This is a genomic window from Photobacterium swingsii (assembly GCF_024346715.1).
In the GTDB taxonomy this organism is placed as follows: Bacteria; Pseudomonadota; Gammaproteobacteria; order Enterobacterales; family Vibrionaceae; genus Photobacterium; species Photobacterium swingsii.
This window is the reverse complement of the sequence record NZ_AP024852.1, coordinates 230,686-461,371: the sequence shown is the minus strand read 5'-3', so window position 1 is coordinate 461,371 and position 230,686 is coordinate 230,686. Positions and strand designations below refer to the sequence as shown.

Sequence of the window (230,686 nt, the reverse complement as noted above, 5' to 3'; positions counted from 1 at the left end):
ATCATTATGGTAGAAGTATCCACCCTCGGCGCACTCGCTGCGCTTATTGTCGCCATCACCCTTATTTTACGTAAGGTCCCACCTGCATACGGTATGATCATTGGTGCACTGGTTGGTGGTATCGTCGGTGGTGTATCTCTCACCGATACCGTTGGCTTAATGATTGGCGGCGCACAAGGCATTGTTACTGCGGTACTGCGTATTTTGGCGGCTGGTGTTTTAGCTGGCGTGTTGATTGAATCAGGCGCAGCAACCTCAATTGCTGAAACGATTGTTAAGAAAGTCGGTGAAACCCGTGCGCTACTGGCTTTGGCTGTTGCGACAATGATCCTTACTGCGGTCGGTGTTTTCGTCGATGTCGCCGTTATTACTGTTGCGCCTATCGCATTGGCGATTGCTCGCCGTGCAGATCTCTCAAAAATGGCAATTTTGCTGGCGATGATCGGCGGTGGTAAAGCCGGTAACGTAATGTCTCCTAACCCAAATGCCATTGCCGCTTCTGATGCGTTCAACGTCCCCCTCACTTCAGTGATGGCGGCGGGTGTCATTCCTGGCCTATGCGGTATGGTCTTCGCTTACTTCATTGCAAAAAAATTAGTGAATAAAGGCAGCAAGGTTCAAGAGCACGAAGTCGTGGCGGTGGATCATAGCCGTTTACCTAAATTCAGTGCAGCCATTGTGGCACCGCTCGTTGCCATTGCACTGCTGGCACTACGTCCAATCGCGGGCATTAATGTCGACCCATTGATCGCGCTACCTCTTGGCGGCCTAATTGGCGCTGTGGTGATGGGACGCTTTCGTGATACCAACCACTTCGCTGTTTCTGGCCTAAATCGCATGGCGCCTGTTGCTGTGATGCTATTAGGTACAGGTACACTGGCTGGTATTATCGCTAACTCTGGCTTAAAAGCGGGTTTAATTGATGTGCTAACCGCTTCTGGTCTACCGTCTTACCTACTTGCACCAATTTCAGGTGCCATGATGTCACTGGCAACAGCATCAACGACGGCAGGTACTGCCGTGGCTGCCAGCGTCTTTAGTCACACTATTTTAGAGTTAGGCGTGCCAGCATTAGCAGGCGCAGCCATGATTCATGCTGGCGCAACTGTTATGGACCACATGCCACACGGTAGCTTCTTCCATGCGACAGGCGGTGCTGTTCACATGGATATTAAAGAACGTTTAAAACTGATTCCGTATGAATCAGCCGTGGGTTTGATGATAGCTATTGTTTCAACCCTTATCTTCGGTGTATTTGGCTTCTTCGTTTAAAGGCTTATAGATTATGAAAATTGTTATCGCACCCGACTCATACAAAGAAAGCCTATCGGCAATGGAAGTGGCAATCGCAGTTGAAGCGGGCTTTCGTCAAGTATTACCTGACGCTGAATACCATAAACTGCCAATGGCTGACGGCGGTGAAGGCACAGTGCAATCACTGGTCGATGCCACCCAAGGCTCGATTGTTGAGTGCCGTGTTACAGGGCCTTTAGGCGAACAAGTTGATGCTTTTTATGGCCTGATGGGCGATGGCAAAACAGCAATCATAGAGATGGCAGCGGCATCGGGGCTACACTTGGTGCCGACTGAACAACGCAATCCACTACAAACAACCACTTACGGCACTGGTGAATTGATCACTGCTGCGTTAGATAAAGGGGTTGAGCATATCATCGTCGGTATTGGCGGCAGCGCAACCAATGATGGTGGTATCGGTATGGCGCAAGCCCTTGGCATCCAACTGCTTGATGCTTCTGGCAAAGAAATTGGTTACGGTGGTGGTGCACTCGCCCGCCTTGCAACCATCAAGATGGATAACGTCGATCCTCGGTTAGCGAAGATCAACCTCGAAGTGGCTTGTGACGTTGATAACCCACTGTGTGGCCCTAAAGGTGCGTCACATATTTTTGGCCCACAAAAAGGGGCAACGCCTGCCATGGTTGAGCAACTCGATGCCAACCTTGCACACTATGCCGACGTCATTAAAACGCAACTAGGTAATGACGTGAAAGAGACTGCAGGGGCAGGTGCAGCGGGGGGATTAGGCGCAGCATTAATCGGTCTGTTATCAGCAAACCTGCGCCCGGGCATTGAAATAGTGATGGACGCAGTTGATCTAAAAGCACAATTAGCAGATGCCGATTTAGTGATCACTGGCGAAGGCCGTATTGATAGCCAAACCATTCATGGTAAAACCCCAATTGGTGTTGCACGTAGTGCAAAAGCCTTTGGCATTCCAGTTATTGGGATTGCTGGGTGTTTATCTAATGATTGCCATGTCGTGCATGATCACGGTATCGATGCGGTATTTAGTGTGGTTCCACGCTCAGTATCCCTTGAAGAAGCCCTACGTGATGCATCTGTCAACGTTGAGCTGACATCAGCCAATGTGGCACGCGTTTTAAAACTAGGACTACTCAATAAGTAATCCAAAGTGCCTGTTCCACCAGCACTGACACCCGATAACAACACCAACACTGACGTGTAAAAGAGAGACAGAGAAGACAAAGATCTTCCAATGTAAAAAAGCCCTCATCATGAGGGCTTTGCTTTATCTATCACCGAGAAAGGTGGTAAGTGCCTAGTCCTAGGCACTTAATGATCAGCTACACGGCCGTTTGAACAATGACATCGTCTGCTTTCTTGGTGTAAGCATCCATACGATGGAAGTTCAAGTAACGGTAAGTATCTGCTGCGGTTGCATCAATTTGCTTCGCGTACTCTAAATACTCTTCTTTGGTCGGGATACGACCGAGAATAGCACCGACAGCGGCCAGCTCTGCTGATGACAAGTACACATTCGCTCCTGTTCCTAAACGGTTCGGGAAATTACGTGTAGAGGTCGACATCACTGTGGCTTTATCTGCAACACGGGCTTGGTTACCCATACATAATGAACACCCTGGGGTTTCAATACGTACACCAGCACGGCCGAAGATGCCGTAGTAACCTTCTTCAGTAAGCTGATCCTTATCCATCTTAGTTGGCGGCGCGACCCACAAACGCGTATCTAATTGGCCACCAAACTTCTCAAGTAACTTACCTGCTGCGCGGAAGTGGCCAATGTTCGTCATACAAGAACCAATGAAGACTTCATCAATCTGCGTACCTTGAACATCCGACAGTAAACGCGCGTCATCAGGATCGTTTGGTGCACAAAGGATCGGTTGCGTGATCTCGGCTAAATCAATTTCAATGACATGCGCATATTCCGCATCTTTGTCCGCTTCCATTAACTCTGGATTTGTTACCCAGGCTTCCATCGCGGAGATACGACGCTCGATCGTACGACGATCGCCATAACCTTCTGCGATCATCCACTTGAGCATCACGATATTGGAGTTCAAGTATTCAGTAATCGATTCAGGCGATAGCTTAACCGTACAACCCGCAGCACTACGCTCTGCCGATGCGTCCGACAGCTCAAACGCTTGCTCAACCGTTAAGTGCTCAACACCTTCAATTTCTAACACTCGGCCAGAGAATTCATTGATCTTACCTGCTTTCTCAACTGTCAGCAGGCCTTGTTGGATCGCGTAGTAAGGAATAGCATGTACCAGATCACGCAGCGTGATCCCTTCTTGCATCTCACCTTTAAAACGCACCAAGATAGATTCCGGCATATCCAACGGCATAACACCTGTTGCTGCAGCAAATGCCACCAAGCCAGAGCCTGCAGGGAATGAAATACCAAGAGGGAAACGTGTATGCGAATCACCACCCGTACCAACAGTATCAGGCAGTAGCATGCGATTTAACCATGAGTGAATGACACCATCCCCCGGACGAAGCGAGACACCACCACGATTCATAATAAAATCAGGTAGCGTATGGTGTGTATTGACGTCGATTGGTTTTGGGTACGCCGAGGTGTGACAGAAAGACTGCATCGTCAGCTCAGCAGAGAAGCCTAGGCAGGCTAAATCTTTCAGCTCATCACGGGTCATTGGGCCTGTGGTGTCTTGCGAGCCAACCGTGGTCATCTTAGGTTCACAATAAGTACCAGGGCGAATACCTTCTACGCCACACGCTTTACCCACCATTTTCTGCGCTAGGCTATAGCCTTTACCAGAATCCGCGACGGCTACTGGGCGGCGGAAAATATCGGAAGATGGCAAACCAAGTGATTGGCGTGCACGATCAGTAAGGCCACGACCAATGATCAGTGGAATACGCCCGCCAGCACGCACCTCATCAATCAAAACATCCGTTTTCAGCGCAAAAGTTGATACAACCTCTTCGCTACCATGTCGACGGACTTCTCCTTTAAATGGGTAAACATCAATCACATCACCCATATTGAGTGCTGTGACATCAACTTCAATAGGTAATGCTCCCGCATCTTCCATGGTATTGAAGAAAATTGGCGCTATCTTACCACCCAGTACATAACCACCGGCACGCTTGTTCGGTACATTCGGAATGTCGTCGCCCATAAACCACAGTACAGAGTTAGTGGCTGATTTACGTGACGACCCCGTCCCCACAACATCACCAACATAAACCAATTGATGACCTTTTTGTTGAAGCGCTTCAATTTGCTTGATCGGGCCAATAGCACCATGTTGATCAGGCTCTATCCCTTCGCGTTCATTTTTCAGCATCGCAAGGGCATGAAGTGGAATATCGGGACGAGACCAAGCATCAGGAGCAGGTGAAAGATCATCGGTGTTCGTTTCACCCGTCACTTTAAAGACGGTTAGCGTGATTTTTTCTGCCAATTCTGGTTTCGATAAGAACCATTCGGCATCTGCCCACGACTGAAGAACTTGCTGTGCAAATGCATTACCTGCTTTGGCTTTTTCTTCTACATCATAGAAAGCATCAAACATTAATAGCGTGTGAGAAAGCGCCTTAACGGCAATTGGAGCCAGTTGGTCATTTTCGAGCAGTGCGATCAGCGGGTCTATGTTATAGCCGCCTTGCATCGTCCCTAATAACTCAGCCGCTTTTTCAGCAGAAACAATGGGAGAAGAAACTTCGCCTTTAGTCAGAGCCGCCAAAAAGCCAGCTTTCACATAAGCGGCTTCATCGACACCAGGGGGAATACGATTTTCGAGTAAATCTAACAGAAAGGCTTCTTCGCTTGCTGGTGGATTTTTGAGTAATTCAACCAGAGCGGCAACTTGCTCAGCATCGAGAGGCTTAGGAACAACTCCTTCTGCAGCACGTTCTTCGACGTGTTTACGGTAGGCTTCAAGCACGACATATTCCTCTTATTTCGGTTTAACCTTTGCGGCTAAACATCCTTGGAAGTGATTGGTCTCCCTGCCTGAACCTTGTATTTTCACGAACACTATCAGATTCAAATGCACCCAGAAGAGACCAAAACCGTTTGGTCAGCATACCACTTTTAACGTAAATTTAAAATCAACCAATCTTTTACAACATTCACACTTCTGTATATTAATACCGACACATAATTTTAGAACGATCCACCAAATTGTACGTAAAATGAAGAGTAGTTACGCTCAGTTTTGCCATATGCAAAGATTAATGGCCCTGCTGGTGTGCTTATCCCAGTAAAAATGCTGCCTGCAAAATAGGTCGGAATCTCCGAAAGTGATGATTTCGTACTGTTGTACACCCCTCCCCACTCAGCCGAACCGCCGATATAAACAGGTGACTGGAACAAACCAAAGTCATTATCCATGATGCGATAACGATAGATGGCTGCGGTAAATATTTTGTTCTTGGCCGCAATAATGCCTTTCGGCGCACCAGATAGATTCAAAAAGCCCCCTAATTCTTTAGGGTCTAGTGGATAAGGTGAATCAGAGTCAATTCTTCCATACTCACCTTTCCCCATGAAGGTATGGCGATCTATGGTGTAGGCCCCTTTCCAGACAAAGTCGATACTGGTCGATACATCTTTCGATGAACCATTGCCATCAAACTCCAAATCATCATTCGACACCGCTAACTCAAGCTTGAGTAAATTACCCTGCGTCGGCATCGCAATATCATCTAAGGTGTCATAATTAAATCGAGTATACCCTTGTAAACTGCGACGCTTCTGGCGACCGGATTGAGGGAAGTTAACAAATTCTGTTGTCCCCAAAATATAGCGATAACCTAAGTTCAATTCTTGCCATAGCTGTGGCTGCCAGCCAACTGATGCATCCAAGGTAAACCTGTCATAGTTTACAGGGTCAATAAATCGCTCATCTGGTAATTCTGGCGATGCAAAAGCGGGCGGCACGTTGCGGCGCTCCACACTATACTCAGCCCCCAGCAGACCAAACCACTCTTGCTCGTCAGCAAAAGGCAGGTACAGCTCAGTACTGGCTCGCTTATCGGAACCAAACTCAAGTTCTGTTCGCCACTCAGCGCCAGACTCACTTAAGCCTGTAACATTAAAGCCAATCCCTAATGAATATTTGGTAACGTTATTGAAGTCATCTTCGAGGGCAAACCGCAAATCGATATAATTAGGGCCCCAGCTTTTTTCTCGCACATCCACTTGCACAACATTTTGATCCCCTTCTTGGAGCAGATGGTAATCAATGCGCTCAAATCGATCCAAGGCATAGAGACTGCTAATACCCGCTTCAAGTTGTTCAGTATTCAGCTCTTGGCCTTCTTGCAAATTAAGACGGTTTAATAGCACTTGATCTGAATAATGGCTTTCATTTACCAGTTCAATTTTATGGACATACACATCATCAACACGCTCTAACTCACCGCGTAGTTGTTGTTTTTTATCAATATAGTTTTGAAAAGCAATACTGTTGCCCAGCTTAGCAAGTTGTGGTGCCAACGCCTTAGTCGCTTCATAACCTCGTTCACTGGCTTCCGACATTTTCGCCATATCTGTGGTTGAGATACCTTTAACATCAGGCTTAAGCAATATGTCGCTATCGGTAAGCAGACTCAATTGGTGTTCGGTATTTTTTCGGATCATAAAGTCTGTCAGCTGATCCATCACTGCAAAATAACTTTTTAACTCGTCACGCCCTTTAAACTCATTACTGATATCAACAGCAATAACAATATCAGCCCCCATCGCTTTAACGACAGACACAGGTAAGTTATTGGTGATCCCACCGTCGACCAATAGCTGATCATTTAACTCCAAGGGAGGCAAAATGGCAGGAATAGACATACTTGCCTGCATCGCTCGTACTAGATCGCCACTTTTTAGTTCTACTGAGGTTAGATTCTCAATATCGGTTGCCATCGCTCGAAAAGGAATCGGCAATAAATCAAAGCTGTCTTTGGCGGCAATATTCCCCGTTGTTTCACGTAGGATCTTTGCCATGTTTTGTCCTTGAACGAACCCTTTCGGTACTTTAAATTGCCAGAGACCAAAACCAATATCTGTGCCTATTTGAAAGCGATCCTCTTTTTGCTTATCGCGTACGCGTCGATCACTACGCTCAACTCGGTCTTTGTAACCATTTTGCCAATCGACCGTCTCTAAGAAAGATTCAATTTCATCTGCACTCATGCCCGTTGCGTACAGTCCGCCAACATAGGCTCCCATACTGGTACCTGCAATATAATCAACGGGGATGTGCATCTCTTCAAGCGCCCGTAACACACCAATATGTGCCGCACCTTTGGCTCCGCCACCACCCAGTACCAGACCTATTTTGGGACGTTCCTGCGCCAAAACATTTGAGGAGTAAATAAAACTGCAAAATAGTGCAAATAAAGCTAAAGAATTACGCTTTAGCGGCAGATAACAACTGGGCTGTAGAGCCTGAATAGCTGCGGGGAAAAGTCTCGTTATCATCTTCGTGTTCTACTCTTCTACTCATTCCTATAAAAGAAACAGCTAAGCCTTATGAAATTCAATCACTTAACCATAAAACAAAAGCTAATATTTGCGATGGTACTCGCCGTACTGGCTTCTACTGCTTTAGTTGGGTTCATTAGTCAAAATCAAGCGCGTAACGTTGTTGAAAGCAGATTGCTTAACTCTGAATTACCAGCAACCTTAATGCAGATTCGTAACGCTATTGATAAAGAAGTTTCACTGCTTCAATCTGCGGCAGAGCAAGTTGCTACCAACCGCTTTATTCTTGAGTTCTACAACTCAGATCAAAGTGATGCTCAAGAACAAAATTTAATTCAAGTATTGAATGATACCAAAAATCAATATCAACTATTTGATGCATCTGTTGCAGATCGCTCTACAGGCGATTACTGGAACCAAAACGGTTTTCTTCGCCGTTTGAATCAACAACAAGACAGCTGGTTCTACGGCTTTACCGCTGGTAACCAAGCCCGCATGCTTAACGTGTTTCGTGAAGATAACGGCGACGTAAAACTTTTCGTTAACTACCAACAGCTCAATGGTAAAGGCATGGCAGGCCTGTCCAAATCACTGGATGATATGGTTCGCCTCATCAACCAATTCCAATTAGAACAAACAGGGTTTGTCTACCTTGTTGATGCGAGTGGCCAAGTGCGCTTGCACAAAGATACCTCTAAAATGGGTAAAACCAGTTTAGACCAGCTTTACGGTGCCAATGTTTCTCGTAAAATCCTCAATAAACACGATATTAATATCACGGAAGCAGATATCAATGGTACAGCAACCTTAGTTGCGACTAGCTACATCCCATCGATGGACTGGTATGTCGTAGCTGAATTACCGAAACATGAAGCTTTCTCTGAACTCGATAAAGCAACGACCCAAATCATGCTTTGGACATTCGGTATCGCCGCCTTGTTCATTTTTGTTGCTATCGTTTTAGCAAGCTCTGTGACTCGCCCTATCGCCAACCTTGCTGCAGTATTTAAAGATCTTGGCGAAGGTGAAGGTGATTTACGTCACCGTATCGACGTTGAAGGCAAAGATGAAATCGCGCAACTGTCAGAAGGCTTTAATAGCTTCATCAGCAAAATCCACAGCTCCGTTCGTGAAGTAGCTGAAACTGGTAACTCTTTACGTAGTGCCGCTGAAGCTGTGGCTTCACAAGCTCAGCTAACACTGGATAATAGCCACAGCCAACGTGACCGCACCATTCAAGTTGTAACTGCGATTAACGAAATGGGCGCAACGGTAAACGAGATTGCAGGTAATGCCGCCCAAGCTGCGGATGCTGCCCACAACGCAGAAAGCGAAACACAAAACGGCCAAGATGTTGTTGGGCAAGCACGTAACAGCATAAACCAACTCTCTAATGATGTCGCGCAAGTGAGTGATGTGATTGGCTCGCTGGCGAATAACACCCAAGCTATTGGCAGTATCCTTGATACTATCCGTGGTATTTCAGAACAGACGAACTTATTAGCATTAAATGCCGCGATTGAAGCGGCACGTGCAGGTGAGCAAGGCCGTGGCTTTGCGGTTGTGGCCGATGAGGTTCGTAGCTTAGCAAGTCGCACTTCAGATTCTACCGACGAAATTCAGTCAATGATTAACCGTCTACAAGAAGAAGCAAGCAATGCTGTAAACGCTATGCAGCAAAGCCGCCAGCTAACCTCTGATGGTGTCTCAGCAGCCGATGAAGCATCAGGCGCTCTAGTATCGATCGCAGATCGCATCACCCTGATTTCAGATATGAACACCCAGGTGGCAACCGCAACAGAAGAGCAATCGACTGTGGTGAATGACATCAACTGCAACATTGAAGAGATCAACGAAACAACCCAACGTACCGCAGAAACCGCCGCAGAGCTCGCGGACTCTAGCCAAGAGCTACGCGCATTATCTCAGCGCTTAGACACCATGGTTGGTACGTTCAAGCTGTAAACAATAACAAGAATAACAATACCTAAAGGGAAGGCTTCGGCTTTCCCTTTTTAGCCTCTGGCAAACCAAAAAAGCAATAAATTGCAAGTAACCAGTCAAAGCAGGAAGCACCTTGTTCAACAAGGGTAAACGTCGGTACATGAGGTATGGCGATTGCTCACGATTCGATTAACAAACCAATGAATATTAAACAGTTAACCATCAAGCAAAAGTTAGCCTTTAGCTTTATTTTTGCCATCTTAATATCGACCTCCTTGGTTGGTTTTGTCAGCCAGCGTCAAGCTCATCATGTGGTTGAACAGCGTTTACTTAAGTCTGAGCTTCCTGCAACCTTGATGCAGTTTAATCGCAGCATCGATAAAGAGATCTCGATCTTATTAGCCGCAGCAGAACAACTGGGGAATAGCCGTCTACTCACAGAAAAAGTCCAGTCATCACCTATCGCTAGCCAAGCGCTAAGCGCGACTCAAGACAAAATAATTCTTGATGAGCTCAAAGCCGTTAAGCAGCAATACCAACTGATTGATGCCTCAATCGCGAACCGTCAAACCGGTACTTACTGGATGGACAGCTTTACGGCCTCTCGCCAACACCGTGAAAATGGTTGGTTCACCAAGCTGGTAGCAAGTGGTCAGGAAAAATCCTTGAGTGTGTACCGTGAAGACAGTGGTGAAGTGAAGTTATTCCTTAACTACCAAAATCCGCACGGTAGTACCCTAGCAGGTTTAGCTAAATCCATGAATGGGATGGTAAAGTTCATCAACCAATTCACTCTGGAGCAAACTGGTTTTATCTACCTTGTTGATAATCAAGGTAAGGTGCGCCTACATAAAAACACTCAGAAGTTAGGTAAAGCGACCCTTCAATCTGAATATGCGGCACCAGCAAGCCAACAGCTACTGAACCAGAGTGATTTTAATTTTGCGACTGTTGAGCGCGATGGCCAGAAGCTCATCGTTGCGACAAGCTATATTCCCTCTATGGATTGGTACGTGGTTGCTGAAGTTCCACAGCACGAAATATTCTCAGAGCTCAATAAAGCCACTCAACAAATCATGGTGTGGACCTTAGTCATTGCCGCTCTATTTGCCCTTGCTGCGCTCTGGCTAGCAAATTCAATTACTCGACCAATTGCCAACCTCGCAGCCGTTTTTAAAGACTTAGGCGAAGGGGAAGGCGATTTACGCCACCGTATCAATATCGAAGGCAAAGACGAGATCGCACAGCTATCTCAAGGCTTTAATAGCTTTATCAGCAAGATCCACAGCTCGGTACAAGATGTTGCCGAAACAGGGAATGCCTTACGCAGTGCCGCAGAAGCTGTTGCCTCTCAAGCTCAGCTGACACTTGATAATAGCCATAGCCAACGTGACCGTACGATTCAAGTGGTGACGGCAATTAATCAGATGGGGGCGACGGTCAATGAAATCGCCGGCAATGCCGCCCAAGCCGCTGACGCAGCACAAAATGCCGAAGGGGAAACTCAAAATGGCCAAAATGTTGTGGGAAAAGCCCGTAATACCATCAATCAGCTATCTAACGATGTGGCACAAGTCAGCGACGTGATTGGCTCACTCGCTAACAACACCCAAGCCATTGGCAGCATTCTTGATACGATCCGTGGTATTTCAGAGCAAACTAATTTGCTGGCACTTAATGCCGCAATTGAAGCCGCGCGCGCAGGTGAACAAGGTCGTGGTTTTGCTGTGGTTGCCGATGAAGTGCGTAACTTAGCCAGTCGCACCTCAGATTCAACCAATGAAATTCAAAACATGATTAATCGTCTGCAAGAGGAAGCGGGTAATGCGGTCGGGGCGATGCAACAAAGCCGTCAGCTAACTTCTGACGGTGTGTCTGCGGCCGATGAAGCATCAGCGGCATTGGTGTCCATTGCTGACCGTATCACCTTAATTTCAGACATGAACACCCAAGTGGCAACCGCAACCGAAGAACAATCGACTGTGGTTAACGACATAAACTGCAACATTGAAGAAATTAATGAAACGACCCAACGTACGGCTGATACTGCCGCGCAATTGGCCGACTCAAGCCAAGAGCTGCGTGCCCTATCCCAGCGCCTAGACAGCATGGTAGGCACCTTTAAGCTATAACATTTGCTTGAACACTTCAGCATTACAGCCAACGACAAATTGGAGAGCTTCGGCTCTCCTTTTTTATGGCTAGAAATTGATAAATTCGACCTTCACTACGTAATAAAGGCTGTCAATGACTGAAAATCGTAAAATAACATTATGCTACGTGGTTAGTATTTTGTGACTCTCGCTAGATTTTAATGTGTCACAGAGGGGTACTTTTACACCTCAATTTGATCAATAACTAAAAAACAAAACAATGAAACTCACTACAATTGCCGTCTCTTCCCTATTAGCTTGTGCTTTCGCATCAGGCTCAGCCTTTGCCGATCCTAAACTTCCTGGAACAGAAACAGGCTTCAGCTCTGTGGAAATCATGCAGCAGGGTGAACCAGCACAACTACACTGGGTATCCGTTGATGATATCGCTAAGAGCCTCGAAGGTAAGCCACCAATGGCAGTCGGTTTTGATATTGATGATACGGTTCTTTTTAGCTCTCCGGGCTTTTACCGTGGTCAGCAACAGTTCTCGCCAAATGGTTACAGCTACCTAAAATCTCAGAAATTTTGGGATAAAATGAACTGTGAATGGGAAAAGTTCAGCCTACCTAAAGAAGTGGGCCAAAAACTAATCACCATGCACCAAAAACGCGGTGATAGCATTTTCTTCATCACAGGCCGTACAGGTTCTAAGTGTGAAATTTCAACGCAATACCTCAAAGATACCTTCGGCATTGAGAAAATGAACAAGGTAATTTTTGCCGGCTCAAGCAAAACTGAATACACCAAGACCAAGTACATTAAAGCCAACAACATCAAGATGTACTACGGCGATTCAGACGGTGACGTGATTTCAGCGCGTAATGCGGGAGCGGAAGGGATCCGTATCATGCGTAACTCGGCTTCTAGCTACAAGCCTGTACCGCAAAACGGTATCTATGGTGAGAAGATCGTTAAAGACTCACAATACTAATTCCAACCTATCTCCATAAGATGGAAGAATAGGTACAAAAAAAGCGCCCCTCATCAAAGGGGCGCTTTTTTCTTATTCAATAAACAGTGAGGTAATTACTTACGCTTTACTGCTTTTGCATTTGGAAGGTCAGTGATTGAGCCTTCAAATACTTCAGCCGCTAGGCCGATAGATTCGTGTAGCGTTGGGTGCGCGTGGATTGTTAGTGCGATATCTTCTGCATCACAACCCATCTCGATCGCTAGACCGATTTCACCTAGTAGCTCACCACCGTTCGTACCAACGATAGCACCACCGATAACACGGTGCGTGTCTTTGTCGAAGATCATCTTCGTCATACCGTCAGCACAATCAGATGCGATTGCACGACCAGAAGCCGCCCAAGGGAAGGTCGCAACTTCGTAGTTGATGCCTTCAGCTTTCGCTTCTTTCTCAGTCTTACCAACCCACGCAACTTCTGGCTCAGTGTAGGCAATTGAAGGAATGACTTTAGGATCGAAGTAGTGCTTCTTACCAGAAATAACTTCAGCTGCTACGTGGCCTTCATGCACACCTTTGTGAGCAAGCATTGGTTGACCAACGATATCACCGATAGCGTGAATGTGCGGTACGTTAGTACGCATTTGCTTATCAACGTTGATGAAGCCACGCTCGTCAACTTCAAGGCCCGCTTTTTCAGCGTCTAGAAGTTTACCGTTTGGTACACGACCGATAGCAACAAGAACAGCATCGTAACGTACAGGCTCTGAAGGTGCTTTTTTGCCTTCCATTGAAACGTAGATACCATCTTCTTTCGCTTCAACAGCCGTCACTTTCGTCTCTAGCATCAGGTTGAATTTCTTCTTGATGCGCTTAGTGAAGACTTTGATGATGTCTTTATCTGCTGCTGGGATCACTTGATCAAACATTTCAACAACGTCGATCTGAGAACCTAGCGAGTGGTAAACCGTACCCATTTCTAGGCCGATGATACCGCCACCCATAACAAGTAGCTTCTCAGGTACTTCTTTCAGTTCAAGTGCGTCAGTTGAATCCCAGATACGTGGATCTTCATGCGGAATGAACGGAAGCTCGATAGGACGAGAACCTGCAGCGATGATTGCATTGTCGAAGTTAACAGTCGTTTGACCTTCTTCACCTTCAACAACAATAGTATTAGGACCAGTAAATTTACCGTAACCGTTAACGATGTTAACTTTACGCATCTTAGCCATACCGCCAAGACCGCCAGTTAGTTGGGTAATTACTTTGTCTTTCCAAAGACGGATTTTGTTGATATCGGTCTGAGGCTCACCGAAAACAACACCGTGTTCAGCCATAGCTTTAGCTTCTTCGATAACTTTCGCTACGTGAAGTAGAGCTTTAGATGGGATACAACCCACGTTTAGACATACACCACCTAGGGTGTTGAATTTTTCGATTAGAACTGTATCCAGACCTAAGTCTGCGCAACGGAACGCTGCAGAATAACCAGCAGGGCCTGAACCCAATACCACTACCTGAGCTTTAATTTCTTTACTCATCATGACCTCGTTGTAAGTCTTATATCCCTAACAGGCGATGTTCTTTTATGTTCTACTTTTTCTTTCAGTTAGCCAACAAGTTTACAGAGGTGTTAACAAACTGAAAAGTAAATTGCCATAGCCTGTGAGCTGCACAACAATTCCATGCCTGTTATTACAGGCATGGACGTTGCGATTGAAACCTTAAAGCACTAAACGGCGAATATCTGATAGACAACCGTTTAGGTAAGTGATGAAACGTGCACCTTCAGCACCATCGATCACGCGGTGATCGTAAGATAGTGATAGAGGAAGCATTAGGCGAGGTTCGAAGTCCTTGCCGTTCCATACTGGTTTCATTTCAGACTTAGATACACCTAGGATACCTACTTCTGGTGCATTCACGATTGGCGTGAACGCAGTACCACCTAAGCCACCAAGGCTAGAGATAGTGAAACAGCCACCTTGCATATCAGATGCAGTTAGCTTACCAGCACGTGCTTTCTTAGAAATAGCCATTAGCTCTTCAGAAAGCTCGTAAATACCTTTTTTGTTCACGTCTTTAAATACAGGAACAACTAGGCCGTTTGGTGTATCAACAGCGATACCCACGTTTACGTACTTCTTAAGAACTAGGTTTTCACCGTCTTCAGAAAGCGAAGAGTTGAATGCTGGGAATGCTTCTAGTGCTTTCGCTACAGCTTTCATGATGAACACAAGTGGAGTGATCTTCATGCCTGTATCTTTCTTCGCTTCGATTGCATTCTGTTCTTTACGGAATGCTTCTAGCGCTGTGATATCTGCATTATCCCACTGTGTAACGTGCGGGATCATTACCCAGTTACGGTGCAGGTTAGCGCCAGAGATCTTCTTGATACGAGACAGTTTCTGAAGCTCAGTTTCACCGAACTTGCTGAAATCAACTTTTGGCCATGGTAGTAGACCAAGTGCAGAACCGTCGCCATTGCCTGCTGCTGCCGCACCAGACTCAAGACGCTTAAGTGCATCTTTAACGAAGTTTTGAACATCTTCTTTTTGGATGCGGTTCTTACGGCCAGTACCTTTAACTTTCGCAAGGTTTACACCGAACTCACGTGCAAGACGACGAACAACTGGAGATGCGTGTGCGTACTCGTTGTTTGCTTCGAACTCGCCTGTTGCTGCTGGTGCCGCTGCTTTAGCAGGTGCCGCCGCAGGAGCTGGAGCTGGAGCGGCTGCCGGAGCAGGTGCCGCTGCAACAGGTGCAGGTGCTGCGCCCGCTACTTCGAATACCATGATTAGTGAGCCAGTTGACACTTTGTCGCCAGCTGCAATCTTGATTTCTTTAATCGTACCAGCGAATGGTGCAGGCACTTCCATAGAAGCCTTGTCACCTTCAACAGTGATTAGAGATTGCTCTTCTTCCACTGTATCACCAACAGCAACCATGATTTCAGTAACTTCTACTTCATCACCGCCGATGTCTGGTACGTTAACTTCTTTTGCTGCAGAAGCTGCTGGAGCTGCCGCTACTGGCGCTTCAACTGCTGCTGGAGCAACTGGTGCACCAGAACCCGCAACTTCAAAGATCATTACTAGAGAACCAGTAGATACTTTGTCGCCCGCTGCAATTTTAATTTCTTTTAGAACACCAGCGAAAGGTGCTGGTACTTCCATTGATGCTTTATCGCCTTCAACCGTAAGAAGAGATTGCTCTTCTTCGATGCTGTCGCCGATAGCTACCATGATTTCAGTAACTTCTACTTCGTCGCCACCGATATCCGGTACGTGAACTTCTTTAAGTTCAGCCGCTGCTGCCGCTGCTGGAGCTGCTACTGGAGCTGCTTCAGCCGCTGGAGCAGGTGCAGCTTGCGCTGCACCCTCGGCTTCGAAAATCATGATTAGAGAACCAGTAGAAACCGAGTCGCCTTCAGCGATTTTGATTTCTTTAACGATACCCGCCTGAGAAGCTGGTACTTCCATAGAAGCCTTGTCGCCTTCTACAGTGATCAGAGATTGCTCTTCTTCAACCTTGTCGCCAACGCTAACAAGAATCTCAGTTACTTCAACCTCGTCCGCACCAATGTCAGGTACATTAATTTCGATTGCCATGTTTTATTGCCTCTTACGCGTATAGCGGGTTGATCTTGTCAGCGTCGATGTTGAATTTAGCAATTGCTTCTGCAACTACAGATTTCTCAACATCACCACGGTTAGCCAGTTCAGTCAGTGCAGCAACTACCACGTAGCCTGCGTTAACTTCGAAGTGACGACGTAGGTTCTCACGGCTGTCAGAACGACCGAAACCATCAGTACCAAGAACTTTGAAAGATTCAGACGGCATGAATGCACGTACTTGCTCTGCGTAGTTCTTCATGTAATCCGTCGCAGCGATTGCTGGCTCAGTACCCATCGCAGTTGTGATGTAAGGTACTTTTTGCTCTGCTTCTGGGTGTAGCATGTTGTAACGCTCAGCATCTTGACCGTCACGAGTAAGTTCATTGAATGAAGTTACTGAGTAAACGTCAGATGCAACACCGTAGTCATCGCTTAGGATTTGAGCTGCTTTACGTACTTCATTCATGATAGTACCAGAGCTCATTAGCTGAACTTTCTTATCGCCTGCGTAAGATTCTAGCTTGTAGATACCCTTACGGATGCCTTCTTCAGCGCCTTCAGGCATTGCTGGCATTGCGTAGTTTTCGTTCATTACTGTTAGGTAGTAGTAAACGTTCTCTTGGTTCTCACCGTACATGCGACGGATACCGTCTTGCATGATTACCGCTAGCTCGTAAGCGAACGTTGGGTCGTAAGAGATACAGTTAGGTACTGTGTTCGCCATGATGTGTGAGTGGCCATCTTCGTGCTGAAGACCTTCACCATTTAGCGTTGTACGACCAGCAGTAGCACCTAATAGGAAGCCACGTGCTTGTTGGTCACCTGCTAGCCATGCCATGTCACCAATACGTTGGAAACCGAACATTGAGTAGTAGATGTAGAATGGGATCATTGGTAGATCATTGGTGCTGTAAGATGTTGCAGCAGCAACCCAAGATGCCATTGAACCTAGTTCGTTGATACCTTCTTGCAGAACCTGACCAGAAGTCGCTTCTTTGTAGTAAGACACTACGCCGCGGTCTTCAGGTGTGTATTCTTGACCGTGTGGGTTGTAGATACCAACCTGACGGAATAGACCTTCCATACCGAAGGTACGTGCTTCATCACAGATGATAGGAACGATGTTCTTACCAATGTTCTTATCTTTAAGCAGGATGTTAAGCGTACGTACGTAAGCCATAGTGGTAGAGATATCACGCTTTTGCTCGCCCAGTAGCGGAGCAAATGCATCTAGCTCAGGCACTTTGAACTCTTGCGTAAAGTTAGGAAGACGCTGAGGCGTGTAACCGTGCAGTGCGTTACGACGTGCGTGCAGGTAGTTGTACTCTGCAGAACCTTCTTCTAGTTTCAGGTAAGGTAGCTCGCTTACTTTCTCGTCAGGAAGAATATCTTCTAGGCCTAGACGATCACGTAGGTGAAGAACATGTGTCATGTCCATTTTCTTCACGCCGTGCGCAATGTTTTTACCTTCAGCTGCATCACCCATGCCGTAACCTTTAACGGTTTTAGCTAGGATTACAGTTGGTTTACCGTCTGTTTCTTTTGCGTTGTTGAACGCAGCGAACAGTTTAGAAGACTCGTGACCACCACGCTTAAGCGCGAAGATTTCGTCATCAGTCATGTCTGCAACTAGTGCAGCTGTTTCTGGGTACTTACCAAAGAAGTGCTCACGTACGTAGGCGCCATCTTTAGATTTAAATGTCTGGTAATCACCATCGATAGTTTCGTTCATTAGCTGAAGCAGTTTACCGGTAGTGTCTTTCGCTAGTAGCGCATCCCAGTTATTACCCCAAACCACTTTAACCACATTCCAGCCAGCACCTTTAAATAGGCCTTCTAGCTCTTGAATGATCTTGCCGTTACCCATTACAGGACCGTCAAGACGTTGTAGGTTACAGTTGATTAGGAAACATAGGTTGTCTAGTTTCTCACGCGCAGCGAAAGAAATAGCACCACGTGATTCTGGCTCATCCATCTCACCATCGCCCAAGAACGCGTAAACACGTTGAGCTGAAGTATCTTTCAAACCACGACCGTTAAGGTACTTAAGGAAACGTGCTTGGTAGATAGCAGAGATAGGGCCTAGACCCATAGAAACAGTTGGGAACTGCCAGAATTCAGGCATTAGTTTAGGGTGCGGGTATGAAGGGATACCTTTACCATCAACTTCTTGACGGAAGTTATCTAGCTGCTCTTCAGTTAGGCGGCCTTCAACAAATGCGCGAGAATAGATACCTGGAGAGATGTGGCCCTGGTAGTAAACTAAATCGCCACCATCTACTTCGTTTGGCGCACGGAAGAAGTGGTTGAAACATACTTCGTAGAATGCAGAAGCAGACTGGTAAGAAGCCATGTGGCCACCTAGGTCTAAATCTTTCTTAGAAGCACGTAGTACGATCATGATTGCGTTCCAACGGATAATGGAACGAATACGACGCTCAAGTGTTGTGTCACCTGGGTAAGCAGGTTCTTGTGCTGCAGGAATCGTATTGATGTAGTTGGTAGTAATGCCCGTAGCCATATCTACGCCATCTAAACGTGCTTTATCTAGTACTTGCTCTAGCAGGTACTGGGCACGCTCTACACCTTCTTCACGAACGACTGATTCAAGAGCTTCTAGCCACTCTTGAGTTTCAAGTGCGTCAACGTCATTCTTCATGACTTCAGACATGCGATCTATCCTTTCGTTGATAATCTACAAAACTTAATACCAATCATCATAACTATCGGCTCTATGGAGTTCAGATAGTTATGACGACTGGTATATTGTCGCGACAGGTCAATACCCTTCGTTATAGTTATGAAGGTATTAATCCAGCCCGTCCTTGCGTTGTTGAATACGACGAAGAGAGCGTTCACGTCTGCTATCTTCACGCGATAAATCCAACAAGGTTTCCTCGATGTAAGCCAAATGTGCGTGCGATGCTTCACGAGCCTTAATGGGCTCACCAGAAACAATCGCCTGCACAATATCGGCTCGATGTTTGCTCACCTTCATGACCACCTCTTGGCGGCGATTCAGGAGTTCAAAGTTTTGTAATACGTTTTGCTCAAGCATAGGGGCAAGGCTGCGGATGATATGAAGCAATACCACATTGTGTGCCGATTCAGTAACGGCAATCAGGTATTGCATAACCGCGGCAGCTTCTGCATGTAAATCGCCTTGCTGCTGAGCTTCTTGAATTCGTGCATGACAGTCACGAATACGAGTAAAATCTTCTTCGTTACCACGCAATGCAGCGTAGTAAGCAGCTAGCCCTTCCAGCGCATGGCGCGCTTCCAATAAATCTAGCTGAGTTTCTGGGTGCGCCGCCAACAAATCGAGTAAGGGTTCCGAAAAACTCTGCCATAGTTTTTCGGTTACAAACGTTCCTCCGCCTTGACGACGAGTGAGGAGATTTTTAGCTTCTAGGCGCTGGATTGCTTCGCGAACAGACGGGCGTGACACATCAAATTGTTTGGCTAACTCACGCTCAGGTGGCAATTGCTGCCCTGGGGATAATATTCCCTCAAGGATCAATCGCTCAATCTCCTGCTCGATAGCGTCAGATAGCTTAGGTTGACGGATACGTTTATAAGTCATTTTTTCGTTATCGTTCTTATGCTTAACCGCGTTTCAGGCCAGTCCGCTGCGTGGATAATTGGTATTACCAATTTACGAATTATTTGAAAGTTTACAGAATTTTTTTTAGATGTCCACTGGCAACTTGACTGAAATCATAGAACAAAGGGGGATTTAACAAAAATTTCAACTTATGAAAACTTATTAAGACAAATTAATTCACAGCTCGAAACAAATAAGACTGTGAATAATCTACGCCCCATTCAAATGGTCAGACCAATTGTGTTTTATTTTCTAATCAAGCGATTAGCTTTTATCGTCTGCTAACGTTGTTTTAAACGCATACCAATCAAACGCCAATCCAGGATCTGTTTTTCGTCCTGGCGCAATAAATTCATGGCCAGTGATCCGTGAGGTATCAATATGTGGGTAGTAGTCCATCAGCACCCGGGATAACTCAGTGAGTGATGCATACTGAGCTTGGGTATAAGGGAGGGTATCCGTGCCTTCCAGTTCGATGCCAATCGAAAAATCATTGCATCTTTCACGCTCAGCAAACTGGGAGACACCCGCATGCCAAGCACGACAATCTAGTGGTACAAACTGAATGATATCGCCATTTCGTCTAATTAAACAGTGAGCAGACACTCGAAATTCTGAAATTAACTCAAAATAGGGATGTTCGTCAGGATTCAGCTTACCCGTGAATAGCTGCTCTATATAAGGTCCGCCAAATTGACCGGGTGGCAAGCTGATATTGTGCACCACCAGCAAAGAAACCACTTCGCCTTGTGGACGTAAATCATAGAAAGGAGATGGTACATGCTTTACACCACTCAACCAGTGGTCAGTTTGAATCGTTAACGTCTTCATTGCAGAGATTCTCGTTCACTTAATAACAAGGCTATTTTAGTCACAACAGCATCAAATCACACCTTGCGCTGAAATTGCTGCAACTGAGAACCAGTCGCGGTATGATCCATCATCGTAAAAGAGCAGTAGATCTTTCTACCCCCTCACTCGCTCAGCCGACAGACTCAACCCATAGTGACGGATACAGCATGACTAAAATGGAACAAAATCACGATAGCCAAGCGCGTTTAGCCTACTTAAAGCAGCAACTCCCACAAGAAATTACTCGCGCAGTCACAGAAACGTTGCGTGAAGATTTGGGGGGCGAAATTGGTGAACCTATCAATCCCGAGCATGATATTACTGCAAGCTTGATCCCAGCTGATAGCCAAGGCGTGGCAACCATTATTACCCGTGAGCATGGTGTGTTTTGCGGCCAACTATGGGCGGAAGAGGTGTTTAAACAGTTAGGCAGCCAAGTTAAAATTGAGTGGCATGTTCAAGATGGTGATACCGTCGAACCGAATCAAACGCTGTGTACCCTATCTGGTCCATCACGCATTTTGTTAACGGGTGAACGCAATGCGATGAACTTCATCCAAACCTTGTCTGGCTGTGCCACAACGGTAGCCACCTACGCTAAGCAACTCGAAGGTACCCACACTCGCCTACTCGATACTCGAAAAACCATCCCCGGCCTGCGCAGTGCACTAAAATATGCGGTGACCTGTGGTGGCGGTTACAACCACCGCATAGGGGTATTCGACGCGTACTTAATCAAAGAAAACCACATTATTGCCTGCGGTGGTATTCAACAAGCCATCAGCACAGCCAAACAGCTCAATCCAGGCAAGCCTGTTGAAGTTGAAACCGAAAGCTTAGCCGAACTACAACAAGCCATTGATGCAGGTGCTGACATTATCATGCTCGATAATTTCACCACCGAGATGATGCGTGAAGCCGTTAAAATTAACGCTGGTCGCGCAGCCTTAGAAAACTCAGGTAACGTAACCCTAGCGACCATTCGTGAATTTGCCGAAACGGGGGTGGACTACATTTCAGTTGGCGCACTCACTAAGCACTTAAAAGCCATGGATTTGTCGATGCGCTTTCAATAAGCCCTTATGCGATTTAGCGAGATAATCGAAATACCGATTTATCGCTCTTACACATATTCCTAAGCAACAAAATATCTAAAGGAGAGCCTCTGCTCTCCTTTTCTCTATTTATCAATAAGTTCTACTCTCATCAGGTATAACCAATCGCTCCAACACACCTCGAAGCGCGTTCTGCAACAAATGTAATCTTCCAACTATTTATTCAAACTGCGCCGCGCAAAGTATTCCTTTCGATTCCGCCACTTGGAGTCAACTTTTAATCTGGCTAAACAAATTACGAGGCCTTCGGGCATACAAGGAAAGAAACATGAAAAAGACGCAAAAAGGTTTTACGCTGATTGAATTGATGATTGTGGTGGCAATTATCGGGATTATCTCAGCGTTTGCTATTCCGGCTTACTCAGATTACACCCAACGTACCCGTGTCGCTGGAGCTGTTACTGGCATTACCAGCTTCAAAATGGCAGTGGCATTATGTGCGCAAGACTTGGGAACACTAACAGGTTGTAATGGAGGCGGTAACGAAATACCAGCAGATGTTGCAACTGGTAATAATGGTGCAACTATTTCATATGTGGATGCAGTAACAACGGCTAACGGTATTATCACGGTTTCATCAACTGGTGTACAAGATGATGGTTCAACTAACCTTGATGTAATAATGACACCAACTATAGCAAATGGTGTTGTCCAATGGGAACTAACTGGTAATGGCTGTACAGTTGCAGGCCGTAGTATTGACTGTTCAGGTAGCTAATGCAAACTACCCTCACTTCAGTACTGCATCAAGCGGGTGTACTTAACCTGATGCAGCAGCAAGAAGTCAGTAGTTTCGCCCACGCCGAGGGGCTCTCGATCCCCTCGGCGTTGGCCGATCTTAATATACTGACCAGTGACGATTTAGCCCGCCAGCTCGAATCTATTCTTAGTATCGCCTTGACCGATATTCATCAATACAATTACCAAGGCTGTTGCGAGAGCTTACGTCAGCGCGAGAGCATTTTGCGCCATCGTGTGATTCCGCTTAAGCTCACCGAGACAACTTTGTTTTTGGGCACCAGCGATCCAACCAACGTTGCCGCTCAAGATGAATTCCGCTTTGCCACCGGCAAACAAGTCGAGCCGCTACTACTCAGTAATAAGCAACTAGAAAGTGCGATCCGTCGGCTTTACGGCAGTGATGTCGGTGAAACCTCCCACCAGCGTGGGATCAGCGAAGATGACTTGGATCAGTTGGTCGATCTGAGCGAAGGCGAGATTGAACAAGAGAATGATCTAAGCCAAGACACCGCACCTGTTACCCGTTATATCAACCAAGTACTACTCGATGCGGTACGAAAAAAAGCCTCTGATATTCACTTTGAACCGTACGAAAAGTTCTTTCGAATTCGTTTTCGTTGTGATGGTTTGCTACACCAATATTCCAGTCCACCAGCACATTTATCTCGGCGGTTATCCACTCGCTTAAAGGTGATGTCGAAGCTCAATATTGCCGAGCGTCGCCAACCACAAGATGGACGAATAAAACTCAAACTTAGCCCAACCGTTACCGTTGATTTACGGGTATCTACCCTCCCGACTCTGTGGGGCGAAAAGGTAGTATTACGGATATTAGACAGCACCAGCGCCAGCTTAAACATTGATATTCTAGGTTATAACCAACAACAAAAAGCAGCTTATCTTGCTGCATTGCAACAACCGCAAGGGATGATTTTAATGACAGGGCCAACGGGTAGCGGCAAAACCGTCTCGCTTTATACTGGCCTTAAGATCCTCAATACCGATGAGCGTAATATTTCCACCGCTGAAGATCCGGTCGAAATAAACTTACCCGGTATTAATCAGGTTCATATCAACAACCAAGCTGGGCTAGGCTTTGCCGATGCACTGCGATCATTTTTACGCCAAGATCCCGATGTGGTCATGGTCGGTGAAATTCGCGATATAGAAACCGCCGCCATTGCGGTCAAAGCCGCTCAAACCGGGCACTTGGTACTATCAACCCTACACACGAATTCCGCCGCCGAAACCCTGACCCGTTTGACCAATATGGGGGTAGAAGATTTTAACTTAGCCTCATCGCTTAGCTTGATCATCGCTCAACGACTGGCGCGGCGTTTATGTAACGCTTGTAAACAGCCCCACCCTTTATCAAATATGCATAGGGAGCGACTTGCCATCCCTACCGATGCAGAGCTTTATCAAGCCAATGAACAAGGCTGTGATGATTGCAACAAAGGCTATCTGGGTCGAGTCGGTATTTATGAAGTCATGACCTTTAGCCGTGAACTGGCGGAAGCCTTAATGGCCAAAGCAACGACGTTGCAACTAGAGGAAATTGCCTGTCAGCAAGGAATGCAAACCCTCAATCAAGCAGGAATAGAAAAGCTGTGCCAAGGCACCACCAGCTTAACTGAATTGCAGCGCGTCCTGCATTTTTAGCCTGAATATAATAAATAAAATGAAGTGGGACACCGCATGAAGCAAACCAACAAGCTACGTTATTATCACTGGCGAGGAACCAATAGCGCAGGGAGAAAAGTCTCTGGCGTGATTGTCGGCTTTCAAGAACAAGAAGCCCGAGAAAAACTACTAGAACAACGCATCCAAGTCAAAAAGATAAAACGACGTAATCCATCGACGTTTGCCCGGATGAAAAACAAGATGGAAGCCACCGATGTCACGGCCGTAACGCGCCAACTGGCAACCATGATTCAATCTGGTGTCCCTGTGGTACAGTCATTCAAGCTCATCGCTGAAAGCCATCAGAAAAGCGAAGTCCGTGCGACCTTAAGTCAAATCAATAAACAAGTTGAAGCAGGGGCATCCTTGTCTAAAGCACTGCGCACAAGCTCGCCCCTGTTCGACAATTTTTATTGTGATTTAGTCGCAACGGGGGAAGAGACTGGTCATTTAGGGCAAATATTTGAACGTCTTGCCACATACAGGGAAAAGCATGAGGCAATGCGCAAGAAAGTCATCAAAGCAATGATTTATCCCGGTATGGTGACGCTTACCGCCATTATCGTCACTGTGATGATGCTGGTGTTTGTGATCCCACAATTTGCCGATATTTTCCAAAGCTTTGGCGCGCAATTACCTTGGTTTACACGTCAAGTCATTAAGGCTTCAAATCTACTCACCTCCAATGGATTACTTATTTCACTATCTTTAATTGCTGCGATTGCAGGTTTCGCTGTCAGTTATAAAAAATCACCTCGCCTTCAACTGGCTGTTAGTCGATGGAGTTTACGCTTTCCTATTCTAGGCACCGTATTTATGAAAGCCACCATCGCACGATTTGCTCGCACACTTGCCACCACCTTTACAGCAGGTATCCCTTTACTGTCAGGGCTACAATCGGCAGGTAAAACCGCAGGCAATCTCCATATTCAACGAGCGGTCGAACAAGCCCATACCGCCGCTGCAGCTGGCATGCCACTGTATCTCTCTTTGCGTCAATGCAATGAATTTCCTGAGCTCATGCTACAGATGGTGATGATAGGTGAAGAGTCAGGTTCACTCGATGACATGCTCAATAAAATTGCCAATTTGTACGAAGGCGATGTTGATAATACAGTCGATAATCTGGGTAAAATCATCGAACCTTTGATCATTATTATCCTCGGTGGTCTCATCGGTGGACTATTGGTGGCTATGTATATGCCAATCTTCACCCTGATGAGTGTAATCGGTTAACGCAGAGGCTAGTATTTACCGCATATATTGCGAGTATCATGGTGCTAACACCTTGAATACTCGCGCTCCTCCCTCGGTTCACGTTACAATAACACCACAGATTGACTAGAGACTTCACCATGGAACTGCTGACCTATTACCCTTGGCTTTACCCTGTTTTCGCCGCCCTATTCGGTTTATTAATTGGCAGCTTCTTAAATGTAGTGATCTACCGCTTACCTATCATGATGGAGCGTGAGTGGAAACGTGATTGCATAGACTGTTTTCCCGAATTTCAGCAAGGTAAAACAACAGAAGAACAACCGACTTTCAACCTCAGCATCCCCCGATCTCGCTGCCCAAAGTGTAATGCACTCATTACCGCCAAAGACAATATTCCGGTATTGAGCTGGCTATGGTTAAAAGGGCGCTGCCGTCACTGTCAGCACCCTATTAGCGCGCGCTATCCTTTGGTTGAACTGCTTACGGCTGCGATGGTAGCCACAGTCGCACTACTGCTCCCTCTCTCTGAGTGGTCAGTGGCCGTGATCTTTTTTACCTTCACCTTGATCGCCTTAACCTTTATCGATATCGATAAGATGCTACTGCCCGATCAACTCACTCTGCCATTGATGTGGGCAGGTTTATTGCTCGCCGTATTAGGGGTCAGCCCCGTATCAATCGAAGATGCGCTTATCGGTGCTATGTTCGGTTACCTATCACTATGGAGCCTGTATTGGTGCTTTAAGTTACTGACAGGTAAAGAGGGAATGGGATACGGAGATTTCAAGCTGTTAGCTGCACTTGGCGCATGGCTAGGCTGGCAATCATTACCGTTTGTGATCCTACTATCTTCGTTAATTGGTGCAATCTGTGGCATTATTCTAATGAGAATTCAAAAATCAGATACCCAAGCGCCTTTCTCCTTTGGCCCTTACCTTGCGCTGGCTGGCTGGGTAAGCATGTTATGGGGAACGCAAATTATTGATTGGTATCTGACAAGCTACTTAGGACTGTAATTATGACAATGGTGGTTGGCCTAACAGGCGGCATTGGTAGTGGAAAAACCACAGTAGCAAACCTATTTGCTGACTATGGTATTGATATTATTGATGCTGACATTATAGCTCGCGAGGTTGTAGAACCCGACAGCAAAGGGCTAAAAGCCATTGAACTAAAACTTGGTGCTGACATCTTACTGACAGACGGTCAATTAAACCGTAGTAAATTAAGAGAGTTAATCTTTTCGCAACCACAATTAAAAAGCTGGCTAGATGACTTACTACATCCATTAATTCGTCAGCGTATGCTGGCACAAATTGAGGATAGTCAGTCAGCCTATTGCTTATTGGTCATTCCATTGATGGTTGAGAATAATTTACAGTCTTTAGCGAACCGCCTATTAGTCGTGGATGTTGAAGAATCAGTACAGATTGAACGCACGTTACAGCGCGACAATGTTAGCGAGCAACAAGTAAGAAATATCCTCGCTGCGCAAGCCTCAAGGACAGAGCGCAATGCAGCAGCCGATGACATTATTAGTAATAATGGTGATAGCAGTGCTTTACCTGAAAAAGTAGCGCAACTGCACCACCACTATCTCGAATTGAGCCAACATACCCAATAACACTTTCGTGGGCTGGGTAACTCAGCAGATGACAGACCTTATGCAGACAAATAACTTTGAACATCCGCTCAACGAAAAAGTGCGAATTTATCTGCGTCTGGAATACCTTATTCGCCAGATGCAGTCTTCTTGCCAAAAAACGGATCATTGGCAACATCAAATTTTCTTTCGTGCCCTATTTGATTTATTAGAAATCCTAGAGCAAATTCAACTAAAAGCGGAATTGGCCAAAGATTTGACCCAGCAAGCTAGTCAGCTTAAGCGCTGGCTCGACGTCCCTGGTGTTGATCAGCAAGCTTTATTAGATTTATTAGATAAATTAGAGTTGATGCAGCGCCAGTTAATGACTGCATCACGCCTTGGTCAAGAGCTGCGAAACGACCGCTTCCTATGTGGGATCAAGCAACGCTTTTCAATCCCTGGCGGCAGCTGCTGTTTTGATCTGCCAGCACTGCACCATTGGCTACATTTACCCTTGGTGCATAAACAGAGCGATATGACCAATTGGTTAGAGGCGATCTCGGAGATCACCAATGCCTTACAACTTTGGCTACGCTTAACTCGTGAGCAAGGACAATTTCAGGCTCAAGTAGCACGAGGCGGATTTTTCCAACACGATGCCGATGACGCGTGCCTGTTACGAATCCAAATTTGCCCGAGCTATGGGGTATACCCTATGATATCAGGGCACCGTAATCGTTTTTCGATCCGCTTCATTCCCTTTGAGGATGGCGCACCGATTGCCGATACTATTGAATTTAAACTAGCTATTTGCTGAGGTCAGCCGTGTCACAACCAAGCGCACCGACAATTGTAAAATGTCCAACTTGCAAAACAGATGTCGAGTGGAACGAAAAAAGCACCTATCGTCCCTTTTGCTCAAAGCGCTGCCAATTAATTGATTTAGGTGAATGGGCAGAAGAAGAAAAAGCCATTCCTGGCGCACCCGATTTATCTGACTCTGATGGTTGGTCAGAAGATATGAACTACTAGGCTTGTACTAGGTCATTAATAACGTAAATAAAGAGAAGGCGCATGATGCGCCTTTCTTTTAGCTAAAATTTACATTCTGCATAACGCGCTGCTGTAACTTATCGAGTACCGCCCCATTAGCCTCAGGAAAGTCAGAAGGCGCTAAGGCTTCAATACTCACCCACTTTCCTGGCTGACCTTCTTTACCATAAGCCTCACCAGTAAAAGCTGTAATCAAATAAAAATCAAACTTCAGTGATTTCTCAGGGTAATCGTGTGCTAACGACAGAAAGTGTTCTAGCTCAGTCACTTCAATCCCGACTTCCTCATGAAGCTCGCGGATCACCGCCTGCTCGGCCGTTTCATTTAACTCAACTTTTCCCCCCGCAAACTCCCAAAAGCCACCTTTATGTGCTTTAGCCGCGCGTTGAGTAATAAACACTTTATCTTGTTGCGCATTAAGAATGATCCCAGCTGAGATCCATAATTGCTTCTTATCCATTCTGACTTCTCTGACTATCACGGCTGCTCATCATGATGATCGCACCGTTTTTTATTTATAAAAAAGGCCGCATCAGCGACCTTTTTTGTAATTAACACAGTTTATCAATTAATTGATTTTACCGTGACACTGTTTGTATTTTTTTCCTGAGCCACAAGGACAAGGTTCATTACGGCCAACTTTACGTTCTTCGCGTTGGAAGGTACCCGCATTTTCCTCGTCACCCGCTTCGTCATCAGCAATCTGGTTTTCCGCATTTTGATGCTGGAACTGTTGACGACGAGCAAGCTCTTCAGCTTGTTTGCGGCGCTCTTCTTCGATACGGTCAACATCTTCTTGCTGTTGTACGCGTACACGGCTCAGAATCGCAATCACGTCTGATTTAAGGCTCTCAAGCATCTCTTCGAATAACTCAAAAGATTCACGCTTGTATTCTTGTTTCGGGTTCTTCTGCGCGTAACCACGTAAGTGGATACCTTGACGCAAGTGGTCCATCGCCGCTAAGTGCTCTTTCCACAGCATATCAAGATTTTGCAGCATCACTGTTTTTTCAAAGTTACGCAGCACTGGTGCACCAACAACATCTTCTTTCTGTTGGTAGATAGCAACAGCTTGCTCAATGATACGCTCACGCAACGCTTCTTCGTACAGCTTTTCTTCAGTATCTAACCATTCCTGAATTGGAAGATCGAGATCGAAATCCGCTTTCAGACGCTCTTCAAGCCCCTGAATGTCCCACATTTCCTCAAGTGACTGCGCAGGTACGTATTGTTCAAATACCGCGGTCAGTACATCGTGGTGGTTTTGTGAAATCATATCGCTGATGTCTTCAGCGTTCATCAGTTCATCACGCAGTTCATAAACCACTTTACGTTGGTCATTGGCTACATCATCAAACTCAAGCAATTGTTTACGGATATCGAAGTTACGGCCTTCAACTTTACGCTGTGCGTTTTCAATTGCCTTAGTAACCCAAGGGTGCTCGATCGCTTCGCCTTCTTCCATACCCAGTTTTTTCATCATGCCTGAAACACGGTCTGAAGCAAAAATACGCATCAAACCATCTTCCATCGATAAGTAGAAGCGCGATGAACCCGCATCACCTTGACGACCAGAACGACCACGAAGCTGGTTATCGATACGACGAGATTCATGACGCTCAGTACCAATAATGTGTAAACCACCCGCAGCAAGCACTGCATCATGGCGCTCTTTCCACTTCGCTTTAACATCTGCGATTTGTGCGTCTGTTGGGTTTTCTACCTGTGCCAGTTCGCTCTGCCAGTTACCACCAAGAACGATATCTGTACCACGGCCCGCCATGTTGGTTGCGATTGTAACCGCACCAGACAGACCAGCGTTTGCAACAATATCCGCTTCTTTTTCGTGGAACTTAGCATTCAGCACTTCGTGCTTGATACCTTGTTTTTTCAGAGCATTAGATAGCAGTTCTGATTTTTCAATCGATACAGTACCCACCAACACTGGCTGGCCTTTCTCTACACGCTCTTTGATGTCTTCAGCAATCGCACCGAACTTCTCTAACTCAGTCATGTAAACCAAGTCACCCATATCCTCACGGATCATAGGTTTGTTGGTTGGCATTACGACTGTTTCAAGGTTATAAATCGACTGGAATTCGAATGCTTCAGTATCAGCCGTACCTGTCATGCCTGACAGTTTTTCGTATAAACGGAAGAAATTCTGGAACGTAATAGACGCGAGAGTTTGGTTCTCGTTCTGAATTTTCGCCCCTTCTTTTGCTTCTACAGCTTGGTGCAAACCTTCAGACCAACGACGACCTGGCATAGTACGGCCAGTGTGCTCATCAACAATAATCACTTCGTCATCTTTAACGATGTAATCAACATCGCGCTCAAACAATACGTGAGCACGCAGTGCCGCATTTACGTGATGTAGTAAGCTAATATTCGCTGGTGAGTAAAGTGTATCGCCTTCTTCCATCAAGCCATTTTGCTGCAGTAGCTCTTCAACAAATTCTTGGCCAGTTTCAGTTAAGTGCGCTTGTTTCGCTTTTTCATCAACCGTGTAGTGACCGTCACCGCGGTACTCTTCACTGTCTTCTTTATCTTGTTTTACTAACTGCGGGATCAGTGTATTGATCTTAGTGTAAAGCTCTGAGCTATCTTCGGCAGGGCCAGAGATAATCAATGGGGTACGCGCTTCATCGATTAAGATGGAATCCACTTCATCGACTACGGCAAAGAAACGTTCACGTTGAACACGATCTTCTGGGCGGAATGCCATGTTGTCACGTAGATAATCGAAACCGAATTCATTGTTTGTACCGTAAAGTACATCGGCTTGGTACGCTTCTTTCTTCGCTTGAGGTGGCATGTTTGGCACGTTAACGCCAACAGTCATACCTAGGAATTCAAATAGAGCACGGTTTGTTTCGGCATCACGCGCAGCTAGGTAGTCATTCACCGTTACAATGTGAACGCCCTTACCCGTTAGTGCGTTAAGGTAAGCGGGTAGCGTTGCTGTTAGTGTTTTACCTTCACCCGTACGCATTTCTGCGATTTGGCAGTTGTTTAGTACCATGCCACCAATCAGCTGAACATCAAAGTGACGCATACCGAATACACGTTTTGATGCTTCGCGAACGGTTGCGAATGCTTCTGGCAGTAATTGGTCTAGGTTTTCACCTTGTTCGATACGCTCACGGAACTCGACCGTCTTGGCCTTAAGCTCTTCATCTAACAGGCTTTCAAATTGAGGTTCTAATTTATTGATTTGATCGACGATTTTGCGCAAACGACGCAGAGTGCGGTCGTTACGGCTACCGATAATTTTTGTCAGTAGTTTTGATAACATGGTGATGCCGTTTCTCTAAGTTATGTAGATTCAGCGCAATAGGCTTCTGAATCAATGAATCAGGTTGTCACAGGAGTATCCTACCCCTACTCAACAGAGCCGTGCACAGTGTGCAGAAAATAAGGCCAAGTTAATGCTTACTATTGGATATTGTGGCACTTTATTTCAGTTTCAAGGGGCACAGTTAAACAAAGTCATTCTATAGGTTAAACACCAAAGTAGATATCCCTATAAAACGAAAACCTCAACTGAGTAAAGCCTTAAACAAGGCATCCCCGCCAACCCACTTGGATGGTATAATAAGCCATAATAGTTAAGTCGCCTACGGTTAAAGCTGGAGTCTAGTTTTTCATATGCGAAAATTAGGTGTCAGCCCACAATAGTGGCATTTATTTTATTGTTAATCACGGATGCGAAAGCGAGCGTTATGCGAGACCATCGTCCACAAACTCCGGCTCACTTGTTGGATGACTCCACCCTTGGCAATATCCAGCAGCGTGCGGTTGCACTGGCTAAATTAAATGAAGCCGTTAAACAACACTTAAATTGTGCTGAACATTGTCGTGTGAGTAATTATCGTCAGCAGACACTGATCATTGAGGTTTCATCGGCTAACTGGTCGATGCGCTTGAATTTCGAAAGAAATACACTGATGACTAAGCTACGTGAAAAATTACTGCCACAGTTAAAACAAATTGAGATAAAGGTTAACCCCAATCTTGCTGTTGATCTGGAGCGAAAACAGCACAAAGTGCCGGATATTATCCGTAAACCCATTACAGAAAAAGCAGCGGGTTATTTACTCTATACGGCACAGAGTGCGCCAGACAAGGTAAAAGCACGTTTAGAACGTATTGCGGCCTTAGCCAAGCGGCGTCAGTCATAATAGCCGCTGTGTTTTCATAATATGCAGAACAACAGATACAAAAACGCCAGACAATGTCTGGCGTTCTTTAATTCAGTCGATGAAACTTTTAACGTATTACGCTAATACCATACCTGGCTGAGCCAAAGTCACTGGTGAGTCTTTCTCATCTTGGTAGGTTGTCCATTCGTAAGCTTCTTGATCAGCTAACACTGCACGCAATAATTTATTGTTAAGTGCATGGCCTGACTTATATGCCGCCATTTCACCCACAATATTATGACCACACATATAAAGGTCACCAATGGCATCCAATACTTTGTGTGTCACTAATTCGTTATCAAAACGCAGACCATCTTCATTCAGAATACGGTACTGGTCGAGTACGATTGCGTTATCGAAACTACCACCTAAACATAAGTTTTGTGATTGTAGGTATTCGATATCGTGCATGAAACCAAAAGTACGTGCACGACTAATGTCTTTTACAAATGATTGGCTAGAAAAATCTAACAATAAACGCTGCTGCTCTGAATCAATCGCAGGATGATTAAATTCAATAGCGAAATCTAAACGGAAACCGTTATATGGACGTAATTCCGCCCACTTGTCGCCATCTTCAACGCGAACAGTTTTTTTGATGCGTAAAAAGCGTTTTGGCGCATTTAACGTATCGATACCTGCAGACTGTAGCAAGTAAATAAATGGGCTTGCACTGCCATCCATAATTGGAATTTCAGGTGCATCAACTTCGATAATCACATTATCGATACCCATACCTGCCAGCGCAGCGTTTAAGTGCTCAACCGTTGAGATACGTACGCCTTCATCATTAACAAGGGCAGTACATAGCATAGTATCGCGCACTGAATCTGCATTCGCAGGGAAATCCACAGGTGGATTAAGGTCAGTACGACGATAGATCACACCCGTATTCGCCGCGGCAGGGCGTAGAATAAGCGTGACTTTACGACCAGAGTGGAGACCCACACCAGTAGTTTGGACAATGCTTTTCAATGTACGTTGTCTGATCATCTAATTTTCTCTCAACATCTGAAAGCCAAAAACACCCATTACCCTGTCACATAATAGGCAATGGGGGCTTATCTTACCACTCATCTGGTCATATCCCAAACAATTTACGCTGCTTAATCAGCCTGCTGACGTAAAAATGCTGGAATATCAAGGTAGTCATGTTCACTCTGTGGTGACGCTTTTGGTGCAGCAGCCGCAGAAGATGACGATGATGCTGGTGACTCAACTGAGTTGCTTTGCGTTAGAGGTGCCGCTTTTGGCTGCTCTTCAATCGCAGAAACCGCAGGTTTCTCTTGTACAGAGGCAACCGCAGGCGCTGGTTTAGATGTTGTCACCAAAGTGATATCTGGCTTACTTTCTTTACCAATGCCGGTAGCAACCACAGTCACACGTAGCTCATCTGTCATTTCAGGATCAAGCGACGTACCGATAACAACCGTTGCGTTGTCTGATGCAAATGCTTTCACTGTGTTACCCACAGTTTCAAACTCATCAAGACGCATGTCCATACCCGCGGTGATGTTAACAAGTACACCACGTGCGCCAGCCAGATCGATATCTTCAAGTAGCGGGCTAGAAATAGCCATTTCAGCGGCTTCTTCAGCACGATCATCACCGACAGCCATACCACTACCCATCATTGCATGACCCATTTCCGACATCACTGTACGTACGTCAGCGAAATCGACATTGATCATACCAGGGCGTGTAATTAGCTCGGCAATGCCTTGAACTGCGTTTTTAAGCACATCGTTTGCTTTCGCAAATGCGTCTAGCAGTGTGATACCGCGACCAAGCACTTTCAGCAGTTTTTCGTTTGGAATTGTGATTAGAGAATCAACGTGCTTAGAAAGCTCTTCGATACCCTGTTCAGCAAATGCCATACGCTTCTTACCTTCGAAGCTAAATGGTTTAGTCACCACAGCTACTGTAAGAATGCCCAGTTCTTTCGCCACTTCAGCAATGATTGGAGCAGCACCTGTACCAGTACCGCCACCCATACCCGCAGCAATGAAGATCATGTCTGAACCTTGCAGTTCATTCTTGATAGCTTCACGGTCTTCTAGCGCCGAATCACGACCTACTTGTGGGTTTGCACCCGCACCTAGACCTTTAGTGATATCGCCACCGATTTGAATCACAGTGCTTACACTCGATTTACGCAGTGCTTGTGCATCGGTATTAACGGTGATGAACTCAACACCTTCAATTGATTCACGAACCATGTGATCGACAGCATTACCGCCGCCGCCGCCAACGCCAATGACCTTGATTACCGCTTCGTCAGAGATTTCCATCATCGGTTCAAACATTTGTTCTCTCCGTTATTCCTGTTCGCATCAGGTTTTAAAATTCTTTTTTAAACCAACCGCTAACTTTAGAAAACAGCCCCGAAACTGAACGTTTTGGTTCTACTTCGCTATCGTCAAACGACTGATTATCCTTACCGTAGTGCAGCAAACCCACTGCTGTCGCATAATGCGGTGCTTGCACATAATCTGTTAATCCACTCAGCTCAAGTGGTTGGCCAATTCGGACTTGGTTTTGGAACACACGTTCCGCACACTCATTAAGCCCTTCAATTTGTGCCGCGCCACCCGTTAAAACAATGCCTGCTGCTAAGTGGTGTTTTACGCCCGCATTACGCAATTGTTCTTGGATCTCTACTAGCCTCTGATTAACCAAACCTAATAATTCGCTGTAGCGAGGTTCGATCACTTCCGCTAGGGTCTGGCTCTGCAAGCTACGCGATGGTCGGCCACCGACACTAGGTACATCGACCTTGGCGTCTTTGCTAACTAACTCGCTCAGTGCACAACCATATTTAACTTTAATTTCTTCAGCATCACCCGGAGGTGTACCGAAGGCGTAAGCAATATCGCTGGTAACCACATTGCCCGCATAAGGGATCACTTCGGCATGGCGTAAAGCACCGCCAGTCCAGAAGGCGATATCCATAGTGCCGCCGCCGATGTCGACTACGCAGACACCCAGTTCACGCTCATCTGCGGTTAATACCGCATGACTTGCCGCTAAACCGGAGAAGATCAACTGATCCACTTTCAAACCACAACGCTCTACCGCTTTAACTATGTTACGCGCCATATCGTTGTGACATGTAATCAAATGAACACTCGCTTCCATCCGAACGCCAGATAAACCAACAGGATTTTTAATTCCCTCTTGATAATCAATAGCAAATTCCTGAGGAATTACATGTAAAGTTCGATGTTCATCGCTAATTTTTACTGATTTCGCCGTATGAATAACACTATCGACGTCATCTTGCGTTACCTCTTTGTCAGAAATAGGCACCATGCCTTTTTCTGTCTGGCAACGAATATGTTTGCCTGATAACGACAGGTAGACTGAATCAATTTCACAATCTGCCATTAATGCCGCTTTATCGACAGCGCGCTGGACAGACTTAACAACGGACTCAAGATCATTGACTCCGCCTTTGTCCATACCGCGAGACGGGCTGCTACCAACGCCAATAACGTTGACATTACTGTCTGGCAGCACTTCCCCTACCAAAGCACACACTTTGGAAGTACCGATATCAAGGCCAACTATGAGTTTTTTATCTGTTGCCTTCGTCATTCGCGCACGCTCTTATTCTTTAGGAATCGTTTTCCAGCCTACAGCCGCCCCAATATCGTAACGTAAATCTACGTACTCTATTGCTTTACCCTGCATTTCTAATTCAGGGTACAAGCTAATGAAGCGTTCTAGACGCTCCATACGTGTTTTTCGACCTAGCTCTAACCGAATGCCATTAGTTAACTCAACACGCCAAGCTCGACGTTCATTTAAGATAAGCGTATCAATTTCAAAGCCCGCAAGCTGTAACCTTGGTTGCATTTCATCCAATGCAGCCAAGAGTTGTTGGCTACTGCCATCAGGCCCTGCTAGGTGTACTAACGCTAAATCAGCCACTTGCTTGGCATCTGCATAAAACACCTCACCGTCCATATTCACCAGGTTATCCTGATTCCAAATGGCGGCTGGTTGGTGTTCTAGCAAATAGACTTTTACCGTTTCAGGCCATTGCTTTCGCACTGACGCATGGGCAACCCAAGGTAAAGACTCCAACGCGCCTTGCAGGCTTTCAATATCTTGGGTCATAAATGTACCCAAGTGATCGAGTTGCAATATGGCTTGCCGAACATCATTAGTGGTTAAGTGTTTTAACTCACCTTGGATGACAAGCTGCGATAGCGGAAGACGATTTGCATCTGTCATCCAGCTCAATGCCGCACTCAGCAACCATGCAATAAAGACAATAACGGTAATAAAAAAAGCGACGCCCCCTAAATGCTTAGTGGGTAGCGGCGAAGCTAAAAATACGCTTTTTTTGACTACGTCCGTCATTTCGCCAAAAACCTTACCTATCTAATGTATAGAGCAATGCTCGACACGATAATTCAACTCGAATAAATGATTTTTGAGCAAAGTTGACCGATTATACCGACCAAGCCCTAACTCTCCAACATTTGTTGGCTAATTTAATGCTGACTCTGAGTTCATATCTATTTCAATGATGAAAACCCTGCAATAAAAAAGCCCATATACTCAGCGACATGCGCAGAAAAACTAAGCTTCACGCATGATTGCAATATTTAGCTTCATTTCTGCCAGTTGACGCGCTACTTTACCGACATCACCCGCACCTTGCGTCAACACCAAGTCATCTTCACCAATAATATTGGCCAAGGCGGCAGGTAATGCTTCAATATTTGGCACAAAGATTGGGTCTATTTTACCACGGCCACGGATTGTTCTGCACAATGCCCGACCATCCGCCCCTGCAATAGGTGTTTCTCCTGCCGAGTAAACGTCCAGCATTACCAAGACATCAACCTGCTCAAGCACATTAGCGAAATCTTCGTAAAGGTCACGCGTTCGGCTATAGCGGTGTGGCTGGAAGATCATGACTAAACGTTTATCTTCCCAGCCAGCTCGCGCCGCTTGGATAGTCACATCCACCTCACTTGGGTGATGACCGTAATCATCAACCAACATCACCTTGCCATTGCCACTCTCGAACTCACCGAGGTGATCAAAACGGCGACCAGTACCTTGGAATTCCGCAAGTGCGCGAATAATCGCACTATCATCAACACCTTCCTCTGTCGCAACCGCCACTGCAGCCGTCGCATTCAAGGCATTGTGCTTACCCGGTACATTCAAGGTGATATCCAGACTTGGCTTACCTTGGCGTGCAATAGTGAAATGCCCTTGTTGGCCTGTTTGGCGATAATTCAGCAGACGCACATCAGCATCGTCAGCAAAACCATAAGTGATCACTTGGCGACCAATACGTGGCAATAACTCTCGAACGACAGGATCATCAATACACACCACAGCCAAGCCATAAAACGGCAGATTATGGAGGAAGTCGATAAAGGTTTGTTTCAATACCTCAAAATCACCGCCATAGGTTTCCATATGATCAGCTTCAATATTAGTGACAACACTCACCATCGGCTGAAGATGTAGGAAAGAGGCGTCGCTCTCATCCGCTTCAGCAATCAAGTAACGGCTACACCCTAAACGCGCATTGGTGCCAGCACTCTTCACTAAACCACCGTTAACAAACGTTGGATCTAAACCTGCTTCTGAATAAATTTGGGTCACTAATGCGGTTGTTGTGGTTTTACCATGGGTACCTGCGATCGCAATACCATGGCGGTAACGCATTAGCTCAGCCAGCATCTCTGCACGGCGCACAACTGGAATGCGTGATTCACGCGCAGCTACCAGCTCTGGATTTTCAGGCGAAATAGCCGTTGAAACAACCACAACACTCGCGCCCTGAACATTTTCTTGGCTATGACCAAAGAAGATTTCAGCACCTTTGCTTGCTAAACTGTTCGTTACTGCATTTGGCGCAATGTCTGAGCCACTAATGCGGTAACCTTCATTGACCAAAACTTCAGCAATCCCACTCATGCCCGCTCCGCCGATGCCGACAAAGTGAATACGTTCAACACGGCGCATCTCTGGCACCATGGTTCTAATTTTGGCTAATTGCTGGTTATCCAATTTATTGTTCATCACTTTTCTCGTTCTAATTTTTGGCTAGCGATTTAATGACGTCTGCCACTCGAACGTCGGCGTCGAGGATCGCTGCTTCTCGTGCCGCTTGCGCCATAGATAGCAAAGCGGGACGATCAAGTTTTTGAAGTTGTTGTGCTAGTTTTACTGCGGTCAGCTCTGGCTGCTCTATCATAAGTGCTGCGCCAGCTTGCACTAAATGATCGGCATTAAGCGCTTGCTGACGATCTTTATGCATAAAAGGAACAAAGATTGCTGCGACGCCAGCGGCTGATAGCTCAGAGACGGTTAACGCACCTGAACGACACACAACAATGTCAGCCCAATCGTAAGCTGCTGCGACATCATCAATAAATTCGGTGACTTTCACCTCTGTAGCTGCATCAATTTGTGCTTGATACGCTTGCTGGGTTTCAACTTGTGCACCTTTGCCAGCTTGATGCCACACCGTAATTGCATCACCTAGCAACCCCGCAACTTCAGGCATGGTCTGATTCAAAATACGCGCACCTTGGCTGCCCCCCATCACAAGGACACGCATTGGACCACTGCGATGAGCTAAACGTTCACTCGGCATCGCAAGTTGAGTCACATCTTGGCGCACAGGGTTACCCACGATCTCCTGCTTGGCAAACGCGCCCGGAAAGGCTTGCAGTACACGACGCGCGATTTTAGATAACCATTGGTTAGTTAACCCAGCGACCGCATTTTGTTCATGCAATACAACGGGGATACCGCTCAACCATGCCGCTACGCCACCAGGACCACTGACATAGCCCCCCATGCCAAGGACAACATCAGGTTGCCACGCTTTAATATGCACACGCGCTTGTTTGATTGCGCCTAAAATTTTAAATGGTGCTGCCAAAAGGCGCATAATACCTTGACCACGCAGGCCTTTAACTTTGATAAAGTCAATCTCAATACCATGCTTTGGCACTAATTCCGCTTCCATTCGGTCTGCGGTACCTAACCAGCGGATTTCCCACCCTTGTTGCTGTAATTGCTTCGCTACCGCAAGCCCAGGGAAAACATGTCCCCCCGTGCCGCCAGCCATAACGAGTAAGCGTTTATTTTTTGTCATCAATCTTTTTCAACACTAGTTTCTTCTGGTTCTTGTTCGACTGGATGATATTTAGCATGAAGCCGCTGCTCATGATCAATGCGAATCAAGATTGCGACTGCTGTCGCCATAATAAATAAACTGGAACCACCGTAACTGATCAGTGGTAAGGTCAAACCTTTGGTTGGCACGATTCCGGCCGCTGCTCCGACATTAACTAGCGTTTGGAAGGCAAACCAAATGCCGATACCAAATGCAAGAAAACCACCAAATAGCTGTTCACTTTGCAATGATTTTCTGCCAATCAGCAATGCTTTAAACACCAAGGCAAAAATCAACATGAGTACGGCAACAACACCAATTAAACCGAGCTCTTCTGCGAGTACCGCAAAAACAAAGTCGGTGTGTGCCTCAGGTAAATACTCGAGTTTTTGAATCGAATTACCAAGTCCTTGACCTAACCAATCACCGCGACCAAATGCCATCAGTGACTGAGTCAGCTGGTAACCGCTACCAAAAGGGTCATCCCAAGGATCAAGAAATGACGTTACCCGGCGCATTCGATAAGGCTCGAACACAATCAATATTACAATGCCAAATATCGCCACCGCTATCATAGCGAGGAATTGCCATAATTGGGCGCCTGCAATAAATAACATGCCTACTGTGGTCACAAACATCACAACAAATGACCCTAAATCGGGCTGTTGTAGCAATAAAAAAGCAAGCACTAACAGGACTGCGAGGGGTTTTGCAAAACCTAAAAAGCTCGCACGCACTTGGGTGTACTGACGGACAAGATAGCCTGACAGGAAAATAAAGAGTGACAGCTTGGCGACTTCCGCTGGCTGCAAGTTAAAAATCCCTAGCGGGATCCAACGCGCAGCACCATTTACCGAGCGACCAATACCGAGTACCACAACCAGTAAAAACATCGATACCAGTAACATGGGCACACTTAATTGTTGCCAGCGTGACAATGGTACTTGCACCATGACACCGATAATAAGAAGAGAACAGCCGAGGAAAAAAGCATGGCGAAGTGCAAAGTAAAACGGGATCCCCGTTAAACGCGTTGCAATTGGCACGGAGGCCGATGTCACGATCACCAAACCGATCACCATCAAAGCAAGTGCAATCCACACTAGCTGGCGATCGTATAACGATGGGCTTGATGGTTTAGTAAACCAATCCCCCACCGATGTCATTCCTTCCCTGGTCTGTCTTAGCATTCATTCGCTCCTGCGACTTGATGCTGCAACTCTTGCGCCAACGCAACAAACGTGTCGCCGCGCGTCATAAAATTAGGAAACTGATCAAAACTGGCGCAGGCGGGTGACAGCATGATCATATCCCCGGCATGAGCTGTCTTTGCCGCTTGGGTCATCGCTTGTGCCATGGTCTCGACACAAATAGGACTCTCTACCAAAGGGGCAAATAACGCACCATCACGGCCATAGCAGTACAGCTGCACATTTAATTCGGCCAATACTGGCTGCAATTCAGAAAAGTCCGCGCCTTTACCGTCTCCCCCCACCAACAAGTGGAGTTTGCCGCCAAGGTTTAACCCTTTAAGAGCTGCTAGGGTACTTGCCACATTGGTTGCTTTAGAGTCATTCACCCATTTCACATCGTGCTGTTGCACCACTAGTTGGCAACGATGCACTAACCCTGTGTAACGACGTAAAGCACGGCAAGCCGACTCATGATCAATGCCAGCAGCATCTGCCAGAGCTAGTGCTGCAAGGCTATTCGCCACATTATGGCGACCAACCAATGCGATGTCGTTAGCAGGCATGAGGGGATGTTGATCGACAGCAAGGTACTCTTGGCCATCTAGCACAATCAAGCCATAATCTTGATCATCAAAACCAAAGCTGGTTTCAGCCACATCAGCCGAAAGATTCGGGCGCGTCGCTAAATCATCGCGGTTATAAACCACTAATTCAGCATGATCGAAAATACGCATTTTTGCTGCGCTGTAGTCCGCGAGCCCATCATAGCGATCCATATGATCTTCAGACAGGTTTAAGTAAGTCGCCGCCTTCAGCTTCAATGATGAAGTCGTTTCTAGCTGAAAACTTGATAACTCAAGTACGTACAGCTCGTGATCATTGGCGAGCATGTCTAATGCTGCAAAACCAATATTTCCACCAACTCCAACATTGATATTGGCTTCTTTCGCCATTTCACCCACTAGGCTGGTCACCGTACTTTTACCGTTCGAGCCAGTAATAGCGACAACGGGTTTTGTCACAGCGCGAGCAAATAGCTCAATATCGCCCACAATCTCAATACCCGCTTTAGCAGCCTGCTGAAGCTCTGGGGTTGCCAGTGCAATGCCAGGGCTAGCAACGATCATATCGGCCGCCAGTAACCAGGTCATGTTCCATTCGCCGCGGCACAGTTCAACACTGCTCGGAAGCGATTCCTGGCCAGGTGGCGTAGCGCGCGTATCAATGACTTTAATCTCTAAATCCAGATCATAAGCCACCGACTGTCGCACGAGGTGGTGAACAACAGACAAGCCTGTCATACCTAAACCAATCACTACAACACGTTTTACTCCACCTAAGCCATTCATTTAGCGTACCTTCAATGTCGCCAGTGCAATTAACACTAGCATCATAGTGATGATCCAAAAACGCACGATCACACGTGGTTCAGGCCAGCCTTTCAATTCGTAATGGTGATGAATAGGTGCCATACGGAAAATGCGTTGGCCGCGTAGTTTATACGACCCAACTTGGAGGATCACCGATACGGTTTCCATCACAAACACACCGCCCATGATCACCAGCAGTAGCTCTTGGCGTACCAATACTGCGATAGTGCCAAGTGCACCACCTAATGCTAATGAACCCACATCGCCCATAAAGACTTGGGCTGGGTAAGTATTAAACCAAAGGAAACCAAGACCCGCACCAACAATGGCGGTACAGACAATCACCAATTCACTGGCATTGCTTAAATAAGGAATATGCAAGTAATTGGCAAAATTCACGTTACCTGTTGCCCACGCGATAAAGGCCATGCCCGATGCCACCATGACCGTCGGCATAATCGCCAGACCATCAAGGCCATCGGTCAAGTTAACCGCGTTACTGGTACCCACAATCACAAAATAAGTGAAAATGATGTAGAACAAACCTAACTGTGGCATCACATCTTTAAAGAAAGGCACCACCAGCTGAGTAGCTGCTGTGTCTTTGCCATGCATGTACAGCGCAAATGCAACACCTAGCGCGATCACTGACTGCCAGAAGTACTTCCAGCGCGCAATCAAGCCGTCGGTATTTTTGTGAACAACCTTACGGTAATCATCGACAAAACCAACCGCACCATAGCCCAGCATGACAACCAATACAGCCCAAACATACGGGTTTGATAAATCAGCCCACAGCAAAACAGTGATAGTGATTGCCGCTAAAATCATGATACCGCCCATTGTTGGCGTACCACGTTTACTAAAGTGAGATTCAGGGCCTTCGTTACGTACAACCTGACCAATTTGCAGCATTTGCAAACGGGCGATCAGACGAGGTCCCATCCATAGTGAAAGAACTAAAGCAGTAAGAACACTAACAATAGCGCGAAACGTCAAATATTCGAAAAGACGAAAAAATGGGAACGTAGACTGAAGTACGTCAGCTAACCAGTAAATCATTATTTATTTTCCTGCAGTGCGACAATCACATCTTCCATGCGGGAGCTACGTGCTCCTTTTGCCAACACTGTTACCTCTTGGTGTTGTTTAAATTCTTGGTCTAACTGCGCCGTTAACGTCGCAATCAGCGCCTGTTTATTATCAAAGTGCAAACCTTGGTTCAGTTCACTCACAATCGCGCTCGCACGACCAAAGGTGAACACGGCATCAAGGGATTTTTCTTTAGCGTACTCGCCAACTTCACGGTGGAGTTGATCGCTCTCCTCGCCAAGCTCAGCCATATCCCCCAACACAAACCAGCGCTGATCCTTGAACGATGCAAGTAAATCAATCGCCGCTTTCACAGAGGCCACACTGGCATTATAGGTATCATCAATAAGACGAAGTCCTGCATGAGGCTGTGTAATATCCACACGCCCTTTAACATTCACCACTTGGCTTAAGCCTTGAGTAATGTCGTCCAAGGATGCGCCTAAGGTATAACTTAATGCCGCTGCCGCTAAAGCGTTCGATACATTATGCACCCCAGCCAGCGTCAAAATGACGGAAGCCGTCCCCTCGGGGGTACGCATTGTAAAGCAAGCACGACCGTCTGAGTTAACAATAATGTCATTTGCAAAGAAATCAGCCTCAGAGTTTGACGTAGAAAAGGTTAAAAGCCGCTGTTCAGTCAAATTCTCACGCCAATTCGGCAAATCATGTGAATCAAGGTTAACAATCGCGACGCCGCCAGTTGGCAGCCCTTCAAAAATTTCACCTTTCGCTTTTGCCACACCCGCCAATGAGCCGAAGCCTTCTAAGTGTGCGGCAGCTAAATTATTCACAAGCGCAGTTTGTGGTTTCACCAGATTCGTCGTATAGGCAATTTCATTTTGATGGTTCGCGCCCAGCTCGATCACCGCAAAGTCATGCGCTGCCGTTAACCGTAATAATGTAAGTGGAACACCGATATCATTATTAAAATTGCCCGCTGTTGCGAGTACATTGCCTTTTAAGCCAAGGATCTCCGCAACCATCTCTTTCACTGTGGTCTTGCCGCAGCTACCAGTTAGCGCAACGGTTTTAAGGCCTTGCGTTTGTGTCAGTGTTTTCATCACCCATGCGCCAAGTTGACCCAGCGCTAATCGGGTATCAGCTACCACAAGTTGTGGAACATCGAGAGGTAAGTGACGACTAACCAGTAATGCTTTCGCGCCACTATCAATCGCACTCTGGCAAAAATCATGCGCATCAAATCGTTCGCCTTTTAGCGCAATGAATAGTGCATCTTGCTCAATCTGACGAGTATCGGTTGATACAGAGGCAATTTGAATATCATCGCCCATTAATGTGGCACCTAGCTCATTGGCTAGATGAGACAATTGCACGTTAATCATGCATGCGTCTCCAATAAAGTTTGAACCGTTTCTCGGTCGGAATAGTGAATCGTGCGATCCGCTAAAATTTGATAATCTTCGTGACCTTTACCAGCCACTAAAACAATATCTTGTGGGTTAGCGTGGGTGATCGCATATTGGCAAGCACCGAATCGATCGTGAATAAGGTGCGCTTGATCTGCATTAACCAACCCTGCTGTCATGTCATTCATGATGGACTCAGGATTTTCACTGCGTGGGTTATCATCAGTTAAGATAATTTGATCAGCATGCTGCTCTGCAATCGCTGCCATCATTGGACGTTTGCCCGTATCACGATCGCCACCACAACCAAAAATACACCACAGCTTGCCATCGCAATGCACTTGTAATGCCTGCAATGCCTTTTCTAGTGCATCAGGGGTATGAGCATAATCCACTACCATCAAAGGTTTGTCAGCCTTTTGAAAAACTTCCATTCGGCCAATCACAGCTTTTAACTGTGGCGCAGTCGCAATGAGTCGATCAAGATCATGCCCAGTCGCCAATAATGTCGCTAACGCCAGCATAATATTCATTACATTAAACGAGCCAACTAATGGCGCCGTAAATGAACCCGCTCCCCATGACGAGTCAAAACTTAGCGTAACCCCTTGAGTGCTGTACGCCACATCCGTCAGCCATAGAGAAGGCCCTTGGTGCTTAGCGGCGATAGACGCTTGCGTTGTCACCGCCACGGCATTGGGCAAGGCTGTTAACCATTGACGGCCAACGTCATCATCCATATTGATGACAGCGACACCCGCATGATGCTCAGTAAACAGGGTTTGTTTAGCCGCAGCATAATTGGCCATATCGCCATGATAATCGAGGTGATCTCGGCTTAAATTGGTAAAAATACTGGCTGCAAAATGCAGGGCTTTGACACGCCCTTGCACCAAGCCATGCGACGAGACTTCCATCGCTGCAAAAGACGCACCTTGTTGATGTAAATCAGCCAGTACGTGTTGAATTTCAATCGCGCTACCTGTGGTATTCGCCGCGGGAACCAAGTTACTCAGTAACCCGTTACCTGTAGTGCCCATAACCCCCGAGCGATAGCCCACCAACTCGGCCCACTGTGCCAAGATCTGACTGATGGTCGTTTTGCCATTGGTGCCGGTGACAGCAACCAATTTTAGCTGCTCATCAGGCCGTTGATAGAACACCTTCGCAATGGCGGACAAGTGCAAATTCAACTGCGAAAAATAGATAACAGGTACAGCTTGCTGTATCCGAACCTCACCGTGCTCTGCCTCGCCGTCAGCTTCGGCTAAAACAGCAATAGCACCTTGAGCAATGGCTTTATCAATAAAACGACGACCATCAACTTGGTGACCTTTAACGGCGGCAAATAAACTGCCATTCACCACTGCTCGGCTATCTAAAGTAAATGAGGACGGCGTTAGTGTGCTGATATCATCATTCAGTGCTGTTGGTAGCCATGATGCCAACAAGCATCCGATAGTATTGTTTTGGTTAGGTATCGGCATTCGAGGCGCCCCTGTTATGTACAACTTTTAATTTATCGCCAGAACCTGCGTCTGGCGGCACATTCAAAATTTGCAGCGCATTACCCATGACATCTGCAAAAATCGGCGCCGCAATTGCACCACCATAATATTGATCGCCTTGTGGCTCATTCACGACTACAACCATAGCAATTCGAGGATTACTGATCGGAGCAAGACCTGCTGTCATCGCTATGTATTCATCGCTGTAGCCGCCAGCAGCAGCCACTTTTGCCGTACCTGTTTTGGCCCCAACACGGTAGCCCGGTACTGCGGCACGTTTAGCACTGCCTTCTGGCCCAGTCACCATCTCAAGCATATCGAGCAACTTACGCGTATTCTCAACTGACACCACTTGACGGCCAGGCATAACCTCTTCAGTTTTTAAAATCGAGAGGGGACGGCTGACCCCAAGTGCGCCTAAAGTGGCGTAAGCACGTACTAACTGAATCGGTGTCACCGAAATACCGTAACCAAATGACAAGGTAGCACGTTCAAAATCAGACCAACGACGGCGATCAGGGAAGAAACCCTGTGATTCGCCAATCAAATTAATGCCAGACGGATCGCCCATCCCAACACTGCTATACATCCCCAGCAAGGCTTCAACAGGCATCGCCAATGACAGCTTACTGACACCGATGTTACTGGATTTTTGGAGAATACGAGCCAAGTTGGCTTTACCTACTTTCGAGACATCACGCACTCGGCTACCGCCAACTTGCATAATGCCATTCCCCGTATCTATGATGGTATTTTCATCGGCCACACCATTTTCTAGCGCCGTTAACACCACAAAAGGTTTAATGGTCGAGCCTGGCTCCATCGCATCGGTGATTACCCGATTACGCATTCGAAAGCTTTGTAACCCCTCGCGATTATTGGGGTTGTAGGAGGGAGCATTGACCATCGCCAGCACTTCACCGGTGCGAACATCAACCATCACAACACTGGCAGAGGTCGCACGGTAGTCCACCACCGCTTGCTTCACGGCGCGATACGCCATGGCTTGCAAACGCTGATCGATACTTAATTCCAGCGGTTTACCCGGCTCACGTTGCTTCAGCGAGATATTTTCAACCACGCGACCATAGCGGTCTTTACGTACCGTTTTACGGCCCGGCTCGCCCGTTAACCAACCATCGTAGGTGCGTTCCACCCCTTCTAAGCCGTGGCTATCAATTCCCGTCATGCCGATCAAGTGGGCACTAACTTCACCAGCAGGGTAAAAGCGGCGAGATTCATCTTTAAGACCTACACCGGGTAATTTAAGTTTCCCGACATAAGCCGCCATCGCCGGACTCACTTGGCGAGCAAGATAAATAAACCGTCGTTTTTGGTTTTTTTCAATGCGCTTAACAAGCTTCTGACGGTCAAGACCCAGTACATCAGCGAGCGCATGCCAGCGAGCCTGCTCGATCATGCCGCCATGCTTATAGATTTGAACGGGATCTGCCCATACGGCCTGTACAGGTACACTCACGGCAAGCTGCTCGCCGTTACGATCCGAAATAATACCGCGCGCTGACGGCAAGGCTTTCACGCGTAATGAGCGTAAGTCCCCTTCTTGGATCAGCTTGCCCGGTTCTAAAACTTGGATGTAAGCCGCACGGCCAATGAGGAGGCCAAGCGCTAAAATAACGAAGCCACAGATAATATTAAAACGCCACGGAATAAAAACCGGTGGCGCTTTAACGCGGCGTTGATTGGATGTTTTGGTTCGTTTGAAGATTTTTATCATCGCTGGACAACTATTTCATTCGCCGCAGTAGGACGCTTCATTTCAAGCTGCGTTTCTGCTAAGCGTTCCACACGACTGTGCTCGGCCAGAGAATTCTCTTCCAATATTTGATTTCGCCACTCAATATCGAGCTGGTCACGCTCGATAAGGAGTTGCTCTTGCTGAACAATCAGCTGACGCGACTGGTGGGTGATATACACCACGGCCAATGCCGATCCTAAGATCAGCACCAGTAACAATAGCGGTAACCGCCCAATCGAAAAGAGATCCTTAACGATCAGGCGTGTTAAATTTACTGAGGGTTCAGCGGTTGGCTTCATAACTTCTCGGCTAAACGCAACACAGAGCTACGCGCACGAGTATTGTGGCCTAGTTCATTATTCGATGGCTTGATCGCTTTACTCGCCAGTTTCAAATCAGCGCTGCCTAGCGCTTTAATTTGCTCTTCCGTTAATGGTAAACCCGCAGGGACTTCAGGCCCTTTGCTGTGCTTACGCATAAAGCGCTTAACCATACGATCTTCAAGCGAATGGAAACTGATGATAGATAAACGGCCTTGCGGTGCTAACACTTTCAATGCACCGTTCAATGCTGTATCAATTTCTTCTAGCTCACTGTTGATATAAATGCGGATTGCTTGGAAGCTACGCGTTGCTGGGTGCTTATGCTTATCACGAAATGGGGATACAGCCGCAATCAAGCTCGCTAACTGTGTAGTACGCGTTAGCGGCTCTTTTTCTGGATTTTCACGGTGCTCAACAATGCCGCGTGCAATACGCTTAGCAAAACGCTCTTCGCCAAACTCTTTTAGTACCCAAGCAATATCATCAGCCTCCGCTTCTGCTAACCATTCAGCAGCAGAAAGACCAGTTGTCGGGTCCATACGCATATCAAGCGGGCCGTCACGCATAAAGCTAAAACCACGCTCAGCATCATCGAGTTGTGGCGACGATACACCAAGGTCAAGGAGTACGCCGTCAACTTTGCCTAACAATTCACGCGTTTCCATGTAATTAGCCATGCCAGAAAATGGACCATGGATAATTGAAAAACGCGGATCATCAATCGTCTGAGCTTCAGCAATTGCTTGAGGATCACGGTCAATACCGTAAAGACGACCATTCTCGCCCAGCTTAGATAGGATCAGGCGACTGTGGCCACCACGACCAAACGTGCCATCGATATAAATACCATCGGGTTTAATATCGAGACCGTCTACTGATTCATGAAGTAAGACGGAAATGTGCTCAAATTGTTCTGACATAAATTATATAGTTTCAACTAAAGTGAAAGCTCACTAAGGCGTACTGACAGCGCAGTAGGATCCTCAGCCTGAAATTGTGTATCTGTGATGATCTGTTGTTGCCAATATGGCTCATGCCAGATCTCAAATTTATTATACTGTCCGACCAAAATCACTTTGCTTTCTAACGCTGCGTATTGACGTAACGAAGGGGCAATCAACAAGCGACCTTGGCTATCCATTTCACATTCGCTTGCATGCCCTAATAATAAACGCTGTAAGCGGCGCTCGGCAGGCTGAAAGCTGGATAAGCGGGAAAGCTTTTGCTCAATGCGTTCCCATTCCTGAAGGGGATATAGTAGCAGACAGGGGTATTGATGATCGATGGTGCACACAAATAAGCCATCACACGATGCGTGTAATAGCTCTCGGTAACGTTTGGGGATAGCCAAACGTCCTTTACCGTCCATTGAAACGGTGGTGACACCTCGAAGCATAAAATGTGCTCAGTAATATCCCTATTATCAATCAAACACTTATATAAAGTGTTTATTGTTAATAGCTGTATTGCACCTCACATTCCCACTTTTTACCACAATAAACCACTTTGAAGTGTACGTACGAGTCAAAAAAGAAGTCAAGAAAGCAGGGAATAATTAGCAGAAAAATCACACTTCTTTTCATCCAGCACCAAATCACAAGGTGCTAAAACGAAAAAAGGTGGTGCCGAAGTTCATATGAACACAGCACCACCTTTATTCTTTGTAGGGTGAGTTGGCCGATGAGCCGGGTTCTGTCCCGCTTACGCGGTGGTAACCATTCATCTAGGCCTGCAATCACTCACAGGCTCAAGCAACCTACCCGTCCCCAACGCGAGCCGCGCCAATAGGGACCTATTTGGTCTTGCTCCGGGTGGAGTTTACCGTGCCACGGACTATTACTAGCCGCGCGGTGCGCTCTTACCGCACCCTTTCACCCTTACCTGTTCTCGCAAGCGAGTCATCGGCGGTTTACTCTCTGCTGCACTGGTCGTGGGCTCACGCCCCCCAGACGTTATCTGGCACCCTGCTCTGTGGAGCCCGGACTTTCCTCCCCTCCGTCAGTCTCCCAAGGGACATCAACGAAGCAGCGGTTACCTTGGCCAACTCAGGCGGCGAATTGTATAAGAGTCCCACCGCCGTTACCAGTGAAATCAACCAATGAGCTTTAGCTTGGTCAAAAAAGACACTATGTTTCGCACTAGAGATGGCACTGCATCACACTGACTACTTCTGGCTTACTCTAGGTTTTCTAAACCCCACTTATAGAGCGCATTCTTTTTAGAGCTATGAATTTCAGCAGCCAAAGCCGCAGCTTTTTTCAGCGGTAACTCTTTAGCAAGCAAAGTCACTGTTCGCAACGCTTCTGGTGATAGCTCTGTTTTATCAGCACGATGACCAGCAACTAACACCACCATTTCACCCCGTAAACGGTTACTGTCTTCGTTTAGCCATGGGATCAATTCGCCCAACGGTGCCCCATGAATCGTTTCGTAGGTTTTAGTAAGCTCACGCGCCAGTACAACCTGACGCTCAGGGCCAAGTACTGCCAACATATCGGCTAAAGAGTCTAAAATACGGTGAGGTGATTCATAAAAGATTAACGTGCGTTCGTCATTTTCAAGCGACGTAAACGTATCACGTCGGCCTTTGCTTTTTGGCGGTAAAAAGCCTTCAAAGCTAAAACGGTCTGAAGGCAACCCCGCGCCACTTAGTGCTGTGATCACAGCACAAGGCCCAGGTAAAGGAACAACTTTAACACCCGCCTGACGACAACGGTTGACTAAGTGGTATCCTGGATCACTGATCAGTGGTGTACCAGCATCCGACACGAGTGCGATGCTTGTACCTGCCTGAAGTTTCTCGATCAAAAAGTCCGCTTTTTGCTGTTCATTATGATCGTGAAGCGCAAAGGTGCGGGTTGAGATAGAAAAATGGGACAGCAAACGGGATGTATGGCGGGTATCTTCGGCCGCAATTAGGTCGACATTTGCCAATACATCCAATGCGCGCTGTGTAATGTCTGCTAAATTACCGATTGGTGTCGGGACGATGTACAAAGTTGCGACATCTACCGCGCATGAATTGGTCTCACTCATTTGTCTAAGATCTCATCTGCAATTAATATAGAGAGTAATTTGTCACAGTTGAAAGAATTCAATGCTTAATTTTACCCAGAAGCGTAAAAGTGTATCACGACTACTCGCGCCTGTAGCCCTTGCTGTGATTTTGGCAGGCTGTAGCTCATCGCCACAACAGCAAGCAAATGTCGCTGATATTACCGCTGTCGCGCAACAAAGCTCAGCATCCTACCTTATCAAAGCCGAGTCGTCCCAAGGTGCGGAAAGCATCAACTGGCACATTTTGGCATTAAAAGCCCTCATCAAAGAAGGCAGCTGGCCACAAGCTGATAAACAGGCGATGCGCTTATCACGTATGTCACTCACGCCTGTACAGCTAGCCGAATGGCAGTTAGCACGCGCGACCCTACGCTACCAGCAGGGTCAGCCACAACAAGCACTAGAAACCCTAAACTTTCAGCCTTGGTGGCAATTATCACCAAGTCAATACAGCCGCTACCACCAATTTAGAGCTGAATTGTTTGCACAAACCAAACAACCGTTTAAAGCAGCGCAAGCTCGTACTGCGCTTGATCAGTATTTAGATAACAGCCAAAAAGCCGATAACTGGCAAGCTGTATGGGGTGATTTATCGCACTACAGCAATAACCAACTACAAAACCTAACTTTAGCCGATAACGAAACCGTTTTACGCGGCTGGGTGCAGCTAACAATCCTGAAAAACACCTACTTACAGCGCCCGACGCAGTTAAAAGGTGCGATTGAAGAGTGGCTCGAAAAAAATCCGTACCACCCAGCAAATCAGTATTTGCCTGCAGATTTACAAGCCATTATGGACTTGGAAATTGCGCAACTGGATAAAGTCGCACTCTTGCTACCGATGAGCGGTCGTTTTGAAGCCCAAGGTAAAGCCGTCCGTGATGGTTTTATCAATGCCATGCTGGATGACAGTAGTCGTGATATCAATACCGAACTCAACGTATTTGATACCGAAGGGGAATCGATGCCAGCGATTTTAGACAAACTCGCGCAAGACGGTGTCCAGTTCGTGATCGGTCCGCTACGTAAGAATAAAGTGACGGAGTTCCAACAGCTTAATAGCACTCAGATTACCCAGCTTGCACTCAATGAGCCAGCACAACTCGACCTTCGCCAAGCCAATGCGTGTTACTTCTCGCTTTCGCCGGAACAAGAAGCCGAGCAAGCCGCGCAACACTTGTTTGCGAAAGGGCATCAGTTCCCATTAGTACTGGCCCCAAACAGTAAGTTTGGTCAGCGTGTTAGCGCCGCCTTTACCGAACAATGGCAACAACTCACGGGGAAATCACCGGATGTTGAGTCTTTTGGCTCTCGTAAACAAATTCAACAACAAATTGCGACTATCTTTGGCTTAACCGAAAGCCAAACTCGCATTAATCAAATGCAAAAAGTGGTGGGAAGTTCGCTAGAATCTCAGCAACGCAGCCGTCGTGACACTGATGCGGTGTATTTGATCGCTAACAAAGCGGAGTTGACCTTACTCAAGCCCTTTATTGATGTGGCGATCAACCCTGATCAAAAACCACCAAAACTGTATGCAAGCTCACGCGGTAACCCAGATAAAACCAGTGATACTAGTGAACTACGTGGTATTGAATTCAGTGACATCCCACTACTGATCGAACCAAACCAGAACTTTATGGAACGTTTTGATACACTGTGGCCAAATAAAAACAACAGTGCGATTCGCTTACATGCCTTTGGTATGGATGCTTACAAGATGATCACCGAATTACCACAAATGCGCGTCGTTGAAAGTTACAGCACGCCAGGTAAAACAGGTATCTTAAGCATTGATGAGCAATGTGTTGTTCAACGCCAGATCAGTTGGGCTGAATTCACCAATACAGGTATTGAATCTGTTCAATAAGCGCCAAGTTGGCCAGCAATTTGAAGCCCTTGCCGAATGCTATCTCAGCAAACAAGGGCTCATGCCAGTAACACGTAACTTTCACTGCCGTCGTGGTGAGATCGATCTGATCATGCGTGATAACAATTGCTGGGTATTTATTGAAGTTAAATACCGAAAACAAGTTCGCTATGGCTCTGCCATCGAAGCCGTCACTTGGCAGAAACAACAAAAGATTAAACGGGCCGCATTATTCTGGCTCAACAAACAAGGTTTATCAGCCGAGCATACTGCATTTCGGTTTGATATCGTCGCAATCCAAGGTTCTGACCATCATATTGAATGGTTGACGAATACCTTAGTGGAAGGTTAATTCATGCTAGAAAGCATTAGAGAAAGTTTTACCGAAAGCATCCAAACACAAATAGCAGCGGCAGAAGCCCTGCCTGATGCGATCTCACAAGCTGCACAAGTCATGGTACAAAGCTTATTAAACGGCAATAAAATTTTATGCTGTGGTAATGGCGGCTCAGCGGCCAATGCACAACACTTTGCCTCTTGCATGATCAACCGCTTCGAGACGGAACGCCCTAGCCTTCCTGCATTAGCGTTAACTGCCGATACCACTACATTGACCGCCGTTGCAAACGACTACCACCATGATGAGGTATTTTCGAAGCAAGTTCGCGCTCTCGGCCAAAAAGGCGATATTCTTTTTGTCTTGTCGACCAGTGGTAACAGCAAAAATATCATCAAAGCAATGGAAGCAGCCCTTACCCGCGACATGACCATCATCGCCCTCACAGGCAAAGACGGCGGCGAAATGGCGGGTCTACTTGGCATCCAAGATGTTGAAATACGCATCCCATCGATGCGTACTTGCCGTATTCAGGAAGGCCACCTACTGACCGTTCATTGCCTATGTGATCTGATTGATCAGGTTCTATTTCCCCACCACGAGGGCTAAGTAATGACGGCATGGCGTCTCTGTTTAATAGCGGTAAGCCTATGGTTTATCCAAGGTTGTGCTGGTATTACCGATGATGATCCTCGGGGTGCTAAGCAACAGTGGTTTGATAAAGAAATTGAAATGGAAGTGGCTGGTACAGTCAATAAGCCACCATTTCGTCAACAGGCACGGATCAATGCAGTCTCTTACGAAGGTAATGTATTGCTAATCGGTCAAGCAACAAGTCAAGACATCGCAAACAAGCTTGAATACCGAGTAAAACAGCTTAATAACGTTAATGCTGTTTATAACCAAGTCAGAGTACGTGCCCTACCCGATTTAGGTGAGGTCAGTAAAGACAGCTGGCTAACAACCAAAGTGAAATCCATGATGGTTGGAAGTAAACAACTCAAGGATGCTTCGATCAAGGTGATCACTGAGAATCAAGAAGTCTTTCTACTTGGCTATGTCACTCAGGAGCAAGCCGATATAGCCACGGATATTGCGCGTAATGTCGATGGCGTAAAACAAGTGATCAAAGTATTTGAGTACCCAGATCAGTAAGACTGTCATGCTCATGATAGACGCATATAAAAAAACGCAGCCAATGGCTGCGTTTTTTATTATGCATTGATGAAATGTGTTATTTCACAACACGCAAACTTGGACGTCCACGAGGGCGTGGCGGTTCATCGTCTGGTGTTTCATCGCTCGTTTCAGCCACAGTGACCAATGGCGAAACCTTTTCTTCTGGTGCTTCAACGATCGCTTCAAATTCAGCATCGTTGTCTTGTTCCATCGCTTGCTCATCAATTTCATAAGCAGCTTCTGGTTCAAACATAGTACCAGCACCGTTTTCACGCGCATAAATCGCAACAGCAGCGTAAAGCGGTACAATCACCGTATGAGGACGGCCACTAAAGCGTGCACTGAAGCTAACAGCCTCATTACCCAACTCTAAGTTTCCAACCGCACGCGGAGCGATATTCAACACAATCTGACCGTCAGTCACAAACTCCATTGGCACCTTTACACCAGGTAAGGTTGCATCAACCACCAAGTGAGGCGTCAAATCGTTATCGACTAACCAATCATAAAACGCACGCACCAAATAAGGACGACGTGGCGTCATGTTTTCCATATCCATTACTGGCCAGCCAAACGCATTTCGCGCTCTGCTTCAGTCAGTGATGCAAGGAACGAATCACGTTCAAATACGCGAGTCATGTAAGCTTTTACTTCTTTTGAACCTGCGCCGCTTAGCTCAATACCCATTTCAGGTAAACGCCATAATAGTGGTGCTAGGTAACAATCAACTAGGCTGAACTCATCGCTCATGAAGTAAGAGAACTCAGCAAACACAGGTGCAAGAGCAAGTAGCTCTTCACGTAGTTGTTTACGAGCTTTATCAGCTTCATCTGCAGTGCCTTTTGTTACTTTCTCAGCTAGTGTGTACCAGTTACGCTCAATGCGGTACATCATTAGACGGCTATTACCACGAGCAACAGGGTAAACAGGCATTAGAGGTGGGTGAGGGAAACGCTCATCCAAGTACTCCATAATGATGCCCGCTTGGTACAATGCCAACTCACGATCAACCAAGGTTGGTACAGAGTTGTACGGGTTCAAATCTAGCAAATCTTCTGGCAGGTTAGTTGGATCAACCAGCTCGATCTCAACACTCACACCCTTTTCTGCTAGTACGATACGCACCTGATGGCTGTAGATATCCGAAGCATCAGAATACAGAGTCATCACAGAGCGTTTATTGGCAGCTACAGCCATCAACCCCTCCAGTATAATCAAGACACAAAAAACAATGGAGGCGAAGTGCCCCCATTGCGAGATTCTTAACCCATTAGATTACCTGATCAGTGGACATCACGCCAATACTCTTTCTTCAATAGCAGCGTAAGTACAAAGAATATTACGATAAAGCCCATCACCCAAAGGCCAAGGTTCTGGCGTTCAAGTTTCATAGGTTCACCGGCATACTCCAAGAAGTTCACCAAATCACGTACCACTTCGTCGTATTCTTCGGTGTTAAGTTCACCCGTACCATCCGACTTAATGCCTACGTATTCTTGGACTTCTTCACCGTCAACAAGGCGTGTTTCATATACCTTGCTTGGCACACCTTGTAGTTCTTCCAGTACATGGGGCATACCCACGCTAGGGAAAACCACATTATTCACCCCAAACGGACGACTAGGATCTGCATAGAATGAACGTAAGTAAGTGTAGATCCAATCCGTGCCACGTACACGTGACACTAAGGTTAAATCTGGCGCGGGTGCGCCAAATGAATTAGCAGCGTATTCGGTAGGAATCGCATTCACCATTAGATCACCGATCTTAGCATCACGATCAAAGATCATGTTTTCACGCATAATATCGAGCGGAATATCTAAATCCGTTGCAACACGTTCATAGCGTTGGTACTGCGTTGCATGACAACCAAAGCAGTAGTTCATGAACGTCTTCGCGCCACGCTGAAGTGATGCTTTATCCGATAAATCATTATTCGCTGCATCAAGGTGGACATTGCCACCCGCCGCCATAACCATGGTTGGTAACAGAGTCAGCAGCATCACAATCAATTTTTTCATTTGAATGTCACCCTCTCTGGTAGCGGTTTCGTTACTTCGTTCTTACTGTAAACAAACAATAAAATGAAGAACATGAAGTAACCAAAACTAAAGATCTGTGCCATCAAGGTGTACAACGCCGTTGCTGGCAATGCACCTAAAATACCCAAGGCAACAAAACAGATAGTGAACTGAATAATATTGATTAAATGAATTTTGCTACGGTAGCGGTATGAGCGCACTTTACAGCGGTCAAACCATGGCAATAGGAACAACATCACGATAGATGCGCCCATGGCGATAACTCCCAGTAGCTTATCCGGCACCGCCCGCAAAATAGCGTAGAACGGAGTGAAATACCAAACAGGAGCAATATGCTCAGGTGTTTTCAGTGGGTTAGCAGCTTCAAAGTTAGGAGGCTCAAGGAAGTACCCACCCATCTCAGGGTTAAAGAACAGCACATAACTGAAGAAGAACGCAAACACAGCCACCCCGACCAAATCCTTCACCGTACCGTATGGGTGGAACGGAATAGAGTCGATAATGTCGTATTTGCCGCTGTATTGCTTATGGAATGGGAACTGTGTTTTGTACCCTTCACCTTTGCTGCCTTTTGGCAGTTTCGTGTCGATGCCATCTGGGTTATTTGAGCCCACTTCATGCAACGCAAGAACGTGCAAGACGATCAGCAACAGCAACACAATCGGTAGCGCAATCACGTGTAAAGCGAAGAAACGGTTGAGCGTCGCCCCCGAAATCACGTAATCACCACGGATCCACAGTGTTAAGTCATCGCCAATAACAGGAATCGCACCAAACAGTGAAATGATAACCTGCGCGCCCCAGTAAGACATTTGCCCCCAAGGTAATAGGTAGCCCATAAAGGCTTCAGCCATTAGCACCAAGAAGATCAACATACCAAATAGCCACAATAACTCGCGCGGCTTCTGGTAAGAACCATAAATTAAGCCACGGAACATGTGCAGGTAAATCACAATGAAAAATGCTGACGCGCCTGTCGAGTGCATGTAACGCAACAGCCAACCATAGTCGACATCACGCATGATGTATTCAACAGATGCAAACGCACCATCACCCGACGGTACGTAGTTCATGGTTAGCCAAATACCAGTCACGAGTTGGTTAACCAACACCAGCATGGCTAATGACCCAAAGATGTACCAAAAGTTGAAGTTTTTTGGCATTGGGTATTCAGATAAATGCTTTTTGTAAGCATCCATCACGGGTAATCTTTTTTCGACCCAGTCGAGCAAACCACTCATTAGGCAACCTCCCCATCGACACCGACAATAATAGTGTTATCGTCCAAGAACTGATGCGGTGGTACCACAAGGTTAAGCGGTGCTGGTACCCCAGCAAATACACGTCCAGCCATATCGAACTTCGAACCATGACATGGACAGAAAAAGCCTGCCGAGACACCGTTCACTTGCTCGTTAAAGCTATCAGGTAAATAAGTAGGGGAACAGCCAAGGTGGGTACAGATACCTACGGCTAAAAAGATTTCAGGCTTAACTGAACGATATTGATTTTGAGCGTATTCAGGTTGTTGCGGTTCCTCTGAGGAAGGATCACGTAACTGGCCATCATGACCACTCAATTCTTCTAAAACAGCCTCGCTACGACGCACAACCCAAACAGGCTTGCCTCGCCACTCGACACGAACCATTTGGCCATCTTCTAACTTACTGATATCAACTTCAACTGGCGCACCGGCGGCTTTCGCTCGCGCACTCGGGTTCCAAGATTTGATAAAAGGCACGGCGACAGCGACTGCACCCAAGCCTCCAACAACCGAAGTCGTCGCAGTTAGGAAGCGGCGGCGGCCGTTACTTACTGGCGCATTGCTCATCCAACATTCTCCCATGTACTCCCGCTCTGGATTTATTATTATTTCCTTATGCGTCCCTGGAGCTTACGGCTAACTTTTAACAAAATGACACAACAGAGAAACCAAATTATTAATTTTTTACTGTTGTTATTCAGCGGAAATGATAAAGAAAACCCTACTTTTTGACAAGATAAAGCTACTTTTTTGCAACAAATGTGAGAGGTATGTTCTTTTTGTATTAAATCCAAATGAACAAGACGCTAAATGAGTATTTTGTAGGTAATAAGTGAGGAATTTTAGACAAAAAAAAGCCCAACCCGAAGGTTGAGCTTTTTCGTGTACACAGTAACCAGAAATAAATTCTGGCGCGTAATATTAACGCTTAGAGAACTGTGGACGACGACGTGCTTTACGTAGACCAACTTTCTTACGTTCAACACAACGTGCATCACGAGTAACGTAACCCGCAGCGCGTAGAGTTGGACGTAGAGTCTCATCGTACTCCATAAGAGCGCGAGTGATACCGTGACGGATAGCACCAGATTGACCAGTAATACCACCACCCTTAACAGTGATGTATAGGTCAAGCTTGTCTAGCATTTCAACTAGCTCTAGTGGTTGACGAACAACCATACGAGCAGTTTCACGACCGAAGTAAACTTCGATGCTACGCTTGTTGATTACGATGTTGCCAGTACCCGGTTTGATGAAAACGCGAGCAGCTGAGCTTTTGCGACGGCCAGTGCCGTAGTATTGATTCTCTGCCATTGTCATAATCCCCAATTAGATGTCTAGTACTTTAGGCTGCTGTGCAGCGTGGTTGTGCTCAGTACCTGCGTAAACTTTAAGTTTACGGTACATTGCACGGCCTAGAGGACCCTTAGGAAGCATGCCTTTAACAGCAGTTTCGATAACCATTTCTGGTTTTTTATCGATAAGCTTTTCAAAGCTGATTGACTTAAGACCACCAATGAAGCCAGTGTGGCGGTGGTACATTTTGTCAGTCTTCTTAGCGCCAGTTACAGCAACTTTTTCAGCGTTGATAACTACGATGTAGTCACCAGTGTCAACGTGCGGAGTGTATTCCGGCTTGTGCTTACCACGTAGACGAGATGCGATTTCAGTTGCTAGACGACCAAGAGTTTTACCTTCAGCGTCAACAACATACCAGTCACGTTTTACAGTTTCTGGTTTAGCAACGAAAGTTTTCATGCTAATTATTACCCGATATTAAAATTGATTCACTATAGGAGCAGTGATGCTCCCAACTGTACAGAGCCCAGTCATCACCCCTTCGAGTGGTTGGCACTCCCGGCTTAAAGCCGTACAGGTACGGTGGGTCGCAAGATTATAGGGAAGGGTGGAGAAAAAATCACCTTTTTTTCAAAAAAAATTGAGATTTTTTGTTTCTAAAGAAAAAAAGACCCATAACGGTAATATTAGAAGACTTTACTATCAGGTTTTATCCCTTATTTTCCCCTTTCCCTCCCCTCGAAAGTAAGCAAGCAAATAAGACAACATGCGGCTTTTATTCGGTAAATAGCCTAAATGACGAGCTTCTTACCCGTAAAGCAGCGTAAGCCTACTGATTGCTGACTAAACCATCATAAAATAAGCATGACGCTCCTTGCGCCCAAAAACCTTCGAACTCGAAAGACTTTTCATCACGGCTACAGTAAATGCGGCTTGGCTAAATAATCGTGACTTTGCATTTCAACTAGGCGCGAACAACAGCGTTTAAATTCAAATTTAAGCCGCTCACCCACATACAAACGCTCCATTGCAGCTTCGCCTGACATAATTAACTTCACATTTCGCTCATAGAACTCATCAACCATAGCAATAAAGCGTCGTGCTGAATCGCTATCGACGTCCTCCATGACCATCACATCAGACACCAATACAGTGTGATAGACCTGAGCAAGTTCCATATAATCGTTTTGGCTTCGTGCCGATTGGCACAGGGTAGCAAACGTAAAATGCACGATACCATCCGCTTCCTGCTCGGTGGGTAATGGGCGATGATTCACGGTAATCACACGGTTTTGATGGCGAGGTTCGACAGAAAGCTGCTCAAAGTATTGACGAAGATTACGCTCAGCAGCAGTATCAAGCGGGTAGTGATAGATCTCCGCTTGTTCTAAGGTCCGTAAGCGATAATCAACCCCAGAATCAACATTCACGATATGACAATGCTGCTGAATTAATGCGATAGCTGGCAGAAATCGTGCGCGTTGCAAGCCATTACGATACAGCTCATCTGGCGGAATATTGGACGTAGCAACCAAGGTGATTCCACGGGCAAAGAGTGCTTCAAACAAAGTACCAAGCAACATAGCATCGGTAATATCAGACACAAAAAACTCATCAAAACAGATAATATCCGTTTCGATTTTAAAGGTGTCAGCCACCTTTTCCAACGGATCGCTCTGCCCATCAAGTTGCTGTAATTCATGATGAACACGATGCATAAAACGGTGAAAGTGCACCCGCATTTTCCGCTCAGTCGGCAAACACTCATAGAAAGTATCCACCAAATACGTTTTACCGCGCCCGACTCCACCCCAGAAGTACAGCCCCCGTTCAGGTTGGGCTAATGGGGTGTGATCGCGCTTAAATAATCGTCCTAAGAAAGAACTTTTCACTTCGGGTTTAGGGGCCAGCATGCGATGGTACAGACCGTCAAGGTGGGCAACCGCATTGGCCTGAGCCTCGTCGGCAAAGAAGTCTTCCCGTTGTAAGTCACGCTGGTATTGTTCGAGGGGTGTCATCCGTATTGATACCTAAAAGCATTCCATCTTTAACAACGAATAGTATCATGCCCGATTGAGTGCATGTATAGTTAATACACAGGCATCGACCTAGTTTTTAATTCAGTCACAAGGAGTTTTTTTCATGGCTTGGATTTATGCGCTACTTATTTTTGCTGCTGGTGCGATCGTTGGGGTTTTCGCAGCCCGTTTAGGTAACAAAAGCCTAAAACAGCAAAAAGAGCTTCAAAAAGATCTCGATAAATCAAAATACGAATTGGAACAGTACCGCCAAGAGCTAGTTGATCACTTCGCTCGCAGTGCTGACTTGCTTGATAACATAGCGAAAGATTACAGCAAACTTTACGAACATATGGCAAAAACCTCGACAGAGTTAATGCCGAACTTACCAGCGCAAGATAACCCGTTTGCACATCGCATCAGTACATTAGAGTCAGTAAAAAACAACAGTGCTGACGATGTTACCGATCAACCTCGTGATTATGCGAATGGCGCTACAGGCTTACTAAAAGACAAGCCTGAAGAAATCGTTGAAGCGCCCAAAGCAAGCTAAAAAAACACAATAAATAATTAGCACCTAAGTCATAAATCACATCAGTAATTTATCCTTAGGTGCTATTTTTTTGAACTTTCACTCCGAATATCGAGTCATATAATCACTTGTAAAACCGGAGTATTCATAATGAAAAAACCTTTGCTTGTTTTCAGTGCGCTGGCATTAGGTATCAGTTCTATTATTGCCCCTGTTACAGCAACGGCGGCACTACCTCTCTCTGTCAATAATCAACAGGTTCCGAGTCTTGCTCCCATGCTAGAGCAAGTTACCCCTGCCGTTGTCAGTATTGCTATCGAAGGCAAACATGTATCACGACAGCGGGTACCTGAATCATTCCGTTTTTTCTTTGGCCCTGACTTCCCTGCCGAGCAAGTACAAGAACAACCCTTCCGAGGCTTAGGTTCTGGGGTCGTGGTCGATGCCAAGAAAGGCTATGTCGTTACCAACCATCATGTTATCGAAGGTGCCGACAAAATCATGGTGCAACTGGCTGACGGACGTGAAGTCAGTGCCGAGTTGATTGGCAGCGATAAAATGTCGGACATTGCACTACTGAAATTGGAAGATGCCGATAACCTAACTGAAATTAAAATTGCCGATTCAGACAGTTTACGTGTGGGCGATTTTGCCGTGGCGATTGGTAACCCATTTGGCCTAGGTCAAACCGTCACATCGGGCATTATTTCCGCCCTAGGCCGCAGCGGTCTGAATATTGAAAACTTTGAAAACTTCATCCAAACCGATGCTGCCATTAACAGTGGTAACTCAGGCGGTGCCTTGGTCAACCTTAACGGTGAACTAATAGGTATCAATACCGCGATCCTCGGCCCTAACGGTGGCAACGTGGGGATTGGTTTTGCCATTCCTGCCAACATGGTAAAAAACCTCAGCGAGCAAATTCTCGAGTTTGGCGAAGTGAAGCGTGGCGTGTTGGGGGTTCAAGGAGGTGAACTCAACAATGAACTTGCCGAAGCTTTTGGCTACGAAACCAATCACGGTGCATTTGTTAGCCAAGTAATGCCTGACTCAGCGGCGCAGAAAGCCGGTCTCAAAGCCGGAGATATTATTACCTCGATCAATGGTAAGGCGATTCGTACCTTTGGTGAATTACGAGCCAAAATTGCGACACTTGGCGCAGGCAAAACCGTCAAACTGGGTGTAGTGCGCGATGGTAAGAAAAAAGAATTCAACGTCACCTTACAAGAATCAGCCCAGACCAAGGTCAAAGCCGATAACCTACATAAAGGGTTAACCGGAGCGGAATTTGCGAACACCACCAACAGTGATGGCGTGAAAGGTGTCAAAGTCACCAGCCTTGAAGAGCGCTCAATGGCTGCCCGCTATGGATTAGAGAAAGGCGACATCATCATCGGCCTTAATCGTTCACCTATTCGCAATCTGGGTGAACTACGTAAAGCGCTCGACAAACAGCCGAGTGTCTTGGCATTAGAGATCAAACGTGATGACGCAATACTTTACCTTGTGATCCGTTAATCTTACCGCTAAGTGAAATAACCGCTGTCTTTTATTCGCTTGCCACATCGGCAATCCCTATTAAGCGGCAGCGGTTTTTATTTGCGTCCTGTACCAGTACTCGCATCGATCAATACTTGTTGCTAAAGGCTGGAGAGTGCTATCCTCACTGCCATTACTATCAATATGTTAAGTACTGGGAGCTTAGATGCTGGCATTTCTTACTCGCTCGATAGCCCTTGGGGTTATTACAGCCATCGCCTTGCTTGTGGCCATCCCTAGCTTACGTACGCAGATGTTCGCGCCTTCTGTTAGCCTTTCTGACGACAAGCCGATCAATGCCGCCCAGCTTTCGTTTAACTTTGCCGTTCGCCGCGCCTCTCCTGCTGTCGTTAACATTTATAACCGTCGTTATAATGCCGAAGCCCAGCTAAAACTTAGCACTCAAGGTCTAGGTTCTGGCGTGATCATGAGCGATAAAGGCTATATCGTAACTAATTACCATGTGGTTGCAGAAGCCGATCAGGTCATTGTTGCCCTACAAGATGGTCGTCTCTTTACCGCACAACTCATAGGCAAAGACCGTCGTACCGATTTAGCGGTATTAAAAGTACAAGCTGAAAACTTACCTGTCATTCCGACAAACTCAAAATATAACCCTGCCGTTGGTGATGTCGTGCTGGCCATAGGTAACCCCTACAACTTAGGTCAAACGACAACGTACGGTATTATTTCAGCCACAGGGCGCTCAGGCATGAGCTTCTACGGCCGCCAAGATTTTCTACAAACCGATGCCGCAATCAATAATGGTAACTCTGGTGGTGCGTTAGTGAATACCCGCGGTGAGTTAGTCGGCATCAATACGGCCTCATTCCAACAAGCGACCGATATTGAAACCTATGGTATCTCTTTTGCCATTCCGTATGAGCTAACCCATAAGATTATGGATAAACTGATTGCTGATGGTCGTGTTATCCGTGGCTATATCGGCATTGATGGCCGAGAAATTAACCCTGTCATGGCGCGTCTCTACGATGCAGAACAAATTAATGGCGTGATTGTCATGGGAATGGACCCTAACGGCCCTGCTCAGCGCGCGGGCTTTAAGGTGCAAGACATTATCCTAGAAATTAATGATAAGCCTGTGACCGGCAAACGTAATGTTCAAGATATTGTCACGGATTTACGCCCAGGCACGAGCGCAAAGGTCAAAGTGCTGCGTAACGGTGAGCCCGTCTTTATTGATGTCTTAATCGGTGACGACCCAACAGAGTAACTGCACTTACAACGAGCAGTGACAAAAAAGCCTCGCAGTTTAAAGTGCGAGGCTTTTTAGTCAGAAACTCAGGATAAATTAACCATCGATACGTTCGATGTTCATCCCTAACCCACTGAATTTCTCTTCAATGTGCTCATAACCACGGTCAATGTGGTAAATACGATCAACAATCGTCTCACCTTCCGCGATACTCCCCGCGATCACAAGGCTTGCTGATGCACGTAAATCCGTTGCCATCACTTGTGCACCGCTTAAGCCATCGGTATCACCGCAAATAACCGTATTACCTTCGATCTCTGCGTGTGCGCCCATACGAATCAATTCAGGGATGTGCATGAAACGGTTTTCAAAAATCGTTTCCGTGATAATACCTGTGCCCTTAGCCACCAAGTTTAACAGTGAGAATTGCGCCTGCATGTCGGTTGGGAAACCCGGGTGTGGTGTAGTGCGAATATTCACCGCTTTTAATTCGCGGTCTGTCATATCCAAGCTGATCCAGTCTTCACCAGTTTCAACCAAGGCACCCGCTTCTTCAAGTTTCGCTAACGCCGCTTCCATCAAAGATGGACGCGTGTTACGACATAGGATCTTACCACCCGATACCGCAGCCGCTACCAAGAAGGTACCGGTTTCAATACGATCAGGTACCACACGGTGGTAACCACCACCTAAACGCTCAACACCTTCAATCGTGATAGTGTCAGTACCTGCACCTGTTACTTTCGCACCTAACGCATTCAAGAAATCAGCCGTATCGACAATCTCTGGCTCACGTGCTGCGTTCTCAATAACCGTTGTACCTTCAGCAAGGGTGGCCGCCGACATAATCGTCACTGTAGCGCCAACACTGACTTTATCCATCACGATATGAGCACCTTTCAGGCGACCATCAACGCTGGCTTTAACGTACCCTTCTTCAAGCGTAATGCTTGCACCCAGCTGCTCAAGACCACTGATATGAAGATCAACCGGACGAGCACCAATTGCACAACCACCTGGCAGTGAGACTTGGCCTTGACCAAAGCGTGCCACCAATGGACCTAACGCCCAGATCGAAGCGCGCATGGTTTTCACTAAATCATACGGCGCACAAAACTCGTTCACGCCACTAGCATCCACATGAACCGAGCCATTACGTGATACTTTAGCGCCTAAACGGCTCAGTAATTCCATTGTCGTGTCGATATCGCGCAGTTTAGGCACGTTCGCTACTTCAACAGGGCCTTCTGCTAATAGTGCAGAAAACAAAATCGGCAATGCTGCATTCTTAGCACCAGAAATGGAGACTTCGCCACTTAATGGGCCACCGCCCTGGATTCGAAACTTCTGCATCATAACCTCTTAAAGTGACATCAGTTTTTTGTCACGCGCCCATTCTTCAGGCGTGAATGTTTTAATGCTTAACGCATGAATTTCGTTAGCTGAAATCTGAGCCATTAGTGGCGCATAGATTGACTGCTGTTTTTTCACACGATTCATACCTTCGAACATTGCGCCAACAGCAATCACTTCGTAGTGACTACCGTCGCCTTTGACGATGACTTCATCAAGTTCTAAGGCATTTTCAAGAAGTTGTTTAATTTCAGAGATTTCCACAAGCTATCCTCTTTGCTGCTCAGGCGATATTGGCAGCGAATAATGAATCCACATGGCTTAGGCGAAGCAAGGTGCTAAGTTGTTCCGGCATCTTACATAGCGTCAATTGACCGCCAGATTGTTCGATGTGCTGGCATAGATGCAACAGCATCACCATACCGGCAGAATCAACTCGCTCTAGTGCTGACAAATCAAGTGTTACTGCTTTTTGCTGAGGCAGCCACTCTTCTCTTTGTCGCCAAAATGCCGAGACTGTGTCACGTTCTAAGCGACCTGACAAGCAATAATGACCATCAGCGATCATTTGCCATTTTACTTCAGTATGGGCACTCGACATGGCCATTACTTATCGGTTTCGCGGCGAATTGGCTTCGCTGCTAATGTTTTCAGCGTGTTAGTAACCGCTTCCACACCTTCGGTGCGTAATTGGCCACTCCACTCACTTTGTTTGGTCGAGATCATACTGACACCTTCGGCCACCATGTCGTAACCTTGCCATTCGTTGGTTTTCTTATTTTTACGCAATTTGAAATCCAAACGGATGGGTGGGCGTTGCTTATCAATAATGTCCACACGTACCGACACAATAGTACGATCTGCGGGTACCGTTTTAGCCGGTTCAATTTGAATTTTTTGATCTGTGTATTGCGTTAGTACTTGCGCATAAGACGCGACTAAGTAATCCGTAAAAGCATCTACGAACGCATTGCGTTGCTCTTTGGTCGTTTTCTTTAGCTGAGGTCCCAGCACTTTATAGGCAGCATAACGGCTATTAACATACGGTAAGAGCTCTTGCTGCACAACGACACGTAAATGCTCAGGGTTTTGAGTGATCTTGGATTGTTCCGCTTTCAAACGATCAAACATGGTTGTCGAAACCACTGCCATCATTTTATAGGGGTCGGTTTTATCAACCACAGGGGCAGCAATTGCACTGGTTAGCGTTAGTAATACACCTAACGCACTGATCACTAAAGATCGCATCATTATTAGTTTCTCCTTAGGCCTAGGTCGTTTCGGTATTTATTACTTTTCATCACCGCCGATGCTATATAGCACCTGTCCGATCATATCTTCTAATACTAGTGCGGATTTTGTGTCTTCTATCAAATCACCATTACCTAGCATTTCAATATCGTCATCAACAAAGCCTGGGCTAATCCCCACATACTGCTCACCCAATAATCCCGACGTTAAAATAGCCGCCGAACTGGTTTCTGGGAAATAACCAAATTGCTTATCAATCGACAATACGACAGTCGGAATATAGCTTTCACTGTCTAACGTAATACTGCTCACTTGGCCCACAGTCACGCCACCCACTTTTATTGGAGAACGGACTTTTAAACCACCGATATTATCGAAATGCGCACTCAAGGTGTAAGTGTCTCGGCTACCAATGTTCTTTACATCCGCGACCTGAAAGACAAGGATGAGCAGCGCAATAATGCCTGCCAATACAAAAGAGCCTACCCATAATTCTGTTTTTTTTGTCTGCTGCATCTGTTAATTCCCAAACATAAGCGCGGTCAGTACAAAGTCTAGCCCTAATACCGCCAGTGATGAATTCACTACAGTACGTGTAGTGGCTTGACTAATGCCTTCTGAAGTAGGTACGGCATCGTACCCGTTAAATACGGCAATCCAAGTGACAGTCATGGCAAAAAAGACTGACTTGATAATGCTATTGCCAATGTCGTAACCCAGCTCAACGGATGACTGCATCACAGACCAAAAACTGCCATAGTCGATCCCTTTCCAGTCCACGCCAACAAGTTGCCCGCCCCAAATACCAATAGCAGCAAACATCATGGCGAGTAACGGCATAGAAATAACACCCGCCCAAAAGCGTGGCGCAATCACACGACGAAGTGGATCGACCGCCATCATCTCCATGCTAGAAAGTTGCTCTGTGGTCTTCATCAAGCCAATCTCGGCCGTTAATGCCGAGCCTGCTCGACCTGCAAACAAGAGCGCCGTTACCACAGGCCCTAGTTCACGCAATAACGACAAGGCCACCATTTGCCCCAAGCTGGTTTCTGCGCCAAAGTCCACCAGCACGATATAGCCTTGCAAACTCAAGACCATGCCAATAAATAACCCGGAGACCAGAATGATAGCAATCGAGCGCACCCCTACCGAATACAACTGAGCTAACAGCAAGGGCCACATTTTTCTTGGCTGTGGTTTGCAACATATCGCACCAAACAGCATTAAGCTTGCTCGCCCAACGGCAGAACACTTATCTAAGGTGAATCGTCCAAGACGGCGAATCCATTCCATGTTTAATACTGCCTAGGATTGTGAAGAAAAAAGATCATCAGCCAAGGGCTGAGCTGGGTACTGGAATGGCACTGGGCCATCAGCATCCCCATCAAGAAACTGGCGGATCTGCGGATCTGGGTTCGCCCGTAATTCACTCGGGCTACCACTGCCTATAATTTTTCCACCAGAGAGCAGATAGACTTTATCGGCAATACTCATCACTTCGGGCACATCGTGCGACACAATAACTGCCGTTACCCCTAGTGCCTGATTCATGTCACGGATTAGTTTAACCAACACCCCCATAGTGATCGGGTCTTGGCCAACAAAAGGTTCATCGTACATGATGAGCTCTGGATCTAACGCAATCGCACGCGCTAACGCTGCACGTCTCGCCATACCTCCTGACAACTCATTGGGCATCAATTGGGCTGCACCGCGTAAACCAACAGCTTCCAATTTCAGCAACACCAACGTCCGTAATAGATCATCGGGTAAATCGGTATGTTCACGCAGCGGAAAGGCAATGTTGTCGAATACCGTCATATCGGTAAACAAAGCGCCAGATTGAAATAACATACTCATACGCTTACGCACTTGATAAAGCTGTTTACGATTGAGTGTCGGAATGTTGTGACCGTCAAACCACACGTCGCCGCTATCCGGTGCCAGTTGCCCGCCAATTAAGCGCAATAAGGTTGTTTTGCCAATTCCAGATGGCCCCATGATGGCAGTGATCTTCCCTTTCGGTACATCAATACTGACATCATCGAAAATTCGACGCTCACCACGCATGAAGGTCATGTTGTTAATTGTCACAAGTGAGTTAGTCGGCTCCATAACATTCCTGTTGATCATTTCAATTCACACTAGCTGCTCTATGATGCCGTTTCATTACTTTAACAATAAGTAACAAAATAAGATAAGCGACAGATAATAATAAAGATAATACATGCAACTCAAGAAAATAACTGTCAGTTTCCCGTTATTTCCTCGTAAAGCTGGGGTCAGAACTATTGATGCAGGCTAAGATTGTTAACAATCGTGCCTTTTCGGTTGATTCCATCATCATGGCTATCACGTGGATTTTCCTCTCATTCGCACCATGCTTTATACAATCACATTAAATTCGATGTGTTTATCCTTCCCTTTTGAGTTGCTAAACGTCAAAATTGTCCTCTTAACTAATGCTCACACTCAATTTGAATTAGAAAGGGATAACAATGCTTGAAGCCATTGTCTTACTTTGTATCGGTTTAACTCTTCTGGTATGGAGTGCTGACCGCCTTGTTTTTGGTGCTGCGGCACTGGCTAAAAACTTTGGCGTTGCACCACTTATCATAGGTATGACCATCCTTGCTATGGGATCGTCAGCCCCTGAAATGATGGTGTCAGCCACAGCCGCACTCGCTGGAAAAACAGATACTGCGGTAGGTAACGTCTTGGGTTCAAACATTGCCAACATCGCCCTTATCATTGGCTTAACTGCCATCATCAAACCTTTGGGTATTAGCTCTGGCATTATTCGCCGAGAACTTCCCCTAATGCTTGGGGTTACACTTGTGGCGGGCGCATTACTGTGGGACAGCCACTTGGGCTTCCATGAAGGTGTCCTACTGGTTATCTTGTTTGGCCTATTCTTATTCGCCATGTTTAAGATCAGCCAAAAAGCCAAAGCTGAAGGTGACGTATTGGCTGACGAGCAAGAATCAGAAATCCCAGATGGCGTGAGCAATGCAGCGGCTGGCGTTTGGATTGTGATCGGCCTAGTGTTGCTATTGTATTCTTCAGATATGGTGGTTGAATCTGCCGTTATCATCGCCAAATATTTTGGCATGAGCGATCTGGTGATCGGCTTAACCATTATCGCCATTGGTACCAGCTTACCTGAACTGGCCGCTTCTATCGCCAGCATCTTCAAAGGTGAAGATGACATGGCTGTCGGTAATATCATCGGCTCTAACGTTTTCAATATTCTTGCTGTGATGGGGATCCCTGGCTTACTGAACCCATCAGTACTCAGCCCACTGGCGATGGGACGAGACTTCTACGTCATGCTGGCCGTTTCCGTCTTACTGATGCTAATGGCACTTGGAAAGCGTCGTCGAATCAATCGTGTAGAGGGTGGTATACTTCTTAGCTGCTTTATCGCCTATCAAGCATATCTGTTTTATAATGTTGCAGGTTAACGGAGAGTAAATGATGTCGCACATGTTTGATTTTTGCACCCACGGGCGCAAAGTGATGGAAACTGAAATCGATGCCCTGCAAAACATTCAGCAATATATTAATAGCGAATTTGCTGCAGCCTGTGAGCTAATTTATCAATGCCAAGGCAAAGTCATTGTCATGGGGATGGGTAAATCGGGTCATATTGGTAACAAGATTGCCGCGACATTTGCGAGCACTGGCACACCTGCTTTCTTTGTTCACCCTGGCGAAGCAAGCCATGGTGACCTAGGTATGATCAAAAAAGATGATGTGGTATTAGCCATCTCTAACTCAGGTGAAGCCTCTGAGATCATGGCATTACTACCGGTTATCAAGCGTCTTGGCATTCCCTTGATCAGCATGACGGGTAAGCCAGAATCAAGCATGGCAAAATTTGCTCAAATCCACCTGCAGATTACCGTCGAAAAAGAAGCGTGCCCGCTAAACTTAGCGCCAACATCAAGTACAACGGCCACCCTAGTGATGGGTGATGCGTTGGCCATTGCTGTGATGGAAGCCCGCGGCTTTACTGCCGATGATTTCGCGCTGTCTCACCCTGGCGGTGCACTGGGCCGCAAATTGTTAATGCGCATTAGCGATGTGATGCACCAAGGTGACTTGCTGCCTATCGTTAATGAAGAAGCAAGCATCAAAGACGCCCTACTGGAAGTGTCACGCAAAGGCTTAGGCATGACCGCCATTGTAGATAATGCTCAACAGTTAACGGGAATTTTCACTGATGGCGATCTCCGCCGTCTGCTCGACAACCGTGTTGATATTCATAACACCTGTATTGGTGATGTGATGACACGTCATCCATCGACCATTTCGCCAAACCTGCTTGCCGCAGAAGGCTTGAAAATAATGGAAGATAAAAAAATTAACGGCTTGCTTGTCACTGAAGATAAGCGCTTAGTCGGTGCATTAAACATGCACGATCTACTGAAAGCTGGAGTCATGTAGTGGCACAAATCGAAACTATTTACGGTCCTGTCTGTCAAACTGTGTATCAGCAAGCTAAAGATATCCGCTTACTGATTTGCGATGTTGATGGCGTATTTTCCGATGGCCGCATCTATATGGGTAATGATGGCGAAGAATTAAAAACCTTCCACACCCGCGATGGTTATGGCATTAAGTCATTAATGAATGCGGGAATTGAGATTGCCATCATCACGGGCCGTAAATCTGCCATTGTAGAAAACCGTATGTCAGCGTTAGGCATTCAGCACATTTACCAAGGCCAAGATAACAAACTGGCCGCTTACGCTGACATTTACAAGAATTTGAATATTGCTCCTGAGCACACAGCGTACATTGGCGATGATCTGATCGATTGGCCAGTAATGGAAAAAATCGGCCTTTCTGTGTGTGTCGCAGATGGCCACCCACTGCTTGCACGACGTGCTGATTTCGTCACACGTATCCAAGGTGGCTACGGTGCAGTACGTGAAGTCTGCGATCTCATCCTTGAAGCGAAGGGCGAGCTAGATAAACATAAAGGCTTAAGTATATGACCTTACATAAGCTACTCTATACACTCGCCTTTGCAGTGTGTGTATCGGCTGGCTTTTACTTGCTCAACGGGTATTGGCGAGCAGATGTTCAAGTCAAACCTGACGATGAAAAGCCAATATTCACGGGCAGTATTGTGACGAGTACCGCACACAATGAAAGCGGGCTTCGTAGCTATCAAGTCGACTCTGAGTACCTCGAACATTTTAAAAAAAGCGGTGACACGGATTTTGTCAAACCTGTGTTATGGCTGTTTAAAGAAGGGACTGAAACCGAGTGGCGCATTAGCTCTAACGATGCAACACTCGATCAAGACCAGATTTTATACATGAAAGGTAACGTTCGGATTTTTAATTTACTGCCAGATTCCACCCTGAAAGTGATTCAAACCGATAACCTACGTATTGATCTGGTTAGTAAAGATTTTGATACCCCTGACCATGTCGTCATGACTGGCGATGCTTTCATTAACGAAGGTGATGGTATGACAGGGAACATGGATCGCAGTGTTGCGACCCTACTCAACAACGTGAAAGGTAGATATGAATCTATTCAAAATTAGTACCCTACTTTGCCTTTGTATCAGTACATCGAGCTGGGCACTGAGTGACGATACCGAGCAACCAATTTACATTGATTCGGATACGCAAAATCTCGATATTCAAAACAATATCGTGACCTTCACGGGCAATGTGGTTTTACGCCAAGGTAGTATCGATATTCGTGCCGATAAAGTTGTGGTAACACGACCTAAAGGACAAGAAGGCCAAGAGGTGATTGATGCCTATGGTAAGCCTGCAACCTTCCATCAAATCATGGATGACGGCAAGCCTATTGATGGTGAGTCGTTAGAAATGCGCTACCTCACTGCCACTGAATTTTTGAAAATGACGCATGAAGCGCTATTGATCCAAGATGGCAGCGAAATCCGCGGTAAAGTGATCACTTACAAAATCGATGAACAGAAACTGGCAGCGCAGAGCGGTGACAAGAAACGTGTTACCACCATCTTGCAGCCAAACCAGTTAAACTCGAATAAGAAATAAGCACGACTATGGCAACGTTAAAAGCAGCACATCTCGCAAAAAGCTACAATGGCCGCAAAGTCGTGTCGGATGTAAGCCTTGAAGTAAAGTCAGGTGAAATTGTTGGTCTACTGGGTCCTAACGGTGCCGGTAAAACCACCTCGTTTTACATGATTGTTGGGCTAGTCGCACGTGATGAAGGCACCATCAGTATTGATGATACTGATATCAGCCTACAACCGATGCACAACCGCTCTCGCATGGGGATTGGCTACCTGCCACAAGAAGCTTCTATCTTTCGTCGCTTAAGTGTGCACGACAACCTCATGGCGGTTTTGCAAACACGTAAAGAGCTTAGCCGCGAAGAACGCCAAGATAAGCTTGAAGAATTATTGGATGAATTCAACATACAGCACATACGCAACAGCTTAGGTATGGCATTATCAGGGGGCGAACGCCGCCGTGTGGAAATCGCCCGCGCTCTGGCAGCCAATCCAAAATTCATTTTACTTGATGAACCTTTTGCCGGTGTTGACCCAATATCTGTAATCGACATCAAAAAGATCATTGAGCACTTACGTGATCGCGGTCTTGGGGTATTGATCACCGACCATAATGTTCGAGAGACTCTCGACGTTTGTGAACATGCCTACATTGTTAGTCAGGGACAATTGATTGCGCACGGCTCGCCAAGCGACGTTCTAAACGATGAACATGTAAAACGTGTTTATCTGGGCGACCAGTTCCGTCTATAGTTAGTAATAGATCGGCACGCACAACAATAACGACAAGGTGCATTGATACCCATGAAAACCTCGCTCCAGCTTAAGCTAGGCCAACAACTTGCAATGACGCCGCAACTGCAGCAAGCCATCCGCTTACTGCAGCTTTCGACTTTGGATTTACAACAAGAAATCCAAGAAGCCTTAGATGCAAATCCTTTGCTAGAGCTGGAAGAAAGCGAACATCATGCCGATGACAAATCGTCTGACAACAACGACATTGAGGTATCAGCGCAAGACAGCAATAACCAAGACGCTGAAGCTGAACCCTTTGATACCTCAGAAGTGATCGAACAGCGTGAAATGCCAGAAGATCTTCCCGTCGATACCACTTGGGAAGATGTGTACAGTGCAGGCACAGGTAGTACAGGGATCAGCATTGATGACGACATGCCCGTCTACCAAGGTGAAACCACTGAATCCCTACAAGATTACCTGATGTGGCAAGTTCAACTGACGCCATTTAGTGAAACTGACTTGGCCATTGCTACAGCCATCATCGATGCTATCGACGATAAAGGGTATTTAACCTGCTCTGCCGACGACATTTTAGAAAGCTTAGGCGTCGATGACATTGAACTGGATGAAGTGGAAGCCGTACTCAAACGCGTACAGCAATTTGACCCACTTGGCGTCGCTTCGCGCAATCTGCAAGAATGCCTATTACTTCAATTGGCGACTTACCCAGAAGACACCCCGTGGCTGAGCGAAGCCAAACATATTCTTGAGCATCACATCGGCTTACTCGGTAATCGCGATTATCGCCAACTAATGCGTGATACCAAGCTCAAAGAGCCTGAATTAAAAGCCGTGATGCAATTAATCCACGGTTTAGACCCTCGTCCGGGCAACCTTGTCATTTCATCGGAAACGGAATACGTTGTACCTGACGTCTCCGTCTTTAAAGATCACGGCAAATGGGTTGTCACCATCAATCCTGATAGCGTACCTCGTATTAAAGTCAACGAGCAGTACGCAGCACTGAGCAAAAATACTCGCAACAGTGCTGACAGCCAATTTATTCGCACCCACCTTCAGGATGCGAAGTGGCTCATAAAAAGCTTAGAAAGCCGTAACGAAACGCTACTAAAAGTGGCACGATGCATTGTAGAGCATCAACAAGATTTCTTTGAATATGGCGAAGAAGCCATGAAACCTATGGTGCTCAACGATATCGCGTTAGACGTTGATATGCATGAGTCCACCATCTCTCGGGTTACGACCCAAAAATACATGCACACCCCACGTGGCATTTTTGAATTGAAATATTTCTTCTCAAGCCATGTGAGCACGGATAACGGAGGCGAATGTTCGTCAACGGCCATCCGCGCACTTGTCAAGAAACTGGTTGCCGCTGAAAACCAAGCGAAGCCATTAAGTGATAGTAAGATTGCAACATTATTGGCGGAACAAGGCATCATGGTTGCGCGACGTACCATCGCTAAATACCGTGAGTCTCTTGGGATCCCACCATCGAACCAACGTAAACGTTTGATATAGCTTTAATGGTTCAAACGCCCAACAGAAGGAAGATGTCTATGCAAATCAATCTCACAGGACACCATGTGGAAGTTACGGATTCTATGCGTGACTATGTAAACACTAAGTTTGAAAAGCTTGAACGTTTCTTTGACAAAATTAATAATGTCCATGTGATTTTAAATGTAGAAAAATTACAGCAAGTGGCAGAAGCGACTTTGCACATAAATAATGGCGAAATTCACGCCAAAGCGGATTCAGAAGATATGTATGCCGCGATCGATGCGTTGACCGATAAACTCGTACGTCAATTAAACAAACATAAAGATAAACTCAATAGCCATTAATCATGCAACTGAGATCGGTATTGAGCCTGGACTGCACCAAAAGTGCAGTCCACTGCTCTAGCAAAAAGCGCGCTCTAGAAATCATCAGCGAAATCGCTGCAGATCATTTAGACCAGAATCCCCAGCCTCTATTCGAGTGTATGCTCAATAGAGAAAAAATGGGCAGCACCGGCATAGGTAATGGCATCGCTATACCTCATGGCCGGATCACACAAAGCGATGAAGCTATCGCAATTTTGATCCAGTGTGATAATCCTATCGAATTTGATGCTATCGACAATCAGCCCGTCGATCTTCTCTTTGCCCTACTCGTCCCAGACGCACTGTGTAAAGAGCATCTCAAAACCCTATCAAGCATGGCGGAAAAGCTCAGTAATAAGCAGGTATGTAAGCAATTACGTACGGCGAAATCTGACCAAGAGCTTTATCAAATCATGACCAATGACTCATAATGAGTGTAACCCTTCCACGTTGTTTGAGGTAATTCAGCCATGATGTTAATGGTCGTAAGTGGGCGCTCGGGCTCAGGGAAATCTGTGGCATTACGTGTACTCGAAGATCTTGGGTACTACTGTGTCGACAACCTACCTGTTAATTTGCTGCCACAATTCATCAAAACGGTGGAAAACAACCAGCAAGATATTGCCGTCAGCATTGATGTCCGCAATATGCCGACTCAATCAGGTGAAATCCAAAAAATCCTGTCCTCTCTCAGCAGTCAGTTAGATGTCAATGTGATGTTCTTAGACGCTGATGACAAAGAGCTGGTGAAACGCTACAGCGAGACACGTCGCCTGCATCCACTCTCACGTAACAATATGAGCTTGGAACAAGCGATTCAATCAGAAAGCGCTATCCTTTCTGATCTCAAAGAGCACGCTGACTTAGTCATAGATACCACCAAACAATCAATCCACGACCTCAGTGAAACAGTACGTTCACGCGTACTTGGCCGCGAAAACCGTGAATTAATCATGGTGTTTGAGTCGTTTGGCTTTAAACACGGTCTACCCACCGATGCCGACTATGTGTTTGATGTTCGCTTTCTGCCTAACCCCCACTGGGTACCAGAGCTCAAACCGCAAACGGGGCTCGACTTAGGCGTGAAAGAGTTTTTATCCAGTCACCCTGAGGTTAACCAGCTCACCAATCAAATCCGTAATTTTGTTGAAACTTGGTTACCCCTGCTGGAAAAAAACAATCGTAGCTACCTCACCATCGCCATTGGCTGTACGGGTGGACAACACCGCTCTGTCTACGTGGCCCAGCAGCTCGCTGAACACTTTATGCATGCAGGCCAGCAAGTTCAAATTCGCCACCGCACTTTGGAAGGCTTAATATGACCGACCTTTCTCGCGATGTGTTTATTAAAAACCGCTTAGGGCTGCATGCTCGGGCGGCGATTAAATTGGTCGAATTAGCGCAAAGCTTTGAAGCGACAGTCACAATTAGTAACCACGAAAAGCAAGCCACAGCTGACAGCGTAATGGGATTACTCATGCTAGAGTCCGCCCAAGGCCAGCAGGTTACCGTTAGTGCCGAAGGCAATGATGCAAAATTGGCACTCGACGCCATTATCACCTTGATTGAAGCAGGCTTTGATGAAGAGAACTGAGTGCTGAAACCCAGCATGCTCTCTTAAACACTGCTTAAAAAGCCCGCAATCGCAAAATTAAACTGAAGATGGTGATATGACTACTTCTGTCATCATCCTCAGTAAACTTGCAGCGAAATAGCCACTTTCTGTAGGTTATATCATGACTCCCTCTAGGCTATTTCTCAGTGCTAAACTGAAATTTCAGCGAACTCTCAAATCTGGTGAGACAACACCCGCATTATTGCGTTAAAATTCAGCTTATTGCGTTTATGCTGAAGGACCTTGCTTTGGGCTATCGATTTCCTCCCATGGCACAAGTACTCATGCATAATCAAACAGAGCAGCGCCAGCCTTAAAAGGTGGTATCAGCTGTTCGGTATTATTTCCATCTGACCAATCTTCTGGCACCTTTTACTCTGCGCACTAGATGGCCGAGCGAATCACTTTTATCCAGAGAATTGCTCAGATGGCACAACCGAGTTTGTATCTATGGCGGATCTACTAGAGCAAGACAATACCCACCAAACCCTACAAGAAGTGAACAAGGCCTTAGAAAATGGCATGTTCGTTCACGTTCGCCGCCTGTTGCAAGACATGGAACCGGAAGATATTGCTCACCTGTTAGAGGCTTCACCGCCGAAAGAGCGTCAGGTGTTATGGCAATTAACCGATCCTGAAGAGCAAGGTGAGATCCTTGATGAGCTATCTGAAGATGTAAAAGATGGTATCGTCGCGCAAATGGCGCCAGAGAAACTGGCTGCCGTTACCGAAGGCATGGAAAGCGATGATGTCGCTTACGTCCTTCGTAGCCTACCTGACGATCGCTACCAAGAAGTATTGGCACAGATGGATGCCACCGATCGTCATCGGGTAGAGAAAGCGCTGGCGTATCCTGAAGACACTGCGGGCGGTATGATGAGTACCGACTTCATCACTATTCGTGGTGATGTAACCGCCGATGTGGTGTTGCGTTACTTACGGATGCGCGGTGAGCTACCAGAAGCGACCGATGCCCTGTACGTGGTCGATGCCAATGAATACCTCATAGGGCATTTATCGTTAGCCACTCTGATCACCACTCAGCCAGACATTGAAATCCGCGACGTGATGGACGACTCCGACGAGGCGATCCCTGTCGACATGGATGACAGTGAAATAGCCACACTTTTTGAACGTCGTAACTGGCTATCAGCTCCTGTTGTTGATAGCAACAACCACCTAGTGGGTCGTATCACGATCGATGACGTGGTCGATATCATTCGTGAAGATGCAGAGCACTCCATGATGAGCATGGCGGGTATGGATGATGAAGAGGATACCTTCGCGCCTGTGATGAAATCCGCCCGTAGCCGTAGTATTTGGCTTGGGGTTAATGTACTCGCTGCGCTCGCAGCGGCCTCTGTGTCTAACATGTTTGAAGCAACATTAGATAAAATGGCTGCAATTGCTGTACTCATGACAATTGTGCCGTCCATGGGTGGGGTGGCAGGTAACCAAACCGTAGCCCTAGTGATCCGTGGTTTAGCTGTTGGTCATATCGGGGACTCAAACACCCGCTGGCTATTGAGTAAAGAAGCACGTGTTGGCTTGATCAATGGCCTTTTATGGGCACTGATCATTGGCGGTGTCGTCGTTCTCTGGAAAGGCGATATCATACTCGGTGCCATCATTGCCGGAGCCATGCTCACCAACTTGATCATTGCCGGTGTGGCTGGGGTCTGTATTCCAGTCATGCTCAAAAAATTCAATATCGACCCCGCCTTAGCAGGGGGGATGGCATTAACGACCATTACCGATATTGTTGGCCTATCTGTGTTCTTGGGGCTCGCCACTATCTTCTTGGTGTAACTAAAGCACTGTATCTCAAAGGTACAAATCAGAGACACAAAAAAACCGAGCCGCTAGCGTCTCGGTTTTTTTATTGCATCCACGATGATGTTCACACCTGCGTTATTCGCCTGCGATCTTCATGGTATCAAGCAAAATAGAGCCCGTTTGGATCTGGCTACGCATTTCAGTGTCCGTACCAATCGCAACAATGTTTTTCATCATGTCTTTGAGGTTACCTGCAATGGTAATTTCACTCACAGGGTATTGAATTTCACCATTCTCAACCCAGAAGCCCGCCGCACCACGTGAGTAGTCACCCGTAATGATATTCACGCCTTGGCCCATCAGCTCAGTGACTAGCAAACCACGATCCATTTTCTTCAGCATTTGCTCGAAGTTTTCACCGGTCGAGTTAACGATCCAGTTATGAATCCCTCCCGCATGACCTGTCGGTTGCATGTTCAACTTACGCGCCGCATAGCTCGTCATCAGGTACGTTTGCAAGCACCCATCGGTAATGATTTCACGATCTTGGGTAGCCAAACCTTCACTATCAAATGGGGTACTCGCCATTCCACGTAAGATATGCGGACGCTCACTGATGTTCATCCACTCAGGGTAAATTTGTTCGCCAAGCTTATCGAGTAAGAAAGATGACTTACGGTATAAGTTAGAGCCACTGATCCCCATGACAAGGTGGCCAAACAAACCTGTCGCAATATCGGCTGCGAACATAATTGGCGCTTCACGCGTTGTCAGTTTTTGAGCATCTACACGACCAACAGTACGCTCTGCAGCATGTTGACCAACACACTCCGGTGTCCATAGGTCAGAAGCAACACGTGCAGAGGTGTAACTATAATCACGCTCCATCTCACCGTTTTTGCCCTGTGCAATCACACAACAACTGGTGCTATGGCGGCTTGATGCATAACTTGCTAGCATGCCATGGCTGTTACCATAAACACGAACCCCGTAATGGCTGTCGTAGCTTGCACCATCGCTTTGCTTAATACGAGGGTCAAACTCAAGTGCTGCTTGTTCCGCAGCAATCGCAATCGCCGCCGCACTATCAGGCTCTGGTTCATCAGGATGGAATAGATCTAAATCAGGAATATCACGCGCCATCAACTCTTCAGGACCAGGCCCAGCATAAGGGTCTTCTGATGTATAACGCGCAATGTCTAACGCCGCAGCAACCGTCTGAGCAATAGCATTTTCACTCAAGTCAGAGGTCGATGCACTGCCTTTGCGTTGACCACGATAAACTGTGATGCCAAGTGCACCATCACTATTAAATTCAACATTTTCCACCTCACACATGCGGGTAGAAACACTAATACCTGTTGTTTTATTAATAGCAACTTCTGCCGCGTCGGCTTGCTGGCCAGCAAGCTCTAATGCTTTAGCAACCGCAGCTTCCAGCTCAACACGCTGTTGTGCGACTTGTTCTCTCACGTCCATAATTTCACTTATTGTTATGCTGATATAATTAGAATAACACTCTAGTGCGCTAATTTGCGCCCAAATTTGTGTTTAAACTGATAAAATAAAAGCATTACCACCAAACCGACATCGATGCGGTTTGTCATTTGCAGGTTAGTGAGCCCTTTTATGAGCCGTAAAAATCAAAAAGCCCCTTGGGAACCAGAAGAAGAGATCATCTGGGTAAGTAAAAGCGAGATGAAACGTGACATGGAAGCGTTGCAAAAACTAGGGGAAGAGTTAGCAAACTTGACGTCTAATGCACTAGCAAAAATACCGCTAGATGAAGATATGCTGTCTGCAATTAAAGACGCACAGCGTTTTAAAAACGAAGCGCGTCGTCGTCAGCTACAGTACATTGGCAAGCAAATGCGCTCAATTGATATTGAGCCAATCCAAACGGCCCTAGATAAGCTAAACAACAAGCACTCACAGACAACCGTTGAGCTGAAAAAGCTTGAGCAAAAGCGTGATAAGCTAATCGCCAATGGCGACAGCATGATTAATGCAATTCTAGTTGATCACCCAGATGCTGATCGCCAACGTCTGCGTCAACTTGTTCGCCAAGCGAATAAAGAAAAAGCACAAGAAAAACCCGCGAAAGCATACCGCGAAATTTTCCAGTACTTAAAAGAACTGTACATGAGCAACTAATACCCAGTATTTAGACGCTTACAAAAACGCCAGCATCACAGCTGGCGTTTTTGTTTCTATGATGACACCAATGTAAGCTGACTTAGTCTGTCCCACCCACTGTCATTGAATCGATTTTCAGTGTAGGTTGACCCACACCAACAGGTACACTCTGACCCGCTTTACCACACACACCCACACCACGGTCGATATCGAGATCATTACCGACCATAGACACCTGCTGCATCGCTTCAATACCGCTACCGATTAAGGTTGCGCCTTTGATTGGACGAGTAATTTTACCGTTTTCAATCAAGTAAGCTTCTGACGCTGAAAACACGAACTTACCCGAGGTAATATCAACCTGGCCACCACCAAAGTTCGGTGCGTAAATCCCTTTCTTCACACTCGAAATAATTTCTTCGCGTGAATGTTCACCTGGTAGCATGTAGGTATTGGTCATACGTGGCATCGGCAGGTGCGCATAAGATTCACGACGACCATTACCCGTTGGAGCAACGCCCATCAAGCGCGCATTCAACTTGTCTTGCATATAGCCTTTCAGCTTACCGCCTTCAATCAATACATTGTATTGGCCGGGTACACCCTCATCATCAATGTTCAAAGAACCACGGCGATCAGCCAAGGTACCATCATCAACAATCGTACACAGTGAAGACGTCACTTGCTCGCCGATTTGGCCAGAAAAAACAGACGACTCTTTACGGTTAAAATCACCTTCCAAGCCATGACCAACCGCTTCATGCAATAACACACCAGGCCAGCCCGCACCTAAGACAACAGGCATAGTGCCCGCAGGTGCCGCCTCTGCATCAAGGTTAACCAAGGCCTGACGAATGGCTTCGTCGGCAAAGTTGAGGGCAACTGTTTTACCGTTGGCTTCTTCTTGAACAAAGAATTCGTAACCATAACGACCACCGCCACCAGCGCTGCCACGTTCACGCTTATCACCCCGCTCGACCAACACACTGATCGATAAGCGCACTAACGGACGAATATCTGCGGCATATGTACCATCCAATGCAGCAACGAGTACTTGTTCGTACACACCATTAATGCTGACAGAAACCTCCGTCACTAAAGGCTCTTTACTGCGTACATAAGCATCAATTTCTTCAAGCAAAGCAATTTTCTGGTGCTTATCAAAACTCGAAAGTGGATCAATCGCTGCGTAAACCTTCGGCGCATCAACCGTTGAGAATGCTTGAACTTTACCGCTAGTACCTTTGCGCGCGATACCACGCGCCGCTTTCGCACTTTGCGTTAATGCCAGTTCATTAATTTGATCGGAGTAAGCAAAACCTGTTTTCTCACCAGCCACAGCACGCACGCCAACACCGCGATCGATATTGAAAGAGCCATCTTTGATAATGCTGTCTTCTAATACTAAAGACTCATGCCAACAGGACTGAAAATAAATATCAGCATAATCAACATCTCTCGTCGCAATTTGCCCAAGAATACGTTGAAGGTCGTCACGCCCAATCCCTGATTGATCCAGCATGGTGTTTTCTACAGTTTTTAGCGTCATCTACTCAGCTCTTATCGTTGCGCTGATGCACTGCAAATCTAGCATGCTGCATCACCGGCATATTTGTTCTTATAGTGTGGCTTAATTTCAAATCAATGTCTGCGGTTAATACCCCAGTCCCTTGCGCTTGGCATGCCACTGTCTGCCCCCAAGGATCAATAATCATCGAATGGCCCCATGTTTCTCGACCGTCAAAATGTTCACCAGATTGCGCTGCCGCGATCAACCAACATTGATTTTCTATCGCGCGGGCGCGTAGTAAGACATCCCAATGTGCCGAACCAGTAACACGGGTAAATGCGGCAGGCACCACAATAATATCGGCACCTTTAGCACGAAGTTCGTTATAAAGTTGCGGAAAGCGTACATCATAACAAATAGAGAGGCCAATCTGACCAAAAGGCGTGCCAACCACTACCACCTCAGTACCTGCTTGGAAGGTATCCGATTCACGATAGCTGTGATGCTTATCTTCAATCTCAACATCGAACATATGCATTTTATTATAGTGGCTCACAAGCTCGCCTTTATCGTTATAAAGTAAAGCCGTACTGGTCATCGCACCATCAGACTGGCGAATAGGAAAAGAACCGATCAGTAACCAGATCCCTAATTTTTCCGCCATTTGAGCCACTTCAAACTGCAAAGGGCCATCACCAAGCGCTTCGGCATGATGATGGTAATCCTCACGGCTACCAAAAATAAGGGCATTTTCCGGTGTGACCACCAAGCGAGCGCCTTGCAGCTGCAGTCCTTTCAATTTCTTTTTTAGCTTAGCCAGATTCACGTCAGGATCACGTCCTGAGTTCATTTGCACTACGCCCACTTTATTCGTCATGATCTTCATCATTCTAACTCCTTGAATGACTAGTAATACCAATAGATTACAGTGCGCCAAACTCGGATTGATAGCAAGACACACTGCATCGTTTTATGTGCTTATTTACTCTCACCTTTACCCATGGATTCAGGTACCACAAACTCGCCAGTAAAGCGTGATTTCTCCGACACGATAGGCGCATCAATTGGTCCCTTGATCTGGTAGTTGATCTGAGTAAACACATCAACCACAGGTGCTAATGCCGTCGAAATAGCCAACACATATAAAGCGGTTGGTGGGGCAATCGCAAAGGCCGTCAGCACAGGGATCCCCGAGGTAAGATCAGGATTAAATCGAACACGCGCATCAACCGTCTCATCAACTAAGTTAGCCTTACCTTGAATAAACATATCACCCGCTAACGCTTTCATCTTAATATCGTCAGTAGTGAAAATGCCGTTATCTAACTTACCCGAGCCTCGGATGTAATCGAAGGCCAGTCCATTATCAAACACACCAGAAAAGTCGAGCTGCATTTTGCGAATGATCGAGTCGATACTGAATAACCCCAATAGTCGACCAGCACCGCCCACATTACTGATAAAACCCTTACCCGTTTCGGTCTTAATTTCGCCCGATAAGGTCTCACGGTGCATTGACCATGGTGCACCTTGCCATTGGATCGAGGCATAACTGCTAAAAGACGCATCTTCAACCCCACCTGAAATACCAAAACGCCCCATTAAGTCCGAACTGTTTTCACCATCTATATCAAAAGCAACATGGGTTTCATTCTGACCATTGGCTAACGTCCAGTGGCCATCAAGACTGAGCGAGGTGACACCGGAATCCACTTGAAGATTTTGCAGCACCAATGTGGCTTCGTCATGACTGAGTTGACCCGAGACCTTACCTAAACGATAGCCTTGTAACCAAGCATCTTTAATCGTTAAGTCCATGTCTGGCATGTTCTTCATCATGCTCTGATCAAAAGCAGTAGCTAATGGAACGTCACTTTGTGGCACATATTTATCCGCAGGGAGATCTTCTTCAATACGCTCCAGAATCGGCAAGTTAACATGTATTTTATCCATCACCACATTGAGTGGCTTGCCTTGCGGCCAAAACGCTTCACCCGTTGCCTCACGGCTCCCTAAAATAAAGTGCCACTGTTTACGGCTATCACGGGCTGCCAATGCCACATCATGCCAATCCAAGGTGGCTAAACTTAAACGCTTAAGCTGCACATTCACGCGTGTCGGTAAAGGAAGTTCAGGAAATGCCGAGGGAGACGATGCTTGGCGATTATTCGCCGTTGGCGCGTCATAACGATCAATGACCTCATTGGCTAAATCAACCCAGCGGTCACCATCAAGGTAATCACTGTTCACATTCACGATGTGAGTATGTTTGCCTAAAGGACGCAATTGACTGCTACCAATTGCTAGATAACTTGCGGCTAACGTTAAGCGAGGCTTGGTCAGCGCTAAGCGTGTACGGTACTTCACATCTTGCAACAATAAATCCGCAGTTAACTCATCCCCATTGCCCTTCACATGTAGCTTCGCAGGCTGAGCTGAGCGCTTATTCGGTAACACTAGCGGATAAGGCAGATCAGTTGACAGGCCTGTTAATGGCGCAGTGGCATCGACTTGGTAATTAAAGCCAATGTCGTGCAGGCTCACTCCGATATCAGCTTGCCACTGACTCTGACCTTTCACATGTGCCAATAATGGATCCTTGATTTGCGCCTGAAGAGGAGCAATTTGCCAATCCCCTTTCACGCCGATATCCACTTGATACACTGTATCTAAGCTCTTGCCATCAAACCCAATATCAACGGCTTGATTCAGTAGTTGCCCTTGTATCCCTTTGGCAGCAATAACATCGTTATCAAAGGTGATCTGGCCGCTAACGTGTGACAAGGCTAACGGTGGTGCATCAATCAAAATATCATTATTGGCTAAGGTAGCAGATCCCCATGCACGGACATCTGTCCCATCAAATGGGATATCCAATTTAAACTCAGACGTCACAGGACCGGATACCTGTACCGTTGATAATGCCGCCCCCACAGAGTCGACTAAGGGCGTTGCCATCATGTAATCACGGACGTCTTCGCCTTCGGCAGCAACAGCAACATCTAGCGCCAAGCTACCGTTTTCACTCAATTCAGAGCGGCCAGTCACACGTTTTGCTGTCGCCCCCATGGTTTTGGCATGACGCGAATCAAGGTACATGAAATCATTTTCAAACAACAAATCAAGCTGTAGGTCAGTCAACTCTGGCCATTCGGTATCAAAGCTAAATTTCGCCTTTTCAAGCGGTACTTTCGCTTGGAAGATCCCGTCATGTTTGGTGTAAGGGAAATCTTGCAGATCGCCATACCACAGCAATTGTGCTCCTTTAGCCTCACCACCGCGAATTGCTGCTGATAGATAATCGGTTAGCTCACGACCTAAAGATAATGTTGGCAAATAGCGCCACGTTTCACCCACTTCATAGGCAGAAGCTTCGCCATAGAAGGATAACCAGCTCGGCTTATCCACGGGAAAATCAATCCGAAATTCACCATTTACAGCTAAATGTGGCGTCGTGACTTGTAAGCTATCGCTCCAGAGTCGCCATCCCCCCTCATTCACCTGCCAATAAGCCGTGACATCCCCGCTTTCTATCGGCAATGGTGCTTGGAATACATCACCATACGGCAAGGTATCATTTTGAATGCTTAAAATCGCACGTCCCGAATGTAGATCACCACTGATACTGGCGTTCAGTTTGTGTATTTCAGGGATTAACTCCCACTGCTTAATACCAAACTGTTCAAGCTTTAATGAAAATCGCGGCGAGCCATCACCCACTTGTGCCAATCGGACATCACTGACAAAACCAGAAGGAGACAGTTTACGCAGTACATTCATGCCTTCATCGTCAGGCAAGAAAGCCATTAACGGCTGTAAATGATCCAGTTTGATGGTATTAACCGCCAACTGCCACTTATCAGCTTGCCACTCGGCAGCAAGATTCAGTGCCGGCCAGCGCGCGTTATCGGTTTGCCATGACATCGCGTTAGTTTCAACCCGCCATGACAATGAACCATCAGGTTCACGGTACGGTTTCACTCTGACAATGCCACTTTCAATCCCGATTTGATGCGATTGTTTTTCCTGTTGCCAGGATAAACTACTGTTCGTCAGCTGGAGCTGACCATTGGTAACATCACCATTTTGTAACGACAACCATAGCTCGGCGTTGACTTCACTGCTGGTAATATCAACACCACTCGTCAGCTGTTTTCGTAACCATGGCGTAAACGATAGGTTCTTACCATGTGCGTAAATCTGGCCTGAGAGTGACTCAAGATCACCTCGTTCCGATAAATTGGCACTGACATCAAGCTCACTCAAGTGTGTACCAACAATGCTAATCACCCCTTGCGCGAGGTGCTTACCTTGATTATTGGCCCACTTCAGTTGATTGATATCGATTTGAACGATTTCACCCGATGGAGTCCATGTCGTCACTTTGGCATCTTTCAACACAAAGTTTCCTAACCGAACAAAGAACACTTGCTCTAACTGTTGTGCGATCGATAATTTATCCCGATCATCAGGCGTAATTGGCTCTTGTGCGAGATCGGGAGTATTCGGATTTAGACTTGGAATCTGAGTAAGATCAACAGCAAGATCATGAATGCTGACATCTTTAAAGACAGGCCGTAATTGAAATGCAGAGCGCCATAAATCGAAGCGGACTTCAACATCACCCACTTTCACTAAAGAAGGGCTGATATCAGACGATCCAACACTGATCCCTTGCAGCATTAACGAGGGACCAAAGGTGCGCCAATGCCCTTCCACTTGTTCAATTTGCAGATCCATATCGACCTGCGCAGAAACCCATTGACGAATGGGTTCGCGATATTCGTTAAGCTGAGGAAGAAGAAGACGTAAACCACTAACAGCAATCGAAGCCAGTACTAACACAGTCAGTACCAGCCACATCATTCCTCTCGCCAGACGAACGGTAACGTTTGTCACGCGGAGCCTCACTTACATCATGACTACATCAAACTGCTCTTGCACGTATAACGGCTCGCCTTTGATTTTCACTTGTTTACCAATAAAGACTTCTAACTCTGCTAGCGCATGGTATTCGTCACCGCCCAGTGCATCCGCAACGGCAGGAGCAACGTAAACAACAAAGCGATCAGCATCGTATGCACGGTTAACACGCGTGATCTCACGAAGGATTTCGTAGCATACACTTTCAACGGTTTTAACTGAGCCTCGCCCTTCACACGTTGGACACGTGCCACACAGTACATGCTCAATACTTTCACGCGTACGTTTACGCGTCATTTCAATCAAGCCTAGCTGAGTAAAGCCATTGATGTTGGTTTTCACTCGGTCATAAGACAGTGCTTGTTCCAGTGCCAATAACACGCGACGCTGGTGATCTTCAGAGGCCATATCGATAAAATCAATAATAATAATGCCACCCAAATTACGTAAGCGTAGCTGACGTGCAATCGCTTTGGTTGCTTCAATGTTGGTATTAAAGATCGTTTCTTCAAGGTTACGACGACCAACAAACGCACCGGTATTAATATCGACTGTCGTCATAGCTTCAGTCTGATCGATAATCAGGTAGCCACCTGATTTCAGCTCCACTTTACGATCTAATGAACGCTGAATTTCACTCTCGGTATCAAACAAGTCAAAGATTGGCTGCTCACCTGAGTAATACTCCAGTTTTTCGCTAAGCTCAGGAACAAACTCATCGGTAAACTCTTTTAGCTTTTCAAAGCCTAAACGCGAATCCACTTGGATACAGTCAAGCTCTGTGCTGACAAAGTCACGTAAAATACGCTGCGCTAAACCCAGCTCGCCATAAAGCATAGATTTAGGCTTATTTTTCACTCGACGCTCTAACACTTTGCGCCATAAGTGTTTCAAGAATGCCGCGTCTTGTGCCACCTCATCTTCTGTCGCACCTTCTGCTGCAGTACGAATGATAAAGCCACCCAAATCATCACAATGGTGAGAAACCACCTTCTTCAGGCGATCACGCTCTTTTTCACTCTCGATACGCTGAGAAACCCCCACATGGGCTGCGCCAGGCATAAAGACTAAGTAACGTGATGGTAAAGTAACATCTGTTGTTAAGCGTGCACCCTTCGTGCCCAGTGGGTCTTTAACCACTTGCACAACTAAATCTTGGCCTTGGCGGACAAGCTCTGAAATATCCAACACCTGAAATTGTTGCTTTTCATTTTCAGCCACACACTCAGTATGGGGAACAATGTCGGACGCGTGTAGGAACGCCGCTTTCTCTAAGCCAATATCAACAAAGGCAGCTTGCATGCCCGGTAGCACCCGGCTAACACGGCCTTTATAAATATTACCAACGATACCGCGCTTAGACTCACGCTCAACATGCACTTCTTGTAATGTGCCGGCTTCAATCATTGCAACGCGAGTTTCACTTGGCGTTACATTAATTAGCAATTCTGTACTCATTATTGCCTCTAATTTAATTCTAAAAATGCTGTAACCATGATGTCGGTTTCTACCAAAGGTAGCCCCATCACAGCGTAATAACTGCCATCGATACGCTCGATGAATTTGCCGCCAATGCCTTGAATGCCATAGCTGCCCGCTTTGTCTTGTGGTTCACCACTCTGCCAATATTGTTCTATTTCTTGCTCTGACAGGGCTTTAAACCACACCTTAGTGGTCACTAGCTTAGTTTCAATGTGATCTGCTTTCGCAAGTGTCACGGCGGTTAAAACCTGGTGTTCGCGTCCCGATAGCATACTCAGCATGCGATGGGCATCAGCAAAGTCAGCCGGTTTTTCTAAAATGTTATCGTCAACAACGACGATAGTATCAGCCCCTAAAACAGGCTTATCGCCCTCACTGGCAGCAACACCAGCTAAGGCTTTATCTTGTGAAAGACGCTGCACATATTGTGCTGGACTCTCATGTGCTTGATGCTGCTCTTCTACATCGACCACGACGCGCTCAAAGGTATAGCCGAGCTGGGTTAATAATTCTTGTCGACGTGGCGAACCCGATGCCAAAAGCAGTTGTATCGCTGACATGAAAACCTTCTTTCTATTATCACACTAAACATTGATATTCCGATTCAATATTTAGACTTATCCAGACAAACAAAGCTCCCTATGGAGCTTTGCTAAGTACACTCAAACCAGTACGTGCTGCGTTCGCTCACGCACTGGAAATTTAACGAATTGAGAATTTACGTCGCATTCTGCGTAATAACAAAAACAGCCAAGGCCACAGAATGAAGTTAAGTAAGACAGCCCAAGTACGTTGCGGTTCAAATGTGACTTCTGAAACTAAATATTCAGCCCAGAACTCAATTAACTTACCAAGTAACGTCAGCATAGCAATCAATAGTGCCTGCTGCAGTAATGATAGATTACGTAAGACTTGGAAGTTGAGCGCCACTAAATAGCACACAATCGCCATCATTAAACCACGAACACCTAGCGTGGAACCTAGCATGAGATCCCACAATAAGCCGACTAACAACGCACTACCGACATTCACACGATGAGGTAAGGCTAATACCCAGTAAAAGGTAACGAGCAATACCAAGGATGGGCGAAATGGGTCTAGTTCCCCAGGCCATGGCGCTGCTTGTAATATCAGAGCCACGGTAATGGATAACCATATCCAGAATCGGCCATTAGGACGACTATGAGGCATCGTCTAGTCCTCCTGCATTATTCAGCTCTTGCGGTGTTGGCCATACCAATAATAAGTAACGTAGACGGTCAAACTGCACAGTCGGGCGCGCTTTTATCTGCGCAAAAGGGCGTTTGTTATCGAAAGAGAACTCCGTCACATTTGCAACCGGATACCCTTCAGGGTAGCGACCACCTAAGCCTGATGTGACTAATAAGTCACCCACTTCAATGTCGGTACTACTTGGAACATGCTCTAGCTGGATTTGATCAATTTGGCCACTGCCTGATGCAATCACACGAATATCATTACGCACCACTTGCACGGGGATACCATGGGTTGGATCAATCAATAACAAGACACGGCTATTGTGGGCACCAACGTAAGAAACTTGCCCAACGATCCCTTTCTCATTGATCACGGGTTGTCCTTCGTACACCCCATCGATCCGACCTTTATCTATCATCACTTGATGGCTATAAGGATCAGAATCCACCGCCATCACTTCGGTGATCATTTTACGTTCGTCACGAATAAACGGTGAGCCTAGCAGATCACGTAAACGCTTATTTTCTTGTTTCAATTGTTCAAGCAACAAGACATCGCTTTGCTGGACCAAAAGATCACGCTTCAGACTTTTGTTTTCAGCCAATAATTGCTGATGCGAGCTGAGTTGACCAGACACATTATCGAGCATTGCGCGAGGTAGATTTGCGGCGTATTGCAACGGCGCTATCGCGGAATTGAGCAGGTAACGGATATTGGCAAAAGCATCAAGGCGACTATCGGCCAGCATAAGGCTGACCGATAGTAATATGGCTAGAAACAGGCGCAGTTGCAGAGAGGGACCTCTGCCAAAGATAGGTTTCATGTAACGCTATAACCTGTTTTAAAAATCGCCATTGCTGGCATTATTCTTCGCTGAATAAATCGCCACCGTGCATATCGATCATTTCAAGCGCTTTACCGCCCCCACGAGCAACACACGTTAGTGGATCTTCAGCAACAACAACAGGAATGCCTGTTTCTTCAGTTAGCAGACGATCTAGATCGCGAAGTAGTGCACCACCACCGGTTAATACCATACCGCGCTCTGAAATATCAGATGCTAGCTCTGGTGGACATTGCTCTAGAGCAACCATAACAGCAGATACGATCCCTGTTAGCGGTTCTTGAAGCGCTTCTAGGATTTCGTTTGAATTTAGCGTAAAGCTACGCGGTACACCTTCAGCAAGGTTACGACCACGCACTTCAATTTCACGTACTTCATCGCCTGGGTAAGCCGAACCAATTTCGTGCTTAATGCGCTCAGCCGTCGCTTCACCGATCAAGCTACCGTAGTTACGACGTACGTAGTTGATCACAGCTTCATCAAAGCGGTCACCACCAATACGAACAGATGACGAGTACACCACACCGTTTAGTGAGATAACGGCAACTTCCGTTGTACCACCACCGATATCGATCACCATACAGCCTGTCGCTTCAGATACTGGCATACCAGCACCAATTGCAGCCGCCATTGGCTCATCAATCAAGTACACTTCACGAGCACCCGCACCTTGTGCTGATTCACGAATAGCACGACGCTCAACTTGGGTAGAACCACAAGGAACTGCCACTAGCACGCGAGGGCTAGGACGAAGAATGCTATTGTCATGCACTTGCTTAATGAAGTGCTGAAGCATTTTTTCTGTCACGTAGAAGTCAGCGATGACACCGTCTTTCATCGGACGAATGGCTGCAATGTTACCCGGTGTACGACCAAGCATTTGCTTTGCATCGTGGCCAACTGCGGCAACACTTTTAGTACCACCCGCACGATCTTGGCGAATAGCAACAACTGATGGTTCATCAAGTACGATGCCCTGTCCTTTGACATAAATAAGAGTATTGGCGGTACCCAAGTCAATAGACAGGTCATTAGAAAACATGCCACGAAGTTTTTTAAACATAGTCTTCGGCTAATCCTGCAAGCTTACAAATTCGTTAAATTGCGCTAAATGTACCAAGGGGCAGGAAGTGACACAAGGTATGCTTTGTCAAACCTGCCACAGATCCGCATTTTATTTCACAATCACCTTAATTCGGCAGAGCTGTCATGCCCTTTTCCCCTCGGTAGATGATCCGATCATTACCTCGGTAGACCCCAAAGGTCACTACGGTTGAAGGGCTTTCATCACCTTGGTCACGCCAGTTGTACGTCAACCAAGACAGATTGGTATACCCGAGCCTAGGAGGACAAGCAATTGCCTGCTCTCCTGGTTTTTTGTTTGGTGTAGTCGTCACTAACTTATGCCAAAAGCGTACTTGCTCACGGTAGTAATCGGTTCGCTTAGGGTTCGCTTGAATATCTAGCGTCTTGCCCGTAGTGACATGCGTGCCACTGCCTTGTAAAACAGATTTAGAATGGGCACTGTCCACAGGCCAAATCATTTGCTTACAGTACTTACCACCATCAAAGGGGGTATAGCTATCATCAGCATTTACAATAAACTTCTGCCCGTCCCAATACTCAACGCGCATCGGCACTGTGACCGTTTTATCAAAAGCGGTTCCTACATCATCCAGGGCCATTCGGCCATAACGAGCATCTAATCGCCCAGCTAACGCTGAACCCACAAAGGTTTCACTGTCTGTGACAAGATTTTGCGGTGATGAGCTATAAACGATGGGATCTGTGTGATCGCCACTTTTGCTATACACCACGACTTTCATGTTCGGGAATACCCGATCATCAGTCACTGTCGCAGAACTTTTCTTTGGATCAATCAGGCGAGTAAATTTTGCATCAGACACAGATTTAGAAATTGTCGCCTTATTCCAATTTATTAACCCTGCCGGCATCATCGGTGTAACGCGTGAACGCCAATCATTGTTGGCTTTCAATGCTGCATCACCATCCACTAAGGCTACATTCACTTTCGCTTTTAGCGGATCTGCAAACTTACTGTAATTTGTTGTTGGCTCGGTGTACCCATTCGCTTTTGCCGTTAGCGTAAAATCATACCCCCACCCTTGATTCATGTAGGTGAATCCTGTCAGTGAATTCGCAGGGTGGGCATTTTTCACTGCACTGGAGGTCAACTCAAAATAGGCAGGATAGATCCTACCAATTCGAAACGATGCAGGTGGAACCGCGAAGCCCTTTTTCAGGTAATCATCCGATCCTAATCCCACCTTGAAACTGCCTACATCCCCCCAGCCAACAATACCTTTACCATATTCAGAGCCCGCTTTGAATTTAGCATCAACACCAAAGACATTGTCTCCAAGCAGCCCGTCACTAGGGGTATCGAGTGAGTAAACGCCCACATTTAAATCCGTTTGCACGGTATCATCAACAAACTGCGTTAACGCTGTCTGTCCGCAGTAGTAGTCTTCATTCTTATTCACGATTGGCGTTTTAAATGCGTTATTCGACGCATAACCACTCCCCATCCATGCTAACGGTTTAGCGTAAAAGTGAATACGATCACCAGATTTAGCCAGTCCTACACCACTGCTTGCATCGCCTTTAAATAGAGAGTGATTTTTGTCATTCCAGTCACACAGCGCTAATGCAAATGGACGGAAGTACAAACTTTCGGTCGCTGACATTTCAGAAGGCTGACCTTGATATTGTTTGTCTTTGATATTCAAGGTTACCGTTCCAGCCTCGGAGTATATGCCTTTATTGCCCGTCGCTTTACCTTTGACAAAAGTGAAATCGAAATCACCGCTTGCGTCACGCAATGTTGAACCACTTTTATTCGCTTTGATTTTAAGTTTCACACCAGCAGTATTAGGCAATCGGTTGTGAGAGACAGTTAATTTACGATCACCAGTATAACCCTCCATCACATCACAGCGGCGACTATTACCAGACTTCGCCTTAGCGACAATATCCCAGCTAAATTCGCGCCCCGCAATTTGCCCAAAAGCCACATTATCAACAAAGTCTTTATTCTCAATCGCGAGTGCAAACGGCACAAAAGTATAAGCCCCAGCTGTTTTAGTCACGTCACCGTGGCTGGTGAGTTTTGCTTGGATATTGATTGATGCGAGATCTTTACTCGATAGCTTGTATTTAACCGAACCTGTCGCATTGGTAAATGTATGGGTAACAGATGATGGACAAGTACCAATGGGCGCTGAAGCGCTATCGAACCAGCATACATCGGCATTATTGGGTGTGGTTGACGGTGCACTGATCGCCAGTGTGCCCGTGAAGTTTTGCGCGACTTTATTGGTGGTTTCATCAATCACAGAGAAAGTAATTTCTTCTCCATCACAAGCGAGTACTTTGTCTTTTTTGTCTGGCGATATTTCAAGGCGATATGTCGGGCCAGAATCAAAGCAATCACTATCACCAATAATTTTCGCGAAAGACTCCATTTTGAGTTCACGCGTTGTTACCGCACCGTATAAGACGGTATTTTTTAATAAAACCTCATCACCAGCCAATATCAATGCTTTAGCAACAATTCCTTGTCGATTATCTTGACTCGCACTACCGGCATCCATTTTAACTTCAGAATCTGAATTATGGCCAAGAATGATTAAATTATCAGGCTTACTTCCTTGCTCATTATTTATAAACCCGGAGCCACTGACTTTAAACTCTTTTAAGATATGAACTGTGACTTGGCCATTAACAATAAGTTTCGAACTCCCCTCTAATTTAAATTCTTGCACCCAATACTCACCTGCATTCAGTGTCAAATTAGAAGAGCCCTCGACTTTTATTTCTTTATAGCGATCAGGAGAGATTGTTTTACTTCCCGTACTTAATTTAACTTCTTTATTGCCATAACGAAAACTTTCTAAAGATGGAGAGGGGATCATTAAACTCGGCGTCGGTTCACAGGCTCGATTAACACAACTGTCGTAGTTAAACTTCATGTCACCATTACGAGGAAAACCGAGCTGATAGCCACTCATCGCATTATAAATTTTCGAATGTTCTTTTACTTCGGCTTCAGCACCATAGCTCCATGTCTGCGCTGGTCCGGTGAAAATATCACAAACCTCTTCACTCACTTTACGCTGGAAAGCCATAAAGCCTATATTTTCTGAGGCATGCTTTCGTTCTAAAGTGTTTTGTTTTCGCTCGTTAAGATCCTCATCGTTCACAAAACTAACCGAATAATCATTACCTGTTTTTTTTGCCTGACAATACCTTAACCAGCCTCCATTATGACCCTTTCTTGAACTTTTAGAAGCAAGGATCATAGGTTGCTCAGTAAAGCCGCTCGAACCAGGTATTTCAATGAACTTGTCACACTGTCGAATGACAGGAACTGTTACTTTTTGAAACCCATTCAAGTCATTATCTAACGTATTCGGTGTTGCACCAGCCCCCATCGTAAACTGCAGCCCTTTATAAACACCAGCACCTTCAGCAATAATATAAGCAACGTCCTTTGCTGGTCCGTCATAATGATCGGGCCAATTATAATCAACCTCTGAACGGTCCAAACCAAGATAGAAGTAATTCCCTCTCCACCCGATATCAACATAGGGTACAACAGGTGTTATCCAATTATTTCTTTGAGAGTAGTTCTCGCCATTACCTTGAATACTGACCAAAATTCCAGGGTTAGTAAATTCATCACTGAATGAGACTTCCTTCGTATAATAATCGACATCAGCCCAAGGTAACTTAACTCCTCCCATTAAGTATTTATTTACAGAAACCTTTCCAGCCTTTATACGTCCTTTACCACCAAAATTAACTTCTCCTTCTTCAATAACGAAGTAATTGATTTTTTTATTTGCTTTCTTCTCTAAACAAAAACTTCGATTATTACAGCTATGACCAATATCTTTAACCTGCAATATTGTATTACCCTTATTATCTTTACTTCGAAAGGGAGCTAAATGCTGACGAATCGTTGCTGAAGTAGTCGTGACATGAGTTACAAATAAATTAGATGGAGCATCTCGACCGTTACGTTCGATCGTCGACATCACAAAAACAAGTGGTTTTTTAGCATATGTTTTTTTAAAGGTAATTTCGCAGTCTTGATTAAAACAACCGCTTACATTCAATTCGCCAAACTCAAACTGTGGCTCGGCCGCTTGTAATGAAAAGCTCAGAGCAATAAGAAGAAGACCAAACAAGTACTTTATTTTTTTCATTATTTATTCTCACTTAGATCTTTCGCCCAAGTTTCTTGAATCCGTGTCACCGCATATTTACCCGTACCACATGTTGCTGTTGCTTCGAGCTGATAGCGATTAATCGTCTTACCGTTTTCTGTAATTGTTGTGGCAGTGCAAGAGGCCGATACTGATGAACAAGCAAATTTATCTGCCGAAATGGGATAATTGGATAAACACGCCTTGGGGTTAGATTGCTTGGAGCCTAGCGGAAAAAGCTGAGTAAGTGCGTATTCATTAGCGCTATGGGCAGCAAACCACGCCTGTGTCGCAAATACTTCACGACTGGTCATCTCTTGGTTTGACCAATCCAGTTTAACCAGCGCTGCAGCAAACACCGCCATGACGGTAATCACCACTAATGACATAACAAGTGCACTGCCTTGCTGTTTTTTATAAGACATTCAACACCTGCACTGTATGATCGTAGCTCGTCGTTTCACCGTCAACATCTGCCGAAAGACTAATATGCACCATTCCGTTACGACTTAACCCCGGCGCTTGCGCAAAAATATCCATATTAGACACGCCACCAGCAATCAAGTTGGTTGATTCATATTTAGATAATATTTTCTTATCTCCATCGCTCAATCGATAAATTTTATTTTGGAGATAACAATAGGAGACTAAGTCACCGTAAAGGTAAGCACGGTTTGCTGGTGAACTCAGTGTTAACTCATTTTGAACGCTGAGAACAACGTGGCCAGCAGGATCTTCTGTAGCTTTAGTCACTTTATTCGTATTAAGGTATTGTGCATGTGACCCAAAACCAATCGCCAAAAAGTAATTATTTTGTTGTTTATTAATCTCAGTGACTAATGCCTTTGATTCTTGTGCGGAACCACTCACAATATAATCAACATTATTCCCTTTAGGTTGGTTGAGATAAAAACCAGACTCAAGCACGGGATAAAACGAAAGACAGCTATTGGCTTCACCCGCTGCATTTGAATCTAAAAACACACTATTTGGAGCTGCATGGCGCACTTCACGAGTGATCTTTTCTACAGCAAAACGTAGTTCCGTTTGCGCGCGGTCACGGTTAACCGTAGCGGTATAGCCTTGGACACCGAGCTGGAAATAACTCCCCACGGCTAACGAGAGCACCCCTAATACAACCAGTGCGATCACCATCTCTAATAAGGTGAAACCACGAGAGAGTGTCATTAATAATTCCCTCGATAAGCAACAAAATCATATAAACCGTAACGACCAGTATCCACTTTGATAGCCACGCGTTTATAGGATCTTTGGGTCGGATCCTCTGCGCCTGTTGAGGGGGAGCCATAACTCACATCAACACGAAGCGTCATATTGTTATAGCCAACATCTTCATCAGGGGTACGACTTGGATCAAGTAAATTCTCAATCAAGCCTTGCCACGGGTAGTTTGTCGATGAATAGCGCTGGCGACACAACTTAGCATCCCCCCAGCAACCATGAAAGTCATCGACATCATCAGCGAATTCGACGTTTAAGCGCTTACCTATCACATTCCCGTTACCATCGAGAATATCAGTATATTCCAACGGATCATCTTCAGGCCAACGACCCGTGACTACATCAGGCTCAGTGCAAGTAATACCGCTCTCACCGCAACGCAAATGCACATCACGTACAGGCTCAGAATGATGATCAAACTTACGCGACAAGATTTCATTCAAAAAAGCATTGCTGATAGCAGCAGCACGAGCTTGATAGTGTGGTGTAGCAGAACGCTCAACTTGCGGAAAGATAAAACTGGTCATAGTAACCATAGCAATTCCGAGGATCACTATGGTGATAACCCCCTCAATAAGGGTAAAACCCTTTTGCTTCGTCACTAGGTTATGAGCACGCATAGATGTACCCTTCTTTATTGATACACATACTGCTCTTTTGGTTGGTACTAGTTAGAAAATCGAACTGGCAGATTGCAGTGCACGCCTGTACTTTCTTGGTATTTCTCCCTTTACCCGTAAAGTAAAATGGTTTACCTGTGATATCAAAATACAGCTCTATCTTCGAAGCACTCCCTAGTTCATCAAAGCGAATATTCAACTGATCATCGGCAGTTAATGGAGGGAGCAAATCGGGAAATTGTTGTCGACACGCAGCCGTATTCGGACTACCTAAATAGTCTTGCTCTATGATTAAAGCGTAACAGGAACCAGATGAGGATATTGACTGGTTCATCGCCATTATCTGAATTTGGCGCGCTAAAGAAATGCTGACATCACGGTTTAGAAAAGCGTCGAAACTATCACGCCCCACAAATCGTGAGGCAACGGTTCCGCTAACGATGCCTATCAGTAAGATCACGACAATGAGTTCAACGAGGGTAAAACCTCTATTACGGTGGGTCATACATTGCCTTGCGATAGCTGACTCTATTTCATAAAAACACACTATGCTTTTATGAAATAGAGCCTCAAAAAGAGGCTCTATTTATTAACAGCCTGTTTTAGTAACCACGATAGTTGGCTCTGCGCCAGATGTTGCTTCTTTGTAAGAAATATAGCAACTAGTCCCTTCAATTTTAGCTTTATCAGCACCAGATAATGCTGTCGTTTTCTGTGCAAATACCGCAACTCGAGGTGCTGTCGTATCATAGGCAACAGCCCACTCAGAATCATCAATTTTCATTGATTTAACAATACCAGTAGCCTCCGCCGTTGGGTAACCGAAGCTAACTGTAATATCATCTGCTTCAACTTTAGTGCTAGAACCATCTGTTGACTCTTTTCCTTCAATTGCAGCTTTACCGTAAACAATACCAGCCGCGCCATTAATCGCACCTTTTAAACCTTCTAAAGTTGACGCTCGCGCATCACCTTGTAAGTTAAGGAATCGAGGCGCAGCAGTAACCGCTAAAATACCTAGAATAACAATAACAACCACTAGCTCAATCAGGGTAAAACCATTCTGACGTTTCATAATCTTCACTCTTTATTTTTGATTAGGGTTACTTACAAGCATCTGTTTCAATTGTAACTTTAGCTGGGTTAGATGCATCTGCTGCAGTGTAAGTTACGTAACATTTACTTGGGATATTTGCCGTTTCTGTATCTTTATATTGCTTAAACGTTAACAGGATCGTCCCAGCCGCATTTTCACTTTTCCCTGTATTTTTTACTATTTCCCAATCATCATTAAAGTTAGACAGTGTTGCAACAATGCCAGCAGAAGTAGCAGTCGGGTAACCATAGATTGTTTTTACAGCAGCATTACCTGTACCAACATTTACAACATCCTTGCTACTTTCTTTACCTTCAATCGCAGCTTTACCGTAAACGATGCCCGCACCGCCATTGATTGCACCTTTAAGACCTTGTAGGGCAGCATTTCGCGCATCGCCTTGAAGGTTTAAGAATCGAGGCGCAGCTGTCACCGCTAAAATCCCCAAAATAACAATCACAACCACTAACTCGATAAGCGTGAAACCACCTTGACGCTTCATAAATAACTCCTACTTTCTCAATAATTTAGTTATATAGGCTAATTAAGCACTACTTCAACTTGCCCTTTTGCAGGCTTATAAATGAATGAATGTCCGGAAGTTAAATTACTCACGACATCACCTTGGGCGTTAGCTGACGCTAACTGATAATAACGGCATGCACTTTGTGCATCTGCTGTTTCTTTCGTTACATAAAACAGGTATTTCCCTGTTTGTGCTTCTGTACTGTTACTGGTCACTAATGGTGGATTCTGCAATAGGTTCTGCATTAAATCCACACAATCTGAACTATCTATCGCTGAGATTTTTTTGTCACTTAACGACAGCGGGTAACCATCACTAATTTTACCGTCTGTTGTTGCTACTGTTAGGTAAAATTCAGTGCCATCATAATTCACTTTTTGTACCCGACTCGCGCCAGAACCTTCCGTAGGACGACCGTAGGCTTCCCACTGCGCTCTAGCTGATAAAGCCGCAGTCGCATAACCACCAGCAACCCCTTGAATAGATGCTTTTTTAGCTTCATCTGTCACATTCAAAAAGCGAGGAAGTGCTGCAACTGCCAATAAACCGACAACAATAATAACAATCACTAATTCAACTAATGAAAAGCCAACTTGTTTTTTCATACCAACCTCACGCAAAGCGTCAACTTTACGACTCTTTTCTTGCCATAAAATCGTTAAACTTTATTGTCTCATTTTCGTAAAATAATTCCAGCCATTTCCCTGTACTTATTTCGTATATACATGATTCATAAGTCACAGATTTCGCTTCTTTTGTGTACAGCAGCGAAACATAAGGTGCCGAAATATTGGCGGGGGTTAATATTCGCCAGAGTTGATAACAATCGAGGTTATTATTTTTCTCAATAAGCGGCCATCCAAGCGTAGTAAAGTGAAGGTTTACACCATCAACTTCCAGATACTCTGGCCGGTTATTCAATTCCCATGATTGCCTTAGTGAAGACGCCCCTTCGTACAATGAGTTTATGGTTAACTTCAAGGCGACATCTTCCGCTTTTTCATTCACTTTTTGCCACTCACTTTGCAACACAAAGATAAGCGTTAGTATCAAGCCAAACCAAATGAAAAACTTATAGCGCCCAGCTTGGCGTAAATTAAACGCCTCGGGCAACATCGAGCATGCTCCACATTGGGACAAATATCCCTAAAGCTAAGACGAGCACCATAGCAGCAACAATGGCTAATAAGATCGGCTCAATACGTGCCGTTAGCGTTTTGAGGTCGTAATCTACCTCACGGTCATAGAAATCAGATGCCTCTAGGAGTAACTCATCCACTTGACCGGTTTCTTCACCTACAGCAATCATTTGTAAAACCAAAGGCGTAAACACACCAGACTGAGTGGCCGTCTGAGAAATACTATTACCGCCTTCAATACCGTTTTTCATCTCGATTAACCGTTTTTCTAAATAACGGTTACCTAAGGCTTCTGCTGCCATTTGTAGCGCTTGGTTAAGAGGAACCCCAGCACGGATCATTAGTGAAAATGTACGAGAGAAACGTGACAACTGTGCACGATTGACTATGTTGCCAATGATCGGCACTTTTAAACGCCAACCATCCCACTTTTCTTTGCCTTCTGCCGTATTACGCCATAAACGCACACCAATCCATGCCACAGCAAAGCCACCAAACATAAGTGGCCAGTAGTTTACAAAGAAGTTAGAGGTACCAATTAAGATCCGCGTGGGCAATGGCAACTCAACCCCAAAGCGTTCAAACATAGAGGCAAACTGTGGGATCACTTTAATGTTAAGCACTGTCATCGCAATCATGATGGCGGATAATACAAAGATCGGATAACGCATAGCAGATTTAATACGGCGGCGTGTTTCCATCTCTTGCTCATAATACAGTGCAAGTTGATATAACGAATCGTCCAAGCGCCCTGTGTTCTCACCGATATGAATCATAGACACAAAAAGCTCAGAGAAAACACGAGGATGCTGACTCATAGACGAGGATAATGAACGGCCATTGGTGAGCTCAGCCGCAACTGTTTCCAATGTTTCTTTCATCAAAGGGTGATTTGAGCTCTGCGCTAATCCATTGATTGAACGCAGCAAAGGAACCCCCGCCTTGGTCAGACTGAACATCTGGCGACAAAAAATCACTAACATGTCGAGCGGCACACTACTCTGAAATAGGGCTTTGAGATCAATGCCCGCCGATTTCGCTCTTCCTTGACGTATATCAAGCGGAATAACGCCTTGGCGCATCAAGATATCCGCGGCTGCTTCTTGTGAGGCAGCATCAAGTTGGCCACGTAACATCTTGCCTTGACTGTCACGCCCACGATAATTAAAAATCGGCATGCTGTTGCTCTCTATAGCAAGGTATCATCAATAAAATCCCCTTCGCCCAACTGAATCACTTCATCTAAGCTAGTTCGACCAACTAACGCCAGATCCAGCGCGGAATTGATTAGGGGCTTATACCCTGTGCTGTTACGTGCTATTTGGCTAAATAGCACCGCATTATTATCACGCAGGGCATCCATCATACTTTGATCAAATTCGAGTAATTCAAACACACCAATACGGCCTCGATAACCCGTGAAATTACAGCTTTGACAACCTCGACCTTGCTGAAACTCTGCCGTTTCAACATCAGGAAAACGGGCTTTCAACCATTGCTGCTTGGCATCATCCAGCTCTTCCGGCTCACCACAATCTGCACACACTTTTCGCACCAAGCGCTGCGCTAACACGGCTCTAACACCACTGGCAACAAGGTAACCTGGCGCTTCCATATCCATCATCCGCAACGCACTGTCCACCGCATCGTTGGTGTGCAGCGTCGACAAAACCAGGTGTCCTGTTAATGCCGAACGCAAGCCAATTTCAACCGTTTCTTGGTCACGCATTTCGCCCACCAAAATAATATCGGGGTCTTGACGCAAGAAGGTACGCAATATTGATGAGAAGGTCAGGCCAATTTTGGCATTCACTTGTACTTGGTTAACACGTGGTAAGCGGTATTCCACTGGATCTTCTGCGGTGATTAACTTTTTACCCGGTTTATTCAACTCACTCAGCGCACCGTATAAGGTGGTGGTTTTACCTGAACCTGTCGGGCCTGTGACTAAAATCATGCCATGCGGACGTTTAAGTTGGCGGCGAAAGCGTGCTAAGAGCTCCGCAGGCATGCCGACTTCTTCTAAGCTTAATATGCCCGCAGACTGATCCAGTAAACGCATCACAACCGACTCGCCATGCTGCACCGGCATTGTCGATACACGCACATCGACCGAATGACCACGCACTTTGACATTAAAGCGGCCATCTTGAGGAAGACGCTTTTCTGAAATATCTAATCCGCCCATCAGTTTTAAGCGCAAGACAAGTGCTGATGCGACGCTGGCTTCATTCAATAAGGTTTCATGGAGCACACCATCAATACGCTGACGAATACGCAGAACATTTGTGTCGGGTTCGATATGAATGTCAGATGCGCCGACTTGGATTGCATCTTCAAACAGAGAATTAATCAGTTTAACAACGGTGACTTCGTCGTTTTCGGTATCTTCTAAGCCAAAGGTATAATCAGAGTCGCTTTGGTGTTCGGCTTGGAGTTGTTCAGCAAAAGAGACAATTTCTTTGGTACGACGATAATAACGGTCAAAGGATCCTATCAGTTGACGCTCTCTGGCTATCACCAATTCAACGCGATAATCCTGCAACTGATCAAAAATGGCTTCTTGTGCCGCCAGATCCGCAGGATCACTCATTGCTACACGAACGGTATCACCACGAAGACCGATCACTAATGCACGCAAACGGCGAGCATGTACTTCACTCAATAAAGCCACAGCATCTATATCAATATTGGCGCGATTTAAATCGACCAATGGGATATCAAGTTGACGTGCCAAGAACTCAAGCATCTGCTTTTCAGTTAAAAAGCCCAAGCTAATCAAGGTATCGCCCAGCTTTCGGCCTGACACTTGCTGTTGATCAAGCGCGTGTTCTAACTGCTGCTGGGAGATAATGGCTTCTTCAACCAATAAATCACCCAGACGTTTACGTAATCGGATCTGCATGGTTTAGCTCCCCTGCGACTGAAGGTATGACACACGCTGCTGGATAAACTGCTGTGTTTGGGCGGATATCTGCCCCATCGCCAAGGCTTGTTGATAGGCATTTAATGCTTTTTCAGCATCATTGGTGCGCTCTAGAGCAATACCCAAACCCAGCCACCAGCGCCCATCAAACGGTTCACTTTTGACCAGTTGCTGATAACTTTCTAAGGCACGCGTATTGTCTTTTAACTGCTGCGCAAGCGCACCACGCATCGCAAGATATTTACTTGGTGCATGCTTTGGTAATTCACTTAACACCGTTAAAGCGGCTTGAGGCTGAGATTCATTGACTAACAATTTAGCCATTGTGAGCCGTAGTTCAGGCTGTTCACTATCGCGAGCAAGGCCATGTTGTAGCACTAAAATAGCTTGGCGCACTTCGCCGCGACCATAATACAGCGCCGATAAGCGCTGACGTGCCTCTATCCAATCAGGGTTGTACTGGACAGCTTTTGCTAAAAATTCAACCGCCTTCTTGCTGTTACCTGACTTCACGGCTTTCATTGCTCGCGAATATTCAATTTGTGCTAACTCTTGACCCGATAATTCAACCGCTTCAATACTTAAACTTTCATCGCCTGTGGTATCACCATCCTCAGAAGGCGTTTGTGCAACTTGCGCTTCACTTGTGGCTGGAATATCACGCTGGACAGTACGAGGCTGGGGCTTTACAGGCGCAGAAGCGACCACAACCTTAGCAGCAGCTTTCGACCCTGCTTGATGCAGTTTAGCTGCCGGCTTTTTAATCTCAGGTGGCGAGATCACAGCAGTCGAAGTCGTTAAGTGATCAGTTGAAGTAGGATTCACTGTTTTAGCTGGACCTATCTCCGTCACGACGGCTTGAACGTGTTTCTCTTCCTGCACCTTTGGCACTGCAGTTTCAGCGACGATTACCGGCTCCTGAGAAGCAACGTCATGAGGCGCAATTTCAGCCGCATTAGCCGCCATTACAGGTGTAAAGCTATTTTCTTCAGAGGTGCTTTCAACCACACGATTATTTGGCTGTTGGCCAAACCACCAGCCTACACTGGCCGCTAATAGCACAGCGCAGCCAGTGCCAACAATGAAGCGTGGTGCCTTTGAAGAAGGCACTGGGGTTACCTTGGCAGCAGTCAGTGGCGCTTGCTGATTATTATTGCCGTGGTGACTACCGCTGGCCTGTTGCTTCGCGGCTAAACGCGAAAGCATTTTATTAATTTCACTCATGCTAATTTCCATCCCCATAATATTGGGTATGTCCAGAGGGGCTGACGGGCACCATTGGTTTCTTTTATTGCCAGCAATAACTCTTGCTGACCCACAACAGGTAATTTTCGGCTATACGTAGCCAGTAGCGCTTTATGGCACAGTAAATTGATAACTCGTGGGATACCTTGGCTCGACTGCCATAATGCTTTATACAAAGGCAACGAAAATAATGTTCGATGGCACCCGGCACAGGCTAAACGATATTCGATATAAGCAATGGTTTCTGCGATATCCAAGGGACGTAATGTCGCTTTAAATGTCACGCGCTGCAGAAACTGACGCAAGTGGTGCTGCTGTAATCGCGCATCCAATTCAGGTTGACCGATAAGCACAATATGCAGCAATTTCTCTTGCTCTGTTTCAAGGTTACCCAGTAAACGAATCGCCTCTAACGCTTCATCTGGCAACGCCTGTGCTTCATCTAGAATCACCACGACTGACTGCCCCTTTTCTTTACGGCTGATCAGTTCACGGTGCAAACGCGCAGTGAGAGCGGTCATATCCCCCTCACTGGCAACATTTAACTCATTGGCAATCGCAACACGTAATTCTTGTGCCGAAGCCGCTGGTGTCGGCAAATAGGCCAAATCGAAATGAGCCGGCAGTTGATTGATCAACATACGGCACACCAAGGTTTTTCCCGTGCCGACCTCTCCCGATATGTGTACGATACCTTCACCCATTTCTAGCGCAGCCAACGCAGTTTGAATCGCTTCAAGGTGAGGCGGCAATGCATGAAACATTGCCGTATTAGGCGTTAGCATGAAGGGCGACTGCTTACAGCCAAAGTACGATTCATACATACTGCAGCGGCTTAATTGTCTTCAGGGAACCATTCCGTCACAAGCGCACGAGAACGTTCAATTTCTTTTTGCCATGTTTGCTCACCCACAACTGTTGGTTTAAGCAAAATAACCAATTCCGTTTTTTGCGTGATTTTATTCACGTTACGGAAAAGGTGGCCAAGTGCAGGAATATCACCCAGTAAAGGAACTTTAGAGACTTGATCTGCCGTCTGTGACTTCATCAAGCCACCGATCACCACAACATCACCACTGCGTGCATGGATGACAGAGTCTGACTCGCGAATCGAACTTTTCGCTAGCGGTAATTTATACACACCGAATGTATTACCCAAATCAATTTCTTTTGATTCAGTGACCACGTCTACCACTGCAGGGTGAACATGTAATAACACTTCATCACTGTCATTGATTTGTGGCGTGACATCTAACGAGATACCAGAGAAAAACGGGGTAAGTTCAATATCGGGTGACGCAGTGCTGTTATCGCCATTCACTTCACCACCTGAAATATCTGTTACAAAATACTCATCTCCACCCACTTTAATGATCGCTTTTTGGTTGTTCGCCGCTGTCACTCGTGGGCTGGATAGCACATTCAAATCGCCTTGGGTTTCTAAGAAACTCAATACAGCTTCAAAATTGCCGTCCTTAATGGTGATGTTTGTTTGTCCACCTAATGCTGCTGCAATGGCGTCACCACCAGGCAGAGGGACTACGCCCGCTGCGGCATTTGCTGCCGTACGACCAAAGATAATGTCTGTACCACCAATACTTGAAGTAATATTGCTCCAGTTCACTCCTTGCTGATAACCATCATTCAAGGTGACTTCCATGATCTTGGCTTCCAAGACAACTTGGCGTTTTAGACGCTCTTGAGAAATCCCCAAGAACTCTTTCACTTCACGTAATTCATTGGGATAAGCACGGACACTGATCAAGCTCGCTTGTGGTGATACCACTATGCTACGCCCCTGACCATTACCGATCATCGCAGTCACGGCTTTTTCTAACTGCGCCCAAAAATCACTTTCAGACACGGTCTCAATGCTACTACCGCCTGTTGGTGTGGTTGTTTTTTTATTGGAATTGTTCGAGTTGTTATTATTTTTATTGGAGCTATTACTGTTACTCGATTTCGACCCAGAATTAGAATTTGAATTCTGGTTATTGCTTGTCATAGAGCCTGTCGTCAGCGATGTTAATGACACTCCGCGACGCTGTAATTGCAAGTAATCAACAGGGATCACTTCAGTACGTAAAGTGGCAGGGAATACTTTGATGATATTGCCTTGACGTGTCGCGTTATAGCCGTAGATATCTGACACGACGGCTAATACTTCATCCAAGGTCACATCGCGCAACGTTAACGAAATACGCCCAGTTACTTTAGGGTGGATCACCATGTTAAATGGTGTGCCTTTGACCAAGCTGCCAAAGAAAACACGAGCATCCACATTGCGAGCGTTAACGCGAAAGCGCTTCTCTAATGACGAGGTTGAGGCAAAGTCTTTGCCATCTAAACTTGGCATCAAATCGTTGCTGACCGCTGGCGGCAAATCCGTCAACGGTCGACTGCTTGCTTCATTCGCGGCGGCATTAAGTTCTTGCTTGATTTCAACGGGATCACGGTGTCCCATGTTAGTTGAGCAGCCAATTAACGACGCTAAAAGCACTCCAATAACTAATCTACGCATCTTAACTACTAACCCTTAATGTGTTTTTATATTTTCAGCGAACATTTCAAGTCGCCACTGTTTACTGCCGCGACGTAACATGACGCTTTCATCTTGTATTGACGATAAGGTGTACCCACTGATACGCCCACCAATACTGACCACTTTATTATTTAAAATAGCGGTGCACCGGCTTTGCTCGTCACAAAGGATGCCCTGTAGCTGTGGTAAACGTGTTCGGCTCGTGGTGTGTTTTTTTACAGGCGCTTGCCAGCCAAGTGGCGCCGTTGGATCTTGGTTTGCATGCACAGAACTTATAAACATGCCCACCCCAAGTGCAACCATGAAAACGTACTTCACCATCAACTTATTAACTACCCAGTGATTAGCCACCAATAAAGTCCTTACTTTCGCCCAAGGTGTACACATCCAGTTGAATGTCCGCCCACGGATATGTATCGACCTGATAATTTAGACTCTGCCAGTAATACTTCACAGGCAAGGCTTCCAGCTGCTGTAAATAATTGACGACATCAAAATATCGTCCACGCAAATTTAGGCGCACAGGGTGAATGTAATAACCTTCATCTTCACCGCTGATCAACTGTGCTGGAGGTTGAGATTGCAAGCTGACGAGTTTCAAACGATCGCTACGGCGCAAAACATCTTCCATCAGGTTCGACATTTGCATCGGGGTAACCAAACTTCCCACCCGCCCTTCTAGCTGCTGGTTAAGTTGGCGATTTTGCACTCTGAGATGCTCTATACGCTGATCAACGTCAGCGTCAGGATCGTCCTTGAGTTTGCGCTCCATCACCAATACCTGATTTTCACTATTGATCAACTGGTTACTGGTATTTATCACAGCAAGGCGGATGCTGGATAACTGCTTCATTTGAGGCTCAAGAAACAATAAATATCCAACAAACAGCAGTGCGATCCAACCTGAGACAAAGATTAACACCTGCTCGCGTTGGCTAAGTTCATCAAAACGGTCAGATAGCTGATGCCATAGATTCATCATTTTACGTCTCCTGCCGCTTTACTCACTCGCTGTGCTTGCAGTTTAAATGTCACGATATTGTTGTCATTACGCCCTAACGACATGACCTGAAAACGACGATCCATCAGGTGTTCATACTCTTTAAACGCTTGAATCCAACTGGGTACAGATTCAGGGCTACGAGCAACACCAGCGAGATCGAGTGACAGACCTGTCGCATGAATATGGTTCAATGAGATATCACCGTTTGCGGCATCTGATAGTTGTTGTAACATGCCGGCAAACCCGACTCGTAGGCTGCTATCATGCCCTTCAATCGCATTTAATGTCGCTTGTTGAGTCGCTACATGCTGTTCAAGGTTATCCGCTAACTCCACTTTAATTTCACTAGGCAGGTGCTGTGCTAACGCGGTTTTTAAACGGTTCATTTCGCCTTGTTTGAGGGATAATCGACTCTGTTCGGCAGCCAACTTTTGTTCGACCACATGGCTTTGCCATTGCTGCCAACCAAAAAATGTTGCCATCAAAATAGTACCAATCAGCCAACTCGCCATCACATTACGCAATGTGAGCAATTGTGTTTGCGGCTTCAAGCTATCGGTATAAAGATCGAGGTTAGCTTCTTTAATTGAGGTTTGAGCGGCCCATGCGATACGAGAGGCATTAGAGATCAAGGTGTCAGAAGGCGCGACTATCGCCACCACTTTAACACTCAAACGTTCACTCAGCGCCTGTGCTAAAGCAGCGTCATCTTCACCATCGCACGATATCAACAATTGAGATATTGGGTTATCACGCAGCTGTGCACTTAAAAAATCTAACGAGCGCTGTAGTTCAAGGGCGAGGCTATCAAGCTGTAAAGCAACTTGCTGTTCACTTGCCCCATCAGCTAATAGAGGAAAACGTACGCCACGCAGCTGACGTTGAAAACACATGACTTGCTGTTTAAAAGCCGTGAGTTGCAGCCCGGCGTTTTCTCGACGATGCAAGATAAGCTGGCTCATGGTCGACGAGGTTAAGGCGCCCCATTGCACTTCTTCTGTTGAAATAGAATCAACTTCACTGCCCGCTTTTGCCACCGCTTTAATTAAGGGTTCTAATGTTTTTCGCCCAGCAGCAAAAACTTGTAAGCGCTCTTTTAGCGGTGCAGGAAAACCACCGGCAACCAGCTCCATTGGTGATTCATTGACCAAATCTTTGATCAAAAAAGGCAAAGCCGTCGAGAGTTCTTCTTGTGGGATTTCAGGCTTTTCAATCAATAAGGATTGATATAAACCATGACCTATCACCAGTTTAACTTGGCAACCCACTAATTGATGTTTTGTTAATAGCGCATCTATGGCAGATTCACGCTGAACATTAGTCGTCGCATCATGGTTATCAACGACCCATAATGATTGTGACTCAAAGACTAACGAAATCGATTCTGGAAACACAGCCAGACTGATAACAGGACTCTGCTTTTTGTTTTTAATAAAACGGCTGAAAAAAGAGTGAGTTTTCATGGCTTTCCAATTCGACGGCAATTAAGCAATACAACTAGTGGTATAACCCACCACGTCAATAGTTTGACTATTTTACCCTAAAATATTCATAATAAGTATGTTAAACAATCACTTTTTAAAAGTATTCCAAAATATACCCTTGGTTCTTTCTTAATCAGTAAGCAAATATTTTTCTAAGCTCATTTCCGGTGAAAAGTAACGCCCTTGCCCGGCATGTACCCCTAGTGATTTCAATACATTCCACTCTTTTTCATTCTCAACACCCACGGCTATTACCTCGGCACGACTATCACCACATGCACCGAGCATTGAGCGAACAAAAAGTTGATTTTCTTGCCGCAAATTAATCTCACGTACTAAGCTACGATGCAGCTTTATATAATCAACATTAATGTCTTTAATATAATGCGTGCTCACTATCGTACGACCAGCCTGATCAACCACTAATTTACAGCCTAATCCCACAATCATCCGCGCTATCGGTCGCATTGTATCTAAATGCTTCACCAATGCTCCCTCTGGCACCTCAAATGACAAGCGATTCAGCACAGTGCGAGGGGTTTGTAACAACTCATCACGTAACCAACGTACAAAGTTTCGCTCAAGTAAAGAAGTCACATTCAGGTTCACCGAAAATACTTCCGTGGAAGGCATTCGTTTCAGTGTGGCAAGGGCTTGGCTAACCACTTGTTTATCCATTCGAATAGTGAAACCCACTTGCTCAACTGCAGGTAGAAATCGTGATGCTTTAATTTGGACGCCATTCTCATCTTTAATTCGAGCCAGTAACTCGCGTTGCAAAATCCGCCCATCATGGGCACTGATCACAGGTTGCTGATGCAACTGGATAGCGTGTGCATTCAAAACGGCATCCAACAAGGTTCGCCATCGAACACTACCACGTGCGTCTTCTGTTTGCTGATCTTTTTTAAACGCAAACCAATTATTGGCCCCTTGTAGCTGTGCACTTCGCAGTGCCATATCAGCCTCATCCATGATCCGTCCCCGTCGCTCACCGCTAACAAAAGATGTCATACCTATATGACACCAATTATCTGGCTCTAATGGTGCTGGCGGTAATAACCGCTCTAACGCATTCAACATTTGGTTAGTGAACAAACGCACTTCTTTTACAGACTGCTGAGGAAGCATGATCGCAAATTCGGCATCAAAGTATCGAGATAACACAGTGTCAGGATAGCGCTGGATTAAGTTAGACAATATCATTCCCACATCGTGAACCAGCTCATCTGCATTTTCTTTTCCTTGATCTGCTAATAACTCATCCCAATCAGCAATACGGATCAAGATAACGGCACCATGGGTTTCCTGATCCTGTACGACTGACTGTAATCGGCTATCAAATAGCACCCGATTTGCCGCACCTGTCAGTTGGTCAAGAAAAGTATGGGTGCGAATAAAGGTATCAAAGCGGCTACGCTCTTGGCGGGCATCTTTGAGCTCCGCAATCATTTGATCAAGCGCTAAACTCGCAGTAGCAGGCCACTCCTTTTCGTCACCGACTTCATAGTCCGTCACTCGACCAGCCAATATCATGCGTCCACGCTCTTCTAGTAATTCAGAGCCATGTAATTGCAGGCGAAGCCAATTCATCCCCCATACCAGCCCCATAATGATCATGACAATCGCAAGGCTAATGGACGACATCGCGCCTATCGAATAAGTGAACTCGGTATACGGTGGCAAGGATTTAAGTTCAATATAAAAGCCAGGGTTATGCTCAAGTTGGTAATGGCCCAGATGGAGAATATTAGGGTCTTGGATTTTTTGCAGCCCACGAAACGAGTAAATAACGCCAGCATCACTGCCCACTTCGAGCTCTACCACATTGCTGGCCTTCAATAGCTTAGGCAACCAACGGGATAACCCTTGCGAGCCTTGCGGATCGGCCAACTCTTGATCGATCACCGCCACCACTCCATCAAGGTAGTGTGTCAGGTAATCTTGCCCTAATTTACGGAAACTCAATGCTCCGCCAATAAAAATGACGAATATGGCACAAATCACGATAAGAGTGACAAAAGTAACCAGTCGATTGGTTAACTTCATCCCTGAGGCTTTTCTCATAACTTCCTGCTTCACATAATGTTCTGAATAAAATATAAAGGGTTACTGAATGATTACAATGCGCTACCCGACAAGTATCAAAAACAGTGTGTAGCCTTCACATACTGACTGTTATGATCGTTAATGTTGCTTATTTGTAATGATTATCACTTGTTCCGCATGCAATGTGAACTGCGACTCAGTTATTTCGTACCTTTCATCACTGGATTTTTATGGATTGGATTACCTGCACCAAAAGTTTCGTGACTGTGGTTGACCAAGGCTCGCTCGCGCAAGCCGCAACTCAGCTCAACACATCCAGCTCCGCACTCTCGAAACGGCTATCATGGCTCGAAAAACAGCTCGGCGTTCAGCTATTAAAACGCACAACGCGCAGTTTAACCGTGACAGATGCAGGGGAATTGTTTTATCAAAGAAGCACGCGTTTATTAGATGACTGGCATCAAATGCTGGCAGAAACGACATCGGCCTACGGGGAAGTCAGTGGTGTACTTCGCATTGGCGCACCACTTGCGACGGGAAGCCGTGTGTTAGTGCACTATCTTGCGGAGTTTATGGAGCGCTACCCAAATATTCAGGTGGAGCTGCATACGATCACTGCAGGTCAATTACCGGATTTAAACTTGGATGTTTTTATCACGCGCGAGCTCACTGATTTTAATTCATCGAGCTATATCGCAACCAAACTCTTTAATTTCCAACCCTGTTTTTATGCTGCGCCATCTTACTTAGCGAGTAAGCCGTTAATTGAAACAGCAGAACAACTGACTCAGCATAATTGCTTGTTGTTTGGGGTGTATGGCCATGAGCAAGTGCATGTATTCGAGAATGACATTCAGCTTCGCTTACGCGGGAATTTTACGACTCAAAATCCCGAAGCGTTAGTGGCAGCTGCTGTCGCTGGTATGGGGATCATTTTAACTGGTGAGAATACTATCAAGCGTGAGCTCGGAAAGGGGCTACTCGTCCCTGTATTACCTGAATTGAAACAAGCCACAGGTACCGCTTACGCTTACTATCCTAAGCTGGATTACAATCACGTTAAAACCAAGCTCTTTATTGATTTTATTAAAGAGAAAGCCACACCGTTGAGCGCATAACAGTAACTGACGGACACAAAAAAGCAGCGAGAAACGCTGCTTTTTTTATTATCGTTTGCCAACTATTATCATCGACTGTCAGTACGAAGATCCTCAGAACGGGATATCGTCATCAAAGTCCATTGGTGGCTCATTGTATTGCTGCTGTGGCTGTTGAGCTGGCGCTTGTTGCGGAGCAGATTGCTGCTGTGGTGCAAAATTATTCTGCTGTTGCGCTGCAGGTTGTTGAGGTTGACCCCAGTTACCTTGCTGCTGACCGCCGCCCATGCCACCTTGTGCACCCATACCTTGACCGCCGCCTTGACGACCACCAAGCATTTGCATTGTGCCGTTAAAGCCTTGAACAACAACTTCTGTTGTGTAACGTTCTTGGCCGTTTTGATCTTGCCACTTACGCGTTTGTAGTTGGCCTTCAATGTAAACTTGTGAGCCTTTACGTAGGTATTCACCAGCAACTTCTGCAACTTTACCGAATAGCGCCACACGGTGCCATTCTGTTTTCTCACGTTGTTCGCCAGTGTTTTTATCACGCCATGACTCTGAAGTAGCAATAGTGATGTTTGCTACTGCACCGCCGCTTGGCATGTAACGGATCTCTGGGTCATTACCTAAGTTACCGACTAGGATAACTTTATTTACGCCACGACTGGCCATAGTTAGCTCCAAATTTCTTCAGACGCAGCGTCTATTCGTCGCTGCTACAAATGTAAGTTTAGATGTGATCGCGAAGTCTATCATGGATAACTATCTGACGGCTATGCTTCACCGAAATAGCGCTAGCCAAGCTGCGATAGTTATCTCATCACCTTGCCATATTACTGTATCTTTATACAGCTAACGCTTTCAAGCCCCAAAACCCTATGCCATAATCATTGTCTTAATTGTCATCTATATTAGTCGGTAGGTTATGGATCAAATCGAAGTCAGAGGTGCGCGTACGCATAACCTCAAGAATATCAATCTTACTATCCCACGTGACAAGCTGATTGTTATCACGGGGCTATCCGGTTCAGGTAAATCCTCGCTAGCCTTCGATACCCTCTATGCAGAAGGCCAACGCCGCTATGTTGAATCATTATCTGCCTACGCACGCCAATTTTTATCGCTGATGGAAAAGCCCGATGTTGACCACATCGAAGGCTTATCTCCTGCGATCTCAATCGAACAAAAATCGACATCCCATAACCCACGCTCAACCGTAGGTACCATCACTGAAATCTACGATTATCTACGACTATTATACGCCCGTGTTGGTGAGCCTCGTTGTCCTACCCACAATGTGACTCTTGCGGCGCAGACAGTCAGCCAGATGGTCGACAAAGTCTTATCGCTACCTGAAGGTAGCAAAATGATGCTGCTCGCCCCAATCGTGCAAGATCGCAAAGGTGAACACGTTAAAACGCTCGCCAATCTTGCTGCCCAAGGTTATATCCGTGCACGCGTTGATGGCGAGGTTTGCGATCTATCCGATCCACCTACGCTAGAACTTCACAAAAAACACACCATTGAGGTGGTCGTGGATCGCTTTAAAGTGCGTGATGATCTGCAGCAGCGTCTTGCCGAGTCTTTTGAAACGGCTTTAGAGCTTTCAGGCGGTACAGTTACTGTTACTCCGATGACAGAAGGTGAGCATGAAGACATCGTATTCTCTGCCAATTTTGCCTGTCCACATTGTGGTTACAGTATGCAAGAGCTTGAGCCTCGCCTGTTCTCTTTTAATAACCCAGCGGGGGCTTGTGGTACCTGTGACGGCTTAGGTGTACAACAATATTTTGATCCTGCGCGAGTAGTTCAAAACGAAGAGCTCAGTCTTTCTGGCGGCGCTATTCGTGGCTGGGATAAGCGCAACTTCTATTATTTCCAAATGCTCAACTCCTTGGCTGATCACTACGGCTTTGATGTGGAGAGCCCGTTTAGTGAATTACCGAAGAAAACCCAAGCGATCATTTTAAATGGCTCAGGAAAAACGAATATTGAGTTTAAGTACATCAATGATCGTGGTGATATCACAGTACGTCGACATCCTTTTGAGGGGATCCTCAATAATATGGAGCGCCGTTACCGTGAAACTGAATCCAATGCAGTGCGTGAAGAGCTCAGCAAATTTGTCTCTAAAAAGCCCTGTGCCAGCTGTGATGGTTCACGCTTACGCCAAGAAGCGCGCAATGTATTCATCACCGAAACAACGCTTCCTGAAATCTGTGAACTTAGTATTCAAGAAGCGCTGACTTTCTTTGAGCAACTCAACCTTGCCGGGCAACGCGCCAAAATTGCGGAGAAGATCTTAAAAGAGATCCGCGATCGTTTGTCATTTTTAGTCAATGTTGGCCTGAATTACCTCAACCTTTCTCGTGGTGCCGATACCCTCTCAGGGGGGGAAGCACAACGTATTCGCTTGGCGAGCCAGATTGGTGCAGGTTTAGTGGGCGTGATGTATGTGTTGGATGAGCCTTCAATTGGCTTACACCAGCGTGATAACGAGCGTTTGCTCAAAACCCTGACTCATCTGCGTGATTTAGGTAACACAGTGATCGTGGTTGAACACGACGAAGATGCGATTCGCGCGGCCGATCATGTGATCGATATTGGTCCAGGCGCAGGCGTTCATGGTGGTCAGGTTATTGCCGAGGGTACCATGGCGGATATCCTGCAATCCCCAGACTCTCTGACAGGTCAGTATTTGAGTGGCAAGCAAGCTATCGCGATCCCAGAACATCGTATACCTATGGATCCTGCCAAGACAGTGAAGCTCCTTGGCGCAAGTGGTAACAACCTCAACAATGTTGATGTGGAAATTCCAGTCGGACTCTTTACCTGTATCACGGGGGTCTCTGGATCAGGCAAATCAACCTTGATCAATGATACCTTCTTTCGTATTGCTCACCACCAACTTAATGGCGCGACAACGGGAGAAATCGCCCCTTATCGCGAAATCCAAGATCTCGAGCATTTCGATAAAGTTATCGATATCGATCAAAGCCCGATAGGCCGCACCCCACGCTCTAATCCTGCAACTTATACTGGGATCTTTACGCCTATCCGCGAGTTATTTGCCGGTACCCAAGAGTCTCGAGCACGAGGTTATAAGCCGGGCCGATTTAGCTTTAATGTTAAAGGGGGGCGCTGTGAAGCCTGCCAAGGTGATGGCGTTATCAAAGTCGAAATGCACTTTTTGCCAGACGTCTATGTGCCGTGTGACATGTGTAAAGGCAAGCGCTATAACCGTGAAACGTTAGAAGTAAAATACAAGGGAAAAACCATTGATGAGGTGTTAGACTTGACCGTCGAAGATGCTCGTCAATTTTTTGACCCCGTTCCAGCGATTGCAAGAAAACTACAAACCCTGATGGATGTGGGTTTATCATATATTCGCCTAGGCCAAGCTGCGACGACCTTATCGGGTGGTGAAGCACAACGGGTGAAATTGGCACGCGAGCTATCTAAACGCGATACAGGCAAAACATTATATATTCTGGATGAACCGACAACGGGCCTTCATTTCCATGATATCCAACAGCTGTTAGTGGTGCTGCATCGCTTGCGCGAACATGGCAATACCATCGTCGTTATCGAGCATAATCTCGATGTCATTAAAACAGCGGATTGGATCATCGATTTAGGCCCAGAAGGCGGTAGTGGTGGTGGTAAAATTATTGCCACTGGCACACCAGAAGAAGTGGCATTAGTCGAAGGATCACATACCGCACGCTTTTTAAAGCCAATGCTTTCGACCCTTCAATAATCGACAATATAATGTCATAAGCCAAAGCAGGTGATCATTCGGTTACCTGCTTTTTGTTTATGATACCTACCTCGCCTCTTTAAACGATCACTAATGGATGCAAGATGACAGTGCTACATATCCAAGGAACCCGGCTCGCTCAACCTGGGATCAGTAAACCTTTGGTTAAACCTTTTCTCGCGGCCCTTTGTGCGCTGTTTGTACATGCCTTGCTCTATTTTCAACATAACCCTGGCGGCTCAGGATTAGAGCTTCCCTTTAATGCCACCAGCTGGATGCCTTTTAGCTTTGCGATTGGTGTAGGTTTATTGGAAATCAGTCGCCAACGCATCTGGCGCTACACTCGACTGACACTTGTACTGTTTGTTTGCTGTATTTTATTATCCATCCCTATGTTCTACAGCAACGCAGATGTTGCTGCAGCCAGTGATCGTATCATTGGATTATGGGCTGGTTTTTTATTCTTTGTTGCCCTGCAACAATTCGCTTTCACCCCTAGCCGTCGTCAACTCATTTTATGGTTCATCTTGCTAGGAATACTGACGCAAACCCTGTTTGGCTGGTATCAATATTTATGGATAGAGCCACAGAATGCCTTTGGTTTTGATCCAAGCAAAAGTCGTCCCCATGGTATTTTCCAGCAACCTAATGTGATGGCAAGTTTCTTGGCGACAGGATTAGTACTGTCTGGTTATTTACTGGCACGTATGCCCATGTACCGTGGTAAATGGTCTTTTCAGCAACTACTGCTGCTGATTACGCCAGTCTTGATCATACCTATTTTGATCGTATTAAGCTCCCGAACAGGCTGGCTTGGCGCAATGATTGGTGTCGCATTACTGATTCCATATCTAAAACAATTCGCCGCTAAAGCGCAGTGGCGGATGTGGTTATTGATGATAGTACTCGGCCTAACAACCTCTTATGCCATCAATCAATCTACAGACTGGTCAGCACAAGAAGATAGAGTCAGCCTCAAAAGCCCACGCTCTATTCATATTCCACAATCATTTAAGATGTTTACCACGGAACCCTTAACAGGTTATGGCTATGGTACGTTTGAAGTGTCTTATCTCACCCAGACTGCACGTTGGCATCAAGCGGATCCGTCACAACCTGCAGGATTGCCCGCACTGGATCACCCGCACAATGAACTAACGTTTTGGGCTGCTGAAGGAGGCATAGTCCCACTAATTGCCTTACTGCTTGCCGCTGCCGCTGTTGTATTTAAAATACGTAAAGCACGCGAAGGCACGCAACTGGCACTTGTCGCCTTGTTTTTTCCCATCACATTACACACACAGCTAGAGTATCCGTTTTATCACTCACTCGTGCATTGGGCGATCTTTATCATCCTGATTTATTGGGTAGATAACCTCACAGCGAAATACAGTAAAAAGCCTCTGAGTTACGTATTAGGGATTAAGGTTGCAGCCCTATTACTGCCGCTACTCGTGAGTAGTTATATGATCACGACGCTCTATTCAGGCCGCATGCTGACAAAATTTGAGACAACGTTACCGCTAAATATTGATTATTTAATGAAGGTCAATAATCCATGGGCATGGAAGCATCGCTATGAATGGGCACTGCACCAACCTCAATTAGAATTAGCGCAAACATTGAATAAGCCGGAATTAATCGAAGAGTACATTCGTTGGGCAACAGTAAAAGCAAAAACATGGCCACGAGAACAACTGTATGGCAATTTGATTGTGTCTTATCGCTTATTAGGCGATGACAACCATGCCGAGCAAATTCTACAAGAGGCTGAGTTTTTATTTCCTAATGGTGATTTTAGTGATGCACTCGCCGTTCAACCTTTGAGTAAGCAGTCGGCTGCAACATCATCAGCAACGCCAGCCACCGAATAATCACATTCAACCTTTCTCGGTGATTTCCCCTATAAAAATGGCGACCATAGTGGTCGCCATTTTTAAATCTAAGTTGTACTTGATTATTTCAAGGTACTTTCTAATGCTTTAAGGCATAAGGCAACGTTCTCATTTCTTGCCGCATAACCCATCAAACCAATACGCCACGCTTTACCTGCTAACGCCCCTAGCCCTGCACCGATTTCGAGGTTATACCGAGTCAACAAGGTATTTCTCACCTCAGCATCATTGACGCCTTCAGGAATATAGACCGCATTTAGCTGTGGTAAGCGATGCTCCTCAGCAACAACAAAAGTGATCCCTAGCTGCTCAAGCCCTTCACGCAAAGCGAGGTGCGCATCTTGATGACGCTGCCATGCGTTCTCTAGCCCTTCTTGTTGCAATAGCACTAACGCTTCATGTAAAGCATAAAGGCTATTCACTGGCGCGGTATGGTGATAGCTACGCTTACCCTCACCGCTCCAATAGCCAAGCACCAAACTTTGATCAAGGAACCAACTTTGAACCGGTGTCGTGCGCGCCTCTATTCTATCGATAGCACGTTGAGAGAATGTCAGTGGTGATAAACCAGGCACACACGATAAACACTTCTGACTGCCCGAATAAACTGCATCAAGTTGCCACTCGTCCACCAGCAGAGGAACGCCACCCAGTGATGTCACTGCATCGACTATGGTTAAGCAATCATGTTGTCGCGCTAACTTGGCAATCGCCTCCGCATCGCTCAGCGCACCAGTCGAAGTTTCAGCATGTACAAACGCAACAATTTTAGCATCGGGGTGTTGAATTAATGCTTGCTCGACCAAATTCGGGTCAACAGGCTCACCCCAAGCATTATCAATCACAACAGCTTCACCGCCACAACGCAGTACATTTTCACGCATTCGCTCGCCAAATACGCCATTGCGACAGACGATAACTTTATCACCCGGTTCGACTAAGTTAACAAAACACGCTTCCATACCCGCACTACCCGGCGCAGAAACCGCAATAGTAAAACTATTTTTAGTTTGAAATGCGTACTGCAATAACTGCTTAAGTTCATCCATCATCCCGATAAACGTCGGATCTAAGTGGCCAACGGTCGGACGACTTAGCGCCTGCAACACTTGCGGGTAAATATCTGAAGGGCCTGGTCCCATGAGAGTACGTTGGGGTGGATAGAAGCTTCCTATTGTCATTGTCATTCTCCTTAGACGGTCTCTGATGCTTATGTTTAGTTATATATCAGAATAAAGTAGGTCGATGTTTATCTTTCATTGAAACACTTATATTAAAAGCAGATACCAATACCAGCCATTCGTTCACTCATAAGAGTGATTCGCTCCCACTGAAACTGGCTCCAACAAGTTATTTCAATTTTTTTGCATAATCAATCAAGGATGTGTTGACAACATCATAACAAATCCTATTCAATAGCTATTCAGTTTTTGTTCACCCTGCTGATATTACCAGCAGGTAAAAACAGAAGAGGAGCGTTACCCAGGTATTTGTTTGGCGGGGCCCCACCCCAATGCCAAACCAAGAGGGGGAGTAACGCCGAGATACGTCCGAGCAGGGGATCGGACATATCGGCCTTGAAGGTTGAATCCTTCTGGCTGTCATATTTCACCTTTTGAATGGAATCAAGAAAGGTGCAATATGGGGAGCTTCTGGTTATCGTGATTTCTATCCGCTTGCCGTTTGATACTGCTTTCTTACTAGCAGCACCTCCCGCTTATTTCATTCGATTCCTATATTTACGCTGTTTTTAGGAGACATGTTTTGAGCCCGATTTTATCATCAACACCACCTTTAGCACTCACCGTTGCCAAGTTTGGTGGTACCAGTGCTGCCGACTACAACGCAATGCAACGTAGTGCCCAGATTGTGGCAAATAGCCCCGCAACACGCTTAGTATTGATAAGTGCCTGCTCTGGGGTCACCAACTTACTGGTAGAGTTATCCCAAGGCATTGCTGATAACACACTACGTCAGCAACGCCTCCAAACCCTACACGAGACACACCAATCCGTGCTTGAGCAACTTCAATCACCAGAAGCCCCAGCTGCAGCTATCCAAGCTCTATTAGACAATATCGCGATACTTTCAGAGCAAGCCATTGATCACCCCAGTGCAGCAATTACCGACCAATTAGTGGCAAATGGTGAATTGCTCTCTACCCATTTATTTACACAAATCCTTCAAGAGCAAGGTATTGATGCGATTCGATTTGATATTCGCAAAGTCATGCGTACCGATAGCCAATATGGCAAAGCCATTCCCAACCCAACAGCAATTCGCCAGCTCAGTAACGATCATCTTCGCAGCCAATTACAGCATCATGTTATCGTCAGCCAAGGCTTTATTGGGTCAGACGAAAACAACCACACCACAACCCTAGGCCGTGGCGGCAGTGATTACAGTGCAGCATTAATGGCTGAAGCAATCAATGCAACGACGTTAGAAATTTGGACCGATGTCCCAGGCATGTACACCACAGATCCACGCATTGCCGCCAAGGCGCAACCCATAAAAGAAATCAGCTTTAGCGAAGCCTCTGAAATGGCAAATTTCGGTGCAAAAATTCTTCACCCCTCAACCTTAGTTCCTGCGATACGCCAACAAATTCCAGTCTTTGTTGGCTCTTCAAAAGCACCAGAGGAAGGGGGAACCTGGATTCGACAAACCGTTAGCGATGCCCCGCTTTTTCGAGCGCTAGCACTACGCTGCAACCAAACCATGGTGACACTCACGAGTCTGAATATGTTCCACGCTTATGGTTTTCTCGCTGAAGTATTTCGCATTTTGGCTGAGCATAAAATTTCGGTCGATTTAATTACCACATCAGAAGTCAGCGTTTCACTAACACTGGATCAAACCGATACCGCAGGTGGTGCACCGACTCTACCACAAGCGGCGATTGAAGCTCTGAGTGAATGGTGCAGAGTCGAAGTCGAGCAAGGTCTCTGCCTAGTCGCATTGATTGGTAATCAAATGAGCCATACTCAAGGTTCTGTGAGCCAAGTATTCGGCTCTCTCGAAAAATATCAGCTTCGTATGGTGTGCTATGGTGCGAGCCCCCACAACCTCTGCTTCTTAATCGATCAAGACAATGCAAAGCCTATCGTGCAACAGCTCCACCAGCAATTATTCGAAAAACATTAAGCCTCAATAATCGATAAAAAAAGAAAGGCACTCCAAGAGTGCCTTTCTTTTTTATTGCTTAATATCTAACTTAAAGATTTGGCCCTAACCATTTCTCTGCTTCTTCAAGCGTCCAACCTTTACGTTGTGCATAATCTTCTACTTGATCTTGCTGAATTTGTGCAACGGCAAAATAACGCGATTCAGGGTGAGAGAAATACCAACCCGATACAGCGGCACCAGGCCACATGGCATAGCTTTCCGTTAATGTCATTCCTGCATTTGCTTCAGGTTCAAGCAGCGACCAAATCGTACCTTTTTCAGTGTGCTCAGGACAAGCAGGATAACCCGGAGCAGGACGAATACCTTGGTATTTTTCCCGGATCAAATCGTCATTTTCCAACGCTTCCTCGGGGGCGAACCCCCAAAGGTCTTTACGTACCTTTTCATGCAAGCACTCAGCAAACGCTTCAGCCAATCGATCCGCAACAGCTTGGATCATGATGGCATTATAATCGTCACCCGCTTCTTTAAATTGTTCTGCGATATCATATTCACCAATCCCACCCGTCACTGCAAAGGCTCCTATCCAATCAGGCTGACCACTTGCTTTAGGCGCAATGTAATCCGACAAACAGTAGTTCGCCCCTTTCGTTTTCTGCGTCTGCTGGCGTAGGCCATGCAAGACAGTTAATACGTTGCTACGGGTGTTATCGGTATACACTTCAATGTCATCACCAATATTATTCGCAGGGAATAAACCACAGACACCATTGGCTTTAATCGTGCCTTTGGCCTCAATCTCATCCAGCAGTGCATTAGCATCATCAAATAAGCGCTGCGCCTCTTCGCCGACGACTTCATGGCGTAAAATCGTCGGGTATTTACCACTCAGCGACCAAGTCATAAAAAATGGCGTCCAATCAATATAGCGACGCAGTTCAGAAATAGGGAAATCTTTAAACACATGCACACCCGGTTTAACGGGCACTGGTGGCGTATACGTCGTCCAATCTATATCGACACGGTTATCCCGCGCTTGCTCAAGCGTAACTGGAGCGGTGCGAGGCTTCTTACGGCTGTGTTGATCACGTACTACATCGTATTCTTTGTCTAATCGCTCAACAAAAGCGGGACGCTGCTCATCAGAAAGTAACGCCGAACATACACCGACAGCGCGCGAGGCATTCGAAACATACACCACTGGCGCATGATAGTTTTGCTCAATTTTAACCGCTGTATGCGCTTTTGAGGTGGTGGCACCACCAATCAAAAGTGGTAACTCAAAACCTTGTCGCTCCATCTCTTTGGCAACATGCACCATTTCATCAAGCGATGGGGTGATCAAGCCACTCAAACCAATAATATCAACGTTTTCTTCTTTGGCGACTTTAAGGATTTTGTCACATGGCACCATGACACCGAGGTCGATGATCTCATAGTTATTACACTGTAAGACGACCCCAACAATATTTTTACCGATATCATGGACATCGCCTTTAACGGTCGCCAGTAAGATTTTACCGTTACTCTGCCCTGCTTGTTTTTCAGCATTAATATAAGGCTCTAAATAGGCAACCGCTTGTTTCATTACCCGTGCAGATTTAACCACTTGTGGCAGAAACATTTTCCCTTCGCCGAAGAGATCACCGACCACATTCATGCCAGACATTAGTGGACCTTCAATCACCTCAAGTGGCTTACTCGCTTTGGCGCGCGCTTCTTCAGTATCTTCAACGATAAACTCTGTAATGCCTTTAACTAACGCATGCTCAAGGCGTTTCTCAACAGGCCATCCACGCCACTCTTGTGCACTGCGATCTTCTTCCACTTTACCGCTATCACGGTATTTAGCAGAAATATCTAATAACCTTTCAGTACTATCTGAACGGCGATTCAGTACCACATCTTCCACAGCTTCGCGCAGTTCATCGGGTAAATCATCATAAATAGCCAGCTGCCCAGCATTGACGATCCCCATATCCATGCCTTGCTTAAAACAGTGATAAAGGAAGACAGCGTGGATAGCCTCACGCACTGCATTATTGCCACGGAAAGAGAAAGAGACGTTAGAAACACCACCTGAAATCATGGCGTAAGGTAGCGTGCGTTTAATATCACCGACCGCCTCAATAAAGTCGACTGCGTAATTATCGTGCTCTTCGATACCTGTCGCGACAGCAAAGATATTGGGGTCAAAAATAATGTCTTCAGGCGGAAAACCGACTTCATCCACTAAAACCCGATAGGCATTAGTACAAATTTCAACTTTACGTTCTCGAGTATCCGCCTGACCGACTTCATCGAACGCCATCACAATCACTGCAGCCCCATACCGGCGTAACAGCTTGGCTTGTTCAATAAATTTATCTTTCCCTTCTTTTAAAGAGATCGAGTTAACAATCGGTTTGCCTTGCACGCATTTTAGACCAGCCTCTATCACCTCCCACTTAGAAGAGTCGACCATAATAGGCACTTTGGAAATTTCAGGTTCAGTTGCACACAAATTTAAGAAGCGCACCATCGCCGCTTCCGCATCCAGCATCCCCTCATCCATATTGATATCGATGATTTGCGCTCCCGCTTCAACTTGTTGCCGTGCAACTTCTAGCGCCTCATCGTACAGTTCTTCTTTAATCAAACGCTTAAAACGCGCAGAGCCCGTTACATTGGTCCGCTCACCGACATTAATGAATAAAGTATCAGCATCAATAGTGAGAGGCTCTAAGCCAGATAAACGGCACGCGATGGGAATGTCAGGCAATTGGCGAGGCTGAAGATCACGGGTGACCTCATACATTTTACGGATATGTTCTGGTGTCGTACCACAGCAGCCGCCAACAAGGTTTAAGAAACCGCTTTGCGCCCACTCTTGAATATGTTCAGCCATCTCTTCAGGGCTTAAGTCATATTCACCAAAGGCATTGGGTAAACCGGCATTAGGATGAGCAGAGACGGCACATTCTGAGATACGCGAGAGTTCGTTAACGTACTCGCGCAGTTCATCTGGCCCTAACGCACAGTTAAGGCCAAATGAGATAGGCTTAACATGGCGCAGTGAATTATAAAAAGCCTCTGTCGTCTGGCCTGAAAGCGTACGGCCAGATGCATCTGTGATGGTGCCAGAGATCATCACAGGCAACTGGATCCCATCTTCTTCAAATACGGTTTCAACCGCAAATGTGCAGGCCTTCGCATTTAAGGTATCAAAGATAGTCTCGACCAAAATAATGTCAGCACCGCCCGCAATAAGGGCGCGCGTCGACTCAGCATAAGCCTCAACTAACTGATCAAAAGTAACATTACGATAGCCGGGATCATTAACATCAGGGGAAATCGAACAAGTTCGGTTTGTCGGGCCTAAAACACCAGCAACAAATCGAGGTTTATCCGGTGTTTTTGCTGTCCATTCGTCAGCAGCCTGGCGAGCGAGCTTAGCAGCTTCGTAATTGATCTCTGCGCTCAAGCTCTCCATATCGTAATCAGCCATCGCAATAGTGGTGGCATTAAAGGTGTTTGTTTCTAGGATGTCTGCGCCAGCATCTAAATAAGCAAGATGGATATCTTTAATAAGCTGCGGTTGTGTTAGGACAAGAAGATCATTATTACCTTTTAGGTCGGAGTGCCAATCACGAAAGCGCTCACCACGGTAATCTTCTTCGTCTAACTTATACCCCTGAATCATGGTGCCCATGCCACCATCAATAATGAGGATCTGTTGTGCTAACCTTTGTTCTAGTATTCCTTTGCCCTTAGCCACTATTTACTTCCTTATTTAGTGTTACAGCTAATTCACATCCTATCACAGCAAAAATGGAAATCTAGACGTCTAAAGATAATTGGAATAGAAAAACTAATTCATCAAAAGCCTAATTTTTTTATGGCTATCATGACCCGATGGTTTTATATTTTGTGACAATTTTTAACTTTACACATTCACCAACCCGAGGTTTCGAATGTCCGTATACAGTACCTTATGCTTTCTTGCCGCAGCGGCGATGCTCATCGCTTTTGTTAATAGCAAAATCGGCAAGATGCAAACAACCATAGCCATAACAGCCGGAGCGCTGGTTTTATCTATAGGGATCGTTATTGCCGGACAGAATGGTTGGTTTAATCTCCAAGATATCGCCGCAGAACAGCTCGGTAAAATTAACTTTGAAAGCTTCCTTCTCAAAGGGATTTTAGGTTTTCTTCTCTTTGCCGGTGGTTTGGGGATCAAGCTTCCTAACCTCGAAGACCAAAAATGGGAAATCACCGTTTTAGCACTCGGTGCCACGCTCTTTTCTACCTTCTTTATCGGTGGTGCATTGTGGGCGGTCTGCCAAGCGATTGGCATTCAGTTCGACTTTATCTACTGCTTGATCTTTGGTGCACTGATTTCCCCAACCGATCCCATTGCCGTTCTCGCTATCGTAAAGAAAATGGACGCCCCTCGCCGAATCTCAACCCAAATTGAAGGTGAGTCGCTATTTAATGATGGTTTTGGTTTGGTGTTATTCGTTACCCTCTTCACTATCGCTTTTGGCAGTGAAGCACCAACGGTATTAGGCGTGGGTCAGCTCTTCTTACAAGAAGCGATTGGCGGTATTGCGTATGGCTTTGCACTAGGGCTGTTATTCCATTACCTGATCAGCGCAACAGATGACCACTCAATGGAATTACTATTAACACTAGGTATTCCAACGGCAGGTTATGTTTTTGCCGATGTACTTCATGTTTCAGGCCCGCTAGCCATGGTCGTAGCAGGTATCATGATCGGTAACTGGACGCGCTACATTGGCTTTTCTAAAGAGAGTGAAGATCACCTTGATCACTTCTGGGAACTGGTTGATGAATTCCTAAACGGCGTCCTTTTCCTACTGATCGGTATGAGCATGCTGCAATTTAGCTTCCACTCAGAGGATTGGATCTTAATGTCGATTGCCGTGCCACTTGTATTACTTAGCCGTTACTTAAGTGTTCGTCTTTCTTATGTCGGCTTTAATCACTATCGTGATTACAACCCGTACTCTGTTCGTATCCTAACATGGGGCGGGTTGCGCGGCGGCTTAGCGCTTGCGATGGCAATGGCGATTCCTGCTGGTGTTATTGTTATTCCAGAGAAAAACATAGATGTACGTGAGATCATGCTTGTCATGACTTATGCCGTTGTCGTTTTCTCCATTCTGGTACAAGGTTCAACCATTACCTCTTTGATCCAGAAAGCAAAGAACTGGGAATCACAAAATAGCTAAGACTGCCCCTAAAAGAACAAGGCCTGCAATTGCAGGCCTTTTTTGTATTCAGCATATTGAGTACAAATGAAGACTCAAAAAGAGTTAATCATCTTTGGTAAAATTATCTTCTGAAAAATGATCAAGATCGAATGGTGTTTGCTGATACACACAATAATTGAGCCAATTAGAAAACAATAGATGACCGTGACTTCGCCAGCTCGCAACAGGGGGCTGAGTTGGATCATCATCAGGGTAATAATTCAGAGGGATGTTAGGCTCCATACCTTCACTACAATCACGCATATATTCGTTATGTAAAGTAGTGACATCATACTCAGGGTGGCCTGTTACAAAGACATTACGCTTATCTTTCGTCGCCGCTAAATACACGCCAGCTTGCTCTGAGGTCGCCAAAATATCAAGGTCAGTATGCTCAGCTAAATAATCAGGCGAGAAATCGGCATAGCGGGAGTGAGGCGCTTTAAAAGTTTCATCAAAGCCACGAAGAATTGGATGATGACAATCATGCGTTTTATGATGGTAAATGCCTGATAACTTCTCTTTCCGTGTTTTTTTAGGCAGATCATATAACAACTTTAAACCCGCTTGTGCCGCCCAACATACAAATAATGTTGAAGTCACATGATCTTTTGCCCAATTCATAATCGCTTGGATTTCTTCCCAATATAGAACATCCTCGAACTGTACCAAACCTAACGGTGCGCCAGTCACAATCAATCCATCGAAGTTGCGTGACTTCACCATCTCAAATTGACGATAGAAAGTGTCCAAATGCTCTTGAGGGGTATTTCTCGTAGGACGATTGTCTATTCGTAGCAATTCAACATCCACTTGAAGCGGGCTATTAGAAAGCAAACGTAAAAACTGCGTCTCAGTTTCTATTTTCTTAGGCATTAAGTTTAGTAGAAGTACTTTTAGCGGACGTATCCCTTGGCTTGCTGCTCGTGCTTCCGTCATAACAAAGATATTTTCCCCACGCAAAATATCCGTTGCAGGCAAACGATCGGGGATTTTAATTGGCATCTCTCTTGCTCCTTAAGATGTTTAGACGTCCAGATATCTAAATAAAAATATACAATATAAGGAAAATACGCAAGCGAGAAAGGATGATTGGTCTGAATTCGAATTATTAAACGTCAGAAATGAAAAAACCCAGCCGAAGGCTGGGTTTTAGAATGGGTTTCAGCAATGTCCTACTCTCACATGGGGAGGCCCCACACTACCATCGGCGCTACAACGTTTCACTACTGAGTTCGACATGGGATCAGGTGGTACCATTGCGCTATGGTCGCTGAAAAAATTTAATGGTGCTAGTACCCAGATTTGAACTGGGGACCTCACCCTTACCAAGGGTGCGCTCTACCAACTGAGCCATACCAGCACTAAATTCTAATTAAAGTTTGTTTCAACAAACTTTTTATTGTTTTGAGATTCAAAATCTGAAAACAAGGAAATTGAAGCCTGGCGATGACCTACTCTCACATGGGGAGACCCCACACTACCATCGGCGCTATTACGTTTCACTACTGAGTTCGGCATGGGATCAGGTGGGTCCATAATGCTATGGTCGCCAAGCAAATTCGGGTTATTTACCGCCGTCAGGCGATAAATACAATCTGGGAAAATCTAACTAGCGTTTACAATATCGTTCAAACACGTCATTCAAGTGCTCATGGAGTCCGTAAAACCCCTTGGGTGTTGTATGGTTAAGCCTCACGGGCAATTAGTACAGGTTAGCTCAATGCCTCGCAGCACTTACACACCCTGCCTATCAACGTCGTAGTCTTCGACAACCCTTTAGAGACCTTAAAGGTCTAGAGATGACTCATCTTGAGGCTCGCTTCACGCTTAGATGCTTTCAGCGCTTATCGATTCCGAACGTAGCTACCGGGCAATGCGATTGGCATCACAACCCGAACACCAGCGGTTCGTCCACTCCGGTCCTCTCGTACTAGGAGCAGCCCCTCTCAATCATCTAACGCCCACGGCAGATAGGGACCGAACTGTCTCACGACGTTCTAAACCCAGCTCGCGTACCACTTTAAATGGCGAACAGCCATACCCTTGGGACCGACTTCAGCCCCAGGATGTGATGAGCCGACATCGAGGTGCCAAACACCGCCGTCGATATGAACTCTTGGGCGGTATCAGCCTGTTATCCCCGGAGTACCTTTTATCCGTTGAGCGATGGCCCTTCCATTCAGAACCACCGGATCACTATGACCTGCTTTCGCACCTGCTCGAATTGTCATTCTCGCAGTCAAGCGGGCTTATGCCATTGCACTAACCTCACGATGTCCGACCGTGATTAGCCCACCTTCGTGCTCCTCCGTTACTCTTTGGGAGGAGACCGCCCCAGTCAAACTACCCACCAGGCACTGTCCGCACCCCCGATAAGGGGGCGACGTTAGAACATCAAGCATACAAGGGTGGTATTTCAAGATTGCCTCCACCCCATCTAGCGACGAGGTTTCAAAGGCTCCCACCTATCCTACACATGTAGGGTCAATGTTCAGTGCCAAGCTGTAGTAAAGGTTCACGGGGTCTTTCCGTCTAGCCGCGGGTACACAGCATCTTCACTGCGATTTCAATTTCACTGAGTCTCGGGTGGAGACAGCGTGGCCATCATTACGCCATTCGTGCAGGTCGGAACTTACCCGACAAGGAATTTCGCTACCTTAGGACCGTTATAGTTACGGCCGCCGTTTACCGGGGCTTCGATCAAGAGCTTCGACCGAAGTCTAACCCCATCAATTAACCTTCCGGCACCGGGCAGGCGTCACACCGTATACGTCATCTTTCGATTTTGCACAGTGCTGTGTTTTTAATAAACAGTTGCAGCCACCTGGTATCTGCGACTCCCTACAGCTTAGAGAGCAAGTCTCATCACCGTGAGGAGCGTACCTTCTCCCGAAGTTACGGTACCATTTTGCCTAGTTCCTTCACCCGAGTTCTCTCAAGCGCCTTGGTATTCTCTACCTGATCACCTGTGTCGGTTTGGAGTACGATTACGTATAACCTATCGCTTAGAGGCTTTTCCCGGAAGCATGGCATCAATGACTTCATCACCGTAGTGACTCGACATCAGGTCTCAGCCTTAAGATAGTCCGGATTTGCCTAAACTATCAGCCTACACCCTTGAACTTGGACGACCGTCGCCAAGCCCACCTAGCCTTCTCCGTCCCCCCATCGCAGTTATAAGCAGTACAGGAATATTAACCTGTTTCCCATCGACTACGCCTTTCGGCCTCGCCTTAGGGGTCGACTTACCCTGCCCCGATTAACGTTGGACAGGAACCCTTGATCTTCCGGCGAGGGAGTTTTTCACTCCCTTTATCGTTACTCATGTCAGCATTCGCACTTCTGATACCTCCAGCAGCCCTTACAGACCACCTTCAACGGCTTACAGAACGCTCCCCTACCCAATATGACAAGTCATATTGCCGCAGCTTCGGTGTATAGCTTAGCCCCGTTAAATCTTCCGCGCAGGCCGACTCGACCAGTGAGCTATTACGCTTTCTTTAAATGATGGCTGCTTCTAAGCCAACATCCTGGCTGTCTGAGCCTTCCCACATCGTTTCCCACTTAGCTATAACTTTGGGACCTTAGCTGGCGGTCTGGGTTGTTTCCCTCTCCACGACGGACGTTAGCACCCGCCGTGTGTCTCCCGGATAGTACTTACTGGTATTCGGAGTTTGCAAAGGGTTGGTAAGTCGGGATGACCCCCTAGCCTTAACAGTGCTCTACCCCCAGTAGTATTCGTCCGAGGCGCTACCTAAATAGCTTTCGGGGAGAACCAGCTATCTCCAGGTTTGATTGGCCTTTCACCCCTAGCCACAAGTCATCCGCTAATTTTTCAACATTAGTCGGTTCGGTCCTCCAGTAAGTGTTACCTCACCTTCAACCTGCCCATGGCTAGATCACCTGGTTTCGGGTCTAATCCTAGCAACTATGACGCCCAGTTAAGACTCGGTTTCCCTACGGCTCCCCTAAACGGTTAACCTTGCTACTAAAATTAAGTCGCTGACCCATTATACAAAAGGTACGCAGTCACCCAACAAGTGGGCTCCTACTGCTTGTACGTACACGGTTTCAGGTTCTATTTCACTCCCCTCACAGGGGTTCTTTTCGCCTTTCCCTCACGGTACTGGTTCACTATCGGTCAGTCAGGAGTATTTAGCCTTGGAGGATGGTCCCCCCATGTTCAAACAGGATATCACGTGTCCCGTCCTACTCGTTTTCACTTGTAATGCGTTGTCGGTTACGGGGCTATCACCCTGTATCGCCAAGCTTTCCAGCTTGTTCACCTAACGCAAGACTAGCTTAAGGGCTAATCCGATTTCGCTCGCCGCTACTGTCGGAATCTCGGTTGATTTCTCTTCCTCGGGGTACTTAGATGTTTCAGTTCCCCCGGTTCGCCTCGTTACGCTATGTATTCACGTAACGATAACTGCTTATGCAGTTGGGTTTCCCCATTCGGAAATCCCAGTCTCAAGTGATTTTTACTATCTAAACTGGGCTTATCGCAAGTTAATACGTCCTTCATCGCCTCTGACTGCCAAGGCATCCACCGTGTACGCTTAGTCACTTAACCATACAACCCCAAGGGGTCTGTATGTTCAAACAACCAAGGTTGTGTATCTGATAAGGATACAAATTGGTTTTTCGCCGGACTCGTTATTTTCATTTCCACTTTTTAAAAAAGTGAAGACAAAAACCAAGACACTTGAATGTGTGTTGTTTTGAGAACTCGTATTTCTGATTCTAAATAAAGAAGCAAAAATACTATTGTAATTGAATCTAACGATTCAATTTACTAGTCAGCTTTCCAGATTGTTAAAGAGCATAACGCAAAAAGCGTTAATCAATAACTGGCGTTATTCATTAGCGCTTTCGCTATTTCTAAAACTATTTTACCAAGCAATCTGTGTGGACACTGCATTAAACAAGCAGTCTATCGTTAAGGAGGTGATCCAGCCCCAGGTTCCCCTAGGGCTACCTTGTTACGACTTCACCCCAGTCATGAACCACACCGTGGTAAACGCCCTCCCGAAGGTTAAGCTATCTACTTCTGGTGCAGCCCACTCCCATGGTGTGACGGGCGGTGTGTACAAGGCCCGGGAACGTATTCACCGTGGCATTCTGATCCACGATTACTAGCGATTCCGACTTCATGGAGTCGAGTTGCAGACTCCAATCCGGACTACGACGTACTTTCTGGGATTCGCTCACCATCGCTGGTTGGCAGCCCTCTGTATACGCCATTGTAGCACGTGTGTAGCCCTACTCGTAAGGGCCATGATGACTTGACGTCGTCCCCACCTTCCTCCGGTTTATCACCGGCAGTCTCCCTGGAGTTCCCACCATTATGTGCTGGCAAACAAGGATAAGGGTTGCGCTCGTTGCGGGACTTAACCCAACATTTCACAACACGAGCTGACGACAGCCATGCAGCACCTGTCTCAGAGTTCCCGAAGGCACTAAGCTATCTCTAGCGAATTCTCTGGATGTCAAGAGTAGGTAAGGTTCTTCGCGTTGCATCGAATTAAACCACATGCTCCACCGCTTGTGCGGGCCCCCGTCAATTCATTTGAGTTTTAATCTTGCGACCGTACTCCCCAGGCGGTCTACTTAACGCGTTAGCTCCGAAAGCCAGTGTTCAAGACACCAACCTCCAAGTAGACATCGTTTACGGCGTGGACTACCAGGGTATCTAATCCTGTTTGCTCCCCACGCTTTCGCATCTGAGCGTCAGTCTTTGTCCAGGGGGCCGCCTTCGCCACCGGTATTCCTTCAGATCTCTACGCATTTCACCGCTACACCTGAAATTCTACCCCCCTCTACAAGACTCTAGTCTGCCAGTTCAAAATGCTGTTCCGAGGTTGAGCCCCGGGCTTTCACATCTTGCTTAACAGACCGCCTGCATGCGCTTTACGCCCAGTAATTCCGATTAACGCTCGCACCCTCCGTATTACCGCGGCTGCTGGCACGGAGTTAGCCGGTGCTTCTTCTGCAGCTAACGTCAAATGATAGCGCTATTAACACTACCACCTTCCTCACTGCTGAAAGTACTTTACAACCCGAAGGCCTTCTTCATACACGCGGCATGGCTGCATCAGGGTTTCCCCCATTGTGCAATATTCCCCACTGCTGCCTCCCGTAGGAGTCTGGACCGTGTCTCAGTTCCAGTGTGGCTGATCATCCTCTCAGACCAGCTAGGGATCGTCGCCTTGGTGAGCCTTTACCCCACCAACTAGCTAATCCCACCTGGGCTAATCTTGACGCGAGAGGTCCGAAGATCCCCCTCTTTGGCCCGTAGGCATTATGCGGTATTAGCTATCGTTTCCAATAGTTATCCCCCACATCAAGGCATATTCCCAGGCATTACTCACCCGTCCGCCGCTCGTCAGCGAAGTAGCAAGCTACTTCCTGTTACCGCTCGACTTGCATGTGTTAGGCCTGCCGCCAGCGTTCAATCTGAGCCATGATCAAACTCTTCAATTAAAGTTTTGTTGGTCTTGCGACCGGCTCAATGAATACTGATTGAACATCGATAACTAGAAGCTAGTCATGATATTCGAATTGACTGTGCCAAATAATAAGTAAACTTGTTATTTGTATTGGTCACTCAGTTCATTGATATAATCTTTTTTGACTATTCATTTCACGAGTGCCCACACAGATTGCATGGTCAAATTGTTAAAGAACGTTGACTTTCAATAACTTAGCGTTAAACGCTTCAGCAAGTCAGGACGCGTATAATACGCTTCTTGATTTTTAAGTCAAGATAAAATTTTCATCTTTTTAATCATTCGATTAAAACATAAAAACCTTATGTTGACTCCGCTCACACCACGTGGCGCTAGAGCGAAATAAAAGCCCGTTGTTGCCAACGGGCTCTCAAATTTGAAGCCTGGCGATGACCTACTCTCACATGGGGAGACCCCACACTACCATCGGCGCTATTACGTTTCACTACTGAGTTCGGCATGGGATCAGGTGGGTCCATAATGCTATGGTCGCCAAGCAAATTCGGGTTATTTACCGCCGTCAGGCGATAAATACAATCTGGGAAAATCTAACTAGTGTTTACAATATCGTTCAAACACGTCATTCAAGTGCTCATGGAGTCCGTAAAACCCCTTGGGTGTTGTATGGTTAAGCCTCACGGGCAATTAGTACAGGTTAGCTCAATGCCTCGCAGCACTTACACACCCTGCCTATCAACGTCGTAGTCTTCGACAACCCTTTAGAGACCTTAAAGGTCTAGAGATGACTCATCTTGAGGCTCGCTTCGCGCTTAGATGCTTTCAGCGCTTATCGATTCCGAACGTAGCTACCGGGCAATGCGATTGGCATCACAACCCGAACACCAGCGGTTCGTCCACTCCGGTCCTCTCGTACTAGGAGCAGCCCCTCTCAATCATCTAACGCCCACGGCAGATAGGGACCGAACTGTCTCACGACGTTCTAAACCCAGCTCGCGTACCACTTTAAATGGCGAACAGCCATACCCTTGGGACCGACTTCAGCCCCAGGATGTGATGAGCCGACATCGAGGTGCCAAACACCGCCGTCGATATGAACTCTTGGGCGGTATCAGCCTGTTATCCCCGGAGTACCTTTTATCCGTTGAGCGATGGCCCTTCCATTCAGAACCACCGGATCACTATGACCTGCTTTCGCACCTGCTCGAATTGTCATTCTCGCAGTCAAGCGGGCTTATGCCATTGCACTAACCTCACGATGTCCGACCGTGATTAGCCCACCTTCGTGCTCCTCCGTTACTCTTTGGGAGGAGACCGCCCCAGTCAAACTACCCACCAGGCACTGTCCGCACCCCCGATAAGGGGGCGACGTTAGAACATCAAGCATACAAGGGTGGTATTTCAAGATTGCCTCCACCCCATCTAGCGACGAGGTTTCAAAGGCTCCCACCTATCCTACACATGTAGGGTCAATGTTCAGTGCCAAGCTGTAGTAAAGGTTCACGGGGTCTTTCCGTCTAGCCGCGGGTACACAGCATCTTCACTGCGATTTCAATTTCACTGAGTCTCGGGTGGAGACAGCGTGGCCATCATTACGCCATTCGTGCAGGTCGGAACTTACCCGACAAGGAATTTCGCTACCTTAGGACCGTTATAGTTACGGCCGCCGTTTACCGGGGCTTCGATCAAGAGCTTCGACCGAAGTCTAACCCCATCAATTAACCTTCCGGCACCGGGCAGGCGTCACACCGTATACGTCATCTTTCGATTTTGCACAGTGCTGTGTTTTTAATAAACAGTTGCAGCCACCTGGTATCTGCGACTCCCTACAGCTTAGAGAGCAAGTCTCATCACCGTGAGGAGCGTACCTTCTCCCGAAGTTACGGTACCATTTTGCCTAGTTCCTTCACCCGAGTTCTCTCAAGCGCCTTGGTATTCTCTACCTGATCACCTGTGTCGGTTTGGAGTACGATTACGTATAACCTATCGCTTAGAGGCTTTTCCCGGAAGCATGGCATCAATGACTTCATCACCGTAGTGACTCGACATCAGGTCTCAGCCTTAAGATAGTCCGGATTTGCCTAAACTATCAGCCTACACCCTTGAACTTGGACGACCGTCGCCAAGCCCACCTAGCCTTCTCCGTCCCCCCATCGCAGTTATAAGCAGTACAGGAATATTAACCTGTTTCCCATCGACTACGCCTTTCGGCCTCGCCTTAGGGGTCGACTTACCCTGCCCCGATTAACGTTGGACAGGAACCCTTGATCTTCCGGCGAGGGAGTTTTTCACTCCCTTTATCGTTACTCATGTCAGCATTCGCACTTCTGATACCTCCAGCAGCCCTTACAGACCACCTTCAACGGCTTACAGAACGCTCCCCTACCCAATATGACAAGTCATATTGCCGCAGCTTCGGTGTATAGCTTAGCCCCGTTAAATCTTCCGCGCAGGCCGACTCGACCAGTGAGCTATTACGCTTTCTTTAAATGATGGCTGCTTCTAAGCCAACATCCTGGCTGTCTGAGCCTTCCCACATCGTTTCCCACTTAGCTATAACTTTGGGACCTTAGCTGGCGGTCTGGGTTGTTTCCCTCTCCACGACGGACGTTAGCACCCGCCGTGTGTCTCCCGGATAGTACTTACTGGTATTCGGAGTTTGCAAAGGGTTGGTAAGTCGGGATGACCCCCTAGCCTTAACAGTGCTCTACCCCCAGTAGTATTCGTCCGAGGCGCTACCTAAATAGCTTTCGGGGAGAACCAGCTATCTCCAGGTTTGATTGGCCTTTCACCCCTAGCCACAAGTCATCCGCTAATTTTTCAACATTAGTCGGTTCGGTCCTCCAGTAAGTGTTACCTCACCTTCAACCTGCCCATGGCTAGATCACCTGGTTTCGGGTCTAATCCTAGCAACTATGACGCCCAGTTAAGACTCGGTTTCCCTACGGCTCCCCTAAACGGTTAACCTTGCTACTAAAATTAAGTCGCTGACCCATTATACAAAAGGTACGCAGTCACCCAACAAGTGGGCTCCTACTGCTTGTACGTACACGGTTTCAGGTTCTATTTCACTCCCCTCACAGGGGTTCTTTTCGCCTTTCCCTCACGGTACTGGTTCACTATCGGTCAGTCAGGAGTATTTAGCCTTGGAGGATGGTCCCCCCATGTTCAAACAGGATATCACGTGTCCCGTCCTACTCGTTTTCACTCGTAATGCGCTGTCGGTTACGGGGCTATCACCCTGTATCGCCAAGCTTTCCAGCTTGTTCACCTAACGCAAGACTAGCTTAAGGGCTAATCCGATTTCGCTCGCCGCTACTGTCGGAATCTCGGTTGATTTCTCTTCCTCGGGGTACTTAGATGTTTCAGTTCCCCCGGTTCGCCTCGTTACGCTATGTATTCACGTCACGATAACTGCTTATGCAGTTGGGTTTCCCCATTCGGAAATCCCAGTCTCAAGTGATTTTTACTATCTAAACTGGGCTTATCGCAAGTTAATACGTCCTTCATCGCCTCTGACTGCCAAGGCATCCACCGTGTACGCTTAGTCACTTAACCATACAACCCCAAGAGGTCTGTATGTTCAAACAACCAAGGTTATGTATCTGATAAGGACACAAATTGGTTTTTCGCCGGACTCGTTATTTTCATTTCCACTTTTTTAAAAAGTGAAGACAAAAACCAAGACACTTGAATGTGTGTTGTTTTGAGAACTCGTATTTCTGATTCTAAATAAAGAAGCAAAAATACTATTGTAATTGAATCGATTGATTCAATTTACTAGTCAGCTTTCCAGATTGTTAAAGAGCATGTGTTTATCCGAAGATATCCACTTTCTAATCACACTCTTGCGAATGTCTTTAGAAAGTGGCGTCCCATAGGGGAGTCGAACCCCTGTTACCGCCGTGAAAGGGCGGTGTCCTAGGCCTCTAGACGAATGGGACTAAGTACTTCCTAGAAAAATCACTTTATGATTTTTCACTCTTTTACATTTTAACCAAGCAATCTGTGTGGACACTGCATTAAACAAGCAGTCTATCGTTAAGGAGGTGATCCAGCCCCAGGTTCCCCTAGGGCTACCTTGTTACGACTTCACCCCAGTCATGAACCACACCGTGGTAAACGCCCTCCCGAAGGTTAAGCTATCTACTTCTGGTGCAGCCCACTCCCATGGTGTGACGGGCGGTGTGTACAAGGCCCGGGAACGTATTCACCGTGGCATTCTGATCCACGATTACTAGCGATTCCGACTTCATGGAGTCGAGTTGCAGACTCCAATCCGGACTACGACGTACTTTCTGGGATTCGCTCACCATCGCTGGTTGGCAGCCCTCTGTATACGCCATTGTAGCACGTGTGTAGCCCTACTCGTAAGGGCCATGATGACTTGACGTCGTCCCCACCTTCCTCCGGTTTATCACCGGCAGTCTCCCTGGAGTTCCCACCATTATGTGCTGGCAAACAAGGATAAGGGTTGCGCTCGTTGCGGGACTTAACCCAACATTTCACAACACGAGCTGACGACAGCCATGCAGCACCTGTCTCAGAGTTCCCGAAGGCACTAAGCTATCTCTAGCGAATTCTCTGGATGTCAAGAGTAGGTAAGGTTCTTCGCGTTGCATCGAATTAAACCACATGCTCCACCGCTTGTGCGGGCCCCCGTCAATTCATTTGAGTTTTAATCTTGCGACCGTACTCCCCAGGCGGTCTACTTAACGCGTTAGCTCCGAAAGCCAGTGTTCAAGACACCAACCTCCAAGTAGACATCGTTTACGGCGTGGACTACCAGGGTATCTAATCCTGTTTGCTCCCCACGCTTTCGCATCTGAGCGTCAGTCTTTGTCCAGGGGGCCGCCTTCGCCACCGGTATTCCTTCAGATCTCTACGCATTTCACCGCTACACCTGAAATTCTACCCCCCTCTACAAGACTCTAGTCTGCCAGTTCAAAATGCTGTTCCGAGGTTGAGCCCCGGGCTTTCACATCTTGCTTAACAGACCGCCTGCATGCGCTTTACGCCCAGTAATTCCGATTAACGCTCGCACCCTCCGTATTACCGCGGCTGCTGGCACGGAGTTAGCCGGTGCTTCTTCTGCAGCTAACGTCAAATGATAGCGCTATTAACACTACCACCTTCCTCACTGCTGAAAGTACTTTACAACCCGAAGGCCTTCTTCATACACGCGGCATGGCTGCATCAGGGTTTCCCCCATTGTGCAATATTCCCCACTGCTGCCTCCCGTAGGAGTCTGGACCGTGTCTCAGTTCCAGTGTGGCTGATCATCCTCTCAGACCAGCTAGGGATCGTCGCCTTGGTGAGCCTTTACCCCACCAACTAGCTAATCCCACCTGGGCTAATCTTGACGCGAGAGGTCCGAAGATCCCCCTCTTTGGCCCGTAGGCATTATGCGGTATTAGCTATCGTTTCCAATAGTTATCCCCCACATCAAGGCATATTCCCAGGCATTACTCACCCGTCCGCCGCTCGTCAGCGAAGTAGCAAGCTACTTCCTGTTACCGCTCGACTTGCATGTGTTAGGCCTGCCGCCAGCGTTCAATCTGAGCCATGATCAAACTCTTCAATTAAAGTTTTGTTGGTCTTGCGACCGGCTCAATGAATACTGATTGAACATCGATAACTAGAAGCTAGTTATGATATTCGAATTGACTGTGCCAAATAATAAGTAAACTTGTTATTTGTATTGGTCACTCAGTTCATTGATATAATCTTTTTTGACTATTCATTTCACGAGTGCCCACACAGATTGCATGGTCAAATTGTTAAAGAACAATTCCTCATTTGCTTTCGCTCTGAGGAGGTGCGCCATTCTAAAGAAACGAATCAAAGTGTCAAACACTTTTTTAAACTTTCTTTTGAGGCTTTCACCACACTAACTCGTTGCTCGCTAAACCTGTTTGGTAAGCTGCTCTCCGTGTCAGTGAGGCGGCATTATAGAGACTTACTTTCACCTGACAAGCATAAATTAAAAAAAAACGACCAAGCGGACAGATAATAGCCACCAGCCTTTATTTTGCTCTTTTAAGCATCAACACACGAAGTATGTCCCCCCCCATAGCGCGTAAATGTCGGCGGCTAGGCTGGGTGCAGTAAGCCAGTGTTTGTTGAAAAAAAGCCAATATATAAGCGTGCTGACTACGATTATACTCTGCAATCCCCAAGATCCAGCGACTATAGCCCGCAATCAAGGCTGAAGGATGACGCTTTATCGCGTCGGTATGCCGCCATAGAATGGCCTTCATCGCTTTAAGCCGAGCTTGTTGATCTCTGCTAATCGCACCAATACGATCTGACACATAATGACAAAGCTCTCGATTAACAATGCCAACCGATCCTTGTTGCGCCAATTTCAACCATAAATCCCAATCAGATGCCGAACGCAGCTTCTCATCAAAGCCCCCTACGGCCATCAGTGCTGCTTTATTGGCAATAACAGTACTTGTTCCCACAACATTCTCTGCAAATATAAGGGGAAACAATGTCTCTTCAATGCGGTGCGGCTCTTTCTGATTAATGAATACATTAAAACGCGGCCAGAAATCAAAGCAGCCTATAATTTTTGTACCTTGCGCTGTGACATGTTGGTAGTCACTAAAACTGAAGGTTATCTCTGGGCATAATTGATGCAATACTAATTGATGTTGTAATTTGGCTTCCATCCAATAATCATCGGCATCCAGAAAGGCAATGAGTTCATACATACAATGAGTGATCGCTAAATTCCTTGCAGCTGAAGCTCCGATACGATGACTATGTATGACTTTAATATCCTCTTGCGTTAACAACCATTCTCTCGAACCATCTGTCGAGCCATCATCAACAACAATAATCTCAGTTTTCATCCCTTGAATTCGAATACTGTCAATGGCCCGAGGTAATGACGATAAACAGTTGTAGTTAGGAATAACCACACTTACGCCAATTTCGTTCTTCATACCAACTTCCCCACTTACGTCATAAGTATCTCCAACCTTATGCAATCTATAAGCCAGCAGACTAATGGCATCAAACTTGTATTTCACTCATAACAGATACGCTTTTCACATAATGTCGTTAGCAAAGCCAGTGTGTGCTTTTTCACAACAAGGCCTATTCCTCATCTTGAGGCTCAACTTGCAACGCTAACTGCATTATGCGACTCACTCAGCATCAGGCCAGCGCAATGAATGCACCTTTAACTGTATTAATTTATGGCATAGCCTTAATCACAAGTAAGTTGGTTGGCTTACTCTTACAGCCTTGGGTTACCCAATGGTTAGGCACAACAGAATATGGTCGATTAGATGTATTAATTACATTAATCACCTGCCTATCTTTAATCGTAACTTTTGGTATCCCAGATGCGATCTGTCGCTTTGCTCATGACAGCGCCATAAAAAGAGATGAATTATTAAGTGGCGCTTTAGGTCTATTGCTGCTTATCTGCTGCGGCTGTTCACTTCTATTCATGACAAATATCGCAACTATCCAACACTGGTTACCAGGCTCACCACCACTGTTATCTCTTTATTGCTTATTGGCTAATTTATGTTTGAATGCGATTTGTACTGTCCCTTTAACTAAGTTACGCCTCACCCACCAGCCCAAGCAATTTGTAACTGCATTACTGCTCTTCTCTTTTAGCCAAGCTATATTGATAGTGTTTTTGGCACCACGCTACGGTATCAACGGCATTATGGCTGCTGGACTTATAAGTCAATTTATCCAACTCATCTACCTTTCCCCTCATTTACCTCACCCTAAGCTCTATCATTTAAAACGCCTAATACGCTACGGACGAGCAATCACCTTGGCTGGTCTATTGGCTTTTATGACATTAGGTATTGAGCGTTGGGCAATAGCCGATATGCTCAGCTTGGCTGAATTAGCCACTTATGCGATTGCAATGCAGTGGGCCATGGCGGCAAGTCTTTTACTTGAACCTTTTGGCTTATGGTGGTTTCCGAAGCGATTCAGCTTTATCAATAGCTCAACAGGGATAACTCATGCGGCACTCATCAGTATCAGCGCTTGCCAATTAAGCACTCTGATTGCAGCTGGGGTCATCACTATAGGTCCAGTGTTCCTTACGTATTGGCTTCCCAATGATTTTCATGCCAGCGCTGATATTTTACCGATACTGGCCACTATGATGATGTTTAAACAGGCATCAACTTACTTAAACATGGGGTGTTATCAACAAGAGGATGGACGAAGTGTCCTATTGATTAATGTGATAAGCGCTATCGTTGCTGTCACTATCATTTTTTTGATATTACCTATTTGGGGACTATCCGCCTTATTAATTGGAGGGGTCAGCACCCAATGGCTTCGACTCGTTCTCTTTTATACATGGAGCCAAAGACTATTACCGCTCCCCTACCCAAAAATGCGCTTACTCATTAGCTATCTCTTCATTGCATTACTGCTTATTGCTCATTACTGGGGCTCATTCAGTATCAAGTGTCTAATCGCACTTATGCTCATGTCATCTGTTCTTTGGCCATGGCGAATGGCGTTATGGCAACAAACTCAAGTCATGAGACGCTCATGGCTATCGTAAAGCAGCAATTACTCGCTTTCATTTGCAGCCTCTTGTTCGTACTCGCTTGGTACAAACAAGGTAATATCGCGCTCGTCGCAGGGGTATTGTTTGTCTTACCCTTTGTAATAAACCAAGCCTTTTGGGTGTGCTTAGGGTTTATCATCTTTTCATACTTTCGGATTCACGAAGCCTTCCCTGTACTGATGCCTTTCAAAATCCCTCAGCTGCTCGCATTGGCAAGTTTAGCAGGGCTATTTTGGCAGCTTTGGCTTAGTCGCGACAAACTCGAATGGCACCCTCTGCAAACCTACCTTGTCCTCTTTAGTTGCTGGGTCTTGGTATGTTGCTTCTTGGCCACCAACCGCGCCGAAGCCTTTGCCAACTTCAATGGTAATTTTATCAAGATTCTTATCATGGTTTTTGCCATCGCTTGGCTTCCTACCCAATTAAGCCAACTTAAGATTGTGCCTTTTTTCTTACTCATCAGTGGGCTTGCGATTGCTGTGCTCGCCATTATGAATAAAGCCAATGGCATAGGTTTAGTAGAAGGTACCCGTGTCACGATTAGCCGAGATATCGGCTCAATGCTCGGCGACCCCAATGATCTCGCGTTAGTTTTACAATTTCCTGTCGCCTTCGCGCTCGCTTATACCTTCAATGGAAAAGTCTGGCTACGCGTATGTTGTGCAGTGATTCTTGTCATCTTAATCATGGGGGTAATTGCGACACAAAGCCGTGGCGGATTACTCGGTATCGGCTGCGGTATATTTACGATTCTCGTACTCAAAAGCCGATCGTTTGTTTTACCCACGATCATCACGGCAATAGGGGGGATCGCACTTATCGCACTTGCAGGCATAAGCGATCGTGCATCTGGCGGTGCGGCAGAGTCGGGGGTTGATGAATCAGCTATGGGACGGATTTATGCTTGGCAGGCGGCATGGCGAATGGCACTTAATCATCCGTTCTCAGGTGTCGGGCTTGATAACTTCTATTTTAATTACTACCTCTACTCACCGCATTGGGACGGTAAGAACCATGCCGTACACAGTACCTGGCTCCAAATACTGTCTGAAACAGGTTTTGTCGGGTTGGTACTATTCCTGCTTGTGGTAATTGGTGCCCTAAGGTTGAGCTATCAGCTACTGCAAAGTTTATCTCTGCACTACATGGCTCCCTTCGCACAAGGGTTATGGCTGGGGCTGTTGTCATTCTCTGTCGGTGGTACCTTTCTGACTCAAGGTACAACTTGGCCCCTTTATATTTTGATTGCCTTGTTACTTGCACTACACCGGCTGACAAGGAAAGTTTAATGATAAAAGGAGAGCACACTATGCGTGCATTACTTAAACAACACTTAACGCCAGTTCAACTCTCCAAATTAAAACACAGTGCTCGTACTTTTCGTGGTTATGCTTTCCCTGTGATCCCATTTTTTCACGCGAGCCTCTACCAATGTCACCTCACCCTCAAAAACCTATTTGCTTGGTGCTTACAAAAAGGCTATTACACACCACTTTTCCTATCACAGGTGCACGCTCGCCCAGCACAGCTGCAACTGTACTCAGGAATGCCACAGATCTTAGGACAATTACGTATCAGTCTTGGCGATGACTGCCGTATCTCTGGGATCTCAACCCTATGCGGCCGAGTCTGGGGGCATGAAACGCCAGAACTCATCATAGGTAAAAATGTCGATATTGGTTGGCAAAACACCTTGGCCGTAGGCCGAAAGATTCAGATAGATGACAATGTTCGCCTTGCTGGAAAAGTCTTTCTTGCTGGATTTCCAGGTCACCCACTCAACCCTTATGATCGCGCAGCAGGCGAGCCTGATTTATCCCACCAAGTGGGTGATATCCATTTGTGCCGTAATGTCTGGTTAGGCACAGGCGTCATGGTGATGGCGGGGGTGACCATTGGGGAAAACAGTATCATTGCCGCAGGAAGTGTTGTCACAAAGGATATTCCCTCCGGGGTACTGGCGGGCGGTAATCCAGCTCGTATCATCAAACAGTTGGAGTATTAATGATGGAGTTTCTTGTTTTTGGTGAAGACTGGGGGCGCCACCCATCCAGCAGCCAGCACATTATGTCGCAACTCATGCACGCCTACCCTGTGACTTGGGTTAACTCAATAGGGCTACGCCAGCCCCGCCTTAACTACCGTGACATCATGCGAATAAAAGAAAAGCTCTTCGCCAAGTTCACCGCCGCCAAACCCAATACACCTTCAACCGTTAACACGACAGAAAACCACCAGCAGGCAGACCGACAACCAACCCAAATCATTCAACCCTTAGTTTGGCCACTGGCGCAGCATACTGGATTAAAACTATTAAATAGATTGAGTCTACAGCGGCAGCTGCCTGAAAAGCGTTATCAACGAATTATCTGGACAGCGCTGCCAAGCGCTATCGATCTCTTCTCTATCTGTGAGAGTGACTTAGTCATTTATTACTGTGGCGATGATTTTTCAGCATTAGCAGGAGTAGATCACCAAGCCACTGCCGCAGCCGAACAACGCTTGATGTTTCGCGCCGATTTGGTTTTTGCTTGCAGCCCGATGCTACAAGCAAAATTGCAGCAACTGAACCCGAATAACCCCGTTATCTTGCTGCCACATGGTGTTTCAATTTCGCAATTTGCGACGCCTCAACCCGCTCCTGCCAATATTCACCTTCAGCAAACAAGCATTGGCTTCTACGGCAGCATTGATCAATGGTTAGATCAAGAATTACTCAAGGAACTCGCCATACAGCGCCCGCTAATTAACTTCTACTTACTCGGCCCCATTAATACGGATATTTCAACACTGGCTGATACTAACAATATCCACTTACTCCCCGCGCAACCGCATAAACAGCTTGCACGCTATCTACAACACTGGGATATGGCAATCCTACCCTTTAAAAACACACCGCAGATCCAGGCATGCAACCCCTTAAAATTAAGAGAGTATTTAGCCGCGGGTTGCCCTACTATCAGCAGCGACTTTCCTGCCACACAACCTTATCGCTCTGCTATTCAAACAGCCACCACCACCGAGCAATGGTTACAGGCTATTGACCACTACAGCCATTGGGGGCAAACCGAGCGCCAACACTACCAAACACGTACGCGCCAACTGATAGAAACTGAAACATGGCAAGTCAGGGCGAAAGAAGTGACAGATCGCATATCTCATCAGCTAAAACACAAAGTAAGCTAATCACACTACAACACGGCACTTTTTTTGCTACTACTGAGAGAAGGATATTCGAATAAACAAAGGATCAAGTATGCCAAGCACAACCAATCACATCTTACGTGTTAGCTACTTAGGGTTGCTATTACTGAGTGGCTGCGCGACAACCACACAAACAACTCAGCAACTTGAGATCTTTTTTAGCCCAGAACAAACCTCACTCAATGTTGAGCAACAGCGCCAAGTTCAACAGTTTTTTGAGGATAACCCCTACCACCAGCTTGCAGCTTATATTGCCCCTGCGAATCTCAACAATCCTTTTGATGCGCTACTACAAAGCCAAAAACGGATGCAAGCCATTAACAAAATATCCGCCGCGAAAAACATTCCCTTACGCACTGAATTTGCTCCCAAACAGCAACCCGATACCGTGCTTCTCAAGAGGCTATAACAATGCGCTCTAAGTTATTTGCCCAACTTTATCCATTATTACTGGCTTTGTGGAAACATCGCTATCTAGTCGTGATCCCAATGATCGTCGTGCCACTTTTGATGACTGCGGGCAGCATGGTAAAAGCCAAACGCTATTACGGGAAAACAACTATCTTGGTGCAAGAAACAGCCATGCTAAACCCTTTTCTAGAAGATCTTTCTATCGCCATGAACTTAAAGCAAAGGATCAAGGCATTACGCGTGTTAATTCATAGTAAAAGTGTACTGGATGATGTAGCGGTTCAATCTGGATTAGCCGATGCGCAAGATCCAGAAGCCATTGCTTATTACTACAAGATGATCAACCAACAGCTCAAGTTAGAGCTCATTGGTAATGACGTGGTTCAACTCGGCTTAACGTGGCATGCACCTCAAGAGATCCCTTTGATCCTCAACACAATATCCAGTGTTTTTCTTGAAAAGCTTCGCGCCCCAGGACGCGCATCAATCGATAGCTCGGAAGTTTTCCTGCAACGCCAACTGACAGCCACCCAACACGATTTAGAAGCCGCAGAAAAAGAACTCGCGATATTCAAGGCGAATAATGCGGACAACCTCCCCCACTTGCAGGGATCCAATATTCAAAATGATACGCAGCTTAAAACTCTGATTCGCGATACTGAACTCAAGCTGCTTCATGCTAAATCTCAACGTGACAACTTATTCGAACGCCTCGCAAGCACCAACCCTGTGATAGGTATGATGGAAGAAAAAATCGTCCTCGCAGAAGCAAAGCTCGCTATCTTACGCGCCAGCTACACTGACAAGCATTCATCAATCAAAGCGTTATTACTGAAACTAAATCGACTCAAGCAAGAGCGCGCAAAATTAATGAATTCGCAGCAATCATTAACTCAACAAGAGATCAGCCAACTTTGGCAACGTATCGCCAGTCACTCTTCATCCAGCGATAGCAAATCACAACCCATTTTACTCAGTCAATTTGAGAAATTACAGCAAGCAGAAAATCAAATACAGGCACTCAATGAAGAATTGAAGCTACTAAAAAAACAGGCCGATAACGTCAACATGATGCGGGCTGAATACGCAGAGTTGGAACAACAGCTCACCACGCTACAACGCAATCATGATGTAAAGTCTCGCATTTACAACCGCTTATTTGAGCGCTTTGAAATGGCAAAAGTTACAGGTCAACTAGGACGATTTGAAGAACCCGATAAACTAAAAATCATTGACCGCCCAAGCGTGCCGACCCAACCACTTAATTGGCCTTGGTGGCTCAACTTTTGCTTAGGTATAGCAGGAGGGCTTGGGCTTGGATTATCACTCGCCTGTGTCGTGCAACTCTTTGATACGCGCTTATACCAAAGTGCTCATATTAGCCGACTCACTAATGCCCCCGTGCTTATTCGTATTCCAAACTTTCAACACAGTACCAATTAAGGAGTCACTATGGAGCATGTCACCTTACAAGTCGTTCAACACCTTCATCCTGGTGGCATTGAGCACTTGGTACTGAACTTATTGCGCTTCTCTTCACCTGGTTATAAACAGTATGTTGTGGCACTTGAAGGTAACAAAGCCGAGGCAATAACAGCATGGCCCGAACTGCTCCCTTTCAAAGACCAACTCTTTTTTCTAAATAAACCCAAAGGAAAAAGCTTCACAACCGTGATTAAGTTACGTCACTTGATCCGTACATTGAATGTCAATGTGGTTCACTCACACCACATAGGGCCACTCTTGTATAGCCGCCTTGCCACAGTAACAACTCCAGTTCGCCACATTCAAACCGAGCATGATAGTTGGCACTTGCACAATGCAAAGCAACGCCGGTTAACCAAATGGTTGTTAAGTAGCAATAAAGTACAGTTGGTCGCAGATGCTCCCCGAGTAGCATTACAGCTTGAACGAATGCTAGGTCGTCCAGCAGACCACGTTATTCTCAACGGTATAGATACCGACCACTTTTCACCCGGACACCAGCTTTTTTCTCGTCAGCACTTATGCCTTCCTCTCGATAAAATATTGATCGGCTGTGCAGGGCGTTTAGTCAAAGAGAAAGGCCTTGATATCGCGATAATGGCACTCGTCCAACTCCCAGACGATCACCACCTTGTAATTGCTGGACAAGGTCCTGAAGCATCCGCCCTCAAACAACTCGCCTCGCAACATCAAGTAAGCCACCGCATTCACTGGTTAGGCTATTGCAGCAAAATGCGAAACTTCTACCGAGCTATTGACCTTTTTTGTATGCCATCCCGACAAGAAGGCTTACCGTTGGCTTTGCTTGAGGCTCAGGCCTGTGGCAAAAGTGTTGTGGCGACAAAAGTAGGAGGGATCCCAGATCTACTATGTCCACTCTCAGGAATTCTGGTTGAATCAGAGCTCCCTCAACTGTTCGCTAGCGCATTAATCAAGGGGTTAAAACACAATAAAGAAGTCAGCATTCACAATGCGCGGTTTGTGCGCGACTGCGCCGATGTAAGAACCATGACAACCCGCTATGAATCATTGGCTTTTTAGCAAAGGAGCGTAATGATGCTGTGGTTTATCGTTATATTGCTAAGTATCTTGATTGTCTACCATCATATTGTGTACACCGCAGTGATGATCCGTTTAGGCCAGTATCACACCGATGAACAATCCACTTCATCTTCACATTCTGCTTCTCTGCATGACGCATACCCGCATATTGCATTAGTTATGCCCGCACATAATGAAGCCGATTATATGGCTGCCAAACTGGCGAATATATTAATGCTCGATTACCCCGCAGAAAAACTCAGCGTCAATATTTGCTGCGATGGCTGTAGCGATAATACCGCGGAAATCATTGAAGAGTGGCACCCCAAATTTGAGCAAGCAGGCATCAAACTAGCGTGGACGAATAAAACCAACAACCGCGGTAAACTTGCACGCCTAAATGCCTTGATGGCGCAAGTGTCCAGCCAAAACGATCTTATTGCGCTCAGTGATATATCGGCCCTCATTTCAATAGATGCACTCACTCAGGCAGCCCACAGTTTTCAAAATGCTGAAACCGGTGCCATCACCAGTTGCTACCTTCTCGCAGATGCAACTGAGGGGGAAAAGCAATATTGGCAATGGCAAAATAAAATTCGTCACGCAGAATCTCAACTTGGTAGCGTGATGGGAGGTAATGGTGCTTTTTATATTATGCGCGCCTCCCTGTTTACGCCCTTACCAGAAGACACCATTAATGATGACTTCATGTTACCTATGATGGTGATTAAACAAGGCTACAACGTTCTTCTCAATCAAGACATAAATAGCGTAGAAATTTCACCGTCAACAGGCCAGCAAAACCACCAGCGCCGCCAACGTATTGGGGCGGGCAATTTGCAACAACTGATACGCTGTCGATTCTTATTTTCGCCAAAACAAAAAAAGTTGGGATGGCTATTTGGTTCAGGTAAAGGACTTCGCACTATTATGCCTTTCATTTTAGTTGGCTATCTTCTTGCAACCAGTGTACTCGCTATCCAAGGCTCGTTATTAGCAAGCCTACTTGTTATTGGTCAACTCAGCGCCTACTTCCTCGCACTACTCCCCGCCTTAGGGGTTAATCAAAAGTACTTAAACAAATGGCATTATTTGGTAGGAGGCTATTACTCGTCACTGTTTGGCATGGTGCGTTATCTCAATGGTCAATTTAAGCAAGGCTGGCGCCATTTACCGCCGCTTTACGACTACCAAGCACGCTCGACACAATGCTGTAAGCGCCTTAGTGATCTCATATTAAGTGTAATGGGGTTGGTACTTACTTTGCCGCTTTGGCCAGTGATCGCACTGCTCATTAAACTCGACTCAAAAGGCCCTGTTTTCTATCGCCAACTGCGGGTTGGTCAAATCACAGAGCAACACACAGATTTATTTGAAGTCATTAAATTCCGCACTATGACCCACAATGCCGAACAAGATTCAGGGGCTGTATGGGCACAGCAAAATGATCCTAGAATCACTCGTATTGGCCGGTTTCTACGCGTTACGCGATTAGATGAACTGCCTCAATTTATTAATGTCATTAAAGGCGATATGGCACTGATCGGCCCACGCCCAGAACGACCACAACTTTGTGGCGATTTGCAAAATGCATTGCCATTCTACTTAGAACGCACCGCGGGTTTACGTCCAGGGATCACTGGGTTAGCGCAAGTAAGCCAAGGTTATGATCGCTGCCTTGACGATGTAAAAGCCAAAATAGCTTGGGATCATGCTTATGCTGCTGCACTCGGTTCACCATGGCAATGGCTAAAAATGGACACCTTCATCATCTTAAAAACCATTTTGGTAATGGTAACCAAACGCGGCCAATAATCACTATAGCCACGACATCCCCTCCTAATTATCACCTTCACCCAACAATTTGGCATACAGCTTGTATAGACCTTATTACCCCTAACGGAACAGTAATAATCCAAGCATGCTGTTCCTCTCAATACCATAAGTAAGCCATCTCAACGTATGACGATGCTGATGGCATTAAAACGAGGTTAATATGCCAAGTATGACTGAATCAGTAATCGCACTTTCTCTGCAGGATGAATTCGATGCGCATGTTGCCAAGCAGATGGAAGACCAGTTAGAGACTCTAAGTAAAACCGAGTTATCTGAACTTATTATTGATATGACCAAGGTACAATTTATTGACTCCTGTGGAATTGGTGCCATTGTTTTCTTATACAAACGGTTGAAAAGCCGCGGCAAAGCGTTACGCCTACTTAACGTGAACGGCCAACCTCGCCAGCTGATAGTAATGTTACGGATTGACAAGGTGATCCCGCTGATCACCACTGCGGAGCTGCATTAGTATGATCAGATTATCTTTCGTTATGATCGCCCTCATCCTCAATGGGTGCTCAAGCTGGCCAGCCGCTGGGGATAACCCTTATTCGCCACCAAAAACCGATCAATGGCATGAACTTGAGCATCATGACTTTGAGTTACAGATCCTCGCAACACGCGGAGCCAAATCGTGTCTTCCCGGCCAATATCAAACGTTAGAGAATCTCTATAGCAAAGCACGCCAAGAAGCAAAAGCAGGTTTTGATGACGATGCTGATATCACTCTTCTGCAATATCAAACGCAATTTGCCAAAATCCAACAACAAATGGATTGGTTGGAATACCACACCTTATGTTTAAACCCACATTATTCTGAAGTGGAGTTGCGCGATAAATTCTTAGTCTTAATGAAGATAGACAACCAGTTCGCTTTTAACCGCACTCAGCTACTACCCGACTACCAACAAGCACTGCGTCGCGCAGCCTCAATACTCAAGCGTCAGAACCATTGGCACCTTCAGCTAACAGGGTTCACTGACACACTTGGTACAGAATCTTATAACGACGACCTTGGTATGCGACGTGCTGATACCGTCAAACGCTTCTTAATTGAACAAGGGGTTGAACCCAAACAAATCGCCATCTTCAGTGCAGGAGAAAGAGTATCCTTTGAAGACCCAGCATCGAGAACTGAACGTTTGAGTAACCGCAAAGTGGAAGCTGTGGTTTTAGTCGAGCATCACACTCGCTCGCAGCACCGTGTTTACTCACTACAGGATTGGCATGCAGTGAGGGAGTCATTATGAGAATCCTGCTGTTGATCGTATTGCTCGTATTCCCTTTTGCTAGCGTGCAAGCAACCACCTTGACCTCAGGGGATCGTGTATACCTTCAACTACCAGGTGAAAGTGATTTTGATGCCCCCTTTACTATCGACGATCAAGGGCAACTTTTACTGCCTGAAGTGGGGCTTATCGCTGTCGCAGGCTTAACCGTTCAACAAGCTGAGCAAAAGATCAGACAACGCCTTCAAGTGATCTACCGTAATTTAGATGAGTTTGAACTACGGATCATGGAGCAGCTATTACGAGTAAAAGTCCTTGGCTACGTTGAAAAACCAGGAATGGTGTCATTAAAGCCAGACAGTAATATCCAAATGGCACTTGCGGCCGCTGGCGGGGCGAGGCCAGGTGCGCAGCTTGACCAATTCAAACTGATCCGCGGCGATAATTCCGTCGTGTTTGACTATAAGGCCTACCTTGATGGCAAACAAGCACAGCCACTACCCGCGCTAAAAGGAGGTGACACGATTTTCGTCCCCACCTCACCTTTACTTGGCAACATCGAAGTAAACTTTGATGCTGCCTCTTTACGTGAAGGAGGCGATGCCGATGAAGCGCAAGGGCTCACGATTTTTGGTGAACTCCGCAACCCGGGTACATTCAGCTATAAACCCGATATGACAGTGGTTGATGCCATTATGCGCGCCGATGGGGTAACCCGCTATGCCGATGTAACCAAGATCCGAGTAATCACCGATAACATCCCTTATCAGTTTGACTTAAAAGCCTATTTAGACAGCGGTGATGACTCAAACCTCCCCCCCGTCAAACCCGGTACAACCATTTTTGCACCGATAGAAGTGGAAGATATTAATACTACTTCACGCACCGTCTATGTCATGGGTGAAGTGCAAGCGCCAGGCGCCTATGAAAGCAGTGCGGGGACAGGGTTTATCGATGTACTCGCCAACGCAGGCGGGCCAACCCGCTTTGCTGATACAACCCAAATAAAATTATTGAGTAACACCAAACCCGCTATCGCTATTAACTTGGTTAAATACACCCAAGCACCCGATCAATACTCTCTACCGAAAATGATGCCGGGTGATGTCATTTTCATTCCCGAGAAAATTGATTTTAATGAAAAATCTTGGCTTAAAGTGACCAATGATAGGGCCATCAAAATCATCGGGGCCGTCAACAATCCTGGCCGTTTTGAATGGAATGACACCATGAGCTTCATGGATTTACTCGCGCATGCTGGCGGGCCAAAACAACAAACGAACCTCTCAAATATTCGAATTGTGCGAGAGAACGCAACCGCCGATGAAGCCAGAATTACCACCTTCAACTTCGAAGATTTCACCAAAAAAAACAAACCAAATAGCCAGCTACCTCAGCTCCAAGCCGGCGATACCATAATCTTCGATGAACTCCCACACGACCCTAGTGATAATAAAGCCAGTTGGTTACGTCAATCAGCACAAGACTCTATCTATATCTTCGGCCAAGTCGGTGCCCCAGGGCGATATGCCTTCAACAACGACCAAGGATTTCTCGATATTCTTTCTGCAGCCGATGGCCCGACAGGTGAAGCCGATATTCAAGAAGTCTTGATCACCCATCGTGATGGCAAAACCACCAAGGTCAGCCGCTTTAACTTAGCACGTTACTTTCAGACAGGTAATGAAGCGCTGCTCCCAAAAGTAGTCGCTGGCGATGTCATTTTTCTCCCCCAAGTCGATGCGATTGCCGATACTCAAGCGGTAAAAGTGATGGGAGCCGTTAAAGCCGCCGGACGCTTTAATTGGAATGACAGCATGACCTTTCTGGATATTTTGGCATTAGCTGGCGGCCCCACTAAAGAAGCAAACATTACTAACATTCGTATTATTAAAGAAAATCGCCAGTCACAAGAAAATGTCCTGTATTTCGACCTCGATAATTTCATTACCGAAGGGGGCAGCTTTGCAGGGCTTCCTCGACTAACTGCAGGCGATACCATAGTGATTGACGAGTTACCCCATGATCCAACTGATAATAAATCAAGTTGGATTCGCCAATCTGCTGATGACTCAATTTACGTCTTTGGCCAAGTAGGTGCACCTGGACGCTACGCCTTCAATCGTGAATTAGGCTTTCTTGATATTCTTTCTGCAGCTGATGGTCCTAACGGTGAAGCGGATCTGCGGCAGATCCGCATCAGTCACCGTAGTGGCAACACCAGTAAAGTCACCAAACTGAATCTCTCGCTGTATTTTGAAACTGGCGATGAAACATTACTGCCTCGTGTGGTACCTGGTGATGTCATCTATGTCCCTAAAGAACAAGGTAACTGGCTAGATAAACCCGCAGAACGGGTGGTTCGTTTGATGGGTTCCGTCAATAAACCAGGTCGGTATGCCTTTAATAATCAAATGAATATCTTAGATCTATTAGCCGAAGCTGGCGGCCCAAAAGATACCGCTTATATCGAACGCATCATGATAGTGAATACCTCATGTTGCGGCGATCAAGCTCAGACATTTGATTTACGAGGCTATGTCAAAAACCCCGGTCAATACCCTTTGCCATTATTACGTCCTGGCGACACCGTTTATGTACCTAGTGAAGATGATTCGACCGCTTCACAGCTTCGCCAAACACTCCGTGATGCACTCGGCATCGTCACCTTGGTCGTATTAGGAGCAGCCTTATGAAACCGTGGCTAAGTCAGGAATTTGACCAACTATTCCAACAAATCCATCAGCGCCAATGCCGTATTATTACCTTTGCCGGTGCCAGTTCAGGCTGTGGTACATCAACCCAAGCCTACTGGCTAGCACAGCGCTTATCCGCCGATCAGCCGAAAACACTGCTGATCGACCTTGATCTTGCCGGATCAGGTCAAGGTTACCCCAAAGCTGACTGGTCATGTCAGGCTGCAGACTTCAGCAATCACACCAGAGTATTAAGTGAAGCACTCGATCTACTCCCACAACCTAGATCCCAGCAAACAATTTTAGAGCTACGTCAACCACAAATACTGGCAGCGGCTGTTGAGCAATGGCTGGATGACTACCAATACATTATTTGCGATGTGGGGAATATTAATACTGCCAATTGGCGAAACCTTGCAATTGCCTCTATCAGCCACGCAAGTAATGGCACCATCTTGTGTATTGCTGCAGGTAAAACAACGGAGAGTGAAGTATTAGCGAGTGCTCAACGATTAGAGCAAGGCAATGTTGAGTTAATTGGCACCTTAATCAACGATCAGATAAATCCAAGCTTAGGCGATGAAATTCGGCGCGTCATAGAAAGCAAAGCAAAGTGGCTGCCTCGGTCAATCAAACAGAAATTCAGTCAATACCTCGCGACCAACCCGCTATTACAAGGAAAGTACCAGTAATGGAACAAGTACTGTTACAACGACGCTTCGAGCTGACCTACTCAGCGGTTCGAAGTATTCGCGCCCTTTTTGCAGATAAAGCTGCCGCCCTTGGAATAGAAGCAACACGCTTACAGCAACTTCAACTCGTGTGCAGTGAATATTGCACTAACTTACTTAAACACTCAGTCCCCACAGCCGAATCAGTCACCATTAGCTATGGTAAATCTCATCAAGGTTATTATCTTGCCATTCATGATGATGGTCAGCCGTGGAAACAACTCAAAACAGCACTTAGTAGCGCAGTGTTTCCTTCTCCGCTATCAGAGTCGGGAATGGGGCTTGCGATCATCAAGGCAACCTTCCCCGATTTTGCTTACCAAACAACGATAAACGGCAACCAGCTTCGCTTTCATCTTTCGGACAAAAAACAAAAACAACACCTGCTCATAGTGGATGACAGCCAAAGCCAACTCAAGCTCTTGGCACATTTCCTTGAGGACAATTATCAACTCACAATCTTTAGCCAAGCAACAGAGGCCATTGATTGGCTGGCGCATAATCACTGTGATCTTGTCTTAACTGATTTCCACATGCCAACAATGAGTGGCATCGTTTTTCGCGATCGTGTGAAACAGCAACGACGACATGCAACACTCCCCTTTGTCTTTATCTCGGGTGACACCCTCGCTGACAGCATAGAGCTGGCAGGACAATCTGCCATTGATGACTACTTACTGAAACCAATCAATAAACCCCATTTACTCGGAGTAATCCAGCGCGTACTCGAAAGGCATCTACACCTTACCACGCAATACCAACTACAATTCGAGCAACAACTGGCTTTATGCCTTCCATTAGCCAATAACCAAACAGAAGACCCCCATTGGCAGGTCGACATCAGCCAGCAAGCAGAAAACAGTGGCGATTTTGTAATGCAGCATAGCTTGGCTGACGGTACGACGCTAGTGATCTTAGGAGATCACATGGGGCACGGTGCAATCGCAAAAGCCAATGGTGCAGTATGGCTAGGCTATATTAGTGGTCTGCTAGAAAATAAGGGCATAACCCCAGCTGAACTTTACCAGCGCCTCAATACTAAGCTATACCTAAGCCCATCCCACCACCTGCTGTGCTTAATACTGATCCATTTACAAAAAGGGGGGAAGACCGCATGCTTTAATGCTGGCATGCCAACACCTTTGTTTTGCTCACAACAGCAAAGTACTGAAATTGAGCATGCTTCTGGATTGCTGGGGTTATTTGATGAGATAGATAGAGAACCATGGCAAAACACATTAACTTCAGGAGCTAGTATCCATTGCTACAGCGACGGGTTAGCGGAATCTGACTGGGAAAAGAAAGCACTCAATCAATTAACCGAACTTACCCCTAAGCAACGTCACCACAAATTGTGGCAATACAACGCCCCCATGACAGCCGATGATAAAACCTTAGTCAGCATTAGCTATATAGGCAATCACGACTAAATTGCTCCATTAATTACTCAACCCGCTGATAAATAGCTTTCAATTGTGGCCAACGGGCTTCACAACTGTAAGCATCCTTAATACGTTGCTGCTGCTTAAGGGCAATATCCAAGGCCAGTGCTTTGTCATTATCAAAAACCTTGATCATATCAGCCAACGCCTGCCATTTGGATTGTGCAACAATGCAGTCATTCGGCAATAAACGGACAAGATCCCCAGCATCAGTGGCGATGGTGATCACCCCATGAGACATTGCTTCCAACGCAGCCATTGGCAAACCTTCAGCCCGTGATGGCATCAACAAGATATCTAATGTATGCCAGTGGTTGGTCATATCATCAACACGCCCATGCCACTGAATCGAAATATCATCACTCAGCGCTTCAATGCTAGAAAGCAATGCGGCATCTTCACCATCACCAAAAACATGATAATCACAGTCAGAATTTTGAGCAGCAAGCCATAAAAAACGATCTATCCCTTTGACCGCACATAAGCGGCCTACAAAACCAACTTGTAATCGCCGTGATTTACCCTTATGTGTAGCCTTAGGAGTTTGGCTGACGGAGACAAAATTAGCCAGCAGCTCACACTCTCCAGGCACCGAGTATTGAATGGCTTTACTAACAGCAAGATTGCGCGACATAAAACTTGATATTCGGTTGAGCCATTCATAAAAAGCAATACGCCCTGACGGCGACTCGCCAGCATGGAAGGTTGTGACCACAACTGAAGGTGTCAAACAACCCAGTAAGCGCGCCAATATCGAAGCTTTATAACCATGGGCATGCAGCACATCGCCCCGCGTTACTTGTTTCGCAAAAGAATACGCAAAATGGTCAATCGGGGATGAAGGAGAAAGGAATTGAACAGGAATCGCGGCATTATTTAATTGCTGGTACATAGGATGATCAGCATAACGACGAATAAAAACCACAGTGACAGCTTGGCGCTCTGCTTTGAGTAGCCGAGCCAATTGAAGAACATGACTTTCTATACCTCCAAAGCCAGAACTATCAAGTAATAAATAAATCACATTAAACTCCTTATGCCGTTAAGAAATTCAATGCAAAAAAAAAGCCGAGTCTAAGACTCGGCTCTTTTTAATTTAACGGCTAGTGCTTATTCAGCAGCAGCTTCTTCCTTTGCAGGACGATCTACAAGCTCAATGTAAGCCATTGGGGCTTTATCGCCAGTACGGAAACCACATTTTAGAATGCGAGTGTAACCGCCTGCGCGTTGAGCGAAGCGTGGACCTAATTCGTTAAATAGTTTCGCTACAACTTCGTTATCACGAGTACGAGCGAATGCAAGACGACGGTTAGCAACACTGTCTGTCTTAGCTAGGGTAATCAACGGCTCAATTACGCGACGTAGCTCTTTTGCCTTAGGCAGGGTAGTCTTGATAAGCTCGTGACGTACCAGAGAGCTAGCCATGTTGCTGAACATCGCTTTACGATGACTGCTGTTGCGGTTGAGTTGACGACCACTCTTACGATGGCGCATGACCTAATCCTTCTAACTAGATATCAGTAACTATTAATCTTCAGCGATTGATGCTGGCGGCCAGTTTTCTAAGCGCATGCCTAGAGACAGACCACGAGATGCCAGCACGTCTTTAATTTCTGTTAAAGACTTCTTACCAAGGTTTGGCGTTTTAAGTAGCTCAACCTCAGTGCGCTGAACAAGATCACCGATGTAATGGATCGCTTCTGCTTTCAAACAGTTAGCAGAGCGAACAGTTAGTTCAAGATCGTCTACAGGACGCAGTAGGATCGGATCGAACTCTGGCTTTTCTTCTTTCTCTTCAGGAACTCGTACATCACGTAGATCTACGAATGCATCCAGTTGCTCAGCAAGAATAGTTGCTGCGCGACGGATAGCTTCCTCTGGATCAAGCGTACCGTTTGTCTCCATATCGATTACAAGTTTGTCTAGGTCAGTACGTTGTTCAACGCGAGCTGCCTCTACAGAGTAAGCGATACGGTCAACTGGGCTGAAAGTTGAATCAACTAACAGACGGCCAATTGGACGCTCATCTTCTTCAGTGTGAATACGAGCAGATGCTGGTACATAGCCACGACCACGCTCTACCTTGATGCGCATGCTGATATCAGCATTGTCATCAGTTAGGTGGCAGATTACGTGTTCTGAGTTCGCAATCTCAACATCACCGTCGTGGGTGATGTCACCTGCAACAACAGGGCCTGCACCAGATTTGTTCAGAGTAAGGATAACTTCGTCTTTACCCTCAACCTTAACGGCTAGACCTTTAAGGTTTAGAAGGATCTCAAGAATATCTTCCTGTACTCCCTCTTTGGTGCTGTACTCGTGTAACACACCGTCGATCTCAACTTCAGTAACGGCACAACCCGGCATAGAAGAAAGTAAAATACGACGAAGAGCGTTACCTAAAGTGTGGCCAAAGCCACGCTCTAGCGGCTCTAGAGTTACTTTTGCATGCGTCGTGTTAACTTGTTCGATATCAACAAGACGTGGCTTAAGAAATTCTGTTACAGAACCCTGCATTGTGTCCTCTCTTAACTATAGCCTTACTTAGAGTAAAGCTCGACGATCAGGTGTTCATTGATGTCGGCAGACAAATCAGAACGTTCTGGAAGACGCTTGAACGTACCTTCCATTTTGCTGCTGTCTACTTCGACCCAAGTCGGTAGTTCACGCTGTGTAGCAACTTCTAGAGCTGCTTTAATGCGTGCTTGGTTCTTAGCTTTCTCACGAATGCTAACAACGTCGTTAGCCGCTACCTTGAAAGAAGGAACGTTTACGACTTGACCGTTTACTAGGATCGCTTTGTGGCTTACCAGCTGGCGAGATTCAGCGCGAGTTGCACCAAAGCCCATGCGGTAAACTACGTTATCTAGACGACCTTCAAGAAGTTGAAGCAGGTTTTCACCTGTGTTGCCCTTAATGCGAGCAGCTTCTTGGTAGTAGTTACGGAATTGTTTTTCTAGTACGCCATATGTACGACGAACTTTCTGCTTCTCACGAAGCTGAACGCCGTAATCAGATAGACGACCACGACGAGCACCATGTTGGCCCGGCGCGTTATCAATCTTACACTTGGTATCAATCGCGCGTACACCAGACTTAAGGAATAAGTCAGTACCTTCGCGACGGCTAAGCTTCAGCTTAGGACCCAAATATCTTGCCATGTTCTTTCTCCAGTTTTCCTAAAAACGAAACGTTATACGCGACGTTTCTTAGGTGGACGACAACCGTTATGAGGGATCGGAGTCGCATCAACAATGTTAGTGATACGGAAACCCGCTGCGTTTAGAGCGCGGATTGTAGACTCACGACCAGGACCAGGGCCCTTAACCATAACTTCCAGGTTCTTAACGCCATATTCTTTGGCCATTTCACCACAACGCTCAGCAGCAACCTGTGCAGCGAACGGAGTAGATTTACGAGAACCACGGAAACCAGAACCACCTGCAGTAGCCCAAGAAAGAGCGTTACCTTGACGGTCAGTAATGGTTACGATTGTGTTGTTGAAAGAAGCATGAATGTGCGCAACGCCATCAGCTACTTGCTTACGTACGCGCTTACGCGCGCGAGTTGGTTGTTTTGCCATTGTACTCTACCTTATCCGATTATTTTTTGATCGGCTTGCGCGGACCCTTACGGGTGCGAGCGTTGGTTTTAGTACGCTGTCCACGTAGTGGTAGACTGCGACGATGACGAAGACCACGGTAACAGCCAAGGTCCATAAGACGCTTGATGTTCATGGAAACTTCACGACGTAGATCACCTTCTACAGTGTACTTAGCTACACCATCACGCAGTTGATCGATCTGCTCTTCATTCAGTTCACTGATCTTAACATTTTCAGCAATACCCACTTCAGCTAGAATAGCTTGAGAACGAGTTTTACCGATACCGTAGATCGCTGTTAAAGCGATTACAGAATGTTTATGATCAGGAATGTTAATGCCTGCAATACGGGCCACTATTCACTCCTAGTACTTTTCAAGAATAACCGCTGCAAAGCCCGTGTAGGATACGCAGCGGTGGTACAATTCTTTTGCACACACAAAAGATGGTTGGCTAATTTAGCCAACCTATCTTCAATTTGCAAGAAATATTTCTGCTAATTAGCCTTGGCGTTGTTTATGCTTTGGCTCGCTGCAAATTACACGCACAACACCGTTGCGCTTGATAACTTTACAGTTACGGCAGATTTTCTTAACGGAAGCACGAACTTTCATTGCTAAACTCCGTAAATGGAATAACCAGTCTTAACGGCCTGAGCCCTTAAGATTAGCCTTTTTCAAAACAGACTCATATTGTTGAGACATCAAAAGTGTCTGAACTTGAGCCATGAAGTCCATGATTACCACAACTACGATTAGTAGCGACGTACCACCAAAATAGAAGCGTACGTTCCATGCAATCATCATGAACTCGGGGATCAGACATATAAAGGTAATGTACATTGCACCCGCTAGGGTTAAACGTGTCATCACTTTATCGATATATTTCGCAGTCTGCTCACCCGGGCGAATACCAGGTACGAACGCACCAGACTTCTTCAAGTTATCAGCTGTCTCGCGAGGGTTAAACACCAACGCGGTATAGAAGAAACAGAAGAAAATAATCGCAGCAGCATAAAGCATTACATAAAGCGGCTGACCTGGGCTTAACGCCAGTGAAATCTCACTTAGCCAACCTAGGCTTTCATTTTGACCAAACCACTGTGCCAGTGTACCTGGGAACAAAATGATGCTTGATGCAAAAATCGCTGGAATAACACCTGCCATGTTGATTTTCAACGGCAAGTGAGTGCTCTGCGCTGCAAAGACACGACGGCCTTGTTGACGCTTGGCGTAGTTAACGACGATACGACGTTGACCACGTTCCATGAACACTACAAAGTAAATTACAGCGAAAGAAATAACTGCAATTAACAGTAGAAGAAGTACGTGCAATTCACCTTGACGTGCTTGCTCTACGGTCTGTCCAATAGCCGGTGGCAAACCAGCAACGATACCAGTGAAAATAATCAAAGATATGCCGTTACCAATGCCGCGTTCTGTAACCTGTTCACCTAACCACATTAAGAACATGGTGCCGGTAACCAAACTAACAACCGCAACAAAGTAGAAACCAAGCCCAGGGTTAACCACCAGGCCTGGAATCATACTTGGTAACCCCGTCGCAATACCAATTGCTTGGAAGGTTGCCAAAACAAGCGTGCCGTAACGAGTGTACTGGCTAATCTTACGACGACCAGACTCTCCTTCCTTTTTCAACTCGGCTAACGCCGGGTGAACAACCGTTAACAACTGAACAATGATCGATGCCGAAATATACGGCATGATGCCCAGCGCTAAGATTGATGCACGCTCAAGTGCACCACCAGAGAACATGTTAAACAGTTCAATGATGGTACCCTTTTGCTGTTCGAACAGATCGGCAAGTACAGCAGCGTCAATACCAGGAATAGGCACAAAAGAGCCAGCTCGGAAAATTAAGATAGCTCCTATTACGAATAATAGGCGAGTCTTAAGCTCTGCTAGGCCACCTTGTGCGCTACGAAAATCTTGTCCTGGTTGTTTAGCCATCTGTACCTCATCCTCGAGTTAATTATTCCTCGATTTTACCGCCTGCAGCTTCGATTGCAGCTTTTGCGCCTTTAGTCACGCGAAGACCTTTAACAGTCACAGAGCGTGCGATTTCACCAGAAAGAACAACTTTAACAAACTCGATGTTCTTAGTGATTACGTTCGCAGCTTTTAGGCTGTTTAGATCTACTACGTCACCTTCAACTTTCGCTAGCTCAGCTAGACGAACTTCAGCTGTTACCAAGCTCTTACGAGATGTAAAACCGAATTTTGGTAGACGCTGTTTCAAAGGCATTTGACCGCCTTCGAAGCCTGGACGTACAGAACCACCTGAACGTGATTTCTGACCTTTGTGACCACGGCCACCAGTTTTGCCCAGACCTGAACCGATACCACGACCTACGCGCTTCGCAGAAGGCTTAGAACCCGCAGCCGGTGATAGAGTATTCAAACGCATTCTGATTACTCCTCAACTTTAACCATGTAGTAAACTTTAGCGATCATGCCGCGTACGCAAGCAGTATCTTCAAGTTCAACAGTGTGGTTGATGCGACGAAGGCCCAAGCCACGCAAAGATGCTTTATGCTTCGGTAAACGACCGATAGAGCTCTTTGTCTGTGTTACTTTAATTGTCTTAGCCATGTCGATTACTCCAGAATTTCTTTAACAGAAAGACCACGTTTAGCAGCGATCATTTCTGGAGAGTTCATTCCACTTAGACCATCAATAGTTGCGCGAACAACGTTGATTGGGTTAGTAGAACCGTATGCTTTTGCTAGTACGTTACGGATACCCGCAACTTCTAGTACTGCACGCATTGCACCACCGGCGATGATACCTGTACCTTCTGATGCAGGTTGCATGTACACTTTAGAACCAGTGTGGCGACCTTTAACAGCGTGGTGTAGAGTACCGTCGTTTAGCGCAACTGTAACCATGTTACGGCGTGCTTTTTCCATCGCTTTCTGGATTGCAGCAGGAACTTCACGTGCCTTGCCGTAACCAAAACCGATGCGACCGTTACCGTCACCAACTACTGTTAGTGCAGTAAAGCTGAAAATACGACCACCTTTAACCGTTTTTGAAACACGGTTAACAGCGATCAGCTTTTCATGCAAATCTGATTGTGTTTTTTCGTTAGCCATCTTCCGCCTACCTTAGAATTTCAGACCAGCTTCACGAGCAGCTTCTGCTAGTGCAGCTACACGGCCGTGGTATTGGAAACCAGAACGATCGAATGCAACGTTAGAGATGCCTTTTTCAATCGCGCGCTCAGCAATAGCTTTACCTACAGCTGTAGCAGCGTCCTTGTTACCAGTACTCTTAACTTGCTCACGGATCGCTTTTTCTACGGTAGAAGCGGCAGCGATAACCTCGGAGCCATTAGGTGCGATAACCTGAGCGTACACGTGACGTGGAGTGCGGTGTACAACTAGGCGAGTTACGCCCAGTTCAGCAATCTTACGACGTGCACGGGTCGCACGACGGATACGAGATGCTTTCTTATCCATAGTGTTACCTTACTTCTTCTTAGCTTCTTTAGTACGCACATTTTCATCTGCGTAACGAACACCTTTACCTTTGTAAGGTTCAGGGCTACGGTAAGCGCGAATATCAGCAGCTACTTGACCAATCAATTGCTTATCAGTACCCGTAAGTACGATTTCAGTTTGAGTTGGACATTCAGCTTTGATACCTTCCGGTAATTCGTGCTCAACTGGGTGAGAGAAGCCAAGGGTTAGACCTACAGCGTTGCCTTTGATAGCAGCACGGTAACCTACACCTTTAAGAATCAGCTTCTTAGTGAAACCTTCGGTAACACCAACAACCATGTTGTTAACTAGTGCACGAGCAGTACCTGCTTGTGCCCAAGCCTTATCGATACCTTCACGAGGACCGAAAGTGATGGTGTTCTCTTCCTGGGTTAAAACTACTGCTTCGTTGATAACGCGAACTAGTTCGCCTTTACCACCTTTAACAGTGATTTCCTGACCGTTAAGTTTAACTTCTACGCCAGCAGGAATTACTACAGGTGCTTTTGCAACACGAGACATGTCCTACTCCTATTAAGCTACGTAGCAGATAATCTCACCGCCAAGACCCGCTTTGCGTGCAGCGCGGTCGGTCATAAGACCCTTGGAAGTGGAAATAACAGCAATACCAAGGCCACCCATCACTGATGGTAGAGCATCTTTTTTCTTGTAGATGCGTAGACCAGGACGTGATACACGTTGGATTTGCTCGATAACTGGGTTAGCTTCGAAGTACTTAAGTGTAACTTCTAGCTCAGGCTTAACTTCACCAGTAACGATGTAGTCAGCCACGAAACCTTCTTCTTTTAGAAGTGCAGCGATTGCAACTTTCTGCTTAGAAGATGGCATTTTAACAGCAACTTTTTGCGCTGCCTGACCGTTACGAATGCGGGTCAGCATATCCGAAATCGGATCTTGCATGCTCATAAGTCAATACTCCGTGATTCTAAATTGGTAACTAAATTACCAGCTTGCCTTACGTAGACCCGGAATCTCGCCTTTCATGCAAGTTTCGCGAACCTTGATACGGCATAGACCAAACTTACGTAGGTAGCCGTGCGGGCGTCCAGTCTGGTTACAGCGGTTACGCTGACGAGAAGGACTAGAATCACGTGGAAGTGACTGAAGCTTAAGAACTGCATTCCAGCGGTCTTCTTCAGACGTATTCACGTCATTAATTAGTGCTTTTAGCGCAGAACGCTTCTCAGCGAACTTAGCTACTAGCTTAGCGCGTTTAGTTTCACGCGCCTTCATCGATTCTTTAGCCATTAGTAACCCTTACTTTTACTTACGGAATGGGAAGTTAAAAGCAGAAAGCAGAGCATGAGCTTCTTCATCAGATGCTGCAGTAGTAGTGATAGTAATATCAAGACCACGCACTCGATCTACTTTATCGTAGTCGATTTCTGGGAAGATAATCTGCTCGCGAACGCCCATGCTGTAGTTACCACGACCATCGAATGATTTCGGGTTTAGACCACGGAAATCACGAATACGAGGTACAGCAATTGAAATTAGACGCTCGAAAAAGTCCCACATACGTTCGCCACGTAGGGTTACTTTACAGCCAATCGGGTAGCCCTCACGGATCTTAAAGCCAGCAACAGACTTACGAGCTTTAGTGATTAGCGGCTTCTGACCTGCAATAGCAGTCATGTCAGCAGCTGCGTTCTCTAAAAGCTTCTTGTCGTTGATCGCTTCACCCACACCCATGTTAAGTGTGATTTTTTCGATCCTTGGGACTTGCATGATGCTCTTGTATTCGAACTTTTCAGAAAGCTCTTTTACAATAGACTCTTTGTAGTAATCATGCAGTTTCGCCATAGTACTACTCCAAACTTACTTGATAGTTTCGCCAGTCGACTTGAAGAAACGAACTTTTTTGCCGTCTTCAAATCGGAAGCCTACACGGTCCGCATTACCTTGACCGTTAACGATAGCAACATTTGATGCGTCGATCGCAGCTTCTTGCTCTACGATGCCACCTTGAACACCCATTGCCGGTACAGGCTTCTGGTGTTTCTTAACCATGTTGATACCTTCAACGATAACTTTACCGGTTGCTAGAACCTTAGTTACCTTACCTTTCTTGCCTTTATCTTTACCAGCAAGAACGATAATTTCGTCGTTACGACGGATTTTTGCTGCCATTTTGATCGCTCCTTACAGTACTTCAGGCGCTAGTGACACAATTTTCATGAATTTCGCATTACGAAGTTCACGAGTCACAGGGCCAAAAATACGAGTACCGATTGGTTGCTCACTTGTGTCGTTCAACAGTACGCAAGCATTACGGTCAAAGCGAATGACAGAGCCGTCTGGACGACGAACGCCTTTACGGGTGCGTACAACCACCGCCTTCAGAACATCACCTTTCTTAACTTTACCGCGAGGAATTGCTTCTTTCACAGTAACTTTGATGATGTCACCGATATGTGCATAGCGACGGTGAGAACCACCCAGAACCTTAATACACATTACGCGACGAGCGCCGGAGTTATCGGCTGCTTCAAGCGTACTTTGCATTTGGATCATGTTAGTGCTCCGCTTATTTTAAAACATCTAGACCCTCTCGGATCGATATGCCTTTTCTTCAAAGGCGGCGAATAATAACACCATTTTCGACCGATGGGTAGACAAAAAATAAACGACCCCAAATTTTTTCAGGGCCGTTTGTTTAATTAGTTGCTAAGTTCGCTTAACCGCGAGCTTTTTCAACTACACGTACCAGTGCCCAAGACTTAGTCTTAGACATTGGACGACACTCACGAACCTCAACAGTATCGCCTAGGCCACACTCGTTGTTTTCGTCATGTGCGTGAAGTTTAGTCGTGCGAGTGATGTACTTACCGTAGATCGGGTGCTTCACTTTACGCTCGATTGCAACAACAATAGACTTATCGCCTTTGTCGCTAACAACACGACCAAGCTGAGTACGAATTTCGCTCATTATGCGCCAGCCTTTTCAGTCAGAACGGTTTTAACACGTGCGATATCGCGACGTACAGCTTTAAGAGTGTGAGTCTGCTGTAGTTGACCAGTCGCAGCTTGCATGCGCAAGTTGAACTGTTCACGTAGCAGGCCTACAAGCTCAGCATTAAGTTCTTCAACGCTTTTCGCGCGCAGATCTTGTGCGTTCATCACATCACCGCCTTAGTTACAAATGTTGTTTTGATTGGTAGCTTACGTGCAGCAAGGTTAAATGCTTCACGTGCTAGCTCTTCAGAAACACCATCCATTTCATATAGAACTTTACCTGGTTGAATTTGAGCAACCCAGTATTCTACGCTACCTTTACCTTTACCTTGACGAACTTCAAGAGGCTTAGATGTAATAGGTTTGTCTGGGAATACACGAATCCAGATCTGGCCTTGACGTTTGATATGACGAGTCATAGCACGACGTGCAGCTTCAATTTGGCGAGCAGTCAAACGACCACGACCAACAGCTTTAAGACCAAATGTACCGAAGCTTACGTCAGTACCGTTCGCTAAACCGCGGTTACGACCTTTAAAAGTCTTGCGGAATTTAGTGCGTTTAGGTTGCAGCATCAATAAACTCCTTATTTACGGCTTTTGCGCTGCTTCTTAGGCTTATCAGCCTTAGGCTCTTCAACTGGCATACCGCCTAGAACTTCACCTTTGAAGATCCAAACTTTAATACCAATTACACCGTATTGGGTGTGAGCCGAAGAAGTTGCGTAATCAATGTCAGCACGAAGAGTGTGTAGAGGTACACGACCTTCACGGTACCACTCAGTACGTGCGATTTCAGCGCCGCCTAGACGACCGCTTACTTCAACTTTGATACCCTTAGCGCCAAGACGCATAGCGTTCTGAACTGCACGCTTCATAGCGCGACGGAACATAACACGACGTTCTAGTTGAGACGCGATGCTGTCTGCTACTAGTTGACCGTCTAGCTCTGGCTTACGTACTTCAGCGATGTTGATCTGAGCTGGAACACCAGCGATCTTAGCAACGCGAGCGCGTAGTTTTTCTACATCTTCACCTTTCTTACCGATTACTACGCCTGGACGAGCAGTGTGAATAGTCACACGGATGCTCTTAGCAGGACGCTCGATAACGATGCGTGATAGAGATGCTTTTTTCAGTTCTTGAGTTAGGAACTGACGTACCTTGAAGTCGCCGTCTAGGTTGTCAGCGAACTCTTGGCTGTTAGCAAACCAAGTGGTATTCCAAGGCTTAACGATGCCTAGACGAATACCATTAGGATGTACTTTCTGACCCATTGCTTTCTCTCCTAGTCTCTTAGCGGTCTGCTACAACAACAGTGATGTGGCTAGAACGCTTCAAGATGCGATCGGCACGGCCTTTAGCACGAGGCATAATACGCTTCATGATAGGACCTTCGTCAACGAAGATTTTTGCAACATTAAGATCATCAATGTCTGCGCCTTCGTTGTGTTCTGCGTTAGCGATAGCTGATTCTAGAACTTTCTTGATCAGGTCAGCAGCTTTTTTGTTGCTGAACTGAAGAATTTCTAGAGCTTGGTCAACTGGCTTACCGCGCAGTTGATCTGCAACCAAACGAGCTTTTTGCGGCGAAATGCGAGCAAAGCGATGTTTAGCGATAGCTTCCATTACTTACTCCTTAGCGCTTTTTAGCTTTCTTATCCGCAGCATGACCGCGGTAAGTACGTGTTGGTGCAAATTCGCCTAGCTTGTGACCGATCATTTCTTCAGAAACGAAAACAGGAACGTGCTGACGACCATTATGGACAGCGATGGTCAAACCGATCATTTGTGGAATGATCATTGAGCGACGGGACCAAGTCTTTACAGGCTTCTTGTCACCGCTTTCCAACGCTTTCTCTACCTTCTTCAGCAAGTGTAGGTCAATAAATGGACCTTTCTTGAGAGAACGTGGCATGGCGTATCCTCTTTATAATTACTTGTTACGACGACGTACGATGTACTTGTCGGTACGTTTGTTCTTACGAGTCTTGTAACCCTTAGTTGGAACACCCCAAGGTGATACTGGGTGACGACCGCCTGATGTACGACCTTCACCACCACCGTGTGGGTGATCCACTGGGTTCATTACAACACCACGTACAGTTGGGCGAACACCGCGCCAGCGTGAAGCACCAGCTTTACCTAGCTCACGTAGCATGTGTTCTGCGTTACCAACTTCACCTAGAGTCGCACGACCTTCAGCAAGAACTTTACGCATTTCACCAGAACGTAGACGTAGAGTCACATATGTGCCTGCACGTGCAATGATCTGAGCGTATGCACCAGCTGAACGAGCCAGCTGAGCACCTTTACCAGGCTTAAGTTCAACACAGTGTACTGTTGAACCTACTGGGATGTTGCGCATTGGTAACGTGTTACCAACTTTGATCGCAGCATCTGCACCAGACTGGATAGTGTCACCAGCTTGGATGCCTTTAGGCGCGATGATGTAACGGCGTTCACCGTCAGCGTAAAGAACTAGCGCGATGTTTGCGCTACGGTTTGGATCATACTCCAAACGCTCAACTTTAGCTGGGATACCATCTTTAGTACGTTTAAAGTCGATTAGACGGTAATGTTGTTTATTACCACCACCGATGTGACGTACTGTGATACGACCGTTATTGTTACGACCACCAGACTTAGAGTTTTTCTCTAGTAGTGGTGCGTACGGCTTACCCTTATGCAGGTCAGAGTTAACCACTTTAACTACGTGGCGACGACCCGGGGAAGTCGGCTTACATTTAACAATAGCCATTCTTCTTAGCTCCTAGTCTTACTCTGCACTACCAGCGAAGTCGATGTCTTGACCTTCTTTCAAGATAACGTACGCTTTCTTCACGTCTGAACGACGGCCTTGGCGCATACCTTGACGTTTGGTCTTACCCTTAGTGATAAGAGTATTTACAGACTTAACTTCAACTTCGAACAGTTTTTCAACTGCTGCTTTGATCTCTCTCTTAGTTGCTGTCATAGCTACTTTAAATACGATAGTGTTCGCATTTTCAGCTGCCATTGTAGCTTTTTCAGAGATGTGCGGAGCACGTAGAACTTTTAAAATACGCTCTTCAGTGATCATGCTAGCATCTCCTCAACTGCTTTAACTGCTGCTGCAGTCATCACAACTTTATCGAAAGCGATCAAGCTAACTGGGTCGATTGCCGCTGCGTCACGTACGTCTACTTTGTATAGGTTACGTGCTGCAAGGAATAGATTCTCATCTAGCTCGCCAGTTACGATCAGTGCATCAGTTAGCTCAAGCTCATTAAGCTTAGCAACTAGTGCTTTTGTTTTTGGTGCTTCTAGAGAAAACTCATCAACAACGATTAGACGCTCTTGACGAACTAGCTCAGAAAGAATGCTCTTCATAGCACCACGGTACATTTTTTTGTTAACTTTTTGGCTGTGGTCCTGTGGACGTGCAGCAAAAGTTACACCACCCGAGCGCCAGATTGGGCTACGGATTGTACCAGCTCGAGCGCGACCTGTACCTTTCTGGCGCCATGGTTTAGCACCACCACCAGAAACGTCAGAACGAGTCTTCTGAGCACGTGTACCTTGACGAGCACCTGCTGCAAAAGCAACAACTACTTGGTGTACAAGCGCTTCATTGAAGTCACGCCCAAAAGTAGTTTCGGAGACAGTTAGCGCGTCTGCGCCTTTGACTACCAATTCCATTACTAACTCCTCGACGTTACGCTTTAACAGCTGGTTTTACGATCACGTTACCGCCTGTAGCACCTGGTACTGCACCTTTAATAAGAAGCAGATTGCGCTCAGCGTCAACACGTACGATCTCTAGGTTTTGAGTCGTTACACGCTCAGCACCCATGTGACCAGCCATTTTCTTGCCTTTAAATACGCGACCTGGAGTTTGACATTGGCCAATTGAACCCGGAGCACGGTGAGACAAGGAGTTACCATGGGTCATATCTTGAGTAGAGAAGTTCCAGCGCTTAATAGCACCTTGGAAGCCTTTACCTTTAGATGTACCAGTAACGTCTACTTTTTTAATTTCGTTGAACAGTTCTACGTTTAGCTCAGCGCCAACTGCAAACTCTTCACCACTATCTAGACGGAATTCCCAAAGACCGCGACCAGCTTCAACACCTGCTTTCGCAAAGTGACCAGCTTCTGGTTTGTTAACGCGGCTAGCTTTCTTAGTACCAGCAGTTACTTGGATTGCGTTGTAACCGTCAGACTCAAGAGATTTAACTTGAGTTACACGGTTGTTTTCAACTTCAACCACTGTTACTGGGATAGAAACGCCTTCTTCGGTAAAGATGCGGGTCATGCCCACTTTACGACCGATTAGACCAATCATTCTCTTATCTCCCCTTAACCTAGGCTGATCTGAACATCAACGCCAGCAGCAAGGTCTAGACGCATAAGAGCATCAACAGTTTTATCTGTTGGCTCAACGATGTCGATAAGGCGCTTGTGTGTACGGATTTCGTACTGGTCACGTGCGTCCTTATTAACGTGAGGAGAAATAAGAACAGTGAAACGCTCTTTACGAGTAGGAAGAGGGATTGGACCCTTAACCTGCGCGCCAGTACGCTTAGCTGTTTCAACGATTTCCGCAGTTGACTGATCGATCAAACGGTGATCGAAAGCCTTAAGGCGGATACGAATACGTTGGTTCTGCATGAGACAGAGCTCCAAATAAAAATTACACAAACAATATCGCCACTCACGCTCGTCAAGACGAGGGAATGCCGATTGATTTATGTGAACGTAGCATCCCTATCGGATACATTGTCAGCCAATTTAATGACTGCGAACATAAGTCAGAGTATACATTTTCAAGCTGTTAAACAGCTTCTTCCTCAACGCTTATTGGTTCACAACTGCACCTACAAGATATGGTGACCTCTGGCAGTGGGGAGCATTATACAGATCACACTTCGGAACGCAACCCTTGTGTGAAAATTAATCATCAAGAAGCAAAATTGCAAGCTTTACACTGGGCTACGGTACAAATATGAAAAAAGAGAGCCCCTGCTCTCTTCATCAGATTTTGCGTAAATTGCTATATACGTATTGAAGGCGTGTCCGTTAAGAGCACTAGTCTTCATCAACTATCTGCGCCTGGTTATAGTTAGCAATGCCCATTTTTTCAATGAGACCAAGCTGGGTTTCTAACCAATCGACATGCTCTTCTTCATCTTCAAGGATATCTTGGAACAAATCACGAGAAACATAATCTCTCACATCTTCCGCATACGCGATGGCATCTCGCAGATCTGGGATTGCCGCCATCTCTAAAGCAAGGTCGCATTCAAGCATTTCTTGGGTATCTTCACCAATACTTAACTTGCCCAAATCTTGCAAATTCGGTAGCCCTTCAAGAAATAAGATGCGCTCTATCAAATGATCAGCATGATTCATTTCATCGATCGATTCATGATATTCCTTATCGGCTAAATGTTTTAGCCCCCAGTCCTTGTACATTCTGGCATGAAGAAAATACTGATTGATGGCAACGAGCTCATTACCCAGTATTTTATTGAGGTGTTGGATGATTTTAGGATCAGCTTTCATGCGATAACACTCCTCTGTCAGTTCATTAAAGGATAGAACCGAATCGAAGAGTGTCAAAAAAGCCTAATGAGAAAAGGCGTAATTAACTGGCTTTTTGGTACTTGGATACTATTGTCTGCTCAATAATCACCTTAGCTTGTCGGATGCATTTCCCACATTGTGACCCTAATGGTGTGATTTCTCGAATGCCACGAATATCCGTCAAATTATGTTCCATCGTTAACTTCATGATCTTTTTATCGGATATTGCATGACATAAACAAACGTACATTAGGAGGCTCACTGATTACTTGCTTAGAGGTAAATATAAACAAGAACAGTTTTCATTACCACTTACAAGAGCACTATTTGTTAGATGATTTAGCTATCAATAAGAGGTTTTGGACTAGAAAAAAAATAAGCAATAAAGATAGGAGGTTAGCGATAGGAATTACAGGCATTAAAAAAGGGAGCCGAAGCTCCCTTTTTAGTACTTAGTTATGCACTAATTGCTATTAAGCAACGATAGTTGCAACAACACCAGCACCAACTGTACGGCCACCTTCACGGATAGCAAAACGTAGACCTTCGTCCATCGCGATTGGCGCGATTAGAGTAACAGTCATAGAGATGTTATCACCAGGCATTACCATTTCTACGCCTTCAGGTAGTTCGATAGTACCTGTTACGTCAGTTGTACGGAAGTAGAACTGTGGACGGTAACCTTTGAAGAAAGGAGTGTGACGACCGCCTTCATCTTTAGAAAGAACGTAGATTTCTGAAGTGAAAGTAGTGTGTGGAGTGATTGAACCAGGCTTAGCTAGTACTTGACCACGTTCAACTTCATCACGCTTAGTACCACGTAGAAGAACACCAACGTTCTCACCAGCACGGCCTTCGTCAAGAAGTTTACGGAACATCTCAACACCAGTACAAGTAGTTAGCGTAGTTTCTTTGATACCTACGATAGCAACTTCGTCACCTACAGTGATGATACCTTGCTCAACACGACCAGTTACAACAGTACCACGGCCTTGGATTGAGAATACATCTTCGATTGGAAGGATGAATGGTAGATCGATAGCACGCTCTGGCTCTGGGATGTAAGAATCTAGAGCTTCAGCTAGTTCAACAATCTTGTCTTCCCACTCTTTCTCGCCGTTTAGAGCGCCAAGAGCAGAACCCATGATTACTGGGCAGTCATCACCAGGGAATTCGTATTCAGAAAGAAGTTCACGAACTTCCATTTCTACTAGTTCTAGTAGCTCTTCATCATCAACCATGTCACATTTGTTCATGAATACGATGATGTAAGGGATACCAACCTGACGACCAAGAAGGATGTGCTCACGCGTCTGTGGCATAGGGCCATCAGTTGCAGCAACAACTAGGATACCGCCGTCCATTTGAGCAGCACCAGTGATCATGTTTTTAACGTAATCGGCGTGTCCAGGACAGTCAACGTGTGCGTAGTGACGAGTTGGAGTATCGTACTCAACGTGAGAAGTTGAGATTGTGATACCGCGCTCACGCTCTTCAGGAGCGTTATCGATAGATGCGAAGTCTTTAGCAACACCACCGTACACTTTTGCAAGTGTAGTACAGATAGCAGCAGTTAGAGTTGTTTTACCGTGGTCAACGTGGCCGATAGTACCAACGTTAACGTGCGGTTTTACGCGTTCAAATTTTTCTTTAGACACAATCGTGTTCCTTCCTAGTTAAGATACGCCCCCTACTAGGTTAGGGAGCGCGTCTGAAGTTTGTATTTTATGCGCCAACGCAAGTTGACGCAATATCAATTACGTGCGATCTGCAATAATACTGTCAGCAACGTTCTTAGGTACTTCAGCGTATTCGCTAAATTCCATAGAGTACGATGCACGACCTTGCGTTGCAGAACGTAAATCGGTTGCGTAACCAAACATCACAGATAGTGGTACTTGTGCACGGATAATTTTAAGGCCAGCAGGGCCATCATCCATACCTTCGATCATGCCGCGGCGACGGTTAAGGTCACCAACAACATCACCCATCCAATCTTCTGGCGTGGTTACTTCAACTTTCATCATAGGTTCAAGAATTACAGGGTTTGCCTCAAGAGCACCTTTCCTGAATGCCATTGAACCTGCGATCTTAAACGCCATTTCGCTTGAATCAACATCGTGGTAAGAACCATCGAATAGCGTTGCTTTCACATCGAGTACCGGGTAACCCGCTAGTACACCGTTGTTCATCTGCTCTTCGATACCTTTGGCAACTGAACTAATGTATTCTTTAGGTACAGTGCCGCCCACAATCTCATCAACGAATACGAAGCCTTCACCCTGTTCTGATGGTTCGATTTTTAGCCATACGTGTCCGTATTGGCCTCGACCACCAGATTGACGAATGAACTTGCCTTCCACTTCAGCGTTACCACGAATAGTTTCGCGATAAGCAACCTGAGGTTTACCAACATTACATTCGACGCTGAATTCACGCTTCATACGATCAACGATGATATCTAGGTGAAGTTCACCCATGCCAGAAATTAACGTCTGACCTGATTCATCGTCTGTTTCTACACGGAAAGATGGATCTTCTGCAGCTAGTTTACCTAGTGCGATACCCATTTTCTCTTGATCCGCTTGAGAACGCGGTTCTACCGCGATCTGAATAACTGGTTCAGGGAATTCCATGCGCTCAAGGATAACTTTATTATCTTGGTCACATAGCGTATCACCTGTAGTCGCATATTTAAGACCGATAGCAGCCGCAATATCACCAGCACGAACTTCTTTTACTTCTTCGCGCTTGTTTGCATGCATCTGTACGATACGACCAAAACGCTCACGTTTTTCTTTAACTGGGTTATAAACGGTGTCACCAGAGTTAACAACGCCTGAATAAACACGCATAAACGTAAGGTTGCCAACGAATGGGTCAGTTGCGATCTTGAATGCTAGCGCCGCAAAAGGTTCATCATCGCTAGAGTGACGCTCTACTGTGTTACCGTCCATATCTTCACCGTGGATAGCTCTTACTTCCGTTGGTGATGGTAGGAATTCGATAACCGCGTCTAGTACTGCCTGAACACCTTTGTTCTTGAATGCAGAACCACATGTCGCTAGGACGATTTCGTTGTTTAAAGTACGCTGGCGTAAACCTGCTTTAATTTCAGATTCAGACAGTTCGCCTTCTTCCAGGTACTTTTCCATTAGTTCTTCAGTAGCTTCAGCCGCTGATTCAACTAAGTTTTCACGCCATTCATCTGCCAAGTCTTGCATGTCAGCTGGAATGTCTTCATAGGTAAATGTCATACCCTGATCATCTTCATTCCAGTTGATTGCCTTCATCTTGATCAGGTCAACAACGCCTTTGAATTCTTCTTCTGCACCAATATTCAAATGAATAGGCACAGGGTTTGCGCCAAGACGGTTTTTGATCTGGTCAACAACACGTAGGAAGTCAGCACCAGTACGGTCCATCTTGTTTACGAAAACCATACGTGGAACTTCGTATTTATCAGCTTGACGCCATACAGTCTCAGACTGAGGTTCAACGCCCGAAGAGCCACAAAATACAACAACAGCACCATCAAGTACGCGCAAAGAACGTTCTACTTCAATAGTAAAGTCAACGTGTCCAGGGGTGTCAATGATGTTTACGCGATGCTCAGGAAATTGACCTTCCATACCACGCCAGAAGGTAGTAGTTGCAGCAGATGTGATAGTGATACCACGTTCTTGCTCCTGCTCCATCCAGTCCATGGTTGCTGCGCCGTCGTGTACTTCACCGATCTTATGAGAAAGGCCAGTGTAGAACAGGATACGCTCAGTAGTAGTGGTTTTACCGGCGTCTACGTGAGCACAGATACCGATGTTACGGTAGCGCTCAATAGGAGTTTTACGAGCCACGATTGTATCCTCTTACTAAGGGAGTCCTTAGAGTGAAATAGGCGCGGCAGGTATAAACCTGTCGCGCCATTCTTATTACCAGCGGTATTACCAGCGGTAATGTGCGAACGCTTTGTTCGCGTCTGCCATACGGTGAACGTCTTCACGTTTCTTAACAGCAGAACCTTTGTTGTCAGCCGCATCTAGCATTTCAGCTGCAAGACGCATAGCCATAGATTTTTCACCACGCTTGCGCGAAGCTTCAACCAACCAACGCATAGCAAGTGCGTTACGGCGAACCGGACGTACTTCTACAGGTACTTGGTAAGTTGAACCACCAACACGGCGAGATTTAACTTCTACCGATGGGCGTACATTTTCAAGAGCTTTTTCGAATACAGCTAGGTGATCTTCACCAGACTTTTCAGCCATTGCTTCTAGAGCAGTGTATACGATTTTTTCAGCAGTAGATTTTTTACCGTCAACCATTAGGATGTTAACGAATTTTGCCAGCAGTTCAGATTTGAACTTAGGATCTGGAAGGATCTTACGCTGACCGATTACGCGACGACGTGGCATGGATATTCTCCGTTGTCTTCTTCAGGTTATCCAAAACTTTACAGTTTCTTCAAATAATTAAATTGAGTGTTTGGCCTTACTTAACGGAATCCATTAAGACTTAGGACGCTTCACACCGTACTTAGAACGACCTTTCTTACGGTCATTAACGCCTGCACAGTCAAGTGCACCGCGAACAGTGTGGTAACGCACACCTGGTAAATCTTTAACACGACCACCACGGATAAGAACAACACTGTGCTCTTGAAGGTTGTGACCTTCACCGCCGATGTATGAAGTAACTTCAAAGCCGTTAGTTAGACGAACACGACATACTTTACGTAGTGCTGAGTTCGGTTTTTTAGGTGTAGTAGTGTAAACACGAGTACATACACCACGTTTTTGTGGACACGCTTCTAGCGCAGGCACGTTGCTTTTAACAACTTGCTTTGCACGTGGCTTGCGTACCAACTGGTTAATAGTTGCCATTAAATAGCTCCTGAAAATATTACTTTCGTAAATGTGAAAAATCTGCCTCCCAACAACAGGAGGACGCGAAATTTTAGGCGTCGCACTAGAGGGTGTCAAGATCTAACCAGCGATCAATAAGATGATCATTTCTTAAACAATCTGCATTCCATGCAATGAATGGGGATATTGTGCGACGATTACGCCCATTTCATTTGCGTTTCACATTGAGTAGAAAGCAAAACAAATCCATTATAATCAACAACTTCAAAGTCATTGGTAAGTTTTTCATTCAGTCCGCGCGCTAGCACGTCTTCGCGAAGAACATAAATTTTTAGCCCTGATTTTTTTAATGCTTGGCACCAGTTATTTTCATCTATTGCGGCAATAACGGCGTCTTGTAGCAGCAAAATTGCATCATTTGACCTGCTATAGCGTAAGCAATCGGCAAGCGCAGTCGTTTGAAACGGTGATGTTATGACAGTATGGAGCATCTCGACCTCAAAAGCTTAGTACACGTTGACAGGTTTGCAGACGCTCAGTAAGAGCCTCAGGTGATAGCACTGAAACATCAATTAATATGTCTTCTTCTGCGATACCACGCTCTGTTAATGATTGCTGGCAGACATAAATATTTTCAATATCGTACAGCTCAAGCATTTTGAAGGTTGCGATATAATCACGGGAAAGAATGGCTTTGGGTTGCTGATTTTTCAATAATTGAAAAACACCATCACCAATAAAAAACAGGTGCAAATCTTCACTGTACGCCGATGTGGCTAATACAGCGTCGAGTCCTTCTCGTCCTGCTGTCACACCGTGTGGGGGGGTTCGAAATACAAAGCCAAGTGGTTTCATGTTTTTCTCTATCATGGCAGTCGGTAATCAATACAATAGACAAATAAACAAGTGGATAGGGGCATCCATTTATTGTTCATCTACTTCATTGCCGAACTTAGAATTGGATAACGCGATCAGCACTCAGCAGTGCTTCCGCTAAGCCCCCTAGCCCTGCTTGCTCAAAACCTGCCGCCAAATTTTGGCTTGGTAAATCATTCAGATCGGCTTCTTGCTCACCAACAATGCCACGACGAAGTGCAGCTGCGACACAGGTTTGCAACTCGGTATTATGCTGCTTAGCTAAGGCTTGCCACGCTGACACTAAATCAAATTCGTCTGATGCTGGGGCCGTTAACGCGGAACCATTATAGACCCCATCTTGGTAAAAGAAGACCCGAGAAAGCTGATGTCCCGCCGCTAAAAGTGCAAGAGCAAACTGGTAAGCCGAGCGCGCAGCTTGGCTTCCATAGGCAGGTCCATCAACGACTAAGACATAATTCAATGTCATTTGTCGCCATCCTCGGTTTTACGCTGACGAATGTAGAGGTACACGGTGTGCTTTGAGATATTCAAACGATCCGCAACACGGTTAATCGCGTCTTTAATATCAAAAATCCCTTTATCGAACAGTTCCATTACGATTTGGCGATTCTTGGCATTATTTGAGACATTCTTATCCGCATTGATTTCTTCAATCGTGCGTTCAACCGTTTGGTCAACCAACTCATCCACATCGCTGGCAAAGTTAACAGTAGAGGCTGCTTGCTTCGCTTCGTCGGTCGGCATGAAAGATTGCAGAATTTGCGCAAAAGGCGCATCAAGATTTACGTTAATACACAGTAAACCTATGATGATGTTGTCACCATTGCGAATCGCAATCGTGATCGACTTCATCAAACTGCCACCCTTGGCACGTGTGAAATAGGCGCGTGAGAAATTGCGCTCAGACCCTTCAATATCACGCAGCATACGCAATGCTAAATCCGTAATCGGCGAACCCACTTTACGACCGGTATTCTCACCATTGGCAATTTTAATGGCAGAGGTATTAATATCGGCGAGTGAGTGCAATACGATTTCACAAAAAGGACCGATCAAAGCGGCAAGGCCATCAACCACGGCTTCGTATGAACGTAAAATAATGTAGTCGTGTTCAGTGAAAACGCGGGTTTTCACCACCTCGCCTTCGACCATCATTTCAGGACCAAAATTATCTGTAGATACCACTATCAACTCTTCCTTGCTAATACTCATATACCAATCGGCACAAGGCTATCATGTGCGCAATTTTATGCCGATTGGTATCAATAGCTACGCCTCTCAAGTATGGCGATAGCAATAGTATGAGCATAAATTCAACTGTTGGTAGCAAGTTTATCAGAAAATTGATATGAAAAGACCCAACAATAGTCGGGTCTTATCAAAGTCATTGCAGATTTTGCGAATTAACGCATGTAAACCCTTACTGCGTTTGAGCGTCAGTCGCTGGTTTATCTGCTTTTACGATTTCTAGTAGCTCAACTTCGAAAACAAGTGTTGAGTTAGCAGGGATCGTTGGGTTAGCTTGTGCGCCGTATGCAAGCTCAGGCGGGATAACAAACTTAAATTTAGAACCAACAGGCATAAGTTGTACGCCTTCCGTCCAACCAGGGATCACTTGGTTCAGAGGGAAAGTCGCAGGTTGGTTACGCTTGTACGAGCTATCAAACTCAGTACCGTCAGTTAGCATCCCTTTGTAATGTACTTTTACTGTATCTGTCGCTGCTGGTTTTTCACCATCAGCCGCAGTTTCTACTTGGTAAAGTAGACCTGATTCAGTTTTCGTTACGCCTTCCAATTTTTCGAAGTCAGCACGGTACTCTTCACCCGCTTTCACTGTTTTCTCAGCTTCTGCTTTTGCTTTTGCTTCAACAATGTCAGAAACACGCTTGTCTAGATCTTGAAGCGCTTGTTGTGTTTCTTCAGGCGTTAAGCGGCTCTTGTCTGCAAACACATCACTCACACCAGCCAGTACGCTTTCACGATCTAGGTTCAGACCAAGTTCTTGTTGTTGGTCTAGGTTAGCAGCTAGGTATTGTGCTAGAGATGCACCAATTGCGTATGCCGCTTTTTCATCTTCAGTCGCGAAAGTGGCTGGTGCTGCTTCAGCTGCAACCTGCTCTACTTTTGCTGGCTCTGCCGGTTTTGTTTCCGCCGCTTTTTCATCTTGGCAGCCCACTGCAAGCAAAATTGTTGCAGCCAAAACTGACATTTTTAGAACAGGTTTCATGTAATTCTCCATTCTCACCGAGGGTGTCCCTCATTTTTTATGCTTAGCTTTTCATCTAGAAGGTGTGAAAAGCATGCCATATCAATATACTAATCTCTTTCCCGATAAAACAACCGGAACTCAAGCTTAATGCGTTCAATTTCGCAAAGAATTTGCTTAATCCTGACAGTTATAGTCCTAAGCGGCTGTTTTTTCACAGGCTCGGAAGTACAGCGCTGGCAACTTGCCACTGATGGTGCCACCAGCTTTAGTCTTAGCCGTGATGGCCGTTTTGCACTGTATTACACTAATGCACAAGGTATCGTACTGTGGGATCTACAGCAAAACAAAAACTTAGCAAAGTTTGGCTCACAAGATCCAGCGCACAATACTGTAATAAGTAGTGCAATTTCAGATAACAACCGCTATGCCATTACCGCCACCGCCCAAAACTTTGCCGTTTGGGACCTTGCTTGGGGGCAATCTGATGGCTTATGGTCAATTTCAGATGGCATTATTCGGGATATAGATATCGCCAATAATGGCCAACACGTTGTCCTTGGACTATCAAATGGCAAAGCACTTTATATCGACTTGGGCACCGGACGGCGCTTAGAGTTCCTTGCTCACCGAGAAAAAGTCAATTCCGTCGCTATTTCCCCAAACGGTCAATATGTTTTGTCAGGTGGCAATGACTACATGGCGTATTTTTGGGATACCAAAACCGGTCAAATTCGTAACCGCTTTGAACACACCTCACGCATCAGCCGTGTCGCACTGCAACGTGATGGCTTATTAGCCCTCACCGCAGACGGTACCAATGAAGCATACATATGGGATCTGACTACAGGCGAGCAACAAGCTCAACTCTCAGTGCGGCTACGCCAACAAAACCTCTCAAGTGCCCGTTTTTCAGATGATGGCAAAACATTGGCAACGGGAACACCCGCCAAACGCGTTGAATTGTGGGACACCGCAACGGGAGAAAACTTAGGTCGCTGGGAAGCGGCAACACAGCAAGATGCTCGACCGCCATCCGCAGTCGTGTATGATGTGGCCATTACGTCTACTGGGCAGGTAATATCAGGGGCTTCCTCTGGTATCGCTCAGGCATGGACAACCGATTGAGAAAGTGTTGATTGCTATGACAGAAATTGAACAGCTACGTGTACAAGTCGATGAATTGGAAATGAAACAAGCCTTCCAAGAACAAACGATTGAAGAGCTGAATGAAGCGCTAACCGCTCAGCAGTTTTTAATTGAGCGTATGCAGGTACAAATGAAATTCTTGGTTGAGAAACAAAAAAGCAGCCAAACGTCTAACCTTGCAGACGAATCAGAAGAAACACCACCACCGCATTATTAAGTCTTTAATAACGCAGGATCAAAAACGGGAAGCTTTGGCTTCCCGTTTTTATATCTTCAACTAAGTACAACCACGGCTAAGCGTAATGCTCAGCCTTGATCAACTTAGTGAGAACAGCAACCGCCTTCGCTTTTGCCTTCGCCGCCACAACAGCCGCCTTCACCGTGCTCGTGGTCATGACCGTGGTCGTCGCCACAGCTACCACCACCACAACAGCCGCCACCTTGGTGGATATGGCCGTGTTCTGCTTCTTCAGCTGTTGCTTCACGTAGTGCTACGATTTCAACTTCAAAAGACAGTGTTTGGCCAGCAAGCATGTGGTTACCATCAACAACAACGTGGTCGCCATCAACTTCCGTTACTTCAACAGGGATAGGACCTTGGTCTGTATCTGCTAGGAAACGCATACCAACAGTTATTTCATCAACACCTTGGAATACGTCAGCAGGAACACGCTGAACCATTTCGTCCATGTGCTCGCCGTATGCTTCTTCAGGAGAAACTGTCACTTCAAATTTGTCGCCAGCTTCACGACCTTCAAGCGCTTTCTCAAGACCTACGATTAGGTTGTTGTGACCGTGTAGGTAATCTAGTGGCGCTTCAGTCGTTGATTGGTCAACTACTGCACCTTCTTCTGTTTTTACTTGATAAGCCAAGCTTACTACGATGTCTTTAGTGACTTTCATGTTTACTCCAAAATATGAGCGGGGTGCAAAGTGGGCATGATACCTAAAATTGGTCTCATAAGCACAGCGGATTTTTTACGCTATCACTCTGGCTTAAAAATACCGATGACTTGCTCTGGCTTATCATCAGCAATATGTTCACTGTTTTCTGCAGCTTGCGGCAAACGGCGGTCCGTATGGTCGCAAGCGACACACTCAACCATCTCGATGTTGTTTTCTTGCCACCAGCGCAATGTATCTTGTTGCTTGCACGCAGGGCAAATCGCACCTGCAATAAAACGTTTCTTCGCCATGTTACCTTCCCTATAGCACGCGAGTGTATTCCACCGTATTTGGTAAGAAGACACAATCAGGTTCAGTCCCAACCGTTATGTCGTTCACGTTCACCACGCATCTCGCGATCAAAAATGTCTTCTAGCTCTTTACGCGCTTCTTTCGCACGCGTCGCTAAATGGACATCTTCAGAATGTTGCGGCAGTAAATCGCGTAATGCAACATCATCGAGTTTACTAAAATGCGCTTCAGCACGCTTGGCTTGATACGGATGCATGCCAAGAGATATAAGGGCTTGGCGACCTAAATCAAGGGCACCTGCAAAGGTTTCACGAGAGAAACTCTCAACACCATGATTTAACAACTGATGCGCTTCGACACGGCTACGGGCACGGGCCAGTACTTTTAAGCTAGGGAAGTAATGCTGGCATAGCTCTACCACTTCCATCACTTCACCCGGCTCATCGGTGCAGATAATAATGGCCTCCGCCTTGTCGGCCCCAGCCGCTCGCAGCAAATCTAATTGGGTCGCATCACCGTAATACACCTTATAGCCGAACTTACGCAGAAACTGGATTTGGCTCGGATCGCGCTCAAGCACAGTCACGCGAATTTTATTGGCAAACAGTAAGCGTCCAACAACTTGGCCAAATCGACCAAAGCCCGCAATAATCACCCGCGGTTCACGATCGATCACGTCACTTTCTAATTCGCTGTCTTGTGCCTGAAAACGATAAGCAAACCAGCGATTTTGCAATACCAATAATAGCGGCGTGGTCATCATCGATAGACTCACCACCACCAACAACAAGCTGGTGAGCTGCTGCCCGAGTAACCCCTCGCCTTGCGCGGCAGTAAATAGCACAAAAGCAAATTCCCCCCCCTGGCTTAATATCACCGACATTTGGCTACGCGCTTTGGCTCGGGTCCCAAACAGCCGTGCTAAACCATAAAGAATAAAGCCTTTGAGTGACACCAAGGCAACAACCGCGGTCAAGATCAACAGCGGGTATTGCACCAGCAATCCAAGGTTGACCGCCATGCCAACAGAAATGAAGAACAAGCCTAATAACAACCCCTTAAAGGGCTCAATCGCAATTTCCAGCTCGTGACGGTACTCGCTTTCGGCTAATAATACCCCAGCAAGGAAGGTGCCTAACGCCATCGATAAACCAAGCGATTGCATGCCAACTGCAATGCCAATAACTAATAAGAGCGCAGCAACATTGAATAACTCTCGTACGCCGCTCAGCACCACCCAACGGAAAAGTGGCCGCAATAAGAAATGACCGCCAACCAATAATGCGGCAATGCCGCCCAGCATCCACGCAAAATCTAGCCAGCTGCCACCACCACCGCCAGCAAGTACGGGCAGGATCGCTAACATGGGGATCACGGCGATATCTTGAAACAGCAAGACAGCAAACCCCGACTGACCCGTTTCGCTGTCGCCAAAGCCTTGCTCTTCAATCACACGTAACGCAATCGCGGTCGACGACAGCGCCAACCCCATTCCAACCACGAGGGCATCTTGCCAACGCATGTTAGCCAACCAGCTCATTCCTTCACCTAAGCTCAATGATGCCAGGCCATAGGCACCAAGCATCATCACTGCGGTGATCACCAAACTGGTTAAAATAACTTGGCCACCGCCTAACCCTAAAATAGGTTTGCGCATTTGCCATAATTTTTTGGGGTTCAGCTCTAAGCCAATCAAAAAGAGCAGTAAGACCACCCCGAACTCAGAGAAGTGCAAAATCGCATCAACATCGGAAATGAGTCCCAGCCCCCACGGGCCAATCGCGATGCCTGCCAATAAATAACCAAGCACCGAGCCAAGCCCTAATCGCTGTGCAATAGGCACCGCCACTACCGCTGAGGCTAAAAAAATCACGCTAACCGAGAGTAAATCATTCGCCATGCATCACCTCTGCTTGTGGGATCATCAGAGGGTTAATCAACCAATCATGGTAAAGCTTGGCATGGTGTTGGCGCTCTGTTTCAGGAATACGACGTGCCCAGTGCAGCACCATAGGTGACAGCCAGTGCATTTGACACAAATCTGCAGTAAGTTCGAAAGGTTTAAGGATCGCATCAATATTGGCGCGGTTATAACCATCAGGAGTATAGGCTTCTGCCGCGCCCCCTGTCGTGATCACCGACCGCCAGTATTTTCCTTGTAATGCGTTGCCATCGCCATGGGCATACCCCTTGCCTAGCACCACATCGATCCACTCTTTTAATAAGGCAGGACAAGAATACATATAGAGTGGATGTTGAAAAACGACAATCTCATGCTGAGCGATCAACGCCTGTTCACGTGCCACATCGATAAAGAAATCGGGGTAAGCACCGTACAAATCATGGATAGTGACGTGAGGCAAGCCAGCAATGGCTCGGATCATTTCCGCATTGGCGAGTGAAGCTTGCGGATCGGGGTGAGCATAGATCACCAATATTTTCGGGGGTGCTTGTAATGTCATAACACTCCTTTCCCTGTGTTATTGAATTCTTTGGCACACAATACGTGAATAGCATGAGAGACCTTGGCACGATATTTCGCGCTACAGGCATCATACCTAATTATAACCGAATCCAAACCACTGATTTTCCTTCATCTTGCGTTTATCCACTTCAGTGTTAGGTTTTGGCGTACAGTTTCATACCTTTCCCATCACCTCCCCCCTCCACCCGCCACTTCGACCTTCTACACGTAACAGGATGGGATGAGTTTGGTATCCTTTTGAGATTGGTATAGACTGCCGCAGGTTTATGCAGTTTAACGCGGAGCGGGATCCGTCCCCGAGACAGTTCGATGATTACCTTTTCAGATATCCAACTATTACGAGGCGGGAAAGTCCTGCTCGATCAGGCCACAGCTACGATCCATCCAGGCGACAAAGTCGGTCTAGTGGGTAAAAATGGCTGCGGTAAATCTACCTTATTTGCTTTACTCAAAGATGAATTAAGCCTAGATGCGGGGAATTGCCGCTTCCCGTCTAACTGGGAACTCGCCTGGGTTGCCCAAGAAACCCCAGCACTAGAACGCCGCGCGTTAGACTATGTCATCGATGGCGATCGCGAATACCGTCAACTTGAGCAAGACTTAGCGGCAGCAGAAGCCGCTGATAACGGTCATAAAGTTGCCGAGCTACACGGCAAACTAGAAACCATCGGTGGTTACAGCATTAACGCCCGCGCCGCCGAACTGCTTGATGGCCTTGGCTTCTCACAAGAACAAATGCAATGGCATCTGACCCAATTTTCGGGTGGTTGGCGTATGCGCTTGAACCTCGCTCAAGCACTTCTGTGTCGTTCTGATTTACTGCTACTCGATGAGCCAACCAACCACTTAGACTTAGATGCTGTGATGTGGCTAGAAAAATGGCTACAGAACTACCGTGGTACCCTGGTTCTGATCTCCCATGACCGAGACTTCCTTGACCCTGTCGTCAACCGTATTATTCACGTTGAAAACCAAACATTGAACGAGTACACAGGTAATTACTCGTCGTTCGAAACTCAACGTGCTGAAAAGCTGGTACTGCAACAAGCCATGTACCAGAAGCAACAAAAACAAATGTCGCACATGCAGTCGTACATTGACCGCTTCCGCTATAAAGCGAGCAAAGCCCGCCAAGCGCAAAGTCGTATCAAAGCGTTAGAGCGCATGGAAAAAGTCTTGCCTGCGCAATTTGATAACCCCTTTAGCTTTGAATTCCGAGAACCTAGCGCCCTACCGAATCCAATCATGATGATGGATGAAGTTGCAGCGGGTTACGGTGATAACCTGATCTTAGAAAAGATCCGCTTAAACCTAGTTCCAGGTAGCCGTATTGGTCTACTGGGCCGTAACGGTGCGGGTAAGTCTACTCTGATCAAAATGTTGTCAGGCGATCTTCCTGCCAAAGCCGGCGATCTCACTTACTCGCAAGGAGTTAAGATTGGTTACTTTGCCCAGCACCAGCTTGAGACCTTGTACCTTGATGACACGCCTGTTCAGCACATGGCACGTATTGCTCCACAATCGACGGAACAACAGCTACGTGACTACTTAGGGAGCTTTGGCTTCTTAGGTGATAAAGCCCTTGAAAAGGTAGGGCCGTTCTCTGGCGGTGAAAAAGCCCGTTTAGTGTTGGCACTGATTGTATGGCAGCGCCCTAACCTGCTACTACTCGATGAACCGACCAACCACCTTGATTTAGACATGCGTCAAGCACTGACATTTGCGCTGCAATCTTATGAAGGGGCTATGGTTATCGTGAGCCACGACCGTTACTTACTGCGTGCCACCACCGATGACTTGTATCTGGTGCACGATCGTCAAGTCGCACCGTTTAATGGCGACCTTGAGGATTACCATAAATGGTTAACCGAGCAACAACGCAACGAGCGCCGCGAACAACAAGCGAGCAAGCCTGAAGTCACAAAAGACAACAGTGCAGCATCACGTAAAGAGCAAAAACGCCTTGAAGCGGAGCTTCGTAAAAAAACGGCGCCTTTGCGTAAGCAAATCAGTAAGCTCGATGAGCAAATGGACAAGCTAAACGCAACCATTACCGAGGCAGAAGAGCAACTAAGCGACGCCAGTATTTATGAAGCTGAAAATAAAGCGCGTCTAACGGAGCAACTGCAACGTCAGGCTGACGCAAAGTCAACGCTGGAGGATGTTGAAATGACCTGGATGGATCTGCACGAGCAACTCGAAGAAATGGAGCAGGCTCTCAATGCCGATAGCTAATCTTTTCAATCACGATGCCTTTTGGCAGTTCAGCTACGCGCACTATTTCAAAGCCGATGTTGAAGCTACCTGCTTGTGTTTGCAAACCTTTCACCATGGCAGCGTCAATATGGCGCTACTCATGCTATGGCTGGATGACCAAGGTTACTTGCTGACGAGTGAACAACGTAGCCAATTAATCTTAGCTTTAGCACCGACCGATAGCTTGTTGCAGCAGTACCGCACTATGCGTCGTGCGTTAAAGCCACAACTTGACCAAGCCGGTTACCAGCAGTTAATGGATTTTGAGCTAGCGGTAGAGCGTCAGCAGCAACACGATTTGATCGCCCAGCTCAATACCCTGCCGCTGTCGACACTCGCAGAGCAAGGGCACCCAACAGCAATTGCAACCAACTTGGTACGCTACTGCCAGTCTCTGGGGGCACTCTCTTTGGTTGAAAAACTGCAAGCGCGCTAACGCCATTTCATTATTTACCTCAAATAGAGGAGTGCTTCTCCTCTATTTAGCCAATCTATTATCCCTCTCTGGCCGCTATTGCCAAATCATCACCACGCAACCCGCGGTTAATACGCCCATCAAACCATTAAAGATCCGACGCGTTTTTTCCTGTGCCAACCAGCGGCGGATAAAAATACCAAAGCCAGCCCACAGCGATACGCTGGGATAACACACCAAAAAGAAAATAGCGGCAATGGCCGACACCGAATACCAATACAGCTCACCAGTAAAACTAAAGGTACTAATCGCAGTAACCGACATCATCCAGGCTTTAGGGTTCACATATTGAAAGCTCGCGGCCGCCATAAAGCTCATCGGTTTAGCTTCATGCTCTGTATCTGCCAAGCTGCTACTAGAAAAGCCAATTTTCCACGCGAGATAAAGTAAGTAGCCGCTCCCTAACCAACGTAGTGCATCATGCAGAACGGGAAATTGAACGAAAACGACCCCAAGCCCAGCGGCAACCAACAAGATCATTGAGACTAAACCACAACCAATCCCGAGCATATGCGGGACTGTACATCGGTAGCCAAAGTTAGCCCCCGATGCGGTCACCATCAAATTATTAGGCCCAGGCGTACCCGTCATAGTGGCCGCAAAGGTGATCAGCGATAAAATAAATGGCCATTCAAAAGACAATATCGGCGACATGGTGGATTGCTCCCTTCATCAATACAACGTCGTTGAGTAAGTAAACAGCCCAAAACAAATTGTATCGATACAATTAAAGCTAAAGGTTGTTAATTTGTGCTAAATTACGCACAATCACACCATAACAGCGCCGTTTTATTGGATCAAAAGGTTTATTGTCACCATGACAATTGAAGCATTCAGCCCTATAAGCACCACAGATCACCCCAAAAGTGATCCTATTTATCGCCAGATAGCCCAGCAGATCAATCAGTTGATCCTCAATGGCACCTTAACGAGTGGTGAAAAACTCCCCACTCATCGCGCCCTTGCTGATCACCTCTCAGTGACAGTAGGCACAGTCACCCGTGCGTATGCCGAAGCAGAGCGCCAAGGGTTAGTCGAGGCACGCATTGGCGCGGGGACTTTTGTCAGTCAAGCTAATAAGCCTAATTGGGTGTACAAGTCTTCAGAAACACCATCGGTTAACGGCTGTAATTTTGGTTATAACATCCCACCACAACTCGACCGCGCCGATATGCTAACCCAAGCGATGCAGACCTTAAGTCGCGATCCTCAGCAACTTAACCAATTGATGTTGTACCAAGAGCCACAAGGCATCACCGCGCATCGCCAGCTTGTTGCCCAGTGGCTTCAACAAAAAGGCATCGCCATAGATGCAGAGCGCATGCACTTCACCTCAGGTGGCCAACACGCTGCACAATTAGCACTTTCTGCTTTTTGCCACAGTGGTGATACTGTGTTGGTGGAGTCAGTTTCGTACCCAGGCTTTCTGAGTTTGGCCAAACAACAGCAAGTTATGGTTAAAAGCGTAGAGATGGATGCCGAAGGCATGATCCCCGCCAGCTTAGATAAAGCCTGCCAGTTGTATCAGCCGCGGTTAATTTATTGCACCCCGACGCTGCAAAACCCAACAACCATGACCATGAGCGAACAACGTCGTCGTGACATTTTGGCGGTCTGCCAACAACACCAAGTGCTGATCATTGAAGATGACGTCAATGGCTTAATGCCCACTCATCGGCCAAGCCCGCTCGTCAATCTTGAGAGCGAACAAGTGATCCATATCGGTGGATTATCAAAATGCCTCGCTCCAGGATTGCGACTTGGCTATATCCAAGTACCGACCCGTCATCAAAAGCGTCTGAATATGGCCTTACATAATCACAGCTTGATGATCAGCCCCCTGCTGAGTGCTTTGGCGTGCGAACTGATCCAGCAAGGCGATGCGGATCGTATCTTGCAACAGATCAGACATGATATTGCGGCGCGGCAACGGCTCGTGGCCCATTACCTGTCAGAATTTACTCTCGCTCACGACAGGGCCAGCTTTCATGTTTGGCTGACCTTGCCTGAATACTGGCGATTGAGTGATTTTGTCTCGGCAGCTGAACAGGCCAAGGTCACGGTTAAATCGGCGGAGCTCTTTACGCCCCCGGGATGCACCACACCGCCCGCAGTACGATTAGCGATCAGTGCACCAGTGAACCATCAGCAACTTGAGCAAGGGCTGCAGATCCTCTGTGAGTTGCTGCGCACAGACCCTGTTTCTGACTTTCCACTATAAAGGACGCTACGATGACGGCTGCATTTACTCCCGCTGCGGGATTAGGTAATCCACACCTACAAACATTATTGCCACGCTTTATTCGTCGCAAACCGCTATTCACACCACACACTCAGCGGCTGGAAACCCCAGACGGTGATTTTCTCGATATCGCATGGACAGATGTGCCAAGTAACCATCAAGAAGTGAATAAAACCCACTGCCACTCACCACGGCAGCCGATTATGATCCTGTTTCATGGATTAGAAGGCAGCTTCAATAGCCCCTATGCCAACGGCTTATTGCACGCCGCAATGCAGCAAGGTTGGTTGGGCGTCATGATGCACTTTCGTGGCTGTAGTGGTGAGATGAATCGCCAAGCCCGAAGTTATCATTCAGGTGAAACCAGCGATGCACGCTTTTTCATTCAATGGATTAGACAACAATTTCCTGACTCTCCCTTGTTTGCGGTTGGCGTGTCACTGGGTGGCAACATGCTGGTTAACTACCTTGCCGAACATGGTGACGACAGCGAGCTCTGCGCAGCACAGGTCATTTCGCCCCCATTAGATTTGGGCGCCTGCGCTGAGCGTATTGAGCAAGGTTTCTCTAAAGTCTATAAACAATACCTGCTCAGCTCGATGAAAAAGAACATCAGCAAGAAGATGAACCTGTTGCCCGATGCGCTACCTTTAGATCAATCTGGTATCAATGCGATTAGCACCCTGCGCCAGTTTGATGATCTGGTAACTGCACCGCTGCACGGCTATCAAGACGCCAGTGACTATTACCAGCGTTGCAGTGGCTTACAGCGTTTGCATCAGGTCACTGTACCCCTGCGTATCATTCATGCCAAAGATGACCCTTTCATGACCCATGATGTTATCCCTTCACAGCCGCTCCCAGCCCACATTGACTATCACCTGAGTCCTAATGGCGGCCATGTGGGCTTTTTAACGGGATCATGGCACAAGCCCACCTTCTGGCTTGAAACAACCGTGCCCGCTTGGTTTGCGCCTTTTGCTGCGGTAAACACTCAACCTAGCCACAGCACGTCAGAGTAAAGCCTGATCCATCACGCTTTGCTTGCCTTGAACCGCCTTAACCACTGATAATAATGTTATCAGTGGTTACCTCCTCCTAAAGCAGTAAGTGGTTGTTATGATTATTCCTTGGCAAGACATCGCCCCAGATACCCTCGATAACCTGATCGAACACTTTGTTCTACGTGAAGGCACCGATTACGGTGAGCACGAAAAAACCTTAGAACAAAAAGTTCAACATGTTCGCCAACAGCTTGCCCAAGGCGAAGCCGTAGTGATGTTTTCTGAATTACATGAATCAGTCGATATTAAGCTTCGTCGAGATCTCAATTTCTAATACTCGACATCGCTTACACTTGATCTAATCGCAACATCCTGTTAATAACTCATCGTTAATCTTAACGACAGGGTTTGTCATGTCTGCAAAACACCCCATCATTGCAGTAACAGGTTCATCCGGTGCGGGCACCTCGACCACTTCAGAAGCCTTCCGCAAAATGTTCAATATGATGAGCATCAATGCGGCTTGGCTGGAAGGCGATAGCTTCCACCGCTTTACACGCCCCGAAATGGACGTCGAAATACGTAAAGCCAAAGAACAGGGCCGCCATATCAGCTATTTTGGCCCCCAAGCGAACGATTTCCCGCAACTCGAACAGTTTTTCCATCAGTACGGTGAAGACAGTACCGGCAAATTCCGCCGCTACCTGCACACCTTTGATGAAGCCGTGCCTTATAACCAAATGCCAGGCTCTTTCACCCCATGGCAAGAGCTACCTGAAAATACCGATCTCTTATTTTATGAAGGCTTACATGGCGGGGTCGTCGACGGTGAAACCAATGTTGCGCAGCATGTTGATCTCTTGATTGGCATGGTACCAATCGTCAACTTAGAGTGGATTCAAAAAATTGTTCGTGACACCCGTGACCGCGGTCATTCTCGTGAAGCTGTAATGGAATCTATTGTGCGCTCGATGGATGATTACCTCAATTACATCACGCCGCAGTTTTCACGGACTCATATTAACTTCCAGCGTGTTCCCACCGTGGATACCTCGAACCCACTTAGCGCCAAAGGGATCCCGAGTTTAGATGAAAGCTTTGTGGTGATCCGTTTTCGTGGGATCAAGAATGTCGACTTCCCGTACTTATTGTCGATGATCCAAGGCTCATTCATGTCACGCCACAATACCTTGGTGGTACCGGGCGGCAAAATGAGCTTTGCGATGGAGCTAATAATGCGTCCTCTGATCCAGCAGCTGATTGAAACAGGGAAAATCGGCTAGTCGCGGTTTAATTGCCGTGTGAAACAAATAACAGCAAAACGGAGACCTCAAGTCTCCGTTTTTATCATGCTGCTACAGTTTACCTAGCAATAGATTTATGCGGCGATCACTTCGTATGAATGCGTCAATTCAACCCCTTCACCCAGCATCAAACAAACCGAACAATATTTCTCGAGCGAATTAGCGACGGTTGTTGCCACCAAGGCTTCATCAAGATCATGTCCCGTCACCACAAAATGCAAATTTGCCGAGGTAAAAATACGTGGGGCTGTCTCGCGGCGCACCGAGGAAATTTGTGCTTCGCAGCCCGTGATACGTTGATCTGCAGATTGTAAACCATCAACAACATCGACCGAACTACAACCACCAGCCGCCATCAAAACCAACTCCATTGGACTGGGTGCTTTTTCGCCACCATTGCCGTCCATCACCACACTATGACCCGAATTTGACTGGGCAAGAAAAGTCATTCCTTCTACCCATTTCACACGTGATTGCATTGCTTTCTCCTTAGTGTTTTGGCGTCAATTCTGCATAATCTAACAACCGTGTGATCATGTGCACACTTATGAGTACAAAATGACGATTTCAGATAGATCAATATCAAGAAATGCCCACCGAAAAAAGTTAAACTCTCAATTAATTATTCAAGTGAGCTTGCAGCCCAGCGGCTGACTTAATATCCTAACCAGCGAGCAATTCTATTGTTAAGCCCAGACTGAAATTATAGGGATGTCGTTGTTGGGCAACAAACGCAGAGGAAGTTAGTAATATGGTTCCAGGTAAACCTCAAACAGATCCAACACTAGAGTGGTTTCTTTCACATTGCCACATTCACAAGTACCCATCAAAAAGCACTTTGATTCATGCGGGTGAGAAAGCGGAAACTCTCTACTATATTGTAAAAGGTTCTGTTGCTGTTCTTATCAAGGATGAAGAAGGCAAAGAGATGATTCTTTCTTACCTAAACCAAGGTGACTTCATCGGTGAACTTGGCCTTTTCGAAGAAGGTCAAGAACGTACAGCTTGGGTTCGTGCGAAGACACCTTGTGAAGTTGCTGAGATTTCATTTAAGAAATTCCGTCAGCTAATCCAAGTTAATCCAGACATCTTGATGCGCTTGTCTGCACAGATGGCAACTCGCCTTCAAGTAACAAGCCAAAAAGTGGGCGACCTTGCGTTCTTAGACGTAACGGGTCGTATTGCACAGACGCTACTTAACCTAGCGAAACAACCTGATGCAATGACGCACCCAGACGGTATGCAAATCAAGATCACCCGTCAAGAAATCGGTCAAATCGTAGGTTGTTCACGTGAAACCGTTGGTCGTATCTTGAAGATGCTTGAAGAACAGAACCTGATTTCTGCACACGGTAAAACTATCGTGGTATACGGTACTCGTTAATCTGTTGATTTATCGATTATCACTAGAAAAAAGCCGCTTTTGCGGCTTTTTTTATATCGGAAAAACACCATACCTATGGCGTATATCTAAATCCAAATTTGCTAACCTTGTCACTGATTCTTCACTTGCTAACTACGCCACCTTTGCTACATTGTGCATAACAGACGTCGATGGACGACGTCACCTCTTCCCCGACAAAATCGGCATCATGGAGTTCGTGATATGGATATCGAACGTTTTTCTCCGTACAACACTAACACCCCACCACCGAGCGTGATTGCCCCACTACCCACAACTGTTGAGATGACAGGGTTCAGTGGCCAACGTCACTTTCTCGAACAACATATCTCATTAGCGAATACGCCGCAGCGCCAAGAAGGCTCGCAGTGGTCACCGCCTTTAGAAAGCCTGTATTAAGCCACAGATAGAACAAAGGCCATGCTATCAACATGACCTCTGCGTGAAACGCTGGGATTGGCCGGAACATTGCACTCTAGCTGTCGGTACTTTCAAAGATCTTATCCGCCGACGCAGCGACAAATCCGGTATAAAGCTCACCATCGGCTTGCGGGTAGCGCTTGGCAAATTCATAAAAACCACCAGGGATCGTTTTTACCCCATCTAAAAAAGCGACAGGGACTTTATCTGCCATGGTAGAAGACTGCTCTAACATCTCTTCAGGACTGCCTTTCACTTCTCCACCCGATACATTGATGGCAAAGCCATTATGTGCCAATAAGTGATTCACCTCGGCCACTTCAGTAAATTGTTCTAGTTGGTTAATGCTAACCGTAAAGTGATTCGCGCCAAAGCCATGCGCCGCTAACCACCCTGCATATTCACTCTCTGCGGCTAACATCTCATACGTTTCAAAATCAATGTCCCACAAACGGCCGCCATACAAGAAGGCAGGATCTTTCACCGCTTGCTCTGGCACTTGATCAATCAAACTACGTACCGATTGCTGCAATAATGAGGAACACTGACCCACCAATAGCTCACTAATAAACACTTTTGGCGCCGCAGGGTTTGGGTGTTCAAAATGCTCAGCGTAGAGTTTTTTAGACTCAAAATGGTAAGTGCCACAAGGTTTGTAACCAATCGCAATAAAGGGTGCGGCTAGCACATCCAGTCCGACTTTCGGTAAGTTAAATGTGCGCAACGCAATATGGTCATTCAGTAGCGGCTCATCTTCGGTCAGTAATGTATGTACTTGATCCGCTGATGGGCACAGGCGTTGAATATAGTCTTGCCATAAGTTGTTAAACAGTTGCTCTACTCTTTCCATGTTGAGATGCTCCCCGCTGGTGATGGATGTAGAAGTGCCCTGATTCGACCTAATCAGTATGGCACTTCTTTTTTAGTTTGATGATGTCTGCTCAACTTGCTTACAAAGTAATACCTGGCGATAGCTGTGCAGGTAGCTCAGCTTGTTCACCCTCCATCGATGCCATAGGGTACGCACAGTAGTCAGCGGCATAGTAAGCACTCGGACGTAAGTTACCTGATGCGCCAGGACCACCAAATGGAGCATCCCCACTCGCACCAGTCAGCTGACGGTTACGGTTCACTATGCCTGCACGGATATGGTCAATAAAATATTGCCACTCACTATCATCGGTGGAGATCAAACCAGCCGATAAGCCGTAGCGGGTATTATTTGCCAAGGTAACGGCTTGGGCTAAATCCTCGTAACGTACGACTTGCAATAATGGACCAAAGTATTCTTCATCAGGCAAGTCAGCAATGGCACTCACTTCAATGATGGCCGGTGAGACAATCGCCCCTTGACCACGTTTCGCTTCAAGCAGAACCTCTCCCCCAAGGCGCACCAAATTCGCTTGCGCGGCAATAATGCCATCAGCAGCTTGTATTGATATTTGTGGCCCCATAAAAGGCTGAGGATCAGCAAATGGCCCATCAATGCGTAGCTGCGCCGTTGCTTCAACTAAGCGCGCAACAATGGCATCACCCACTTCACCTTTGGGTAAATACAAACGGCGGGCACAGGTACAACGCTGGCCAGCGCTAATGAACGCTGATTGAATTATGGTGTATACCGTGGCTTCCACATCACCGTGGGCATTTGAAATCACCATAGGGTTATTGCCGCCCATCTCCAATGCCAACATTTTGCCGGGTTGCCCTGCAAATTGGCGATGAAGAATGTGTCCCGTATTCGCACTCCCCGTGAACAGCAAGCCATCAATCCCTGTTGAACTCGCCAGCGCTTCACCGGTTGGGCGAGAGCCTTGCACTAGGTTAATCACACCTGCGGGTAAGCCAGCTTGTTGCCATAGCTTCATGGCCACTTCCGCCGTTTTAGGCGTTAATTCAGATGGCTTAAATACCACAGTATTGCCCGCTAATAATGCAGGAACGATATGGCCATTGGGTAAATGCCCTGGGAAATTATACGGGCCAAAGACCGCCATCACGCCCAATGGACGATGACGCAGCACGGCTGTTGTCGCCCCTGCCACTTCTTTTTCTTTATGGCCAGTACGCTCATGGTAAGCACGTAACGACAGCGCAATCTTACCCACCATAGCACCCGCTTCGGTGCGGGTTTCCCACAAGGGTTTCCCTGTTTCTTCCGCTATGGTCGTGGCAATATCTTCACTGTGTTCTTTGAGCAGTTCAGCATATTTTTCAACAATAGCCTGACGCGCGTCGAGCGAGGTATGACGCCAACTTAATAAGGCTTCACGAGCACTTTGCACCGCCAGTTCAACTTGGTCTGCGGTTGCCGCTTGTCCCTGCCAAATCACTTCAGAATTGAAGGGGTTTAACGACTGAAAAGACGCACCAAGACCCGCGACCCACTTCCCTGCTATCCAATTCACTGCGCATGATTGTGCCATGATATTCCCCTTATCTTATTGTCCAATCAGGCGAACCATGTCGCCTTGTTGTAGCTGTAATGCCTGTGCCATCGCAGGTGAAACAATCGCAATGTTACGCTCACCGTCGACCGCAACCTTTCCTACCGTGGCGCGAAAATTTTCAAACGAGGTATTACTGATCAAGTAATCATGCGAGCTACTGTGCTCGCCAATTTCAACGCGGCAACGCAAAGAGTGGCGTACCGATTCAATATTGCGGACCTCACATTCCACCATAGGGCCAGCATCAAAGATGTTCACATAGCCACGACAGGTAAACCCTTCTTGCTCCAGTAGCCGCAATGCAGGGGCTGTGTTGTCATGCACTTTACCAATCACAGCTTGAGCTTCTTCACTAAGCAAGTTGACGTAAATCGGTAACTTGGGCATTAAATCGGCGATAAAGCCTTTCGCCCCAATCCCCGTTAAATAATCAGCATGAGTAAAATCAATCGAGAAGAAATGCTCTTTTAGCCATTCCCAAAACGGTGAATGCCCTTCATCATCAGAGACACCGCGCATCTCGGCAATCACAGTTGGAGAAAAACGATGGCTATGTTCTGCCATCATCAAAAATCGCGCTTTAGACAACAGGCGGCCATTGAGACCTTTACGCCATTCAGGGCGTAAAAATAATGTACATAGTTCACTGTTACCCGTGTAGTTGTTGCCAAATGTCAGCAACTTCACCACGTTATGAACATCTAAACGGCGTGATGCATGTACCACAGTGCTCAAGTGATACGTATAGAAAGGGGTATCTAAACCAATGGCAGCTTCTATCCCAGTTGTACCTGCCACTTCACCCGTCTCAGTATCTTCCGCGACCATCAAGTAGCCTTCGGTACCAATTTCCGTTATCTCTTTTGCAAAACTCGCTTCTGAGTGTGCAATACGATTACGAAGCATGCCTTCATTAACAGGCAGTGAAGTAAAACCATGACCAGATTCTTCCGCACAGCGCATAAGCGCCGGGTAATCTGTTGCAGTAATAGGACGAATAACCAGCATCGAACTCCCTCCTGATGCAGGTAGCGATCATGTCGCTAACTTAGTGTTGGAAATAACTTCGCCAATGTAGGGGGCGAAAAGTTACAGCAATCAAGCTCCTGCCAATCGCTGTAGTCAGTTATAAGCGGGCCAGCCGCTATGCTCTCGCTCAGCGAGAGAGAAAAGACGTGCAAGGCATGGGCATTGCACGCGTCTAACCATTATTCTGGATTACCCTGAGACGACACCCTCGGCATCCATTACGCGTTGTACAATTTAGCAATCGCCGCTTCTAAGCGCGCTAAACCAAGATCAACATCTTCTTTGCTGATCACTAACGACGGCGTAAAGCGCACTACGTTAGTCCCCGCGACAAGTACCATCAAACCTTCTTCACCAGCCGCTAACAGTACATCACGCGCACGACCTTGCCATTCATCGTTTAACGCTGCGCCCAGTAAGAGGCCCTTTCCACGTACTTCAGCAAAAATAGGATACTTAGCATTAATGGTGGCAATACCCTCGCGGAACCATTGCTCACGCTCTTTGACACCCGCCAACACTTCCGGTTTGGAGACTTCATCCACCACAGCTTCCGCCACCGCACACGCAAGTGGGTTACCACCGTAGGTCGAACCATGCGTACCAATTTTCAAGTGCGTGGCTAGCTCTGCCGTGGTGAGCATGGCACCAATAGGGAAGCCACCACCCAGTGATTTAGCCGTGCTTAGGATATCGGGTGTCACCCCTAGTCCTTGGTAAGCATAAAACTCACCCGTACGGCCATTACCCGTTTGTACTTCATCAAAGATCAACAGTGCATTGTGCTTATCACAAAGCTCACGCACCCCCTGAATAAACTCCGGAGTTGGCGAAATAATGCCGCCTTCGCCTTGCAGTGGTTCCATCATGATGGCACAAGTGCGATCTGAGATATGATCTGCCAGCGTCGCAAGATCATTGTAAGGTAGGTGGGTCACATCGCCCGGTTTAGGGCCAAAGCCATCCGAGTAAGCCGCTTGACCGCCAACGGTTACCGTAAAGAAGGTACGCCCGTGGAACCCTTGTTTAAACGCGATAATTTCTGATTTATCAGCACTGAATCTATCGGCAGCGTAACGACGCGCCAATTTCAATGCGGCTTCATTCGCTTCTGCCCCCGAGTTGGCAAAAAAGACACGCTCAGCAAAGCTGTGTTCAGTCAGCTTTTTAGCAAGACGTAATGCAGGCTCGTTAGTCATCACATTGCTTAGATGCCACAGTTTATCGGCTTGCGCTTTTAGCGCCTCAACCATAACTGGATGACAATGCCCTAAACAGCTCACCGCGATACCACCGGCAAAGTCGATATATTCGCGATCATTCTGATCCCACACACGCGCACCTTGCCCCTTCACAGGGATAATCTGCATCGGGGAATAACAAGGCACCATGACCTCATCAAATAACTGACGTTCTACTTTCTGTTCCATTGCCATCACACTTTCCTTCTGTGTATACCGCCTTAAGCATAGTATTTACATTTTATTAACGAATTCCAATAGCAGAATATTCTTTTTGCGCGCAAAAGTTTGCCTGAAACTGGATAAGCTGTAGATATTTATGCGCGTAATGAGCGAATTTATGAAGACCGTGGCAATAAAAGGTGTCTTTCCTTCAAGGAAAGAACAGAACGGCTCCAAGCATCACCCCACGTATCATAAGGAGGACAAAAGGGAAATGTAGGCTATCTTGGCAGGATGGATGAAAAACGGTGTTTAAACCTAGTTTATTCAGGCGAATATTCTACCGAATAACACACCCAGCTAAAAATGCAGATAAAAATGAAATATATGTTAACAATAGTGATAAAGATCTCGTATTTGAGATACCTCACCTCCACTTATTTGATCATTATTTCAGTTTTCGTTGAAGAAAATTCGCCAATAGCTGGTGACCTTGCTCGGTCAAAATACTTTCAGGGTGAAATTGCACCCCTTCAATAGGTAGCGTTTTATGGGCAATGCCCATGATTTCATCGAAGGTGCCTTCACGCTCAGTCCATGCTGTAACTTCAAAGCACGCAGGGAGAGTATCAGCCTTCACCACCAAAGAATGGTAACGCGTCACCGTCAGTGGATTATTGAGGCCATGAAACACACTGCGATTGGTATGAATGACAGGAGACGTTTTACCATGCATAACTTGGCGCGCACGGACCACCTCACCACCAAATACTTGTGCAATAGACTGGTGGCCTAGGCACACACCTAAAATAGGTAGCTTCCCCGCAAAATGGCGAATCGCCTCCAGCGAGATACCCGCATCATCAGGTGTACAAGGGCCCGGAGAGATCACCAAATGACTTGGTGCTAGTGCAGCGATGCCTGCAATATCAATTTCATCGTTGCGCACAACTTTAACCTCAGCACCCAGCTCCGAAAAATACTGGTACAGGTTATAAGTAAACGAATCATAGTTATCGATCATCAACAGCATAGCTTTACATCCTTACTTGGCTGGTTGGTATTTTGCAAATCCCTCGATGAAAGGCAAGGTAATTCGCAGGCTAACCCGCTCTATGTCAGGATCCATGAAGGTTCACGATTTTGAGCAGTTAAAAATCGCGCACAAACTTAAATATTTTTTAATATATCAAATTTAGTTAGAAAAAATTTGCATCACTCAAAATTTGATGTGATACTTCGCGGCATAATAAAAATGTATCCCATTCTTCGGTATACGGCGTTATCGCGGTATACAAAGACGGAACCCAAGGCTGCGCCTCTTTTGCTCCACAACTGACGGCGCTTTTTTTTGAGCGGTTATCATTGGCCTGATTGAACAAAGTCAGACAAGTCATACCTGCTTTGAAAGCATTGTGGGATTTTTTAGAACTGCTATTTGTCGATAAATTTGAGGTTTGAAATGACAACAACTATCGCCAGCGACCAAGCACCAGCAGCGATTGGTCCTTATGTACAAGCGAAAAAGTTTGGCAACATGCTAATCACCTCTGGTCAGCTTCCAATTAACCACGAAACCAAGGCCATGCCTGACGATGTTGCCGAGCAAGCGCTTCAATCTTTAATGAACGTGAAAGCGATTGTTGAAGAGGCAGGTCTTACCGTAGGTAACATTGTGAAAACGACTGTTTTTGTCAAAGACCTCAATGACTTTGCCAAAGTAAATGAAGTATACGGTGCATTCTTTGATAAAGAGTGTGGCGCATACCCTGCACGTAGCTGTGTTGAAGTGGCACGTCTACCTATGGATGCAAAGGTAGAAATTGAAGCTATTGCAGTAGCAGAGTAATCCCCCTACTCTCTCTGACAGCTTTCCTCTTGCGATAACCCAGCCACATGGCTGGGTTATTTCATTTCATGCTCTCCAAAAAATCTCCCTTATCGCCGCTTTTAGCCAACCTAAAACTTGAGTGGATCACTAAGATTTATTCTTTGGCCTGAATAAGTTACTATCTACATGTACAACATCAAACCAAGTCGAGTGGAAAACAAGCCTACAATCTATCTATAATTCGCTGTTTTCCTCGCGCTATACCATGCAAACACGCTTTAGGAAAATGTAGATGAAACCAATCATTGGCGTAACCACAGTCACCCACAGATACGAGCGCGGCACCATAACCAAGGTCTCGACCAACTTTGCAAACGCGATTTCAAAAGGCGGAGCTGTCCCCCTGCATATCCCCATTCTTAAAACAAAAGAGCAAGCACGAGAAATTTTAAGTGTCATTGATGCCTTAGTCATCTCGGGCGGCGATGAAAGTGTCCACCCAATGTTTTACGGCCAACCCTACTCAAAGCACCATGTCTGCTGCTATCCCGAGCGTGACGAATGGGAAATCATGCTGGTACGTGAAGCCGCAGATATGGGAGTACCTATGATGGGTATTTGCCGTGGTATGCAGCTACTTAATGTGGCGTTTGGCGGTAATTTGATCAGTAACCTTCACAATGAGATCGATGAGGTGAATGGCCACTGGGGGGGCAATATTGATATGGCATTTGCCGTACATACTCTAAAACTAAAAACTGGCAGCATAATGCATGACATTTTTGGCAAGGATACCATCATGGTCAACTCATTCCACAATCAGGTAGTCAAAGATTTAGGCGAGGGCTTCACACCAACAGCTTGGGCAGAAGATGGGTTAATTGAGGCATTTGAGAACCCCCATCATAACTATACTGTGGGGGTACAGTGGCACCCCGAAGCCATGATTGAACGTCATGAAAACATGGTGCTACTTTTTGAGCGCCTTCGTGATGAAGCGAACGCCCACAAGCGGATACGCTTGAAAAAAGAATACGCCCTTGTCACGGAATGACACCAAGCAATCATGCATAAAAAAGCAGCCACTAAAGTGACTGCTTTTTATCTTTACTAACACAGAGCATTATTCGACATACACTATGCCGCGATTGCTCATGCTAAGGTTAATCACCCCATTATGGACGAGCAACAAAACCTACTGCTTCGTAAGCTTTTTTCAGCGTTACGGCTGCGCGCTCAGATGCTTTTGCAGCACCCGCTTTCATCACTTCATCCATGTAAGCACGATCAGCACGAATACGTTTATATTCCGCTTGAATAGGCTCCAACATTGCAACCAATGCTTCACCCACATCGTTCTTAAATGGGCCGTACATTTCTACACCTTGGTACTTCGCTTCGATTTCTGCGTAGCTCATACCCGTTGCCGCTGAATACAGACCCATTAGGTTAGCAATACCCGCTTTGTTCTCAACATCATGAGCAATACGCGGTGGCATCTCTGCATCAGTCTGCGCTTTTTTAATTTTCTTCAAAATCGACTTCGGCTCTTCTAGCAGTGTAATCACATTCTTGCGATTATCATCTGACTTAGACATCTTCTTCGTCGCGTCTTGAAGGCTCATTACACGCGCATTCACGGTTGGAATATAAGGCTCAGGCACTTGGAATAGCGGCGCTTCAGGCGTGTAGATGTTGTTAAAGCGCGTCGCGATATCACGAGCTAGCTCTAAGTGTTGTTTCTGATCGTTACCCACAGGAACTTGATGCGCGCCGTATAGCAAAATATCAGCAGCCATTAGTACTGGGTAACCAAACAGACCTGCGTTTACATCGTTGGCGTAACGAGCAGACTTATCTTTAAATTGGGTCATGCGGCTTAACTCACCCATTTGGGTGTAGCAGTTAAGTAGCCAGCCTAGTTGTGCATGCTCTGGTACATGCGATTGAACAAATAAGGTGCTCTTCTTTGGATCAACACCAACGGCTAAACAAATCGCTAGCGCGTCCAGTGTTGCTTCATGAAGGGCTTTTGGATCTTGACGCACAGTGATCGCATGTAGGTCGACAACACAGTACTGACAATCGTAATCATCTTGCATCTGTTCCCACTGACGCAGCGCACCCAGGTAGTTACCAATACTTAATTCGCCAGATGGCTGAACGCCACTTAATACAATGGGTTTACTCATGATGGGATTTCCCTGATTTGCTCATTAACCAAACTAAGCAGCGGCCAAAAGGGCCGCTGAATATATTTCCGATGACCAGCTAGGCTGTTCGTACTAGCTGTCTAGTTTAACCACTTCTGTCAAAAGACTAAAGTGATCCAGCACAATATCGGGTTCACTTGCGCTGATAGGCTGACCATAGTTGTAACCGTAAGTCAGTCCAACAACATAACACGATGCCGCCTTAGCCGCCAAAATATCATTACGCGAATCGCCAACCATCAGCATTTGTGATGATGCCAGTTGATGCTTGTCCAGCAACCAATTCAACGCAAAGGGATCCGGTTTTTTCAACGGGAAGGTATCACCACCGATCACATCAACAAAGTAGTCGCTAATCCCATGCTGCGCTAACAAATGCGGCACAAATTGAGCCGGTTTATTCGTGACTATCGCCATTGGGATGCCAGCTTGATGAAAAGCAGCCAGTGTGTCTTTAACCCCCGCATACAGAGTGCTCTTTTGATGGCCGCCTTCATCATAAAAACGATCAAATAATTGGCGAGCTTCTCGGTGCAATGCTGGGTCTAGATTAGGATCAACGTCTAGGCTTTGGCTCAAACAGCGACCAATCAAAATATCAGCGCCATTACCAATCCAAGTCGTCACTTGCTCTACTGTGACGCGTTCACGCCCTAGTACTTGCATCGTTTTATCTGCAGCTTCAGCTAGATCGGGCACGCTATCCAGTAACGTGCCGTCTAGATCAAAAGCAATAAAACGGATGCCTTCGATATGCACCATCTTAACGCTCTACTTTCGCGAGTTCAGCGCGCATCTCATCGATCACGGCTTTGTAATCAGGTTGACTAAAGATAGCGGAACCTGCCACAAACATGTCTGCACCGGCTTCGGCGATTTCACGAATGTTGTCCACTTTAACGCCACCATCAATTTCAAGGCGAATGTCGTAACCTGACTCATCAATACGCTTACGCACTTCACGCAGTTTATCTAACGTTGCAGGAATAAAAGATTGGCCGCCAAAACCAGGGTTAACCGACATCAATAAGATCATGTCGATTTTATCCATCACGTAATCGAGATGGTGCAGTGGTGTCGCAGGGTTGAACACCACACCGGCCTGACAACCGTGCTCTTTAATCAGTTGAAGCGTGCGATCTAAGTGCTCTGTCGCTTCCGCATGGAAAGTGATCATGGTCGCGCCCGCTTTGGCGAAATCAGGAATAATACGATCAACAGGCTTCACCATTAGGTGTACATCAATCGGAGCTGTGATGCCGTAATCACGTAGAGCTTTACAGATAGGTGCGCCAAACGTCAGGTTAGGTACGTAGTGGTTATCCATTACATCAAAGTGCACCACGTCTGCACCTGCTGCGAGTACCTTTTCTACATCTTCGCCTAGACGCGCAAAGTCTGCCGATAAGATAGATGGTGCGATCAAAAAGTCCTTCATGTTCAGCCTCATTAGAAACACGTTATTGCCGATGGCGATACCGAGAGCACACGCCACCGAATAAGAGAAATCGGCGCAATTCTACCCGATCACGCAAACGTTGTCCTATTTCAATGCTGGTTCAATTTCACGCTATGCTCATTGTATTAGCAGAGTATTAATGAGAATAAGATGGCAAAGCAGGATAAACCACCAATGACTAAGGCCTTTCTAAGTGCAGTTGCAGCGCTATTTGGGGTACAGTCCGACAAAAATCGCCAGCAAGATTTCGCGCAATCCAGTCCTTGGCCTTTTATTTTGGCAGGGATCATTGTCTTAGGGTGTTTTGTAGGGTTCTTATTAGGGGTAACTTGGCTAGTTACCCACTTAGAGATGGTATAGGTACATCAAACAGCTGACTTATTGGGCTTTAAACAGTGCCAACAACTCATCAACTTTATTTCGACCACCGCCATTGCGACTAATGGTACGCTTTACTTTCACGACAGATAAATCCGCGCCATGGTACAAACGGCGGGTTAAGGTGGTGTCATGGTTTGAAATCAATACCGAGATCCCACGTTCATTCGCAGCATTCTCAGCGGCATCAGCCAGCGCAGCTTGATCATCCAAGCTAAAGCCATTGCCCGCGTATGAAGTAAAGTTCGCAGTGGTTGATAACGGCGCATACGGTGGATCACAGTAAATCACACTGCCTTTACGGGCACGTGAAAACGTCTGCTGGTACCCTTCACACACAAAAGTCGCTCGCTTGGCTTTCTCAGCAAAGTAGTACATTTCCGCTTCTGGGAAGTAAGGTTTTTTATACGAACCAAACGGAACATTAAACCCACCTTTTTTGTTATAACGGCACAAGCCATTAAAACCATGGCGGTTCATGTATAGGAAATACAGAGAACGCAGGTAGGGATCATTCGTCGCATTAAACGCCGCACGGATCTCGAGGTAAGCGCCTTTTTGGTTATATTCAGGCGTGAAAAGCTGGCGCACATCTTCGACGTACTGCTCAGGGTTCTCTTTGAGAATATTGTACAGGTTGATCAAGTCTGGATTGATATCCGCCAGTAGGTACTGGTCGAAATCTGTATTCAAAAATACAGAGCCGGCACCAACAAAAGGCTCAACCAACTTACGCGCGGGCGGTAAATGGCGCTCGATTTCCTCGACCAGAGAATACTTACCTCCAGCCCATTTCAGGAATGCACGATGCTTTTTCATTTAGCTAGCCACCACCAATAGCACGAATGTTACGAAAGGTGGCGGATTGTACCCCATTTCATGGGTAACCTGATACCAATTGGAGGAATTATTTGCCATCACATTAGATTATTTTACGCGGTCTATCTCGCGGTGGATCTGGCTGTATGATTTTACCCAAGGTTGGCCAGCTTTTACGCTATTAGGTAGGCTTTGCTCGGCTCGGCGCGCTGAAGCAACCGTATTAAACTTCCCCGTTACCACAATAAACCACGGCTCGTTACTACGGCGGGTTTCATAAATAGTGGCAATATCACGAATCGCATGGTCAGCAACAAAATTATGGGCGGCTGATAATGACCTTAGCGCAGCCAACTGTAAGGCATACTGCCGAGCAGGTACTTGTTTTAATTCACTGCCCAACACCTTTTCATTATTGCCACTTGGCTGTGTGCTCTGGCGTGGTGTTGATTCAGTCACACTTGGTGTAGCTGTCGTAGATGGTGCAACAGGCGCAGGTCGTTCACTCGAAGGATTGCTCGCACCGTTAACAGGCTCAGTCGATAAGGTTTGGATGGCTCTTTCACCACTGCCACCCAATGCTTGTTCCGCGATCAGACCATCAACTAATTCTGCTGGTACCACAACACGCTTGCCTTCATCGCGACGACCAACGGTCAGTCCATCGACTTTTACTTCAGGCGGTAGCAAGGGTGAATCATCAAACCTTGCTTCTGGCTCCTGAGTAATACCCGACGACGGCACTGTGATTGAGGTTAAATCACTACTCGGCAGTGGCTCGGCATTAGCAACGTCACGTAACGGCGTTAACTCAAGCGGCACATCCGTTGGTTCGGATGTCGCAACTACGCTTGTAGAAGGCGAGCTTGAATCTGGTAAAAATAACCATACTGCTGCCGCACCGACAACAACAGCCAATAATGTTACTAACAACGCAGGCGATAACGTCCGATTTGCAGTCTTCACCATTCCTTGGTCTTCCTTGTCATTTAGCCGCACCAGCGCCCCTGGACGGGGTTCGACAAGCATGGCTTGTTCTCTTAATTGACGACGAGCGGTTGCATCGAGACCAGACGATGTGAACATCACTTCCACAAACATCTGAACTTCGGCTTCACTAAAGTCCCCAATTTCTAATTCTAATGGTGTCTGCCCCTGACCATGTGATACTTGGCTTAAATATTTATTCAAACGTCCCGTTTGGCTAAATAGCAGTACATTCACTTGCCAATGCGGCACACTCTGCGCTTTCACCACCAAGGCCCACAACTCTGCTATCAGTGTTGGACTTAGGAGGTGTGCGTCATCAATGACCAGCAACAATTGGAGCTTGTCGTCCCCTAACATTCGCTCGATACTTTGCAATAAAGGATCTTGCTCATTGAACAATGGAGACGGCACTAATTGATTGAGAATGAAGGTGCGATGCTGCGCATCTGACTGGCTTGGATGGCACAATAACAAGGCTTGCTTGTTATCTTTGGCCCATGTTTCGAGGTAATACTGCGCTAACCATGTCTTTCCTGCGCCTTCACGACCAGAAACTTGAATAAGGTTAGAGCTAAAGCGCGTTAAAAATTGGAGGCGAGACAAAAGCTGGATTTGACTGTCCAAATCCAAACTCTTCAAAGTCAGGTCACTGACCATACTCGACCGCCACGCTAACCATTAATAACCTGACGTAGCGTAGACTCCGTAACATCCGACACGACCTCAGCACTACCAATTGATGTTGGTAACACGAGACGCAATTGACCAGAAAGGACTTTTTTATCACGCATCATATGCTTGATAAAACAATCAAAGTTCATCGAGTCAGGAATATGTGTTGGGAGTTGAGCACGTTGCAAGAGAGCTGTAATTCGCGCTACGTCTTCGGCAGAGATCAGCCCTTGCAGCTGGGCCGTATGCGCAGCAAGCACGGTTCCTGTCGACACCGCTTCACCATGTAACCAATTGCCATAGCCCATTTCGGCTTCGATAGCATGGCCAAAGGTGTGACCTAAATTAAGCAATGCACGCACCCCCGACTCTTTTTCATCGGCAGCAACAACATCAGCTTTGATTTGACAACAACGTCCAATTGCATAGCAAAGGGCTTCATTGTCGAGAGCCTGAAGCTTTTCCATATTTTCTTCAAGCCAAACGAAGAAATCATAATCAGCAATAATGCCGTATTTGATCACTTCAGCCATACCCGCTGCAAATTCGCGAGCCGGTAAGGTCTGTAAACAATAATTATCAATCACAACCGCTTTTGGTTGGTAAAAAGCACCGATCATGTTTTTACCTAGCGGGTGATTGACAGCGGTTTTCCCCCCAACCGAGGAGTCGACCTGTGACAACAAAGTTGTCGGTACTTGCACAAAATCAACGCCGCGCTGATAGCTCGCAGCAGCAAAGCCAACCACATCACCAATCACTCCACCGCCCAACGCCACAATCACAACATCACGACCGTAGTTGCCTTCGAGCAAGAACGACATAATTTGATTGAAGGTTTCTAATGTTTTGTACTGCTCACCATCAGGCAAAGACAGTAGTGCCACATCACATTCAAGCGATGATAACGTTGCAATTACCTGGTCTGCGTATAAAGGAGCAACAGTCTCGTTACTCACAACTACAACACGCTGACCGCTTTTAATTGCTGACGAAAACAACGCCGGGTTATCAAATAACTCGGCGCCGATAGAGATTGGGTAACTTCTGTCACCAAGATTAACGTTGATCCGTTCCATGGTCAGCTTCTCTGCAAGTAATTAACGCTCTTCAAGCATTTTGATGATCTGGTTAGCCACAACTTTTGCGCTTTGATCATCAGTGCGTACGACGTAGTCTGAAACTTCTTCGTACAATGGATTACGTTCCTCAGCCAACGCTTCCAATACTTCACGTGGAGCATCGGTTTGCAGCAGTGGACGTTTCTTGTCGCGTTGTGTACGCGCCAATTGTTTCTCGATGGTGGTTTCCAAGTACACCACGATGCCACGAGCAGATAGGCGATTACGGTTTTCTTTGCTCATTACAGAGCCACCGCCAGTCGCAAGTACAATACCTTGCTCTTGAGTCAAATCGTCAATGACGCCTTCTTCGCGAACGCGGAAACCGCTTTCACCTTCAACATCAAAAACCCAACTAATGTCAGCCCCTGTACGTTCTTCGATAACTGTATCTGAGTCTAAAAACTCCATATGCAGTTGCTGTGCAAGGTGTCTACCAATAGTGCTTTTGCCGGCACCCATTGGGCCGACTAGGAAAATATTTCGTTTTTCAGCCATTTTTAGCAATTTTACGCGCGGTTAATAAAACGACACCGCCCGCAGGCTCTATTTAGATAAGCCCGAGGCGCCAACTTCCTCACATTTAATTCGTGATAAGACCGAAAATTATCTCAGGACTCACCGCCACTTGGCAATAGCTAGATCCCTTCAATTGGCAAGATTACTGAAAAACAATCTTCGGAGTGACAAAAATCAACAGCTCACGCTTGTCTAAGTCTTCCTTGGTACGACGAAATAGCGCCCCTAACAAAGGAATATCCCCTAAAAGTGGCACTTGTTCGACTTTTGTTGACAACGCATGTTGATAAATCCCCCCCAAAACCAAGGTTTCACCATTATTGACGAGCACTTGGGTGCCAATTCGCTGGGTATCAATGGCAACAGCCTCACCCGTTCCCGTTTTAACCGTTTTACCGACTTTATCTTGCGTGACCACTAAGTCCAGCACCAATTTATTATCCGGTGTGATTTGCGGCGTCACCATTAAGCTCAAAACCGCTTTTTTGAAGCTAACCGTTACCGCACCACTGGATGAACCTTCAAGGTATGGGATCTCGGTCCCTTGCTCGATATAGGCTGTTTTCTTATTTGTCGTCACTAAACGAGGGCTTGAGATAATCTCCGCTTTTTCTTCCTTCTGCAGCGCAGACAGTTCTAAATCTAGCAATATATCGCCCAGTTTTGCCACTTGAAATGCAATACTTGATGCCCCTGCAGTCGTTGCCCCTAGATTGACATTCAAAAAATCATCAACAGTGGCTTTTCTATCCAGCAATCCAGAATTATGTAAATTGCTTTCGACTGAACCACCTATCGTGGTATCACCGTTATTACTGATCACCCCCCAGCGAACCCCAAGCTCCTCTAAGTCACCTTCACTCACGGTCACAATACGCGCCTCAATCTGCACCTGCTTAACCGGAATATCTAGCGCACTCAAAATATCTTTCACACTTTCAATGCTCTCAGGCAGATCTTTGATAATCAGTGAATTAGTACGTTCATCGACATGAAGCGAGCCACGTGCAGACAGCATACTGACACCATCTTCATCCCCGATTAACAAACTCGCTAAATCAATTGCTTTGGCATATTTCACCTGGATCAATTCAGAGCGCAATGCCGCGAGTTCTTCCGATTTACGCTTTGCAGCCAAGGCTTGTTGTTCATGCCCGTCCAGCTCCGATTTAGGCGCCACCAACACCACCTTGCCGTTAATACGCTTATCGAGCCCTTTTGACTGTAAAATAATATCGAGCACTTGTGGCCATGGCACATCATCGAGGCGCAGAGTCACATTGCCTTCCACCGTATCCGATACCACCAAATTAAAATCGTTATAATCGGCAATCAGCTGCAAAACATTGCGTACAGGGACATCTTGAAAGTTAATTGAGATAGGTTTGCCGTTATAGGTTATGTTCTGCTCATCAGTTTCCGTGGATTTGGGCTTGGCTGTCACAATGACATCCAGTTGATTACCACTGGTTTTATAATCGTAATCAAAGCGCTCTGACATCGTCAGTAACAGCTTAACGCCTTTATCGCTGCGAAAGGTTTCAACTGTTTTTACTGCGGTAGCAAAATCATTCACATCAAGCACATACAGCATTTCATCAGCAATCGTGCCATCAACAACTTCCACGTACAGCTGCAGACCTGACTGCCGAATATCGATCAAGGATTGGGCTTTTTCAAGTTGAACACTCAATACCCCTTGCCCCTTTTCACTTCGATGAAAATCGAGTGCTGCAATATCATTGCCTGCATACGCCCAGCGAGGAAACATCAATAGCAACACGAGCCAAGCGATCCCATACAACAAGGCTGAAAAGCGCTTATCGGCCGCTAACTTTGTAAACATCCTTTTCATCTCAACATTTCCCTTAAAATACCGGTGTATCGTCAGCTTTCAGTGCCAGCTGCGTTTCACGCTTCAGCCAACACCCTTTGCCATCAGATAAAATCTCTTCAATATCAATAAATCGTGGTGTGACTTTTAATACGCGACCATGGTTAAGCCCGATGTACTGCCCTTCTTTGATTTTGACCAGCTTCGATTCAGGGGTATAAATCAGTGCCCAGCGGTGCTTTCCGCCATCCATCACTCCTTTAATGGCCAGCTGATCAAGGGGAAAACGCTCAAGTGATTGAGGACGACGTGTATCGTCAGGTTGCCAACAGTCTTTGCCATGTGCTTCTTCGCTATCGATTTGTTCAGGCTGAGGCTGCACAAAAGGAATACGTTCACTGGTCATGACAAAATCATCAGCAACAAAGTGATAAGGCTCAGGTAAGGGTTCAACTTGGATCTTGGCGTGAATGTGGGCATCAGTGATAAATTGATCTATGGAATCGGTATTCGCACGACAGCCAATCAACAACCAAGCGATTGATGCGTAAAGCAATCCTTTTTTCATTACGGCTGCCCCTTTTCGTCTTCATTATTCTCTGTCGGCGGCTTAAAACGATAGGTACTTGCTGATACTTTTAGAGATAAAACTTCTTCATTCGGGGTCAATGACACAACCGACAAGTCGATATCTTTTAGCGTCACAATCCGAGACAGCTTGGCTACCGAGGAGGCAAAACGCCCCATCTGTTGGTAATTACCTGTCACTTCCATATTGATGGGGAGTTCGTAGTACCACTTGTCTTCACGAATGGGAGCCCATTCAATACGCTGGAACTCAAGCCCATTTCGAACTCCAACATCATTCACGCCCGCTAAGAAACTCGCGAGTTCATCTTCTTCCGGCAGTTGCTTAATGACTTGTTGATAACGCCGATTTAGTTCTTCGACTTGTGCCTGCATCTTAGGTAATGCAGCCACCTGCGCGGTACGATTACTGATTTTATGACGCAGTTCCATTTCGGTTTGCTTTAGCCGTTCAAGCTCTTGGTTGAGAGGCTGTTGCCAATACCAATAGCCACCACCCGACAGTAAAGCGGCAATCAAAACCAAGACCACGCACTGAGGTGCAAACGGCCAGTCTACAATTTCATCCAGCTCAAGATCTTGCCACTGACTCATTGTCTTCTCCTGACAAGCTGATCTGTTGAGGAAACCTCGGTTTGCTTCATCGCCCCACGCGCTAACATCGAAAATGACGCATTAAACCGAGTAAGGTCCTGCTGGGCTTCCCCTTTTGTTGCCACGATCGAGTGCATCGCCACATCGTTAAGCCAGATGGTTCTTTCAATATTGCCCAAAAACGTTGCCAAACGGCCGTTAGAATCCCCAAAACCGTGTAAATCAACCGTGTTGTTGTTCAATACCAAAGACTCTAAATACACCCCTTGCGGGATAAGCCCAGGCAATACACTGAATAAACGCGTGACTCGATTTCGCTCTCGTTGAATATCGGCAATCACATGTAACCGTTTATTAAGCGCATCACGCTGTCGATCTAACTCAGGCAAAATACTTAGGCGATGTTCTAATACGGCGATCTCTTGATGCAGCGTTTGGTTACGTGCTCGCTGAATGTTGTGCTGCTCAAGAAAATATTGAGCAACGCCAATCTGGACAAAAAGCACCAGCAGCAAGGTACTCACTATGCCGCCAATGAAGCGTTTCTTGTGCTGTAACCTTTGCTGCTCACGCCAAGGCAATAAGTTGATTTGCTTAATCATCGTAAGGCACCCCGTAGTGCCAACCCTGTCGCCACCCCAAACTGGCAATACTGCCGTTGCGGCTCAAGTACTAACTTGCGACCCACAGCAAAACGCTGAAAGGGATTCAACCAGCGGATATCAAGGTTTAGCATTCGGGCTAATACTTCTTCCAATATTTGTGACTGGCAACCACCACATAACCACAACCCCGCAAGAGGAAAACGCGGATGCGTCGAGTGATAAAGCTGGATTTGGCGACGTAATTGATCAGCCAGTTGCTGCGTAAAACGTTCTGCATCACTGGTATCCGTCGCAGGAAATACCATCATATTGTCATCGGCATACCGCCCCGGTGCTCCATTTTCAAACGATGAGGAACCAAACGCTATTTCACGATGAAAAGCCATGCTATCGGGGGGATCAACGCAGAACTCGGTATGATGCTGACCAATATCAATAACACCATAAATCCCTTCTAACCGCTCAGCCTCTCGACAATGATTGGCCAGCCATAACAAGGCATGAGTTTGTAATTCCATGACGGTCGCTTTCATCCCAGCTTTGCTCAGCACTGCGACACGGTTATCAATTGTCTCTTTACGGGAGGCAAACACTTGGTAAGGGAGTGTCGCGAGGGCTGGTGCCATTTCCGCACCATCAAGTGGAAAAAAATCTAAACGCAACTCCTCAAGCGGAAAAGGCGATGAAGAGCCGATAGCTTGTGCTACTGCAAATTCCAGCTCATCATTGTTCAAGTTTGTGTCTAACTGAATTATTTTGCTAATGACTGCACTGTCTGGCAGCCCTAATGCGACGTGTCTCGCAGTGCGTGGTAATTGCTTTTTGATTTGACGCATCGCTGACAACAAGTGCTCCGCATTCACGTTATGCTGCTCGTTGATCACCAAAGGTGGCAGGACAACCTCAGCAAAAGCAGCCAGCTCAACACTTTCTTTTTTCTGGGCTAATGCCACCGCTTTGACACTATGATGCCCAATATCAATACCAACGCTGAAAGGGTTATGAAACATACCGTGCTATGCTCCTGATAGTGAAAAAGCAAATAAATTCAAATAACGCCATCGATGGCATTAATTTTCATGAAGTTATCTTTATACTATCGGTTGTAAGATATTGAACGGTCGAATGATGGCGTAACGGGAAATCTCAAGTGAAGTTCATAAAGCGATTACTAATACTTGCATTAATTTGCATAATTCTTGGAGTCGGTACAATTTTCGGTTTTTATCTATACGTAAAACCGGAATTACCTGATGTAGCTACATTAAAGAATGTCGAACTACAAACCCCGATGCAGGTGTTTAGTGCGGATGGTCAGTTGATCTCGCAGTTTGGTGAAAAGCGCCGAATCCCTCTGGCATTGAAAGACATTCCACCACAAATGCTCAATGCATTCATTGCAACAGAAGACAGTCGCTATTACGAGCACCCGGGGATTGACCCTATCGGTATTGCGCGTGCAGCTTTTGTTGTTGCAACGTCAGGCTCGGCCAAGCAAGGGGCAAGTACCATTACTCAACAGCTTGCGCGTAACTTCTTCCTCTCCAATGAGAAGAAGATCATGCGTAAGATTAAAGAGATTTTCATTGCAATTCACATTGAGCAATTGCTAACAAAAGATGAGATTCTTGAGCTTTACTTGAACAAAATTTACCTTGGTTATCGCGCTTATGGCGTGGGCGCTGCAGCACAGGTGTATTTTGGCAAAGAGGTTAATCAACTGACCTTGAGCGAAATAGCCGTCATTGCAGGCTTACCGAAAGCCCCATCAACCATGAACCCGATTTATTCGCTGGATCGCTCAACCCACCGTCGTAATGTGGTGTTGCGCCGTATGCTGGATGAACGCTACATCAGCCAGTCTGAATTTGATCAAGCGCGCTCTGAAGCCATTATTTCACGCTACCACGGTGCTGAAATTGAGCTAAGTGCACCGTATTTTGCTGAACGTGCTCGTGCATGGATGGTGGAACGTTACGGTGAAGATGCTTATACCTCAGGCATGCGCATTTACACGACTGTGAACGCTAAGCTACAACGTGCAGCCCAGCAAGCAGCGATTGAGAACCTACTAAGCTACGATCAACGTCATGGCTACCGTGGCGCCGTCGCAACACTATGGCAAGGCAATGGCCAAGCATGGGATAACACCAAGATCAAAGCACACCTTGCGAAGCAACCAAGCTATGGTCAACTTCGAGCGGCAGTGATCACTTCCGTAAGCGACAAAACCGCCCAAGCCATAGTCGGTAAAGGTGAAACTATCACCCTTGAATGGGATGGGATGAAATGGGCACGTGCGTTTAAGACAGATACTCGCCAAGGCCCTGCACCGAAAAAAGCCAGCGACATATTAAAAGCAGGCCAACAGGTATGGGTGCAACAAAAAGAAGACAGCTGGGTACTAAGCCAAGTACCTGATGCGAATACTGCCTTTATTGCAGTCTCACCGCAAAACGGCGCCGTGCAAGCCATGATTGGTGGCTTTAACTTTGTGCATAGTAAGTTCAACCGTGCGACCCAATCTGTTCGTCAAGTAGGTTCGAGTATCAAGCCATTCATCTATTCAGCGGCATTGGATAACGGCATGACGCTCGCAACGCTGGTAAACGATGCTCCAATTAACCGTTGGGATGAAAGCCAAGGTACCGCGTGGCGTCCAAAAAATTCACCACCAACCTACAACGGTCCTACCCGTTTACGCCTTGGTTTGGCTCAGTCTAAAAACGTCATGGCAGTACGTGTCTTACGTAGTGTGGGTTTGGATGAGTCAATCAGCTACTTAACCCGCTTTGGCTTTAAACGCGAAGAAATCCCACGCGCAGAAGCGATCGCTCTGGGTGCTGGCAGCCTGACACCGCTAGAAATGGCACAGGGCTTCTCTGTCTTTGCTAACGGGGGCTACTATGTTGAGCCTTATTTCATCGAGCGGGTTGAAGACCCTTATGGCAACTTAGTCTTCCAGGCTAACCCGAGCGTAGTGTGTAACAGTGAATGCCAACAGCAAAACGGTCAGAAAGCGCAAACGCAAAGCGCGTTCGTCAATGACATAACGATCAGCGAAGAATCATTGGGCACAAGTGACGACGCCCTTCCACACGACAAACAAGCTGTTCATTATGCACCGCAAGTGATCTCAGAGCAGAATGCTTTCCTTGTTCGCGAAATGATGGAAAGTAACATTTGGGGTGGCGGCAGCTGGAAGCACGGGAGCGGTTGGAACGGCACGGGGTGGCGTGGTCAGGTATTAAAACGCCGCGACATTGGTGGAAAAACAGGTACCACTAACGGCTCTAAAGATGCATGGTACTCAGGCTTTGGCCCTAATATTGTGGCCACAGCTTGGGTTGGCTTTGATGACCACAGCCGTGAGTTAGGCAAAGCCTCATGGAATAACAACCTCGGTAAAGAGCAGATCTCTGGTGGTGAAGCGGGGGCAAAAACAGCGCAACCAGCTTGGGTTAACTTCATGAAGGTTGCACTGGAAGATGTGCCGCAGCAACGTAAACAAGTACCGTCAGATATTGTCCGTGTTCGTATCGATCGTGATTCAGGCTTGCTGACTCAAAAAACCGATTACACCTCAATGTTTGAATATTTCAAACGCGGCACTGAACCGAAAGAATACGTTTCGCAAAGCAGTGCAGGCAGTGTATTTGAATCTGGTGGCGACGAAGAGCTGTTCTAATCGTAAACTAACCAATAAGTAAAGAGCGCCTAATGGCGCTCTTTTTGTATCGGCTGACCCACCCTAACTACCGTCATATCGGTAAAAGGTCGATAATTCCCTTTCTATCTTCAGGCTTACGCTTGCAGCAAAGCACACATATGTGTGTTGATTGATTGCGCTATCTTTTCATAGCGACCTCGCAGCGGCGAACCAGGACGATACGCGAGTGTGATCAAGCGTGTCGGTTCGGGTTCATTCAATTTAATGTAACTCACGCCATCGCGTACCGTTTCTTTGGGTGTTGCGAGCTTAGGCAATAAGGTGATCCCACTGCCCGCTGCTACCATATTGCGAAGCGTCTCTAAACTGGTCGCTTTAAAGCTGCCGTCTTCATTGGCTCCCGCCGCAAAACAAAAACCCATCGCTTGATCACGCAAACAGTGGCCGTCACCCAACATCAATAAGGTTTCACCATTCAACGCAAGCATAGAGAGTTCGGGCTGCTTGGCCCAATCGTGTTGCTCAGGTACCGCCAGCACCATAGGCTCATCGTACAACGGCAATTCAACAAAGGCCTCTGTCTCTTTGACGGCAGCTAAAATAATGCAATCGAGCTTACCTGTTTCTAATTGTTCAACTAGCTGGTGGGTCTGCGCTTCATGCAAAAAGAGTTCAAGTTGAGGAAAGGCTTCTTTAAGTAATGGAATAACCTTCGGCAATAAATAAGGCCCAACCGTTGGGATAAAACCCACATGCAGTGGCCCAGCCATGCTGTCGCCTTGCTGACTGGCAAGTTCACTCAAGATTTTAACTTCTAGTAGTACCTTCTGGGCTTGCTCTACTAACTTAAGTCCAGCATCAGTAAACAACACACGCCGGCTGGTACGCTCTAACAGTGATACACCTAACTCATCTTCGAGCTTACGAATTTGGGCACTTAACGTTGGCTGACTAACAAAACACGCTTCCGCTGCTTTGCGAAAATGCAGATGTTCAGAGAGTGCCACTAAGTATTCCAAATCACGAATATTCATAAAGCCACCTTAGCTCACAGTTTGATAGATGAAAACTATCGAAACTATAGCTTCAAACAGTTAGAACTATCAAGTCGATAAACACATAATAGCTACATCAACAGGGAACAAAACAAACAAGCTTCCGGTTGCACTAAACAATCCAAACAAACAAATACCGAATTAATCGAGGAATTTATTATGTTCGCATCTAAAGAAGGTCAGGCTATTCCACAAGTTACTTTCCCAACTCGCCAAGGCGACCAATGGGTTAACGTAACAACTGAAGAGCTATTCGCTAATAAAACTGTGATTGTATTCAGCCTACCAGGCGCATTCACACCAACATGTTCTTCTAGCCACCTTCCACGTTACAACGAGCTAGCATCAGTCTTTGCTGAAAACGGCGTTGATGACATTCTTTGCGTATCAGTGAATGACACCTTTGTAATGAACGCATGGAAAGCAGACCAAGAAGCAGAAAACATTACTTTCATTCCTGATGGTAACGGTGACTTCACTGACGGCATGGGCATGCTAGTTGACAAAAATGACCTAGGCTTTGGTAAGCGTTCATGGCGTTACAGCATGCTAGTGAAAAACGGTGTGGTTGAGAAAATGTTCATCGAAAACGACGAACCAGGCGACCCGTTCAAAGTTTCTGATGCAGACACTATGCTGAACTACATTGCACCAGAACACAAAGAGCAAGCATCAATCACAGTGTTCACTAAACCAGGTTGTCCTTTCTGTGCGAAAGCCAAACAGAGCCTAATTGATGAAGGCCTACAGTACGAAGAAGTGGTGTTAGGCAAAGATGCAACAACCGTTAGCCTACGTGCAATTAGCGGCCGCACAACAGTGCCACAAGTCTTCATCGGCGGTAAGCACATCGGTGGTAGCGAAGAACTAGAAATCTTCCTAAACAAATAAGCAATACAGAAAAACAGATAACAACAGGTGGGGCCCAGCCCCACCAACCGTGTGGATGTGGAGAGAAACAATGAAAACGTTAAATGTAGATGTAGCTGTGATCGGTGGTGGTACAGCAGGTTTAGGCGCTTACCGTGCAGCAAAAGCACATACTGATAGCGTTGTGATGATCGAAGGCGGCCCTTACGGCACAACTTGTGCGCGTGTTGGTTGCATGCCCTCTAAGCTGTTAATTGCAGCAGCTGAAAGTGTTCACCACATTGAAAAAGCACCGGCTTTTGGTGTCCACCCACAAGGCGAAATTGTTATCAACGGCCGCGAAGTGATGGACCGAGTAAAACGCGAGCGCGATCGCTTCGTTGGCTTTGTCTTAGAAGGTGTCGATGAAATCCCAGCTGAAGATAAAATTGCAGGGTACGCGACTTTCTTAAATGACAATACACTACAAGTAGATGACCACACCGTTATCAACGCAGCACGCATCGTGATTGCAACAGGATCTCGTCCATCCTACCCTGGCGTGTGGAACGAGCTAGGTGATCGTCTCATCATTAACGATGATGTGTTTAATTGGGATGACTTACCAAAATCCGTGGCCGTATTTGGCCCAGGCGTTATCGGCCTAGAGCTAGGTCAATCACTACACCGCTTAGGCGTAGAAACCAAACTGTTTGGTTTAGGTGGTCAAGTGGGTCCTGTAACTGATCCTGAAGTAATGGCTTACGCCGACAAAGCGTTCAACGAAGAATTCTACCTAGATGCTGACGTGAAAGTCGAAAGCATGAAGCGTATTACCTCTGGCGACCAAGATATGGTTGAAATCCAGTTCATCAATAAGCAAGGTGAACTCGAAACCATCGAGGTTGAATACGTACTGGCTGCAACAGGTCGTCGTCCTAATACAGATAAACTGGGACTTGAAAATACCTCATTAGAACTTGATGAGCGTGGTGTACCAACAGCAGACCACTACACACTACAAACATCGCTGCCAAGCATCTTTATTGCGGGTGATGCAAGTAACCAATTACCACTACTGCACGAAGCTGCTGATCAAGCGCGTATCGCTGGTGACAACGCAGGCCGCTTCCCTGAAATCCGCGCAGGCCTACGCCGCTCGAAAATTTCAGCAGTATTCTCTGACCCACAAATTGCGATGGTCGGTGAAACGTACAAAGAAATTACCACTCGCTTAGGCACATGTGGTTGTTTCGCAACGGGTGAAGTATCGTTTGAAAATCAAGGCCGTTCACGCGTTATGCTAAGAAACAAAGGTATTCTGCACGTGTACGGAGAACAAGGAACAGGTCGTTTCTTAGGTGCTGAAATGATGGGGCCAAACGCAGAGCACTTAGCGCACCTATTAGCATGGGCGCACCAAAACAAAATGACGGTTTCTGAAATGCTGGATATGCCTTTCTACCACCCAGTGATTGAAGAAGGTGTCCGTACAGCACTGCGTGACCTGAATGCGAAACTGCACTTAGGCCCAGAAATGATTAAACACTGTCTAGACTGTGGCCCAGGTTGTTAATAACACCAAGCACTGTCAGAGAAACAAAAGAGAACATCCGTATAAATATTGCTACGCGCCAATAGCAATAATAATAACAATGCACTGCTAGGTTCACTCTCCACCGAACCGACCCCTACACTTTGCCCTCATTCGTGAGGGCTTTTTTATTCCTGCTTTTCACACCTGATACTGCACGGTACACTCAGGGGCATTAGAGGGTTGCCCTCGCTTTAACTTCAAGGTAATTCATGGCCTGCTCAACCTGCCGCGACACACACAATCGCTTTAAACAAAAGCTAGGGCGTTGCCGCCAATGCATGTGGCAACTCACCCTATTGAGCCTGTTTAGCTGGACCGTTTGGGGCTATCGCTATCAAGCACATCCAACGTCAGTGGAGTCCATTACTCTGATTTTTGCCGCGAGTAGTTTCAGCCTATTGTTACTGGCACACTTTTTTGTCGCACTAAAATTGAAGCTCAGTCATAAAAAAACCTGACGTACACATCAGGTTTTTAGCTTCTCATCGACCAAGCAAACATGATGTCTAAGACTACGCCACATTCACCGTCGGGATCTGTTGCTCACTGTCCAATCGAACCTCTAACGCCACTTCATCACAGGCATGCACGCGCGGACAACGATCGCAGTCTTTCATCACTTTTTCAGGCAGCAAAGATTTCGAAGTTGGCACAAAAGCTTGCTTCATGAAGAACTCTGGTACACGCGTCAGGACAAACACCCGCTTAATCGCCATTTGGGATGCTTTCTCAATCAAGTGATCAACAATGGCTTTACCCTGTCCTTGGTTCTGCCACCCTGCTTCAATACCGAGTGAACGGATCTCTGCCAACCCTGAGTCATAGACATATAAAGAAGCACAACCAGTGACGACACCATGGTGTTCGGTTACGGCAAACGAACCAATATCACGGACCAATTCATTCCGCTTACGCGGTAAGTTTTCACCAAGCCCCGACCAATACGACACCATGCCCTCAATCGCATCAAGATCCGTCAATCTTGCGCCTCGAACTTTAACACTCGGAGAATAACGCTTCTCTAGCCGCTTCTCGGCTTGGCCAATCGCATAATCAACCTGATTAGGTGCGACGCCTCCCAGTGCACAGCGTTTATCAAGGCAAGAATCTATGGTTAAGATGGGATACACATCCTCATCGATTACCGTAGAGAACTGCTGCATTTCAGCCAATGACAGCTCTTCCAATGCACAGCCTTTTTCAATCGCCGCCACCACAGCGACACCGACAATATGGTGCGCTTCACGGAATGGAATACCTTTCGCCACCAAGTAATCAGCCAGCTCGGTCGCGTTAGAGTAACCTTGCATTGCTGCCTCTAAGGTACGGTCTTTATTGACTTGGATACCATCAAAACAGAGTGCCGCCATTTCCATGCAATCATGCCAGCTGTCTAGCGCATCAAACAGACCTTCTTTATCTTCTTGCATGTCTTTGTTGTACGCTAACGGCAAGGCTTTGACTGTCATCATCATGCCTGCCATTGCGCCATAAACACGGCCGCACTTACCACGGATCAGTTCTAACGCATCGGGGTTTTTCTTTTGTGGCATCAAGGACGAACCCGAGGTCACTGTATCGGCAAGTTCAATAAAGTTCGATTCACCTGAGTTATAAAAGATTAAATCTTCAGCCATCCGCGACAGGTGCAGCATAGAAATAGAGGCAGTGGAAAGCAGCTCCATCACATGGTCACGATCCGACACAGAATCTAAACTATTACGAGTTGCACGATGAAAACCTAAGCTATGCGCTAGCACTTCGCGATCAATCGGGTATGCGGTGCCCGCCAATGCCCCTGAGCCTAGCGGACAAGTATCTAATCTTGCCAATGCATCGCTTAACCGCGAGTAATCACGTTCAAACATTTCAACGTACGCCAAACACCAATGGGCAAAGGTTACCGGCTGTGCCCGCTGTAAATGGGTATACCCCGGTAAAATCGTCGCCTGATGTTCACGCGCAACCATGACCATTTGGTTTTGCAGCTTATCGAGCATCAGGAGTAGCTGTTGGCCTTGCTGCCGACACCACAACTTCAGATCCGTTGCGACCTGATCATTACGTGAACGGCCGGTGTGTAGCTTCTTACCTAAGTCACCCACTTTACTGATCAGTTGCTGTTCGACCCAGCTATGAATATCTTCGGCATCAGAGCGCAAAATCTGCTCAGGATTTTCCATTACCGCCAGTTTGAGTTCATTCAATGCTAGTTCCAGCTTTTGCTGTTCAGCATCTGTGATCACATCGACTTGGCGCAATGCTTTCGACCATGCAATAGAACCAACGATATCTTGCTCCGCAAGGCGGTAGTCAAAACGTAGGGAATCGTTGAACTCTTTAAACCGTGTGTCAGCTGCCTGACTAAAACGTCCACCCCATAATGCCATGGTCTTTCTCCTGTCCTTTACTGCTCGACTTGCTCAATGCTTTGTTGGCTTGCTCGGCCTGCATGGTTATCCAGCGATAACAGCAAAAGCCGAGACATCATGATTATTATTTTTTCTGGCTGTTTAATGCACGGATACGGCTCGCTAGCGAGTAAAGACGAATGAAGCCACCAGCATGACTGTGATCGTAAACTTCATCTTCGCCAAAGGTTGCAAACTCTTCTGAGTACAAGCTATTGAGTGAACGTTTCTGCACTACAGTAGCTTGACCTTTATACAGCTTCACGACTACTTCACCGCTCACATCTTGAGCAAGTTCATCGGCGGCAGCCAAAATAGATTTACACAGTGGCGTGAACCAACGGCCATCGTAAATCAGGTGTGAAGCTTTGAGACCAATGCTTTCACGGAACTCGTAAGATTCTTTATCCAGCACCAACTGCTCAACCGCACGTAGCGCTTCGTTCATAATGGTGCCACCTGGGGTTTCGTAACAGCCACGCGACTTGATCCCCACTAAACGGTTTTCAACGATATCAATACGACCAACACCGTGCTCTGCCCCTTTCTCATTGAGGTAAGTGAGCGCATTAAACGGGGTCATCGCTTCACCATCAACCGCAACAATTTCACCTTTGTCGACCACAATCGATACCGTTTCTGCTTGCTCTGGTGCCTCTTCAGGATCTTTGGTCCATACCCAACACAAATCATTCGGTTGATTCCAGGTATTTTCTAGCACACCGCCTTCTGTCGAAATGTGCCACGCATTGGCATCACGTGAGTAGATTTTCTCCAATGAGGCAGTACATGGAATATCACGTTCAGCTAAGTAATCAAGGAGTGCTTCACGGCTACGCAAATCCCACTCACGCCAAGGTGCAATTACGGTTAATTGCGGTGCCAAAGCCGCATAGGCGCCTTCAAAACGGACTTGATCGTTACCTTTACCTGTACAGCCGTGACACACAGCATCTGCCCCAACTTCAAGTGCACACTCAACCTGTGCCTTGGCAATGATAGGACGTGCCATGGAGGTACCCAGTAAGTATTTACCTTCGTAAATCGCTCCTGTCTTTAAGCTTGGGTAAATATAATCTGCGACCATTTCTTCTTTCAGATCTGCGATGTAACAAGAAGATGCTCCTGATGCGATCGCTTTTGCTTCAATACCGTCCAACTCGGCATCTCCCTGGCCGACATCTGCTACAAACGCCACCACCTCGCAGTCGTAATTTTCTTTCAACCAAGGAATGATTGCTGATGTATCTAGACCGCCTGAATACGCTAAAACTACTTTCGTTACCTTACTCATACTGCTCTCCTGCTTGCCCTTTCGGCGGTCTCACCGCACTGGCTTTTCTGTCATTGGTGTACTATCAAAATTCAATCTAAAACCAGATATAAAGCGCCTTCGCTCTCTATACTGAAAACTTAGTGCCGATACTCTTACCATCAAATAGATCAGCGAGTTTTTCTGGGTAGCGCCATGTCGCGACTTCAATCGGGCGCCCTAATGCTTTTGCTGCTTCAAACGCGGCACGCACTTTAACGACCATGCCATCAGTGATCACCGCTTGTTGGATCAAGGCTTCCGACTGCATTTCTGTCAGGGTTGGAATTAAATGCCCCTTGCCATCAAGGACCCCACTCACATCCGAGAGCAAGACCAATTCCGCATCGAGAGCTGCTGCCACGGCTACCGCCGCTTGATCCGCGTTGACGTTCATCATCTCCCCTTCGGCGGTAAGACCGATAGAACTGATAATTGGCAAACACCCTGCGGCCATAATCTGACTCACCAGTGCACCATTTCCTGGTGCCGCTTTACCAACCGCTCCCAGCTCTGGATCTAACTCTGTCACTTGGCACAAGCCACCATCAGCCAGACATAAACCCACAGCACTGATACCTGATTTAATCGCGTGACCTTGCAGCATCTTGTTAGCCGTTCCCGCTAACGCTCCGGTGATCACTGGGATTTGTGCCTGTGGCGTAACCCGCAACCCTTCCTTCTTCACCGTTTCCAGTTGTAACTTGGCCAAAAGTTCATCAACCAAATAGCCACCGCCGTGCACTAACAGCAATGGACGCGCTGCTTTCGCCTGATATTGATTAATTGCAGCAAATAATTTAGTCAGGGTTTCATGGCAAGACAGTGCCGCTCCGCCAAGTTTTATTACTAAAGGCATGTTATTCATGGTGACTTATCCTTATACCAAGCCAGATAACGGCGGGAAATTATTGCGAATATTTATGCATTGAATCGCTTGCGATGATGCGCCTTTCAGCAAATTATCAATCGCAGAGGTTAAAATGATGTGACCATTTTGTACTTGCCAACCTATATCGCAAAAGCATGTATTCACCACACTATTAAGCTGAGCGGCCTTACTGTGCAGTAAACGCACTGCGGGCTGGTTGATATAAGCACTTTCCAGCGCCTGAGTGATCTGTTCAGCCGAGACGTCTTGGGCCAATTTGGCGGTAATCGTGGCTAAAATACCCCGTTTAAAATTGCCAAGATGGGGGGTAAAAATGACATCGCAGTCTAAGTGAGTCGCGATTTCAGGCTGATGGCGATGATTAAAAATGCCGTAGGCATGGAGGCTAACTTCGCAGAAACTATTGGCCATAGTGGCTTTACGACCAGCACCTGATACACCGCTCACCGCATTAATAACAGGCCATTGCTGGGCATCGAGTAAATTAGCATCGAGTAAAGGTTTAAGCGCTAGCTGCGACGCCGTTGGATAGCAACCCGGCACAGCGATAAGTTGTGCCTCTGCAATAGCGCTAGCATTCCACTCTGCTAACCCATAGACCGCATGTTCCAGCCAGTTTTTGTGTTGATGTTCAAAGCCATAGAAGTCGGTATAAAAACTATTGCTCTGAACCCTAAATGCACCCGATAAATCAAATACCTGACAACCTTCAGTTAAAAAGATTGGCGCCAGATCGTGGCTCACCTGATGCGCGGTTGCCAGTAACACTACATCGGCTTGCTGGGCAACAGCTTGCGGATCAATCAATGGTAGTAAGGGTAAATCAACAATCCCTTTTAGCTGACCATGTAAATCACTAATAAGCGTATTAGCATCAGTGCTTTGCGCTGAAACATACAAGCCTGCTAGCTGCAGTGATGGATGATTGTGGACAATTTTAGCGAGTTCCGCTCCGGTATAGCCGCTAGCACCGATGATGTGGGTGTTCAACATAATGTAAATCCATTTTACGCTTTGTTTGGAGTATCAATCTGAATAGTCAGAGAGCATGCTGGCTGAAGCAGCCAAAATATGGGGGTGCAGCAGAGGCACCAAGCGATGAGACTTAGCGTCGTCGGAGGGAGTATGAAACTAGAAGGTTCGCTTGGTTCATGTTAACAAATTCCTGCTTAATGCTATTTCTTTCGGTCTTCCTAACCCAAAGATCAAAAATAAATTATTATTCAATAAACTTGCATTTGTATGTTTACAGGTTTCTCAAATAACTGTCAACACTTCTCCGCTATTTCTTCGTTTTTTATTAACACCCCATCACTTCGTCCATTTAGTCAAAGTATCAGCTCACCACCAATGCAACAAGTATCACAAGTCGATAACGTTACATTGCACTGAAATAAATCAATTCTCCTATTTATGCTGATAAAGCACACAACAGATGTGCTAAAAGACAGGTTTATTACGGAAATTTGTTACAAAATAGCGTCGGTGACATGATAAAAATCAAAGTAGAATCGGATTTTTGCCCGCAGTTATGATGGAAGTTGACCTGAAAGCGGGATCACGGATAGATTATTGGTCAGCATTGATGCACTGGATGTAAAAAAATTACGAGATGGATGCGATATGAATGAAAAGTACAGCGCGCTAAAAAGTAACGTCAGTATGCTTGGCCATTTGCTAGGTAATACCATTAAAGACGCTCACGGTGAGCCACTATTAGAAAAAGTGGAAACCATACGGAAACTGTCTAAATCCGCTCGCGCCGGAAATGAAGACGATCGTGCCAAACTGATTGATGAGTTACAGAACTTACCGGATGACCAGTTACTTCCTGTCGCCCGTGCTTTCAGCCAATTCCTAAATTTGACCAATATTGCAGAGCAATACCACACAGTGTCACGACACTGTGATGAGCATATCTGTAGCCCAGATTCCATTGACTCACTATTTGGTAAATTAAAAGACAACGACATCAGCCAGTTTGATTCCATTCAAGCCGTTCGCGAACTGAATATTGAACTCGTGCTCACCGCGCACCCGACAGAGATTGCGCGCCGTACCATGATCCATAAACTGGTACAGATTAATAAATGTCTTTCTAACCTAGAACTCAGCGAACTTTCCGCGGCTGAACGCCAACGTGTCGAACAGCGCCTTGAGCAACTGATCGCACAAGCATGGCATTCCGATGTGATCCGCCAGCAACGCCCAACCCCGCTCGATGAGGCGAAATGGGGCTTTGCTGTGGTTGAAAACTCATTGTGGCAAGCTGTGCCTGAGTTCTTACGCCAATTTGATGACAAACTAACCAATCACCTTGGTGAAGGCTTACCGCTTGATGCTGCGCCCGTGAAATTCTCCTCTTGGATGGGCGGTGACCGCGACGGCAACCCGTTTGTTACCTCAGCTGTCACCCGTGAAGTACTGCTACTATCACGCTGGAAAGCCGCCGATCTTTACTTGGGCGATATCCAAGAGTTAGTTAGCGAACTATCGATGGTGAAGTGCAACGACCAGGTTCGCGAGCTTGCCGGTGAGGAACATGAACCTTACCGCGCTATCGTTAAACAATTACGCAGCAAGCTAACGCACACACGCGATGTACTCGATGCGCGCATTAAAGGCACTGAAGTACCTGCAGGCGCTATCATTAACGACGCTGACGAACTATGGCAGCCATTACACGCATGTTACCAATCACTGCATGAGTGTGGCATGGGCATTATCGCTGATGGCCTTCTACTTGACGTACTGCGTCGCGTGAAGTGTTTTGGCGTTCACCTTGTTCGCTTAGATATTCGTCAAGAAAGCACTCGCCACTCAGACGTCATTTCTGAATTAACCCGTTACTTAGGCTTAGGTGACTACGATCAGTGGAGCGAGCAAGATAAAGTTGCTTTCCTTGTCCGTGAACTGGCTTCGAAACGTCCACTACTGCCTCGCGACTGGCAACCGTCACCCGAAGTACAAGAAGTCATTGATACCTGCCAAGCAGTGGCAGAGCAGCCACGTGAAGCACTTGGCGCCTATGTGATTTCGATGGCACGTACGGCTTCAGATGTACTGGCGGTACATTTATTACTGCAAGAAGCAGGCTGCCCATTCCGTATGGATGTGTGCCCACTGTTTGAAACCCTTGAAGATTTAAACAATGGCGCAGGTGTCATTAAGCAACTGCTTGATATTGACTGGTACCGTGGCTTTATTCAAAACCACCAAATGGTCATGATTGGCTACTCAGATTCCGCCAAAGACGCCGGTGTGATGTCGGCGGGTTGGGCTCAATACCACGCAATGGAAGCCTTGGTCGACGTTTGTGAAAATGCCAACGTTGATATCACCCTGTTCCACGGTCGTGGCGGTACAATCGGTCGAGGTGGTGCTCCAGCCCACGCAGCACTCTTATCACAGCCACCACGCAGCCTCAAAGGCGGCCTGCGTGTGACGGAACAAGGTGAGATGATCCGCTTTAAGCTAGGCCTTCCAGATGTAGCAGTGAACAGCCTGAGTTTGTACACCAGCGCAATTTTGGAAGCGAACCTACTGCCACCACCTGCGCCGAAACAAGAATGGCGCGATCTGATGGAAGTGCTTTCAGAGGTCTCGTGTGAAGCCTACCGTGCTGTGGTACGTGGTAATGAAGAATTTGTACCTTACTTCCGTGCCGCAACACCTGAACTCGAACTCGGTAAGCTGCCATTAGGCTCTCGCCCAGCAAAACGTAACCCTAACGGTGGCGTAGAAAGCTTACGTGCGATTCCATGGATCTTTGCATGGAGCCAAAACCGCCTGCTACTACCTGCATGGCTAGGTGCTGGTGAAGCAATCCAATATTCAATCGATAAAGGCCATGAAGCGTTACTGGAAGAAATGTGCCGCGAGTGGCCATTCTTTTCAACCCGACTCGGCATGCTGGAGATGGTATTTACCAAAACCAACACCAAAATTGCTGAATACTATGATCAACGCCTAACGGATAAATCATTGTGGCCACTGGGTCAGAAACTGCGTGACCAATTACAATCTGATATTAAAGCCGTATTGAATGTCGACAATAACGATCACCTGATGGAACAAGATCCTTGGGGTGCTGAAGCGATTCGCTTGCGTAATATCTATGTTGAGCCTCTCAACATGCTGCAAGCTGAGCTGCTTTACCGTACGCGTGAGCAAGGTGAAATTTCGCCTATGCTTGAAGAAGCCTTGATGGTGACGATTGCCGGTATCGCTACAGGGATGCGAAACACAGGTTAATCTGCCATCTCTTCTAGATTTAAAAAGGCCGCATTGCGGCCTTTTTTTATACGCCTAGCAAATAAATGATAACTTTCATTGTTACTTTTATCATTTTTGAGACAAATGCCTCGTCATAATATGCATTAAGATGTTTACATCCTCTTGTGAAAGCGGATGTATCAAAACTAATTGCACTGCAAAGCAGGATAACCAAATGGACTAATGTCACAAGATGAGCAATTTATAGCTTATTCATGTGAATACTACCCCATTGAGGTATCCGTATTGAGTGTATTGATGATACTCTATGTGATCTCGATCAGGCACTGAAACAAGTTGATTATAATAACGCCAAAGAGCGGAAGGGTAAGCTTGGTTTGATCGGTTTTTTTTGATGTATTTTAACGGATAGAAGAGATGTCATTACCACACGTTATTTTAACCGTGCTGAGCACTCGCGACGCAACCGGTTACGACATTACCAAAGAATTTTCACACAGCATCGGTTATTTTTGGAAAGCGAGCCACCAGCAGGTGTACCGCGAACTCAATAAAATGGCCACTAACGATCAAGTAACTTGCCGCCTTGAACCACAAGATGGTAAACCCGATCGCAAAGTGTACTCCATTACCGATTTAGGCCGTCAGGCACTCTTTAACTGGTTCCAAGAACCAGCACGCAACCCAACCATTCGTGATGAGTTTTCGGCGAAGCTACTAGTATGTGGAGTGCACAACTCACTCCCTATGCAGCAACAGCTAGAAGCATTGATCGATGAATCACATAGCTTAATGAACCACTACCACGAGCTAGAGAAAGTACACTTTAGCGATTACAAAGCAATGAGCCGTCAAGAGCGTCTTGATCGCCTTACGCTTCGTCGTGGTATGCACAACCGTCAAGCTTGGATTGTTTGGGCTGAAGAAGTGCTAGCTGAACTAAAAGACATGGATAGCGAAGGCAGCGATATCGCGCTATAAGCTTTTCTTGTCATATCAAAAAGCCGCTATCAAATAGCGGCTTTTTTGTTGGTTGCCTATCAATTAAGGCTAAACAATAAGTCTAGGGAGCTGCTATCTCCACTTCAGCTCGCACACCTAAGGTATGACATATGGCGTAGGTGAGTTCTGCACGATTCAGGGTATAAAAGTGGAAATCTTTCACCCCTTCGCGGCTCAGTACACGGACCATATCAATCGCATTACTGGCGCCAACCATCTGACGACTTAGCAAGTCATCATCCAAGCCTTCATATTGTTTTTCTAACCAACCTGGAATTTTAACGTTATTCGCAAGCGCAAAGCGCTTTGCTTGAGTCATGTTCGATACAGGTAGAATACCCGGTACAATTTCAACATCAATGCCTGCTGCTACACAGCGGTCACGAAACCGCAGATAACTTTCAACATCGAAGAAAAACTGGGTAATCGCACGACTCGCCCCTGCATCCACTTTTCGTTTTAGATTAATCAAATCCGCTTGCGCGCTTTTAGCCTCTGGGTGGACTTCAGGGTATGCCGCCACTGAAATATCAAAGTCCGCTTCTTTACGCAATAATTCCACCAAATCCGACGCATACATATCCGGTCTGCCACCTTGAGGTGGTAAATCACCACGCAGTGCCACAATATCGCGAATACCGCTGTTCCAGTAATCGCGGGCGATGGTACGGAGTTCATCACGACTGGCATCGATACAGGTTAAATGCGGCGCAGCAATAAGGCCGGTCTGGTCTTTGATATCTTTGATGATGGAGTGGGTCCGGTCACGCTCACCGGAGTTTGCACCGTACGTTACAGAGACAAATTTCGGCTTTAACGTTTTTAGGCGGTGAATAGACGCCCAAAGGGTCTTTTCCATTTGCTCGCTGCTAGGCGGAAAAAACTCAAATGACACATTGAGGTCACCTTTAAGGTCCACAATATTTTGGTTAAGCGCATCTAAATGGCTTGC

At 46.4% G+C, this 230,686-nt stretch carries 212 protein-coding genes, 2 tRNA genes, 7 rRNA genes, 1 other RNA gene and 1 riboswitch (1 of these 223 cut by a window edge); of the genes, 71 read left to right on the top strand and 151 right to left on the bottom strand.

Features of this window, described 5'->3' with window-relative positions:
* The first annotated feature begins 6 nt into the window (after positions 1-6).
* Together OCU77_RS02175 and OCU77_RS02170 are read left to right on the top strand one after the other, a co-directional pair.
* Positions 7-1,272 carry a GntP family permease gene (locus OCU77_RS02175; protein WP_048899254.1) on the top strand — a complete coding sequence of 422 codons (1,266 nt, stop codon included), beginning with the start codon at positions 7-9 and terminating at the stop codon, positions 1,270-1,272.
* Positions 1,273-1,285: 13 nt separating this feature from the next.
* A complete protein-coding gene (locus tag OCU77_RS02170) occupies positions 1,286-2,428 on the top strand; it encodes a glycerate kinase (RefSeq protein ID WP_048899253.1) in 1,143 nt (380 codons plus the stop codon).
* Positions 2,429-2,606: 178 nt separating this feature from the next.
* Here OCU77_RS02170 and acnB read toward each other — a convergent pair whose 3' ends face one another.
* On the bottom strand, positions 2,607-5,204 hold the full coding sequence (gene acnB / locus OCU77_RS02165; RefSeq protein WP_107302988.1) for a bifunctional aconitate hydratase 2/2-methylisocitrate dehydratase: 2,598 nt from the start codon (positions 5,202-5,204) through the stop codon (positions 2,607-2,609).
* A gap of 221 nt (positions 5,205-5,425) precedes the next feature.
* Positions 5,426-7,738, bottom strand: a complete 2,313-nt coding sequence (locus OCU77_RS02160; protein WP_048899252.1) for a patatin-like phospholipase family protein — start codon at positions 7,736-7,738, stop codon at positions 5,426-5,428.
* A 51-nt stretch (positions 7,739-7,789) separates the two neighbouring features.
* Between OCU77_RS02160 and OCU77_RS02155 the strand changes: the two genes are divergently transcribed.
* The 3 genes from OCU77_RS02155 (at position 7,790) to aphA (ending at position 12,772) form a co-directional block, all read left to right on the top strand.
* Positions 7,790-9,706 carry a methyl-accepting chemotaxis protein gene (locus OCU77_RS02155; protein ID WP_048899251.1) on the top strand — a complete coding sequence of 639 codons (1,917 nt, stop codon included), beginning with the start codon at positions 7,790-7,792 and terminating at the stop codon, positions 9,704-9,706.
* 179 nt (positions 9,707-9,885) lie between these two features.
* Entirely contained in the window at positions 9,886-11,817 is a 1,932-nt protein-coding gene (locus tag OCU77_RS02150; RefSeq protein WP_048899285.1) for a methyl-accepting chemotaxis protein, read from the top strand.
* Positions 11,818-12,058: 241 nt separating this feature from the next.
* A complete protein-coding gene (gene aphA / locus OCU77_RS02145; RefSeq protein ID WP_048899250.1) occupies positions 12,059-12,772 on the top strand; it encodes an acid phosphatase AphA in 714 nt (237 codons plus the stop codon).
* A 95-nt stretch (positions 12,773-12,867) separates the two neighbouring features.
* Here the strand turns inward: aphA and lpdA are convergent, their stop codons facing one another.
* From lpdA to ampD, 5 genes are all read right to left on the bottom strand, one after another.
* Entirely contained in the window at positions 12,868-14,295 is a 1,428-nt protein-coding gene (gene lpdA / locus OCU77_RS02140; RefSeq protein WP_048899249.1) for a dihydrolipoyl dehydrogenase, read from the bottom strand.
* Positions 14,296-14,478: 183 nt separating this feature from the next.
* Positions 14,479-16,365, bottom strand: a complete 1,887-nt coding sequence (aceF, locus tag OCU77_RS02135; RefSeq protein ID WP_107302989.1) for a pyruvate dehydrogenase complex dihydrolipoyllysine-residue acetyltransferase — start codon at positions 16,363-16,365, stop codon at positions 14,479-14,481.
* Between the two features lie 13 nt (positions 16,366-16,378).
* On the bottom strand, positions 16,379-19,042 hold the full coding sequence (gene aceE, locus OCU77_RS02130; RefSeq protein ID WP_107302990.1) for a pyruvate dehydrogenase (acetyl-transferring), homodimeric type: 2,664 nt from the start codon (positions 19,040-19,042) through the stop codon (positions 16,379-16,381).
* 138 nt (positions 19,043-19,180) lie between these two features.
* Entirely contained in the window at positions 19,181-19,954 is a 774-nt protein-coding gene (pdhR, locus tag OCU77_RS02125) for a pyruvate dehydrogenase complex transcriptional repressor PdhR (RefSeq protein ID WP_048899248.1), read from the bottom strand.
* Between the two features lie 285 nt (positions 19,955-20,239).
* Entirely contained in the window at positions 20,240-20,806 is a 567-nt protein-coding gene (gene ampD, locus OCU77_RS02120; RefSeq protein WP_048899247.1) for a 1,6-anhydro-N-acetylmuramyl-L-alanine amidase AmpD, read from the bottom strand.
* A gap of 197 nt (positions 20,807-21,003) precedes the next feature.
* Between ampD and nadC the strand changes: the two genes are divergently transcribed.
* From nadC to yacG, 8 genes are all read left to right on the top strand, one after another.
* Positions 21,004-21,903, top strand: a complete 900-nt coding sequence (gene nadC, locus OCU77_RS02115) for a carboxylating nicotinate-nucleotide diphosphorylase (RefSeq protein WP_048899284.1) — start codon at positions 21,004-21,006, stop codon at positions 21,901-21,903.
* Between the two features lie 307 nt (positions 21,904-22,210).
* Positions 22,211-22,660, top strand: coding sequence for a pilin (locus OCU77_RS02110; RefSeq protein WP_048899246.1), 450 nt, complete (start codon positions 22,211-22,213; stop codon positions 22,658-22,660).
* Entirely contained in the window at positions 22,660-24,345 is a 1,686-nt protein-coding gene (pilB, locus tag OCU77_RS02105; RefSeq protein ID WP_107302991.1) for a type IV-A pilus assembly ATPase PilB, read from the top strand. The genes OCU77_RS02110 and pilB overlap by 1 nt, the downstream gene beginning before the upstream one ends.
* 36 nt (positions 24,346-24,381) lie before the next feature.
* Positions 24,382-25,602: a type II secretion system F family protein gene (locus tag OCU77_RS02100; RefSeq protein WP_048899245.1), complete on the top strand. Its 1,221-nt coding sequence runs from the start codon at positions 24,382-24,384 to the stop codon at positions 25,600-25,602.
* 119 nt (positions 25,603-25,721) lie between these two features.
* Positions 25,722-26,600 carry a prepilin peptidase gene (locus OCU77_RS02095; protein WP_048899244.1) on the top strand — a complete coding sequence of 293 codons (879 nt, stop codon included), beginning with the start codon at positions 25,722-25,724 and terminating at the stop codon, positions 26,598-26,600.
* A gap of 2 nt (positions 26,601-26,602) precedes the next feature.
* Positions 26,603-27,208 (top strand): dephospho-CoA kinase, encoded by a 606-nt coding sequence (gene coaE, locus OCU77_RS02090; RefSeq protein ID WP_048899243.1) that lies wholly within the window; start codon positions 26,603-26,605, stop codon positions 27,206-27,208.
* Positions 27,209-27,248: 40 nt separating this feature from the next.
* Complete coding sequence (gene zapD, locus OCU77_RS02085) at positions 27,249-27,986, top strand: cell division protein ZapD (RefSeq protein ID WP_048899283.1); 738 nt, start codon at positions 27,249-27,251, stop codon at positions 27,984-27,986.
* Between the two features lie 8 nt (positions 27,987-27,994).
* Positions 27,995-28,201 (top strand): DNA gyrase inhibitor YacG, encoded by a 207-nt coding sequence (gene yacG / locus OCU77_RS02080; protein WP_084711799.1) that lies wholly within the window; start codon positions 27,995-27,997, stop codon positions 28,199-28,201.
* Positions 28,202-28,259: 58 nt separating this feature from the next.
* Here yacG and mutT read toward each other — a convergent pair whose 3' ends face one another.
* Positions 28,260-28,682 carry an 8-oxo-dGTP diphosphatase MutT gene (gene mutT, locus OCU77_RS02075; protein ID WP_048899242.1) on the bottom strand — a complete coding sequence of 141 codons (423 nt, stop codon included), beginning with the start codon at positions 28,680-28,682 and terminating at the stop codon, positions 28,260-28,262.
* Positions 28,683-28,790: 108 nt separating this feature from the next.
* Positions 28,791-31,520, bottom strand: coding sequence for a preprotein translocase subunit SecA (gene secA / locus OCU77_RS02070; protein WP_048899241.1), 2,730 nt, complete (start codon positions 31,518-31,520; stop codon positions 28,791-28,793).
* A 427-nt stretch (positions 31,521-31,947) separates the two neighbouring features.
* On the opposite strand from secA, the gene OCU77_RS02065 reads away from it, so the two are divergent.
* Positions 31,948-32,406, top strand: a complete 459-nt coding sequence (locus OCU77_RS02065) for a DUF721 domain-containing protein (protein ID WP_048899281.1) — start codon at positions 31,948-31,950, stop codon at positions 32,404-32,406.
* 96 nt (positions 32,407-32,502) lie between these two features.
* Here OCU77_RS02065 and lpxC read toward each other — a convergent pair whose 3' ends face one another.
* From lpxC to rsmI, 17 genes are all read right to left on the bottom strand, one after another.
* The gene (gene lpxC / locus OCU77_RS02060) at positions 32,503-33,420 is read right to left on the bottom strand and encodes a UDP-3-O-acyl-N-acetylglucosamine deacetylase (RefSeq protein ID WP_048899240.1); all 918 of its coding nucleotides are present in this window, start codon (positions 33,418-33,420) and stop codon (positions 32,503-32,505) included.
* 113 nt (positions 33,421-33,533) lie between these two features.
* Positions 33,534-34,733: a cell division protein FtsZ gene (gene ftsZ / locus OCU77_RS02055; protein WP_048899239.1), complete on the bottom strand. Its 1,200-nt coding sequence runs from the start codon at positions 34,731-34,733 to the stop codon at positions 33,534-33,536.
* A 34-nt stretch (positions 34,734-34,767) separates the two neighbouring features.
* Positions 34,768-36,024, bottom strand: coding sequence for a cell division protein FtsA (gene ftsA, locus OCU77_RS02050; protein ID WP_048899238.1), 1,257 nt, complete (start codon positions 36,022-36,024; stop codon positions 34,768-34,770).
* Between the two features lie 12 nt (positions 36,025-36,036).
* Positions 36,037-36,795, bottom strand: coding sequence for a cell division protein FtsQ/DivIB (locus OCU77_RS02045; RefSeq protein WP_107302992.1), 759 nt, complete (start codon positions 36,793-36,795; stop codon positions 36,037-36,039).
* Positions 36,796-37,017: 222 nt separating this feature from the next.
* On the bottom strand, positions 37,018-38,481 hold the full coding sequence (gene murC / locus OCU77_RS02040; protein ID WP_048899237.1) for a UDP-N-acetylmuramate--L-alanine ligase: 1,464 nt from the start codon (positions 38,479-38,481) through the stop codon (positions 37,018-37,020).
* Positions 38,482-38,494: 13 nt separating this feature from the next.
* Positions 38,495-39,565 carry an undecaprenyldiphospho-muramoylpentapeptide beta-N-acetylglucosaminyltransferase gene (gene murG, locus OCU77_RS02035; RefSeq protein ID WP_107302993.1) on the bottom strand — a complete coding sequence of 357 codons (1,071 nt, stop codon included), beginning with the start codon at positions 39,563-39,565 and terminating at the stop codon, positions 38,495-38,497.
* Positions 39,565-40,776, bottom strand: a complete 1,212-nt coding sequence (gene ftsW / locus OCU77_RS02030) for a cell division protein FtsW (protein ID WP_048899236.1) — start codon at positions 40,774-40,776, stop codon at positions 39,565-39,567. Before ftsW ends, murG begins: the two co-directional genes overlap by 1 nt.
* Positions 40,770-42,128: a UDP-N-acetylmuramoyl-L-alanine--D-glutamate ligase gene (murD, locus tag OCU77_RS02025; protein WP_107302994.1), complete on the bottom strand. Its 1,359-nt coding sequence runs from the start codon at positions 42,126-42,128 to the stop codon at positions 40,770-40,772. The genes ftsW and murD overlap by 7 nt, the downstream gene beginning before the upstream one ends.
* Complete coding sequence (gene mraY / locus OCU77_RS02020) at positions 42,129-43,211, bottom strand: phospho-N-acetylmuramoyl-pentapeptide-transferase (protein WP_048899235.1); 1,083 nt, start codon at positions 43,209-43,211, stop codon at positions 42,129-42,131.
* Positions 43,211-44,587: a UDP-N-acetylmuramoyl-tripeptide--D-alanyl-D-alanine ligase gene (gene murF, locus OCU77_RS02015; RefSeq protein WP_107302995.1), complete on the bottom strand. Its 1,377-nt coding sequence runs from the start codon at positions 44,585-44,587 to the stop codon at positions 43,211-43,213. Before murF ends, mraY begins: the two co-directional genes overlap by 1 nt.
* A complete protein-coding gene (gene murE, locus OCU77_RS02010) occupies positions 44,584-46,098 on the bottom strand; it encodes a UDP-N-acetylmuramoyl-L-alanyl-D-glutamate--2,6-diaminopimelate ligase (RefSeq protein WP_048899234.1) in 1,515 nt (504 codons plus the stop codon). Before murE ends, murF begins: the two co-directional genes overlap by 4 nt.
* Positions 46,085-47,857 carry a penicillin-binding transpeptidase domain-containing protein gene (locus OCU77_RS02005; protein ID WP_107302996.1) on the bottom strand — a complete coding sequence of 591 codons (1,773 nt, stop codon included), beginning with the start codon at positions 47,855-47,857 and terminating at the stop codon, positions 46,085-46,087. Before OCU77_RS02005 ends, murE begins: the two co-directional genes overlap by 14 nt.
* Positions 47,854-48,177 carry a cell division protein FtsL gene (gene ftsL / locus OCU77_RS02000; RefSeq protein ID WP_048899233.1) on the bottom strand — a complete coding sequence of 108 codons (324 nt, stop codon included), beginning with the start codon at positions 48,175-48,177 and terminating at the stop codon, positions 47,854-47,856. The genes OCU77_RS02005 and ftsL overlap by 4 nt, the downstream gene beginning before the upstream one ends.
* Entirely contained in the window at positions 48,174-49,121 is a 948-nt protein-coding gene (gene rsmH / locus OCU77_RS01995; protein ID WP_048899232.1) for a 16S rRNA (cytosine(1402)-N(4))-methyltransferase RsmH, read from the bottom strand. The genes ftsL and rsmH overlap by 4 nt, the downstream gene beginning before the upstream one ends.
* Before the next feature lie 17 nt (positions 49,122-49,138).
* Positions 49,139-49,597: a division/cell wall cluster transcriptional repressor MraZ gene (gene mraZ / locus OCU77_RS01990; protein ID WP_048899231.1), complete on the bottom strand. Its 459-nt coding sequence runs from the start codon at positions 49,595-49,597 to the stop codon at positions 49,139-49,141.
* 269 nt (positions 49,598-49,866) lie between these two features.
* Positions 49,867-50,249, bottom strand: an RNA gene (gene rnpB, locus OCU77_RS01985) — RNase P RNA component class A.
* 127 nt (positions 50,250-50,376) lie between these two features.
* Positions 50,377-51,237 (bottom strand): 16S rRNA (cytidine(1402)-2'-O)-methyltransferase, encoded by an 861-nt coding sequence (gene rsmI, locus OCU77_RS01980; RefSeq protein ID WP_048899230.1) that lies wholly within the window; start codon positions 51,235-51,237, stop codon positions 50,377-50,379.
* A 61-nt stretch (positions 51,238-51,298) separates the two neighbouring features.
* On the opposite strand from rsmI, the gene OCU77_RS01975 reads away from it, so the two are divergent.
* The 4 genes from OCU77_RS01975 to OCU77_RS01960 are packed head-to-tail and all read left to right on the top strand — an operon-like array spanning position 51,299 to position 54,620.
* On the top strand, positions 51,299-53,128 hold the full coding sequence (locus OCU77_RS01975) for a penicillin-binding protein activator (protein ID WP_107302997.1): 1,830 nt from the start codon (positions 51,299-51,301) through the stop codon (positions 53,126-53,128).
* A complete protein-coding gene (locus OCU77_RS01970; protein WP_048899229.1) occupies positions 53,112-53,480 on the top strand; it encodes a YraN family protein in 369 nt (122 codons plus the stop codon). Before OCU77_RS01975 ends, OCU77_RS01970 begins: the two co-directional genes overlap by 17 nt.
* Positions 53,481-53,483: 3 nt before the next feature.
* Positions 53,484-54,074, top strand: a complete 591-nt coding sequence (locus OCU77_RS01965) for a phosphoheptose isomerase (RefSeq protein WP_048899228.1) — start codon at positions 53,484-53,486, stop codon at positions 54,072-54,074.
* A gap of 3 nt (positions 54,075-54,077) precedes the next feature.
* Positions 54,078-54,620 (top strand): BON domain-containing protein, encoded by a 543-nt coding sequence (locus tag OCU77_RS01960; protein ID WP_107302998.1) that lies wholly within the window; start codon positions 54,078-54,080, stop codon positions 54,618-54,620.
* Positions 54,621-54,699: 79 nt separating this feature from the next.
* Here the strand turns inward: OCU77_RS01960 and sspB are convergent, their stop codons facing one another.
* The 8 genes from sspB to zapE form a co-directional block, all read right to left on the bottom strand.
* Positions 54,700-55,203, bottom strand: a complete 504-nt coding sequence (gene sspB, locus OCU77_RS01955) for a ClpXP protease specificity-enhancing factor (RefSeq protein ID WP_107302999.1) — start codon at positions 55,201-55,203, stop codon at positions 54,700-54,702.
* Positions 55,203-55,841 carry a stringent starvation protein SspA gene (gene sspA / locus OCU77_RS01950; RefSeq protein WP_048899227.1) on the bottom strand — a complete coding sequence of 213 codons (639 nt, stop codon included), beginning with the start codon at positions 55,839-55,841 and terminating at the stop codon, positions 55,203-55,205. Before sspA ends, sspB begins: the two co-directional genes overlap by 1 nt.
* 86 nt (positions 55,842-55,927) lie before the next feature.
* On the bottom strand, positions 55,928-56,665 hold the full coding sequence (locus OCU77_RS01945; protein ID WP_048899226.1) for a cytochrome c1: 738 nt from the start codon (positions 56,663-56,665) through the stop codon (positions 55,928-55,930).
* Positions 56,662-57,927 (bottom strand): cytochrome b, encoded by a 1,266-nt coding sequence (locus tag OCU77_RS01940; protein WP_107303000.1) that lies wholly within the window; start codon positions 57,925-57,927, stop codon positions 56,662-56,664. Before OCU77_RS01940 ends, OCU77_RS01945 begins: the two co-directional genes overlap by 4 nt.
* Positions 57,927-58,517: a ubiquinol-cytochrome c reductase iron-sulfur subunit gene (gene petA / locus OCU77_RS01935; RefSeq protein ID WP_048899225.1), complete on the bottom strand. Its 591-nt coding sequence runs from the start codon at positions 58,515-58,517 to the stop codon at positions 57,927-57,929. Before petA ends, OCU77_RS01940 begins: the two co-directional genes overlap by 1 nt.
* A 354-nt stretch (positions 58,518-58,871) precedes the next feature.
* Entirely contained in the window at positions 58,872-59,264 is a 393-nt protein-coding gene (rpsI, locus tag OCU77_RS01930; RefSeq protein WP_048899224.1) for a 30S ribosomal protein S9, read from the bottom strand.
* A 15-nt stretch (positions 59,265-59,279) separates the two neighbouring features.
* Positions 59,280-59,708 carry a 50S ribosomal protein L13 gene (gene rplM, locus OCU77_RS01925; protein WP_048899223.1) on the bottom strand — a complete coding sequence of 143 codons (429 nt, stop codon included), beginning with the start codon at positions 59,706-59,708 and terminating at the stop codon, positions 59,280-59,282.
* Between the two features lie 458 nt (positions 59,709-60,166).
* Positions 60,167-61,267, bottom strand: a complete 1,101-nt coding sequence (zapE, locus tag OCU77_RS01920) for a cell division protein ZapE (protein ID WP_048899222.1) — start codon at positions 61,265-61,267, stop codon at positions 60,167-60,169.
* A gap of 124 nt (positions 61,268-61,391) precedes the next feature.
* On the opposite strand from zapE, the gene zapG reads away from it, so the two are divergent.
* The 3 genes from zapG to degS all read left to right on the top strand — a co-directional run bounded on the left by zapG (position 61,392) and on the right by degS (position 64,572).
* On the top strand, positions 61,392-61,820 hold the full coding sequence (gene zapG, locus OCU77_RS01915) for a Z-ring associated protein ZapG (RefSeq protein ID WP_048899221.1): 429 nt from the start codon (positions 61,392-61,394) through the stop codon (positions 61,818-61,820).
* Between the two features lie 129 nt (positions 61,821-61,949).
* Complete coding sequence (locus tag OCU77_RS01910) at positions 61,950-63,317, top strand: Do family serine endopeptidase (RefSeq protein ID WP_107303001.1); 1,368 nt, start codon at positions 61,950-61,952, stop codon at positions 63,315-63,317.
* A 187-nt stretch (positions 63,318-63,504) separates the two neighbouring features.
* On the top strand, positions 63,505-64,572 hold the full coding sequence (degS, locus tag OCU77_RS01905) for an outer membrane-stress sensor serine endopeptidase DegS (RefSeq protein ID WP_048899219.1): 1,068 nt from the start codon (positions 63,505-63,507) through the stop codon (positions 64,570-64,572).
* A 78-nt stretch (positions 64,573-64,650) separates the two neighbouring features.
* Here the strand turns inward: degS and murA are convergent, their stop codons facing one another.
* Genes murA through mlaF form a run of 7 tightly spaced genes read right to left on the bottom strand, consistent with a single transcriptional unit; the run spans position 64,651 to position 69,276 of the window.
* On the bottom strand, positions 64,651-65,907 hold the full coding sequence (gene murA, locus OCU77_RS01900) for a UDP-N-acetylglucosamine 1-carboxyvinyltransferase (protein WP_048899218.1): 1,257 nt from the start codon (positions 65,905-65,907) through the stop codon (positions 64,651-64,653).
* A gap of 9 nt (positions 65,908-65,916) precedes the next feature.
* Positions 65,917-66,171: a BolA family protein gene (locus tag OCU77_RS01895; RefSeq protein ID WP_048899217.1), complete on the bottom strand. Its 255-nt coding sequence runs from the start codon at positions 66,169-66,171 to the stop codon at positions 65,917-65,919.
* Between the two features lie 19 nt (positions 66,172-66,190).
* Positions 66,191-66,508: an STAS domain-containing protein gene (locus tag OCU77_RS01890; protein ID WP_048899280.1), complete on the bottom strand. Its 318-nt coding sequence runs from the start codon at positions 66,506-66,508 to the stop codon at positions 66,191-66,193.
* Between the two features lie 5 nt (positions 66,509-66,513).
* Positions 66,514-67,155 carry a phospholipid-binding protein MlaC gene (gene mlaC, locus OCU77_RS01885; RefSeq protein ID WP_048899279.1) on the bottom strand — a complete coding sequence of 214 codons (642 nt, stop codon included), beginning with the start codon at positions 67,153-67,155 and terminating at the stop codon, positions 66,514-66,516.
* A gap of 42 nt (positions 67,156-67,197) precedes the next feature.
* Positions 67,198-67,674: an outer membrane lipid asymmetry maintenance protein MlaD gene (gene mlaD / locus OCU77_RS01880; protein WP_048899216.1), complete on the bottom strand. Its 477-nt coding sequence runs from the start codon at positions 67,672-67,674 to the stop codon at positions 67,198-67,200.
* A gap of 3 nt (positions 67,675-67,677) precedes the next feature.
* Complete coding sequence (mlaE, locus tag OCU77_RS01875; protein WP_048899215.1) at positions 67,678-68,454, bottom strand: lipid asymmetry maintenance ABC transporter permease subunit MlaE; 777 nt, start codon at positions 68,452-68,454, stop codon at positions 67,678-67,680.
* A 12-nt stretch (positions 68,455-68,466) separates the two neighbouring features.
* Entirely contained in the window at positions 68,467-69,276 is an 810-nt protein-coding gene (gene mlaF / locus OCU77_RS01870; RefSeq protein WP_048899214.1) for a phospholipid ABC transporter ATP-binding protein MlaF, read from the bottom strand.
* A 383-nt stretch (positions 69,277-69,659) separates the two neighbouring features.
* Here mlaF and OCU77_RS01865 point away from each other — a divergent pair, with 383 nt between their 5' ends.
* From OCU77_RS01865 to mgtE, 12 genes are all read left to right on the top strand, one after another.
* Positions 69,660-70,625: a calcium/sodium antiporter gene (locus OCU77_RS01865; protein ID WP_107303002.1), complete on the top strand. Its 966-nt coding sequence runs from the start codon at positions 69,660-69,662 to the stop codon at positions 70,623-70,625.
* A 13-nt stretch (positions 70,626-70,638) separates the two neighbouring features.
* Positions 70,639-71,610: an arabinose-5-phosphate isomerase KdsD gene (gene kdsD, locus OCU77_RS01860; RefSeq protein WP_048899278.1), complete on the top strand. Its 972-nt coding sequence runs from the start codon at positions 70,639-70,641 to the stop codon at positions 71,608-71,610.
* The gene (kdsC, locus tag OCU77_RS01855; protein WP_048899213.1) at positions 71,610-72,164 is read left to right on the top strand and encodes a 3-deoxy-manno-octulosonate-8-phosphatase KdsC; all 555 of its coding nucleotides are present in this window, start codon (positions 71,610-71,612) and stop codon (positions 72,162-72,164) included. Before kdsD ends, kdsC begins: the two co-directional genes overlap by 1 nt.
* On the top strand, positions 72,161-72,724 hold the full coding sequence (gene lptC / locus OCU77_RS01850) for an LPS export ABC transporter periplasmic protein LptC (protein ID WP_048899212.1): 564 nt from the start codon (positions 72,161-72,163) through the stop codon (positions 72,722-72,724). The genes kdsC and lptC overlap by 4 nt, the downstream gene beginning before the upstream one ends.
* A complete protein-coding gene (lptA, locus tag OCU77_RS01845) occupies positions 72,705-73,208 on the top strand; it encodes a lipopolysaccharide transport periplasmic protein LptA (protein ID WP_048899211.1) in 504 nt (167 codons plus the stop codon). Before lptC ends, lptA begins: the two co-directional genes overlap by 20 nt.
* 8 nt (positions 73,209-73,216) lie before the next feature.
* Positions 73,217-73,942, top strand: a complete 726-nt coding sequence (lptB, locus tag OCU77_RS01840) for an LPS export ABC transporter ATP-binding protein (RefSeq protein ID WP_107303003.1) — start codon at positions 73,217-73,219, stop codon at positions 73,940-73,942.
* A 51-nt stretch (positions 73,943-73,993) separates the two neighbouring features.
* Positions 73,994-75,469, top strand: a complete 1,476-nt coding sequence (locus OCU77_RS01835) for an RNA polymerase factor sigma-54 (protein WP_048899210.1) — start codon at positions 73,994-73,996, stop codon at positions 75,467-75,469.
* Positions 75,470-75,507: 38 nt separating this feature from the next.
* Complete coding sequence (gene hpf / locus OCU77_RS01830; RefSeq protein ID WP_048899209.1) at positions 75,508-75,795, top strand: ribosome hibernation promoting factor; 288 nt, start codon at positions 75,508-75,510, stop codon at positions 75,793-75,795.
* A 2-nt stretch (positions 75,796-75,797) separates the two neighbouring features.
* A complete protein-coding gene (ptsN, locus tag OCU77_RS01825) occupies positions 75,798-76,247 on the top strand; it encodes a PTS IIA-like nitrogen regulatory protein PtsN (RefSeq protein ID WP_048899208.1) in 450 nt (149 codons plus the stop codon).
* Positions 76,248-76,286: 39 nt separating this feature from the next.
* Positions 76,287-77,138 (top strand): RNase adapter RapZ, encoded by an 852-nt coding sequence (gene rapZ, locus OCU77_RS01820; protein WP_048899207.1) that lies wholly within the window; start codon positions 76,287-76,289, stop codon positions 77,136-77,138.
* Positions 77,135-77,410, top strand: a complete 276-nt coding sequence (locus tag OCU77_RS01815) for an HPr family phosphocarrier protein (RefSeq protein ID WP_048899206.1) — start codon at positions 77,135-77,137, stop codon at positions 77,408-77,410. Before rapZ ends, OCU77_RS01815 begins: the two co-directional genes overlap by 4 nt.
* Positions 77,411-77,881: 471 nt before the next feature.
* Complete coding sequence (mgtE, locus tag OCU77_RS01810; protein ID WP_107303004.1) at positions 77,882-79,240, top strand: magnesium transporter; 1,359 nt, start codon at positions 77,882-77,884, stop codon at positions 79,238-79,240.
* A 102-nt stretch (positions 79,241-79,342) separates the two neighbouring features.
* Here mgtE and pmbA read toward each other — a convergent pair whose 3' ends face one another.
* Complete coding sequence (gene pmbA, locus OCU77_RS01805) at positions 79,343-80,686, bottom strand: metalloprotease PmbA (RefSeq protein ID WP_048899205.1); 1,344 nt, start codon at positions 80,684-80,686, stop codon at positions 79,343-79,345.
* Between the two features lie 150 nt (positions 80,687-80,836).
* On the opposite strand from pmbA, the gene yjgA reads away from it, so the two are divergent.
* On the top strand, positions 80,837-81,361 hold the full coding sequence (yjgA, locus tag OCU77_RS01800) for a ribosome biogenesis factor YjgA (RefSeq protein WP_048899204.1): 525 nt from the start codon (positions 80,837-80,839) through the stop codon (positions 81,359-81,361).
* 82 nt (positions 81,362-81,443) lie between these two features.
* On the opposite strand, the gene tldD is transcribed toward yjgA, so the two are convergent.
* The 26 genes from tldD to csrD all read right to left on the bottom strand — a co-directional run bounded on the left by tldD (position 81,444) and on the right by csrD (position 112,441).
* Positions 81,444-82,892 carry a metalloprotease TldD gene (gene tldD / locus OCU77_RS01795; protein ID WP_107303005.1) on the bottom strand — a complete coding sequence of 483 codons (1,449 nt, stop codon included), beginning with the start codon at positions 82,890-82,892 and terminating at the stop codon, positions 81,444-81,446.
* Positions 82,893-82,896: 4 nt separating this feature from the next.
* Positions 82,897-83,742 carry a carbon-nitrogen hydrolase family protein gene (locus OCU77_RS01790; protein ID WP_239685993.1) on the bottom strand — a complete coding sequence of 282 codons (846 nt, stop codon included), beginning with the start codon at positions 83,740-83,742 and terminating at the stop codon, positions 82,897-82,899.
* Between the two features lie 89 nt (positions 83,743-83,831).
* The gene (locus OCU77_RS01785) at positions 83,832-87,752 is read right to left on the bottom strand and encodes a YhdP family protein (RefSeq protein ID WP_107303006.1); all 3,921 of its coding nucleotides are present in this window, start codon (positions 87,750-87,752) and stop codon (positions 83,832-83,834) included.
* A 12-nt stretch (positions 87,753-87,764) separates the two neighbouring features.
* Positions 87,765-89,234, bottom strand: a complete 1,470-nt coding sequence (gene rng / locus OCU77_RS01780; protein ID WP_107303007.1) for a ribonuclease G — start codon at positions 89,232-89,234, stop codon at positions 87,765-87,767.
* 8 nt (positions 89,235-89,242) lie between these two features.
* The gene (locus OCU77_RS01775; RefSeq protein WP_048899203.1) at positions 89,243-89,818 is read right to left on the bottom strand and encodes a Maf family protein; all 576 of its coding nucleotides are present in this window, start codon (positions 89,816-89,818) and stop codon (positions 89,243-89,245) included.
* A 142-nt stretch (positions 89,819-89,960) separates the two neighbouring features.
* Positions 89,961-90,449, bottom strand: a complete 489-nt coding sequence (mreD, locus tag OCU77_RS01770) for a rod shape-determining protein MreD (RefSeq protein WP_048899202.1) — start codon at positions 90,447-90,449, stop codon at positions 89,961-89,963.
* Complete coding sequence (gene mreC / locus OCU77_RS01765; protein ID WP_107303008.1) at positions 90,439-91,299, bottom strand: rod shape-determining protein MreC; 861 nt, start codon at positions 91,297-91,299, stop codon at positions 90,439-90,441. The genes mreD and mreC overlap by 11 nt, the downstream gene beginning before the upstream one ends.
* A gap of 40 nt (positions 91,300-91,339) precedes the next feature.
* Entirely contained in the window at positions 91,340-92,383 is a 1,044-nt protein-coding gene (locus OCU77_RS01760) for a rod shape-determining protein (RefSeq protein WP_048899201.1), read from the bottom strand.
* A 127-nt stretch (positions 92,384-92,510) separates the two neighbouring features.
* Complete coding sequence (locus tag OCU77_RS01755) at positions 92,511-96,551, bottom strand: DUF6701 domain-containing protein (protein WP_048899200.1); 4,041 nt, start codon at positions 96,549-96,551, stop codon at positions 92,511-92,513.
* Entirely contained in the window at positions 96,551-96,976 is a 426-nt protein-coding gene (locus OCU77_RS01750; RefSeq protein ID WP_048899199.1) for a hypothetical protein, read from the bottom strand. The genes OCU77_RS01755 and OCU77_RS01750 overlap by 1 nt, the downstream gene beginning before the upstream one ends.
* Complete coding sequence (locus OCU77_RS01745) at positions 96,966-97,739, bottom strand: PilW family protein (protein WP_048899198.1); 774 nt, start codon at positions 97,737-97,739, stop codon at positions 96,966-96,968. Before OCU77_RS01745 ends, OCU77_RS01750 begins: the two co-directional genes overlap by 11 nt.
* Positions 97,739-98,413 (bottom strand): type IV pilus modification PilV family protein, encoded by a 675-nt coding sequence (locus tag OCU77_RS01740; RefSeq protein WP_048899197.1) that lies wholly within the window; start codon positions 98,411-98,413, stop codon positions 97,739-97,741. Before OCU77_RS01740 ends, OCU77_RS01745 begins: the two co-directional genes overlap by 1 nt.
* Positions 98,400-98,918 (bottom strand): type II secretion system protein, encoded by a 519-nt coding sequence (locus OCU77_RS01735; protein WP_048899196.1) that lies wholly within the window; start codon positions 98,916-98,918, stop codon positions 98,400-98,402. The genes OCU77_RS01740 and OCU77_RS01735 overlap by 14 nt, the downstream gene beginning before the upstream one ends.
* A gap of 84 nt (positions 98,919-99,002) precedes the next feature.
* Complete coding sequence (locus OCU77_RS01730; protein WP_048899195.1) at positions 99,003-99,488, bottom strand: type II secretion system protein; 486 nt, start codon at positions 99,486-99,488, stop codon at positions 99,003-99,005.
* A 28-nt stretch (positions 99,489-99,516) separates the two neighbouring features.
* Positions 99,517-100,011, bottom strand: coding sequence for a prepilin-type N-terminal cleavage/methylation domain-containing protein (locus OCU77_RS01725; protein ID WP_048899194.1), 495 nt, complete (start codon positions 100,009-100,011; stop codon positions 99,517-99,519).
* A gap of 38 nt (positions 100,012-100,049) precedes the next feature.
* A complete protein-coding gene (locus OCU77_RS01720) occupies positions 100,050-100,640 on the bottom strand; it encodes a prepilin-type N-terminal cleavage/methylation domain-containing protein (protein WP_048899193.1) in 591 nt (196 codons plus the stop codon).
* Positions 100,641-100,665: 25 nt separating this feature from the next.
* Positions 100,666-101,043 (bottom strand): hypothetical protein, encoded by a 378-nt coding sequence (locus OCU77_RS01715; protein WP_144414911.1) that lies wholly within the window; start codon positions 101,041-101,043, stop codon positions 100,666-100,668.
* 88 nt (positions 101,044-101,131) lie between these two features.
* On the bottom strand, positions 101,132-102,352 hold the full coding sequence (locus OCU77_RS01710) for a type II secretion system F family protein (RefSeq protein ID WP_107303009.1): 1,221 nt from the start codon (positions 102,350-102,352) through the stop codon (positions 101,132-101,134).
* An 11-nt stretch (positions 102,353-102,363) separates the two neighbouring features.
* Positions 102,364-104,079: a GspE/PulE family protein gene (locus OCU77_RS01705; RefSeq protein ID WP_048899191.1), complete on the bottom strand. Its 1,716-nt coding sequence runs from the start codon at positions 104,077-104,079 to the stop codon at positions 102,364-102,366.
* A 3-nt stretch (positions 104,080-104,082) separates the two neighbouring features.
* A complete protein-coding gene (locus OCU77_RS01700; RefSeq protein ID WP_048899190.1) occupies positions 104,083-105,324 on the bottom strand; it encodes a tetratricopeptide repeat protein in 1,242 nt (413 codons plus the stop codon).
* Entirely contained in the window at positions 105,321-106,169 is an 849-nt protein-coding gene (locus OCU77_RS01695) for an ExeA family protein (protein ID WP_048899189.1), read from the bottom strand. The genes OCU77_RS01700 and OCU77_RS01695 overlap by 4 nt, the downstream gene beginning before the upstream one ends.
* Before the next feature lie 11 nt (positions 106,170-106,180).
* On the bottom strand, positions 106,181-107,866 hold the full coding sequence (gene mshL / locus OCU77_RS01690; protein ID WP_048899188.1) for a pilus (MSHA type) biogenesis protein MshL: 1,686 nt from the start codon (positions 107,864-107,866) through the stop codon (positions 106,181-106,183).
* 15 nt (positions 107,867-107,881) lie between these two features.
* Positions 107,882-108,238, bottom strand: coding sequence for an MSHA biogenesis protein MshK (locus OCU77_RS01685; protein ID WP_239685992.1), 357 nt, complete (start codon positions 108,236-108,238; stop codon positions 107,882-107,884).
* Positions 108,231-108,869 carry a type 4a pilus biogenesis protein PilO gene (gene pilO, locus OCU77_RS01680; protein ID WP_239685991.1) on the bottom strand — a complete coding sequence of 213 codons (639 nt, stop codon included), beginning with the start codon at positions 108,867-108,869 and terminating at the stop codon, positions 108,231-108,233. The genes OCU77_RS01685 and pilO (OCU77_RS01680) overlap by 8 nt, the downstream gene beginning before the upstream one ends.
* Positions 108,866-110,353 (bottom strand): PilN domain-containing protein, encoded by a 1,488-nt coding sequence (locus OCU77_RS01675; RefSeq protein ID WP_048899187.1) that lies wholly within the window; start codon positions 110,351-110,353, stop codon positions 108,866-108,868. Before OCU77_RS01675 ends, pilO (OCU77_RS01680) begins: the two co-directional genes overlap by 4 nt.
* 150 nt (positions 110,354-110,503) lie before the next feature.
* Positions 110,504-112,441: an RNase E specificity factor CsrD gene (gene csrD / locus OCU77_RS01670; RefSeq protein ID WP_048899186.1), complete on the bottom strand. Its 1,938-nt coding sequence runs from the start codon at positions 112,439-112,441 to the stop codon at positions 110,504-110,506.
* Between the two features lie 212 nt (positions 112,442-112,653).
* Here csrD and OCU77_RS01665 point away from each other — a divergent pair, with 212 nt between their 5' ends.
* The gene (locus OCU77_RS01665) at positions 112,654-113,541 is read left to right on the top strand and encodes a LysR family transcriptional regulator (protein WP_048899185.1); all 888 of its coding nucleotides are present in this window, start codon (positions 112,654-112,656) and stop codon (positions 113,539-113,541) included.
* Between the two features lie 93 nt (positions 113,542-113,634).
* Here OCU77_RS01665 and OCU77_RS01660 read toward each other — a convergent pair whose 3' ends face one another.
* Positions 113,635-114,195 carry a single-stranded DNA-binding protein gene (locus OCU77_RS01660; protein WP_048899184.1) on the bottom strand — a complete coding sequence of 187 codons (561 nt, stop codon included), beginning with the start codon at positions 114,193-114,195 and terminating at the stop codon, positions 113,635-113,637.
* Between the two features lie 253 nt (positions 114,196-114,448).
* Here OCU77_RS01660 and uvrA point away from each other — a divergent pair, with 253 nt between their 5' ends.
* On the top strand, positions 114,449-117,283 hold the full coding sequence (gene uvrA / locus OCU77_RS01655) for an excinuclease ABC subunit UvrA (RefSeq protein WP_048899183.1): 2,835 nt from the start codon (positions 114,449-114,451) through the stop codon (positions 117,281-117,283).
* Positions 117,284-117,387: 104 nt separating this feature from the next.
* Positions 117,388-119,157: a PglL family O-oligosaccharyltransferase gene (locus OCU77_RS01650; RefSeq protein WP_107303010.1), complete on the top strand. Its 1,770-nt coding sequence runs from the start codon at positions 117,388-117,390 to the stop codon at positions 119,155-119,157.
* Between the two features lie 83 nt (positions 119,158-119,240).
* Here OCU77_RS01650 and OCU77_RS01645 read toward each other — a convergent pair whose 3' ends face one another.
* Positions 119,241-120,359, bottom strand: coding sequence for a pyridoxal-phosphate-dependent aminotransferase family protein (locus OCU77_RS01645; RefSeq protein ID WP_048899182.1), 1,119 nt, complete (start codon positions 120,357-120,359; stop codon positions 119,241-119,243).
* Positions 120,360-120,638: 279 nt separating this feature from the next.
* Positions 120,639-120,838, top strand: a riboswitch (Lysine riboswitch).
* 188 nt (positions 120,839-121,026) lie between these two features.
* Here OCU77_RS01645 and lysC point away from each other — a divergent pair.
* Positions 121,027-122,325 (top strand): lysine-sensitive aspartokinase 3, encoded by a 1,299-nt coding sequence (gene lysC, locus OCU77_RS01640; RefSeq protein ID WP_239685998.1) that lies wholly within the window; start codon positions 121,027-121,029, stop codon positions 122,323-122,325.
* 70 nt (positions 122,326-122,395) lie between these two features.
* Here lysC and metH read toward each other — a convergent pair whose 3' ends face one another.
* Positions 122,396-126,067: a methionine synthase gene (gene metH / locus OCU77_RS01635; RefSeq protein WP_048899180.1), complete on the bottom strand. Its 3,672-nt coding sequence runs from the start codon at positions 126,065-126,067 to the stop codon at positions 122,396-122,398.
* Between the two features lie 193 nt (positions 126,068-126,260).
* Here metH and OCU77_RS01630 point away from each other — a divergent pair, with 193 nt between their 5' ends.
* The gene (locus tag OCU77_RS01630) at positions 126,261-127,541 is read left to right on the top strand and encodes a cation:proton antiporter (RefSeq protein WP_048899179.1); all 1,281 of its coding nucleotides are present in this window, start codon (positions 126,261-126,263) and stop codon (positions 127,539-127,541) included.
* 84 nt (positions 127,542-127,625) lie between these two features.
* On the opposite strand, the gene metA is transcribed toward OCU77_RS01630, so the two are convergent.
* The 11 genes from metA to OCU77_RS01575 form a co-directional block, all read right to left on the bottom strand.
* The gene (metA, locus tag OCU77_RS01625) at positions 127,626-128,567 is read right to left on the bottom strand and encodes a homoserine O-acetyltransferase MetA (RefSeq protein WP_048899178.1); all 942 of its coding nucleotides are present in this window, start codon (positions 128,565-128,567) and stop codon (positions 127,626-127,628) included.
* 157 nt (positions 128,568-128,724) lie between these two features.
* Positions 128,725-128,840, bottom strand: a 5S ribosomal RNA gene (gene rrf, locus OCU77_RS01620).
* A gap of 9 nt (positions 128,841-128,849) precedes the next feature.
* Positions 128,850-128,925: transfer RNA gene (locus OCU77_RS01615), tRNA-Thr, on the bottom strand.
* Between the two features lie 78 nt (positions 128,926-129,003).
* Positions 129,004-129,119, bottom strand: a 5S ribosomal RNA gene (gene rrf, locus OCU77_RS01610).
* 127 nt (positions 129,120-129,246) lie between these two features.
* Positions 129,247-132,138, bottom strand: a 23S ribosomal RNA gene (locus OCU77_RS01605).
* A gap of 367 nt (positions 132,139-132,505) precedes the next feature.
* Positions 132,506-134,048: ribosomal RNA gene (locus OCU77_RS01600) — 16S ribosomal RNA — on the bottom strand.
* Between the two features lie 407 nt (positions 134,049-134,455).
* Positions 134,456-134,571, bottom strand: a 5S ribosomal RNA gene (gene rrf / locus OCU77_RS01595).
* Positions 134,572-134,698: 127 nt separating this feature from the next.
* Positions 134,699-137,590, bottom strand: a 23S ribosomal RNA gene (locus tag OCU77_RS01590).
* A 310-nt stretch (positions 137,591-137,900) separates the two neighbouring features.
* Positions 137,901-137,976: transfer RNA gene (locus tag OCU77_RS01585), tRNA-Glu, on the bottom strand.
* A gap of 98 nt (positions 137,977-138,074) precedes the next feature.
* Positions 138,075-139,617: ribosomal RNA gene (locus OCU77_RS01580) — 16S ribosomal RNA — on the bottom strand.
* Together the 16S, 23S and 5S rRNA genes with 2 tRNA genes alongside form the textbook arrangement of a ribosomal RNA operon.
* Before the next feature lie 441 nt (positions 139,618-140,058).
* The gene (locus tag OCU77_RS01575) at positions 140,059-140,985 is read right to left on the bottom strand and encodes a glycosyltransferase family 2 protein (RefSeq protein ID WP_048900875.1); all 927 of its coding nucleotides are present in this window, start codon (positions 140,983-140,985) and stop codon (positions 140,059-140,061) included.
* Positions 140,986-141,212: 227 nt separating this feature from the next.
* Between OCU77_RS01575 and OCU77_RS01570 the strand changes: the two genes are divergently transcribed.
* The 13 genes from OCU77_RS01570 to OCU77_RS01510 all read left to right on the top strand — a co-directional run bounded on the left by OCU77_RS01570 (position 141,213) and on the right by OCU77_RS01510 (position 156,664).
* On the top strand, positions 141,213-142,592 hold the full coding sequence (locus OCU77_RS01570) for a lipopolysaccharide biosynthesis protein (protein WP_048900874.1): 1,380 nt from the start codon (positions 141,213-141,215) through the stop codon (positions 142,590-142,592).
* Entirely contained in the window at positions 142,580-143,887 is a 1,308-nt protein-coding gene (locus OCU77_RS01565) for an O-antigen ligase family protein (RefSeq protein WP_048900873.1), read from the top strand. Before OCU77_RS01570 ends, OCU77_RS01565 begins: the two co-directional genes overlap by 13 nt.
* Complete coding sequence (locus OCU77_RS01560; protein WP_048900872.1) at positions 143,887-144,603, top strand: acyltransferase; 717 nt, start codon at positions 143,887-143,889, stop codon at positions 144,601-144,603. Before OCU77_RS01565 ends, OCU77_RS01560 begins: the two co-directional genes overlap by 1 nt.
* Positions 144,603-145,784, top strand: a complete 1,182-nt coding sequence (locus OCU77_RS01555) for a glycosyltransferase family protein (RefSeq protein WP_239686087.1) — start codon at positions 144,603-144,605, stop codon at positions 145,782-145,784. Before OCU77_RS01560 ends, OCU77_RS01555 begins: the two co-directional genes overlap by 1 nt.
* A gap of 70 nt (positions 145,785-145,854) precedes the next feature.
* Positions 145,855-146,211 (top strand): hypothetical protein, encoded by a 357-nt coding sequence (locus tag OCU77_RS01550; protein ID WP_048900871.1) that lies wholly within the window; start codon positions 145,855-145,857, stop codon positions 146,209-146,211.
* Between the two features lie 2 nt (positions 146,212-146,213).
* On the top strand, positions 146,214-147,656 hold the full coding sequence (locus OCU77_RS01545; protein WP_048900870.1) for a GumC family protein: 1,443 nt from the start codon (positions 146,214-146,216) through the stop codon (positions 147,654-147,656).
* A 9-nt stretch (positions 147,657-147,665) separates the two neighbouring features.
* The gene (locus OCU77_RS01540) at positions 147,666-148,739 is read left to right on the top strand and encodes a glycosyltransferase (RefSeq protein ID WP_048900869.1); all 1,074 of its coding nucleotides are present in this window, start codon (positions 147,666-147,668) and stop codon (positions 148,737-148,739) included.
* A 12-nt stretch (positions 148,740-148,751) separates the two neighbouring features.
* Positions 148,752-150,554: a sugar transferase gene (locus OCU77_RS01535; protein WP_048900868.1), complete on the top strand. Its 1,803-nt coding sequence runs from the start codon at positions 148,752-148,754 to the stop codon at positions 150,552-150,554.
* A gap of 181 nt (positions 150,555-150,735) precedes the next feature.
* Positions 150,736-151,047, top strand: coding sequence for an STAS domain-containing protein (locus tag OCU77_RS01530; RefSeq protein ID WP_048900867.1), 312 nt, complete (start codon positions 150,736-150,738; stop codon positions 151,045-151,047).
* Position 151,048: 1 nt separating this feature from the next.
* Complete coding sequence (locus OCU77_RS01525; protein ID WP_048900866.1) at positions 151,049-151,828, top strand: OmpA family protein; 780 nt, start codon at positions 151,049-151,051, stop codon at positions 151,826-151,828.
* Complete coding sequence (locus tag OCU77_RS01520) at positions 151,825-154,503, top strand: SLBB domain-containing protein (RefSeq protein WP_107302840.1); 2,679 nt, start codon at positions 151,825-151,827, stop codon at positions 154,501-154,503. The genes OCU77_RS01525 and OCU77_RS01520 overlap by 4 nt, the downstream gene beginning before the upstream one ends.
* Entirely contained in the window at positions 154,500-155,195 is a 696-nt protein-coding gene (locus OCU77_RS01515; RefSeq protein WP_048900865.1) for a P-loop NTPase family protein, read from the top strand. Before OCU77_RS01520 ends, OCU77_RS01515 begins: the two co-directional genes overlap by 4 nt.
* Positions 155,195-156,664 carry a response regulator gene (locus OCU77_RS01510; protein WP_048900864.1) on the top strand — a complete coding sequence of 490 codons (1,470 nt, stop codon included), beginning with the start codon at positions 155,195-155,197 and terminating at the stop codon, positions 156,662-156,664. Before OCU77_RS01515 ends, OCU77_RS01510 begins: the two co-directional genes overlap by 1 nt.
* 13 nt (positions 156,665-156,677) lie before the next feature.
* Here the strand turns inward: OCU77_RS01510 and OCU77_RS01505 are convergent, their stop codons facing one another.
* The 40 genes from OCU77_RS01505 to fkpA all read right to left on the bottom strand — a co-directional run bounded on the left by OCU77_RS01505 (position 156,678) and on the right by fkpA (position 180,292).
* Positions 156,678-157,700: a glycosyltransferase family 4 protein gene (locus OCU77_RS01505; RefSeq protein ID WP_048900863.1), complete on the bottom strand. Its 1,023-nt coding sequence runs from the start codon at positions 157,698-157,700 to the stop codon at positions 156,678-156,680.
* A gap of 86 nt (positions 157,701-157,786) precedes the next feature.
* A complete protein-coding gene (rplQ, locus tag OCU77_RS01500; protein WP_107302839.1) occupies positions 157,787-158,170 on the bottom strand; it encodes a 50S ribosomal protein L17 in 384 nt (127 codons plus the stop codon).
* A gap of 33 nt (positions 158,171-158,203) precedes the next feature.
* Positions 158,204-159,193 (bottom strand): DNA-directed RNA polymerase subunit alpha, encoded by a 990-nt coding sequence (locus OCU77_RS01495; protein ID WP_048900862.1) that lies wholly within the window; start codon positions 159,191-159,193, stop codon positions 158,204-158,206.
* A gap of 23 nt (positions 159,194-159,216) precedes the next feature.
* Positions 159,217-159,837, bottom strand: coding sequence for a 30S ribosomal protein S4 (rpsD, locus tag OCU77_RS01490; RefSeq protein WP_048900861.1), 621 nt, complete (start codon positions 159,835-159,837; stop codon positions 159,217-159,219).
* A gap of 32 nt (positions 159,838-159,869) precedes the next feature.
* A complete protein-coding gene (rpsK, locus tag OCU77_RS01485) occupies positions 159,870-160,259 on the bottom strand; it encodes a 30S ribosomal protein S11 (protein WP_005370963.1) in 390 nt (129 codons plus the stop codon).
* Positions 160,260-160,278: 19 nt separating this feature from the next.
* Positions 160,279-160,635: a 30S ribosomal protein S13 gene (rpsM, locus tag OCU77_RS01480; protein WP_048900860.1), complete on the bottom strand. Its 357-nt coding sequence runs from the start codon at positions 160,633-160,635 to the stop codon at positions 160,279-160,281.
* Between the two features lie 144 nt (positions 160,636-160,779).
* Positions 160,780-160,893 carry a 50S ribosomal protein L36 gene (gene rpmJ, locus OCU77_RS01475; protein ID WP_000868186.1) on the bottom strand — a complete coding sequence of 38 codons (114 nt, stop codon included), beginning with the start codon at positions 160,891-160,893 and terminating at the stop codon, positions 160,780-160,782.
* A gap of 30 nt (positions 160,894-160,923) precedes the next feature.
* Positions 160,924-162,249, bottom strand: a complete 1,326-nt coding sequence (gene secY / locus OCU77_RS01470) for a preprotein translocase subunit SecY (RefSeq protein WP_062690068.1) — start codon at positions 162,247-162,249, stop codon at positions 160,924-160,926.
* 22 nt (positions 162,250-162,271) lie between these two features.
* The gene (gene rplO, locus OCU77_RS01465; protein WP_048900859.1) at positions 162,272-162,706 is read right to left on the bottom strand and encodes a 50S ribosomal protein L15; all 435 of its coding nucleotides are present in this window, start codon (positions 162,704-162,706) and stop codon (positions 162,272-162,274) included.
* 5 nt (positions 162,707-162,711) lie between these two features.
* Positions 162,712-162,891, bottom strand: coding sequence for a 50S ribosomal protein L30 (gene rpmD / locus OCU77_RS01460; RefSeq protein ID WP_048900858.1), 180 nt, complete (start codon positions 162,889-162,891; stop codon positions 162,712-162,714).
* A gap of 5 nt (positions 162,892-162,896) precedes the next feature.
* Entirely contained in the window at positions 162,897-163,394 is a 498-nt protein-coding gene (gene rpsE / locus OCU77_RS01455) for a 30S ribosomal protein S5 (RefSeq protein WP_048900857.1), read from the bottom strand.
* A gap of 12 nt (positions 163,395-163,406) precedes the next feature.
* Positions 163,407-163,760 (bottom strand): 50S ribosomal protein L18, encoded by a 354-nt coding sequence (gene rplR, locus OCU77_RS01450; protein WP_048900856.1) that lies wholly within the window; start codon positions 163,758-163,760, stop codon positions 163,407-163,409.
* A 9-nt stretch (positions 163,761-163,769) separates the two neighbouring features.
* Positions 163,770-164,303, bottom strand: a complete 534-nt coding sequence (gene rplF / locus OCU77_RS01445; protein WP_048900855.1) for a 50S ribosomal protein L6 — start codon at positions 164,301-164,303, stop codon at positions 163,770-163,772.
* Between the two features lie 12 nt (positions 164,304-164,315).
* Positions 164,316-164,708: a 30S ribosomal protein S8 gene (rpsH, locus tag OCU77_RS01440; protein ID WP_048900854.1), complete on the bottom strand. Its 393-nt coding sequence runs from the start codon at positions 164,706-164,708 to the stop codon at positions 164,316-164,318.
* Between the two features lie 36 nt (positions 164,709-164,744).
* Positions 164,745-165,050 carry a 30S ribosomal protein S14 gene (gene rpsN / locus OCU77_RS01435; protein WP_048900853.1) on the bottom strand — a complete coding sequence of 102 codons (306 nt, stop codon included), beginning with the start codon at positions 165,048-165,050 and terminating at the stop codon, positions 164,745-164,747.
* A 15-nt stretch (positions 165,051-165,065) separates the two neighbouring features.
* Positions 165,066-165,605, bottom strand: a complete 540-nt coding sequence (gene rplE / locus OCU77_RS01430; protein WP_048900852.1) for a 50S ribosomal protein L5 — start codon at positions 165,603-165,605, stop codon at positions 165,066-165,068.
* Positions 165,606-165,620: 15 nt separating this feature from the next.
* Positions 165,621-165,932, bottom strand: a complete 312-nt coding sequence (gene rplX, locus OCU77_RS01425; protein WP_048900851.1) for a 50S ribosomal protein L24 — start codon at positions 165,930-165,932, stop codon at positions 165,621-165,623.
* 12 nt (positions 165,933-165,944) lie between these two features.
* Positions 165,945-166,316: a 50S ribosomal protein L14 gene (rplN, locus tag OCU77_RS01420; protein WP_048900850.1), complete on the bottom strand. Its 372-nt coding sequence runs from the start codon at positions 166,314-166,316 to the stop codon at positions 165,945-165,947.
* A 163-nt stretch (positions 166,317-166,479) separates the two neighbouring features.
* Entirely contained in the window at positions 166,480-166,731 is a 252-nt protein-coding gene (gene rpsQ, locus OCU77_RS01415; RefSeq protein WP_048900849.1) for a 30S ribosomal protein S17, read from the bottom strand.
* Complete coding sequence (rpmC, locus tag OCU77_RS01410) at positions 166,731-166,922, bottom strand: 50S ribosomal protein L29 (protein ID WP_048900848.1); 192 nt, start codon at positions 166,920-166,922, stop codon at positions 166,731-166,733. The genes rpsQ and rpmC overlap by 1 nt, the downstream gene beginning before the upstream one ends.
* Positions 166,922-167,332 (bottom strand): 50S ribosomal protein L16, encoded by a 411-nt coding sequence (gene rplP, locus OCU77_RS01405; protein ID WP_048900847.1) that lies wholly within the window; start codon positions 167,330-167,332, stop codon positions 166,922-166,924. The genes rpmC and rplP overlap by 1 nt, the downstream gene beginning before the upstream one ends.
* An 11-nt stretch (positions 167,333-167,343) precedes the next feature.
* Positions 167,344-168,033, bottom strand: coding sequence for a 30S ribosomal protein S3 (gene rpsC / locus OCU77_RS01400; protein WP_107302838.1), 690 nt, complete (start codon positions 168,031-168,033; stop codon positions 167,344-167,346).
* A gap of 19 nt (positions 168,034-168,052) precedes the next feature.
* On the bottom strand, positions 168,053-168,385 hold the full coding sequence (gene rplV, locus OCU77_RS01395; protein ID WP_048900845.1) for a 50S ribosomal protein L22: 333 nt from the start codon (positions 168,383-168,385) through the stop codon (positions 168,053-168,055).
* Positions 168,386-168,395: 10 nt separating this feature from the next.
* Positions 168,396-168,674 carry a 30S ribosomal protein S19 gene (rpsS, locus tag OCU77_RS01390; RefSeq protein ID WP_005302795.1) on the bottom strand — a complete coding sequence of 93 codons (279 nt, stop codon included), beginning with the start codon at positions 168,672-168,674 and terminating at the stop codon, positions 168,396-168,398.
* Between the two features lie 18 nt (positions 168,675-168,692).
* Positions 168,693-169,517 carry a 50S ribosomal protein L2 gene (rplB, locus tag OCU77_RS01385; protein ID WP_048900844.1) on the bottom strand — a complete coding sequence of 275 codons (825 nt, stop codon included), beginning with the start codon at positions 169,515-169,517 and terminating at the stop codon, positions 168,693-168,695.
* A gap of 18 nt (positions 169,518-169,535) precedes the next feature.
* The gene (rplW, locus tag OCU77_RS01380) at positions 169,536-169,838 is read right to left on the bottom strand and encodes a 50S ribosomal protein L23 (RefSeq protein ID WP_048900843.1); all 303 of its coding nucleotides are present in this window, start codon (positions 169,836-169,838) and stop codon (positions 169,536-169,538) included.
* Positions 169,835-170,437: a 50S ribosomal protein L4 gene (gene rplD / locus OCU77_RS01375; RefSeq protein ID WP_048900842.1), complete on the bottom strand. Its 603-nt coding sequence runs from the start codon at positions 170,435-170,437 to the stop codon at positions 169,835-169,837. The genes rplW and rplD overlap by 4 nt, the downstream gene beginning before the upstream one ends.
* A 16-nt stretch (positions 170,438-170,453) precedes the next feature.
* A complete protein-coding gene (gene rplC / locus OCU77_RS01370; RefSeq protein ID WP_048900841.1) occupies positions 170,454-171,083 on the bottom strand; it encodes a 50S ribosomal protein L3 in 630 nt (209 codons plus the stop codon).
* Between the two features lie 14 nt (positions 171,084-171,097).
* A complete protein-coding gene (gene rpsJ, locus OCU77_RS01365) occupies positions 171,098-171,409 on the bottom strand; it encodes a 30S ribosomal protein S10 (protein WP_002541412.1) in 312 nt (103 codons plus the stop codon).
* A 417-nt stretch (positions 171,410-171,826) separates the two neighbouring features.
* Entirely contained in the window at positions 171,827-172,303 is a 477-nt protein-coding gene (bfr, locus tag OCU77_RS01360) for a bacterioferritin (RefSeq protein WP_048900840.1), read from the bottom strand.
* 82 nt (positions 172,304-172,385) lie between these two features.
* Positions 172,386-172,574 carry a (2Fe-2S)-binding protein gene (locus OCU77_RS01355; protein WP_084711905.1) on the bottom strand — a complete coding sequence of 63 codons (189 nt, stop codon included), beginning with the start codon at positions 172,572-172,574 and terminating at the stop codon, positions 172,386-172,388.
* 223 nt (positions 172,575-172,797) lie between these two features.
* On the bottom strand, positions 172,798-173,982 hold the full coding sequence (tuf, locus tag OCU77_RS01350) for an elongation factor Tu (protein WP_107302837.1): 1,185 nt from the start codon (positions 173,980-173,982) through the stop codon (positions 172,798-172,800).
* Between the two features lie 99 nt (positions 173,983-174,081).
* A complete protein-coding gene (gene fusA, locus OCU77_RS01345; protein WP_048898920.1) occupies positions 174,082-176,178 on the bottom strand; it encodes an elongation factor G in 2,097 nt (698 codons plus the stop codon).
* 87 nt (positions 176,179-176,265) lie between these two features.
* Positions 176,266-176,736 carry a 30S ribosomal protein S7 gene (gene rpsG / locus OCU77_RS01340; RefSeq protein ID WP_048898919.1) on the bottom strand — a complete coding sequence of 157 codons (471 nt, stop codon included), beginning with the start codon at positions 176,734-176,736 and terminating at the stop codon, positions 176,266-176,268.
* A gap of 93 nt (positions 176,737-176,829) precedes the next feature.
* Positions 176,830-177,204, bottom strand: coding sequence for a 30S ribosomal protein S12 (rpsL, locus tag OCU77_RS01335; RefSeq protein ID WP_005417208.1), 375 nt, complete (start codon positions 177,202-177,204; stop codon positions 176,830-176,832).
* Between the two features lie 179 nt (positions 177,205-177,383).
* Positions 177,384-177,677: a sulfurtransferase complex subunit TusB gene (tusB, locus tag OCU77_RS01330; RefSeq protein ID WP_048898918.1), complete on the bottom strand. Its 294-nt coding sequence runs from the start codon at positions 177,675-177,677 to the stop codon at positions 177,384-177,386.
* A gap of 7 nt (positions 177,678-177,684) precedes the next feature.
* Positions 177,685-178,041 carry a sulfurtransferase complex subunit TusC gene (gene tusC / locus OCU77_RS01325; protein WP_048898917.1) on the bottom strand — a complete coding sequence of 119 codons (357 nt, stop codon included), beginning with the start codon at positions 178,039-178,041 and terminating at the stop codon, positions 177,685-177,687.
* Positions 178,042-178,138: 97 nt separating this feature from the next.
* Positions 178,139-178,531, bottom strand: a complete 393-nt coding sequence (gene tusD / locus OCU77_RS01320; protein WP_048898916.1) for a sulfurtransferase complex subunit TusD — start codon at positions 178,529-178,531, stop codon at positions 178,139-178,141.
* Entirely contained in the window at positions 178,528-179,220 is a 693-nt protein-coding gene (locus tag OCU77_RS01315) for a helix-turn-helix transcriptional regulator (protein ID WP_239685969.1), read from the bottom strand. The genes tusD and OCU77_RS01315 overlap by 4 nt, the downstream gene beginning before the upstream one ends.
* 265 nt (positions 179,221-179,485) lie before the next feature.
* Positions 179,486-180,292, bottom strand: coding sequence for an FKBP-type peptidyl-prolyl cis-trans isomerase (fkpA, locus tag OCU77_RS01310; protein WP_048898914.1), 807 nt, complete (start codon positions 180,290-180,292; stop codon positions 179,486-179,488).
* A 129-nt stretch (positions 180,293-180,421) separates the two neighbouring features.
* Between fkpA and OCU77_RS01305 the strand changes: the two genes are divergently transcribed.
* Positions 180,422-181,399, top strand: a complete 978-nt coding sequence (locus OCU77_RS01305) for a WD40 repeat domain-containing protein (RefSeq protein WP_048898913.1) — start codon at positions 180,422-180,424, stop codon at positions 181,397-181,399.
* Positions 181,400-181,415: 16 nt separating this feature from the next.
* Positions 181,416-181,637 (top strand): SlyX family protein, encoded by a 222-nt coding sequence (locus OCU77_RS01300; protein ID WP_048898912.1) that lies wholly within the window; start codon positions 181,416-181,418, stop codon positions 181,635-181,637.
* Between the two features lie 104 nt (positions 181,638-181,741).
* Here OCU77_RS01300 and slyD read toward each other — a convergent pair whose 3' ends face one another.
* From slyD to kefG, 4 genes are all read right to left on the bottom strand, one after another.
* A complete protein-coding gene (gene slyD, locus OCU77_RS01295; protein WP_048898911.1) occupies positions 181,742-182,323 on the bottom strand; it encodes a peptidylprolyl isomerase in 582 nt (193 codons plus the stop codon).
* A gap of 83 nt (positions 182,324-182,406) precedes the next feature.
* Positions 182,407-182,616, bottom strand: coding sequence for a YheV family putative zinc ribbon protein (locus OCU77_RS01290; RefSeq protein WP_048898910.1), 210 nt, complete (start codon positions 182,614-182,616; stop codon positions 182,407-182,409).
* A gap of 62 nt (positions 182,617-182,678) precedes the next feature.
* Entirely contained in the window at positions 182,679-184,517 is a 1,839-nt protein-coding gene (gene kefB / locus OCU77_RS01285) for a glutathione-regulated potassium-efflux system protein KefB (RefSeq protein WP_107302836.1), read from the bottom strand.
* Positions 184,507-185,079, bottom strand: coding sequence for a glutathione-regulated potassium-efflux system ancillary protein KefG (kefG, locus tag OCU77_RS01280; RefSeq protein ID WP_107302835.1), 573 nt, complete (start codon positions 185,077-185,079; stop codon positions 184,507-184,509). Before kefG ends, kefB begins: the two co-directional genes overlap by 11 nt.
* Before the next feature lie 332 nt (positions 185,080-185,411).
* Between kefG and OCU77_RS01275 the strand changes: the two genes are divergently transcribed.
* Entirely contained in the window at positions 185,412-187,337 is a 1,926-nt protein-coding gene (locus OCU77_RS01275) for an ABC transporter ATP-binding protein (protein WP_048898909.1), read from the top strand.
* A complete protein-coding gene (locus OCU77_RS01270; RefSeq protein ID WP_048898908.1) occupies positions 187,324-187,794 on the top strand; it encodes a TIGR02444 family protein in 471 nt (156 codons plus the stop codon). The genes OCU77_RS01275 and OCU77_RS01270 overlap by 14 nt, the downstream gene beginning before the upstream one ends.
* A 75-nt stretch (positions 187,795-187,869) precedes the next feature.
* Here the strand turns inward: OCU77_RS01270 and OCU77_RS01265 are convergent, their stop codons facing one another.
* Positions 187,870-188,487 (bottom strand): LysE family translocator, encoded by a 618-nt coding sequence (locus OCU77_RS01265; protein WP_048898907.1) that lies wholly within the window; start codon positions 188,485-188,487, stop codon positions 187,870-187,872.
* Positions 188,488-188,650: 163 nt separating this feature from the next.
* Between OCU77_RS01265 and OCU77_RS01260 the strand changes: the two genes are divergently transcribed.
* From OCU77_RS01260 to OCU77_RS01245, 4 genes are all read left to right on the top strand, one after another.
* Positions 188,651-190,054: an aminotransferase-like domain-containing protein gene (locus tag OCU77_RS01260; RefSeq protein ID WP_048898906.1), complete on the top strand. Its 1,404-nt coding sequence runs from the start codon at positions 188,651-188,653 to the stop codon at positions 190,052-190,054.
* Positions 190,055-190,065: 11 nt separating this feature from the next.
* Positions 190,066-191,097: a hydrolase gene (locus OCU77_RS01255; RefSeq protein ID WP_048898905.1), complete on the top strand. Its 1,032-nt coding sequence runs from the start codon at positions 190,066-190,068 to the stop codon at positions 191,095-191,097.
* Between the two features lie 97 nt (positions 191,098-191,194).
* Entirely contained in the window at positions 191,195-191,413 is a 219-nt protein-coding gene (locus OCU77_RS01250; RefSeq protein WP_048898904.1) for a YheU family protein, read from the top strand.
* A gap of 79 nt (positions 191,414-191,492) precedes the next feature.
* On the top strand, positions 191,493-192,362 hold the full coding sequence (locus OCU77_RS01245; protein ID WP_048898903.1) for a phosphoribulokinase: 870 nt from the start codon (positions 191,493-191,495) through the stop codon (positions 192,360-192,362).
* Between the two features lie 95 nt (positions 192,363-192,457).
* Here the strand turns inward: OCU77_RS01245 and OCU77_RS01240 are convergent, their stop codons facing one another.
* The gene (locus tag OCU77_RS01240) at positions 192,458-192,862 is read right to left on the bottom strand and encodes an OsmC family protein (protein WP_048898902.1); all 405 of its coding nucleotides are present in this window, start codon (positions 192,860-192,862) and stop codon (positions 192,458-192,460) included.
* 272 nt (positions 192,863-193,134) lie between these two features.
* On the opposite strand from OCU77_RS01240, the gene crp reads away from it, so the two are divergent.
* Positions 193,135-193,767 (top strand): cAMP-activated global transcriptional regulator CRP, encoded by a 633-nt coding sequence (gene crp, locus OCU77_RS01235; protein WP_048898901.1) that lies wholly within the window; start codon positions 193,135-193,137, stop codon positions 193,765-193,767.
* Positions 193,768-193,989: 222 nt separating this feature from the next.
* A complete protein-coding gene (locus OCU77_RS01230) occupies positions 193,990-194,184 on the top strand; it encodes a hypothetical protein (protein WP_048898900.1) in 195 nt (64 codons plus the stop codon).
* Positions 194,185-194,260: 76 nt separating this feature from the next.
* Here the strand turns inward: OCU77_RS01230 and OCU77_RS01225 are convergent, their stop codons facing one another.
* The 5 genes from OCU77_RS01225 to OCU77_RS01205 all read right to left on the bottom strand — a co-directional run bounded on the left by OCU77_RS01225 (position 194,261) and on the right by OCU77_RS01205 (position 200,120).
* Positions 194,261-195,055, bottom strand: coding sequence for a DUF1338 domain-containing protein (locus tag OCU77_RS01225; protein ID WP_048898899.1), 795 nt, complete (start codon positions 195,053-195,055; stop codon positions 194,261-194,263).
* A gap of 100 nt (positions 195,056-195,155) precedes the next feature.
* Positions 195,156-196,631 carry a succinylglutamate-semialdehyde dehydrogenase gene (astD, locus tag OCU77_RS01220; protein WP_048898898.1) on the bottom strand — a complete coding sequence of 492 codons (1,476 nt, stop codon included), beginning with the start codon at positions 196,629-196,631 and terminating at the stop codon, positions 195,156-195,158.
* 15 nt (positions 196,632-196,646) lie between these two features.
* Complete coding sequence (gene astA / locus OCU77_RS01215) at positions 196,647-197,663, bottom strand: arginine N-succinyltransferase (protein ID WP_048898897.1); 1,017 nt, start codon at positions 197,661-197,663, stop codon at positions 196,647-196,649.
* 239 nt (positions 197,664-197,902) lie between these two features.
* A complete protein-coding gene (locus OCU77_RS01210) occupies positions 197,903-199,120 on the bottom strand; it encodes an aspartate aminotransferase family protein (RefSeq protein WP_048898896.1) in 1,218 nt (405 codons plus the stop codon).
* A 415-nt stretch (positions 199,121-199,535) separates the two neighbouring features.
* On the bottom strand, positions 199,536-200,120 hold the full coding sequence (locus OCU77_RS01205) for an aminodeoxychorismate/anthranilate synthase component II (RefSeq protein ID WP_048898895.1): 585 nt from the start codon (positions 200,118-200,120) through the stop codon (positions 199,536-199,538).
* A 429-nt stretch (positions 200,121-200,549) separates the two neighbouring features.
* Between OCU77_RS01205 and OCU77_RS01200 the strand changes: the two genes are divergently transcribed.
* Entirely contained in the window at positions 200,550-200,936 is a 387-nt protein-coding gene (locus OCU77_RS01200; protein ID WP_048898894.1) for a RidA family protein, read from the top strand.
* 274 nt (positions 200,937-201,210) lie between these two features.
* The gene (locus OCU77_RS01195) at positions 201,211-201,972 is read left to right on the top strand and encodes a gamma-glutamyl-gamma-aminobutyrate hydrolase family protein (RefSeq protein WP_048898893.1); all 762 of its coding nucleotides are present in this window, start codon (positions 201,211-201,213) and stop codon (positions 201,970-201,972) included.
* 121 nt (positions 201,973-202,093) lie between these two features.
* On the opposite strand, the gene trpS is transcribed toward OCU77_RS01195, so the two are convergent.
* From trpS to rpe, 3 genes are all read right to left on the bottom strand, one after another.
* A complete protein-coding gene (gene trpS / locus OCU77_RS01190) occupies positions 202,094-203,110 on the bottom strand; it encodes a tryptophan--tRNA ligase (RefSeq protein WP_107302834.1) in 1,017 nt (338 codons plus the stop codon).
* 93 nt (positions 203,111-203,203) lie between these two features.
* Positions 203,204-203,893: a phosphoglycolate phosphatase gene (locus OCU77_RS01185; RefSeq protein ID WP_048898892.1), complete on the bottom strand. Its 690-nt coding sequence runs from the start codon at positions 203,891-203,893 to the stop codon at positions 203,204-203,206.
* A gap of 1 nt (position 203,894) precedes the next feature.
* Complete coding sequence (gene rpe, locus OCU77_RS01180) at positions 203,895-204,569, bottom strand: ribulose-phosphate 3-epimerase (protein WP_048898891.1); 675 nt, start codon at positions 204,567-204,569, stop codon at positions 203,895-203,897.
* Between the two features lie 171 nt (positions 204,570-204,740).
* Between rpe and OCU77_RS01175 the strand changes: the two genes are divergently transcribed.
* Positions 204,741-204,950: a DUF2970 domain-containing protein gene (locus tag OCU77_RS01175; protein WP_048898890.1), complete on the top strand. Its 210-nt coding sequence runs from the start codon at positions 204,741-204,743 to the stop codon at positions 204,948-204,950.
* Positions 204,951-204,968: 18 nt separating this feature from the next.
* Here the strand turns inward: OCU77_RS01175 and OCU77_RS01170 are convergent, their stop codons facing one another.
* The 9 genes from OCU77_RS01170 to pilM form a co-directional block, all read right to left on the bottom strand.
* Positions 204,969-205,787, bottom strand: a complete 819-nt coding sequence (locus OCU77_RS01170) for a Dam family site-specific DNA-(adenine-N6)-methyltransferase (protein WP_048898889.1) — start codon at positions 205,785-205,787, stop codon at positions 204,969-204,971.
* Positions 205,788-205,895: 108 nt separating this feature from the next.
* Positions 205,896-207,401: an SPOR domain-containing protein gene (locus OCU77_RS01165; protein WP_239685964.1), complete on the bottom strand. Its 1,506-nt coding sequence runs from the start codon at positions 207,399-207,401 to the stop codon at positions 205,896-205,898.
* Positions 207,402-207,448: 47 nt separating this feature from the next.
* Positions 207,449-208,528 carry a 3-dehydroquinate synthase gene (gene aroB / locus OCU77_RS01160; protein ID WP_048898887.1) on the bottom strand — a complete coding sequence of 360 codons (1,080 nt, stop codon included), beginning with the start codon at positions 208,526-208,528 and terminating at the stop codon, positions 207,449-207,451.
* Between the two features lie 21 nt (positions 208,529-208,549).
* Positions 208,550-209,068, bottom strand: coding sequence for a shikimate kinase AroK (gene aroK / locus OCU77_RS01155; protein ID WP_048898886.1), 519 nt, complete (start codon positions 209,066-209,068; stop codon positions 208,550-208,552).
* A gap of 163 nt (positions 209,069-209,231) precedes the next feature.
* Positions 209,232-210,935 carry a type IV pilus secretin PilQ gene (locus OCU77_RS01150; RefSeq protein WP_107302833.1) on the bottom strand — a complete coding sequence of 568 codons (1,704 nt, stop codon included), beginning with the start codon at positions 210,933-210,935 and terminating at the stop codon, positions 209,232-209,234.
* 22 nt (positions 210,936-210,957) lie between these two features.
* Entirely contained in the window at positions 210,958-211,491 is a 534-nt protein-coding gene (locus OCU77_RS01145) for a pilus assembly protein PilP (RefSeq protein ID WP_048898885.1), read from the bottom strand.
* Positions 211,491-212,105: a type IV pilus inner membrane component PilO gene (gene pilO, locus OCU77_RS01140; RefSeq protein ID WP_048898884.1), complete on the bottom strand. Its 615-nt coding sequence runs from the start codon at positions 212,103-212,105 to the stop codon at positions 211,491-211,493. The genes OCU77_RS01145 and pilO (OCU77_RS01140) overlap by 1 nt, the downstream gene beginning before the upstream one ends.
* The gene (locus OCU77_RS01135) at positions 212,102-212,707 is read right to left on the bottom strand and encodes a PilN domain-containing protein (RefSeq protein ID WP_048898883.1); all 606 of its coding nucleotides are present in this window, start codon (positions 212,705-212,707) and stop codon (positions 212,102-212,104) included. The genes pilO (OCU77_RS01140) and OCU77_RS01135 overlap by 4 nt, the downstream gene beginning before the upstream one ends.
* The gene (gene pilM / locus OCU77_RS01130; RefSeq protein ID WP_107302832.1) at positions 212,704-213,720 is read right to left on the bottom strand and encodes a type IV pilus biogenesis protein PilM; all 1,017 of its coding nucleotides are present in this window, start codon (positions 213,718-213,720) and stop codon (positions 212,704-212,706) included. Before pilM ends, OCU77_RS01135 begins: the two co-directional genes overlap by 4 nt.
* Before the next feature lie 140 nt (positions 213,721-213,860).
* Between pilM and OCU77_RS01125 the strand changes: the two genes are divergently transcribed.
* The gene (locus OCU77_RS01125) at positions 213,861-216,398 is read left to right on the top strand and encodes a penicillin-binding protein 1A (protein ID WP_048898882.1); all 2,538 of its coding nucleotides are present in this window, start codon (positions 213,861-213,863) and stop codon (positions 216,396-216,398) included.
* Positions 216,399-216,514: 116 nt separating this feature from the next.
* Here OCU77_RS01125 and oxyR read toward each other — a convergent pair whose 3' ends face one another.
* Positions 216,515-217,414, bottom strand: a complete 900-nt coding sequence (gene oxyR, locus OCU77_RS01120) for a DNA-binding transcriptional regulator OxyR (RefSeq protein WP_048898881.1) — start codon at positions 217,412-217,414, stop codon at positions 216,515-216,517.
* 180 nt (positions 217,415-217,594) lie between these two features.
* Here oxyR and OCU77_RS01115 point away from each other — a divergent pair, with 180 nt between their 5' ends.
* The 3 genes from OCU77_RS01115 to OCU77_RS01105 all read left to right on the top strand — a co-directional run bounded on the left by OCU77_RS01115 (position 217,595) and on the right by OCU77_RS01105 (position 220,339).
* Complete coding sequence (locus tag OCU77_RS01115; RefSeq protein ID WP_048898880.1) at positions 217,595-218,326, top strand: glutathione peroxidase; 732 nt, start codon at positions 217,595-217,597, stop codon at positions 218,324-218,326.
* A 70-nt stretch (positions 218,327-218,396) separates the two neighbouring features.
* Entirely contained in the window at positions 218,397-219,860 is a 1,464-nt protein-coding gene (locus tag OCU77_RS01110; RefSeq protein ID WP_048898879.1) for a dihydrolipoyl dehydrogenase, read from the top strand.
* A gap of 230 nt (positions 219,861-220,090) precedes the next feature.
* A complete protein-coding gene (locus tag OCU77_RS01105; protein WP_048898878.1) occupies positions 220,091-220,339 on the top strand; it encodes a DUF3624 domain-containing protein in 249 nt (82 codons plus the stop codon).
* Between the two features lie 54 nt (positions 220,340-220,393).
* On the opposite strand, the gene argH is transcribed toward OCU77_RS01105, so the two are convergent.
* The 4 genes from argH to argC all read right to left on the bottom strand — a co-directional run bounded on the left by argH (position 220,394) and on the right by argC (position 225,489).
* The gene (gene argH / locus OCU77_RS01100) at positions 220,394-222,271 is read right to left on the bottom strand and encodes an argininosuccinate lyase (protein WP_048898877.1); all 1,878 of its coding nucleotides are present in this window, start codon (positions 222,269-222,271) and stop codon (positions 220,394-220,396) included.
* A 106-nt stretch (positions 222,272-222,377) separates the two neighbouring features.
* On the bottom strand, positions 222,378-223,586 hold the full coding sequence (locus tag OCU77_RS01095; protein WP_048898876.1) for an argininosuccinate synthase: 1,209 nt from the start codon (positions 223,584-223,586) through the stop codon (positions 222,378-222,380).
* Positions 223,587-223,692: 106 nt separating this feature from the next.
* Positions 223,693-224,472, bottom strand: coding sequence for an acetylglutamate kinase (argB, locus tag OCU77_RS01090; protein WP_107302831.1), 780 nt, complete (start codon positions 224,470-224,472; stop codon positions 223,693-223,695).
* Between the two features lie 12 nt (positions 224,473-224,484).
* Positions 224,485-225,489 carry an N-acetyl-gamma-glutamyl-phosphate reductase gene (gene argC, locus OCU77_RS01085; protein WP_048898875.1) on the bottom strand — a complete coding sequence of 335 codons (1,005 nt, stop codon included), beginning with the start codon at positions 225,487-225,489 and terminating at the stop codon, positions 224,485-224,487.
* A gap of 630 nt (positions 225,490-226,119) precedes the next feature.
* On the opposite strand from argC, the gene ppc reads away from it, so the two are divergent.
* Together ppc and OCU77_RS01075 are read left to right on the top strand one after the other, a co-directional pair.
* On the top strand, positions 226,120-228,750 hold the full coding sequence (gene ppc, locus OCU77_RS01080) for a phosphoenolpyruvate carboxylase (RefSeq protein ID WP_048898874.1): 2,631 nt from the start codon (positions 226,120-226,122) through the stop codon (positions 228,748-228,750).
* A 399-nt stretch (positions 228,751-229,149) separates the two neighbouring features.
* On the top strand, positions 229,150-229,713 hold the full coding sequence (locus tag OCU77_RS01075) for a PadR family transcriptional regulator (RefSeq protein WP_048898873.1): 564 nt from the start codon (positions 229,150-229,152) through the stop codon (positions 229,711-229,713).
* An 82-nt stretch (positions 229,714-229,795) separates the two neighbouring features.
* Here the strand turns inward: OCU77_RS01075 and metF are convergent, their stop codons facing one another.
* Positions 229,796-230,686, bottom strand: the 3' portion of a protein-coding gene (metF, locus tag OCU77_RS01070; RefSeq protein WP_048898872.1) for a methylenetetrahydrofolate reductase. The gene runs 15 nt beyond the window's last position; 891 of the gene's 906 nt are visible here — the last part of the coding sequence; its start codon lies beyond the right edge, outside the window; it ends in the stop codon at positions 229,796-229,798.

Coding starts and splice junctions, on each gene's coding strand:
- OCU77_RS02175 (WP_048899254.1), top strand. CDS start 7: ATGGTAGAAGTATCCACCCTCGGCGCACTCGCTGCGCTTATTGTCGCC.
- OCU77_RS02170 (WP_048899253.1), top strand. CDS start 1,286: ATGAAAATTGTTATCGCACCCGACTCATACAAAGAAAGCCTATCGGCA.
- OCU77_RS02160 (WP_048899252.1), bottom strand. CDS start 7,738: ATGATAACGAGACTTTTCCCCGCAGCTATTCAGGCTCTACAGCCCAGT.
- OCU77_RS02155 (WP_048899251.1), top strand. CDS start 7,790: ATGAAATTCAATCACTTAACCATAAAACAAAAGCTAATATTTGCGATG.
- OCU77_RS02150 (WP_048899285.1), top strand. CDS start 9,886: ATGAATATTAAACAGTTAACCATCAAGCAAAAGTTAGCCTTTAGCTTT.
- aphA (WP_048899250.1), top strand. CDS start 12,059: ATGAAACTCACTACAATTGCCGTCTCTTCCCTATTAGCTTGTGCTTTC.
- lpdA (WP_048899249.1), bottom strand. CDS start 14,295: ATGAGTAAAGAAATTAAAGCTCAGGTAGTGGTATTGGGTTCAGGCCCT.
- aceF (WP_107302989.1), bottom strand. CDS start 16,365: ATGGCAATCGAAATTAATGTACCTGACATTGGTGCGGACGAGGTTGAA.
- aceE (WP_107302990.1), bottom strand. CDS start 19,042: ATGTCTGAAGTCATGAAGAATGACGTTGACGCACTTGAAACTCAAGAG.
- pdhR (WP_048899248.1), bottom strand. CDS start 19,954: ATGACTTATAAACGTATCCGTCAACCTAAGCTATCTGACGCTATCGAG.
- ampD (WP_048899247.1), bottom strand. CDS start 20,806: ATGAAGACGTTAACGATTCAAACTGACCACTGGTTGAGTGGTGTAAAG.
- nadC (WP_048899284.1), top strand. CDS start 21,004: ATGGAACAAAATCACGATAGCCAAGCGCGTTTAGCCTACTTAAAGCAG.
- OCU77_RS02110 (WP_048899246.1), top strand. CDS start 22,211: ATGAAAAAGACGCAAAAAGGTTTTACGCTGATTGAATTGATGATTGTG.
- pilB (WP_107302991.1), top strand. CDS start 22,660: ATGCAAACTACCCTCACTTCAGTACTGCATCAAGCGGGTGTACTTAAC.
- OCU77_RS02100 (WP_048899245.1), top strand. CDS start 24,382: ATGAAGCAAACCAACAAGCTACGTTATTATCACTGGCGAGGAACCAAT.
- OCU77_RS02095 (WP_048899244.1), top strand. CDS start 25,722: ATGGAACTGCTGACCTATTACCCTTGGCTTTACCCTGTTTTCGCCGCC.
- coaE (WP_048899243.1), top strand. CDS start 26,603: ATGACAATGGTGGTTGGCCTAACAGGCGGCATTGGTAGTGGAAAAACC.
- zapD (WP_048899283.1), top strand. CDS start 27,249: ATGCAGACAAATAACTTTGAACATCCGCTCAACGAAAAAGTGCGAATT.
- mutT (WP_048899242.1), bottom strand. CDS start 28,682: ATGGATAAGAAGCAATTATGGATCTCAGCTGGGATCATTCTTAATGCG.
- secA (WP_048899241.1), bottom strand. CDS start 31,520: ATGTTATCAAAACTACTGACAAAAATTATCGGTAGCCGTAACGACCGC.
- OCU77_RS02065 (WP_048899281.1), top strand. CDS start 31,948: ATGCGAGACCATCGTCCACAAACTCCGGCTCACTTGTTGGATGACTCC.
- lpxC (WP_048899240.1), bottom strand. CDS start 33,420: ATGATCAGACAACGTACATTGAAAAGCATTGTCCAAACTACTGGTGTG.
- ftsZ (WP_048899239.1), bottom strand. CDS start 34,733: ATGTTTGAACCGATGATGGAAATCTCTGACGAAGCGGTAATCAAGGTC.
- ftsA (WP_048899238.1), bottom strand. CDS start 36,024: ATGACGAAGGCAACAGATAAAAAACTCATAGTTGGCCTTGATATCGGT.
- OCU77_RS02045 (WP_107302992.1), bottom strand. CDS start 36,795: ATGACGGACGTAGTCAAAAAAAGCGTATTTTTAGCTTCGCCGCTACCC.
- murC (WP_048899237.1), bottom strand. CDS start 38,481: ATGAACAATAAATTGGATAACCAGCAATTAGCCAAAATTAGAACCATG.
- murG (WP_107302993.1), bottom strand. CDS start 39,565: ATGACAAAAAATAAACGCTTACTCGTTATGGCTGGCGGCACGGGGGGA.
- ftsW (WP_048899236.1), bottom strand. CDS start 40,776: ATGCTAAGACAGACCAGGGAAGGAATGACATCGGTGGGGGATTGGTTT.
- murD (WP_107302994.1), bottom strand. CDS start 42,128: ATGAATGGCTTAGGTGGAGTAAAACGTGTTGTAGTGATTGGTTTAGGT.
- mraY (WP_048899235.1), bottom strand. CDS start 43,211: ATGATTTACTGGTTAGCTGACGTACTTCAGTCTACGTTCCCATTTTTT.
- murF (WP_107302995.1), bottom strand. CDS start 44,587: ATGATTAACGTGCAATTGTCTCATCTAGCCAATGAGCTAGGTGCCACA.
- murE (WP_048899234.1), bottom strand. CDS start 46,098: ATGCCGATACCTAACCAAAACAATACTATCGGATGCTTGTTGGCATCA.
- OCU77_RS02005 (WP_107302996.1), bottom strand. CDS start 47,857: ATGATAAAAATCTTCAAACGAACCAAAACATCCAATCAACGCCGCGTT.
- ftsL (WP_048899233.1), bottom strand. CDS start 48,177: ATGAAGCCAACCGCTGAACCCTCAGTAAATTTAACACGCCTGATCGTT.
- rsmH (WP_048899232.1), bottom strand. CDS start 49,121: ATGTCAGAACAATTTGAGCACATTTCCGTCTTACTTCATGAATCAGTA.
- mraZ (WP_048899231.1), bottom strand. CDS start 49,597: ATGCTTCGAGGTGTCACCACCGTTTCAATGGACGGTAAAGGACGTTTG.
- rsmI (WP_048899230.1), bottom strand. CDS start 51,237: ATGAGTGAGACCAATTCATGCGCGGTAGATGTCGCAACTTTGTACATC.
- OCU77_RS01975 (WP_107302997.1), top strand. CDS start 51,299: ATGCTTAATTTTACCCAGAAGCGTAAAAGTGTATCACGACTACTCGCG.
- OCU77_RS01965 (WP_048899228.1), top strand. CDS start 53,484: ATGCTAGAAAGCATTAGAGAAAGTTTTACCGAAAGCATCCAAACACAA.
- OCU77_RS01960 (WP_107302998.1), top strand. CDS start 54,078: ATGACGGCATGGCGTCTCTGTTTAATAGCGGTAAGCCTATGGTTTATC.
- sspB (WP_107302999.1), bottom strand. CDS start 55,203: ATGGATATGGAAAACATGACGCCACGTCGTCCTTATTTGGTGCGTGCG.
- sspA (WP_048899227.1), bottom strand. CDS start 55,841: ATGGCTGTAGCTGCCAATAAACGCTCTGTGATGACTCTGTATTCTGAT.
- OCU77_RS01945 (WP_048899226.1), bottom strand. CDS start 56,665: ATGAAAAAATTGATTGTGATGCTGCTGACTCTGTTACCAACCATGGTT.
- OCU77_RS01940 (WP_107303000.1), bottom strand. CDS start 57,927: ATGAGTGGTTTGCTCGACTGGGTCGAAAAAAGATTACCCGTGATGGAT.
- petA (WP_048899225.1), bottom strand. CDS start 58,517: ATGAGCAATGCGCCAGTAAGTAACGGCCGCCGCCGCTTCCTAACTGCG.
- rpsI (WP_048899224.1), bottom strand. CDS start 59,264: ATGGCAGAGAATCAATACTACGGCACTGGCCGTCGCAAAAGCTCAGCT.
- rplM (WP_048899223.1), bottom strand. CDS start 59,708: ATGAAAACTTTCGTTGCTAAACCAGAAACTGTAAAACGTGACTGGTAT.
- zapE (WP_048899222.1), bottom strand. CDS start 61,267: ATGACACCCCTCGAACAATACCAGCGTGACTTACAACGGGAAGACTTC.
- zapG (WP_048899221.1), top strand. CDS start 61,392: ATGGCTTGGATTTATGCGCTACTTATTTTTGCTGCTGGTGCGATCGTT.
- OCU77_RS01910 (WP_107303001.1), top strand. CDS start 61,950: ATGAAAAAACCTTTGCTTGTTTTCAGTGCGCTGGCATTAGGTATCAGT.
- degS (WP_048899219.1), top strand. CDS start 63,505: ATGCTGGCATTTCTTACTCGCTCGATAGCCCTTGGGGTTATTACAGCC.
- murA (WP_048899218.1), bottom strand. CDS start 65,907: ATGCAGAAGTTTCGAATCCAGGGCGGTGGCCCATTAAGTGGCGAAGTC.
- OCU77_RS01890 (WP_048899280.1), bottom strand. CDS start 66,508: ATGTCGAGTGCCCATACTGAAGTAAAATGGCAAATGATCGCTGATGGT.
- mlaC (WP_048899279.1), bottom strand. CDS start 67,155: ATGCGATCTTTAGTGATCAGTGCGTTAGGTGTATTACTAACGCTAACC.
- mlaD (WP_048899216.1), bottom strand. CDS start 67,674: ATGCAGCAGACAAAAAAAACAGAATTATGGGTAGGCTCTTTTGTATTG.
- mlaE (WP_048899215.1), bottom strand. CDS start 68,454: ATGGAATGGATTCGCCGTCTTGGACGATTCACCTTAGATAAGTGTTCT.
- mlaF (WP_048899214.1), bottom strand. CDS start 69,276: ATGGAGCCGACTAACTCACTTGTGACAATTAACAACATGACCTTCATG.
- OCU77_RS01865 (WP_107303002.1), top strand. CDS start 69,660: ATGCTTGAAGCCATTGTCTTACTTTGTATCGGTTTAACTCTTCTGGTA.
- kdsD (WP_048899278.1), top strand. CDS start 70,639: ATGTCGCACATGTTTGATTTTTGCACCCACGGGCGCAAAGTGATGGAA.
- lptC (WP_048899212.1), top strand. CDS start 72,161: ATGACCTTACATAAGCTACTCTATACACTCGCCTTTGCAGTGTGTGTA.
- lptA (WP_048899211.1), top strand. CDS start 72,705: ATGAATCTATTCAAAATTAGTACCCTACTTTGCCTTTGTATCAGTACA.
- lptB (WP_107303003.1), top strand. CDS start 73,217: ATGGCAACGTTAAAAGCAGCACATCTCGCAAAAAGCTACAATGGCCGC.
- OCU77_RS01835 (WP_048899210.1), top strand. CDS start 73,994: ATGAAAACCTCGCTCCAGCTTAAGCTAGGCCAACAACTTGCAATGACG.
- hpf (WP_048899209.1), top strand. CDS start 75,508: ATGCAAATCAATCTCACAGGACACCATGTGGAAGTTACGGATTCTATG.
- ptsN (WP_048899208.1), top strand. CDS start 75,798: ATGCAACTGAGATCGGTATTGAGCCTGGACTGCACCAAAAGTGCAGTC.
- rapZ (WP_048899207.1), top strand. CDS start 76,287: ATGATGTTAATGGTCGTAAGTGGGCGCTCGGGCTCAGGGAAATCTGTG.
- OCU77_RS01815 (WP_048899206.1), top strand. CDS start 77,135: ATGACCGACCTTTCTCGCGATGTGTTTATTAAAAACCGCTTAGGGCTG.
- mgtE (WP_107303004.1), top strand. CDS start 77,882: ATGGCGGATCTACTAGAGCAAGACAATACCCACCAAACCCTACAAGAA.
- pmbA (WP_048899205.1), bottom strand. CDS start 80,686: ATGGACGTGAGAGAACAAGTCGCACAACAGCGTGTTGAGCTGGAAGCT.
- yjgA (WP_048899204.1), top strand. CDS start 80,837: ATGAGCCGTAAAAATCAAAAAGCCCCTTGGGAACCAGAAGAAGAGATC.
- tldD (WP_107303005.1), bottom strand. CDS start 82,892: ATGACGCTAAAAACTGTAGAAAACACCATGCTGGATCAATCAGGGATT.
- OCU77_RS01790 (WP_239685993.1), bottom strand. CDS start 83,742: ATGATGAAGATCATGACGAATAAAGTGGGCGTAGTGCAAATGAACTCA.
- rng (WP_107303007.1), bottom strand. CDS start 89,234: ATGAGTACAGAATTGCTAATTAATGTAACGCCAAGTGAAACTCGCGTT.
- OCU77_RS01775 (WP_048899203.1), bottom strand. CDS start 89,818: ATGTCAGCGATACAACTGCTTTTGGCATCGGGTTCGCCACGTCGACAA.
- mreD (WP_048899202.1), bottom strand. CDS start 90,449: ATGCCTCATAGTCGTCCTAATGGCCGATTCTGGATATGGTTATCCATT.
- mreC (WP_107303008.1), bottom strand. CDS start 91,299: ATGAAACCTATCTTTGGCAGAGGTCCCTCTCTGCAACTGCGCCTGTTT.
- OCU77_RS01760 (WP_048899201.1), bottom strand. CDS start 92,383: ATGTTTAAAAAACTTCGTGGCATGTTTTCTAATGACCTGTCTATTGAC.
- OCU77_RS01755 (WP_048899200.1), bottom strand. CDS start 96,551: ATGAAAAAAATAAAGTACTTGTTTGGTCTTCTTCTTATTGCTCTGAGC.
- OCU77_RS01750 (WP_048899199.1), bottom strand. CDS start 96,976: ATGTCTTATAAAAAACAGCAAGGCAGTGCACTTGTTATGTCATTAGTG.
- OCU77_RS01745 (WP_048899198.1), bottom strand. CDS start 97,739: ATGACACTCTCTCGTGGTTTCACCTTATTAGAGATGGTGATCGCACTG.
- OCU77_RS01740 (WP_048899197.1), bottom strand. CDS start 98,413: ATGCGTGCTCATAACCTAGTGACGAAGCAAAAGGGTTTTACCCTTATT.
- OCU77_RS01735 (WP_048899196.1), bottom strand. CDS start 98,918: ATGACCCACCGTAATAGAGGTTTTACCCTCGTTGAACTCATTGTCGTG.
- OCU77_RS01730 (WP_048899195.1), bottom strand. CDS start 99,488: ATGAAACGTCAGAATGGTTTTACCCTGATTGAGCTAGTGGTTGTTATT.
- OCU77_RS01725 (WP_048899194.1), bottom strand. CDS start 100,011: ATGAAGCGTCAAGGTGGTTTCACGCTTATCGAGTTAGTGGTTGTGATT.
- OCU77_RS01720 (WP_048899193.1), bottom strand. CDS start 100,640: ATGAAAAAACAAGTTGGCTTTTCATTAGTTGAATTAGTGATTGTTATT.
- OCU77_RS01710 (WP_107303009.1), bottom strand. CDS start 102,352: ATGCCGATTTTTAATTATCGTGGGCGTGACAGTCAAGGCAAGATGTTA.
- OCU77_RS01705 (WP_048899191.1), bottom strand. CDS start 104,079: ATGCAGATCCGATTACGTAAACGTCTGGGTGATTTATTGGTTGAAGAA.
- OCU77_RS01700 (WP_048899190.1), bottom strand. CDS start 105,324: ATGAGTGAAATTAATAAAATGCTTTCGCGTTTAGCCGCGAAGCAACAG.
- OCU77_RS01695 (WP_048899189.1), bottom strand. CDS start 106,169: ATGTATGAATCGTACTTTGGCTGTAAGCAGTCGCCCTTCATGCTAACG.
- mshL (WP_048899188.1), bottom strand. CDS start 107,866: ATGCGTAGATTAGTTATTGGAGTGCTTTTAGCGTCGTTAATTGGCTGC.
- pilO (WP_239685991.1), bottom strand. CDS start 108,869: ATGATGAATCTATGGCATCAGCTATCTGACCGTTTTGATGAACTTAGC.
- OCU77_RS01675 (WP_048899187.1), bottom strand. CDS start 110,353: ATGAAAACTCACTCTTTTTTCAGCCGTTTTATTAAAAACAAAAAGCAG.
- csrD (WP_048899186.1), bottom strand. CDS start 112,441: ATGAGAAAAGCCTCAGGGATGAAGTTAACCAATCGACTGGTTACTTTT.
- OCU77_RS01665 (WP_048899185.1), top strand. CDS start 112,654: ATGGATTGGATTACCTGCACCAAAAGTTTCGTGACTGTGGTTGACCAA.
- OCU77_RS01660 (WP_048899184.1), bottom strand. CDS start 114,195: ATGGCCAGTCGTGGCGTAAATAAAGTTATCCTAGTCGGTAACTTAGGT.
- uvrA (WP_048899183.1), top strand. CDS start 114,449: ATGGATCAAATCGAAGTCAGAGGTGCGCGTACGCATAACCTCAAGAAT.
- OCU77_RS01650 (WP_107303010.1), top strand. CDS start 117,388: ATGACAGTGCTACATATCCAAGGAACCCGGCTCGCTCAACCTGGGATC.
- OCU77_RS01645 (WP_048899182.1), bottom strand. CDS start 120,359: ATGACAATAGGAAGCTTCTATCCACCCCAACGTACTCTCATGGGACCA.
- lysC (WP_239685998.1), top strand. CDS start 121,027: ATGCAACGTAGTGCCCAGATTGTGGCAAATAGCCCCGCAACACGCTTA.
- OCU77_RS01630 (WP_048899179.1), top strand. CDS start 126,261: ATGTCCGTATACAGTACCTTATGCTTTCTTGCCGCAGCGGCGATGCTC.
- metA (WP_048899178.1), bottom strand. CDS start 128,567: ATGCCAATTAAAATCCCCGATCGTTTGCCTGCAACGGATATTTTGCGT.
- OCU77_RS01575 (WP_048900875.1), bottom strand. CDS start 140,985: ATGAAGAACGAAATTGGCGTAAGTGTGGTTATTCCTAACTACAACTGT.
- OCU77_RS01570 (WP_048900874.1), top strand. CDS start 141,213: ATGAATGCACCTTTAACTGTATTAATTTATGGCATAGCCTTAATCACA.
- OCU77_RS01565 (WP_048900873.1), top strand. CDS start 142,580: ATGGCTATCGTAAAGCAGCAATTACTCGCTTTCATTTGCAGCCTCTTG.
- OCU77_RS01560 (WP_048900872.1), top strand. CDS start 143,887: ATGATAAAAGGAGAGCACACTATGCGTGCATTACTTAAACAACACTTA.
- OCU77_RS01555 (WP_239686087.1), top strand. CDS start 144,603: ATGATGGAGTTTCTTGTTTTTGGTGAAGACTGGGGGCGCCACCCATCC.
- OCU77_RS01550 (WP_048900871.1), top strand. CDS start 145,855: ATGCCAAGCACAACCAATCACATCTTACGTGTTAGCTACTTAGGGTTG.
- OCU77_RS01545 (WP_048900870.1), top strand. CDS start 146,214: ATGCGCTCTAAGTTATTTGCCCAACTTTATCCATTATTACTGGCTTTG.
- OCU77_RS01540 (WP_048900869.1), top strand. CDS start 147,666: ATGGAGCATGTCACCTTACAAGTCGTTCAACACCTTCATCCTGGTGGC.
- OCU77_RS01535 (WP_048900868.1), top strand. CDS start 148,752: ATGATGCTGTGGTTTATCGTTATATTGCTAAGTATCTTGATTGTCTAC.
- OCU77_RS01530 (WP_048900867.1), top strand. CDS start 150,736: ATGCCAAGTATGACTGAATCAGTAATCGCACTTTCTCTGCAGGATGAA.
- OCU77_RS01525 (WP_048900866.1), top strand. CDS start 151,049: ATGATCAGATTATCTTTCGTTATGATCGCCCTCATCCTCAATGGGTGC.
- OCU77_RS01520 (WP_107302840.1), top strand. CDS start 151,825: ATGAGAATCCTGCTGTTGATCGTATTGCTCGTATTCCCTTTTGCTAGC.
- OCU77_RS01515 (WP_048900865.1), top strand. CDS start 154,500: ATGAAACCGTGGCTAAGTCAGGAATTTGACCAACTATTCCAACAAATC.
- OCU77_RS01510 (WP_048900864.1), top strand. CDS start 155,195: ATGGAACAAGTACTGTTACAACGACGCTTCGAGCTGACCTACTCAGCG.
- rplQ (WP_107302839.1), bottom strand. CDS start 158,170: ATGCGCCATCGTAAGAGTGGTCGTCAACTCAACCGCAACAGCAGTCAT.
- OCU77_RS01495 (WP_048900862.1), bottom strand. CDS start 159,193: ATGCAGGGTTCTGTAACAGAATTTCTTAAGCCACGTCTTGTTGATATC.
- rpsD (WP_048900861.1), bottom strand. CDS start 159,837: ATGGCAAGATATTTGGGTCCTAAGCTGAAGCTTAGCCGTCGCGAAGGT.
- rpsK (WP_005370963.1), bottom strand. CDS start 160,259: ATGGCAAAACAACCAACTCGCGCGCGTAAGCGCGTACGTAAGCAAGTA.
- rpmJ (WP_000868186.1), bottom strand. CDS start 160,893: ATGAAAGTTCGTGCTTCCGTTAAGAAAATCTGCCGTAACTGTAAAGTT.
- secY (WP_062690068.1), bottom strand. CDS start 162,249: ATGGCTAAACAACCAGGACAAGATTTTCGTAGCGCACAAGGTGGCCTA.
- rplO (WP_048900859.1), bottom strand. CDS start 162,706: ATGCGTTTGAATACTCTATCACCGGCTGCGGGTTCTAAGCCTTCTGCG.
- rpmD (WP_048900858.1), bottom strand. CDS start 162,891: ATGGCTAAGACAATTAAAGTAACACAGACAAAGAGCTCTATCGGTCGT.
- rpsE (WP_048900857.1), bottom strand. CDS start 163,394: ATGGCTAACGAAAAAACACAATCAGATTTGCATGAAAAGCTGATCGCT.
- rplR (WP_048900856.1), bottom strand. CDS start 163,760: ATGGATAAGAAAGCATCTCGTATCCGTCGTGCGACCCGTGCACGTCGT.
- rplF (WP_048900855.1), bottom strand. CDS start 164,303: ATGTCTCGTGTTGCAAAAGCACCTGTAGTAATTCCTGCTGGCGTAGAA.
- rpsH (WP_048900854.1), bottom strand. CDS start 164,708: ATGAGCATGCAAGATCCGATTTCGGATATGCTGACCCGCATTCGTAAC.
- rpsN (WP_048900853.1), bottom strand. CDS start 165,050: ATGGCTAAAGAATCGATGAAGGCGCGTGAAACTAAACGCGCTAAGCTA.
- rplE (WP_048900852.1), bottom strand. CDS start 165,605: ATGGCGAAACTGCATGATTACTACAAAGAGTCTATTGTAAAAGAGCTT.
- rplX (WP_048900851.1), bottom strand. CDS start 165,932: ATGGCAGCAAAAATCCGTCGTAACGACGAAATTATCGTTCTTGCTGGT.
- rplN (WP_048900850.1), bottom strand. CDS start 166,316: ATGATCCAAATGCAAAGTACGCTTGAAGCAGCCGATAACTCCGGCGCT.
- rpsQ (WP_048900849.1), bottom strand. CDS start 166,731: ATGAGCGAAATTCGTACTCAGCTTGGTCGTGTTGTTAGCGACAAAGGC.
- rpmC (WP_048900848.1), bottom strand. CDS start 166,922: ATGAACGCACAAGATCTGCGCGCGAAAAGCGTTGAAGAACTTAATGCT.
- rplP (WP_048900847.1), bottom strand. CDS start 167,332: ATGCTGCAACCTAAACGCACTAAATTCCGCAAGACTTTTAAAGGTCGT.
- rpsC (WP_107302838.1), bottom strand. CDS start 168,033: ATGGGTCAGAAAGTACATCCTAATGGTATTCGTCTAGGCATCGTTAAG.
- rplV (WP_048900845.1), bottom strand. CDS start 168,385: ATGGAAGCTATCGCTAAACATCGCTTTGCTCGCATTTCGCCGCAAAAA.
- rpsS (WP_005302795.1), bottom strand. CDS start 168,674: ATGCCACGTTCTCTCAAGAAAGGTCCATTTATTGACCTACACTTGCTG.
- rplB (WP_048900844.1), bottom strand. CDS start 169,517: ATGGCTATTGTTAAATGTAAGCCGACTTCCCCGGGTCGTCGCCACGTA.
- rplW (WP_048900843.1), bottom strand. CDS start 169,838: ATGATCACTGAAGAGCGTATTTTAAAAGTTCTACGTGCTCCGCACATC.
- rplD (WP_048900842.1), bottom strand. CDS start 170,437: ATGGAATTGGTAGTCAAAGGCGCAGACGCGCTAACTGTCTCCGAAACT.
- rplC (WP_048900841.1), bottom strand. CDS start 171,083: ATGATTGGTCTAATCGGTCGTAAAGTGGGCATGACCCGCATCTTTACC.
- rpsJ (WP_002541412.1), bottom strand. CDS start 171,409: ATGCAGAACCAACGTATTCGTATCCGCCTTAAGGCTTTCGATCACCGT.
- bfr (WP_048900840.1), bottom strand. CDS start 172,303: ATGAAAGCTGATCCTAAAATCATCCAACACCTCAATAAAATACTGGGT.
- OCU77_RS01355 (WP_084711905.1), bottom strand. CDS start 172,574: ATGTACGTTTGTTTATGTCATGCAATATCCGATAAAAAGATCATGAAG.
- rpsG (WP_048898919.1), bottom strand. CDS start 176,736: ATGCCACGTCGTCGCGTAATCGGTCAGCGTAAGATCCTTCCAGATCCT.
- rpsL (WP_005417208.1), bottom strand. CDS start 177,204: ATGGCAACTATTAACCAGTTGGTACGCAAGCCACGTGCAAAGCAAGTT.
- tusB (WP_048898918.1), bottom strand. CDS start 177,677: ATGCTCCATACTGTCATAACATCACCGTTTCAAACGACTGCGCTTGCC.
- tusC (WP_048898917.1), bottom strand. CDS start 178,041: ATGAAACCACTTGGCTTTGTATTTCGAACCCCCCCACACGGTGTGACA.
- tusD (WP_048898916.1), bottom strand. CDS start 178,531: ATGACATTGAATTATGTCTTAGTCGTTGATGGACCTGCCTATGGAAGC.
- OCU77_RS01315 (WP_239685969.1), bottom strand. CDS start 179,220: ATGATGGTCGAAGGCGAGGTGGTGAAAACCCGCGTTTTCACTGAACAC.
- fkpA (WP_048898914.1), bottom strand. CDS start 180,292: ATGAAACCTGTTCTAAAAATGTCAGTTTTGGCTGCAACAATTTTGCTT.
- OCU77_RS01305 (WP_048898913.1), top strand. CDS start 180,422: ATGCGTTCAATTTCGCAAAGAATTTGCTTAATCCTGACAGTTATAGTC.
- OCU77_RS01300 (WP_048898912.1), top strand. CDS start 181,416: ATGACAGAAATTGAACAGCTACGTGTACAAGTCGATGAATTGGAAATG.
- slyD (WP_048898911.1), bottom strand. CDS start 182,323: ATGAAAGTCACTAAAGACATCGTAGTAAGCTTGGCTTATCAAGTAAAA.
- OCU77_RS01290 (WP_048898910.1), bottom strand. CDS start 182,616: ATGGCGAAGAAACGTTTTATTGCAGGTGCGATTTGCCCTGCGTGCAAG.
- kefB (WP_107302836.1), bottom strand. CDS start 184,517: ATGGCGAATGATTTACTCTCGGTTAGCGTGATTTTTTTAGCCTCAGCG.
- kefG (WP_107302835.1), bottom strand. CDS start 185,079: ATGACATTACAAGCACCCCCGAAAATATTGGTGATCTATGCTCACCCC.
- OCU77_RS01275 (WP_048898909.1), top strand. CDS start 185,412: ATGATTACCTTTTCAGATATCCAACTATTACGAGGCGGGAAAGTCCTG.
- OCU77_RS01270 (WP_048898908.1), top strand. CDS start 187,324: ATGCCGATAGCTAATCTTTTCAATCACGATGCCTTTTGGCAGTTCAGC.
- OCU77_RS01265 (WP_048898907.1), bottom strand. CDS start 188,487: ATGTCGCCGATATTGTCTTTTGAATGGCCATTTATTTTATCGCTGATC.
- OCU77_RS01260 (WP_048898906.1), top strand. CDS start 188,651: ATGACAATTGAAGCATTCAGCCCTATAAGCACCACAGATCACCCCAAA.
- OCU77_RS01255 (WP_048898905.1), top strand. CDS start 190,066: ATGACGGCTGCATTTACTCCCGCTGCGGGATTAGGTAATCCACACCTA.
- OCU77_RS01250 (WP_048898904.1), top strand. CDS start 191,195: ATGATTATTCCTTGGCAAGACATCGCCCCAGATACCCTCGATAACCTG.
- OCU77_RS01245 (WP_048898903.1), top strand. CDS start 191,493: ATGTCTGCAAAACACCCCATCATTGCAGTAACAGGTTCATCCGGTGCG.
- OCU77_RS01240 (WP_048898902.1), bottom strand. CDS start 192,862: ATGCAATCACGTGTGAAATGGGTAGAAGGAATGACTTTTCTTGCCCAG.
- crp (WP_048898901.1), top strand. CDS start 193,135: ATGGTTCCAGGTAAACCTCAAACAGATCCAACACTAGAGTGGTTTCTT.
- OCU77_RS01230 (WP_048898900.1), top strand. CDS start 193,990: ATGGATATCGAACGTTTTTCTCCGTACAACACTAACACCCCACCACCG.
- OCU77_RS01225 (WP_048898899.1), bottom strand. CDS start 195,055: ATGGAAAGAGTAGAGCAACTGTTTAACAACTTATGGCAAGACTATATT.
- astD (WP_048898898.1), bottom strand. CDS start 196,631: ATGGCACAATCATGCGCAGTGAATTGGATAGCAGGGAAGTGGGTCGCG.
- astA (WP_048898897.1), bottom strand. CDS start 197,663: ATGCTGGTTATTCGTCCTATTACTGCAACAGATTACCCGGCGCTTATG.
- OCU77_RS01210 (WP_048898896.1), bottom strand. CDS start 199,120: ATGGCAATGGAACAGAAAGTAGAACGTCAGTTATTTGATGAGGTCATG.
- OCU77_RS01205 (WP_048898895.1), bottom strand. CDS start 200,120: ATGCTGTTGATGATCGATAACTATGATTCGTTTACTTATAACCTGTAC.
- OCU77_RS01200 (WP_048898894.1), top strand. CDS start 200,550: ATGACAACAACTATCGCCAGCGACCAAGCACCAGCAGCGATTGGTCCT.
- OCU77_RS01195 (WP_048898893.1), top strand. CDS start 201,211: ATGAAACCAATCATTGGCGTAACCACAGTCACCCACAGATACGAGCGC.
- trpS (WP_107302834.1), bottom strand. CDS start 203,110: ATGAGTAAACCCATTGTATTAAGTGGCGTTCAGCCATCTGGCGAATTA.
- OCU77_RS01185 (WP_048898892.1), bottom strand. CDS start 203,893: ATGGTGCATATCGAAGGCATCCGTTTTATTGCTTTTGATCTAGACGGC.
- rpe (WP_048898891.1), bottom strand. CDS start 204,569: ATGAAGGACTTTTTGATCGCACCATCTATCTTATCGGCAGACTTTGCG.
- OCU77_RS01175 (WP_048898890.1), top strand. CDS start 204,741: ATGGCAAAGCAGGATAAACCACCAATGACTAAGGCCTTTCTAAGTGCA.
- OCU77_RS01170 (WP_048898889.1), bottom strand. CDS start 205,787: ATGAAAAAGCATCGTGCATTCCTGAAATGGGCTGGAGGTAAGTATTCT.
- aroB (WP_048898887.1), bottom strand. CDS start 208,528: ATGGAACGGATCAACGTTAATCTTGGTGACAGAAGTTACCCAATCTCT.
- aroK (WP_048898886.1), bottom strand. CDS start 209,068: ATGGCTGAAAAACGAAATATTTTCCTAGTCGGCCCAATGGGTGCCGGC.
- OCU77_RS01150 (WP_107302833.1), bottom strand. CDS start 210,935: ATGTTTACAAAGTTAGCGGCCGATAAGCGCTTTTCAGCCTTGTTGTAT.
- OCU77_RS01145 (WP_048898885.1), bottom strand. CDS start 211,491: ATGAAAAAAGGATTGCTTTACGCATCAATCGCTTGGTTGTTGATTGGC.
- pilO (WP_048898884.1), bottom strand. CDS start 212,105: ATGAGTCAGTGGCAAGATCTTGAGCTGGATGAAATTGTAGACTGGCCG.
- OCU77_RS01135 (WP_048898883.1), bottom strand. CDS start 212,707: ATGATTAAGCAAATCAACTTATTGCCTTGGCGTGAGCAGCAAAGGTTA.
- pilM (WP_107302832.1), bottom strand. CDS start 213,720: ATGTTTCATAACCCTTTCAGCGTTGGTATTGATATTGGGCATCATAGT.
- oxyR (WP_048898881.1), bottom strand. CDS start 217,414: ATGAATATTCGTGATTTGGAATACTTAGTGGCACTCTCTGAACATCTG.
- OCU77_RS01115 (WP_048898880.1), top strand. CDS start 217,595: ATGTTCGCATCTAAAGAAGGTCAGGCTATTCCACAAGTTACTTTCCCA.
- OCU77_RS01110 (WP_048898879.1), top strand. CDS start 218,397: ATGAAAACGTTAAATGTAGATGTAGCTGTGATCGGTGGTGGTACAGCA.
- OCU77_RS01105 (WP_048898878.1), top strand. CDS start 220,091: ATGGCCTGCTCAACCTGCCGCGACACACACAATCGCTTTAAACAAAAG.
- argH (WP_048898877.1), bottom strand. CDS start 222,271: ATGGCATTATGGGGTGGACGTTTTAGTCAGGCAGCTGACACACGGTTT.
- OCU77_RS01095 (WP_048898876.1), bottom strand. CDS start 223,586: ATGAGTAAGGTAACGAAAGTAGTTTTAGCGTATTCAGGCGGTCTAGAT.
- argB (WP_107302831.1), bottom strand. CDS start 224,472: ATGAATAACATGCCTTTAGTAATAAAACTTGGCGGAGCGGCACTGTCT.
- argC (WP_048898875.1), bottom strand. CDS start 225,489: ATGTTGAACACCCACATCATCGGTGCTAGCGGCTATACCGGAGCGGAA.
- ppc (WP_048898874.1), top strand. CDS start 226,120: ATGAATGAAAAGTACAGCGCGCTAAAAAGTAACGTCAGTATGCTTGGC.
- OCU77_RS01075 (WP_048898873.1), top strand. CDS start 229,150: ATGTCATTACCACACGTTATTTTAACCGTGCTGAGCACTCGCGACGCA.